This window comes from Janthinobacterium sp. PC23-8 (genome assembly GCF_002250505.1).
GTDB lineage: Bacteria > Pseudomonadota > Gammaproteobacteria > Burkholderiales > Burkholderiaceae_D > Janthinobacterium.
Map to the genome: position 1 here is coordinate 680,352 of NZ_NJGY01000003.1, position 230,686 is coordinate 911,037.

The window sequence follows — 230,686 nt, forward strand, 5'->3', positions numbered from 1 at the left end:
GCAAGGGAGGATGTTTGCATGAGGCGCGACAATTTCACCATTCCGCTCGATCTCGGCAGCGAGCTGCTGATCGACAACTTTGCCGGTGGCGGTGGCGCGTCTGAAGGGATCGAGCAGGCGTTTGGCCGCCCAGTCGACGTCGCGATCAACCATAACGGCGAGGCGCTGGCCCTGCATGCCGCCAACCATCCGCATACCGCTCACTACCAAGAGGACGTGTTCGCCGTGCACCCAGGCTTTATCACTGGCAACCGTCCTATCGGCCTGGCCTGGTTCAGCCCTGACTGCAAGCACCATAGCAAGGCCAAGGGCGGGAAGCCGCGGGAAAAGAAGATCAGGGGCCTGGCCTGGGTGACGCTCAAGTGGGGCGCATTCCAGATGCCTCGCTGCATCGCCCTGGAAAACGTCGAGGAATTTCTCGACTGGGGCCCGCTGGACGACGAGGGCAACCCGATCGCCAGCGCGAAGGGGCGCACCTTCGCGGCATTTATCGATGCGCTGTCGACAGGCCTCGCCGCCGAGCATCCGGACGTGCCGGAAATATACGAGGCGCTGGGCGCCGACTTCCCGATGGAGCGCCTGTATCGCGGTCTTGGCTACAAGGTTGAATACAAGATCCTGCGCGCCTGCGACTTCGGCACCCCGACTATACGCAAGCGGCTTTTTGTGTTCGCGCGCCGCGACGGCCTGGCCATTAGCTGGCCGGTACCGACGCATGGTAATCCGAAGTTGAGCGGGTTCGCCAAGTCCGGTTTGAAGCCCTGGCTGACAGCCGCCGATTGCATCGACTGGTCGCTCCCGTGCCCCAGCATTTTCACGCGCAAGAAGCCGCTGGCCGACAAGACGCTGGCGCGCGTGGCCAAGGGCGTGATGAAGTATATCGTCAACGCCGAAGACCCTTTTATCGTGCCGGCCGCCGCCGCGCCGTTCCTGACGGAGCATGCGAACGGCTCCACCCAGCGCAACTTCAGCGCGGCCGAACCGCTGCGCACGCAATGCGCCGAAATCAAGGGTGGCCACTTCGCCCTGGTGAGCGCGATGCTGGCGAAGCACTACAGCGGCGTCGTCGGCACGGCGGTGACGGTACCGTTCGGCACGGTCACCACATCGGATCACCATTCCGTGGTGGCCAGCACCATCGTCAAGCTGCGCAACAATCAGTTTGCCCAGGACGTGCTGCAGCCCATCCCGACGCTGACGGCCGGCGGCGGCCACGTAGCCGAGGTCCGCGCCTTCCTGATCAAGTATTACAGCGAAGGTGGCCAGGATCAGTCGCTGACCGATCCGATGCATACCATCCCCACCAAGGATCGCATCGGGCTGGTGACCATTCGCGGCGAAGACTATGCCATCGTTGACATCGGCATGCGCATGCTGACGCCACGCGAGCTGGCACGCGCCCAGGGCTTCCCGGAGACCTACATTCTCGACCTGGTGCATAACGGCAAAAAACTGTCGAAGGAGGCGCAGGTGCGCATGATCGGCAACAGCGTTTGCCCGCCGCTGGCGCGCGCCCTGGTGGCCGCCAATTTCCAACACGAACAACAGTTTGCGAGGGCTGCATGAGAATTTACATCGCGGGACCGATGACCGGTCGATCGCAGTTCAACTATCCGGCGTTTCACCAGGCAGCGACGCTGCTGCGCGCCGCCGGCCATGTCGTGATCAACCCGGCCGAGAACCCGGCGCCAGCGTGCGGCAGCTGGATCGGCTACATGCGCATGAGCGTGGCCCAGGTGGCCAGCGTCGACTGTCTGGTGATGCTGCCAGGCTGGCCACGCAGCAAGGGCGCACGCATAGAATTCATCCTGGCCAAGCTGCTCGGTCTCGACACCTACCCACTGAAGAAAAAAGGGACCATTCCGGTATGAGCGCGACATTCCTTGAGCAGACAGAAATATACGAACTGACGGGCCGAAAGCTTAAAAGTCTGCAGGTCGCCGCACTTAAAAATATGGGTATACCATTTTTTATCAATGCGATCGGGCGTCCGGTCGTGCTGCGGAAGACCATAGAGGGCAGGGCCACTGCAGCGCCGCCAGAAAAAACGCCTTGGGTACCACCTGGCTTGAGGGCGAAGTAAGCATGGGCCGTGTTCCAACGAGAAACAAAAATCTGCCTACTGGCATGCGAGCCAGGCATCGAGGCCAGAAAACCTATTATTTCCTGGATACGGGCAAGCGGCCGCGCAGCGAGATATCGCTGGGTTCGGACTATGTCGAGGCCGTTCGCAAGTGGGCCGAACTGACAGCGAGCTCGATTCCTTCAGCGATCCGCCCGACGTTCCGCATGGTGGCCGAGCGCTATATCCGGGAAGTCATGCGTAAAAAAGGGACCGGCACGCAGCGCAAGAACATGAATGAGCTCGCGCACCTGTATCAGTTCTTTGATGACAGACAGGAGCCGATGGACTCAATTCAGCCGGTGATGGTCCAGCAGTACCTGGCGTGGAGGTCGGCCAGCATCGCCGAAGAGCGCCGGAAAAAGAACGCCAGCCTGGAGGCGCGCGGCAAACCGGTGCCCGAATGGACTGGAAAAGAAGGGGAGGTGGCAGCCAATCGCGACAAGGCACTGCTGTCGCATATCTGGAATTTTGCACGCGGCGCCGGCCTGACCAATCTGGCCAACCCATGCGCCGGCATCAAGGGCTTCAAGGAAGATGGGCGCGATGTATACGTCGACAACGCCGTGTTCGCCGCTGTGTATGCGGCTGCGTCGCCCGGTCTGCGTGATGCGCTCGACCTGGCCTATCTCACCGGACAGCGGCCGGCGGATATGCTGAAAATCACGCGCGCCAACCTGAAAGACGGGGCGATTGAAATTAGCCAGAATAAAACCCGGAAGAAACTACGGATCGAGATTGTCGGCGAGCTGGCCACTTTGTTGGCGCGCATCGACAAGCGCCCAGCCGTCGGCATAGGGCTGATCAACAACAACGATGGCCAGCGCATGACGACATACATGCTGCGCTACGCCTTTGAAGCTGCGCGTGAAAAGGCCGCTGGCGAGCACCCGGAAATTGAGAAGGACATCAGGAATTTCCAGTTCCGGGATCTGCGCGCCAAGGCGGCTACGGACGTGGATGACATCAGCGGAATTGCGGTGGCTCAAGCACAGCTGGGACACACCACGACGGCCATGACAGCGCGTTATGTGCGCCACCGGCGCGGCAAGCTCGTCAAGCCGACGAAATAGCTACAGAAGACTTTTTGCGGAACAGAGCCAGTTTTGCGGAACTGGCCGATGCTTGGAAATAGTGATTACTATCTCTGTGAGTGTGATAAGCGCTGGTGCCCGGAGCCGGAATTGAACCGGCACGCCCTTACAGGCGGGAGATTTTAAGTCTCCAGTGTCTACCAGTTTCACCATCCGGGCAGCGCGGCGAGATTCTAGCACAAATAATGCCTGTTACACCATTGGTCACGGCAGAGGCTGTCTTCAAACGGTCACAGGCGATTATCTTTCTTATTGTGTTTAAGGCATGTAAAGTTTCATACTGGAACTATCGTGCTACACTTCGGGCACGGTTTCAACCTTCGGTCCCCCGCCATTGTCTCGCCGTTCGCCGGCAGTGTCCGGCATGGCTTTTTCCTGTCATATCGATTGGGAAACATTTATATCTCATCGTAATCATGCAGGAATCAATCTCGATTTTGTGTTTCAGGATGGCCGCCATGCGCAGACAAGCACTGTCGAGCCTGTTGCTGGCGCTGGCCTGCAGCCAGGCGAGCTGGGCGCTTGGCGGCGAGATGGTCGTCATCGTTTCTGCACGCAATGCGACCGAGGCCTTGCGCGCCGACCAGGTCGCCGATATCTTTCTGGGCCAGAGCAGGCGGTTTCCGGATGGCGCACCGGCCAGCGCCGTCGACCAGCCGATCGGCGCTGCGCAGCGCGATGTGTTCTATCTGAAAGTGGCGGCCAAGTCGCCGGCATTGCTGAAGAGCTACTGGACCAAGATGATTTTCACCGGGCGCGGCCAGCCGCCAAGGGAAGTACCTGACAGCGCTAGCGTGCGCAAGCTGGTCGCCGGCAATCCCGGCCTGATTGGCTATATCGACCGCAAGGCCCTGAACGCCAGCGTCAAGCCGGTGCTGGTGGTGCGCTGATGGCCTTGCGGAAAAAGACGACGGACACGATCGCGCCACGCGCCGCGGCGCGCCGCATCGGCAAGCTGCTGCGCCGCAGTACCGACACGCATTTTTCGCTGCCGCTGTTCGTGCTGTTGCTGCTGGTGGCCATCTGGGGCAGCACCTTGCGCATCATCAGCGCCGAGCAGGTGAGCGCTCAAAACGCGATGCGCGACTCGGTGCGTGAATTGATGGACACCTACGAGGCGCAGGTGGCGCGCAATATCGGCGCCATCGAGCAGACCCTGAAGGTGGCGGCGTATGCCGTCAGCCTCAAGGGCGCCGACGGCGCATTGCCCGAACTGAAACGCCAGGATCTGTTGCCGCCGTCCATGATCTTTACGGTGGCGATTGCCGACCGCAGCGGGCGCGTGATCGCCAGCAGCCCCGCAGCGGCGCCCCTTTCGATTGCAGCCCAGGATTATTTCCAGCGCCATGCCGCGCGCTGCGGCGCCATCACCGATGTCAGCGCGCCGCTGCCCGAGCGCACCGGGGGCGCACCGCTGCTCCATTTTACGCGGCGCCTGGAAGATGCCGGCGGCCATTTCGACGGCATCGTGATGGTGCAGGTGGACCCCGCCTATTTCACCAGTGGCTACGAGCGCACGCGCCAGGGCGAGCATGGCTTGCTGGCCATCTATGGCGCCGACGGGCGGGCACGGGCCTTGCGCGTGGGCGCCCGCGAAGGCTGGCGGGGCAGCGCGCCGTCGCTGGCCCGCTTGCGCGCGCAGCCGGCCTGGGATGGCGTGGAGCGCGAAATCATGGTGCAGCCATTGCTGGGCGGCGGTTTGAGCGTGGTGGTGGGCCTGGCGCGCGATGAGCAAATGGCGCAATTCATGCAGCACCGGCAAGCCAACGTGGCGCTGGCCGCAGTGGCCAGCGCCGTGCTGATCCTGTTTGCGACGATGGCCTGGAGCTGGTTATGGCAGCGTGCCAAGGCGCAGCGCCTGATGCGGCGCGCGCAGGAAACTTATGCCGCCGCCGCCGAGGCCAATCTCGACGCCTTTTTCATGCTGCACTGCCTGCGCGACAAGCATGGCGTGCTGGTCGATTTCCTGGTCACCACCGTCAACAGCCGCGCCGAGGCGATGACGGGCAAGAGCAAGCTGGAGATGCAGGGCGCGAGCCTGTCGAAGTTGTTGCCGCTGAGCCGAGAGAACGGGCTGTTCGACAAGCTCAGGCACGCGGCCGAAGAGCGCGCCGTGCACGAGGAAGAGTGGCAAAACGACCGCGTCGAGGCAAAGGTCCGGTGGCTGCATCTGCAACTGGTCGGCGTGGAAGACGGCGTGGTGGCGATCGCGCGCGACATCAGTGACCGCAAGCAGGCCGAAGCGCGCATTTTGACCCTGGCCATGTACGATGGGCTGACGGGTTTGCCCAACCGTAGCCTGACCATGCAGCGCCTGGAAGCGGCGGTGAACCAGGCGCGTGACGGCGGCAGCACGCCGCTGGTCTGTTTTATCGACCTCGACGGCTTCAAGCAGGTCAACGATGGCCTGGGCCACCAGGCCGGTGACGAATTGCTCAAAATCACGGCCAAGCGCATGCGGCAATGCGTGCGCCAGCACGATACGGTAGGCCGCCTCGGTGGCGACGAATTCGTCCTGATCCTGCCATGGAACAGGGATGAGCTGGCCGCCGCCCACGCTCTGCTGCAACAGATCCTGGCCGCCGTCACGCAGCCGCTGCTGCTCGCTGGCCAGCAAGTGCGGATCAGCTGCAGCATCGGCGTGGCTCTGTATGCGCATGAGGGCGACAGCGCCGACAAGCTCCTGATGAATGCCGACGCGGCCATGTACCGCGCCAAATCGGCGGGCAAGAATAATTTCCAGTTCTTTGACGCCGGCATGAACCATGGCGGCGACTGACCGCGCCTGCCCGAAGGCAAGCGCATGAAATCCTGTTTGCGCATGATCAACGTCAGCTAAGCGGACTCGGCTACATTGAGTGACTTGGCGATAATTGCCTTGCAGCATCTCAGGAGCTGGCATGGGAAAAGACACTGGCGAAGGCGATAAATTCACGACTGCGGGCACGCGTTCACCGTTGGATTTGTCAAGCATCCTGTGCTGAGACATAACGCATGGCCAGACAGGTGATGTCGTCTGACTGCGGCGCGCCGGCAGCAAATGTCTGCACACAGGCAACCAATTCCGTGAGCAGCGGCTCGGTTTTCAGCGTCGCAGATTGCACGAGCTGCTCTGCCAATCGTTGCTCACCGAAGGCTTGATCGAACGGATTGAACGCTTCAGTGATGCCATCCGTGTAGAGGAGCAAGGTGGTGTCTGGTGCCAGAAACACGGTTTTTTCGGCGTAGACGATGTCTTCCATTACCCCTAGTGCCATGCCGCCGGTACCCTCCAGGGTAGTGACGGTGGCGTTGGAATGGATCAGGAACGGCAAGGTGTGGCCGCCGTTGGCGTAGACCAGTTGGCCGGAACGGGTATCGAGAATGCCGTAGAAGAGAGTGATGAACATGTTTTGCTCATTTTCCTGCACCAGCAGATTGTTGGCTCGCGCCAGACATTCGCCCGGGCCGCTTGCAGCGGCAGCAATCGCGCGCAGCAGCGTGCGTGAGACGGCCATGAACAGCGCTGCCGGCACGCCTTTTCCCGAGACGTCAGCAATGACTACGCCGATACGGGTCTCGCTGAGCCAGAAATAGTCATAGAAATCACCACCTACTTCCATCGCGGCAATCATGAGCCCGAACATCTGCAGTTCGGCACGTACCGGAAAAATCTTGGGCACGATGGACTGCTGCATGCGCCGCGCCACATCCAGTTCCTGCTGAATCGAGACCAGTTGCGTGTGAGCGTTGAAGGCAGCGCGGATGCTATGAAACCAGGGCAGCCATGCGGTCGGCACTACCGGCATTGGCTGCCCGGGGCCACTGCTTTCCAGCTGGATGTAACGCACCAGTTTTTGCGCTGGCAGCACCGCATCCAGATAGGTGAGCCGGTTGGCGACCACCAGCATGACCGTCAGTCCGATCACCAGCAGCAAGACAATGAGCACGCCAGTTTCCAGCGACAACATGATCAGTTCGTGCTGTGGCACCAGCAGTACCAACTGGAAGGGCGCATTGCTTATGCCGATTGTTTCCATGTAGTAGCCGTGCGCCAGCACCAGGTGGCCGCGCGATGCCAGTAGCGTGGCCGGCAGATCGCGTGCAATGGCTGGCGGGAAAGCCGTTTCGCGTGGCAGTATCTGTGGCGCCTGTGGCTGCACCAGGCTGGGGTGTGCCAGCAGTTGTCCGTGCGTATTGATGATGAACAGTGTGCCGGCGTTGGCGCGCCAGTTGCGGACGAAGGTATTGAGCCGCTCCAGCGTGACGTCGACCGCCACTACGCCTTGAAACTGGCCATTGTCGAACACCCCGGCCGAGGCCGTCACCATTGCTCCTTGACCTGCATCGTCGAGGTAGGCGGAGGTCCAGGCGACAGGTTGCGCCTCGTCGCGCGCATGTCTGACATCGCGGAAAAATGCTTTCTGCATCAGCGAATCGGCATAAAAATACTTCTTCGAGCTGACCCAGGGATAAAGATTGATGAAGCGTAGTTGCGAAATGTAGTACACCCACGCCGCTTCCTGCACCCTGTTGCCGATGCTGCGGAAGCTGTCGTTGAGGCTCAGCGCCATTTCCAGATCGCGTCTGAGCGCTGGCGTGAGCGGGCCTGGAACACCGGTAAGATTGCCGATGTCGCTGGTGCGCCAGGGCGGCGGCGGCGTATCGAGGCAGATGCCGGCATGCTCCCGGCAGTCCTGCAAGGCCTGCAGCAATGGCGACGGGGCGGGGGCTTGCGGGTGCAGGCGATACCATGTCTGGGCATGTTGACGCATGGTGTTGACACCGTCGGCGCTGCTTTTCATGATGGCATCGAGTGCACTTGCCTGTTCCTGCATTTGTCCGGCCAGTGTCGCGGAATGGGCGCTGAGGGTGTACTCAAAGCGCCGATAAACCAGTACGCAGGCGATAAGCACCACGCCGATGAAGGTGGCGCGCATGACCCAGTTGTAACGTGCAAACAACGTCGCACTCAGATCGCTCATTGCCATAGTTTCGTCATCGTGGCAGCGCTGTTGGCACGGGAGCCCGGGCACGCAACAGCATCAGCGCTGCTGGATTGAAACAGGCGGCAGCGCAGATCTCCCGTCCCGCAGGCAGTTTGCGACTGAAGCCGACATGGCCGGTCACCGTATGCCTGCGTCCTTGGCGCACAAGCGCATCGGCGTGTACTTGATGCGGGTGCACAATCGCAGGTTGAATCGTGCAGACTCACAGGTTGGCCACATCATGGCCGCAAATACGGGCTGGTCCATCGGTATTGTTTTTCGGCATCAAGTCCACAACGTGGTGCATGTTGCCGGCGTTCGAAATTGGCGATATCAAGTTCAATCCCATGCGCGTTTCAGTGATGATCGGGCGTCGGCGCGCCAGGCCTGCTGGTTTGCCTGCGGCACAGGGCGTCTGATGATCCTGGTTAATTTCCAGTCACACAATAGCTGAACCGGACACGCTGGTCTGTCGCCATAAATGGCGACAGACCAGCTGCCGCAGGACGCTGTCGCCAGCTGCAGTCTGTGGCACTATGAACGCACTCATGAGCAGCTTGCGCCACAGAGAGTGAAGCATTTCCAATAAGGAAGATCCGATGTCCGGAGTCGCAGAACTGTTGATCGTATTGCGTAACGAGATCACGCAAATCGATACCATGGCAGAAGCCGTGGATGACTTTTGTACCCAAAATGGTCTGCCCGCCAAGGCTGCGTTCAACCTCAATCTGGTACTCGAAGAGGTGGTCGTCAATGTGATCAACTACGCTTTTCCCGGCGGCGCAAGCGAGCCAATCTACGTGCGGATCAGACTGGAGGACGCCATCATCAGCGCCGAAGTGCGCGATACCGGTGTCGCCTTCGACCCGCTGGTCGCCGGCCCCCCCGATATGGCGCTGGATCTGGAAAAGCGTGTCGTCGGCGGGCTCGGGGTCCATTTTCTCAAGACCCTGATGGACGATGTCTCGTATCGTCGCCACGAGGGTCAAAATTATTTGCGTTTCAGCAAGCAGCTGTTTTGAATCTTGCTTTTTCTGCCGTGCGTACACAACCTGGTTTTCATTCCATGAACATGACTTGCGAAACACTTGGAGATGCGCTGCTGATCGCTCTCGAAGGAAAATTGAACAGCGTGAATGCGCCACAGACCGAGGCTGACATGCTGGCGCAGATCACGCGCGGCGCGCATCAGGTTTTACTTGACCTGACGGCGCTCGATTACATTTCCAGCGCCGGCCTGCGGGTGTTGCTGATCGTCGCCAAGCGGCTCAAGCAATGCGGCGGCCTGCTGGTGTTATGCGGCTTGCAGAGCCAGATCCGCGAAGTGCTCGACATCAGCGGTTTCCTTGCTATCCTGACCGTCGCCGATACCCGTGAACAAGGCTTGCGGCATTTTTCCTAGGCGTCAATTCAATTTGCTTGTGCTGCGCTTGTGCACAATCGGCAATGTCAGTGTCATGCGCGTGCCGTGTTGATCAGAGTGCCACGTCACTGTCGTGCCGATCGAAGCGGCGCGGCGTAGCTGGTTGTTCAAGCCTTTGCCTTTTGTCTGGAGACCTTTTTCTACTGAAAAACCACAACCGTTGTCACTGATCACGACCAGCACATTGTCGCCGTCGCGCAGGGTGGTCATACGTATTTCGGTGGCCTGGGCATGCTTGATGATGTTGCTGAAGGCTTCCTGGAAAATACGCAGGATGTGCAGGGTGTTACGTGGGTCGAGCCACTCCAGCGGCGGCACATCGGTGACTTCCCAGCGCAGTTTGATGCCAGCCTCTTCCAGCCGCGGTGCAAGACGAAAGCGCAGGGTTGCCATCAGCAGCAAGAGATCTGCCTGAACAGATTCCATCGAATCGATAGTCAATTTCAGGTCGTCAATGCAGTCTTTCAGTATGTCGGCCACCATGGATGCATTTGCCTTGCCCTCTTTGACCGCCAGCAGTGCCGTTATCAGGGAGGAGCCCATGCCGTCATGCATATCCTGCATCAGCCGGGCTCGTTCGTCATCGAGGACCTGGCGCTGGGCGCTGGTGCGCAGGCGCTGGTGATACTCATCCAACTCCGCCTCTTGCGATAGCAGGCGCTTCTGCAAGCGTGTATTGAATTGCACAACGTTTTCATTGGCCACGATATAGCGCAGGAAAATGATATACATGAAGACCAGGAAGGCGCTCACATTGCTGTAAGGACCGAGATACAGACTTTCGATACTCACGTGATAATTTTGCAGCAGCCAGTCGTAGCAGCCCAGCGGAATGCCCAGCATGGCCCAGGAACTGAGCACCAGGCCATCGTGTGACCGGCTGCGCCAGGATTGAACAAAGCCGTTGATGGCCACGGTTGAACCGGTGATGATCAACAGCAGATAGGCCAGTGGCGACAGGCTGTTGGTCATAATCCAGCTTGCCAGCGGCGGGGCGGTAGCGATGGCGACGACGACAATGATGCCGCTGATCAGATAGTTCCATCGCAGCTTGGGACGACTGTGCAGATGATTGAGGAAGAAATGCGTCACCAGCACCATCCAGAACACCGAATTGATGGTGATCCAGGTGAACCAGTTATCGGGGATGGGCAGTCTGTCTTCGCCTACGTAGTAATGCAAGGAGCGCAGGAAGGCGGCGGCCGAGATGAAAAACAGCAGCATATAAATATAATGACTGCGCAGCCGGTACCACACCATCAACGCGAACAGACCTACCGCCAAAAAGGCGGCACTGCTGGCATATGGTAGCTGCACCTGCAAAAGGTAGCGCAGCCGATAGCGCCAGCCTATTGCTTCATCCCCGCCAAACCACACGGAGGAAATGCCGCCGCCGACGTTGCGCGCCCGGTCGATGCGCACGTAAATTTCGCGCGGCAGGCGGGTATCGGCCGTTTCATGCAAGGCAATCCAGGCGGGAATGTTCCAGCCATTCCAGAGCCGGCTGGCATGGGCCTGGTACAGCAGCAGTGCATCTGCATAGATGGACACTTGTCCGCTGGTTTGCAGGCGCGGCAGGTAAAGGTAGTGCAGATCTGCGGTAGCGATCATGGGCGCCAGCTTGATCCGGTACCAGACTACCTCGGTGGCAGGCAAGGATGCATCATGTCTGACGCTTGGCAGCAGTTCGCGCGGCAAGGTATGCGGCAGTTGCACATGTATCCAGGGACCGGGCAGGGTGGCAGGGTCGAAGCTGGCTGGCGGCAGCGCATGCCCCTGTCCCGGGATGACCTGCATGTCCGCTTCTGTGATATGCATCGGCGCTTCGGCGCGTGCCTGTGGTAACCACAAAACATGGCAAAAAAAAATGAAGAAAAACAGTTTCGCCATGTGTCAGGGGTTGAGCAGACCTTGTTGGAACGCCTCGTGAATCGCCTCTGTCTTGGAACGCACCGCCAGCTTGGTGTACACACGACGGATGAAGGTTCTCACGGTATGGCGTGATACCGACATTAAAACCGCAATCTCGTCGGATGTGAAACCTTTGGTGATGTAATCGAGCACCTGTTGCTCTCGAGTTGACAAAACCGGACGTGATTTGGCCTGTAAATCGGCCGCCGGCGTGTTTTGCTGGCGAAATCGCATCAATATCTGACGCGCAACCAGCGGGCTGATCGGGCTGCCGCCCTGGTGCAGACTCCTGATTTCACTCACGATGCTGTGCGGCGTACTGTCTTTGAGCAGATAACCGGTGGCGCCGGCTTCCAGTGATTGCATTACGTGCAGCTCGTCGCCAAAAGCGGTGCTGACCATAATATTGCATTGCGGCCACCGCTGCGTGGCGGCACGGATGACGTCAATGCCGGAACCGTCCGGCAGTCCCAGATCGACCAGTAAAATATCGGACGGCTCCTGTTGGAGCATCTTGATGCCTTCTGCGCGCGAACTGACCTCTGATCGTAGTTGCATGTCGGGGGCGTCGCGCAGGGCCTCGCCGAGCGCGTGCTGAAAAGCGACATCGTCTTCCACGATGCTGACTGTGATGATGCCGCTGCGGATATCTTTAGCCATAGTGAGGGCGAGTGACCATTTGTCAGAATTGTGATGGACAGATGATGACACACTGCGCGCCATCGCAAGCTCCTTCTCGGCACACCTGTGTCGCCATTTATGGTGACAGACAGCAATTCCGGCCGGCGATATATTTCGCTCTGAAACTTTCAACTAGTCACGCCACCCACGGCCTCGGTAGAAGATTTCAGGGGCAAACATCTCGAAAGGAATTTATGTCAGCCGCAGGATCAGTAGCGCCCAAAGAGCGCGTCAATATTGTCTATCGTCCGGCCACGGGCGATGCCAAGTCGGAAGTCGAACTGCCCTTGAAGTTGCTGGTGCTTGGCGACTACACGTTGCGCGAAGATGAGACACCGTTGGAAGAGATGGCACCGATCAACATCGACAAGGATAACTTCAACGAAGTGCTCAAGGCACAGAAGCTTTCGCTTGATTTATCCGTTCCCAACAAGCTCGACGACAAGGCCGAGCCCGATGCGGTGCTGGCGCTGAACATCAAGTTTGATGAGATCAGCGATTTCACACCGGACGCCATCGTCGGTCAAGTGCCGGAATTGCGGCAGATGATCGCTCTGCGCGATGCGCTCAAGGCACTCAAGGGACCTCTGGGCAATATCCCGGATTTCCGCAAAAACGTACAGGCCCTCATCGAGGACGAAGGCGTGCGCGCGCGCCTGCTGGGTGAACTCGGCATCGCAGACAAGTAATCAGGCCTTCAGGGAGATAGCATGGGTGAAGAACAAAAGCAGGTAGAACCCGATACGGCACAAGCAGCAGCGGGTGAGTCTTTATTGGATCAATTGATCGAATCGGCGCGTATCAAGCCGGGCGATGACGCCTATCCCATTACCAAGCAGGGTATCCAGGCCTTCATCAGTCAATTGCTGGAGCCGCAGAATGCGGTAGAACGCATTACCCAGGCAACCGTCGATGGCATGATCGCCGCCCTCGACAAGAAGCTGTGCGCCCAGGTCGACGCCATCTTGCATCATGATAATTTCCAAAAGCTGGAATCGGCATGGCGTTCCTTGAAATTTTTGGTGGACCGCACCAATTTCCGCGAAAACGTCAAGATTCAATTGCTCAGCGTGAGCAAGACCAAGCTGCTGGACGATTTCCAGGATGCTGCCGATATCACCAGTTCAGGTCTTTACAAGAACCTGTACACGGCAGAGTACGGCCAGTTTGGCGGCCAGCCCTTCGGCGCCATGATCGCCAATTATGAATTCGGTCCCGGTGGACAGGATATCAAGTTGCTGCAATACGCCGCCAGCGTATCGGCCATGAGCCATGCGCCGTTCATCGCCGCCACCGCGCCTCCATTCTTTGGCGTTGACAGCTACGATCAATTGCCCAATCTGAAAGACCTGTCATCGATTTTCGAGGGACCGCAGTTCGTCAAATGGAATGCCTTCCGTGAAACCGAAGATGCGCGCTACATCGGTCTGACGCTGCCGCACTTCCTGCTGCGCGTACCGTATGGAAACGATACGGTACCGGCCAAGAAATTCAATTACACCGAAGACGTCACCGGCGGCAACGGCGATTTTCTGTGGGGTAATGCGGCCTTTACCTTCGCCTCCCGTCTCACTGACAGCTTTGCCTCTTACCGCTGGTGCGCCAACGTCATCGGTCCGCAGGGCGGCGGCACCATCTCTGACTTGCCGGTCTACACCTACGAGGCCATGGGTGAGCTGCAAAACAAGATTCCAACCGAAGTGCTCATTTCGGAACGGCGTGAATTCGAACTGGCTGAGCAGGGCTTCATCGCCCTGACCATGCGCAAGAACAGCGACAACGCGGCGTTTTTCTCCGCCAACTCGGCGCAAAAGCCCAAGTTTTTCGGCAATACCAAGGAGGGCAAGGAAGCCGAGCTGAACTACAAGCTCAGTACCCAACTGCCTTACATGTTCGTGGTCAGCCGTCTGGCGCATTACATCAAGGTGATCCAGCGCGAAAACATCGGCACCTGGAAAGAACGCGGCGAGCTGGAAAGTGAACTGAACAACTGGATCCGTCAATATGTTGCCGACATGGACAACCCGGCAGAAGGGGTGCGCAGCCGCCGTCCGTTGCGTCAGGCTGAAATTGTGGTCGCTGACGTTGAGGGCGATCCCGGCTGGTACCGGGTCGATATGCGGATTCGTCCACATTTCAAATACATGGGAGCCTCATTTACGCTCTCTTTGGTGGGCAAGCTGGATAAAAAATAAGTACGCAAGTTGTCAGCAACTTCGCCCATCCGCATGTACTACACGTCAAGCACTGACTTTATTCACTAAAAGGAATTCATTATGCCAATGCCAAGTTATCTGATTATCGAAGGCACCAATCAAGGAAAAATCGAAGGATCCGTAAAGATCAAGGGTCATGAAGGCAAGATTCTGGTACAAGCCGTCGACCATTCCATCACCATCCCTGAAAGCCCGCAAACCGGCCTGCCGACCGGCAAGCGCATTCACCGTCCGATGACCATCACCAAGGAAATCGACAAGTCCTCGCCAAAACTGTTCCAGGCCCTCACTTCCGGCGAACAGATGAAGACCGTCTCGCTGGAGTACTACCGCATCTCGCCCAAGGGGACGGAAGAGAAGTACTACACCGTCAAATTGAGCAACGCCATCATGACCAATATCCGCTCCTGGACGCCGAACTGCCTGACCCCGGCCAATCAGCAGATGGGCCATATGGAAGATGTTTCCTTCACTTACGAAAAAATTACCTGGACCTTCGAGCCGGATGGTATCGAAGCAGAGGATTCCTGGCTTGCACCGAAGGCTTAAGCGCAAGCGCCGATGAGAGAACGCCGCCTGCTCGAACGCATAGCCCACTGGCATGATGGACATGCCGACGAGCGCAGCAGCCAGACCGAGGTCGATATTTTGCTGCGCTCGGTCACCGAGCATCTCGGCTGCCTGCTCAATACACGCCAGGGTAGTGTGCAGATCGACCCGCTGTTCGGGGTGCCTGATTTCACTAACCTGGCCGGTGGCACCGGCACAGGTTCGGTCAGCAGTATCGTCGAAGAGATCCGGCGCATGGTGATCAGGTACGAACCGCGCATCAAATCGCCGCGTGTGACACTCAATGAGGAGCACAGCGACGTATTGTCGATCAGCTTTTCGCTGGAAGGCATGCTGGAAGTGGATCAGCATGTCATCCCGCTGCGTATTTCGACCACCGTGGGCGCCAATGGCAAGGTCAAGGTCGGCCGCCAGTAACGATGGATTTTTTACTGCGTTTCCACGGTTTTTTTTGAGTACAGCACCGACATGTTCAATCCCTACTACGAAAATGAATTGAGCAAACTCAAGGTGCTGGCGCTTGAGTTCGCCCAGAACAATCCGGCACTCGCCCCGATGCTGTCGGGCGTGAGCGCCGACCCCGACGTCGAACGTCTGCTCGAAGGCGTGGCCTTTCTGAGCGGCCTGACGCAGCAGAAACTCGATGATGAATTTCCCGAGTTCGTGCAGGAACTCACCCATTTGCTGTTTCCGCATTATCTGCGACCGGTACCGGCCAGCACCATGATCTGTTTCGCGCCCAAGACAGGGCTCAAGGAAACGATATCGATTGCCGCCGGCACCGAACTGTCTTCGCTGCCGGTCGATGGCACAGCATGCCGCTTTCAAACCTGTAATGCGGTGCAAGTGCATCCCTTGCAACTGCTTGATGTCAACCTGCTCAGCCATGCCGGTGCGGCGCCCATGCTGATTCTGGACTTTGAACTGCAGGGCATGAAGCTGGAACAGTGGCAGGCCGACAGCGTGCGCTTGTTCCTCGGCAGCGGATACAGCGAAGCGGCCAAGCTGTTGCTGCTGCTGTCCCAGTACGTGAGCAATGTGCGCATCGCCGGGGAAGAGGGTGCTCGCTTCGAGCTGGGCGCACAAGGTTTGCGCGCGGCCGGCTTCGAGCACAGCATGCTGCCGTATCCCAGTCATGCCTTTAGCGGATACCGTCATGTGCAGGAATTCTTTGTGCAGCCGGAAAAATTCCTGTTCGTCGAGCTGCACGGCCTGCAGCGCTGGCGCACGCGTGGCGGCGGCAACAGCTTCAGTGTTTATGTCACGCTGAACCAGCTGCCGGCCTGGATGCCGGAAATCCGTAGCGACAGTTTCATGCTCAACGTCACGCCAGCGGTCAATCTGTTTTCCCATCCGTCTGACCCGATCAGCCATGAGCATCGCGTCACGGAATACCGCATCACGCCCGAGGGGCGTGAGCGCAAGCATTTTCAGGTGGTGCAGGTTGATCAGGTCATCGGCTATCAGCAAGGTATCGGCAAGCAGCGCGTGTATGTGCCCTTCGGCTTGTATCGCCACGACGGTCGCGGCACACGGCTGAGCTATCGAACCACCTTGCGCAGCGCCGTCGTCGGCAGCGGCAATGAGGTCTATCTGTCGCTGAACTACCCGCCCGGCGAAATTCCTCGGCCGGAAACGCTCTCGCTGCAACTGACCTGCAGCAATGGCAGCTTGCCGGAAGGGCTCAAGCTGGGCGACATCAGCGTGCCCACCAGCAGCTCGCCCGACCGCATGAGCTTTCGCAACATCCGCATGGTTTCGCCGGCACGCAATCCTCCTACTGGCGAAGCCTTGCTGTGGCGACTGATTTCACATGTGTCGCTCAATTTCATGTCGATGGCCAGCGCGGCGAATCTGCAGGCGCTGCTCAATTTGTATGTTTTTCCTGATCGCCACGAACAAGGCCAGGAAGTCGCCAACCGGCGTCGTATCGATGGTATCGAAGAAGTCGTGGCCACGCCAGAGACCAGGCTTATTGGCCGAGGCGGCCTGCTGCGCGGACAGTTGATACGCATCAGGTGCCGCCAGGATCATTACGCCGGCATGGGCGATTTGTACCTGTTCGGCTGTGTCATTGAGCGTTTCCTGGCCGACTATGCCGGTATTAATTCCTACACCCGCGTCGAACTCGAAGACGTACTTTCCGGAGCAGTATTCAAATGGTTACCGAGACTCGGGCAACAGTCCCTGCTGTAAAGGACTCGCTGCTCGCCCACGGTGAGCGCTATTCTTATTTTCAGGCGCTGCGCCTGCTGCGCCTGTTTGAAAAAAACACCGGTGCCGCGCGCAGCGAAAATCTGCGCATTCGGCCCAAGCTGGCACTGAATTTCCCTGAAAACGACATCGATGCCATCGAAGTCCGGCCGCAGGGCGGCTATCGCATCACGGCCAATTTCTTCGGGCTCTATGGCGTCGCCTCGCCACTGCCAACCTATTACACCGAAGACTTGTTCGAGGAAGAGCGCAACGGCGGCCACGTCATGCGCGAATTCATCGACATCGTCCATTACACGCTCTATCCGCATCTCTTCGGCGCCTGGTCCAAGTACCGGCTGGAGCAGCGCGTGGTGGAAGACGACGACCAGTTGGTACTCAACCATCTGTATGCCTTCGTCGGCCTCGACGATCCCGAGCTACGCATCAAATTATTGCCCCATAGTGCCGAGTTGCTGCGCTATGCCGCCTTGCTCAATGTGCGCCCGCGCTCGGCGCTGGGTTTGCAGACCATGCTGGCCGACGCCTTCGAGGACGCCACCGTGCGCATCGACAGTTGCGTGTTGCGCAGCGTGGCCATTCCCGCTGATCAGCGCTGTCAGCTGGGGGCGCAGGGTACCAGCCTGGGAGAAGACAGTTACCTCGGCAGCCACGTCGACGACTACGCCGGCAATCTGCGCATCGTCCTGTCGGATTTGCCGCACGCGCTGTTCCAGCAACTGCTGCCGGCCGCCGCCGCCTGCCAGAAACTGAAATTTCTGACCCGCTTTTACCTCACCGACCCGCTTGAAGTCGAAGTGGAACTCAGGCTGCGTCAGGATGACGTGCGTGGTACGCGCCTCAATAGCCTGGAATGGTCGCGCCTGGGCCTCGATACCTGGCTCAGTCCGGAACAAGCACAGCGCGCGGCCTGCATCAGCTTTAACTTGTAGTCCTCAGAGACACGCATCTTCACCGGAGAAAAGAATATGTTGCTGGTTGAATTGAAACCCCTGGTTGGCCGTCTCAATCAGTATTGCAAACAAGCGCTGGAAGACGGCGTGGGCCTGTGCGTGGCCCGTGGCCACTACGAAATCACGGTCGAACACCTGTTGTCCAAGCTGTTTGGCGAGCTCTCAGCCGACCTGCCCTTGCTGCTGCGACAGTCCGGCGTTGATGCGGCCGTGGTGCGTCGTGCCATCGACCAGTCGCTCGATCAGATGCGCAGCGGCAATGCTGCCCGTCCGGCATTCTCGCCGCTACTGCTGGAATTGTTGCAGGATGCCTGGCTGATCGCCTCGGTCAATCTGCTGGAAAACCGCATCCGCTCCGGCGCCATTCTGCTGGCCTTGCTGGCCCGCGCCAGCTACTACGCCAGCGGTGATTACGCCGCTGCGCTGCGCACGCTCAATCGCGAAACCCTGATGCTTGAACTGGGCAAGATCGGTAGCGTCTCCATCGAAGCAGACACTACCGGCAGTAGCGCCGACCGCGCCGCGCCGGCAGGCGAGGGCAGTGCCATCGCCCGCTTTTGCGAAAACTTCACCGACAAGGCCAGAGCCGGCAAGATCGACCCGGTATTCGGACGCGACATGGAAATACGCCAGATGGTCGACATCCTGGCGCGTCGCCGCAAAAACAATCCCATCTGCGTCGGCGACCCCGGCGTGGGCAAAACGGCGGTGGTCGAAGGCCTGGCGCTGCGCATCGTCGATGGCGACGTGCCGGCCTCGCTCCAGGACGTCGCCATCCTCGGACTCGACATGGGCTTGCTGCAAGCCGGTGCCAGCGTCAAGGGCGAGTTTGAAAACCGCCTCAAGGGCGTGATCAGCGAAATCAAGGCGTCCCCCACACCGATCATCCTGTTCATCGACGAAGCGCATACCCTGATCGGCGCCGGTGGCCAGGCCGGCACCTCGGATGCCGCCAATCTGCTCAAGCCAGCGCTGGCGCGCGGCGAACTGCGCACCATCGCCGCAACCACGTGGGCCGAATACAAGAAATACTTCGAAAAAGATGCCGCCCTGGCGCGCCGCTTCCAACTGGTCAAGCTGGACGAACCCGACCTCGCCACCGCTGTACTCATCTTGCGCGGCCTCAAGCAAAAATACGAAGACGTGCATGGCGTGGTCATGCGCGACGACGCCATCGTCGCCGCCGCTGAATTGTCCAGCCGCTACATCACCGGCCGCCAGTTGCCCGACAAGGCAGTCGATCTGCTCGATACCGCCTGCGCCCGCGTCAAAGTACTGCAAAGCGCCAAGCCCGACGTGCTGGAAGACAAGGAACGCCAGATCCAGGCGCTGCGGCGCGAACACGGCGGACTGGAACGCGACCGCGACAATCTGCAAACCGTCGATCTGTCCCGCCTGCTGGAAATCGACGCCCAGGTCCTGACGCTGAGCGAAGAAGCGGCCCGCTTGCGCCTGCTCTGGCAGACCCAGAAAACCGCAGCCGACGCCTTGCTGGCAGCCCGCGCGGCGCGCGCCCAGGGCCGCACGGAAGGCGCCGACGATGCCGCCCTGGCGACCCTGACGCAAGTCATGGAAGCGGCCGGCGCCGCCTTCAAGGCCGCGCAGGGCGACCAGCCGCTGGTGCGCGTGGATGTCGATCCGGATGTGGTCGCCAAGGTCATCTCCGACTGGACCGGCATCCCCGCCGGCAAGATGCTGCGCGACCAGGCCGCCACCGTCATGGCGATGGCCGCGACGCTGGCCGCCCGCGTGCGCGGCCAGGACCATGCCATGCACCAGATCGGCGAAATTCTCAAGACCGCCCAATCTGGGCTGCGCGACCCGCAGCAGCCGCTCGGCGTGTTCCTGCTGGCCGGGCCATCCGGTGTCGGCAAAACCGAAACGGCGCTGGCGGTGGCCGACATCCTGTTCGGCGATGAAAAATCGACCGTCATCGTCAACATGAGCGAGTTCCAGGAAAAACATAACGTCAGCCGCCTGATCGGCTCGCCGCCCGGCTATGTCGGCTACGGCGAAGGCGGCGTGCTCACCGAAGCGGTACGCCAGCGTCCCTACTCGGTAGTGCTGCTGGACGAAGTGGAAAAAGCCCACCTCGATGTGCTCAACCTGTTTTACCAGGTGTTCGACAAGGGCATGCTGTCCGATGGCGAAGGCAAGGAAATCGACTTTTCCAACACCGTCATCTTTTTGACGTCCAACCTGGCTACCGATGTCATCACCGAACTGACGACCGGCGACGAACTGCCTGACGCCGACACGCTGCTGTCAGCGGTGCGGCCTATCCTGTCGGCTCACTTCAAGCCGGCGCTGCTGGCGCGCATGACGGTCATCCCTTATTTCACCCTGGCGCAGGACGCGCTGGCCGGCATCGTGCGGCTCAAACTCAACAAGATCGTGCAGCGTCTGGCGCACAACAACAAGATGGAATTCAGCTACAGCGAGGCAGTGGTAGCGCAGATCGCGGCGCGCTGCACCGAAGTCGAAACCGGTGCGCGCAACATCGATTTCATTTTGCGCGGTGCCGTCATGCCGCTGATGTCGCAGCAGATCTTGCAGCGCATGAGCGCCGATGATATTCCCGCCGGGGTGACACTGGATGTGGATGGGCAGGGGCAGTTCACGGTGGCGTTTTCAAATTAGCCCGGTGGCATCGGCACAAGATAATTTATCCGTTCGCTTTGCGTGGTCGGTAGCAGCACTATTTTTTGTAAAGGTTGAACATGGTTTCCTTACCCGCAAGCCTGGAAAATAACAATCGTTTTGCGTTCGTTTCCGAAGCGTACCCCGATGGCGCGACGTTTGCCGTGATAAAGATGAACGGTGTCGAAGCGATTTCGCGGCCATTTCGTTTTGAACTGACCATGTTCAGCGATAAGGCCGACATTGATTTTGACCAGATGCTGACACAGCCGGCCGGTTTCGGGATTTACGCCACTGATGGCAGCCAATGCCTGGCCCCGTATTACGGCGTATTGGCAGAATTTGAATATCTGTGCAATGTGGGTTCAAAACATTATTACCGGGCAGTGCTGGTGCCGCGCTTGTGGAAATTATCGATGGATTGTATCTCCAGGGTCTACCTTGACAAAGAACAGACGATACTGGACATCATCAAAAAAGCGCTCGATACCGGGAGCATTCTTAGTAGTGATGATTATGAGTTGCCTGACCATTCCATAAAGCCGAGTAAATATGTGGGGCGGGATTTTGTCTACCAATATCGGGAGTCAACCCTCGACTTTTTGTCGCGCTGGATGGAAAAAGAGGGCTTGTACTACTGGGTTGAACACGATGAAACAAAAAAAAAGGACAAGTTGATTGTTGCCGAAATAGCGAGCCGCAGTCCACTATCCGCACTGCAATTTTCTTGTCGGCCCATTGATGGTGGTGCCAGCAGCAATGTGGATCTGGAGGTGAACACCTTCATCCGTCGTCAGAAACCTCTCCCCAAACGGGTAATTGTGCAGGATCACAATCCGCTCAAGTCTGCTGTCCCGTTAAGATATTCCGCAGATGTCTGTGCCACAGGAACAGGCGATTTGATGATGCACGGCGAGCATTTTGGGGATGAGGAGGATGGCAAACGCTATGCCGCCTTGCGTGCCGATGAAATCAAGTGCGGCGGCAAGGTGTTTCATGGAACAGCGACGGCAGTCGGTATGCGTAGCGGATTTCTGATCACCTTAGCTAATTACGGGCCGAAAGTCGCACCCGATACGAGATACCTCATTGTCGAGATTGAGCACCAGGGTTTGCAGGCCGATACGTCGCTCCAGAACATTGGGCTTCCAATAGACATTATTCAGGAAAAGGACGCCAAGACTGTTTATCGCACCAGTTTCCGTGCCATTGATTCTGCGGTCCAGTTCCGTCCCCAGCGCATTACACCAAAGCCCTGCGTTACCGGCACGATGGAGGCCAGTATTGATGCCGATGCGGGCGTTGATAGCCCTTATGCCAATCTTGATGAACTTGGGCGATACAAGGTGAAGTTCCCCTTTTATCAGGACGACCCTGTCACGCAAGGCGCAGGTTCTGCCCGCATACGCATGGCGACTCCCTACTCAGGGGCAGATCACGGCATGCATTTCCCGCTGCACAAAGGCGCCTCGGTGTTGCTTTCGTTTGTGGAGGGCGATCCGGACCGGCCAGTGATCTTGGCGGCAGTGCCCAATTCGGAAAATCGCAGTGTGGTCACTAGTGAAAATAACACCGTCGGTCAGATCAAATCGGCAGGAGGCAACAAGATCAGTTTCTTAGATGAAAAAGGAAAGGAGGCGATCTGGCTGGAAACAACCAATAACAAGGCATCGATCAAAATCAGCGAGGGTAATAGCATCACAGTAAAAAGTGATAGCTATACCTCATCCACCAATGGGGCTTCCAACACTTATTTCAAAGGGATAAAAAACTCGGTCAGCTTGTCAATGGAGAATTCTGTCATGGTTGGTGTGACTAATAAATCCAGCATTGCACTGAACACTGCTTTTTCGGTCGGTTTTGATGCCAGTTTCAAAATAGGCGCTGGCCTTTCCTACTCGCAGAATAGTCTTTCCATGGCACCTACAGCCGGATTGACGGGGAACAAAAAAATTTCCATAAAAGCGGGACAACATGGATTTAAGAGTGTGATTTTTGAAAGCAGAGTGAAAATAGGATTAGCGGTCGTGGCTCTTGCTTCTGCTGCCAATGCAGTTATCGGACTTCTTAATGCTAAAGGAATTAACAGTGATGATTCTATTATCCATGATAAAGAGAGCAGTATAGTGGTGAAGCACTTTATCCCCGCCATGGTCATTTCGGCTGCCACGGCTGCTCTTGCGGCCTACATCAAATTGCAAAATAAATCTGAGGACTATACCAGTACGATTGATGCCAATGATGAAGGAATTTTTCTGAAAGCCAAGAAGGATCCGGGTCTCTTAGGAGAAGACGTAGCGCCGTCGTCGGAGGTGTTAATTGTTCCAGAAGGCATCGTTTTAAAGGTAAATGCCAATGGGATTGGTCCTGCTAAAGGCTCCAATATTCGTATTTTCCCCAATACCGTCAACATACAAGCGGATGGTGAAGCGTCGAGTATTTTTCTGAATAATGAATGTGCGGAACTGGTATTGGGCGAAGACAAAGGTTTTTACGCGACACACGAGAAAGTTGTGTCTGCATTCGGTGCGAATGTCGGGATTATTCAGAATCATCAGAAAATAACAATTTTCGTTAATAAGTCTGAGGCGGCTAAGGCGGCTGGCGATGAACTCAATAACGCTAATATGGAATTGAAAATAGTTGAAGGGCAAGCTGGATTCTTTAGTCAGCTTTTGGGAAGCGGGAAACGCGATGCGGCCATAAAAAAAGCAACGGAGGCGCTCAATGAGGTCAATGCCTTGCCAGGAAATGCCTCTATCAACCTCGATGGAAATGAGATCACGCTGGGCTTTGACGTTGCCAAGATGGTTTTGAAAAAAGATGGTGACGCAACGATAAACGGCAAAGCCATCAAGTTGGGTTGAACCATGAAAATATTCCGCCCCGATCAATTAGCCATCCTCTACCGCAGCTTTCGCCTGGCCCAGCGCGACACGCTGGCCATCGGCATGCTGGGTCTGTTTTCCTTTGAGGACAGCCGGCTGTCCGGCTTGCTGCCCGAGCAGCAGTTGTGGCCGCTGGCGAGCGAGGTGCTGGGCGCCGGCGTCATCCTCGACGAAGGTTTTCCCAAGCCGGCTGCCGAGTTCAAACTCTATGGCAGCGCTCATGCGCCCGCCGGCCAGCCGCTGCGCGAAATGGCGGTGGCGGTGCAGTTGGGCAGTTTGCACAAGCAGTTGCTGGTGAGCGGCGACCGTCATTTCGAGCGCAGCGGGCTGATCTCTGCCACCACGCCTTTTCAATGCATGCCGCTCACGCCGCAGCAAGCCTTCGGCGGTGCCGACTATCCGGCCAATCTGGCCGGCAAGGGCGCGCGGCAAGTGACCTTGGCCGATGGCAGCACGCACTGGCCCTTGCCGAATGTGGAGTCGCAGCGCCAGCGCATCGTCAGCCGCGGCGATGTGGCCGAACCGGCCGGGTTCTGGGGGCTGGCGGCGAATGCGCCTGCGCGCAGCAGCGAGCTTGGCCAGTTTGACGGTCGCTGGCTGCAGCACAGCTGGCCGCATCTGCCGGATGACACCGGCCTGGCTTACTTTCACAGCGCACCGCCGGATCAGCGTTTCAGCGCCTATTTGCAGGGCGATGAATGCTTTTCCTTGCAGGGCCTGCATCCGCAGCAGACCGTGCAGAACGGTCACTTGCCCGGCCTGCGCGCGCGCTGCTTCGTCAATCGCAGGCAGGCTGATGGCGTGGCCGTGTTGAGCGAAATGGCGGCCCGTCTGGAAACGGTCTGGCTGTTTCCTGAACAGGCCTGCGGCATCGTGCTGTATCGGGCGCAGTGTGACTTTGCCGAGGACGATGCCGCCGATATTTTGCATGTCATGGCGCAATGGGAAAACCTGCAAGACCCGCCACAGACATTCGCCCATTACCAGGCCCGATTTGCGGCCGAATTGTCGGGGCAGCCGGTGCCGCCGGTGGCCGCCCCGGAACCCGTGCCGCCGCCGCTAGCCGCCGATACGGCCGATGCCGCCGTCGCGCCGCCCGTTGCCGCCATGCCTGAAGAGGAAGTGACGCCCGAGTTATTGGCGTTGCAGCAAGCATTGGCGCAGCTGGAGCAGGAAACCAGTCAGACCATGAGCAAATACGGCATCACGCAGGCCGATCTGGCGCCTTACCTGAAACCGCCCGAAGAACCACCTGCGCCGACAGTCGAGCAGCTCGAGCAGGCCATCGCCGATTTGAACCGGGAAGTGCGCGCCACCATGGCGAAAAACAATATTACCGACGCCGATCTGGCGCCGTATCTGAAGCCGCCGGAAGAAAAGCCGGTGTCGCTCAAGGAGCTCAAAGCGGCGCTGGGCGATCTGGATGCGCAGACCAAGGCGGTGATGGCCAGGAACAGTCTGACGGCGCGAGACATCGAAGCCTTGCTGGGTTCGAAACCGGAGTTGGCGCAGTCGCTCAAGAGCTACCAGGAGTTGCAGGCGCAAGCGGTGCCGCTGAGCGATATTGGCGACGATGGGGAGGAAGAGCTTGCGCGCGAAATGGCGCCAAAAAGTATGCCAGAGAACGCCTCGCAAGCACCGCAGCCCGATGCACCTGTCACCCCGCCGCCTGCCGCATCGCCGTTGCGCGAGCAAGTGGTGGCCCGGCATGCCGCCGGACAAAGTCTGGCCGGCATGGAATTGTCGGGCGTCGATCTGTCGGGCCTCGACCTGAGCGGTGCTGACTTTAGCGGCAGCCTGCTGGAAAAAACACTGTTCATCGGCAGCGTGCTGGTCAAGACCAATTTTTCCGCATGCCTGATGCAGGGCGCCGATTGCCAGGGCGCGGACTTGTCCGGCGCCCGGCTCGGCGGCGTGAGCGCTGCCGGCAGCAACTTTGCCAAGGCCCGCCTGTCCGCCGCGCAGCTTGACCGGGGCGATTTCCATGGCGCCGATTTCAGCGACGCGCAATTGCCGCAGGCGGTGCTCGATGGCGCCAGTTTCGAGAACGCGGTGCTGACCGCAGCGCAGGCCGGTGCGTGCAGTGCCGTGCAGACGCAGTTCAATGGCGCCGATCTGCGCGGCGCGGACTTTGCCAAGGCGCTGCTGACCCAGGCTGATTTCAGCGGCGGTCAACTGGGCGCGGCCAATTTCAGCGCTGCCCAGTGCGAGCATGCGCGTTTTTTCGGCTGCGATGCCAGCGCGGCGCAATTTGGCAAGGCGGCGCTGGGCCGTTCGCGTGCTGATGACACCAGTACGTTTGCCGGCGCCGATCTGAGCGATGCGCAGTTGGGCCGCGCCGCCTGGGCCGGGGCCAGGCTGGACGGCGCCCGTCTGGCCGGGGCGAGCCTCGATGATGCCGATTTCAGCAAGGTCAGCGCGGCCGGCGCCAGTTTTCGCCTGGCTTCGGCGACCGGCGCAAAGTTCGCCAAGGCGAATTTGCGGGCGGCAGACATGACCGGCATCAATCTGTTCAAGGGTTCGCTGCGCAAGGCGCGGGTGGACGATGCGGCGCTCCATTTCGCCAATCTGTACGGCGTCGATTTCGAGGATGTGGCGGTGCGTGCGGCGGCGCTCGAAGGCGCCAATATCGACCAGACCATATTGCTGTTTCGCGCTGCGTCAGCGTAATCACCTCAAGGGATATCAATGGAACTGGAACAAGCCTTGCGTGCGCTGGCCAACAATAAAATCCTGGCAGATGCCGATCTGGCCGGGGCCGATCTGTCGGGCCGCGACCTGTCGGGATGCACCTTGCGCAATATCAATCTGGCCGGCGCCAATCTGAATGGCGCCAGTTTGCAGGGCAGTACGCTGGAGCAGGTCAATTTGCAGGGAGCCAGGCTGTGCGGGGTGCAGGCCGCGCAGGCGCGGTTTGATGCGCTTGATCTGCGCGCCACGCAGTGGCTCAACGCGCTTTTGCTGCAAGCCGTGTTCAGCAACTGCCGCCTGGACGATGCACAGTTTGGTGGCGCGCAGCTGGAGCGCTGCGACATGAACAAGGTCAGTCTGCATGGCGCCGACTTCAGCGCTGCCAACCTGACGCGCTGGGACCCGAGCGGACTTGATCTGCGCAGCGTGAAGCTCGATGGCGCTGTACTGCAGCGGGCTTTTCTGAAGGATTGCGTGCTCAGCGGCCAGCGTTTTGGCGGTTGCGATCTGAGCATGGCCAATTTCAACGGCGCACAGTTGCAGCAGGCCGATTTCAGCAATGTGGTGCTGGACCGCAGCAGCTTCATCGGCGCGCAATTGCAGCAAGTGAATTTTGCTGGTGTACGCGGCAAGTATGTGGCGCTGATGCGGGCGCAATTGCAGCAGGCTAATCTGAGCGGTGCCTGGTTTGAGATGGCCGACGCCAGCCATGCCGATTTCAGCCAGACGCAGGCGCAAGCTGTGCAGTGGCGCAGCTCGATGCTGCGCAAAACGCGTTGGAGCAAGGCCAGCCTCAAGAATGCGCACTGGATCGATTGCGATCTGGCCCATGCCGATTTTTCCGATGCCGATTGCACGCAAGCCGATCTGCGCGGCAGCAGCATCCACCGCATGACACAAAACAATACCCGTTGGGACGGCAGCAATTTCGACGGCGTGCGTCCCACGGATGCGGCGCTGGAACGCGCCGAGCGATGGCAACCGAACCCGGCCATCGCCCGTTGAGCGCATAGCAGCGACAACCGACGAGATCGTCAAGAACAACCACCGAGGGCACTATGCATAACAAACTGATGACCATGACACGCGCCGACGCCAGCGTGGCACTGAGCTACGCCACCGTCAGCGGGCGCGCCGAACAGTGGTATTTCCTCAGCGGGGCTGAAGGGCTGCGGGCGGTGCGTGCCGACAGTTGCCTGATTGAGCCGGAATGCGGCGACAGCGTGCTGGTCTGCCATGCCGGCAGTCAGACTTCTTACGTGCTGGCGGTGCTGGCGCGCGCGCAGCGGCAGGAGGCGTGCCTGCAATTGCCGGGCGGTGTGGCGCTGCATACGGCGCAGGGTGCGTTGCAGGTGCAGGCGGCCAGCATCCGTCTGCAGGCCAGCGAGGAGGTGACGCTGGAAGCGCCGCAGGTGAATTTGAGCGGGGTGGCCGGGCAGTTGCGCTTTCAGCAGATCAAGGTGACGGCGCAAGAGCTGCACGGCCGTTTCGGCACGGTCAGCAGTGTGGCGCAGAACATCACTTCCAGCGTCGGCCGCCTGGTGCAAAAGGCGCGCGACAGTTTCCGCTGGATCGAGCAGCTCGACGAAACCCGCGCTGGGAGGGTGCGCATGCAGGTGCGCCAACGCTTTGACCTCAAGGCGCAGGATGCCACGGTGCTCGCTGACGGCCAGGTCAGCATCGATGCGCAGAAAATAGATCTGGGCTAGGAGGCCGCCATGTATGCAGTAACCAAACAGGACGGCCAATGCCTGGCCGCCGCCGATGTCTGCAAGACACCAGCGCCGCCGGCGCCACCGGTGCCCTTGCCGTACCCGAATATCGCCATGCCGATGATGGGCGATCCGGCCACCGAAAAGGTCTTCATCACGGGCATGCCGGCGCTGACCATGGCGTCCAAAATCACCATCAGCAGCGGCGACGAGGCCGGCGTTGCCGGCGGCGTGGCGAGCGCCAAGCAGATGGGACCGGCAGAATTTACCCAGGGCAGCATGACGGTGAGTCTGGAAGGAAATATGGCAGTGCGTCTGGGCGACCCCACCAAACACAACGACGGCAATGCCATCGGTTCCGTGCTGGCACCGAGCCAGAACATTGTGATGATCATGAGCTGATGGCAGCGAAAAAATTGAGAGAAGCATGAAAACAATCTGGATTACCTCGCTGGAAAAAAACCAGGCGCGTGTGACGGCCGTCACTCAAGTATTGCAACGCTACGGTTTGCAGGTCAAAGGCCATTTCTGGGCCGATGCGCCGGACCAGATGGCGTGGCGCACCGCACTCGATACGCTGCTCGCCGACCGCGCCGATGTCTGGCTGATTCTCGCCGATGAGGCCGAGCTGGCCAAGCCGGGCGTGCGTTATGGCTTGTCTTTGTTATGCACCTCGCTGCGCGAACTGCGCGGCGCGGGCTTTCCGGTGGCCTTGCTGTGGCGCGACAAAGCGGCAGACTTGCCGTCTTTGCTGACGCACTGCCTGCAACTCGACGAGGCTGCTGCCGCCTGGCCCGCCAAGATTGTTGCCAAGGCCAACATGGCGGGCAAGGCGCTGGCGCCGGACTATCGATTCAGCGTCCTGGGCGACGAACAGCTCGGCCAATGGTTCGAGCTCGGCCCGCGTGCCGGCAACTGGGACGGTATCGTGTGCGGCATCAGCGGAGGCGGGGCAGAGATTACTTTTCAGGCGGTCGGTGCCAGCGGCAAGCTGCCTGAACGCAGTGTGCTGGAGTTTGCCCAGCAAGGCCTGCAGCTAAAGGTGGGCGCGATGGAGTACAGGGCCTGGGCGGTGCGCAATCAGATCGATGCCGCGCATTCCTGCTATGTGCGCGTCAAGGGTTGTCCGCAGTCCTTGCTGTTCATGCCCTACGCCGAAGAAAGTCAGGCCGAGGCAAACGTGATTGCACTATGTTGAGACCCGCTAACAAGGACGTGATGAAAATTGTCGATACAAACCTGCGGCGCAAACAGCGCCTTCTGGCAGGCTGGGTGCATGTGGCGGCTGTGGCGGCCATGGTCGGCAGCCTGCCGGGCTGCGCTTCTGTCAATTCCATGATGGGTGGCAATACGCGGGAACAGGCGTTCACCGAGGTCGTCTGGGACTATGCCAAAGAAGGCATCGTGCTGGACGCGACGGCGCAGCTCCAGCTCAACACCTACCAGGGTGAGCCGCATACCTTGCTGCTGGGTGTCTATCAGATGGCCGACAGCGCCGTCTTCCAGAAACTCATCGCCGATCCGGCGGCGCTGGCGCAGAGTCTGGGCGGCACACCCGGCAACGATGTCTTCTTGCAGTACAGCCATTATGTGGTGGAGCCGGGACAGCACGTCATCCTGATGATCGACAGGGTGCAAAAGGCCCGATTCGTCGGTGTGGTGGCAGGCTATTACGATATGCTCGGACCGGCTTCGGCGCGCCTGTTCGAAGTGCCCGTGACCTATGCCAGCAAGGGCATGCTGAGCTCCACCTGGAGCGTTGTGCCCAAGCCGCTGACCGTGCGCATGACGCTTGGCCCCAATGCGATTGTCGATGCAAAAACGCCGGCCGCCGCTGCCCCCAGGGAAAAACCGGCCGCGCCGCAACCGCCGACTTCCAACGGCACTGAAATCAAACTCGATGCCAGCGACCTGTGCTGTTCTGCACCGTTACCCCGTACATCGAATAACTGAGAGATTTGGCACGACATGGACGACAAACAAGCAATTTACTGGCATCAAGGCATGTTCATGCAGCCTCAGCATTTTCAGATAGCTGACTTGCATGGGCAATTTCGCAACAAGCCTTTGATGGAGGCCGGCTTGCCGCATTTCTGGGGCGTCGGCGCGCTGAGCTTGTCGGCGGCGGCGGTTGCCAACCGCACGATAGAAATTGAGCAGGCACAACTGCTTTTTGGCGAGCGCAGCTATATAGAATATCCCGGCAATGCCGCGATCGCGCCGCGTTCTTTCGACAGCAGCTGGGTGGAAGGCGACAAGCCGTTTACCGTTTATCTGGGGCTCAAAAAACTGAGCGCGCAAGAACCCAATGCCACGCTGGCGGCCTCACTGCACGAAGCGGCCGGCGCCACGACTCGCTATGCCTCGCTGGACAACCCGCCCGAGGTGCAGGACTTGTATTCGGACGGGCCCGTGGCGCAAGTGCGTACCTTGCTGCATGTGCTCAAGGTGTTTTTTGAAAGCGAAGTGGCGCAATTGGGCGGCTATGATCTGATTCCCGTTGCGCGCCTGGTGCGCGAGGGCGACAGTATTCGCCTGGACGACAAGTTCATTCCGCCTTGCTATGCAATGAGCGGCTCGCCGGTCTTGCTGCGGGTGGTCAAGGATGTGCGCGACGAGCTGGCCGGCAGGGCACGTCAATTGCAGGAATACAAGAGTCCGGGAGAATTGCAGAAAGCTGAATTCGACGCCAGCTACATCGTGTTCCTGCTGGCTTTGAGCGCACTGAACCGGGCCAGTCCTTATCTCTATCATCTGACCGAGACGCCGCAGGTGCATCCCTGGCTCGCGTATGGCGCCTTGCGCCAGCTGGTGGGCGAGTTGAGTTCGTTTTCCGAGCGCTTCAACATGTTGGGCGAAGCGGCCGATGGCAAGCCCGGTCTGCCGCCTTACGATCATGTCGATCTCCATCATTGCTTCGCGCGCGCCCATGCGTTGATCAGCAGTCTGCTCAACGACATTACGGTCGGGCCGGAATTTCTGGCGGTCCTGCAATACCAGGATGGTCAACATGTCTGCGCCTTACCGCACAATTTCTTCGATCGCCGCAATCGCTTCTATCTGGTGGTGCGCAGCGAGCACGATCCGGTCGATACGCTGTTGCGCGACGCCCGTCTGGCCACCGGCGAGGACATCCCCGGGCTCATCGCCCATGCGCTGCCGGGGCTGGAACTGATCCACATGGCGACGGCGCCGCAGGGCTTGCCGCGGCGCGCCCATTCCTATTATTTCCGTATCGAGCAGGTGAGCCAGCTGTGGTATGCGGTGGAGCGCCAGGGCAGTATCGCGCTGCAATGGCCCGATGCGCCGGCAGACATGAAGGCCGAAATTGTGGTGCTCAGAAAGTAAGTTGCTATGAAACTTGTCGATTGCTTTATTCCCTTGCTGACCCGGATTCGTCAGTTCCAGCGCCAGCCGGCCACGGACGTGCTGGTGTTGTCGGCGCAGCTGGACGCGGCCATCGCCGAGGCGCGCAGCGCTGCGCACGATGCCGGCCATCTTGACGATGATACCGAAACCGCCTTGTTTGCCGTGGCCGCCTGGGCCGATGAGGCGATTCTGGCTGCCGACTGGCCCGGCAACACCGAATGGCAGCGCCATTTGCTGCAACGGCGCTACTTCGACGTGAGCAATGCCGGGGTGGCGTTTTATAGCCGGCTGGAAGTGTTGCGCAATAACCAGCTGGGTGTGCGCGAAGTGTATTTTCTCTGCCTGGGACTGGGTTTTTCCGGCCGCTACGGGTATGACCGCAACCAGAAGGCGCTGGCCGATATCCGCCGCACCAGCCTGGAATTGCTGTTGCAGGGTGAGGATGGTTTGCCGGGCGCCGCCGGCAAGTTGCTGTTTCCTGACGGCTACGGCACGGCACCCGCAGCCGATGTACGCCACACGCGAGGCCAGCGCCGCTGGCCGATCTCCGCACTGACATTGAAAGCCTTGCTCATTCCGCTAGCGGCGCTGCTGGCGCTGTGTTGTGTCTATTACATCATCATCTGGCAATCGGTCGAGGCCTTGCTGGCACAGATAAAACTATGAAGACTTTTGGAAAATTTCTCTTGCTCGTTCTATTGCTGGGCCTGCTCGGGCTGTCGTGCTGGGGCCTTGCGCTGTATATGGCGTGGCCGCTGTGGGTAGCGGTGGCCATGTTTTGCGGCATGCTTGGCTTGTATTTCCTGCTCAAGCTCATGCGGCGCTGCTGGATCGTCATGCGCTCGCGCAGCAAGCTGGCACAGCAAAGCCGGGCCTTGCACAGCCATAGTCCGGCCTCGCCGGAATCGCTGTTGCGTGGCAAATGGAAAGCCGCCGTGGCGACCTTGCGCGGTTCCAGTCTCAGGCAGCGCGGCAATGCCTTGTATGTCCTGCCATGGTTCATGGTGATCGGCAAATCCGGCACCGGCAAAACCACGGCACTGACACGGGCACGGCTGTCCTCGCCGATCCAAAAGCTCAGCCAGCGCGCAGTGGTGCAGCAGACGGAAAACTGCGATTGGTGGTACTTCGACCAGGCGGTGGTCATCGACAGCGCCGGCCGCTATGTCGATGCCCAGGATGCCGAGAGCGACCGCCGCGAATGGGAACTTGGACTCGATCTGCTGGCGCGTTACCGTCCGCGCGAAGGTCTGGATGGCCTGGTGCTGGCCATCAGCACCGAGAGACTCCATACGCTGGACAAAGACAGTCTGGTCGAAGAAGGACGGGTGGTGCGTGCGCGCATCGAGCAGTTGATACAGATGTTCGGCAAGCGGTTTCCCGTCTATGTACTGGTGACCAAGTGCGACCAGTTGTACGGTCTGGAACAATGGGCGCTGCAATTGCCGGAGCAGGCGCTGGAACAGGCGATGGGATATCTGTCGGATGACGGCAGCCAAAGCGAAGCCGCTTTCCTCGACAGTGCATTCGGCAGCATAGGCGAACGCCTGCGGCAACTGCGCATCGCCCTGGTCGGACGCGCTGGCGTGACAGCCAGCCCTGCCGAATCGGTCGTGGACCCATCATTGTTGTTGTTTCCTGCAGAATTGCAGAATCTGCAACCGCGTCTGGAAATGTTTGTTCATGCTTGCCTGGCTGATAATCCTTACCTCGAGCGGCCTTTTCTGCGCGGCCTGTTTTTCAGCAGTGGCATGCAGCAGGGCGGGGCGGTGTCAAGTGTGATGGGGGCCCAGTTGCCACCGGTGCCGGCGCATCCCGGGTCCCATGCAGGACTGTTCCTGCATGATTTCTTCGGCAGCATTCTGCCGCAGGACCGTCATGTGTCGCGGCCGGTGGCGGTGCTCAATCGCTGGCGCAAGCTAACCCGGAACATCGGCGTGGCGGCCTGGTTACTGATCAGTATTGCCCTTGCCATCCTGCTCAGTCTTTCCTTCATTGGCAACCTGCAAACGCTGACGCTGGTACGCGAACAACACCCCTTTCATCCGCCACTGCGCGGTGTCATTGCGACCGATGTAGCGATGCTGGCCGAGGTCAACGATCTCCTGCTGGTGATCGAACAAAGGAATGCCAGCTGGCAGAACAGATGGATGGTGGCAGCGACCAATATCGGCGAGCTCGACAGCCGGCTCAAGCAGAGCTTTGTGAACGATTTTCGCCAATACATCCTGCCGTCGGCGCTGCAAGACAGGCCGCAGGATTTTACCCGCCTGGAACCGGACGACCATGGGCAGCAATTGCCCGGCATGATACGCAATCTGGTACGCGGCATCAACCTGATGCAAGCACGCGAGCACGGTGCAGACCGTCATGCCTTGCAGAAAATGCCGTCGCCGCTGCATATCGGCCGTGCAAGTGTGCAGTTCGATTTGCAATTGCAGCAGTTGCTGCTGTCCTATCTGGCATGGATGCCGGCTCGCGATCCCTTCCTCAATGAACGGACCGTGGCCGACCAGGCTCTGCTTGAGCGCGTCGCCTACGTTGATCCGCAGATGCGCTGGCTGATCGCACTGGTACAGGCCGATGGCATCAACGGCAGGGTCAATGCGGCTGATTTCTGGAGCGGAAGCAGGGCGGCAGAGACGAACAATAGCGATTCGGTGCCGGCGAGCTATACCCACGCCGGTCAGTTGCAGATCGCCGCTTTCCTGGACGAGATGCAGGCGGCGGTTGCTGACGCACCAGCGTTCCTTGTGCGGCGCGCAGCCTTCGAAGCCTGGTATCGCGATCAACGCATGCTGGCCTGGCAGAAATTCATCGTCAATTTCGCCTCCGCTGAAAGCTCCTTGCGGGGAGAAGTCGAATGGCGCAGCGCCCTGGGTGGCATTGTCGGTTCGCAAAGTCCGTATTACCGCGTGATTGACCGTCTCAACGCCGAGTTCCGTACGGAGGCGGACAAGGATTTGCCTGGCTGGCTGCTGCTGGCGCGGCAGTTCCAGCAATTGCGTGAACAGTCTGCCCGTGCCAGCGTAGGCGGTGCCACCGTCAAGGTGCTCGATGCGATCAACACGGTCGGCGGCAATGCCGTCGCGCAAACGCTGGCCAGCGGCCCGGCCAGCGGCACAAGCATCGTACGCGGCAACCTGTCGGCGGTCGATACTTTGGCCAGGTACCAGAATGAAATCAACCGGATGGCGGCCACTGCGGTCAGCGGTACGGCCCAGGCTTATCAACTGGCAGCCGAGTTCCATCAGTTTGGCAACGATCCGGCGGCAGCCTATATTGCCACCGGCACCCTGGTGCAGTTGAAACAACTGATCGGCCACCAGGATGCCGACGCCGATGCGGTGTGGAAGCTCATCGAAGGGCCGCTCAATTTCACCTTGTCTTATATCGAACAACAGGCTTCCTGCGAATTGCAGAAGAACTGGCAGGCACAGGTGCAGTGGCCCTTGCAGACGGTACCAGACAAGGCGGCGATGATTGATCAGCTATATGGCGCCAAGGGCTCGGTATGGGCGTTTGCAGACGGTATTGGCAAGCCTTTCCTGACGCGTGACGCGCATCGCTTCCGGGTGGTCGAAACCTCGGGCCACAGCGTGCCGTTTACGGCGGCCTTCCTGCCCATGCTCAATACGGCAGTCGACAAGCGGGTGACGCAATTGGTCACGCAGCAGAATCAGGACGCCGACAAACAGGCCCTGCAAGTGCAGCAGCAGCAACAGCAATTGCAGGAGCAGCAACGGCAATTGCAAGTGCAGCAAACACAGGCGCAGTTGGAAAGTAGCCTCGCGGAGCTGCAAAAAAAATCTGCGGCGCTCAAGGCCCTGGTCACGCAACTGAGCATCACGGCGCAACCGACCGGCGTCAATGGGGGCGCCAGAGCCAAGCCGTTTGAAACAGTACTCAGCATCCAGTGCGCGGCCGGGGCACAGCAATTGAAGAACTATAACTTCCCCGTCAGCGCCAGCTTTCCCTGGACCGTGGGGCAGTGTGGTGATGTCAATCTGCAGATCAAGATCGGTGCACTGGTCGTCAGTAAAAAGTATGCAGGCACGATGGGCCTGCCTGACTTTCTGCGTGACTTTCATACCGGAACACGGCAATTCGATGCCAGTCAGTTCCCGTCGGCCAAAGAAGGCCTGGAGGCATTGGGCGTGAAGCAATTGCTATTGCGTTACAACTTCCAAGGCCAGGACGCCATCCTGCAACAGGTGCAGCAGCTTGAGAGCATCGACAAACAGCAAAAGGAACTCGAGCGTGCCTTGCAAACGCTAAAACAGAGCCAGTCCCGCCAGGCCCAGGACAGCATCGCGCAAAAACTGGCGGCACAGATACCGTACAGCTCCGGCTCGCCACCTTCGACCGAACTGTTCTTGCCGCCGCAGATTGGTGTCTGCTGGGGGCAGGATGCGCTCAAGGACCGTTCGCAGAACATGCAGGCGATCATCAATACGCTGGTAGATAAAGAGGTCGCATCAGACGGTGCCATTGCCGGCAGCGCAGTGTCGACGCCTGTTCATAAAAACCGCCAACGTGACTGAAGATTGAAGAAAAAAAGCATGGATATTTCTCACTACGCCGCACTTGGCAAGCAGCCCGTCAGCACGGAACAACCGAGTGGCGCGGATGTCCGCGAAGACGATGAGTTCGACCGCTTGCAAAACGAGATCGCCAAGATGTCGAATCCGGCCGCCACCGACAGTGTGGACTGGGAGCAAGTGGTGCGGCTGGCGGCTTCGCTCACGGCAAGCAAGGGCAAGGATTTGCTGGTCGGCTGCTATCTTGCAGGCGGGCTGTTGCAAACGAGTGGCTTGCCAGGCTTGCTCGTGGGAATAAGCTTGCTTGACGACATGACTGCGCTGTACTGGAAAACGCTTTATCCGCCGCCAGCGCGGGCCCGGGCCCGCCGCAACGCGGTGCAATGGTTGCTGGAGCGGATCAAGGTGCACGGCGACGAAAGTGACTGGTCGAGCTTGCCCCCACAATCACCGGAACTGATCGCAGAACTGCAGACGCGTCTCAAGTCACTCGATACGTTGCTGGCCGAGAAAGATCCGGAGGCACCATCGCTGCGCGGCGTGCTCTCTCAATTGACTACCGTCGCGGTGCAGGAAGTCGTGGCACCACCTGTTGCCGGGGCTGCAGATGAACCTGCGTCAGACTTGGCCCATGCATCTGAACATAGCGTAGCGCCGGCGGGGCTGTCCAATGTGGCCATCGATTCCATCGATGCGGCCCAGCAGGCCGGTGCTGACGCACTGCAAAGATTGGCGGACATGGCGACCTATATGGGCGAAGCCGATCTGGCCGCACCATCTGCCTATCGCTTCAAACGCATGGCGGCGTGGGGCGGCATCGAACAATTGCCGGCCGAGCAGGGCGGCGCAACGATGCTGGCAGGACCGATTCCTCAGTTGCAGCAGGCGCTCAACAGTTTGCTCACTCTTCAGGCTGATGCTGACTTGCTGCGCTTTACCGAGGCGCAGCTGGAGAATTATCCATTCTGGCTGGACCTCAACTGCATCGCCGCCCAGGCGCTCGAGCGGATGGGTGAACTGTATGCCCCGGCCCGGCGTGAAGTGAGCGGCGCCACGAGCTGGCTGCTGACGCGTTTCCCCCGTATCTCCCAGCTTGCTTTTGCCGGCGGCATGCCGATGGCCAATGGTGCCACCTTGCAATGGATAGATACACTCACTGGCGGCGCCAGCACTGCGGCTCCGGCCAGCGACAATACGGTTGCGTCAATCATCGCCCAGGCCCGCGCTCAGGCCGCTGGTGGCGAGCTCGCCCTGGCTGTGCGCAGCGTGCAGAAAGCCATAACAGAAAGCGCCACGCCGACCCAGCGACTGCAATTGCGCATACAGCTTTGCGGCTTATTGCAAGCCGAGCGTCCCGGTGCCCATCTGCAGCCCCTGGCGCTGGCATTGATCGCCGAGATCGACGAGGCCCGTCTGCCGCAATGGGATCCGGTGTTGACACTGGCCGGTTTGCAAGCCGCCTATATGGTGCTGGCCACCGACGATGACAGAAAAGGGCAGTGCGAGGCCTTGCTGCAGCGTATTGCCATGCTTGATGCTGGCGCAATGGTGGCCCTGGTGACTTGACCGCCGGATGGTCATGCATCGACCCTGGCCGCGAATGATATGGGAGCTCCTTCGCAGCTTGCTGCGCTACTGAGCGCCACCACCGACCCTTGTCCCTCGCAGCGGGATCAACACATTACCTCGATGTCTGGTCGCAGCCTGAAAAGTTCAGGCTGCGTTGTCACGATCAGAACGTTGCCTTGAACTGCACCCCATAGGTGCGCGGCTCGTTGATGATGCCCGTCAGGTTGTCGAAATCGATCGCCCCCAGCGCCTGGATCCGGTTGGTAATATTGCGACCGTAGGCCGACAGTTCATAACGGTCCCATTTGTAGCCCGCGCGCAGGCCGCCTTCGAGCAACTCCTTGGCCTTGTATTCCTTCGCTTCATACAGGAAGAAATTGTAGCTGGTGCGGTAGGCCCAGTCGGTGTAGGCGTAGAACTCGCCGTTGGCGACGGGAATGCTGTATTTCAAGGTGAAGTTGCCCTGCCATTCGGGTGCGCGCGGCAGCGGGTTGCCGTCGATATAGGCGGTACCGCGGAAAGGGCCGACCGGATCGGTGACGGTGCAGCCGCTGGCCGGGTTGTTCTGTGCATTGCCGCAGCTTTGCACGAACAGGCTCTTGTCCTGGATTTGCGTGTGGTTGTAGCTGCCGCCCAGGGTCATGCTGAGCGAATCGCTGAGGTTGGCCTGGAAGTCCAGTTCCACGCCGCGGCCGGTGACCTTGTCGGCGTTGATCAGCTGGTTCATGTTGACGGCGCCGCTGCCGGCGGTCAGCTGCTTGTCTTTCACGCGATATTCGAACACTGCCAGGCTCAGGCGTGCGCGCTTGTCGAACAGATCCTGCTTGATGCCGGCCTCGACCGACAGCGCTTTTTCGGCGCCGGCAAACGACGGCCGGTCCGCCAGGCCATTCAGGCGGCCCTGCATCGACGGCGCGCGGTAGCCGGTGGCGACGCGGGCATAAGCATTGGTCGATGGCGTGAGCACATAGGTGCCGCTCAGGTCCCAGCTGACATTGTGCGAAGTGTCGCTGAGGGGGAAGGGGCCGGCCGTGGTCGCTTCCACGCGCTTGGCGGAAAAATCCTTTTCATCGCGCGTGTAGCGCACGCCGGCGCGCAGTTTCAAGGCGTCCGACACCGTGTAGTTGAGCGAGCCAAAGGCCGCGTAGGACTTCGAGCTTTGATTTTGCGTGGCGTAGTTCGGGCTTTGCGGATTGCCAGGCGCCAGGCTGTCAAAGCTGATGCTGTCGATCCGGATGTCTTCCTTGAAGTAGAACAGGCCGCCTATCCATTGCAGTGGACCCTTCGCACTCGACTCGGCGCGGAACTCCTGCGAGATCTGCTTGTGGTTCGGGATCACGTCGGCTGTTTCCACCACGAAGGGGATAAAGCCGGGGCCCATCGGCGGCGCGTAGACTGCGCCATAGCCGCCGTCAACGTCGGCGCGGCTGAAGAAATCGAGTTTTTCGTAGCCGGTGATCGAGTGCAGGGTGACACCGGGCAGGTCCCATTTCAGGCGCATGCTGCCGCCCTTGGTTTTCAGGTGCTGGCGGTTGATGCCGTCGGTCGGATAGTTGCCGTAGTCAAAGCCGTCGACCAGGTCGTTGCCGCCTTGTTTCAGGATATTGGCGCGGAACAGGGTGGCGGTGCCGTCGAGGTTGCGCGCATGCACATTGAACAGGGCGCTGAAGTCGCGCGTGGGCTTGACCAGTACCTGCAGGCGGGCGGCGCTGTCTTCATAGCCTTCGAAGTCGCGCGTGCCGGTCGGGCGCGGATTATGCACGCGGTCGTCGCGGCGCTGGGTCTGGCCCGAAAAGCGCAGCGCCACCGTATCGCTGACGGGCACGTTGAAGGCGCCTTCCACGTTCTTGAGGCCATCCTTGCCGAGGCCGCCGCTCAGGTAGCCTTCCGTCTTGAAGACGGGCTTGGCCGAATCGAACTTGATCACGCCGGCTGGCGAATTGCGGCCGAACAAGGTGCCTTGCGGGCCGCGCAGCACTTCCACCTGGTCGACGTCGAACACGGGAAAGCCCTTCAGCATGGCGTTTTCCATCACCACGTCGTCCATCACCAGGCCGACCGGCTGCGAAGCGTTCAGGTCGAAGTCGGTATTGCCCAGGCCACGGATATAGAAGCGCGGAAAGGTGCGGCCGTAGTCGGACTCGACCGACACGCTGGGCGAACGGCTGTTCAGGAAGCGGATGTCGGCGCCGCCGGCGGTCAGCACGTCGAGCTTGTCGCCTTTCAGGGTGGCGATCGACATCGGCACGTCCTTGATGTTTTCCGCGCGGCGCTGGGCGGTGACGATCACGGTTTCGAGCTGGCCGGCGCCGGCAGGGGCGGGCGCAGGGACGGCTGCGGGCGTCTCGGCGGCCGCTGGCGCCGCTTCCTGGGCCATGGCCTGCAGCGGAAAAGCGGCGGTAATTGCCAGGGCGATCATGGTGCGGCGTACCACGCCTGCGTGCTGTGTCATCATCAAAACAACTCCTGTTGGTCTGGTTTGGGGAGGGAACATACGGCGCTGGGCCGACATTGAAATCATGCTATCACGGAAAGTTTTGCTATTTGAACCAGTTTTGGTTGAGAGCAATTCATAGCGATTTCCTCTGAATCCACCAATAAAATCGTATTTGTCGTTGCCGGCAGGCTGATGCATAGTGGGGAGCGGACGCGTTTGCGCGGCCGGACCAAGCGCGGCGTTTTGCCCCTGGACGGTGGTTTGCATGGCGAGCGCGGCGGACTTTACAACAAAAAAACAACAACTGGCGCAGCGGGCAGGCACCGCGTTGAATGTTGCTGCGATGCCACATACTCCTGTCTTGAAAGTCATCCGGCCTGCCGTGTTCACGCTGCGTTGCGCGAGGCGCGGCCAGCGAGGCGCGGCTGAAGCGTGACCCCGCTGCAGTGTGACAACACATCGCGTAGAATAGAAAATAATTTCAATAAAGAAATTTATATTTCCATCATGTCAATTTCAAACGCCACCTCGCTCCCTGCCAGCAGCATCAAGCTGTCCGAACTGATTGCCGCCCTGAGCCAGGCGCTGGACATTACCGAAGGGCAGCCGGAGGGCCATTGCATCCGTTGCTGCTGGATCGGCATGCATCTGGGCCGCGAGATCGGCATGAGCGATGACGACTTGTGGAATCTGTATTACACCCTGCTGCTCAAGGACCTCGGCTGCAGCAGCAACGCGGCGCGCATCTGCGAGCTGTACCTGACCGATGATCTGGCCTTCAAGCAAGGTTACAAGACAGTGGGCGACAGCCTGCCGCAGGTACTCAAATTCGTGCTCAAGCACACGGGGCTCAAAGCCGGCCTGGCCGAACGTTTCCGCACTGTCATGACGATCCTGCGCGACGGCCCGCGCATCGCCCAGGAGCTGGTGGCCACGCGCTGCCAGCGCGGCGCCGAGATCGCGCGCCTGCTGCGTTTCCCTGAAAGCGTGGCGGCCGGCATCTACAGCCTCGACGAGCACTACAATGGCCAGGGCAAGCCCGACAAACTGGCCGGTGAAGACATTCCCCTGTTCGCGCGCATCGCGCTGATGGCGCAGGTGATCGATGTGTTTCACACGGCCGACGGCGCCCGGGCGGCGCGCGCGGAAGTGCGCCATCGCGCCGGCAGCTGGTTCGATCCGCAGCTCGTCGCTGCCTTCGAGCGGGTCGCCGATTCGCGCGAATTCTGGTCCATGCTGGACTCGGAAGCCATCGGTGCGGCGGTGGCGCTGCTGGAGCCGGCCGCGCATATCGTGCCGGTCGATGAAGATTACCTCGACGATATCGCCGCAGCCTTTGGCCAGGTGGTCGACTCGAAAAGTCCGTACACCAGCGGCCACAGCGAACGGGTGGCGCTGTACACCGACATGATCGGCGAGGCGATGGGCCTGTCGCTGGAGCGGCGGCGCTGGCTCAAGCGCGGCGCCTTGCTGCATGACGTGGGCAAGCTCGGTGTCAGCAATAGCGTGCTCGACAAGGCCGGCAAGCTCGATGCCGACGAGTGGCTGGCGGTGCAGCTGCACGCGGGCTATACGGAAAAGATCCTGTCGCGCATCGACGCCTTTGCCGAACTGGCCATCGTGGCGGCCGCCCACCATGAGCGGCTCGACGGCAAGGGTTATCCGCGCGGCATTTCCGGCGCTGCCATTTCGCTCGAAACGCGCATCATCACCACCGCCGATATCTTTGACGCCATTACCGCCGACCGGCCGTACCGGGGACCGATCCCGATCCCGAAGGCGCTAGCCATCATGGCCGAGACGGTGGGCACGGCGATCGATGCCGCGTGTTTCGCAGCGCTCAAGGCGGCGCTGGCGCGCCTGCCGGAACTGGATGCACCGGCGCCAGCGTCGGTGCCGCTGGCCGCCTGATGACCGTTAAATAGGAAAGGCGCCGGCGCCCGAGACATTCAGGCAGGCCACCTTGTCGCTGGAAAAATACTTCATTTGCCCCAGGCCGATGGCGTAGCAGCCCTCGGCCAGCGGCGTGATCGGCCCCGTGAGTTTTTCGCCACCGACCAGTGTCACCACCCATGGCGTGGCCGTCGTCTTGCCCGCATGGGCCAATGCTTGTTGTACCAGGTCCGACATGCTGCCTCCGATGCAAAGTTGAAAATCAGATCATAGCAGCCAGTGCCGATTTCCTGTGTTAAGTAAGTACCAAGAAATTATTGTGAAATTATGACGAACAGAACCGGATGGCGGAGCAGGGAATTCGCGGGACCTGTCCCGCGCCTGCGCAACGGTATCGCCTTGCAAGGCGATACTCCCGCAAAGGCGCCCGCTGCGACGCAGTGCGAGCACTGCTAGCAGCGGGCAACGCCGCAGAGCGCCGGTTATGGAAGTCAGAATCCACAAGAATTTATGCGTACTTACTTAGCCAGCGGCGATCACAAATCGGCCGGCAGGCCAAGGTCCGCCAGCTGCCACTCCAGCATGCCGCGCCGGCGCAGCACGAAGCTGGCCGCCGCATCACCGGCGCCGGCGCGGCGCAGCACCACCTCGTTCCAGGAACGGTAAGACAGGCGGAAATCGTGGCGGCTGCCGTCCATGCCTTCCTTGCCGTGCATGATCAACAAGGTCAGGCCCGGCGGCGAGACGATGGCGTCGAGCATTTGCCCGAGCTCATCCTCGCTGCCCGCATCGCCGGCCGCGCGCAGTTGCCGGGCCACGCTGGCGCGCAGTGCCGGCAGATCGGCCTGCTGCGCCAGGCTGGCCGTGCGGACCGAGCGGGCGGCCATGCTGATGCGGTACATGGCGATATACGGGCTGACATAGGTCAGGCCGACGGCGGCTACGGTAAAAATCGCCGCGACGGTGTGCTTTCTTTTCATGTCTCGGTCTTGGAATGATGGGAGCGGCCGTGATTTTACCCGGTGAGGCGCAGCAGATGGTGTAGCATGCGTGCCGGCGCGCGCCAAGCGCCGCATTACCGAGGACTCCATGAATATCATTATCAATCAGGTGCTGCAGTCGTATGTGGACCCGCTGACCGAGAGCGAATACGCGGCGCTCGAGCGCAGCTTGCTGGCCGAAGGCTGCCGCGATGCGCTGGTGCTGTGGAATGACGTGCTGATCGACGGCCACAACCGCTATGCCATCTGCCGCAAGCACAACATCGACTTCAACACCATCCAGAACAGCAGCTTCGAGTCGCTCGACGACGTGATGCTGTGGATGATCGACAATCATCTGGCGCGGCGCAGCGTGTCGGATTTCCAGCGCGGCGTGCTGGCGCTGCGAAAAAAAGAAATCGTTGCCGCGCGCAGCCCGGCGCCGGCCCCCGCCGATGCGTCGGACGGCGAAGCTGCGCCCAAGCCGGCCATGAGCACGCGCGAAGACGTGGCCAGGGCCGCGCGCCTTTCCAGCAACCAGATCAGCCAGATCGAAAAAATCCAGAAGGCGGCCACGCCGGAGCTGGTTGAAGCGGTGCGTTCGGGCACGATTTCCATCAATGCGGCGGCCACGGTGGCGTCCTTGCCGCAGGAAGAACAGGTGGCGGCCGTGGCCGGCGGCAAGAAGCTGCTGCGCCAGGCGGCCAAGGAGATCCGCGAACAGCGTGCCGCCACGCGCCCGCCGCGCGAACCGAAGACGCCGCATGTGTCCCAGGATACCGCTGAAACGGGCAATGAGCCGTGGGCGGAGGCTGCGGCGCAGGCGCCGGGCGAAGTGGAGCGCTTGCGCGGCGAGCTGGCGGTGTTAAAGCAGCGCAATGTGCAGTTGCAGGCGGAAAACAGGGAGCTGAACCAGCGGATTGCGGCGCTGATCGACGGCTCCTGATTACACCGCATCGCCAATATGCGCCGCTTCAACGGAGGCTGTCGCAACGCTGCCAACGGACTTATAATGGCGCCTCCCGGCACGTGGCAAATCGACTCCAGACAGGACAGGCAGCAGTGGCAAAACTTTATTTCCGGTATTCCGCAATGAACGCGGGCAAGTCGACGGCCTTGTTGCAGGTCGCGCACAACTATGAAGAGCAGGGCCAGCAAGTGCGCCTGTACACGGCCGCCATCGACAGCCGTTATGGCGTGGGCCGCGTCACTTCACGGCTGGGGCCGCAAAGAGTGGTCGATATTTTCGACGCCGACACCAATTTTCTGGTTGATATTGCGCAAGTGGCCTGCCTGCTGGTCGACGAAGCGCAGTTTCTCAGCACCCGGCAGGTGCAGCAATTGCATCAGCTGGCGCAAGTGAAGGGCGTGCCCGTCATCTGCTACGGCCTGCGCACCGACTTCAAGGGCGAACCGTTTCCCGGCTCGGCCTATCTGCTGGCGCTGGCCGACGATATCGAAGAATTGAAGAACATCTGCACCTGCGGAAAAAAGGCCACCATGAATATCCGCGTGGACGAGCAGGGCCGCCGCATCAAGGAAGGTGAGCAGATCAGTATTGGCGGCAATGAGTCGTACCGCCAGGCGTGCGGCCGCTGTTTTTACTCCTAAGCCTGCGTAGCACCGGTCCAGGGCTGAGAAACATTCGCACCGACGAACATGGCGTACATGTTCGTGAAGGCGACCAGGTTAATTGAGCAGCGCCACTGCCTGTGGCTTGTCCGGCGTACCGACGGTGAAACGCGCCACGGTGGCGCGCAGGCCTGTGGCCTGGTTGGCCAGGGCATGTGCGGCGGCGGTGGCTTGCTCGACCAGGGCGGCATTTTGCTGCGTGACATCGTCCATGCTGATAATGGCCGAGTTGACCTGCTCGACGCCAGCGCGCTGTTCCACCGAGGCCGTCACCACTTCACGCATGATACCGCTCACGTGGGAAATCGATTGCGTGATCTCGGCCATGGAGCGCCCGGCTTCCTGCACGGCGGCCGAGCCGATATCGATGTCGGATGCCGACCCCATGATCAAGCCGCGTATCTCTTGCGACGCAGCAGCGCAGCGCTGTGCCAGCGCACGCACTTCGCTGGCAACCACCGCAAAGCCACGCCCTTGTTCGCCCGCGCGAGCCGCTTCGACGGCCGCATTGAGCGCGAGGATATTGGTCTGGAAAGCGATGCCTTCGATCGTGGAGATGACCTCCGTCATGCGTTTGCTGCCACTGGACACCTTGTTCATCGCCGCAAGCACCCGCTGCACGACTTCGCCGCCACTATTTGATCTGTGCAATGCCTGTTCCGCCACGACCTGGCCTTGCAGCGCATTGTTGCTGTTGTTGCCGATGGTCGAGGTGATTTCTTCCATGCTGGCGGCCGTTTCCTCCAGCGCGGCGGCTTGCGCTTCGGTACGGCGCGACAGATCGTTATTGCCTTCGGCGATTTCGCCGGCGGAGTTGGCGATGGCGTCTGCCGAGCCTTTGATCTCGGTTACCATGAGGTTCAGGCTGATGCGCATCTGTTCCAGCGAGGCGATCAGGCTGCCACTCGGCACATTCAAGGTATTGACTGAAAATGCCAGGTTGCCATTGGCGATCTCGCGGGCAATGGCCTGCGCGTCATCGGGATCGCCACCCAGCTGTTTCATGGTACTGCGCGTCAGACGGATGCTGACGATCACGCTCACCACCAGGGCGGCCAGCGACAGCAGCAATATCGTCGAATAGATGGTCGATGCATTGCTTTTCGCCTCGACGCTGGCCTGCTGGTTCAGTGCGATTTCCTTGTCCTTCAAGGCTACCGCGGCGCCTGTCCATTTGCGTTGTTTTGGCCGCAGGTCGGTGAGCGCCAGATGGACCGCCCGTTCGACATCATTGTTCACCGCGGCCTCCAGCACTGCATTGAATGCAGGCAGCGCTGCGGCTTCATATTCCCCGAGTTGCGCAAACAGGCGCTTTTCTTCTTCGGTCGTGCCTTGCTCAAGCTCGAACATCCGCCCCAGTTTCAGATAAGCGTCGCGGTAGATGGCTTCCTGTAATCTGATGCGTTCGACTTCTTGCGCCACCAGTTGCGGATCGGTAAACAGGAGGACATTGCGCACCGCAATCAGGCGGTCCTGGATGGACACCTGCAATTGCACTGCGTACAGCATCTCGGGGTTGTTGATCTCGAGCGTAGCGACCATGTTCTGGTTGAGTCTTTTAACGCCGGCAATGCCGGTAGCGCCGATCAGCAGTGACAACACGGTCAGCAATCCCAGGCTCAGCATTAACCGGGTTTTCAACTTCAATTTCATTACCTTACCTTTTTTAACTATACTGTACGTATAGTACACTGTTAACCAAAGGAAATGACAGTTGCATAGTGTTCAGTAATATTGTTGGGTGTGATAGCGTTGTTAGGCAGCCGCATGCATAGTAGAATTACGCACTACTACTTGCCCCCTCTATCAATGGTCATAGCTCACGGCGCGCGTGCCAGCAATCGCGATGCGCTTCTCGATGCATTGGAATGCATTATTTCCGAAGGTAGCGTGCATGATGTCACCCTCGATGGCGTCGCAGCGCGCGCCGGCATTACCAAAGGGGGGCTGATCTATCACTTCAAGTCCAAGGAAGTCTTGCTGCACGCGCTGGTCGAGCGCATGCGGCTGCGCCTGCATGCCTATTGTGTCGACCCGATGCTCGATGCCCGCATGGCGCTCAAGAAGTTTTTGATTGCCCGTATCCATTACGCTTTTGCCATGGGGCCGCAGGAAAAGAAAGTCATGGCCAATCTGCTGGCGGCGGCATCGACCTATCCCTCCTTGATGGGGCCGGTCAGGACCATGTATGACAGCGGCCTGGACGGCCTGGCGCGTGTGGCCGATACGGCTGGCCTGGCCTTGTCCGTATGGACTGCGCTCGATGGCTTTGTGCTGCTCGAAATGCTGGGCGTGCGCCAGTTCTCGGCGGTGGAAAAGGAACAGATGCAGGCAACGCTGCTGATGCTGGTCGAGCAGCAGTTTGCCGCATCGGCCAGATGAAATGAAGTAGATCCTTCAATGGATGATCGCCCGGTCCGCCTGCTGCCATTTAATCACTTTCAGTGCAAGTTGTCATTCAGCGACCGGCGTGCCCACATCGGCATCATCCGACAAGGCCAGGTCGCCGCGCTCGAACGCGGCAAGAATCTCATTGGCGCGCGCCACATCGTGCTCGCGCACCAGGATGCGCGCACCGCCGATGGCTGCGGCCAACAGCATGTCGGCCTGCATGTGCTGGTCGTCCGTCAGCAGCACGTCGATGCCGGCGGCGGCCAGGCAGCCGCGGATGACGTGGGCGTCGGTGGGGATCATCAGGCGGGCAATCAAAACGTAGTCGTCGTGCATGGAGTCTCCCGGCAGTGGCTGTGCTTCGATCTTAGCATTGCCGGGTCGTTATCGCGTTTACAGCTTGAACACGCCGACGACTCTTTCCATTTCATGCGCCTGTTCCTGCAGCGCATCGGCGGCGGCCGCCGCTTCTTCCACCAGCGCCGCGTTCTGCTGGGTCACCTGGTCCATCTGGGCGATGGCCTGGTTGACCTGGTCGATGCCGCTGCGCTGCTCTTGGCTCGCTTGCGCCACTTCCGCCATCAGGGCGCTGACCTTGTGCACGCTGTCAACGACCTTGTCGATGGTGGCGCCGGCCTGGCTCACTTGCGCATGGCCCAGGTCGACCGTGCTGGACGAAGCCTGGATCAGGTCCTTGATTTCTTTCGCCGCCGCGCTTGAGCGGTGAGCCAGGTTGCGCACTTCGGTGGCGACCACGGCAAAGCCACGTCCCTGTTCACCGGCGCGCGCCGCTTCCACCGCCGCGTTCAGGGCCAGGATATTGGTTTGAAACGCAATACCGTCGATCACGCCGATAATGTCGGTGATCTTGCCCGACGAACTGCGGATCGCTTCCATGGTGCTGGTGACCTGCGCCACCGCCGCGCCGCCTTCGGCCGCCAGGCTCGACGAGGTTTGCGCCAGGCTGCTGGCCTGCCGCACATGGTCGACGTTCTGGCGCACGGTCGAGCTCAGTTCTTCCATCGAGGCGGCGGTTTCTTCCAGTGAACTGGCCTGCTGTTCCGTGCGGCTCGACAAGTCGAGGTTGCCGCTGGCGATTTCGCCCGAGGCGGTGGCGATCTGGCCTGAACTGCTGCGCACCTGGCCCACCACTTTCGACAGGTTGTCGCTGATATGGTTCAGCGCGCGCAGCAGGCGGCCGATTTCGTCTTCGCTGCTGGTGTCGAGGTGCACCGTCAGGTCACCGCCGGCGATCTGTTCGGCGGCCGCTTCGGCCAGCCCCAGCGGACGCGCGATCAGCTTGCGTACCAGCAAGTACAGCAGCACGGCAAACACCAGCAGGGCGATCAGGCCCGAGATGGCCAGCTGGTTGCGCATCTGGCGCGCTTCGAGCGTGATTTCATCGGTGAAGGTGCCGCCGGCAATGATCCAGCGCCACTGCTTGAATTCACGGAAGTACAGCTGCTTTTCGCGCGCGGTGGCAGCGGTTTGGCCGGGCGCGGTCCAGGTGTAGCGCATGGCGCCGTTTTTCTGCGCGATCATGTCCTGGATAAACAGGCGGCCGTCGCTGGCCTTGAAGTCGAGCGCGCTCTTGCCTTCGCTGTTCGGGTGCAGCACCAGCTGGCCATAGTTGGCGCCGGGCGTTGTGTCGATGATGTAGATATAGCCGGTCTGGCCGATCTTCACCTGGCGAATCTTCTCTTTGAGCATCGCCAGATTTTTCGTGATGTCGAGGCCGATGAACAGCACCCCCACCACCTTGCCGGCGGCGTTGCGCACCGGATCATACTGGGTGATGTATTGCTTGCCAAACAGGGTTGCCATGCCGACATAGCTCTGGCCGGCGCGCAGCAGGGCGTAGCTGGGGTGGCTGTGGTCGAGTTCGGTACCGATGGCCCGTTCGCCATCCTGCTTTTTCAGCGAGGTGCTGATGCGCACGAATTCGTCGCCGCTGGCGGCAAAAATGGTGGCGATCACGCCGGTTTGCGCGGTGTAGCGGTCGACCAGCGAGGTATCGAGGTTCAGGACATTGACGCCATTGGACAGCTGCGGCGTGGCCTTGCCGGCCACCGCCACCATGGTGGCGCTATCAATCGTGAAGGGACCCGGGAATTCGTTCGCGAACAGGCGCGCAAAACTGGCCGCTTCATTGACCATGGCCGTATGAAATACCTCGGTGGTGGTCATGACGCTGCCCAGTTCGCTGTTGACCGCCGCTGCCGCGCGCTGCTCCAGCACATGCGAGGTGCGCATGCTCATCAGGGTCGTCAGGCTGGCCAGGATCAGGCTCACCAGTGCAAACGTAAACACGGTGATCTTGCCGCCGACACTCCAGTGCCGGGGATGAATGGAAATTTTCTGCATAGATTGTAGGTTTAAAAAGTCAAAATGGCTGCGCGCGGCCCATGCGCGACACATCTTGCCGATCAAAAAACAGGCAAGGGCAAGCGGAGGAAACGCAGGTGCAAGTGGCGCTGTATGCTGGATAAAAGGGGTGGGACTGGCCGGCGGCTGTGTAGACAGGCGGGCAGCGGCATGATATCACGATAAGCACATTTTGTTTCCACGTGGAATGATAAAGGTCAATGAATGCAATAAGTGTTGATTAATATTGGCGCGCTTGCCAGATCCTGTCGCGGGTGAAAACCGGCCTTGCCGCAGGCGACATGCACTTGCGAATGTTTCAGTTTGTAATGAATCCGACATTGTCTTTAACGCGCGCTTAAGCTTCCGGGAAGAAACTGATATTCCATCGGAGACTGGCTCTGTGTATCCTGTAGAATTACAGCCAGACCAGTCGTGACATCCCCCTGTTTTACAGTCGTAGTGGCTGGCGCAAGCGATCAACGATCCGGGGCGCCGCCAGTAAATGATTTAACCAATTTTCGGAGAAGCCGATGAAGAAGCAATTAATCCTGGTCACCCTGGCGCTTGCGCTGTCAGCCCACGCTGGCGCAGCCCAGACCGACAAGAGCGCCGCTCCTCCGCCCGTCATGAAGCCATTGGCCCAGCAAACGCAAGCCGCCCTTTGGGCCTCGCGCGTGCTGTCGCGCTATCACTACAAGGCAACCCCGCTCGACGATGCGATGTCGGAAAAAACCTTCGACCGCTACTTCAAGTCGCTCGACGCCGAGAAGCTGTTTTTCGTGCAGGCCGATATCGACCGCTTCGCGCCCTTGCGCACCAGGCTCGACGATGCCATCAGCGGCGAAGACCTCACGGCGCCGTTCGCCATCTACAATCTGTACCAGCAGCGCTTCGACGAGCGCATGGCCTATGCGCGCGAACTGCTGAAGACCAAATTCGATTTCACGACTGATGAAAGCTATCAGCTCGACCGTGAAAAGGCCACCTGGCCTAAAAGTGACGACGAAGTGCGCGACCTGTGGCGCAAGCGCGTCAAGAACGACTGGCTGCGCCTTAAACTGGCCGGCAAGGAAGACAAGGCCATCCGCGAGACGCTCGACAAGCGCTATGAAAGCTACACCACGCGCGCGCGCAAGCTCAACAATGAAGACGTGTTCCAGATCTTCATGAACGCCTACGCCATGTCGATCGAGCCGCATACCAATTACCTGGGCCCGCGCGCCTCGGAAAACTTCGATATCGCCATGCGCTTGTCTTTGGAGGGTATCGGCGCCGTGCTGCAGACGCGCGACGAATATACGGTGGTGCGCGAAGTGGTGCCGGGCAGCCCGGCCGGCCTGTCGGGCAAGCTGAAAGTGGGCGACCGCATCGTTGGCGTGGGGCAGGGCGAAAGCGGCCCCATCACCGAAGTGCTGGGCATGCGCATCGACGACGTGGTGCAGCTGATCCGCGGCACCAAGGATTCCGTGGTGCGCCTGGACATCCTGCCGGCCGACGCCGGCCCGGACGCCAAGCACAGCATCGTGCCGCTGGTGCGCAAGAAAATCAGCATGGAAGAGCAGGCGGCGAAGAAATCGATCATTGAAGTGCGCGATAACGGCGTCAAGCGTCGCATCGGCGTGATTGCCTTGCCGACCTTCTACCAGGACTTCGAAGCGCGCCGGCGCGGCGACAAGGACTATAAAAGCGCCACGCGTGACGTGACCCGCCTGCTTGGCGAACTGAAGAAGGAAAAGGTCGACAATGTGCTGATCGACTTGCGCAATAACGGCGGCGGTTCGCTGATCGAAGCGGTGGAACTGACGGGCCTGTTCATCGACAAGGGACCGGTGGTCATGCAGCGCAGCGCCGAAGGCAAGGTCGATATCGAAAGCGACACCAACGCCGGCCTGGCCTGGGATGGCCCGATGGGCGTGCTGATCAACCGTGGCTCGGCTTCTGCCTCGGAAATCTTTGCCGCCGCCATCCAGGACTACGGCCGTGGCCTGGTGGTCGGGGAAGGCAGCTTCGGCAAGGGAACCGTACAGACCCTGATCAACCTCGACCGTTTTGGCGGCAGCGAGAAGGCCCGCTTGGGTGAACTGAAGATGACGGTGGCGCAATTCTTCCGCATCAACGGCGGCACCACGCAGTTGCGCGGCGTCACGCCCGACATCAAGTTGCCGGCCATGTCGGACACCGACAACTTCGGTGAATCGAGCTATGACAACGCCTTGCCGTGGGTCTCGATCAAACCGGCGCCCTACACGCCGACCGGCGACCTGAAGGAAATCGTGCCCTTGCTGGACAAAAAGCATGAAGCGCGCGTGGCCAAGGACAAGGACTTCCAATACTTGCAAGATGACATCGCCCTGGTCGTCAAGCAGCGCAAGGAAAACCAGCTGTCGCTCAATGAAACCGTGCGCCGCAAGGAGCGCGACGCCCAGGAAGCGCGCGCCAAGGCCCGTGAAAAACGCCTGATCGCGCAGATTTCGAATCCGGCCGACGACCTGGTGGTGATCCAGGATCCGAAAGATATCCTGAAAGGCGCGAAAGCCAACGCCAAGACGGCCAGGCAGATTGCCGCAGTCAAGGGCGCCTTGCGTACCGACGACGGCTTGCAGGGCGACGAGCGCGCGCTGAGCGCCGAGCTTGATGCGGAATCGGCCGCCAAGAGCGCGAAAGACGTGCTGCTGAACGAAACCGTGCGCATCCTGGCCGACGAAGTAGCGCTGATCAAGGGCGATACGCGGATGGCGGCCAAGGTGTTGCCGTATGGCGCCGATACCAAGGCGACGCCGGTGGCGGCGGCGAAGTAAGGCCGTACAACATCCGGCCCCGGCTTTGTCGCCGGGCCGGGACTGACAGTTATTTGGTTTGCGTATTTCTATCATTCCAACAATCAATTGGAATAATATGCCGCGATGCAGCATACTTCACTTGTCTCCTCTATTCTCCTCCAAGAAAATAGATTCAGCCCGCTCCCGCAGCGGGCTTTTTTTTGTCCCTTCTGCCGGGACCCTAGCGCATCTCGGGCTGCTGCAGATCGTCGTTTTGCGCCAGCAGCGCCGTCAGCCAGGCGGCAAACGCCCGCACCTTCGGCACCGCCAGGCGTCCTTGCGGCGCCAGCAGCGAGATCGGCATCGGTGTCGGCGGGCAGTCTTCCAGTATCGGCAGCAAGGCGCCGCTGGCCAGGTGTGCACGCGCCTGGTAGACGGCCAGCTGCGCCAGTCCCATCCCCTGCAGCGCGCACGCCAGGTTCGCTTCGGCATCGTTGACCGACACCATGCCCGTCATGGCGACCCGCGCCACTTGCCCTTTTTGCACGAAATCCCAGTCGAAGGCGCGGCCCGTGCGGCCTGAAAAATGCAGCACGCCACGGTGGCGGGCCAGGTCGGCCAGCGTCTGCGGCCTGCCGTGGCGTTCGAGGTAAGCGGGCGCGGCGCAGGTAATAAAACGCATGTTGCCGATGCGCTTGCCGATAAAGGCGGAATCTTGCAGTTGCCCCACGCGCAGCGCGCAGTCGATGCCTTCCTCGGTCAGGTCGACCAGCCGGTCCGTCAGGCTCAGGTGCAGCTGCACGGCCGGGCAGGCGTCATGGAATTGCCCGATATACGGCATGACCAGGGTGCGCCCGACGGTGCCGGGCAGGTTGACGCGCAGCATGCCCCTGGGCTTGTTGGCGTCGGGGCCGCGAAACGCCAGTTCGGCCGCGTCGACGGCGCCCAGGATGGCCAGGCAGTGGCCGAAATACTCCGCGCCATCAGGCGTGAGCGACAGCCGGCGCGTGGTTCGTTGCAGCAACTGCGTGCCCAGGTAGGCTTCCAGCTTTTGCAGGGTGGCCGTCAACGCAGCGCGCGGCAGGTTGAGCGTTTCGGCCGCCTTGGAAAAGCTGTTTGCTTCGACGATGCGCACAAAGGTCTGCATGGCCTTGATTTTGTCCATGAGCGGGCAGGGCTCCTCGATTGTTCATTTTATGTGAAAGGTGTGGAGTGATTATGCACTAATTATCTTTGCCAATAAAATCCCTACAATGGCCTTACTTTATCTTTTCAACCGAGGAAATAACATGAACAAGGCCTCCCGAAATCCCGCCATGGCCAGCGACCTGCCCGATATCTCGTCCGGCATGGTGCTGCTGCTGGCGATCGCCTCCGGCTTGATCGTCGCCAATCTGTATTATGCCCAGACCCTCGTCGGTCCCATCAGCGCCTCGACCGGCTTGTCACCCAAGGCGGCCGGCCTGATCGTTACGCTGACCCAAATCGGCTACACCCTGGGCCTGCTGTTCGTGGTGCCGCTGGCCGACTTGCTGGAAAACCGCCGCCTGATCATCACCGGCCTGGTCGTGACGGCGGCCGCGCTGGTGGTCGCCGCCCTCGGCACGAGCCCCGTCGTGCTCCTGGCCGCCGCGCTGGCAATCGGTCTCGGTTCCGTGGCGGCGCAGGTGCTCGTGCCGTTTGCCGCCCATCTGTCGAAAGAAGCGACGCGCGGCCAGGCCGTGGGCAAGGTGGTCAGTGGCTTGTTGCTGGGCATTATGCTGGCCCGTCCGATCGCCTCGCTGGTGGCGGACCATGCCAGCTGGCATGTGGTGTTTGGCGGTGCGTCGGTGCTGATGGTGGCGCTGGCGCTGGTCTTGCGCCGCGCCTTGCCGGTGCGCCAGCCGGTGTCGAACATGCGCTATTCTGCCCTGATGGCCTCGCTGTGGCACTTGCTGCTGGGCACGCCCGTGCTGCGCCGCCGCGCCGCCTATCATGCCGGCCTGTTTGGCGCTTTCAGCCTGTTCTGGACCGTCACGCCGCTGGTGCTGGCCAGCCCTGCCTTCGGCCTGTCGCAGACCGGCATCGCCATCTTTGCCCTGGTCGGCATGGCCGGCGCCGTGGCTTCGCCGATCGCCGGCCGCCTGGCCGATGCCGGCCACACCTTGCCGGCGACGGCCGTTGCATTGATCCTGGGCATGATGGCGTTTGCCTTGCCAATGGTGGCGCCGCAGTCGCAACATCTGGCGCTGGGCTTGCTGGTGATCGCTTCCATCGTGCTCGACATGGGCGTCGCCGCCAACCTGGTGCTGGGCCAGCGCGCCATCTTCAGCCTGGCGCCGGAAGTGCGGGGCCGCTTGAACGGCCTGTATTTCGCGCTGTTCTTCGCCGGTGGCGCAGCCGGTTCGGCCGTCGGCGCCTGGGTCTATGCCAGCTACGGATGGCAGGCAACGTTATTGACGGGCATGGCGTTTCCTGCGCTGGCGCTGCTGGTGTGGCTGGGTGAATTCATGACGGGCCTGTCACGCCGCACCGCCTGAAAAAAGCGAGCGTTCGCCCGATTATCATGAAAACGTATTTCTGTTATCATCAATGACAATTGGTTTTTTATGCCGCGATGCAGCATCATTCACCTGTCTCCTCTAACTCCTCAACGGAATTAGATTCAGCCCGCTCCCGCAGCGGGCTTTTTTTTACGCCGATTTTTGTTTATATGACAGAAATGCCCAGTTCTCGCACGAAATTGGCTGCTTGCGCATGGGTAATCACCGCGCCCTTGAACAGCGCCGCTTCCGTCAGCTTGAAGCCGTCGATCTCGGCGCCGCGCAGGTCGGCGCCCTGGAATTTCGCCAGTTTCAATACCGCATTGCGCAAGCTGCCGCCTTCGAAGACGGCCTCGCGGAAATCGCAGCCGGCCAGATACGCTTCGGACAGGTCGAGCTGTTTCAAGGTCGCTTTCCTGAACGAAAAGCCGCGCAGGTCGGCGCCGATCAGCAGGCACTCTTCAAACGTGATGCCCAGGTGCGCAGCTTCCTCGAAGGAGGCGCCGGTCAGCTTGCAGCCGTGGTAGCTGGCCGAGGCCAGCCTGGCGCGCCGCCAGATGGTGTTGTTCAGGTCGCAGGCTTCAAAACTGGCATCGACCGCGTCAACCGACTCGAAATCGGCGCCGCCGGCGCGGCAGCGGCGAAAGGTGGCGCGCGCCAGCTTGCAGGCAAACAGATTGGCACCCGTAAATGTGCAGCGTTCGAAGGTGCAGCCTTGCAGGTCGAGCCGGGACAGGTCGGCCTCGTCAAAAGCGCAGCCGTCAAAGGTGCGTGGCGATTGCGCCAGCAGTTGCTCGAATTCGGCGCGCTCGAGCGTGATGCCCGAAATGGTGGAGTCGTGTGTTGCCATCCGTAGATATCCTTGTAAAGCGGGGGAGGGATGGCGCGGCGGGAAGCAGGCACGAACCATAACGCCGCCCCGACTGGTGAAACAGCCAAGATCAGCGCCGTGGGTCCGCGTGGGCGGGAGCATGTTCTTGGACAATTGCCGGACTACCAACCGGCGCGCTCATTTTCGACTAGGCAACCATTGTAGCGTTTCAAACGCGCTCTTGCCAGCCTGAACCGGGCCGGGTTAGTATGGTCGCAGGCGCAGCCATTGCGCCAACGTCGCTCGGACGGATCCGGGCGCTTACGTACAGAGATATCATGACCGACAGCCAAACTCCGCGCAGCTTTTCGCGCATCAATCGCCTTCCGCCCTACGTTTTCAATATCACCGCCGAGCTCAAGATGGCCGCGCGCCGCCGCGGCGAGGATATTATCGATATGTCGATGGGCAATCCCGACGGCGCAACACCCAGCCATATCGTCGATAAACTCATCGAGACGGTAAAGCGTCCCGACACGCACGGCTATTCCGCTTCCAAGGGCATTCCGCGCCTGCGCCGCGCCATTTCCCATTGGTACAAGAAGCGCTACGACGTCGAGATCGACCCCGACAGCGAAGCGATCGTCACCATCGGCTCGAAGGAAGGCCTGGCGCACCTGATGCTTGCGACGCTGGACCGTGGCGACACGGTGCTGGTGCCCAATCCCAGCTACCCGATCCATATCTGGGGCGCGGTGATTGCCGGCGCCGATATCCGCTCGGTGCGCATGGGGCCGGGCGTGGATTTTTTTGCCGAGCTCGAACGCGCGATCCGCGAAAGCTATCCCAAGCCCAAGATGATGGTGCTGGGCTTTCCATCCAACCCCACCGCGCAGTGCGTGGAGCTGGAGTTTTTCGAACGCGTGGTGGCGCTGGCCAGGCAGCACGATATCCTGGTGGTGCACGACCTGGCGTATGCCGATATTACTTTTGACGGCTGGAAAGCGCCGTCCATCATGCAGGTGCCGGGCGCGCGCGACGTGGCTGTCGAATTCTTTACCATGTCGAAAAGCTACAATATGGCGGGCTGGCGCATCGGTTTCATGGTCGGCAATGCCGAGCTGGTCGCGGCCCTGGCGCGTATCAAGAGCTATCACGACTATGGCAGTTTCACGCCGGTGCAGGTAGCGGCGATTGCCGCGCTGGAAGCTGACCAAAGCTGCGTGACAGAAATCTGCGCGCAATATCAGCGCCGCCGCGACGTTCTTGTGAAAGGATTGCACGAAGCGGGCTGGATGGTGGAAAAACCGAAGGCCTCGATGTACATCTGGGCGCATATCCCCGCAGCGTATCGGCACCTGGGTTCGCTGGAGTTCGCCAAGCTGCTGCTGGAAAAAGCCAGGGTTTGCGTGTCGCCCGGCATCGGTTTTGGCGAATACGGCGATGAATATGTGCGCTTCGCGCTGATCGAAAACGAGGCGCGCGTGCGCCAGGCCCTGCGCGGCATCAAGAACATGCTGCGCGCACCGGCACCGGCACTGGAAGGGGAAGTGGGAAAATAATGCCGTCTGGAATCATTGATTGCCACTGTTATCACGGAGGCGTATTTCTCATATCATCAATATAAAGTGGTTTTATAGCTTGCGATCCGGCATTATGCTTCTGTCTCCTCTACTTCCTCACAGGAATTAGATTCAGCCCGCTCCCGTAGCGGGCTTTTTTTTTGCTGCCACGTCCCGTTGTCAGCTGCCGCCAACACCATCGCCATGCTGCCAGATCATAGGGCCAGGCCACGCCCCTGCAAGAAGATCAGGTGGCCGCCAAAGCGGTAATAAACGCCATTGTTGAGTGCTAGTATTTTGATACGCCTGCAGATGCCGGCATCCTGTCACTACTCTCAATATCGGGAATCATCATGAACTTATTCATCAAGCCCTTGTCCTTGGCCGCCGTCGTCGGCACCTTGTTCGCCAGCGTCGTGCCTGCCAGCCCAGCCTCGGCCGCCGCCGTCAAGCCCACCATCGTCCTGGTCCATGGCGCTTTTGCCGATTCGTCGAGCTGGGACGGCGTTACCGCCATCCTGGAAAAAGACGGCTATACCGTCATCGGCGCGGCCAATCACCTGCGCAGCGTCAACAGTGACGCCGATTCGGTGGCCCGTGTCGTCAAAAGCGTGCCCGGCGCCGTCGTGCTGGTGGGCCACTCCTACGGCGGTTCCGTGATCAGCGCCGCGGCCGAGGCAGGCGGCAACGTCAAAGCGCTGGTCTACGTGGCGGCCTTTGCTCCCGACGCGGGCGAGACGGCGGCCGGCTTGTCCGGCAAGTATCCGGGCGGTACCCTGGGCGCAGCCCTGGCCAAGCCGGTAGCGCTGGCCGACGGCAGCAATGATCTGTATATCGACCAGGCCAAATTCCACGACCAGTTCGCCGCCGACCTGCCGCTGGCCAAGGCGCGCCTGATGGCGGCCGGCCAGCGGCCGATCACGGATGCGGCGCTGAACGAAGCGTCGCCTGCGCCAGCCTGGAAGGCCATCCCGTCATGGTTTATATACGGCAAGGCTGACAAGAATATTCCCGCAGAAGCGCAGGCCTTCATGGCCAAGCGCGCCAGTGCGAAGAAAACCGTCGTCATCGACGGCGCCTCGCACGTGGTAATGACCTCGCATCCGGCGGAAGTGGCCAAGCTGATCGAGGAAGCGGCCGGCAGCGTCAAGTGATCGACAGGGGCAGGACGCCGAGATATTGATGAGGCTTATTTTGCTTATCACAACACTTGATTGGCGTTATATGCCGCAATGCATCAAGATGCACTTGTCTCCTCTACTTCCTCACAGGAATTAGATTCAGCCCGCTCCCGTAGCGGGCTTTTTTTTGGTTCATCGCGACACTTATTTTCCACCTTGGTCCCAAAGGTACTTGTCAAAAATTCGCTCCGCAAACCACTTTTGATTCACCACGGCAAGAAATTCCTTTCGTCCTTCGACGGGGATCACGGTGCAGTCAAGCTGTTCAATCAGTTTCACTATGGCGCTTTTAATTTGCAGTTCAGACTGTTTGTATTCAGCCGTCCACAGTGTGCAATAGTCGCTATACGTACCATTTGTAAAATGGAGCGCTTTGGTGGCACGCCTGTCAAGAATCTTCACCGGATTTTTGCTATGGAACCATAAGAATTTTGAGGCCGCTGATAGCAAATTGTGCTCGCTGCCGAGTTTCGATTGCCACTCTTCCACGGTCTGCACATAATTCGCGGCGGTCAGCTTGGGCAGATCACCGAGTTGATTGGCGATGCGCTGCCAGTGTGCCGAATTGCGGCCCCCGGGAATGCCACGAATGACACTATATGCTGATGCGATGTCAGGCAGAACAGCGCCCATGCCACCAGCTTTTTTCATGCGTTGAAGAAGCAGGCGATCTTGTTTCCACCACAAATTTGCATAGCTGATAGCGGCATGATTATATAAATGATTCATCTTGTTATTCTCTTCATAAGATATTGCAGCATAGCATCAAAGATAAAAAAATTACCATAATGAAATTTATTTTGTTATGGCTGACACTATGGTCTAGTCGTGTTGGGAATCATTTTCCTGAGTTATCTCGCAACGTCGAAAGCGCTGGCGAGTTGCCTATTCTGTTGTACAATTCTTGAGAACGGTCGTGCTTTTTTGTGCGCTCAATGCCTTGCGTGCATCCGGTTGCGACATATAACAAGGAGACAGCCATGGATTTACAGTACACACCCGAGGAAGACGCGTTTCGCGACACGGTGCGCGCCTTTCTCGACAGCCATTTGCCGGCGCAGTTGCAGCGCAAGGTGCGCGGCCACCTGCGTCTCACCAGGGACGACTATGTGCGCTGGCACAAGATCGTCGCGCAGCAAGGCTGGGCCGCGCCCAACTGGCCGGTCGAATATGGCGGCACCGGCTGGACGGCCGTGCAGCGCCATATATGGGAAGACGAGTGCGCGCGCGCCGCCACGCCGCCCATCCTGCCGTTCGGTGTCAATATGGTCGCGCCCGTCATCATGGCGTTCGCCACCGAAGCGCAAAAAGCCCATTATTTGCCGCGCATCCTGAACTGCGACGACTGGTGGTGCCAGGGTTATTCCGAGCCGGGCGCCGGCTCCGACCTGGCCTCGTTGAAAACCACGGCCGTGCGTGAGGGCGACGACTACATCGTCAATGGCCAGAAAACCTGGACCACGCTGGGCCAGCATGCCGACATGATCTTTTGCCTGGTGCGTACCGACACCACCGTGCGCAAGCAGGAAGGCATCAGCTTCTTGCTGATCGACATGAAGACGCCGGGTGTCCAGGTGCGCCCCATTATCATGCTCGACGAAGACCACGAGATCAACGAAGTGTTTTTCGATAATGTAAAAGTGCCGGTGGCCAACCTGGTGGGCCAGGAAAACCGTGGCTGGACCTATGCCAAATATCTGCTGGGCCATGAGCGCACGGGCATCGCCGCCGTCGGCCGCTCGAAACGCGAGCTGGCGTTCCTGAAACAACTGGCGATGCAGCAACTGAAAAAAGGCGAGCCGCTGCTGCGCGACCCGGCCTTTGCGGCCAGGGTGGCCGGCGTGGAAATCGAATTGCTGGCGCTGGAAATGACGGTGCTGCGCGTGATCAGCGAGGAAGGCAAGGGACCGGGGCCGCAGGCGTCGATGCTGAAAATACGCGGCTCGGAAATCCAGCAGCAACTGACGGAACTGATGGTCGAAGCGCTGGGGCCGCAAGCGCTGCCGTTCGATCCCGCTTACCTTGAGGGCGAAGAAGAACATGGCGCCGGCGGCAATGACCTGGGCGCGCCGCTGGCCGCGTATTACTTCAACTACCGCAAGACGTCGATCTATGGCGGCTCGAACGAAATTCAAAAAAACATCATCACGCAGATGATTCTGGGCCTGTAAGGCTGACTGGGCTGACAAGGCAGAAGGAGACAGCATGGACTTTACATTCAACCAGGAACAACAGCAGTTCGCCGATGCGCTGCGGCGCTGGGCCGACAAGGATTACCGCTTCGAGGCGCGCCAGGCCATCGTTCATTCCGACAGCGGCGTGTCGGACGCCGCCTGGGCGACATTGACCGAACTGGGCATGACGGCCTTGCCGCTGCCGGGCGAGCAGGGCGGCTTTGACGGCACGGCCGTCGACATGTTTCTCGTGATGCAGGAGCTGGGCCGCGCGCTGGTGGTCGAGCCGTATTTCGCCACCATGTTCGGCGCGCAGTTTTTAAAACTGGCCGGCGGCCATGCCAGCGTGCTGGAGCAGGTCGCGCAAGGCAGTGTCAAGCTCGCCTGCGCGCTTGGCGAAGCGCAGTCGCGCCATGAATTGCACGATATCGCCACCACGGCCACTGGCAGCGGCAACGGTTTTGTGCTCGACGGCACGAAAACCGTGGTGATCCACGGTGCGCAGGCACAGTACCTGATCGTATCGGCACGCAGCAGCGGCGAGCAGCGTGGCACGGATGGCATTTCGCTGTTCCTGGTGCCGCTTGATGCGCCGGGAGTGAGCGTGCGCGACTACCGCACCATCGACGGCCAGCGCGCCGCCACCGCGACCCTGATGCAAGTGGTGCTCGATGCGAGCGCCCTGATCGGTACTGCGGGGCAGGGCTGGGAGGTGCTCGACGCGGCGGCCGATTATGGCGCGACGCTGTTGTGCGCCGAAGCCGTGGGCGCCATGGACGCCATCTTTGCGGCCACCCTGGAATATGTGAAAACGCGCCAGCAGTTCGGCGCGCCGATCGGCAAGTTCCAGGCGCTGCAGCACCGCATGGCCGACATGTTCATCCACCTGGAACAGGCACGTTCGATGGCCATGCTGGCCGCCGCCAGGGTCGATAGCCCGGACGCCGCCGAGCGCCGCCGCATCGTCTCGGCCGCCAAGGCCAGGGTGGGGCAGGCGGCGACCTTTGTCGGCCAGCAGGCTGTACAATTGCATGGCGGCATGGGCGTTACCAATGAGCTGCCTGCCGCCCATCACTTCAAGCGCCTGACGATGATCGGTTTGACGTTAGGCGACGCCGAACATCATGTCGAGCGTTTTATCGCCCAGCCGGGCTTTTTGCCATCGGAGCACGCATGACTGCAATGCCACAAACATACCGCTACTTTGAAGACTTCACGGCCGGCCAGGAAATCTTCCTGGGCCAGTGCCACGTGACGGAAGAGGAAATCATCGCCTTCGCCACGCAATTCGATCCGCAACCGTTTCATATCGACCACGAAGCGGCGGCACAGACCATCTACAAGGGCGTGATCGCCAGCGGCTGGCATACCTGCGGCATGATGATGCGCCTGGTGGTGGACAACCTGCTGAAACACTCGTCGAGCATGGGCTCGCCGGGCCTCGACAGCGTGCGCTGGTTGAAACCCGTGCGCGCCGGCGACACCCTGAGCCTGACCTATCAGGTCAAGGAAGTGCGCGCCTCCGCCTCCAGGCCGGACCGCGGCATCGTCATTTCCATCTGGAGCGTGAGCAACCAGCATGGTGAAGTGGCGGCGACCGTGGAAGGCATGGGCATGTTCGGTCGCCGCCCCAGCGGCGACAAGCCCGATGCGTGAGATCGACGGCATCGCCGGCTTCCAGCTTCTTTCTGGCCAGCATGTGGCCGTCTCCGAATGGATCGCCATCACCCAGCAGCGCATCGACACCTTTGCCGACGCTACCGATGATCATCAGTGGATCCACGTCGATGTTGAGCGCTGCGCGCGCGAGTCGCCGTATGGCTGCACGGTGGCGCACGGCTTTCTGACGCTGTCGCTGCTGCCGGCCATGCTGCAAAACGCCCTGCACATGGCCGGCATCGGCATGGCGATCAATTACGGCCTGAACAAGGTGCGCTTTCCGGCGCCGGTGCCGGTAGGCAGCCGTTTGCGCGCGCGGCTCGATATCTTGTCGGTGGATGAGCTGCCGGAAGGCGCCCAAGTCAACTGGGCGGTGACCATGGAGCGCGAAGGGGACGTGAAACCCGTGTGCGTGGCGGAGTTTTTGATGCGGTGTTATCCGTGACTAGTGGCAGCGGTAATGTGGCAAGGCGCGATGGCCGGCAAAACTTCTGTTATCGCGTCAACACCTTGCATGTAAAATTGATCAATATGCAGGATGTGTTTGCTGTTTTCAATAATATCACCACGCTGCTTATTCATTCGCGGGAGGCATGGTACCTAGAGGGAAGTAGTCAGCTGTCCATTGATAAAATGTTACACCTTGCGTGTCCTCGCTGCGCCCTTCGCAGGTTGCCACTATCGGCCTGATGATGATCGATGTCGGGTGCGATGCATTGGTAGGAAAACGCTCATAGTTCCAATTTGGATCTCTGACTAGTCCTGGGCTATTCGATGCATTCGATCTTGCCGTCACCCTCAGTGTCGTAAAGTCGAAGTAGCGGCCAGGTTGTGAATCTAGGCGGGCTTGCTTGATTAGGCTTTCTTGGCAGCCTTTCTTGCTTCCTTGGCAACCAGCACGACAGTCGACGACAGCAGATCTACCGGAGGTATCTCCTGGTTTAGCTTCCATTCCAGGCGGTATATCTATAGCAGGCGGCGTTGACTGACAAGCGACGATGGAAAATAGTATCGGACTGAAAATCCATAATTTGGACATGTCACATCTCCAGAAGGGCATTACAATAAAATATTAAAATAAATATGTTTATTGCTACATCATCCTTCCTGTTGAATATTCCCACTTTGATACAAGACAACCAGCAAGCTCATCATGGCGACAGAGCCACAAATGTCTACCGTACTTGATGGCGATATTGTCTAGAAAAACACCGCCGTGCGCGCAATAATCGCCCCCGTATTGCCATACGGCTGAATGGCCCGCACGGAACCGGTGGTGGCAATCCCATCGTCGAGCTTGCTGTCGATCTGCTCGGCGTAGCCTTCGGGCAGGTTGTCGAAGCGGATGCCGTTGCCGGCGCGGCCGGCCACTTCGTCGTTGTACAGGTAGACGGCGCCACCCTGGGCGCTGGTCATGAAGTCGCTGGTGCCGTTGAAGGAACCGGTAATAAAGCCGCCCAGCGCCAGGTGCTGGGGCGCGAGGGTAAATTCGCGCGGCTGGCCGTCGCCGATCTGGCCGTCGCCATTGCCGTTGCCGGCCGAGTTCGGCACGTGCAGCGTGCCTTGCAAATCGTCGCCAGGCAGGGCACGGAATTTGTCCTGATAGGCGTTGACGGCGGCCGTCAGCGAGTTCGACTGCTGGATAATGTTCTTGACCTTGGCGCTGTCGATCAGGCCCTGGCCTTTCAATACGCCACCGAGCAGCAGGCCGATAATGACCAGGACGATGGCGATTTCTACGAGGGTGAAGCCTTGCTGGCGGCGTGGTGGCATAAGTGATCCTTGCTTGTTGCGCCGCCCGCTATATGGGGACGGCTGGTGGTGAAGTTTACTGTAATTTACTGTCAATGCGCGTTGCCGGGATACGCGTCTTTCTTTTTTATAGCCATTTCTTCCAGCCGGCGCGCCATGAATGCGAGCTCGTGCGGGTCGCTGATCTGCCCGCTGGCGATCAGGCCGCCCAGCACGATCTGCGCGCTATCGAACTGGTCCATGTCTTCCAGAATGAACGCTTCCATCTGCCGCACCCAGGCCGGAACGTCAGGGCTGGTCGCTTGCAGGCGCAACTGGCGCGCCAGGCTCAAGGCCAGTGGCAGGTCGTGCAGCTGGTGCCTGGCCATTAAAGTTGCCTGCGCCATCGCCGGCCAGCGGCGCGCCGGGTCGCGCGCAAAGCTGGCGCTGACAAAGCGCAGCATGCGCCGCGCGCGCGCCGGATCGGCCACTCCCGCATAGATCTCGCTGGCGGCCACCAGCGCATAGGCGCTGCGCGGGTCGAGCGTTTGCGCGGTATCGAGCCAGAGCGCCAGGCGGTCGTAGTCCAATGCGCGCCAGGAGACGCTGACGCCGTCCTGGTCCTCGAATGATTGCAGGTACAGCAACAGCCCTTTCGACATGGCCAGCGGCTCGCCCAGGCTGGCCAGCCGCACCAGCGACGCCGGAGGCGGTGGCGGCAAGGGCCGCGGCTGCGGTGGCCCTTGCTGCGCCAGCAGTTGCCAGCCCAGTTGCAGCAGCAGTGCCAAAGCCAACGCCAGCCACAGCGGACGCGGCACGGACGATAACGGTTTTTGCTCCATCAGAAACTCTTGCGATAAAAGTCGTACAGCGCGCAGGTGGCCAAGAGGCCGACGTAGATTGCCGTTTGCGCGGCCACCAGGCCCAGCGCGTGCCAGTTGCCGGTGGCATATAAAAGCCATTCGCTGCGCGTGAAATGGTCCAGACTGGGCAACAGCAAGGCCAGCAGGTCGATCGCGTACGCGATGGCTTGCCGGCTGCCATCATGCGCGCCGGTATTGCCGTGCGCCAGCAGTTGCAAGCTGCCCACGCTGCGCGCCAGCACATAAAAGCCGCCGCTGGCCGCCAGCGCCGGCAGGGCATGCGGCAGGCCGAGCGCGCACAGCAGGCTGAAGGCGGCCATGATCCACAGTTCGCCCAACAACGAGATCGCCCATAGCGCGCTTTGCGCGGGCGCCGCCCACCAGCACGTCAGCAGGCCGAACAGCAGCGCCGGCAGCAAGGCCAGCGCGCCAAAGCCGGCCAGCTTGCCCAGCACATACACGGCGCGCGGCATGGGCAGCGCCAGCAGCAGTTCCTGGCCCTTGTCGGCCGTTTCGCGCACCAGGCTGAAGACGACAAAGCTGACCAGCAGGAACACGGCCACCAGGCGCAGCAGGGCCGACAATATCGCCGCCTGGGTGGCGCCGCTTTCCGTCAGCGCCAGTTGCTGCAGGAAAGCGGCCAGTGCCAGGCCAGCGCAGGCGGCCAGCACGAACAGCCACGGCAGGCGGCTGCGCAACGCTTCTTGCACCGTGTAGCGCGCGATGATGAGGCCGGGGCGCCACATCAGCGCGGCAACCTTTGCGCGGCCACCATGCGGTTGAACAGGATATTGGGCGAGACCCAGGCGACGATATCGTCATAGCTGCCGCCGGCCTGCTGCGCTTCGCTGGCGGCGCGGCTGATAAAGATCTTGTCGCTCACGGCATTGCTGCGCTCGTCGACATTGTTGCCCTGCGCGCCAGCCTGGCGCTGGCCCTGCTCGCTGATGGCGCCAACACCGTTTTTTCCGTGCGACATGATCATCGCCGGTATATCGTTCAGGGCGGTGGCTGGCGCCAGCGCGCCGCCAGTGCGCGTGACGATGCTGATATCGCGCGGCGTGGCCAGGGAAAACAGCTGCTCGCTGTCGCTGAAGGCGGGCGTGACGCTGTAGCGGAACAGATTGTTCCAGTTGTCGCTCTTGCGCAGTCCCAGGGTGGCCCAGGGCAGGATGCCGACCCGTTTTTCGCCATTGCAGCGCGCGCCGCGCCGGTCTTCCAGTCCGTTCATGCTCGATACGGCCGGGCAGGGCAGGTAGCCATGCAGCAAGGCAAAACCGGTCAAGGCCTCTTTGGCCTCGTCGAGCGCCTTTTGCGTATCGGCTACCCTTCGCTGTTCCAGCTGCACCGTCAATGGCGTGACCAGGCCGCCTATCATCAGGCCGACGATCACCAGCACGATGGCGATCTCGATCAGGCTGAAGCCGGCGTGGCGGCGATGCTTGGACTTGTGCCTCATGGCAAGGTCCGCGCCGCGCGCATGCGCTGGTATAGCGCCGGCAAGGTGACCCACACCAGCATGTCGTCGACAGTATTGCCAGTGACAAAGGAGGTCGTGGCGGCCTCATTGGCCGCCTCATCGATATTGCCGCGTCCGCTATTGGCCAGCTTGACGCCATTGGCCGCCGTGCCGTAGCCTTCCTTGCCTTGCGAAAAGACAACGGCGGGCAGGCATTGCGCGCTGACATCGCACTGTTCCTGGCCCGCCACATAGGCCAGGCTGCCTTGCGCCTTGTGCTGCAGAACCGTCCGGTTGGCCACGGCGGAAAACGAGACGATGGGCGCGCGCGACATTTCCGGCGTCACGCTGTAGCGCAAGACCTTGCCCCAGGCGTCCAGGCCCGCCACGCCCAGCGCCACCCAAGGCAAGAAGCCGCTGCAGTCGGCGTCGCTGGCGCACTCGGCCGCGCGTTCGCGGCCATCGATGGCCGAGCTGGCCGGGCGCGGCAAACGGCCATTGGCGGCGGCAAAACCGATCAACGCTTCGCGCGCCTGCGCCAGGGTGGCCAGGGTGCGCTGCTGGCGTGCCGCTTCAGCATCCTGACGGCCGAAGGCGCTGATCAACAGCGAGGCCGCGCCCAGGCCCAGCAGGGCCACCAGCAACAGCAGGGCCGCACCGCGCTGCGTTGTCAGTGCGTGTGCGCGCATCATGGCCGCGCTTCCATCACGGTATGGCTGGCCGGATCGTATTGCTGGCCCGGTTTCAGGACCACGACTTGACCATTACTCAGGCGCAAGGTCAATTGGCCGCCGTTCGTCAGCTGGTTGTACGGTTCCTGCTGCGGCGTGCGGTTCAGCCAGACGGTGGAGCGGCCGCTGCTGCGCTGGACCAGACCATTGAGTTCCATCGGCGGGCCTGGTGGTGGCGGTGGCGGAACGGGGGCTGCCAGCGTCGTATTGGCTGGCGGCATGCCGCTGCGGGCCGCGTCGAGCTGGGCGCGTTCTTCGGGCGAGGAAAACAGCCGGCCCAGCTGGGCCGGCTGGGCCTGGGCCAGACCTGCCACGGCGCAGCACAGGATCAGCGACAGGCGCTTCATGGCTGTCCCGGCATGGCAAGCGGGCGCTCGCCAAGCGTCAGCCACAGCAGGCTGCAATCGGCGCTCAGGCTGGCGCTTTGACCGGCGCTGGCGGCGGCCCCGCCACGCTTGAGCGCGCAGTCTTGCACGGCGAAATAGCCGGACTGGCGCAAGTCATCAAAAAAGTTCAGCAAATCCATTTCGTGCAGCAAATCCATGTGGAGCCGCATTTTACTGCCGCGCAGCTGGTACTGGCCCATCCTGAGCGGCAGCGGCACCTTGAGTACCTGCTGCGCGCTGATGTCATAACTGAGCGGCAGCAGATGGCGCTGCTGCTGGCTCAGCCGTATTGCATCGATCCACGCCAGGCGGTTTTCCTCGCCGATCAGGCCGCGCCGTTGCAAGGCCAGGAAGCGCGGCGCAAAGGCGCGCATTTCCAGCTTTTCCGTTTCCACCTGATTGAAGCGGGTGGCGGCGGCCTGGCGCTCCTTTTGTGCCAGGTCCAGCCGCTGCGCCTGGCGGTCGCGATAGCCGCCGGCCAGGTGCAGGAAAAGCAGACTGAGCATCACGGTGGCGGCGCAGCACAGCAGGGCGCGCCGCACCAGATGCAATTCGCCCAGCCAGGTCGGCAGCGGGCGCGTGGTGGCGGCCTTTTTCATGCCGGGTGTAAACGGCGGCGTCATGGCTGCCACACCAGCAACACGGTAAAGCGGGCCTGGCCGTCTTGCGCGGGCGCGGCGCTCTTGCCGGACAGGCTGGCGCTGGGGCGCAAGTCCAGCGGCGCCTCCTCGATTGCCACCACCAGGCGCCGGTTGCGCGCCAGCGACTGCGCAAACGCCGTGATGGCAGACAAGGCGCCACGGTAATCATTGCCCGGCATATCGACGTCAAGCTCCAGGCGCAAGGCTTGCGGCGGCGCGGCCGGGATGCCGGCGTCACGACTGGTCGGCAGCGGACCGTTGGCCGGGTTGGCCTGGGCCGGCGGTGGCTGCGATGCGCTTGCGCGCGCCGGCGGTGGGCCGGCATTCCAGTGCAGTTGCGCCAGTTTCACTTGCGGCGCCTGGTCGAGCGCCGCGCTCAGCAGGGCCAGCAGCCGGCCTGGCTCGGGCGCCTGGGTGGCGATCATGTGTTCCAGCGTCACGGCGGCCTTCATGTTGTGTGTTTTCGCTGGCGCCGGCGGCAGGCTGGCCATCACATTGCGGTAGCGCTGCTGGTAGATGGCTGTTTCCTGGTGCAATTGCGCCAGGCCCGCTTCGTCGTCCAGCCCGCCCAGCAGCATGGCGGCGCACCACAGCAGGGCCGAGGCGCCGATCAGTACGCTGGAGCCATACAGCGTCTTGCGGGCGCGCTGGTAGTGGTAGTAGCGGGCGAGGTCGCCGGGCGGGTAGTGGCTGGCGGGCGGATGCCTGGCCAGCAGCGTCAGCAGCAACTGGTCGGCCAGGGTCAAAGTATGGGGCAGGCCCACGCGCTCGCTGGCGAACTGCAGGTCGATAAAGTGGTACGCCACTTCCACGCCGTTTTCGCACAGCAATTCGAGTTTGGGCAGCTGCGCCTGCGGCGCCAGGATCACGGTGTGGAGCACATCGCCGCGCTCCAGCATGCGCGTGCTGGTCAGGAATTGCCGGGTTTTTTCCGTTTCCAGCGCAATATTGACAGCCACGCCGTCAAGCGCGATGGCCACCGTCTGGCGCGAAAAGCGCAGCTGGCCGCCTTCATAATAACTTTGCCGCAAACCGCCCGACTGTTGCGTCACCAGCAGCAGGTGCCGCTGCGTGAGCGTCAGTTGTTTTACCAGGGCAATACTGAGCAGGCTGGCCGAATACAAACCGGCCACCGGGATCTGCAACTGTTCCAGCAGCGCCGTCCACGCTTGCAGCAGGGACGGATTGGTCAGCGCAAAAAACAGCCGCTGGTCATCGCGGCGGGCGGCGCTGTCGCGGCCCAGCAGGGTGCTGCCGCGATACGGCGTGTCACGGTAGAGCTGGCCCAGGCGCCTTGCCAGCAGGGCGCGGCCGGCCTTGCCGCGCACATGGGGCAGCAACTGGCGCTGGAAATCTTCCTCGATCAGGTCGACCAGCAAATAGGCGGGCACGTCCAGGCGCTGTTGAAACGGGTCTTCCAGCCAGGCCGCAAACGCCTCCAGCCCTGCCGCGTTCGCTTCAAAGGCCTGGCCCTCGCCCAGTTCGCCGTGCCGCCAGTCATAGGCGCACAGATGGTCGCTGGTGATATAAAACAGTTGTTTGCGGAACACGGCGGTCTCAGGTTTCAGGTCAGGTTTTGATTGTGCTGATGGTGTCGTAAATCGGCCCCAGCACCGACAGCATGATCCAGCCCAGCAGCAGGCCCAGGATCACCGTCATGGCCGGCTCTATCATCGCTTGCACTTTTTCAATCAGTTCCTTCACTTCGCGGTGATAGAAATAGCTGACATTGCGCAAGGCCGTGTCGAGCGAACCGGTCGCTTCGCCCACTTTCAGCATGCGGATCACCAGCGGCGGGAAGATGCCCGTGTGCTGGAATGCGCTGGTGACGCCATGGCCTTCGGCAATCAGCTGCGCCGCGCGGCGCAGTCCGGCCGCCACCACCCGGTTGCCGGCAATGCCTTCGGACAAGCGTATGCAGTCGAGGATGGTGATGCCCGAGGCATACATCAGCGCAAAAAAGGTGGCGAAGCGGGCCAGGATGATTTTATGCAGCACCGGTCCGACCAGCCACAGCCGCAGCTTGAAGCCGTCGAACAGATAGCGCGCGCCTTCGCTGCGCCGGAGCCAGGCGCGCAGGCCGACATAGGCCAGCGGCGGCAAGGCCAGCAGCACGGCCCAATAGTCAATAAATATGTTCGATATGAAAATCAGCGCGCGCGTGTGCAGCGGCAGTTCGCCGCCCATATTGCGGATAAACGCCGTCAGTTGCGGCACCAGGTAGATCATCAGGAAAAACGTCACGGCCGCCACCACGATGGCGACGACGACCGGATACAGGATGATCTTGCGCGTCTGAGAAGCGAGCTCATCTTGCCACTTCAGGCTGTCCGACAGATTCTTGAAGACCTCGGCGATCTTGCCGCTTTGCTCGCCAGCCAGGATCAGGCTGGTAAAGGTGGCGTCGAAAATAGTGCCATGCAGTGCCAGCGCGCCGGACAGCGGCAGGCCGCCTTCGATGCTTTCGATCAGGTCGGTGACCACTTCGCGCAGCCGCGGATGATCGGTACTTTCACGCAAATCGTTCAGGCCGTCGAGGATGGGCACGCCGGCGCCCGTCAGCTGCTCCATATGAAAACAGAAGTTGATCAGGTCGCGCCGGTGGATCACGCGCTTGCCCAGCAGCACCAGGTGCTGGCCCGTCAGCTTGCAGTCGATCAGGTCCAGCTGCATGCGGTGCAGGCGCGCTTCCAGGTCGGGCACATTGGCCGCTTCCATGCTGCCGGGAACGAGTTCGCCAGCGGCATCCATGGCGCGGTAGACGTACTGCGCCATCAGGCCAGCCTGTCCGTCAGGTCGACCACGCGCGCCACTTCTTCCAGGGTGGTGGTGCCGTCGCGCACGCGGCGCAGGCCATCGTCGACCAGGGTATGAAAACCGCCGGCGCGAGCCGCGCCTTTCAATTCGCGCAGGCTGGCGCGGCGTGATGTCAGTTCGTCCAGTTCCGGCGTCATTTTCAGCAATTCCATGATGGCCAGGCGTCCCTTGTAGCCCTGGTGGGCGCAACGTTCGCAGCCGGCAGCATGGCAGATATTGACCGGCGGCTCGTCAGGCTGCAAGCCCAGCAGGCGCCGTTCGATGTCGTCGGCCGCCACGGTTTGCTTGCAATGCGGGCACAGCTTGCGTACCAGGCGCTGGGCGATAATGCCGATGATATTGCCGGCCATAATGTCGGGCAGGACGCCGATGTCCAGCAGGCGCGGCAGTGAACCGATGGCCGAATTGGTGTGCAGGGTGGAATACACCTGATGGCCCGTCATGGCCGCCGCAAACGCCATCTCGGCCGTTTCGCGGTCGCGGATTTCGCCCACCAGGATGATGTCGGGGTCCTGCCGCATCATCGAGCGGATGCCGTCGGCAAAGCCCAGTTTCACCGATTCATTGACCGAGGTCTGCCGTATCATGTTCATCGGATACTCGACCGGATCTTCCAGCGTCATGATGTTGACGCTTTCCGTGTTGATATGGTTGATGATCGAATACAAGGTGGTGGTCTTGCCGCTGCCAGTCGGGCCGGTCACCAGAATCACGCCGTCGGGGCGCGCGATCATCAGTTTCAACAGATTGAGCTCGCGTTCGGCCAGGCCCAGCGAATCGAGCGGGACAATGCCTTTTTGCCGGTCCAGCACGCGCAGCACGACATTCTCGCCATGCGTGGTCGGCTGCGCCGAGGCGCGAAAATCGATTTGCCGGCCCGAGAAACGGATCGTGATGCGCCCGTCCTGCGGCGCGCGCGATTCGGCGATATTCATGTTCGAAATCACTTTCAGGCGCACGGCCATGGCCGGCCAGTACGATTTGTGCAGGCTGCGGATCTGGCGCAAGATGCCGTCGATGCGGTAGCGGATGCGCAGGAACGATTGTTCCGGCTCGAAATGGATGTCCGAGGCGCCGTTCTGCACGGCGTCGGCCAGCAGCGCGTCGATCAACCGTACCATCGGCTGGCTGTATTCGTCCGACGGCGACGCCATGCTCTGGTAATTGACTTCGCCCGTTTCGATTTCATGCAGGATGCCGTCGATCGACAATTCAAAGCCGTAATACTGGTCGATGGCGCGTGAAATGTCCGACTCATTGACCAGCACGGTGGAAATCGTGATGCCCTTGACCAGCATGGCGCTGATCTGGTCGAGCGCGACGATATTGCTGGTGTCGGCCATGGCCAGTATCAGGTTGTCGGTCTGCCGTTCATAGACGATGGGAAACACGCGATAGCGCCTGGCCACTTCCTTGGGGATCAGCTTTAATGCGATCGCGTCCACCACCAGGCTCGACAAATCCGCGCTTTCCTGTTTCAGGTTTTCGCTCAGCGCCATGCGCACGGTGGCTTCCGTCACGAAACCCAGGGTGATCAGGAGTTTACCGAGCGGCTCGCTGCTGCGCTTTTGCTCGATCAGTGCGATGCGCAACTGGTCTTCGCTGATCACGCCTTTCTGGATCAGCATTTTGCCCAGCGGAAGTTTGGTCTGTTCTGCCATGCCGTTTTATTCCTGACGCGTGATCACGATGCCGGAGCTGTCCGGCGCGCCGAGTTCGCCCAGCCTTTGCTGCGCGCCGGCGCGGTCGAACGCGGCCGGCGTGGTTTGCGCCAGCGTCAAGGCACGCTGGTAGTAGCTGGCGGCCAGCCTGGGCTGGTTCAAACGGTCCAGGCCGACAGCGAGGTTGAAGGCGTAGTCGGCATTGCCGGGCACGGCGCTGTAGGCGCGGAAAAACTGCTGCTGCGCTTCGGGCCAGCGGCGCTGCTGGGCGTACACATTACCCAGTGCAAACAGCACGGGGCCGCTTTCCGGCGTGCGCGCGAGGATCGCTTTCAGGCGCGATTCGCTCTGCACCAGGTCGCCCTGGCGCAGGCCGATCAGGCCGGCCAGCGCCACGCCATCGTCGGGGTTGATTTCCAGCAAGCGCAGATACAGCGCGGCGGCCTGCGCGCCCTGCTTGTCGCGCTGCGCCACCGTGGCCAGGCCCAGCAGGGCGTCGCGGTTGAGCGGGTCCTGCCGCAGCACGGCCTCGTATTGCTGGCGAGCGCTGCCCAGCTGGCCGCTGGCCAGCGCCTGGTAGCCTTGCTGCACGCCGGGAGCGATCTGCGGCGCCGCGTCGTTGCGCACCACCTGGATCTGCTGGTTGTTGGGCGCGACCACCGGCGCCAGCGCGGGCGGCGCCGGTGGCGGCATCTGCGCCAGCTGCGCCGCCACCGCCTGCTGCACGGCCGCCTGTATCAGCGCCTGCTGTTCGGCCGCGCCGGTGGCTGGCTTTTCCTCGCGGCGCGGTTCCGGGGGCACTTCGTTGGACGGCTCGCTGGCCGGCGGCACGATCACCATCGGGCCGGCATTGCTGGCCGTGCCGGGCGCGTCGGTCAGCGGCATCGGCACGCCGGGCAGGTTGGCGCCTGCGCCGGGGCTGCTGCTGGCGCGCCAGTACCAGTAGGCCATGGCGCAGACCACCAGCAGCAAGATACCCAGCAGCACGCCCAGGCGCACGGTAGCCGGATCGACGCTGACGGGCGCGCGCGGCGGCGTGCGCTTGCGGCTGGCGCTGGAAGACGACTCGGCCTTGGCAGAGCGGGGTTTGGGCTGTGGTGGTTCAGGTGGCGCTTCAGCCCTGGGGGGGGCTTGCGCCGCCTGGGCTTCGGGCGCCGGGGCGGCGGCCGGCGCGCCGTTCAAGGGCTCCAGGCTCAGGCCGGACGTCCATTCCGGCGCCGGCGGCACTGCCTGCGCCGGCGCCGGAGGCGCATCGGCCGGCGCCAGCGCCAGCACCTGGTCGTAGGCCTCGGACGGCTTGTCCAGTTCCTCTTCGTGCAGGCTGTTCTGTTTTGCGCGCTCGGCTTTCTTGAGCGCCTGCATCAGCAAGCTCATCGGGCTTCTCCTTGCACGCGCGCCACCGGCGCCTCGCGGTTTTCCGTATAAGGCTCGCTGTTGAGCGGCGCCTGGCCCGGCAGCAGGTAGCGGTAATCGCGGAAATCGCCCTCGATGCTGGCGTCCTTGACCACCACCGGGCGCATGAAGATCACCAGTTCCGTCTTGGTGCTCGCTTCATTGCGGTATGAAAACAGATTGCCCACCAGGGGCAGGCTGGACAGGCCCGGCACGCCATCCCTGGTATTGTCGACGGAGTCCTGCATCAGGCCGCCCATCACCGCGATCTGGCCGCTGTCGACCTTCATGATCGATTCCAGTTCGCGCGCCTGGATCACCGGCACGCGGCTTTGCACATTGGCCGCGGCCAGTGCCGGATTCGGGTCCTGCACATAGCCGACGATGCGCGTGATGGTGGGGCGCACATTGAGGGTGACGACGTCGCTGTCCGAAATTTGCGGCGTCACGCTCATCACGAAGCCGACCGGCACCGTTTCGAGCTTCGATTCATAGGTGGCCGGCGTGGTGATGGTGCCGGTCGAACTGATCACGGCTGGCGTGACCTTGATGGTAAAGAAGACGTTGTTGTCGACCACTTTCAGCATCGCCGTTTGGTTGTTCAGCACGCTGATCTTGGGGCTGGACAATACTTTGACCTTGCCGAACGATTCGAGCAGCTGGATGGTGGTGGAAAAGCTGTCTTTCAGGTAATTGAGCACGAAGATGCCGGGCGTGGCGCCGGGGGTGACGGCGCTGGGCAAGGCCAGGTTGCCGACCTGGCCCTGGTTCAGGCGCAGGCTGCCCGTCAGGCGCGACCAGTTGATGCCCTGCTGGTATTCGCGGTTCAGCCGCACTTCCATGATGGTCGCCTCGATCAGCACCTGCCGCTTGGCGCTGCTGGTGACCAGGTCGAGGAATTCGCGGATTTTTTCATGCTGGCGCCCGGTGGCGCGCACGGCGATCAGGCCGGCTTCGGTATTGACCACGACCGACGAGGAAGCGCCCTTGTTGGCCAGTTTCAGCAGCGGCAAGCCGTTGGCGTCGAGTTGCGCAGCGTTATTGTTATTGGCGGTTGGATGGGGCGCGGCATTGGGCTGCTGTTGCCCCTGCTGCGGCACTTGCGGCATCTGCGTGCCGTACTGGCCCGGCGGCAGTGCGGCGGGACTGCCGCCCTGGTTGCCCTGCTGGCCCTGGGCTTGCCCCTGCGCTGGCCCTTGCAGCGCCGTCAATTGCTGGTTCAGCTGCGCCAGCGGGTCGACCAGCGGATCGTTGAGGGTGGTGTCGCGCAGCAGGTCGCGGATATTCTTTTCCAGGCTATACCAGAAATTGTTTTCCGAACGGTTCACCACCAGGGTGGTGGAATTGTTGTTGCCGCTGCCGCCCTGGTTGCCGTTGGTGGCGGCGGCGCCGCTGCCGCCGGCGCCGCCGCCAGCGGTGGAAATCTGCGTGGCGATATTGACGCTGCTGTTGGTACTGCGCGCCATGTTCACATAGTCGACCTTGTAATTGCGCCAGACGGGCGCGTCCGGCATTACCAGCAGATTCTTGCCGTCGATTTCATAGCGCATGTCCACCTGGTTGGCGATGCGCGCCAGCAATTGCGGCAGGGTCTGGTTCAAGGCGTTGAGCGTGATATTGCCGGCAATATCAGGGTGAATATCGACATTCATGCCGGCGTCGCGCGCCAGCGCGAACAGCAGCGACTGCACCGGCACCTTGTGCACGGTCACGCTGTAGGTTTCTACCCTGGGCGCGGCCGATGGCGGGGGCAGGGCAGCGCTTTGCCGTACCGGCTCGGGAATCGCACCGGCCACGCGCGGTGCAGCGTCGACATGCGAGGCGGACAATGGTAGTTGCGGCGCGGCGCAGCCGGCCAGCAGGGTGCAGCAGACAGCGGTGACGCAGGAAGCGAGCACAGTGAGAGGGGATGTCATGCCGAGGTCGCCCGTGAAGTCATGTTGTGCTTTTGCAATTTTACCCATCATGATCCTCTAAAATCGGGCGCGCCGCCAGACGTTGCCGGCGAGTCGGGAAAATAAAGTGCCTTGTCGCCACGTCAAGTCGATTGACAAATTAATCATCAAATGCTGGTTCAAGCGCGATGCAATTGAGAAAAGCCTGCTCCAGGCTCGCTTGCGGGCCGCCGCCGTGGCGCTGGCGGCATTCGGCCGGCGTACCGACAAACACCATCCGTCCGCCATGCAAAATGGCCATGCGGTCGCACAGCTCGTCGATGTCAAGCAGCGCATGCGAAGTGAGGAACACGCCGCGGCCCTGGGTGCGCAACTGGCGCAGCGCCGCTTTGAACAGCGCGCGCGCCTTAGGGTCCAGTCCGCTCATCGGTTCGTCGAGCACCAGTTGTCGCTTGCCCGACAGCAAACAGGCAGCCAGCCCCAGCTTTTGCATCATGCCCTTGGAGTAGCCGCGCGCCTGGCGCTGCAAGGCTTGCGGCGCCAGTTCCAGCGCGGCGCACGCCTGGCTGGCGGCGCGCTCGTCCCACGGCAATTGCTGCAGGCCCAGCAGGTAGCGCAAAAAATCGCGGCCACTGAGGTAATACGGCGCCTGGAAACGTTCGGGCAAAAAAGATAGCGGCGCGCGCGCCGCGCTGTGCTGGTGGGCCTGGCCGTAGATGCTGATTTCACCCGCATCAAGCGCGCAGAAATCGAACAGGCAATGGAGCAGGGTGGTCTTGCCGGCGCCGTTGACGCCAGCCAGGCCGAACAGTTCGCCGGGCTCGAGCGCCAGGTCGACACCGCGCAGTACAGGCTTGCCTTTCAACTGTTTATGCACGTTGTGGTAGCGGATGGCGCAGTCGCTCATGAAGGCAGGCAAAGGAGATCGGTCTCCATTATTGCCACGGGCGTGCCCGGGCTGCAAGTATTAGTTGGAACGGTGTTGGATTGCGTGGTGATCAAGCTGGCAAATAGTTTTTCTTTAAGAAACAACAGGTTCTGGAATAAAATGCCGGTGCAATACCAAGCCGTCAGGCGCGTGGGCGTCGAACCTGTTGAGGAGCAAGCATGGCAAGGCCAGAGAAAGTCCGGCTCGGTGAAATTTTGGTGCAGCAGAAGTTGCTGACGGAAGAACAGTTGGGCCTGGCCTTGGCGGAACAGAAACGTTCGGGCCGCAAGCTCGGCCGCGTGTTCATCGAGCATGGCTATGTGACGGAAGAGCAGATCTCGGGCGCGCTGGCGCGCCAGCTCGACATTCCCTACATTAACCTGAAGTTTTTCAACATCAATGCCGAGCTGGTGCGCCTGCTGCCGGAAACCCAGGCCCGCCGCTTCCGCGCGCTGGTGCTGGAAGACCGCCGCGAAGGGCTGCTGGTCGGCATGTCCGACCCCACCGACCTGTTCGCCTATGACGAGATCGCGCGCCTGGTCAAGCGCAATATCGAACTGGCGGTGGTCAACGAAACGGAAGTGCTGGCGGCGATCGACCGCATCTACCGCCGCACCGAAGATATTTCCACCCTGACGCGCGAGCTCGAGCAGGATCTGGGCGATGTCTCGGTCGACTTCGGTGCGCTGGCCGCCAATCCGGGCCTGGAAGAAGCGCCCATCGTCAAGCTGCTGCAATCGGTGTTCGACGACGCCACCCAGGTGCGCGCCTCGGACATCCATATCGAACCGCAGGAAAGCCGGCTGCAGATCCGTTTTCGCATCGACGGCGTGCTGCACCTGCAGACGGAAGCCGATATCAAGATCGCGCCCTCGCTGGCGCTGCGCCTGAAACTGATGTCGGATCTCGATATTTCCGAAAAGCGCCTGCCGCAGGACGGCCGCTTCGCCATCCGCGTGAAAAACCAGCGCATCGACGTGCGTATTTCCACCATGCCGACGCAATATGGCGAATCGGTGGTGATGCGGCTCTTGAACCAGGGCGGCACGGCGCTGCGCCTGGACGCGATTGGCATGCCGCCGGCGCTGGTGAAGAAATTTCGCGCCATCGTGCAGCGCCCGAACGGCCTGGTGCTGGTGACCGGCCCGACCGGTAGCGGCAAGACCACTACCCTGTATTGCGCGCTGGCCGAACTCAATTCGGTCGAGAAAAAACTGATCACGGTGGAAGACCCGGTCGAGTACCGGCTGCCCGGCATCAACCAGGTGCAGGTCAACGACAAGATCGAGCTGAACTTTGCCAGGGTGCTGCGCTCGGCCCTGCGGCAAGACCCGGACATCGTGCTGGTTGGCGAGATGCGCGACCAGGAAACGGCGCAGATCGGCCTGCGCGCCGCCATGACCGGTCACCTGGTGCTGTCGACCCTGCACACGAACGACGCCGCCAGCACCCCGCTGCGGCTGATGGACATGGGCGTGCCGCGCTATATGGTGGGCAGCTCGCTGCAAGCCGTGCTGGCGCAGCGCCTGGTGCGCGTGATCTGCGAAAGCTGCACCACCCCCTATGCGCCGACGCCGACCGAGGCCGAATGGCTGCGCATGGAGCTGGGCGACCTGGTCGACCGCACCCAGTATCACCACGGCAAGGGCTGTTCGCACTGCAACGGCATGGGGTATCGCGGCCGTACCGGCGTCTATGAACTGCTGGAAATGACACGCGACGTGGTCGACGCCGCCAACCATGCCGATCCTTCGCACTTCCTGAAGGCGGCCAACGCCGAGATGGCCGGCGAAACGCTGCGCCGCCATGCGGTGCAACTGGTGGTACAAGGCCGCACGACGATTTCCGAAGCGATGCGCATCAGCAACCAGAACGAGGAGTAAGGTGCCGTTCTTTGCCTACAAAGCCCGCAACGCCAGCGGCGAACTGCTGCAAGGCGTGATGGAGGGCGCCGACAGCGGCGCAGTAGCCAACCAGTTGTTTGCCACGGGCGTGACGCCCGTCGATATCGTGCAGACCAAAAAAGCGGTGGCCGCCAGCAGCGATATCGGCCTGTGGCAGCGCCTGACCGAAAAGAAAGTCACGTCGATGGACGTGCAGCTGTTCAGCCGCCAGATGTACACCCTGCTCAAGGCTGGCGTGCCGATCATGCGCGGCCTGGCCGGCCTGCAGGAGTCGGCCATCAGCCCCGCGTTCGGCCGCGTGATCAAGGATATCCGCGAGTCGCTCGACGCCGGGCGCGAACTGTCGGCCGCCATGGCGCGCCACCCGGCCGTATTTACGCCGTTCTACCTGTCGATGGTGCGCGTGGGCGAAATGACGGGCCGCCTCGATGAAGTCTTCTTGCGCCTGTTCGATCACCTGGAATTCGACCGCGACATGCGCGCCCGCGTCAAGACGGCCACGCGCTATCCCACCTTTGTGATTGCGGCGATGATCATTGCCATCGTCATCGTGAATATTTTTGTCATTCCCCAGTTCGAGAAAGTCTTTGCCAGCTTCAAGGCGGAACTGCCCTTGATGACCCGCATCCTGATCGGCACCTCGGCCTTTACCGTCAATTACTGGCCCGCCTTGCTGGCGGTGAGTATCGCCGGCGTCGCCGGTTTCAAGGCCTGGCTGCGCACGGTGGCCGGCCGCTACACCTGGGATCGCATGAAATTGCGCTTTCCCGTGGCCGGCAAGATACTGCTCAAGGGCACCATGGCGCGCTTTGCGCGCAGTTTCGCCTTGTCCAGTTCCAGCGGCGTGCCCATCGTGCAGGCGCTGACGGTGGTGTCGCAGACGGTCGACAACGCGTATCTGTGCGCGCGCGTCGAGCAGATGCGCGACGGCGTCGAACGCGGCGAAAGCATTTTGCGCACCTCGGTGGCGGCCAAGGTGTTTACCCCGGTGGTGCTGCAGATGATCGCCATCGGCGAGGAATCGGGTTCGCTCGACGAACTGATGGATGAGATTGCCGCCATGTACGAGCGCGAAGTCGATTATGAATTGAAAACCTTGTCGTCGCAGATAGAACCGATCCTGATTGCCTTCCTGGGCGCGATGGTGCTGGTGCTGGCGCTGGGCATCTTCCTGCCGATCTGGGATCTGGGCCGGGTGGCCTTGCACAAATGATGCAGGCCCAAGCAGGACTTCGCCAGGCGGCCGGCCATCGAGACGGCGGCTTTACGCTGTTCGAACTGGCGGTGGTGGTGGCGGTCACCGGCATCCTGATCATCGTCTTGCTGAGCAGAGTGATGTTTTATCGCAACGAGGCCGAGCGGCTGGCCTTCCAGCAGACGCTGACGGCCTTGCGCGCCGAAACCAGCCTGCAGGCGTATGCGCGGCTGATTGCCGGCCGTCCCGGGGAAATCGCCGCGCTGGCAGGCAAGAATCCGGTCAATTGGCTGGCGCAGCCGCCGCCCAATTATCTGGGTGAATTTTATTCTCCAGACACCAAAAAACTTGCTTCAGGAAATTGGTTTTTTGACAGGAATGATGGAATATTGGTATATTTATTAGATAAGGGCAATACTTTTGACGTTAAGGGTTCCGAGTTGCTTAAATTCAAGGTAAGCTTGTCAAAGGGAGCAACAACTGGCAGCCCGACTAACATGCTTGAGTTGGCGCCGGTTCAAGTCCGCAAGCAATGACCGCAGCCAGGTCAGCAAGTTGATGCAAGCAGTTTTTTCTGTTTGTGATTGAAACATTCATGATTTTTGGAGATCCGCATGAACAAGTCGATTCGCAGTTTCAAACAAGGCACCCAAGCGGGTTTTACATTGATCGAACTGGTGGTGGTGATCGTTATCCTGGGGATACTGGCGGCGACGGCAATTCCGAAGTTTGTTGATATGGCAAAAGAAGCGCGTGTGGCCAAGATAAACGCGGTGTTCGGCACGGTGCAGGGCGCGGTTGCGCTGGCGCATGCGCGCTGGCTGGTAGATGGCATTGCCGATACAAAGGTTGTGTTGGAAGGCACGACCATTGCCATGACCAATGGTTATCCTACCGCCGCCAGCATTACGCAAGCCGTCAGCCTGAATGGCTACGATGTTTCGGGTAGCGCACCTTTGCTGATCAAGGAAAATGCGGCCCGCACCAGCTGCCAGTTGAGCTACACCACCTCCGCTGCCGCCAACACCGCGCCAGTGATCACGGTCGATACTTCCGGCTGCTGATAAACAAGTGTGCCCGCCTGCATCGTGCATGGCGGCACGATGCAGCGGGTTCAACATGATGTTCTGCCTGTTGGGCTTTTTATTGGTTATTTGGCATGCAACAGCAGGCAGCTTATCGCGACAAGACTGACAATGCCGAATCCGGGTTTACCGAATTATTTCAAACTGCGTGCTCGCTCACGTGCACGCGGCTTCACCATAATCGAACTGGTCACGGTAATTGTGCTCGTCGGCATCCTGGCCGCAGTTGCAGCACCGCGCTTTGTGCAAAATGAAGTATTCGACGCCCGCACCTTTACCGACCAGAACCTGAACATGCTGCGCTATGCGCAAAAGCTGGCCATCGCGCAGAGCCGGCCCGTGTTCGTCCTGATGAGCCCCAGCCGCATCGCCCTGTGTTTCAGTACTGCCTGCGAGGCAAGCAACCGCGTATTGGCGCCGGCCGGCGCCAATACGGGTAGCACGGCCACCATCGCCCAATGCGGTGCGGACCGCAGCTGGTTTTGCGAAGGCAAGCCCGCCAATGTCACGTATGGCGTGCAGAAGGACGGCATGATTTTCTATTTCAATGCGCTGGGCAGGCCCTTCCTGGGCACTGATATCGATCCATCATCCAAATTTACGAAACTTGATATTGCCATCGGCAGTAGCGGCGTACCTGCGCGCAGCGTACTGGTCGAAGCGGAAACTGGCTATGTCCACTTGTAAACAGCGTCGCGGCGACCAGCATGGCTTTACCCTGATCGAAGTCGTGATCTTTATTGTCGTTATTTTCATCGCGGTGGTGGGCGTGCTGCAGGTGATCAGTTTTACTACCAGCAACAGCGCCGACCCGCAGCTGCGCAAGCAGGCGCTGGTGCTGGCCGAATCCATGCTGGAAGAAGTGCAGCTGGCGCGTTTTACCTATTGCAATCCGCTCCTCGATCCGGCCGCAGAAACGGCCGCCAATGCGGGTGTTTGCACCGTGCCGCAAACTTTTCCCACCGACCGGGACAAGCTGGCGCGGCCGTATTACAACGTTACTGATTATGTGAACAAGTTTGACGAACCCGTTTATTATACTCAGGACGCTTCGCAGATCGATTTTCCAGGTGGCTACAAGGTCTCTGTGGCGGTAGCGCCCGAAGCGGCGCTGGGACCGGCCGCTGCGTTTGTCGCGCCGGCCGCCGGGCCGGTCAACGCCAGCCCGGCCAATCTGGAAGCGCTGCGCATCACGGTGGTGGTCAGCTATGGCGGCAACCAGTCGATTACCCTGGTCGGCTACCGCACGCGCTATGCGCCCAATCTGATATGAGCCACCTTTTCTCGCGCCGCAGCCAGCGCGGCTTTACGCTGGTCGAGCTGGTGGTGGTGATTGTCATCATCGGCATCGTCTCCGGCATGGTGGCGGTGTTTATCGGCGTGCCGGTACGCAGCTACATGGACACGGCCGCGCGCGTGGAACTGGCAGATATCGCCGATACGGCCACGCGCCGCATCGCGCGCGACGTGCGCCTGGCGCTGCCCAACAGCGTGCGCGTCGGCGGTAACGGCGCCTACCTGGAGCTGCTGCTGACCAAGACCGGCGGGCGCTATCTGTCGCTGGACGACAATGCCCCCGGCAATATACTGGCTTTTGACACCGACCCCGCGCCGGCCAATTCCACTGTGTTTACCGTCGTTGGCGCCATGCCTGCAGGAGTGCAAACCATCGTGCCCGGCGACTTTATCGTCGTTAATAACCTGGGGAACGATCCCCCCGTCAACGCCTATGACTGCAGCGTAAAATGCAATCGCGGCACGGTTGCGGCCGTCAATGGCAACGATATCACCCTGGCCGCCAATCCCTTTCTGGTGGTCAATGCCGCTGACGCCGCCATGCGCGCCATGCCATCGCTGGGCAGCCGTTTCCAGGTGGTGACCACGCCGGTAAGCTATTTTTGCGCGCCCAATGCCAATGGCGGCGGCACCCTGCAGCGCTTTTCCGGCTACACGATCCAGGCTGACCAGCCGGTGGCGGCCGGCAGCGCGCCGCTGTCCAATGCGCCGGTGCAAGCCGCCCTGGCCGGCCAGGTGGCTGCCTGTTCATTTACGTTTACCACCTTGCCGAACGTGCAGCGCGGCCTGGTCGGCATCAACCTGCTGCTGGGCACGGCCGGCAGCGGCGGTGGACAGATTTCGCTGGTGCAGCAAGCCCAGGTCAACAATACGCCATGACGCCATTTCATTCACTCAATCGCCAGCGCATCTGCCGGCCGCCACGCGGTTTCGGCATTGTCACGGCCGTTTTTTTGCTGGTGGTGCTCGCCGGTCTGGGCGTGGCGATGGTCAGCCTCTTCAGCGTCCAGCAGACGGCCTCCGCGCTCGACATCCAGGGCGCGCGCGCTTACCAGGCGGCGCGCGCCGGCATCGAGTGGGGCTTGTACCGTCAGTTGCGCGCCAGTAGTTGCCAGCCGACCAGCACCTTCGTGGTGCCGGCCAACGGCTTTACGGTCACCGTGCGCTGCACCTTGACGATTGGGCCGGGTACCTTGAAGCGCTACCAGGTGGTGGCCACCGCCTGCAACCAGCCGGCAGCCGGCGTGTGTTCCGCCGCCAGCGCCAGCAATAATACGGATTATGTGCAGCGCATGCTGCAAGCCGAATTTTGACAACAGTATTTTTGACAAGGGGTGACATGCGAAGGGATTTGCCACGGTGGCGGCGCTGCCGCGCTCTGGCCTGGCTGCTGTGCGCGCTCATCTGCCTGTTCGCGCTGCCGGCGCAGGCCGTAACCTACGCCAATACCAGCCAGGCCTTCAACTGGATAGACGCCAGCAGTCATAACAAGCTGGGCTACAACACCACGCCGTACAAGTTCAATTGGGTGAGCGGCTGCGGCACCACCCCGCCGATTATCGACGACACCATCAGCGACCAGATACCGATCGGTTTCAGCTTCATGTATTCGGGCGTCGCCTTCACGTCGGTGCGGGTAATGAGCAATGGCCGCGTGCATTTCAATAACAACGTCAGCTGCGGCTACGGCAGCCCGGTGCAGCAGCTGCCGTATCCGAACAATACGCTCAATTACACGATGCGTATTTACGGCAACGACCTCGATCCGACCTCGCGGCTGGAAGCTGCCAATTACAACACGCCTTGCGCCAGCCGCGCCTCGTGCTATGTCAGCTACGCCACCATCGGCACGGCGCCTTACCGCAGTTTTGTCGTGACCTGGAACAATGTGCCTGAATGGGCCACCAACAACAGAACCGGCTCCACCGCGCCCGTCGGCTCGTACAGTTTGCAACTGATCCTGCAGGAAAACGGCGAATTCGTCTACCAGTATGGCGACGACGTGCCGGGGCCACAGGCAGCGCTGGGCCAGGTGGGCTGGCAGGCCGACAGCAGCGACTACGATACGCCGCAGGTGGGCTTTCCGGCCAACAATACCGCCATCAAGTTTTACATCCCGCGCCCGGTGGTGGAATACCGCATGGAGCAGCCCAGCTGGAACAATACGGCGGGGCAGGTGCTCGACACCAGCGGCAACGGCGCCAGCGGCACGGTGCTGGGCGCGGTGCAGACCATCGCGGCGGGGCGGGTGTGCCGCGCCGCCAGCGTGCCGCTCAATACCAGCATCTCCACCGTCGCCGCCATTGACACGGGCTTGTCGGTGCCAGGCGTGATGGGCAACGCCGGCACCATGACCTTCTGGTACAAGGCCAACACGGCCTGGTCCGGTTCTGGCGCGCGTGATGCACAGTTGCTCGACGCCACGCAAACACCGAACGAATATTTCTTTCTGGTCCGGCGCAGCAACGGCGCCTTGCGCTTTGTCGTGACCGACAGCCAGGGTGTGGTGCGGGTGGTGGAAACGGCGGCCAATACGGTGCCTGCCGGCACCTGGAAACATATCGCCGTCAGCTGGAATTTCAATGCATTGGTGGCCGGCAACAGCGACCATTTGCGCATCTACATCGATGGCGTGGAAAAGGCCGAGGCCGCATTTACCACCAACGCGACCTTGTCGCCGCGCATAGGCGGCTTGTTTTTGGGTGACAACAGGGGGCTGGTGGCAGCTCAGGGCGGCACCGGCAATTCCACCGACGGCGCACTCGACGAGTTTCGCGCTTACAACACCGAAGGCATCGCGCTGATCGTGCGCGACATGAACCTGAGCCAGGCCGGCTGCCTGAGCCACTACGCCGTGTCGCACTCGGGCAGCGGCCTGACCTGCCAGCAAAGCACCATCACCATCACGGCGCACGACCTCAACCACGGCAATATCGTGATGCCCAATAACACCACGCAGATCCAGCTGGGCACCTCGAATGGTCTCGGCGACTGGTCGCTGGTGGCGGGCTATGGCCAGCTGAACAATGGCGTCGCCAATGACGGCGTGGCGACCTATCTGTTCAATGGCGAATACCAGGCCGTGTTTGCACTCAGCAGCGGCACGGCGGACAGTATTACCATCAATGTCACCGATGGACAGTTTACCGAAGCGGCGAGCGAGGACCCGGCTTTGCTCATCAAGGCCTGTGTGGCGGCGCGCTTCAATGCCTGCGAGGCCGCCACGCCGCGCTGCGTGCCGAACAACACTTCAATCAACTATGCGCGCTTGAATACCAGGCTGGCCGACACCGGGTTCAAGCTGGACCTGGTCAAGCTCAAGACGGACGCCACCCTGGAAAGCACCTTCAATGGCGCGGCCACGGTCGATTTGCTGGTCAATACGAATACCGGCGTGTCCCTGAGCGCCAACAACTGCCCGACCAGCCAGACGGCGGTGATACCACTGGGGTTGATTGCTTTCACCAACGGCTATTCAAAGGACAGCCTGACGGTGCTGGCCAACGCCATCAGCGCCGTGGCGCCCAATTACAGCGCCTACCGTGACGTGCGCGTGCGTGTCAGCTGCACCAAAGCGGACTGCGGCACGGCCACGGTGGGCTGCTCGACCGATAACTTTGCCATCCGGCCGCAGCAGTTTTCCGTCAGCTCGAACATGAACAACGCGGACCAGGCCGGTGCACCGAAATTGGCGGCCGGCGCCGGCTTTACCCTGAATGCAACGGCGGTGGCCGGCTATAACGGCACGCCACTGGTCGACAATACGCTGGACGGGCAAAAGATTGTCACCCATCTGGGCGCGACAGACTACACCGATCGCCTGCTGGCGGGCAACAGCGCGCCCTTTCCCCTGAGCCAGGCCAGTCTTGCCACCGGCGTTGCCAGCAATGCCAGCGTGACGTACAACGATGTCGGCAATTTCGCCATCCTGGCCGACGGCGTCATCGACAATTCCTGGACCGCGGTCGACCAGCCCAACGATTGCGTGGTTGGCAGCGGCAGCAATAGCGTCACCGGCAATAAAGTCGGCTGCAATATCGGCAACCGCACGCAAACCACGGCGTTCGGGCGCTTTTATCCCCATCATTATGTGCTCCATGGTTACCTGGACGCCGCCTGCCGCACGGCGGAGTCGAGCGGGCCACCGGCGGTGGCAGCCAGTGAATTTACCTACATGGGCTTGCGCGAGCTGGGCGTCGGCGTGGGAGCGGCGGCGCAAAGCAGCGGCAACCTGCCATTGCCGCGCTATACGGCGGGCTATCCCACGCTGGCCGTCACCAGTGTTGCAGGGCGCGATGGCAATACAGCGGTCGACCTGACCGGCCGCCTGACGCCGGCCTTGCCGGTCCTGAGCTGGTACAAGGGCAGCGCCGGGCGCTTTTTCCAGACCGACGGCGCCGCCTATGGCACCGGCGCCACGGCGATCAGCGTCACCGGCAGCGGCGGCATCGCCGCTGGCGACCTGGTCAAATTCCCGCCAGACGCCGCCATGTATTCCGTGCAGGGCTACGCGCCCGCCGCCGATGGCAGTGGCGGCGTGATGACGCTCGCCACCGGCTTGCAGCAGGCGATGCCGGCAGCCGTGCGTGGCCTGACCTTCCTGCACAGTTTTGACCGCCTGGCCAGCGGCCAGGATGGTCCGTATGATCATTTTGGCGTGCTGGTCGGCATCAACGACAGCGACGGCGCACTCATTTCCAGCGTGAACGGCACGGCCGTCACGCCAGCGGCCAGCGTGTTGCTGGGCGCCACGCGCTTGCGCCATGGCCGCATGCGCATCGACAATATGGTGGGCTCGGAACTGCGCAGTTTTCCGGTGCCGGTGGCGGCGCAGTACTGGGCCGGCACGCAGTACCAGGTCAATACCCTGGACAACTGCACGGCGCTGCTGCGCAAGAACTTCATCATGGAAGACTACAGGAACCTGCAGGACGCCCAGATGCCGGCGGCCACCTCGATTCCCGCCGACAGCAAGTCGCTGGTGGCCGGCAAGGGCATGTTGCTCCTGGATAAGCCGGTGTTGCCGGTCACGCAGAAGGGCAGTTTTCGCCTGCGTTCGCTGTTTCCTTACCTGCCGGGCGACGGCCGCGAAACCATCGGCATTTTCAAGAGCGGACCGGTGTTGTATATGCGAGAAGTTTACTGAGCTGACCCCGAGTGGTGTTTTCCAGAATAATTGTTGTCAATTGTTAATTTTTTGGCCTTGTTGTCGTCACGATGAATTAGAATTGACTCACCGCATTAGTCTGGTGGCAACATCGTTGTTTTTAATTTTATCTGTGGATTGGTCGCATGGGTTTTTTCGCAAGAGCAAAAAAGCGGGCAGGGTTGCTGGCGACGGCAGTCACGCCCGACGGCATTTGCGCGGCGCTGGTGGTTGCGCGTGCCGGTGACCAGCCGCAGGTCAAGGCCATCCTGTGGCAAGCCGCCGCCAGGCCGGCGCCAGCGATTGCGCTGGACAAGCTGAGCAAGGAGATGCAGGCGTCGGCGTATCGCTGCACCACCGTGCTCGGCGCGCTCGATTACCAGTTGCTGTCGCTCGAAGCGCCCAATGTGCCGCCCGAAGAACTGAAGACGGCGATCGGCTGGCGCCTGAAGGATATGCTCGATTTTCCTCTGGCCGAGGCCACCATCGATGTGTTTGACATCCCGCCCGACCAGAATGCGCCCGTGCGTGGTCAGTCCGTGTTTGCCGTCGCGGCGCGCAACAGCGCCGTGTCGCAGCGCCAGCAGATGTATGCGGCCGCGAAGATCGGCCTTGCCGTGATCGACATTCCTGAAATGGCGCAGCGCAATATCGCCGCCTTGCTGGAAACGCCGGGGCGCGGCCTGGCCATGCTGTCGTTCGACGCCGATGGCGGCTTGCTGACGGTCAATTTCAACACCGAGCTGTATTTGTCGCGCCGTATCGACGTCAAGCTGGCCCAGCTGGTCGAGGGCAGCGATGAGCAGAAAAGCCAGTACTACGACAAGATCACGCTGGAACTGCAACGCTCGTTCGACCATTTCGACCGTCAGTTTCATTTCATTAATGTGATCAAGCTGGTGCTGGCGCCCACCGGCGCCGATGGGCTGCACGGCTATCTGGCCGACAATCTGTACATGCCGGTCGAAGTCCTTGACCTGGCGGCGGTGATCGACGTGACGGCAGTGCCGCAGTTGCAGGAGGCCGCCTGCCAGGCGCGCTTTTTCCTGACCCTGGGCGCCGCCATGCGCGTGGAAACGGTCGCGCCATGAGCCAGCAAATCAATCTGTTCAATCCGGCGTTTGAAAAACAGAAGCAGGCGCTGGCGGCCGCCACGATGGCGCAGGGCCTGTTGCTGATCCTGTTAATGGGCGCCGGCCTGGCCTGGTACGGCACGCGCCAGGTGACCGTGCTGGAAAGGGCGGCTGCGCAATCGAAGGCGCAACTGGCCGTGCGCGAAGCGCGCCGCACCAAGGTGCTGGCCGACTACCCTGTACGCGCGAAAGATCCGGCCATCGGCCACGCGCTGGCGCAGGCCGAGGCCGAACGATCCGCCTTGCTGGCAGCACAAAAAGCGCTGCAGGGTGGCAGCCTGGGCAACACTCAAGGTTACTCTGCGTATTTCCGCGCCTTTGCCAACCGCAAGGTCGACGGCCTGTGGCTGACGGGGGTGAGCATCGCCGGCGCGGACAGCCAGATCGGCCTGCAGGGCCGCGCCTTGCAAGCGGCGCTGGTGCCCGCGTATATCAATGCCTTGGGCAAAGATCCGGTGCTGCGTGGAAAAACGTTCGCCCGGCTCGATATAGCCGCCAGCGTGCCGAAGATGCCGGCTACTACCGCGCAGCCCGCTGCCGCGCCCGTCGCGCCATCGGCGCCGCTGTCATCGCTGCCGGCGCTGGCAGGCTTGCCGCCCGATGTGTTGCAGGCGCTGGGGGCGTCGGGCAGCAAGGCGATTGCCACCGCCAGTCCTGCGGCGGTCCCGGTCCCGGTCCCGGTCCCGGTTCCGGCAGCGCCTGCCGCACGGCAGCTGCCCTTGTCGTATGTGGAATTTGATCTGCAATCGACCGCCGCGTCGGTCGAAACGGGAGCGAGCGCGCCATGAAGCAGAACGACTTGCAACAGCGCTGGCGCAAGCTGGCGGCAAAAGTCGATGCGCTGAGCCTGCGCGAGCGCGTGATGATGTTTGGCGCCAGCGCGGCGCTGCTGATCTTCCTGCTGTTTTCGTTGTTTCTCAATCCGCTGTTCGCCAGGCAGAAAATGCTCAACGAGAGCATCGCCAGCGAGCAGCAGATGATGGCCGGCATCGATGCCGAGATCTTGCTGAAAATAAGCGGCAATGGCGTCGATCCGGATGCGCCTGATCGCCAGGCGCTCGAGCGCTTGCGCCAGGAGGGCACGCGCCTGAGCCAGACCTTGCGTACAGCCCAGGCCGGCCTGGTGCCACCGGAGCGCATCGTGTTCCTGCTTGAACGCCTGCTCAAGCAGCATGCCCGGCTGCGCCTGGTATCGCTCAAGACGCTGCCGTCGGCGCCGGTGACCGATGCCGCCAGTGCGTCCGCCGCACCAGCGACAGCACCGCCGCCCGCCGCCGGCGCGCCTGCGTTGCCCGCCATCAAGACCGCGCCACTGTTGTATCGCCATGGCGTGGAAGTGGTGCTGCGCGGCAGCTACCTCGATATGGTCAACTACATGGAAGCGCTGGAATCGATGCCGACCGCTGTTTTCTGGGGCGACGCCAGGCTGGTGGTGGAGCAGTATCCGAACGCCACCGTGAGCCTGACCTTGTTTACTTTGAGCCTGGACGACAAATGGATTTCACTATGAAAGCGGGCGCGCCGGTGTGGTTGTTTGCCGTGCTGGGGGTACTGCTGTTGCCGCCGGCAGCGGCGCAAGGCCTGGTCGATCCGACCCGCCCGCCCGACGCGCCGCTGGCCGGTGGCGACAGTGGCGCCGGGGCCGGCGCTGCGCGCGCCGCGCCGCAATTGCAATCGGTGCTGGTAGCGAGCAGTGGCCGCCGCGTGGCGGTCGTTGACGGGCACACGGTACGCGTCGGCGACAAGGTGGGCGAGGCCAGCGTGGCCGCCATCGGCGAGACGACAGTAACGCTGCGCCGTGGCAAGCGCATCGAGACCATCAGGCTGTATCCGCAAGCCGCAGAGCAAACCAAGGCAGGGAAGACGCAAATTCATGCATATTAATCAAGACAAGGCGAGCATGCTCAGTTTAACCAGAATGGCCGCCGCGCTGGGCCTGTCCGCCAGCCTGTGCGCCTGTGTCGCGCCGGCGCAGCGCGATACCTATGACGCGATCAAGGCGCAAGTGGCGACGGCCAGCGCCACCACCAGCGCCGCCACCCAGTCGGACGCGGTCGCCAACGCCCTGTTGCCGCCGGTATCAAGCCTGGCTGGGCAGTTGCCGAAAGCGCGCGCCGTGCTCGACGAGCGCTTCAACGTGGCCTTCAACAATGTGCCGGCGCGCCAGTTCTACAATTCCATCGTCACCGGCACGCGCTACAACATCCTGGTCCATCCCGATGTGCAGGGCACCGTCTCTGCCAGGCTGAAGGACGTGACCCTGTTCGAGGCGCTCGACGCCGTGCGCGAGATGTATGGCTACGATTACAAGGTCGACGGCACGCGTATTTCGATCCGTCCGCTGACCATGCAGACGCGCATGTTCCAGGTCAATTACCTGACCGGCAACCGCAAGGGCAGCTCCAACCTGCGCGTCTCGTCCACCTCCGTCAACAGCGCCGGCAGCAGCAGCGGCGGCCAGAGTGCGGGCGGCGGCAACGGCCAGCAGCAACAGCAGCAACCGGGCCAGCCGGGTGTGGGCGGGCAGGGCGCGCTGCAGGACAGCGCCAACGTCAGCACCAGTTCCGACAGCGACTTCTGGAAGGAACTCAAGGAGTCGCTCGTTGCCATCGTCGGCGGCGACGCCGACGGCCGCAAGGTCGTGCTCAGCCCGCAGTCGGGCGTGGTGGTGGTGCGCGCCATGCCCGAAGAGCTGCGCAATGTCGACGCCTATCTGAAGGCGACGCAATTGTCGGTCGACCGCCAGGTGATCCTGGAAGCGAAGATCATCGAAGTGGAGCTGAACGACAACTTCCAGACGGGCGTGAACTGGGCCTCGTTCGCCTCCATCAAGAGCGGCCACACCAACCGCATCTCGACCGGCTTCCTGGCGCCCGGCAGCAGCCTGGCGCCGCTGCCGTTTGCCGGCGGACAGCCACCCGCCATCACCAATGGCGCCAGCGGCATTTCGGCCAGCACCGGCTTTGGCCTCAGTTCTGCGGCCACGGCGGCCGGCTCGATGTTCGGCCTGGCGCTGCAGACGAGTAATTTCGCCGCCATGATTTCCTTCCTGGAGTCGCAAGGCAGCGTGCATGTGCTGTCGAGCCCGCGCATCGCCACCATGAACAACCAGAAGGCCGTGCTGAAGATCGGCACCGACGAGTTTTTTGTCACGGGCGTGAGCACCACCGTCACCTCGACCGGCACCGCCAGCGGCAACACGTCCAGTCCCAACGTCACCTTGCAGCCCTTCTTTTCCGGCGTGGTGCTCGACGTGACGCCGCAGATCGACGAGAACGGCAATATCATCCTGCACGTGCATCCTTCCGTCAGCCAGGTCACCACCGTCACCAAGAATGTCGACCTGGGCAGCGCTGGATCGTTGAAACTGCCGCTGGCGGCGTCGAGCACCTCCGAGATGGACAGCATGGTGCGCAGCCAGGATGGGCGCATCGTGGCCATTGGCGGCCTGATGCGCCAGTCGACCACCAATGACCGTTCGCAAGTGCCGGGCGCCGGCAATGTGCCGCTGCTGGGCGCGTTGTTCCGCAATACCGGCCAGGTGGTGCAGAAGCGCGAACTGGTGGTGCTGATCAAGCCGACCATCGTCGAAGGCGCCAACAGCTGGAATGCGGACCTGCTCGATTCGGGCAAGCGCATCGAGGCGCTCGATCCGCGCCAGCCGGCGCAGCGGCCTTAAATGTACCAGGCCCATTTCGGCTTGCGCGAGGCGCCGTTCGGCCTTACGCCCGATACCACTTTCTTTTTCAACAGCCCGCAGTCGCAAAAGGCGCTCAACACCCTGCTGGTGGCGGCGCGCAATGGCGAGGGCTTTATCAAGATTACCGGTGAAGTGGGTACCGGCAAGACGTTTTTGTGCCGCAAGTTCATGCAGTCGCTGGGGCCGGGTTTTGTCACGGCCTATATTTCAAATCCCAACCTGCCGCCGCAGAGCCTGATCCAGGCGCTGGCCGACAGACTGGACGTGCTGCCGCAGAAAGAGGCCGACCAGCACCAGTTATTGAAATCGATCAATTTGCGCCTGCTGAACCTGGCGGCGCAGGGCAAGCAGGTGCTGCTGTGCCTGGATGAAGCGCAGGCGATTCCCGTCGACAGCCTCGAAGCGTTGCGCCTCTTGACCAACCTGGAAACGGAAAAGCGCAAACTGCTGCAGATCGTGCTGTTCGGCCAGCCGGAACTGGACGCCAAGCTGGCGCGCCCGGAAATCCGCCAGCTGGCGCAGCGCATCACCTTTCATTACCATCTGGGGCCGTTGTCGCGCGACGATGTGGAGTTTTATGTGGCGCACCGCCTGCGCGTGGCCGGTTTCGACGGCGCTCGCCTGTTCCGCCGGGGCGCAGTGGCTAGGCTGTACACGGCCAGCGGCGGCATCCCGCGCCTGGTCAACATCATCGCCCACAAGTCGCTGATGGTGGCCTATGGCGAAGGGCGCCAGCAGGTCAGCCGCAGCGACGTGGCGCTGGCCGCCAGCGATACGGTGACCAGCCGTAATCTGTGGAACGGCGCCTGGCGCGCTCGCTGGCAATGGCTGGCCGGCGCCGGTGTGCTGGCCATAGCCTGTACACTGGGCTGGACCTTACTGAACCGATGAAACGAGATTGTAGATGAGCCTGATTAACAAGATGTTGCAAGATCTCGATGCCCGCGGCAAGCAAGGCCAGGACCCGGGCGCCGATACGGGCGGCATCCGGTCGGTCCCCGAGCGCGAACGCGGCCTGCCGCGTGCGGCCGTGTTTGGCGGTGCCGCCGGCCTGACGGCGATTGCCATTGCGCTGGGCTGGATCTACTTCAAGCGCCCGCCAGTGCCGCCAGTGCTGGTCAGTGTGGCGCAAGCCCCGGTCCCGGTGCCGGTGCCGGTGCCGGTCCAGGCTACGGTCCCGGTCCCGGTTCCGGCGGCTGTTCCTGTGGTGGCGCCCGCGCCGCAACCCGTGGCCGAGCCGGCTCCCGCTGCCAGCGTGCCGATGGCGCGCACACACAAGGACGTCGCGCCCAGGCAGCTCGCCGCTCCAGTGGCCAGGCCGGTGCCCGCCGTCAGCGAAAAAATCGTTGAAGGCAAGCAGGTCACGCCGCAGCAAAGTATCGACAACGCCTACCGCCGCGCGCTGGCCGACTTGCAGGATGGCCGCGTGGACGAGGCGATGGCTGGCCTGCAGCGCACCTTGCAACGCGATCCGCGCCACCAGGGTGCGCGCGAAACGCTGGTGCGCCTGCTGCTTGAAGCGCAGCGCCCCGACGAGGCCATGCGCCAGCTGCAGCAAAGCCTGGCGCTGGACGCGAAACAGCCGGCGCAGGCGATGATGCTGGCCCGTTTGCAGCTCGACCGCAGCGGTGGCGGCGCGGCCGCGCTCGATACGCTCCAGCGCAGCCTGCCGTTTGCCGGCGAGCAGCTCGACTACCGCGCCTTCCTGGCCGGCGTGCTGCAGCGCGAACAGCGCTATCATGAAGCGGCCGAGCAATACCAGCTGGCGCTGCAGGCGGCGCCTGACAACAGCGTCTGGTGGATGGGCCTGGGGATCGCCCTGCAGGCCGACAAGCAGCCGGCGCAGGCGAAAGCGGCGTTCGAACGGGCGCAAGCGTTGCAGACCCTGTCGCCGCAATTGCAGGCATTTGTCGAGCGCAAGCTGGTGCAGCTGGCCGCTGGCAAATGATGGGGCGCTGGAACACGGCGTTCACCATCCGATTGGTCTACGCGCTGTGCCTGTCCGGCGCGACGTTGAACCATGCGCGCAGCGTGCTGGAACATGGCCTGGCGTGGGACTATGGCGGCGTGCCGCCTTTTGTCAGCGCTTTCTGGACCGCGCTGACCTTTATCGATGCGCTGGCGGTGCTGCTGCTGTTTGCCAGGCCCAGGGCCGGCCTGTTGCTGACGGTGGCGATCATGGTTGCTGACGTGGCGGTCAACGGATGGGTCGGCATGACTTACGGTTTTGACGTCGCCGCTTTCTCGGCCCAGTTCGTGTTCATGCTGTTCGTGCTGGGTACGGTGCGCATGGCCTGGCGCCTTGAGAGCGTTAGGCGCCGGCATGCGGGGCAATAGAAGCACCACGCAGGCACGCCATGGCGCTGCACTTTAATCTGGCGTTTCTTGCATGAGTAGGCAAGTATTGATAATCGCCTACTCGTCGTCAGTGCCATGGCTGGCAGCTCAGATCGTCCGAAGCCGCTCAAGCGCCAGGTTCAGGGTCTCGTCCTTCTTGGCAAAGCAGAAGCGCACGATGCCCGACTCCTTGCCTTGCGCGTAGAAAGCCGAGACGGGAATCGCCGCCACTTTGACTTCCGTGGTCAGCCATTCGGCAAACTGCGCTTCGCTGTCCTGCGAGATGGCGCCGTATTTCACGCATTGAAAATAGGTGCCGTCGGCCGGCAGCAGTTCGAAGCGGCTGCCGGCCAGGCCGGCGCGGAACAGATCGCGCTTGCGCTGGTAGAAGGCGGGCAGCTGCAGATACGGTTGCGGATCGGCCATATGGCTGGCCAGGCCGTGCTGCATCGGTGTATTGACGGTAAAGACATTGTACTGGTGCACCTTGCGAAACTCCGCCGTCATGGTCGACGGCGCCGCCACGTAGCCCACTTTCCAGCCCGTCACATGATAGGTCTTGCCAAAGCTCGAGACAATGAATGCGCGCGCCGCCAGTTCGGCGTGGCGGCTCAAGGATGCGTGCGGCGCGCCGTCGTAGACCATATGTTCATACACTTCGTCGGACAGCAGCAGGATCTGCGTGCCGCGCACGATGTCGGCCAGTTTTTCAAGGTCAGCGGCGCGCAGGATGGTGCCGGTCGGGTTGTGCGGCGTGTTGATGATGATCAAACGCGTTTGCGGGCTCACGGCACCTGCCAGTTTGTCCCACGGCACGCTGTAGCCGCGCTCGTCGACGTCCATGGCTACCGGCACCGGTATGCCGCCGGCCAGCGCGATGGCCGGCAAATAGCTGTCGTAGGCCGGTTCGATGACGATCACTTCGTCGCCCGGATGCACGCAGCACAGAATGGCGGTGGTCAGGGCCTGGGTGGCGCCAGCGGTCACGGTAACTTCGGTGGCGGCGTCGTACTCATGGCCGTACAGGCTGGCGACTTTCGCGGCGATGGCCTCGCGCAGGGGCGCTGCGCCCGTCATCAAAGGGTACTGGTTGTGGCCGGCGCGCATCGCTACGCTGACGGCCTCGACCAGTGCCGGCTCGCAGTCGAAATCGGGAAAGCCCTGGCCCAGGTTGACGGCGTCGTGGCGGGCCGCCAGCGCCGACATGCGGGTAAACACCGTGGTGCCCACGGCGGGCAGGCGGGTCTGCAGGACCGGGGTCAGGATGGGATGCGAAGATGGAGTCATGGCTATGCGCAAGTGGAAACGTTGCTTATTCTAGCGCAGGATGCCAGCCTTCCGGCAGCATGATCCTGAACATGCCGGCCCTGGCCGTCTTGCGCGCCAGTTTCAGCAGCGCCTTGTCTTTGGTAATCAACACGTCGGCGCTGGCGTCGCGCGCCAGTTCGAGGAATTTCTGGTCGTCCTTGTCGGTGCACACTGGCAGGCGCACCCCGGATACCGCTGGCGCCACCACCGTGATCAGGGCGTCGAAACGGGCGGCGGCGATGGCGCGGCTGTCTTCGTCGAGCGGCAGGTGCTTGTAGTGCAGCACCACCAGGTATTCGGCGCGGCAGTCTGCGCGCGTGATGGCCTGCACCGCGCCGCTTTCCATGGCCCCCAAGAGGCCGGCCCAGCGGGGATCGTTGAAGACGAACAGGTCCAGGCAGACATTGGTGTCGAGGACGAGTTTTTGTGGAGCAGGTATCATGTCGGCAATTCTATTTTGTAGTGAACATTATGTTGATCGTGCTTTCGCCCGCCAAGAGTCTCGACCTGGAGACGCCGCCAACGACTTCGTTGCACAGCACCCCCGATTTTCTCGACTATTCCGCGCAGCTGATCGAGCGCATGCGCCAGTTTTCGCCCGCCGAAGTGGGCAGCCTGATGGGTATTTCCGACGCCCTGGCCAGCCTGAACGTGGCCCGCTACGCGTCCTGGACGCCGCAACTGCAGGATGCGCGCCAGGCCATCATGGCCTTCAATGGCGACGTCTACGCCGGTTTTGAAGCGCGCAGCCTGCAACCGGCCCAACTCGACTATGCCCAGGCGCGCGTACGCATCCTGTCGGGCCTGTACGGCTTGCTGCGCCCGCTGGACCTGATCCACCCGCACCGGCTGGAAATGGGCACGCGATTGTCGACCGCGCGCGGCAAGGACCTGTACGCGTTCTGGGGCGACACCATCACCAGCGCCCTGAACCGCACGGCCGGCGAGAACAAAGCCAGGGTGCTGGTCAACCTGGCGTCGGAAGAATACTTCAAGTCCGTCAGGCCGCGCCAGCTGACCGTGCCGGTGATCACGCCCGTGTTCGAGGACTGGAAGAACGGCAAGTATAAAATCATCTCGTTCTACGCCAAGCGCGCCCGCGGCCTGCTGGCACGCTATGCGGCCGTCAACGGCATACGCGATCCAGAGCAACTCAAGCAGTTTGATGTCGATGGCTATGCTTATGTGCCCGAAGCATCGAACGACAGCAGCTGGGTGTTCCGGCGCAAAGTTGCAGAGTAAGAAAAAACCGGAGCAAGCTCCGGTTTGTTGATGCTTACTGCCAGAACTTCCACCACTTGCGTTCCTTGTTCACCCCTTCAGGGCTGAGGAAGGCGGTGGTCGGATAGTTCTTGGTCAGCACGCGCAGGGTGTCGTCGCGCAGGTCGGTCATGCCCAGCTTGTCATACGAGCGGTACATGATGAACAGCGCTTCTTCGATCGCCGGCGAGGCGGCAAAGTCGCTGACGGTCGTTTGCGCGCGGTTGGCGGCGGCCAGGTAGGCACCGCGGCGGTAGTAATAGCGGGCCACATGGACCTCATACTTGGCCATGGCGTCGATCAGGTAGTTCATGCGCGCCAGCGCGTCGGGCGTGTACTTGCTGTTCGGGAACTTGTCGACCAGTTGCTTGAAGGCCGCAAACGCTTCGCGCGTGGCTTTTGGATCGCGCTCGGTCGGGTCTTGCTCGTACAAAAAATTCATGAAGCTGATCTGATCGTTAAAGCTGATCAGGCCCCGCAAGTAGTACATATAATCCACATTGGCGTGGTTAGGATGCAACTTGATGAAGCGTTCGACAGCGGCCAGTGCCTGCGCCTGGTCTCCCGACTTATAATACGCGTAAGCGATCTCCATCTGCGCTTGCAGAGCGTAGTTGCCGAAAGGGTAGTTAGCCTCCAGCTTCTGGAACAGTCCGATTGCAGCCTCATAGTGCTGACCGGACATTTCTTCACGCGCCTCCGAGTATAATTTCGTAACAGACCAGTTTTTGGTCTCATCCACTTTTTCTGGCAACAAGCTGCAAGCGGACATGCCGAGCAGAACGACTGAAGCGACTACCAACGATAATTTTTTTTGCATGACGTTTTGCAAGAAGGTTTTAACCAAGATTTTACAATAGGCTGATTATAGCCGATGGGAATGCTGTGATATTAACTCCGAAGCCTAATTTGGCTGACCCCGTGTTGGACTCCCTTTCTGAACCTGACTTTGACGCCGTCCTTGACGGCGATTTTGGCGCCGACGAGATCATCGACGACATGGCGCCGATCGAACTCGAGCTGACGCCGGACGCCTGTGGCCAACGTCTCGACAAAGTCATTTCCACGCTGGTGCCGCAGTACTCGCGCAGCCGCTTGCAACTGTGGGTCGAGGCTGGTTTCGTTACCGTCGACGGAAAAGTTGCCAAGCGCAATATGACCGCCTATGGTGATGAAAAGATCGTCATTCTGCCGCAAAGCGCGCCGGAAGACGAGGCTTTTAAGCCCGAAGCGATGCAATTGAACATCGTGCACGAGGATGAGCATATCATCGTCATCAACAAACCGGCAGGACTGGTGGTGCATCCGGGGCCGGGCAACTGGTCCGGTACCTTGCTCAACGGCCTGCTGCATCACTGTCCGCAGCTGGCCGGCGTGCCGCGTGCCGGCATCGTGCACCGGCTGGACAAGGATACCAGCGGCCTGATGGTGGTCGGCAAAACCCTGGCCTCGCAGACCGACCTGGTGCGCCAGTTGCAGGCACGTACCGTCAAGCGTGAATATTTTGCGCTGGTGTGGGGCACGCCGAAGCCGTCCGGCACCATCGATGCCTCGATCGCCCGCCACCCGCGCGACCGCGTAAAGATGGCCGTGTCGGAAAATTTCTCGGCCAAACCGGCGATCACCCATTACGAGTTGCTCAATAGCGGCGAGCTGGACCGCCGTCCCGTCAGCTTGATGCAATGCCGTCTGGAAACAGGTCGCACCCACCAGATCCGCGTGCACATGCAGCACCTGGGCTTTGCGCTGGTCGGCGACGCCGTCTATGGCAAGCAGCACCTGGTGTCGGTGTTTCCGCGCCAGGCCTTGCAGGCGCGCCGCCTGGGCCTGGTTCATCCGGGCAGCGGCCAAGCGTGCGAGTGGATCGTGCCGGTGGCCGACGACTTTGCCGCGCTGCTCGCCACGGCCGGCATCCCCGAGCCGGAACAGGTGTAATGGCTGCCTTGCCCGTCATCCTTCCCCACTGGCCGGGCCTGCCCGCCAACGTGGGCGCACGCTCGACCACGCGCGCGGGCGGCGTCAGCCTGGCGCCGTATGATGACGGGCAGGGCGGTGGCGGCCTGAACCTGGGCGTGCATGTGGCCGACATTGACGCGCACGTGGCGCAGAACCGGGCGCGCCTGGCGGCCATGCTGCCAGCGCAACCTGCCTGGCTGAACCAGGTGCATGGCGTGGCGGTGGTCGATGCGGCCAGCCTGGCCGGACGGGTGCCGGACGCCGACGCCAGCGTGGCCTCGACGCCTGGCGCGGTGTGCCTGGTGATGACGGCCGACTGCCTGCCGGTGCTGTTCAGCTCAAGCGACGGCCAGGTGGTGGGCGCCGCCCATGCGGGCTGGCGCGGCCTGGCCGCTGGCGTCTTGCAACGCACGGTGCAAACCATGCGCGAGCGCGGCGCAACAGATATCCTGGCCTGGCTGGGGCCTGCCATCGGTCCGCGGCAATTTGAAGTGGGGCAGGATGTGCTGCAAGCCTTTCTCGACGGCGCGCAGGGTGGCGCCGAACGGCAGGCATTCGAGGCCGCGTTCATGGCCATCGCCGGCAAGCCGGGCAAATACCTGGCCGACATCTACGCGCTGGGGCGTTTGATGCTGGCGCGCGAGGGCGTGACGCAGGTGGCCGGTGGCGAGCATTGTACCGTCAGCGAGCCGGCCCGCTTTTATTCGTACCGGCGCGACGGCGTCACGGGACGACAGGCCAGTTTGATCTGGCGCAAGTAACCTTGGCACACTCCAGCGGCAGGCACTTATGTGTCTGCCGTTTTTGTTTTATCGTCTGTCTTTGCCTGTTGCAGGCTCTTGCGTTTGCGCCGCCGCGAACCGGTCAGATAGAATAGGATCGACAGCGGCAGCACGCAGTACAGCAAAAACGTCATCAGGCCGGCGACGACGGACGGTTCCGTCAGCGCCATCAGGCCGACGACATAGATCCAGGCGATGGCGGTCATCAGCATCATCAGCAAGGACGATCAGTAAAGTTTTGCATGCAGGACCCAGGTAGCGATTGATTTTTTAAATTCTTGAATGGACTTAACCATATGAATATGCCCGATCCTCAAGCAATGACCAAGGAGTGGATGGCGCAGATCAGCGACCCGAACCATTGGAAGACGTGGTTCAACATGGTGCCGCAGCCCGCAGGCAATCCGATTGCCGGCATTTTGCAGGATGCCGGCGCCAGTATCAAGCCGGAAGTGCTCGAACAACTGAAAAACGCCTATATGGCCAAACTGACGGGCTTGTGGACGGACTTTATGGCCGGCAAGACGCCGGCAGTCAACGACCGGCGTTTTGCCGCGCCGGCCTGGCATGCCAGCCCCTTGTCGGCCTTCAACGCCGCCGCCTATCTGCTCAACGCCGAATTTCTCGCCGCCATGGCCGACGCCGTCGATGCGACACCACACCAGAAACAGAAGCTCCGTTTCGCCGTGCAGCAGATCGTCGACGCCATGTCGCCGGCGAACTTTTTGGCCACCAACCCCGACGCTCAGCAGACCCTGATCGAAACCAAGGGCGAAAGCCTGGCCAAGGGCCTGACGAACATGCTGGCCGACATGCGGAAGGGCCGCATCTCGCAATCTGATGAGTCCGCCTTTGAAGTGGGCCGCAATGTCGCCACCACGCCCGGTACGGTGGTGTTTGAAAATGCCTTGTTCCAGCTGATCCAGTACACGCCGACGACCGCCACAGTACACCAGCGTCCGCTGCTGATGGTGCCACCGTGCATCAATAAATTCTATATCCTTGACTTGCAACCTGAAAATTCGCTGGTGCGCTATGCCGTCGAGCAGGGTAATACCGTCTTCCTGATGTCCTGGCGTAATGCCGACATGAGCATGCAGCACCTCACCTGGGACGATTACGTGGAGCAGGGCGTGATCGAGGCGATCAAGGTCACGCAGGATATTTCGGGCCAGGAAAAATTGAACATGTTCGGCTTTTGCGTGGGCGGCACCATCGTCTCGACTGCGCTGGCCGTGCTGAAAGCGCGCGGCCAGGACCCGGTCGCCAGCCTGACCTTGCTGACCACCTTCCTCGACTTCTGCGATACGGGCGCGCTGGAAGTGTTCATCGATGAACCGCAAGTGGCGCTGCGCGAGCAGACCCTGGCCCAGGGCGGGCTGATGTCCGGGCGCGACCTGGGCAGCACCTTTTCCAGCCTGCGTCCGAACGACCTGGTGTGGAACTATGTGCAATCGAATTACCTGAAGGGCAAGGAGCCGCCCGCCTTCGACCTGCTGTACTGGAACGGCGACGGCACCAGCTTGCCCGGCCCCATGTTCTGCTGGTACTTGCGCAACACCTACCTGGAAAACAGCCTGAAAGTGCCGGGCAAGCTGACGGTGGCCGGTGAAAAGGTCGACTTGTCCAGCATCAACGCGCCAGCCTTTATCTACGGTTCGCGTGAAGACCATATCGTGCCCTGGGGCGCGGCCTACGCCAGCACGGCGCTGCTCAATCCGAAAAAGCCGAAGGCCAACCGTTTTATCCTGGGCGCCTCGGGTCATATCGCCGGCGTGATCAATCCGGCCTCGAAGAAAAAGCGCAGCTACTGGACCAATGACCAGCCTGCCTCCGCACGGACCAAAGCCAAGGTCCTGAGCGCCGAGCAATGGCTGGAAGGCGCGACGGAACACGCCGGCAGCTGGTGGCCCGAATGGGCTGCTTTCCTGGCCCAGCACGGTGGCGCGGACGTCAAGGCGCCGGCCAAACCTGGCAACAAACGCTATCCTTCCATTGAGTCCGCACCTGGCCGTTACGTGAAGGTCCGGGCCGACTGAGTGCCTGGCTTGAGGATGGCAAGGCCGGGCAAGATGGCGGCCTTGTCAAGAACTTACTTGGTTGCGTTGCAATAAAACCGGGAAACTTCGGCTTGAATGTGCAACGTCGCCGTTTTCCACTCTATAATGCAAAAAGTAAGCAGGTGCGAAAGCGAACCTTGCGTTCGCTTTTTTTTCGGATCAACTCAGTATGCGCTGCGGCGCAATAAGTGGAACTTCTGATGAGCAGTGCAAAAAAAAGTATAGACCGCCTGATTAAAAAATACCCTAACCGCCGTCTGTACGATACCCAAACCAGTTCCTACATCACATTGACTGACGTCAAACAGCTGGTGCTGGACAACGAAGAATTCACGGTGGTCGATGCCAAGTCCAGCGAAGACCTGACGCGCAGCATCTTGTTGCAGATTATTCTGGAAGAAGAGGCCAGCGGCGTGCCGATGTTCTCCAGCGGCGTGCTGTCGCAAATCATCCGCTACTATGGTCACGCCATGCAGGGCATGATGGGCTCCTACCTGGAAAAGAACGTGCAAGCGTTTACCGATATCCAGCACAAGTTCACGGGCACCTCGGCCGGCAGCTTCGAAGGCAAGCCGTTCAGCCCTGAGATGTGGACCCAGTTCATGAACGTGCAGGGCCCGATGATGCAGGGCATGATGAACAACTATATCGACCAGAGCAAGAGCCTGTTCGTGCAGATGCAGGAGCAAATGCAAAACCAGAGCAAAAGCCTGTTCGGCAACTTCCCGTTCGTGCCGCCCGTCGTGCCACCGACCGACAAGAAGTAACTCTCTCAACCAAGCCTGGAGGTTCTCCTCCAGCACGCTTGCACCGCATGACGACCCGCCGTCGCCGATGTCCGGCGCTGCGCCGAATGCAACGGTGCGAAGGGATGGTTTCTCCGACTATCTGACAAGCGCTTGCGCGCGTAAAGGCGCTCTCGGGGCGTGTCAGGCGTCTCTGGGGCCGGCTTGACTGGCTCGACTATTTTATCAAAGTCGCAAGACCAGTTTGCGGCGCCTTTTTCTCTCGTTGACGACTGATATGACCATCATATCGTCGATGCGCAGCGCAGCGTTCTTTTACAATTTCATGGCAAGAAAAATCGGTAGAACATAGACCTGCCAATTAATCCTTTGTTTTCAATGTTTATAAATGGTGTGTTCCTCGCGCCTGCGGGGATGAACCGGCCCATGCTATCGCCTTGCCCCCACCTTGCACGTGTTCCCCACGCCTGCGGGGATAAACCGCCGTATGGTTTCCGTAGTCATGACAAATTGGGCAGATGAGTGCACTGTCAAAAGTTACTGTAAAAACTATTTTTTATTCATTTTTTTTGTGAGACACTAGTTTTTACATATAAAAAAATGACTTTACTCAAAAATGAGCACTTACCTTGGGTTGAAATGGGTGGCTGAGCACTTGGGCATCGAGCCGGTGCAACCTTTTGCCGTCGAAAGTCAGCTGGGCACACGACGCAAAACGATGGAGAGCGACGAGGTCCGGTTTGAGACTTATCCGGCGGCCACCGAGCCTGACGCCACAGTGCCTGCGCATCTCACATTCTCACTAAAGTACGAGACCGTCAACCTGGAATTTTTTTCGCGTGTGTTCAATGTGGTCCCCGCCGCAGTATTCGAAGAATGGATCCGTGGCGAGCCGACCGGCGCTTACGCGCGACGAATCGGTTTTTTCTACGAATGGGTGACGGGCCGTCTGCTCGACGTGCCGGACGCCCCTTCGGGAAATTACATTGAGGCATTGGAGTCTGACAAATATTTCGTGGCCACCCGTTCGATAAACGTTCAACGGTGGCGAGTGCGGGACAATATGCCGGGTACACCCGAATTTTGTCCGGTGATCCTGCGGACCGAAGCTGTGCGCAAGGCAGAAGGATATGATTGCGCCAATGCACTGAGGGACCTGGAGGTGGAATTCGGCGCTGATATTTTGATGCGAAGCGCCGTCTGGCTCACAATCAAGGAGTCCCGGGCGAGCTTTTTGATTGAACACGAGGAGAAAAAAGTCGATCGTGTCCGGCGCTTTGCTGCCGCCATGGAGAGCCGATGCGGCACGGCCAGGGAGCCGTTATCGGTCGACGCCCTCAGCGCACTGCAGGCCGAGATTCTGGGACCGGCTACACGGTATGGCGTACGGCAGTCGCCAGTATTCGTAGGCCATAGCGTGGGCTATCTCGACAAGGTCGACTATATCGCCCCACACTGGGATCGGACGCAGGCTCTGCTTGGCGGCCTGCAATCCGCATTGAGCAAGACACGGGGGGCATCGGCGATCGTGCGCGCGGCGATGGCGAGCTTCGGGTTTGTATTTATTCACCCCATGAGCGATGGAAACGGGAGGATCTCGCGGTTCCTGGTCAACGACGTCTTGCGCCGCGATGGCGCGGTGCCCGAGCCGTTCATACTGCCAATCTCTGCGACGATCACGAACAGCACGCATGAACGTGTTGGCTACGACAGGGCGCTGGAGCGGTTCTCCAAACCGATCATGCGAAAGTTTGCCGACCGTTATCGCTTCGAGGCGATGGTCGAGTATCAAGACGGAATCCGCAGCAATTTTCACTTTGACGACTACGACGACGCTTTGCCAGTATGGCGTTATCCAGACCTGACAGCCCAAGCCGCTTACCTGGGACATGTTGTGCAGATGACAATCGAGAGCGAAATGAGCAAGGAGGCGCTTTTTCTCCGTGACACAGAGCGTGCCCGCGCCGCAGTGAAGGAATATCTCGAGGGACCGAACACTGACATCGACCAAATCATCAGGTCGGTGCGCGAGAACCGCTGGGTGGTATCGAACAAGCTGAGCAAGGAATTTCCAATGCTCGCGGAGCAGGAGCTGGCTGGCGCGATTATTCAGGCGATACGTGAGGTCCTGGAGCCGCAAGCAAGGCCTGACACGGCGCCTGAGTTGATGGACGAGGGCAGCGGGCCCGCAGATCGACCTGGGGGCTGAACTGCGGCGCATGGTCCATCTCAAGCTCCAGCGAGGTCTTCACAATCTGATCGAAAAACGCCCGGACAAAGACGGTCGGATGCATGCTCTTGGGCAGAACGCCGTTGATCGACGGCGAATACACCGTGTTCCCCGCGCCTGCTGGGATGAACCGCACACTGGGGGAGCGCATCGGGCAGGGCGGTCCTGTTTAGTTGTATTGGCGGCATGAAGCAACTGTGATTGCAGCATAGTTGTGCAGGCCATGGGCGGCTCGGGGTACAATAGCCGATTCGCCTCACCATTTTCCAGCTGCCAACTATGTCTGAAATACACCGTATTCCCGTTTCTTCCGCCAAGCCAGAGGCCTTGATGGCCATGCCAAGTGCGGCGCCGAAAGTGGGCTTTGTCTCGCTCGGCTGCCCGAAAGCGCTGGTCGATTCCGAACAAATCCTCACCCAACTGCGCGCCGAAGGCTACGAAACGGCGAAATCCTATGCGGGCGCCGATCTGGTGATCGTCAATACCTGCGGTTTTATCGACGCCGCCGTGCAAGAGTCGCTCGACGCCATCGGCGAAGCGCTGGCTGAAAACGGCAAGGTCATCGTGACCGGTTGCCTGGGCGCCAAGAAAGATGCGGCCGGCGACGACATCATCATGAAGGTGCACCCGAAGGTCTTGTCCGTGACGGGCCCGCACGCGCTGGCCGAAGTGATGGATTCTGTACACTTCCACCTGCCAAAACCGCATGCGCCTTTCCTTGACCTGGTGCCGCCGCAAGGCGTCAAGCTGACGCCCAAGCACTATGCCTACCTGAAAATTTCCGAGGGCTGCAACCACCGTTGCAGCTTCTGCATTATTCCGTCGATGCGCGGCGACCTGGTGTCGCGTCCGATCGGCGAACTGATGATCGAAGCGGAAAACCTGTTCAAGGCCGGCGTCAAGGAATTGCTGGTCATTTCGCAAGATACCTCGGCCTACGGCGTGGACGTGAAATTCCGTTCCGGTTTCTGGAACGGCCGTCCCCTCAAGACTCATATGACGCAGCTGACCGAAGCGCTGGGCGAGCTTGCCAAGTCCTATGGCGCCTGGGTGCGCTTGCATTATGTGTACCCGTATCCGCATGTCGACCAGATCATCCCGATGATGAGCGGCGGCCATATTCTGCCTTACCTCGATATTCCGATGCAGCACGCCCATCCCGATGTGTTGAAGCGCATGAAGCGCCCGGCCAGCGGCGAGAAAAACCTGGACCGCATCCAGGCCTGGCGCGCCATCAACCCGGATCTGACGATCCGCTCGACCTTTATCGCCGGTTTCCCGGGCGAAACAGAAGCGGAATTCGACTACCTGCTGGACTTCCTCAAGGAAGCGCAGATCGACCGCCTTGGCTGCTTTGCCTATTCGCCGGTGGAAGGTGCGACCGCCAACGCCATCGCCAATCCGGTGCCGGAAGAGTTGCGTGAAGAGCGCCGTGGCCGCGTGATGCTGCTGCAGGAAGAAATCTCGAAAAAACGCCTGCAGGCCAAGGTCGGCAAGACCGTGCGCGTGCTGATCGACGAAGTCACCCGTACCGGCGGCGTCGGCCGCTCCAGCGCCGATGCGCCGGAAATCGATGGCGTCGTCTATGTCAAGCCGCCGTATGAGCCGCACCGCAAGCTCGCTGTCGGTCAGTTCGTTGACGTAAAAATTACTTCCGCCGATGCACACGACCTGTGGGGCGCTGCCGAGTAAAAAACGTCCATGCCGGCGTTGCGCTGCCTTGCCGTACAGTAAGGTACTGTCTTCGGCAGCGCGCCTAGGCCTGAACGTTTTTACGCAGGTGTAACAGTCGTACGGCTGAAAAGGGCGCTAGCCCTTACAATCAAGGCGGACCAGCAATATTGCGGTCCGCCTTTTTTATTGCCCATGCCATGACGACAAAAAAATCCATCCAGACTGCGCTGATCCACAGCGACTACCAGGCGCCGCCAGGCTTTGCCGCCTTTCCCAACGCCATACACCATGCGTCCACCGTGCTGTTCAAGGATGTGGCGGCCATGCGCTCGGGTAACTGGAAGGACAAGCACGCCTATACCTACGGCTTGCATGGCACGCCGACCACTTTTACGCTCGAAGCGCGGCTGGCCGGGATTGAAGGCGGCAAGTATTGCCTGCTGGCGCCGTCGGGCCTGGCGGCGATCGCCATGGCCAACTTTGCCCTGCTCAAAAGCGGCGACGACGTGCTGCTGCCGGAAAATGTGTATTACCCCAACAGCGAACTGGGGCGCTGGTTGTCGCAGGACTTCGGCATCAGCACGCGCTATTACGATCCGCTGATCGGCGCCGGGATTGCCGGGCTGATACAGCCGAACACCAGGCTGATCTGGACCGAAGCGCCCGGTTCCGTGACCATGGAAGTGCCGGACCTGCCGGCCATCTGCGCGGCTGCCCATGCGCGCGGCGTGCCGGTGGCACTGGACAATACCTGGGCTGCCGGCCTGGCCTTGCGCGGTTTTGAGATGGGCGCCGATATCGTCATGCAGGCGCTGACCAAATACCAGTCGGGCGGTTCGGACGTGCTGATGGGTTGTTTGACGACGCGCGACCGCGCGCTGCACGACCGGCTGGCGTTGGCGCACATGCGCCTGGGAATGGGCGTGGGGGCGGACGACGCCTACCTGGTGCTGCGCAGCCTGCCGACCATGAAACTGCGTTTTGACGCGCATGATGCGGGGGCGCGCACGGTGGCCGGCTGGCTCAAGGGCCGGCAGGAAATTGCCACCGTGCTGCACCCGGCCTTCGACGATTGCCCCGGTCATGACATCTGGAAACGCGACTTTACGGGCGCCGGTGGCTTGTTTTCCGTGCTGTTCGACGCCAGCTATACCGAAGAGCAGACCGATCGCTTTGTCGATGCCTTGAAATTGTTCAAGATCGGCTACAGCTGGGGTGGTGCCAACAGCCTGGTGATGCCGTATCGCATCGCCGGCATGCGCCGGGGCTGGCAGCACGGCGGCCAGCTGGTCCGGTTCAATGTGGGGCTGGAAGCGCCGCAGGACCTGATCGCCGATATCGCACAGGCGTTCGCGGCGATGTAGACCACGGCGGGCCGGCTGGCACGCCGTGAAGCCGGCTTACGGCATCGGGTTATTGTTGTTCAGGTCAATGAAGCCGCGCACCAGCCGGTAGGCCTTCCACAGCCAGGCCAGGCCCCACACGGCCAAGGCCACCGGGATGCCGATCAGCGTCAGCCAGAGGATGGCGCCGACGACGATCCAGAACACGTACCACCAGAACGAGCGGATTTGCCAGTTGTGATGGCTGTGCACAAAGGTGCCGGCCGACTCGCCGCGCTTCAGGTAGTTGATGATCAAAGGAATGAAGGAAAACGCGCCCAGCGAAAATACGAAGCTGGCGCCATGCACCAGGTACAACCACCAGGCCAGGGTCTTGGCTTGTTGGACATTGTTATCCAGAATAAGTTGTTGTGACATGTGTGCTCCCTTGCTTGCAAAGGTATTAATTGTAGCAAGCCGCCATGCGCAAGGGCGTACGCCATGCAAAGAAAGAGGAGTCACCATTGCGTTACAAAGAACCATTGACAGCCATCGGGCGCCGTCTGCGCCGCAGTTGCGGGGCGCCGCTGTTACTGCTGCTGTGCGCTGTGGCGCACACGGCAAACGCTGCAGGCGACACCCTGGCCGGCGATATCGGCGCCAGCCTGAGGGAAGAAGGCTTGAGCGGCGCCGTGTGGAGCGAAGTGCGCGACGATGGCGCCGTCAGCACGGGCGCCGCTGGCCTGGCCAATGCCGCCAGCAAGGCGGCCATGCGGGCCGATAACAAGGTGCAAGTGGGCTCGCTGGCCAAGGTCGGCGTGGCATTGGGCGTGCTGCGCCTGGTGACGGAAAACAAGCTGGCGCTCGATACGCCGCTGGCGCAGGTGCTGCCCGAACTCAAGCTCGGCAATGCCTGGAACGGTAGCGATCCGGTGCGCATCCGCCATTTGCTCGACCATACCTCGGGGCTCGATAATGTGCACTTCTGGCAGGCCTTCAGCAGCAAGGCCGCCGCCGACACGCCGCTGGCAGAGGCCTTCCATGGCAGCGGCAAGCTGCTGCGCGTGCGCGACCGCCCGGGCAGCCGCTATGTCTATTCCAACATGGGCTATGGCATCCTGGGCATGGTGATCGAAAAAGTCACGGGCCAGCCCTACGAGCGCTATCTGGACGCGCAGGTGCTGGGGCCGCTGGGCATGCAGGACAGCACTTTTGCCTTTGTTACGCAAACCGGCGCCAGAGCGGACGCACGCCTGGCCATGGGCCACTTCGAGCATGGCGTCACCCATGCGGCCATTCCCATGTATTTGCGCCCGGCCGGCCAATTGACCACCACCGCGCAGGACATGGCCAGGCTGGCGCAATTGCTGATGGGGGACGGCAGCGCGCGGGGAAAACCTTTCATCACGCCGGCGCTGATGCGGATGCTGTCGCACCCATCTGGCACCGAAGCGTCGCAGGCGGGACTCGACGCAGGCCACGGCCTGGCGCTGGCCACGCGCGACCGCCACAATGTGGTGGGAGTATGCCATCCCGGCACCAGCGCCGGCTTTCGCGCCATGCTGTGCATTTACCCTGAACAGAAAAGCGCGTTTTTCATCGGTTTCAATACCGATGCGGAAGACGCCGACTACGAACGCTTCAACCGCCTGTTGATGCGCGACCTCGAGTTGCCGCTGCGCCCGCCCGCCGCGCATGGCCTGCCCGCGCCGACGGTGGAAAACTTCCAGGGCGTGTACGTGCCGGCGCCCAGCCCGATGGCCAGCATGGCCTGGCTGGACGCGGTGTTCGGTTTCGTGCGCGTGAAATGGGATGGCGATTCGCTGTTCCTGATTCCGTTCCAGGGTGAACCGAAGGAGCTCGAACCGGTGGGCGGCTTTTTGTTTCGCGCCAGCGACCGCAGCGCGCCCTCGCATGTGCTGCTGCAGACCGATGGCCGCCATGTGCTCAGCGACGGCCTGCACAGCTATGAGCGCGTCTCGATGCTGCGCATGCTGGTGCTGTGGGGCAGCCTGGCGCTGGGCGTGGCTGGTTTGCTGTATGTGCTGGTAGTCGGGCTGTGGCGCGCCGCTGGCCGCAAGCTGCATCGCAAGGATCATCTGTTCGCGCCCTTGCTGTCCCTGCTGGCGCTGCTGCTGCCGCTGCCGTTGTTTTACTTTCAATCATTCATGCGCTTGGGTGACGTAACCTTCGCCAGCGTGCTGGCGGCCATCGTTACGGGCGCGCTGCCGCTGGCAATCGCCTTTGGCCTGGCGCGCTGCTGGCGCATGCGCGGCACCGGCACGGTGGAAAAGCTGGACGCGATACCGTTGCTGGCGGCGCTGCAACTGCTGCTGGTGCTGGCCTGGTGGGGGCTGCTGCCGCTGCGCATGTGGCAGCTCTAATCAGTGCCAGCGTTCCATCAGCCGGCGCCACCAGCTTTGCCGTGGTTTTGCATGGCGGGCATGTGCCGCGCGCTTGTGCCGGAAACTGGCGGCGGCCATCACGAGGCCGATACGGTCGATCGCCGCGAGCGCCAGGGCTTCCTGCGGCGACAAGCCATGCTGCAGCGCCTGCGCTTGCGGCGCCTGCAAAAAGGCGTGGCGCTTGGCCTCGTCGGTGTACAGCAAAGCCAGGTAGGCTTCGAGCACCGGGGAACTCACGCGTGTCTGCCTGCGCGCAAGGCGGCGCGCGCCAGTGCCAGCTGACCCAGCACATGGTCGAACGACGGATAATTGCCGTCGCGTTCAACGATCACCGTCAGCGGCTGCGGCGCCTGGCGCGCCAGCTGGGTCAATAGTTCGAAGACCTCCGGCGGCACATCGTGCAGATGGTCGTCCAGCAGGCGCCGGCCCGCGCCGCCAGGTTCGTCCATCCAGTGGCCGCCACTCAAGTGCACGGCGCCCACACTGGCCAAGGGCAGGCGCAGCAGCATGGCCTGCGGGTCCTGGCCGCTGTTGACCGCGTTCGCATACAGATTATGCAGGTCGAGCAGCAGCGGCACTGGCGCGCCTTCGATAATCCGCGCCAGCCAGTCGGCTTCGTCCAGGGTGCTGGCGGGCGGGTTGAGCAGGGTGGCGATATTTTCCATCAGCGGCGCGCTGCCGACGATGCGCGTGGCCAGCGCGATATTGGCCACGGTGCCGGCCACGCTGGCCGGCGTGCGCGGCGGTGCGGCCAGGTGGCCGATCTCGACGCCGCCGGCGCGCACGAAAGAGAGGTGCTCGGACCACGACTCGGCCGCCACCTGCCGCATCAGCCGCGCCATCGCCTGCAGCCGGCGAGGCTCGGCGGGGATGGTCGAGGCCAGGCCCATGCCCACGCCGTGCAGGCTGACGCTCACCTGGCGCGCCAGGCTTTGCAGTGCGCCGAGGCTGGCGCGACTGGTGCGGTAATAATCGTCGGCGATCACTTCCAGCACGTCGATGTGCGCCAGGTTGGACAGAATGCCGGCCGCCAGTTCGCCGCGCCAGCCCAGGCCGACGCGATCCCTCTTAACTTCCACAGCCGCCGCCGCCACCGCAGCCGCCGCAGCCGCTGCCGCACGAGGAACCGCCGCCGCTATCGCTGCCGGAAGAGGAATCACCGGAGCTGCTGGAAGAACTGTCGCTGCCCGGATTGTTCACTGGCTGCGGCACAGGGTACATTTCCTCCACATACGCATACACCGATAGCGGCAAGGCGGATACGCCAAAAATGGCCGCAAGCAGCGCCATGTCCGCCGTGCTGGCGCCGGGGATCAGGCGCGCCGAACGCAGGTTCAGACGGCCGAACAGCACGCGCAAATCGGTCAGCAGGCGCCGTGCGCCCCAGCTGCTCGCCTGCGTGCGCAAGCCGCGCAGCATCAGCAGGAACACCGCCGTCAATATCGCCAGGAACAGCAGGTTGTAATGGCGATTGCTGATGGCGATGATGGCCTTCGCACAGGCCACCGTCAGCAACAGGTAATGCGCGACCCAGGTGATGCGCTCGCGGCGGCGCAAGAGCGGCGGGCCGACCAGCAGTTCCTGATCCGTCAGGGTTTGCCGATAGTCGTTACAGGAAGGGAAGGCCTCGGCCCGCACCGCCAGTTCACGGCTGTGGCCCTGGCGGCCCAGGTAGAGCCGCAGCACGTCGCGTTCGATCTCGTGACTGGCGTAGCGCAGGCTGTCGGCACTGCTCGTCTCCAGCAGCGGGCCATCGGCGTGCAAGAGGCCGCGGTCAACCAGCACGATGGCGGCGATTTTCACCGCTTCCAGGGCGCCGCCGCGCAGAAAAGCGATGCGGTAAGGATCGTCTGCCAGGGCCAGTTGCGCATGCGGATTGCGCAATTCCCGGCGTATCAGCAGCTCGCGCACGCCGTAGTACACCAACAGTGCGAACACCAGATAGGCCGCGAGAAACCAGGGGCCGCTCCAGTAGAAGGGATTGGCGCCGGTCACCGCAGCTGCTCCGCATGCTTGCGCAGTTGTTCCGTAATCGTCATCAGGCCAATAAAGGCAGGCAGGGCAAGCCCTGGCGCCAGGCGCGCCGTTTCACGCGCCAGCGACATGTGCTGCAAGGCCGCGTGCAGCGCAGGCTCGCCGAGCCGCTCGACAAACGCTTCGAGGGCCTGCTTGCCCGCCAGCGGCGCCTGGCCATCGAGCTGCGCCAGCGAGGCGGCGGCCGAGCGCAGCGGCCCGGCCGCGTCGGCGATGGCGCCGGCCAGCTGTTCTTCGTTCAGGCTCAGCAGCAGATAGCGTTCGCGCATGCGCAGCTGCTGGTTCAGCAGCACCTGGCGCAGGCGCCGCAGCACCGCCTCGCGGCTGGCATGCAGGCTGGCGAAGGGATCACTACCGAGCAGCACGCGGTGGCGCGCGACGATATCGGCGAACTTGACGGCAAAGGCGTCGGCCGCCTGCGCCAGTTCGGTTTCCAGCAAAAACATCACCTGCAGCTCGATGGCGGCGTGCGCCAGGCGCAAGGGCGCGCGCAGCGCATCGGCCGATTGCGGCGCAAAGCGCCGCAGCAGCAGCAACAGGTTGACGTCGGAGGTGGCGCGCAACTGGCCGTCGGCGGCAGAGCCGAACAGCACCGCCGCTTGCAGGTCGGCGCCGAAGGCGCTTTGCGCGGCGGCGACAAACAAGGCCAGATGGCGTTCTATCTCGGCGGGCAAGGATGGCTGCATGGGGTCTTCTTTCACGAGGGGGCTGAATAGTCAGTGCGCCAGCATAAGCTGGCAGATTGTAGTTGATGAAAGTTCAATACAGGGAAGATATGGCGAATCACTCTGACCCCGAGTCATGCGTTACACGTCGTGAGGCGTGTGGCGAAGCGTTGACAGGGGACACCGACAGGCCAGCCATTGAGCCGCGAAATCAAGGAATCGGGATGCCGACGACGTTGACTGTCTCGGAAGGCAATATGGAGCATGGCGACAATCGCAAGTCATGTTCTGATCCCGCGCGGTCGGAGAACCTGCGCATGTCGGGAAGCAATCTGCACAGAAGCTGGGAGATCTCAACAGTGCCCGGGAAGTTGCCGGACGGGGTGGAAAAGGCCAGTGGCCGTAATGCCGCCATCGACGCTGTTGAGAAGTCGGATATGCCCATAGTACCGAAGAAGCCGTCGAACAAGGGGAAGCCTGCGGAGACGGTGGAGGGAAGGGGTGCAACCGAGGGAAACGCGCAAGAGCCTCCCGCATGCCGGACTCAGAGTCGGGAAAATGCGTTGATGGGACTTGAGCGCGTACGGGAAGCCGCCAAGAAGGGCGGGCGGATGAAATTCACAGCACTCCGCCACCATGTAACGCCATCGTTATTGGTGGAAAGTTTCTATGATCTGAAGCGGAACGCGGCGGCAGGCGTAGATGGAGTGACGTGGGGAGAATACGAGGAATTACTTTACACACGGGTGCATGAATTGCATCGGGAAATACATTCCGGTGCCTATCGTGCGCAAGCCTCGCGGCGCGTGTACATCCCGAAGGCGGACGGCAGGTTGCGGCCGCTGGGAATTGCAGCACTGGAGGACAAGGTCGTGCAACAGGCCGTGGTTAAGGTCTTGAACGCGATCTATGAAGAGGAATTTCTTGGATTCTCATACGGATTCCGACAGGGGCGCAGCCAGCACGATGCGCTCGATGCGCTTGATGTCGGGATCAAGAGCCATCGGGTGAACTGGATACTGGACGCGGACATACGGGCGTTCTTTGACACCATCGACCACAAGTGGATGATGCAATTTCTGGGGCATCGGATTGCTGACCAGCGCCTACTTCGGCTGATTGGCAAATGGCTCAAGGCGGGCGTGATCGAGGATGGAAGGCGTATCGAATCCTTGCAGGGCTGTCCGCAAGGGGCGGTGATTTCACCGCTGCTTTCCAATATCTATCTCCACTATGTGCTCGATTTATGGGCGCATCAGTGGAGAAAACGACACGCGACAGGACGGATCATCATCGTCCGGTATGCCGATGACAGTGTGGTCGGGTTCGAGCGAAAGGACGATGCCGGGCAGTTTCTGGCCGCACTGCGGGAACGCATGGCGAAATTCGGACTGGCGCTCCATCCAGACAAGACGCGACTCATTGAATTCGGACGCCATGCTCAGGAGCAGCGCAAGCTGCGGGGGGAAGGAAAGCCGGAAACATTCGACTTTCTGGGCTTCACGCACTGTTGCGGGAAGACCCGCCAAGGCTGGTTTGCGATCCTGCGTGTGACGGTGAAGAAGCGAATGCGGGCAACGCTAAAAGCAATCCGGGCGGAGTTGAGGAAAAGAATGCACGATGATGTACCTGCTGTTGGAAAATGGCTTGGTCGGGTCGTGCAGGGCTATTTCAACTACTTCGCAGTACCCGGAAACTCGCATCGTCTATGCAGCTTTCGCACGGAAATTTGTCGAACGTGGCGGCACACATTAATGCGTCGCAGCCAACGACATTGCCTGTCTTGGGAGCGTTTCAATCGGTTAGTGAAGCGCTACATCCCACCTTATCGTAATACTCATCCGTATCCAAGTGAACGGTTTCGCGTCACACACCCAAGGTAGGAGCCTTGTGCGGTAGTGCCGCTCGCAGGGATCTGTGCGGGGGGCAGGAGGAGACTTCTGTCCCTACCGCGACCAGAATCTTAATGTATCTTAAAGACAGAATTTGATCGACGAATGGTCTATCGACACGCCGCGCTCCTCCATTATCTCTTCCAGATGGCGGTAGTTCAGCGGATAAACCACATACCAGCGGAGGCAAACCAGGATCACATCGATACGAAAGTGCATCCCTTTCCCGGTTTACTGCCGCGAGCGGCGCGATCCCAGCCAGGTATTGATGTCGGTGGTCCGGATAGCGCGTTGAGCATTGTACGTGGTGGACTTGTCCCACCACATGCCATCGCCGCGACTGAATGCGAGACGGTAGCGTGCCATGCCATCGTCCGGATGCTCGGCGCACGCGGCGGCCAGCATCTCAGGCGTAAGCAACTGGCGCTCGAACCGGCGGCCCGTCACAGAGTCAACGATGTCCGCCAGTTGGCCGTACGAGACCGTGTCGCTGGCGACGTACACGACTCGATTCACGATTCGGGGTTCTTCCAGCAAGATCGCCGTGGTCAGTGTACCAATGTCCTCGGGTGTCGTCACGGTTATTTGCGTCTCCCAGCTTCCGAGGCCGCGCACGATACCCGCATCGAAGTCGACAAGACCGGTTGCTGGCTCGAACAGGAAGCTGGTAAACATCCCTGTCGACACAATCACCCATTCAGTTTTGGCCTGCCCGCGCAGCAGCAGACGCACCTCATGCTGTTCGTCGAAAACCGGCTGGCCGCTACCTTTGCCGACGACGTCGTAATCGACGCCGAATTGCCACGGGAAGTAGCGGAGAACGCCCGCCGCCAGTGCCGCGCGCGTTAGCTTCATCTGGGTGCCTGGCCCCGCCACGAAGCCGGTGCAGTTGATCACGGTGTGGAATTGGCGCAGCTGCGCGCTCAGTGCCTCTTCGGTCGCTGCCGCCAGGTCGAATGCGACCATACGAACGTTCATCGCATTTAGCTCATCTGCCGTCTGTTGCTGCGCTGCGCTTGGCTCGTGCAGCGACTGCGGCGACACCAGAACTGTTACCGTTCCAGGTTTTACCCGTGGTGCAAGCTGGCGCAGCACCGCCAAACCCAATTCACCGGCGCCTAGCACCAGAATACTCTTTTGCTCTGTCATTGTTGTTTCCTCTGTAAATTCGCAAAACTGAAATAATCATCAGCAACAACAGAGTGTAAAAAATCCCAAGGCCCTTTGTAAGCTGGTTAACCTTGACTTTAGAATTGCGAAAAATGGGATAATGATGGCAACGACAGCATTGGGGAGTACCGCTTGGACCGTATCCGGATGATGCAAATTTTTTCGCGGGTTGTGGAAGCACAGAGTTTTGCCGGTGCAGCAAAGGCCTTGTCGGAACCACGTTCAACGGTCAGTCGGGCAATCCAGAGCCTGGAATCGGCACTGGGCGCTACATTAGTGCAGCGCACGACGCGTGCGCTGCATGTGACGCCCAATGGCAGCCTGTATTACGACCACTGCCAACTGGTCCTGGGTGAAATTGATAGTATTGCTTCCGCGCTGTCCGGCAGCACCGTGAATGCGCAAGGCACGTTGCGCATTGACATGCCGGCTTCGTTTGCGCGCGCCATTGTGCTTCCCGCTATGCAGGATTTCCAGCTTAACTATCCGGACATTTCTCTGGTTCTAACGCTAGGCGACCGTCCCATTGACCTGATAGCAGAGGGCGTCGACTGCGTAGTACGCGCTGGCGTGCCCGCCTCGTCCGCCGTTCTGGTCGCGCGGCGGGTCGGCAGCTTTGCTTGGGTCACGTGCGCCGCGCCGACCTATCTAGCGCGGCACGGCGTCCCCGGCGCGCTGTCCGACCTCGACCGGCATCGCCTCGTCGCGTTTCAAACAGGAAGAACCGGACGTGCAACTGATTGGCACTTCATCGTTGATGGCGCCGACCATGCTGTCTCAGTGAATGCCAGCTTAACCGTCAACGATACCGATGCATATGTCACCTGCGGTCTCGAAGGGCTGGGTCTGGTTCGCATTGCCGACTACCTCGCGTCCCCGCACCTTGCCAGCGGATGCCTGATCAATGTCCTGCCGCAGTACGCAAGTCCCGTCGTGCCGCTATCGGTCATCTATCCCCAGGATCGCCATCTTCCGCACACGGTTCGGGCGTTCGTCGAATGGATCGCCGTCCGTTTGCACACCCTGCAATCGGTGGCGCTCGCACCATTGCAGCGGGAGTAGCGCCGGCACGAACAAATGCAGCGTGGATTCGGCATCTTCGACATACAAGCACTGGTATTTCTATCAGCCGACGTCACTGCGATCGTCCATCACGCTCAATGGCATCAAGTTCTGCACGCCCTGGTCCAGACGGTGGTACGAAGCTTTCGATTACCCATATCTTTCGCACGCCACATGACGATGTTTCCCGGTGGTCGTTGTCGCTTGCGAGGTACCCGCCCGGTTGCGCAATTTTTTCAAGATAGCGGGAAGGCGGCAACTGAACGCGCGATCTCTTGCTGTCTTTTAACAGGCAATCGAGGAGATCAATTTCCCGGTCGCCAATATGCACGCAACGCTCAGGGGTGGAGAAAAGCTCGGTTGACTGTCTCAAATTCTCCAGCCATCGATAGCTTTCCTTTTCCTTGATCGGTACGCGCGTGGGATCGATCGTCTTCTTGAGCGCATTGCAGCCCTTGAACGATGGTGCTCCCGGCAGGGCGCTCTCGCTTGGCGGTGCATGAGGCGACGTAGCCGGTGGCACGTAGCCGGTGGACATCACGCCACCGCCGCTACCGGTCGGGGGCAGCGGCTGTTTGGGTTTTAATTAAAGTCCGCCCAGGCAGATATATTTAATGACCAGATAGTCATCGAGCCCATGGCGCGATCCTTCCCGGCCCAGGCCCGATTGCTTTACGCCGCCGAATGGGGCAATTTCATTCGAAATGAGCCCCGTGTTGACGCCCACCATGCCGCTTTCGAGTCCTTCTGCCACGCGCCAGATGCGGCCGATGTCGCGCGAATAAAAATACGCCGCCAGGCCGAATTCGGTGCTATTGGCCAGCGCCAAGGCTTCCTCGTCAGTGTTGAAGCGCAATAGCGGCGCCAGCGGTCCGAAGGTTTCTTCGCCGGCCACGATCATGTCGGCGCTGACGTCGGCGATCACGGTCGGCTCGAAAAAGCTGTGGCCCAACGCGTGGCGCTTGCCGCCGGCCAGCAAACGGCCGCCCTTGGCCAGCGCGTCGGCCACGTGCTGCTCGACCTTTTGCACTGCCGCCTCGTCGATCAGCGGCCCTTGCGTGACGCCTGGCTCGACGCCGTTGCCGACTTTGAGTTTGGCGACCTCGGCCACCAGTTTCTCGGCGAATTGTTCATAAACTGCGTCCTGCACATAGATGCGGTTGGCGCAAACGCAGGTCTGGCCGGAGTTGCGGTATTTGGAAGCGAGCGCGCCGGCCACGGCCGCGTCCAGGTCGGCGTCGTCGAATACGATAAACGGCGCATTGCCGCCCAGTTCCAGCGACAGTTTTTTGATGGTGGGTGCGCTTTGCTGCATCAGCAAGCGGCCCACTGCGGTGGAGCCGGTAAAGGTCAGCTTGCGGACGGTGGCATTGGACGTCAGCTCGGCGCCGATGTCTTTCGGGTTGCCTGTGATCACGCTGAACACCCCGGGCGGCACGCCGGCCCGCTCGGCCAAGAGCGCCAACGCCAGCGCGCAGAACGGTGTCGATTCGGCCGGTTTCAGCACCATCGGGCAGCCGGCCGCCAGCGCCGGACCGGCCTTGCGGGTGATCATCGCGATCGGGAAATTCCATGGCGTGATGGCGGCGCACACGCCGATCGGCTCCCTGGTGACCAGCAGGCGCCGGTCGGGCCAGGGGGATGCCAGCGTTTCGCCCGACACGCGCTTGGCCTCTTCGCCGAACCACTCGATGAAGGAAGCGCCGTAGGCCACTTCGCCGCGCGATTCGGCCAGCGGCTTGCCTTGCTCGGCCGTCATCAGCAGCGCCAGGTCTTCCATGTTTTCCAGTATCAGGTCGTTCCATTTGCGCAGGATGGCGGCGCGCTCCTTGCCCGTCTTTTTGCGCCAGGCCGGCCAGGCCGCGTTGGCGGCGGCGATCGCGCGCCCGGTTTCAGTGGCGCCCATCAGCGGTACGGTGCCCAGTTGTTCGCCGGTGGCGGGATTGGTCACGGCCAGCGTGGCGCCGCTGTCGGCGTCGCACCATTGGCCGTCGAGATAGGCTTGCTGACGCAGCAGCGCCGGATCGTTCAAGTTCAACATGGGAGCTCCTTAAGCGCGCAGGGCGAGGTCGAGTATGTCGAGCGCTTCGTCGAGCACCGCGTCTTCTATCGTCAGCGGGCACAGGAAACGGATCACTTGTCCCTCGGGGCCGCAGGTGAGCAAGAGCAAGCCCCGCTGCAGCGCCTGGGCCTGCACTTTTTTGGTGAATGCCGGGTCCGGCGCGCCGGTAGCGGGATCTCGGAACTCGACTGCCAGCATGGCGCCCAGGCCGCGCACTTCGGCGATTTGCGGGACCACGGCGCGGGCCGCGTTCAGGCGCGCCGTCAGGCGCTGCGCGATCACAACCGCGCGCGCACACAGCTGTTCTTCTTCGATCACGTCCAGCACCGCATGCGCGGCCGCCACCGCCAGCGGATTGCCGCCGTAGGTGCCGCCCAGCCCGCCCGGGCCGGGCGCATCCATGATCTCGGCGCGGCCACACACCGCCGACAGCGGCAGGCCACCGGCCAGGCTCTTTGCCATGGTTATCAAGTCTGGCACGATGTCGTAGTGCTCCATGGCGAACAGCTTGCCGGTGCGAGCGAAACCAGTCTGTATCTCGTCGGCGATCAGCACAATGCCATGGCTGTCACACAGCGCGCGCAGGGCACGCATGAATTCGGGCGGTGCGATGTAGAATCCACCCTCGCCTTGCACCGGCTCGATGATGATGGCGGCGACTCGCTGCGCTTCGATGTCGGCCTTGAACAGGGTATGCAAGGCCGCCAGCGACTGCGCCACCGATACGCCTTGCAAGGCGCTTGGGAACGGCACATGGTATACCTCGGCGGGGAAGGGGCCGAAGCCGGCCTTGTAGGGGGCGACCTTGCCGGTCAACGCCATGCCCATCATGGTGCGCCCATGGAAGGCGCCGCTGAAGGCGATCACGCCGGCGCGGCCGGTGGCGGCGCGTGCGATCTTGATGGCGTTTTCCACCGCTTCGGCGCCGGTGCTGAAGAAGGCGGTTTTTTTTGCGTGCTGGCCCGGCGTGAGTTGATTGATCTTTTCGGCCAGCGCCACGTAGGAGCCGTAGGGCACGATCTGGTAGGCGGTGTGGCTGAAGCGCTGCAGCTGCTCGCTCACCGCCGCCAGGATTTTCGGATGGCTGTGCCCCGTGTTGAGGACAGCGATGCCGGCCCCAAAATCGATATAGCGTCTTCCCTCGATATCCCACAGCTCGGCGTTGCGCGCACGTTGCGCGTAGAAGTCGCACATCACGCCCACGCCGCGCGGGGTGCTCTGGTTCTTGCGCCGCTGCCAATCGAGATTCGAATCCATATTTTTCCTTGTTGCGAACAGTTGAAGAGAAGGCCCATGGTGGATTGCATTGGTCCCATTTGATAGTGCCAATATTAATTTCCAGATGGTGCCAAGATCTGGCGTGCGCTATACTGGGCCATGCGTTCCTTTATCGTCGCCGACTACCTGCTGCTGCAATTGAAGAAAAGCGCGGGTCTGCCGCGTAATCAACAGATTTACAGGTTGCTGCGCCAGGCCATCCTGGAACGCTTGCTGCCGGCCGCCACGCGCCTGCCGTCGAGCCGCGATCTGGCTGCGCAGCTGGGCATCTCGCGTAATACGGTGTTGTTTGGATACGAGCAATTGCTGGCCGAAGGCTATCTGGAAACGCGCGGCGGCGGCGGCACGCATGTCACCGACACGGTGCCTGAACTGCTCGGCGCGCCGCAAGCCGGCGCCGCCCGCAAGCCGGCGCCGCCCACCGTCCGCAGCGCCCTGTCGCGCCGTGGCCGCAGCCTGGTGGCCCAGGCCGGCGCCGCCCAGCAGCAGTGGGGCGCCTTCGTGCCTGGCGTGCCGGACGTGACCCAGTTCCCCCACAAAACCTGGAGTGCGCTGCAATCGCGGATTTGGCGCAATCCGCCGGTGTCCGCGCTGACCTATGGCGTCGGCGGCGGTTGCCAGCCGCTGCGCGAGGCGCTGGCCAACTATCTCAAGGTGTCGCGCTCGGTGAACTGCGTACCGGAGCAGATCGTCATCACGAGCGGCATCCACCAGTCGATCGATCTGTGCATGCGCCTGCTCAGCGATCCTGGCGACGCCGCCTGGGTCGAGGATCCATGCTACTGGGGGGCGCGCAATTTGCTGCTGGTCTCGGGACTGCAGGTGCACCCGATCGGCCTGGACGCGGAAGGCATCTGCCCGCGACCGGCCCAGCTCAAGCGTCCGCCGCGCTTCATCTTCGTCACGCCTTCGCATCAGTATCCCTTGGGGATGGTGATGAGCCTGGCGCGCCGTCGCATGCTGCTCGAATATGCCCGGCAACACGGCTGCTGGATCATCGAAGACGATTATGACAGCGAATTTCGCTATGGCGGCAGGCCACTGGCCTCGCTGCAGGGCATGGACCGCGACCAGCGCGTGCTGTACATGGGGACCTTCAGCAAGACCATGTTCCCCGGCCTGCGGCTCGGGTATATGGTGCTGCCGGAAGTGCTCGCGCCCGCCTTCGTCACCGGCATGGAGGAATTGTATCGTTCCGGCCAGATGCCGCTACAGGCAACCATGGCAGCGTTCATCGAAGAGGGTCACTTCAACGCCCATATCCGCCGCATGCGGCTGCTCTACGGCGCCCGTCTCGACTTGCTGCAGCAGGCCATACGCAGTCAGTTTCCCGATGATCGTGTACGCGCCGCCGGCAGCGACGCCGGCCTGCACCTGACGCTCCACCTGCCGCCGCACTGCGATGATGAAGCCGTCGCGCGCAGCGCGCTGGCGCTGGGCATCGCGGTGCGTCCGCTGTCGCGCTACTACTATCGCGCGGCGCGGGCGAGCCCGGGTTTGGTGCTTGGTTACGCCTGTGTGGCGTCCGAGCGGATCGCGCCGGCCTTCGCGCAACTGGCGCTGGCGATCAGGATGCATATATCATAAAGGCGCCTTGCGGGACTGCTTCGCCGCCTGGCCACAAAGATAGGTCCACACCAGCGTCGCTGCCACATTCGCGGTCAATTGCGCATGGTCGTAAGGCGGCGAGACCTCAACGCAATCCATGCCGCACCAGTTCAGGTCCGCCAGCTCCTCGATGAAGCTGAGCACCTGCGCCGATGTCATGCCACCGGGCTCGGGCGTACCGGTTCCGGGGGCAAATGCGGGATCGAGACAATCGATATCGAGCGACAGATAGATGCGGGGATTGCCGGCTGCAGCCATGCGGGCGCGGATTTCCTCGAACACGCTGGCGAGTTGGCTGGCGCTTTCCAGGCCGCGCAATTGGCGGGCGGTAAAGATGCGACCGCCGATATCATTGACGTATTCTCGGGCGTCGCGCTCGCCGGACGAGCGGATGCCGACCTGAATCGTTGCCTGGGGTATCAGCAACCCCTCCTGGACCGCTTCGTAGACCCACGTGCCGTGGCCCGATAATTCGCCAAAATGGCTGGTCCAGGTGTCGCAGTGCGCGTCGAAATGGATCAATGCGACCGGGCCATGCAGCTTGTGCATGGCGCGCAGCAATGGCAGCGTCACTGAATGGTCGCCGCCCAGCCAGACCATGTGATACCGACTCAATAGTTCGCAGGCGTGCGGCATCAGCGCTTCGCGCATGGCGTCGATGCTGGTGTTCGGCAACAACAGATCGCCGACGTCGGACAATTGGCCGTGGGGTGCGATGTCAAACAGAGGGTGGATGGCGTCGCACAGCATCTGGGAGGCCAATCGAATCGATTGTGGTCCGAAGCGTGCGCCCGGACGGTTGCTGACCGCGCCATCAAAATTAACGCCGGCGAGGCCGAAGGGCGCGCTCTTTACTGCGGGCGCGTTCAAAAACGTTCCCATGGAACGGTAGGCGAAGTCGTGGTTGGGCATTCGGGTTCGATTCAAATTAAAAATGGCGCCCCGCGTGACATCGGCGACGGCCATTGGTGGCACGGTATAACGCTCCGGAAATAGTGCCCGAAAGTGGTAGTGCTGCCTAGGTCCACAATGCCATTATGGATGGAGCCACTTTGGGCGTGCGCCACCGTCCTAGCGGATTCCCGTAGCGATGACGGCGGCCAGCAATCTGGCGTAATAGAGAATTTTCTCCGGTGGCACATAGGCGTATCCGATCAGCAGGCCGCTGCGCGCCGGCGCCTGCACATAATAGGTCGATAGGGCGCGCACCTGCATCCCCGACTCGGCCGCGAGTGCCGCGATGCCGACATCGTCTACGTTGTCGGGCAATTCCAACACCAGATGCAAGCCCGACTCCTCGGTTGAAATGGCAACGCGCTGGCGCAGGTGCGCCGACATATGCGTCATCAAGGTGCGGCGCAGCATCTCGCGCCTTGCGCCGTAAGTTTGCCTCAGTTTCCGAATGTGGGTCGTGAAATGGCCCAGCGCCATGAAATCGGCCAGGGTCGCCTGGGTCGTCAATTGTCCGGGACGTTGCAAATCATAAAGGGCGCCTTTAAAGCCGCCGGCCAGGGCCGGCGGGACGACCAGATACGCGACCTTGATACCGGGAAACAAGACCTTCGAGAAGGTCCCCATGTAGAGCACCCGGTCACTGGTGTCGAGACCCTGCAGCGCCGCCAGCGGCCGCCCGGTGTAGCGGAATTCGCTGTCGTAGTCGTCTTCCAGCACCCACGCCCTTTTAGCCGTGGCAACTTCGATCAGCGCGCGCCGCCGCACCAGGCTCATCACGACACCGGTCGGATACTGGTGTGACGGCGTGACGTAGATGATCCGCGGATTGGTGGCAAGGTCTGCCGGTCGCAGCGCCATGCCGTCGCCGTCGACGGGAATGGCATGGAGCTTCAGATCGCGCGCCTGGAATACCCGGCGCGCCGCCCAATAGCAGGGGTCCTCGATCCAGGCGGTGTCGCCTGCGTCGGCGAGCAATAGTGCGCACAGATCGAGCGATTGCTGGTTGCCGGAGGTGATCATCACTTGATCGACCGTCACATTTACCGAGCGGGACAGGCGCAAATATTCGACGATCGCCTGGCGCAGCGGCAGATAGCCGCCCGATTGCCCGTAGTCGAGCAAATCGGCGCGCGCATCGCGCCACACCCGGTTTTGCAGCCGCAACCACAACTTGATTGGGAACGAGGAAAAGTCGGCGTCGCCTGGCGCGAACGGCTGGATTTCGTAGCGCGGACCTGCCGCGAAGGCGGTCTGCTCGGCGCCGCGCGCCGACAGCAAGGCGTCCGCGCCGTGTTGCGTGTGGCGGGGCGCCAGCGCGCGCTGGCCGCCCATGTGTTCGCGGTGCGCCTGCAGATCGGCCACGTAGGTGCCGCTGCCCAGTTCACTCCTGACATAGCCCTCCGCCGCCAATTGTTCAAACGCCGCGATCACCGTGTTGCGGGCCACGCCCAAATCACGCGCGAGATCCCGGCTTGACGGCAACTTGCTGTCCGCTTTCAACACCTGCTGATAGATCGCGGCCTTGGCGGCCTCGTAGAGGCGACGTTGCTGCGGCAGACGTGGATGGAATTGGGCCTGGGACAAGGTTTGCGCAAGTAGGTCCGAGGTTGGCGACATGGCGGCGAGCTCCAAGGTGGTTCCATCAGTTATTGCAAAGTGGCACTCACAATGAGGCCAACTTCTGCATATGATGTCACATCCTTGTCACGAAGCAAAATAAAAATGACTACACCGCTCGTCCTCGTTTCCGCCTGTCTGAACCGGCAAGGCCGCCACGCCACGCATGGCGCGCAGCATAAATACGTCGAGGCGGCGACCGGCGCCGGCGCCATGCCGCTGATCTTGCCGGCGCTGGCCGCCGGGGCCGATCTGGACGCGGCGCTGGACGCCGTGCACGGCGTGCTGTTGAGTGGGTCGCCATCGAATGTGCACCCGGACCGCTACGGGCAGCCGTTGGGCGACGCCGACATGGAGCTCGATCCGGCGCGCGACGCGACCACCTTGCCGCTGATCGGCGCGGCGCTGGCGCGCGGCATGCCGTTGCTGGCGATTTGCCGCGGCTTTCAGGAGCTCAACGTGGCCCTCGGCGGTACCTTGCACCAGGCCGTGCATCGCGTCAGCGCAATGATGGACCATCGCGAAGACGAGGCGGACGCACTGGAAGCGCAGTACCGGCCGGTGCACCGGGTGCACTTGAGCGCCGACGGCATGCTGGCCAGGATGCTGGGTGGCCAGTCCACCCTCGACGTGAATTCACTGCATGGCCAAGGCATCGACCGCCTGGCCGACGCGCTGCAGGAGGAGGCGCGCGCCGATGACGGTTTGATCGAGGCGTGCAGTCTCAAAGGCGGCGCGAGCTTCGTGCTGGCGGTGCAATGGCACCCGGAATGGCGCTTCGCCGACGATCCGGTATCGCAGAAAATCCTGGCCGCGTTTGGCGACGCTTGCGCGCGCTACCAGCGTGAGCGAGGGGGCGGCAAGGCAAGGGGCGCGCAGGCTTGACGCCGGCGGCAAGCGCGGCCGGTTTACACCGATATCCGGCGCTGGAACACCCGGCGGCCGACACCAGGTCTTATCCACATCCTATGAGAGACGCAAATGGCAATACGTGAAAATTTCAGTTATACCGACATGGATCTGTGGCTCAACGAGAAGCACGTCACCGAGATCGAATGCCTGATTCCCGACTTGACCGGGGTCGCGCGTGGCAAGATTCTGCCGCGTGGAAAATTTACCCAGGAGCGCGGCATGCGCATTCCCGAGGCGGTGCTGGGCATGACGGTCACCGGGAATTACCCGCAGGGCAACTCCGCTTACGATCGCGCGATTTCGACCACCGACCGCGACATGATACTGAAGGCCGATCCCGGCACCATCACCATGGTCCCATGGGCGTCCGATCCCACCGCGCAGGTGATCCACGACTGTTATTTCGCCGACGGCCAGTTGGTCGATTTCGCACCCCGCTCGGTATTGCGGCGGGTGCTCAAGCTGTATGCGGACAAGGGCTGGCGGCCGGTGGTGGCGCCGGAGCTGGAGTTTTACCTGACGGCGAAAAATATCGATCCGGACTTGCCCTTGCGTCCGCCCATCGGCCGCAGCGGACGGGCCGAGACCAGCCGCCAGGTCTACAGCATCGACGCGGTCAACGAGTTCGACCCCTTGTTCGAGGACATCTATGATTACTGCGAACTGATGAATCTGGACGTCGACACCCTCATTCATGAAATCGGCGCCGGCCAGATGGAGATCAACTTCCTGCACGGCGATCCGCTCGCACTGGCCGACAAGGTGTTTTATTTCAAGCGCACGCTGCGCGAGGCGGCCCTGAAACATGATATGTATGCGACCTTCATGGCCAAGCCCATGGCCGGCGAGCCGGGCTCGGCGATGCATGTGCACCAGAGCGTGGTCGATGCCAAGACCGGCTTGAACATCTTCAGCAATGCGGACGGTTCGGCCGCCCCGATTTTCAGGCAGTACATCGGCGGCCTGCAGCGCTACATGCCGTCGGCGATGGCGATCGTGGCGCCGTATGTGAATTCCTACCGGCGCATCGTCCGCCATACGGCCGCGCCGATCAACATTCAATGGGGACTGGACAATCGCACGGTGGGCTTCCGCGTGCCGGAATCGGGCATGCAGGACCGCCGGGTGGAGAACCGCATCATCGGCGCCGACGCCAATCCTTACCTGGCGCTGGCGGTCACGCTGGCGTGCGGTTATCTGGGCATGACCGAGCAACTGGAGCCGGCGCCGATGATGCTCGGCAGCGCCTACGATCTGGAATTCCAATTGCCGCAGGGCCTGCCGGAGGCGCTGGCCGCTCTGCGCGCCGAGGACGCCCTGCGCGGCGTGCTGGGGGAGCGTTTTGTCGATGTCTATTCCGCCATCAAGGACCTGGAACACCAGGAATTCATGACCGTCATCAGTCCGTGGGAACGCGAGCACTTGTTGCTGCACGTTTGAGCACCTCGCCACGCTGACTTTATTTTGGAGCGAAAGCATGACAACACAAACATTGGCACCGCGCGACAGTTTTCCCATGACCAATCCAGACGGCGCCGGCGGCCAGCAAGTGGACACGGCGGCCATCCAGAAGTTGGATTCCGCGCACTATCTGCACCCGTTCACCGATTTCAAAAGCCTCAACGCCAGCGGCGCGCGGGTGATGGTGCGCGGCGAGGGGATTTATCTGTGGGATTCGAACGGCAACAAGACGCTCGACGGCATGTCGGGTCTATGGTGCGTCAACGTCGGCTATGGACGGACCAGCATCGCCGACGCGGTCCATCGGCAAATGGCGACGCTGCCTTTTTACAACAGCTTCTTTAACACCACCAATGTGCCGGCGGCGCGGCTGGCCGCCAAACTGGCCGAGATTTCGCCGCCGGGCTTCGAGCATGTGTATTTCACCGGCTCGGGCTCCGAAGCGAACGACACCAATGTGCGGATGGTGCGGCGTTACTGGGAAGTGCTGGGTTGTCCCGAGCGCCAGATCATCATCAGCCGCGACAACGCCTACCACGGCAGCACCGTGGCTGCGGCATCGCTGAGCGGCATGAGCGGCATGCACGCCCAGGGCGGCGCGCCGATACCGGGGATCGTCCATATCGGCCAGCCCAGCTATCTGGAGTCCGGGCGCGGCATGAGCGAAGACGCCTTCGGGATCGAGGCCGCCTCGTGGCTGGAGGCGAAGATCCTGGCGCTCGGCGCCGACCGGGTGGCCGCCTTTATCGGCGAACCGGTGCAGGGCGCCGGCGGCGTCATCATTCCGCCGGCCACCTATTGGCCGGAGATCCAGCGCATCTGCGACAAGTACGGCGTGTTGCTGATCGCGGACGAAGTCATCTGCGGCTTCGGCCGGCTCGGCGCCTGGTTCTCATCGGCTCTGTTTGGCATCAAGCCCGACCTGATCACCTTCGCCAAGGGGGTTACCTCCGGTTATGTGCCGATGGGCGGGGTGTTGGTCGGCGACCGCGTGGCCGAGGTGCTGATTGAGCGTGGCGGCGAATTCGCCCATGGTTTCACGTATTCCGGACACCCGGTCGCGTGCGCGGCCGCGCTCGAAAACATTCGTATCATTGAAGACGAAGGGCTGTTGCAGCAGGTTGCCGGCGTCACCGCCCCCCATCTGAAACGCCGGTTTGCCGAGCTGGCCAGCCATCCGCTGGTTGGCCATGCGGACAGCTGCGGTTTGGTCGCAGGCCTGAACCTGGTGCGCGCCAAGGGGCAGGTGGTGCACGACGACGAGTCGTTCGACCCGGCCTTGGGGGTGGGCATGGTGTGCCGCGGCCACATGTTCGACAACGGCATGATCATGCGCGCCGTGGGCGACCGCATGATCATCGCGCCACCGCTGGTGATGGACTGCGCGCAGATCGACGAGATGATAGGGCGGATACGCCATTGCCTCGACTTGACCTACGCCGACCTGCAAGCGCGTGGCTGGCTATGATGTTGACTCTTCACTATACAGCCCGGCGTAGCCGGCGCCTGGCCGCCGCCGCCGCCGTTGCTGCGCTCGGGCTGGCGCTGCCGGCGTGGGCACAGGAAGAGAAAGTACTCAATATTTACAATTGGTCCGACTACATCGCCAGCGACACCGTCAGGAACTTCGAGCGGGAAACCGGGATCAAGGTGCGTTACGACGTGTATGACAGCAACGAGGTCCTGAACGCGAAGCTCAGTGCCGGCAACACCGGCTACGACATCGTGGTGCCCTCGCTGAACTGGGCGTCGCTCCAATTGAAGGCTGGACTGCTGCGCGAGCTGGATAAATCCAAACTGCCGAATCTGGCCCATGTCGATCCGCAATTGCAGGCCAAGCTGGCCAGGGTCGATCCGGACAACCGCCATCTGGTGATCTGGTTGTGGGGCTATACCACGATCGGCATCAATGTCGATAAAGTCAGGGCGGCGCTCGGTCCGCTGCCGATGCCGGCCAACAGCTGGGAACTGCTGTTCAACCCCAGGTATGCCGCGCGGCTGCAATCGTGCGGGATATCGGTGCTCGATTCGCCTTCGGAAGTGCTGCCGGCGGCGATGGTGTATGCGGGAAAGCCGGCCTTTTCGAGCGTGGCCGCCGATTACCAGGCGGCAGGCCAGCTGTTGAAAAACATCCGGCCTTACATTACCTTGTTTAGCGCCTCCGGTTACATCAACGACATGGCGAACGGCTCGATCTGCCTTGCCCTGGGCTGGTCAGGCGATATCAACATCGCGCGCCAACGCGCTCTGGCAGCCGGCGCCGGCGTGCGGATCGAGGCGCTGCCGCCCAGCAGGGGGGCGACCATCGTGCTCGACTCGATGGCCATTCCGGCGGACGCCCCGCATCCGAATAACGCGCTGCTGTGGATGAATTACGTGCTCCGGCCCCAGGTCCAGGCCAGCCTGACCAACAAGGTGTTCTATGCCAACGCCAGCCTTGCGTCGTTCAAATATGTCGATCCCGCATTGGCGGCCAATACCAGCCTGTTTTTGAGCGATGACGAGAAGCAGCGCTTGATCGTGCCGGAAGCGTTCACCTTGCCCATCAGGCGACTGGTCAGCCGCACCTACACGCGCTTCAAGACCGGCTTCTAGAGCTTCTCCTTTTTCTTCCTTCCAGGTGCGACCTATGACGACTGTTTCCCCCGGCACAGCATCGATTGAACCCGATCGGCCATTTTTGTTGCTGCAAAATGTGATCAAAAGCTTTGATGGCATACATGCCGTCAACGACGTCTCGGTTGCCATCGAGCAGGGCGAGATTTTCGCCTTGCTCGGCAGTTCAGGATGCGGAAAATCGACCCTGTTGCGCATGTTGGCCGGGTTTGAAACGCCGACCTCCGGCAAGATTTTGTTGGAAGGGAAGAGCCTGACCGAGGTCGCCCCGCATGAGCGGCCGATCAACATGATGTTCCAATCCTATGCGCTGTTCCCTCATCTGACGGTATGGGACAACATCGCCTTCGGTTTGCGCCGCGCCGGCCTTCAGCGCGACGTCATCGCCGAGCAGGTCCGGCAGATGCTGGAACTGGTGCAAATGCAAGCCTATGCCCAGCGCAAGCCGCACCAGCTGTCCGGCGGGCAGCAGCAGCGCGTGGCCCTGGCGCGCAGCCTGGCCAGGCGCCCCAAGTTGCTGCTGCTCGACGAGCCGCTGGGCGCGCTCGACAAAAAGTTGCGCGAGCGTACACAGGTCGAGCTGGTCAATATCATCGAACAGGTCGGCGTGACCTGCGTCATGGTGACCCATGACCAGGATGAAGCGATGAGCATGGCCAGTCGCGTCGCCGTCATGAGCGAAGGCCGGATACGCCAGGTCGGCGCGCCCGGGGACGTCTATGAAACGCCATCCTGTGTGTTTGTCGCCGACTTCATCGGCAACATCAATCTGTTTGCCGGCCAGGTACAGGTCGACGAGGCCGATCATATCGTCGTGTCGACCAGCGAAGCGGGACTGTCCATGTTCGTTCCGCACGGCATCACGGGCACCTTGGGCATGCCGGTCCACGTCGGCGTGCGGCCCGAAAAAATCGTGTTGCAGCTGGAGCCGCCGCAGGCCGGGATGCGCGCCAAAGCGTGCGAGCATGGCCACAACAGTATTGAAGGCGTGATCGCCTCGGTCGCCTATTTCGGCAATCAGACCCATTATGTGCTGCGCCTCGACAGCGGCACGACGTTGAAGGTGAGCCGGGTCAACAGCGCACGCTTCGATAGCGCCGCCCTGGAACGCGGACAGCGCGCGCATGCCTGGTGGGATGGCAGCGACGCGGTCGTTTTGACGAGCTGAGGCGCCAATGATCTCTTCCTTGAAAAAGCTGTCCCGGGTGCGCGCGCTGAGCGGGCGCCGCCTGGTCATCGGCGTGCCGTTCGTCTGGCTGATCGTGACGTTCCTGGTGCCGTTCCTGATTGTTTTCCGCATCAGCATCAGCGAGACCGAAGGCGAAGATCCGTTCGGCACGGTCTTGAGCTATGCCGACGGTGTGATCCATTTGAAGGTGAAGCTCGCCAACTACCTGTTCATCTTCAACGACGATCTGTACCTGTACACGTATCTGAGCTCGATCAAGTACGCCTTGATCACCACGTTCTTGTGCCTGGCGATCGGCTATCCGTTCGCCTATTTCATTGCCCGCGCGCGGGCGGGCATCCGGCCGGTGCTGCTGATGCTGGTGATGCTGCCGTTCTGGACCTCGTTCCTGCTGCGCATCTACGCGTGGAAAGGCATCCTCGCCAACGACGGCATCGTCAACCGGGCGTTGTTGTCGCTGGGCTGGATAGTCGCGCCGCTGCATATGATGAACACCGAGTTCTCCTTGCTCATCGGCATGGTGTACGCCTATCTGCCGTTCATGATCCTGCCCTTGTACGCCAATCTGGTCAAGCTCGACGAGCGTTTTCTGGAGGCGGCGGCCGACTTGGGCGCGAGCCGCTGGCAGACATTCTGGCGGGTCACCGTGCCGCTGTCGCGCTCGGGCATCATCGCCGGCGCCATGCTGGTGTTCATCCCGGCCATCGGCGAGTACGTGATCCCGGAACTGCTGGGCGGGCCGCGCACCTTGATGATCGGCCATGTGTTGTGGGATGAATTTTTTACCAATAACGATTGGCCGATGGCGTCGGCGGTGACCGTCGTCGTGATTTTTCTTATCTTGGTGCCTATGATGATCTTTAATAAATACCAGGCCGAGCGAGGCCGCCCATGAAAATCCTGCAGCGCGGGCTGGGCCGCAGCTGGCTTGCAATGGGCTATCTGTTCCTCTATTTCCCGATCATCGTGCTGGTCGTGTTTTCCTTCAATAGCGCCCGCCAGAACATGGCGTGGAGCGGTTTTTCATTGATGTGGTACGGCGAACTGATGCAGGACGCCGAACTGCTCTCCGCTTTCGCGTTGTCGTTGAAGATAGCCGTTGCGAGCGCCTTCGCTTCCGTAGTCCTGGGAACGTTTTCCGCCTATGTGCTCGATCGTTACAAGCGCTTCCATGGTCGCACTTTGTTTTCCGGCATGGTCAGCGCGCCGCTGGTCATGCCGGAGGTAATCATCGGTGTGTCGCTGCTGCTGCTGCTGGTGTCATGTCAAAAACTGCTCGGCTTTCCCGCTCGCGGCAGCGCCACCATCTGGCTGGGCCACACCTTGCTGGGCATGGCCTATGCCACCGTGGTGGTGCAGTCGCGCTTGCAGGAGTTGAACCAATCGCTGGCGGAAGCGGCCATGGACCTGGGCTGCCGGGCCCATCAGGTTTTTTTGCTGGTCACGCTGCCCAATATCGCGCAATCGCTTGCCTCGGCATTTCTGCTGACATTCACACTGTCGCTCGATGATGTGGTGTTGTCAGCGTTCCTGTCTGGCCCTGGTTCGTCGACCATGCCGATCGTCATCTTTTCGCGGGCGCGCCTGGGCCTCGATCCTCGCGTCAACGCGGTCGCCTCGATCACGGTGCTGGTGGTGTCGTGCTGCATCATCGGCTCCAGTTACATGCTGGCGCGCGCCGCCCGCCGGCGCGCCAATAAACTTTAAGAGGAAATTAATGATGACTGATATTTCTTGGCATGAGCGCGCCGCCGCGCTGACGATAGACGGGCGCGCACTGATCGCCGGCGAACGCCGCTGGGCCGCGAGCGAAGCGCGCTTCGATGATGTGTCGCCCATCGACGGCCGGCTGCTGGCGCAGGTCGCGCGTTGCGATGTGATGGATGTGGAGACGGCCGCGCTGGCGGCGCGCGCGGCCTTCGATGATGGCCGATGGTCGGCGTTGGCGCCGGCACGGCGCAAGCGCGTGCTCTTGCGGTTTGCCGAACTGGTGCGTGAAAACGGCGTCGAATTGGCGCTGTTGGAAACGCTGGACATGGGCAAGCCGATTCAATATAGCCAGAGTGTCGATGTCGCGGCGGCCGCCAATTGTCTGCAGTGGTATGCCGAGACCGTCGACAAGACGTACGGGGAGGTGGCGCCCACCGATGCCGCCAGCCTGGCCCTGGTGACGCGTGAGCCGATCGGCGTGGTAGCCGCCATCGTGCCGTGGAATTACCCGATGATCATGGCGACATGGAAAATCGCGCCCGCGTTGGCAGCGGGCAACAGCGTCATCCTCAAGCCGTCCGAGAAATCCCCGCTGACCGCGCTGCGGCTGGGCGACCTGGCCTTGCAGGCGGGACTGCCGCCTGGGGTATTGAATGTGGTGCCCGGGTATGGCCACGAGACCGGGGTGGCGCTGGCACGCCACATGGACATCGATTGCCTGGCGTTTACCGGCTCGACCGGTGTCGGCAAGCAGATCATGCAAATGGCCGGGCAATCGAATTTGAAGCGGGTCTGGAGTGAGCTGGGCGGCAAGTCTGCCAATATCGTTTGCGCCGATTGCCCCGATCTCGACGCCGCCGCCGCCGCTGCGGTGGGCGCCATGTTCTTCAATCAGGGAGAAAGCTGCAACGCGCCGTCGCGCCTGTTCATTGAAGCATCGATCAAGGAGCCATTCCTGGAAAAAGCATTGGCGCTGATGCCGGCTTTTCAGCCCGGCGACCCGCTCGACCAGCACACCACCATGGGCGCCATCGTCGACGCGACCCAACTCGACTCGGTGCTTGGCTACATCGCCAGCGGCCAGTCCGATGGCGCCTCCTTGCTGGCGGGCGGGCGGCGCACGCGCGTCGCCAGCGGCGGCTATTACGTCGAACCCTGCATCTTCGACCAGGTGGACAGCGGCATGAAAATCGCCCGCGAGGAAATCTTCGGGCCGGTGTTGTCGGTGCTCAGTTTCACGGATGTGAACGATGCCGTGCGCCAGGCCAACAGCAGCGATTATGGCTTGCAGGCGGGGCTCTGGACTTCCGATCTGAGCAAGGCGGTGCGGCTCTCGCGTGCCTTGCGCGCCGGAACGGTGCATGTCAACCAGTACGACGGCGACGACATCACGGTGCCCTTCGGCGGGCGCAAGCAGTCCGGCAACGGGCGCGATAAATCCTTGCATGCGCTTGATAAATATACGGAGCTGAAAACAACCTGGATGCGGATCGCTTGACGCCGGCCTGCCGGCCGCGACCCGGTGCGGCTGCGCGCCTGATGGAGTGGTTCTATGAAGATGCACAAAGTGGAACTGATAAGACGCGAGGAATTCGAATAAGATAAATCGTTTGGTTTATATCAAAGAGCGTGTGGCGGAGACAAATTAGCTAGGGACGGTTTTTAAATTTTAATAATTTATATTTCAATCAATCGGGAGAGTATGTATGTCTATCGCACCACGACGCTTGACCTTGCTTGTTTCACTGGCCCTGGGCTCCATGGTCGTCACATCGCGCGCCAGTGCGGCAGAGCCCGACCCTGCGCAGGCGGGCACGCAGAGCAATGCCGGGGCAAACAGTAGCGAGATCACGGAGGTGATCGTTACCGCGCAAAAGGTCCAGCAACCGATCAGCAAGGTACCGATGAGCATCAGCGCGGTGACCCAGGCCGCGCTCGAGAAGCAGGGCGTCGGCAGCATCGCCGACCTGTCGCGCATCGTGCCGGGCTTGACCGTGCGCCAGGACAGCGAGCCGAATGTGTCGATACGCGGCCTGGCCTCGAGTGTCGGCGCCGCCACCACGGCGATCTACATCGACGATACCCCGATACAGATGCACAATGTGCTGGCGGCAACCGCCAGCGCATTTCCCCGCATTTTCGATCTCGACCGCGTGGAAGTATTGCGCGGGCCGCAGGGCACCTTGTTCGGTGCCGGCTCCGAAGGCGGCACCGTGCGCTTCATCACGCCGACACCGAGCCTGACCAAGCGCGACGGCTACGCCCGTTCCGAAATCTCCACCACCGCCGGGGGCGCGCCCAGTTACGAGGCCGGCGTGGCCTACGGTGCCCCGATCGAAGAAGGCAAATCGGGCTTTCGCGCCAGCTTGTGGCGCCAGCGCAGCGGCGGTTATATCGATCGCGCCGATATCAACAGCGGCGCGGTCACCGCCACCGATGTCAATTCCGTCATTTCCACGGTGGCACGGCTGGCGTTCCTGTACAAGCCGATGCCGCAGTTGACCATCACCCCGGCCATCCTGTACCAGCAGACCAGGCGCGGCGACAAGGACGTGTATTTCGAGGACGCGGGAGTCAACCGCAGTTATTCGAAGATCGCCCAGCCGGCCAATGACCGGTTCTCGCTGTCGTCGCTGACCGTGCAATACGATCTGGAGAATACGTCGATCAAATCGGTCACCTCCTATTTTCAGCGCAAGCAACATCGGACCGACGACTATTCGTATCTTGAAGCTGCCGCTTACCAAGGCGGCCATGCCACGGTTGACGGCCATCCGGATTACACGGCGGTAGAGCGTAACACCACGCCCCAGAACAATCTGGTGCAGGAGTTGCGTTTTTCGTCGATCAACAAGCCGGGCGACAAGCTGAACTGGATCGGCGGTTTGTATTATTCGCACAACAAGCAAAGCCTGCATCAGACCATCGTCGAGCCGATCGGGCAGATCACTCAGGCCATCGCTGGCACGACAGCGGAGCAGTTCTTCGGGGTGCCCAATACCGGCCCCTTTCAATGGATCGAGGATGAAAAATTCGTCCAGCGCGAAGTGGCGCTGTTTGGCGAACTCAATTACAACCTCACGCCCCAACTGAAACTGACCGCCGGGCTGCGCGTCGCACGCAATGCCTTCTCGTTCACCGACATCCAGGACGGCGTGGAAGCGGGGGGGCTACACCGATACGGCGGCAGCTCGTCGGAGACGCCGGTAACACCGAAGTTTGGCGCCAGCTACCAGCTCAGCCAGGACCATATGGTGTATGCCACCGCCGCCAAGGGCTACCGTCCAGGCGGCGCCAACTCCGCCATGGCCGGCAACCCGGCCTGCGTCAATGGTGCGCCCGGCTCCGTGAGCCTGAAAAGCCTGGGCTTGCAAGACGCGCCCGGCATCTACGGCTCCGACTCCGTGTGGAGCTATGAAGTGGGCGACAAGGTCAAGTTGATGGACCGCCGCGTGACCTTGTCCGGCAGCGCGTACTTGATCGACTGGAACAAGATCCAGACGGGCGTTTTTGTCAGCAGTTGTGGCCTGTCATACACCACCAACCTGGGCAAGGCGGTCAGCAAGGGATTTGATCTGCAACTGCAGGCGCGGGTCCTGCAAAGCACGACCCTGAGCGCCGCAGTCGGCTATGGCGACGCCCATTACACCGCAGACTCCAGGCGTCCCGACGGTTTGCTGTTGGCCAAGAACGGCGATCAACTCGTCAATACCCCCAAGTGGACGGTTGCGCTGGGCGCCCAGTACGACTTCCAGATCAACGAGGGCACCGACGGCTACGCCCGGCTGGACTACCAGTATTCCGGTCGCTATCGAGGCAGCCCCAGCGCCGATGTGGCGGGCTACGACGCCAGGCTGGCCGACGGCCCGTCCAGCTCCTTCGTCTCGAGCCGCGTTGGCGTGACGCGCGGCCCCTGGGAAATGACCGGCTTCGTCAATAATCTGTTGAACTCGCAGCCCAGGCTCAACCGGATGAACGATAACGTACCCGGCAACGATCGGCTGCGCAACGTCACCTTCCGGCCCCGCACCGTCGGCGCCAACCTCACCTACCGTTTCTAAGGAGAATTCGATGCACATATCACTTTACCGTAAGGCGTTATGCCTGCTCCCGCTGTGCGCGGCCATGGCGCTATGCCAGGCAGCCGCGCCGAGCGCCGATACCATTTACCGCAACGGCTATGTCTACACGGTCGACGCCAAGGACAGCGTTCACCAGGCGTTGGCCGTGCGTGACGGGCGCATCATCTATGTCGGCAACGACGCCGGCGCCGGCGCCCTGCGCGGCAAATACACCAAGGTGGTCGATCTGCGCGGGCGCATGCTCATGCCGGGCCTGATCGATGGACACATGCATCCGGTGGCCGGCGGCGCGCAGCTGCTTCACTGTAACCTGAATTACGAAGCGTTGACGGTTGCACAGTTTCAATCACGGATCCAGGCTTGCCTGGATCGCGAGGGCAAGAACGATGCGTCCAGCTTGTTAACAGTAGTCAACTGGTTTCAGCAGAATATGCTACCGGCAGGCACCGAGGTGACCTCCAAGGTGCTCGATGTGCTGAAGACCATGCGCCCGATCATGGTGCAGTCGTCGTTCGGCCACTCGGCCCTGGCCAATAGCCGCGCTTTGGAACTGGCCGCCATCACGCGCGACACGCCCGATCCCACGGCCGGCAAGATCACGCGCGACGCCGCCGGCAACGCGACCGGCATCCTGGAAGATAGCGCGCAGCAGCTTGTCGGCAAGTTGGTGCCACCGGAAACTGATGAAGACCGCGTGGCGGCGGCGCGGGCCGCCCTGGACGCCATGCGCAAGCAGGGCATTACCAATTTCCTCGACGCCGTGGCCGGCGAGGAGAGCATCACCGCGTTTGCGACGCTGCAGCGTCAGGGCGAACTGACTGCGCGGGCCCATTTCGCGGTGTTGCTGACGCCCGAGGATGCGAGCGCCGATGCGGTCAAGGCGGTGGCGGCGGTGCGGGCGCTGGCGCTACGTTACGACCAGGGCAAACCGGCGCCGGCGCCGGCGCTGAACGTGGGAGCGGCCAAACTGTTCATGGATGGCGTGATTGCCGCGCCGGCGCTGACCGGCGTCATGCTGCAGCCGTACAACGTCAACCAAGGTACTGCCGCCCATCCGCACTGGGTGCCCGGCACCAGCAAGGGACCGGGTATTTACTTTCAGCCCGAGGTGTTCAATTCGGTGCTGCTCGAATTGGCCAAGGCAGGGCTTGATGCGCATGTGCACGTCGACGGCGACGGCGCCGCCCGTGAAGCCTTGAACGGTATCGCCTACCTGCGCTCGACGGAAGCGGGCAAGAACGCGCGGCCTGCGCTGGCGCACAATGAGATTGTCGACGCCGCCGACTTCCCGCGCTATGCGGCGCTGGATGTTTCCGTGGTGCAGTCGTTCCAATGGGAAAAGCCTGCACCGGATACGCTGGGCGGCTTGCAGGGCTATCTGGAGCCGGCCCGTTACGACACCATTGAACCTGCCGCCCCGTTTCAACAGGCCGGCGTGCGCATCGCATACGGTAGCGACTGGCCGGTCGATCCGCTCGACGAATGGTTCGCGCTCAAGGTCGGCATGACGCGCACCAACGCGCCCGAGGCCGGGCCGCAGTTCGCCGGACGTCTGGGACGCGACGCCGGACTGAGCGCCGCCACCGTGATACGGGCCATTACCTGGAACGCGGCCTATACGCTGCGGCAGGAAAAGGAAACGGGTTCGCTGGAGCCGGGCAAGCTGGCCGATCTGATCGTCCTCGATCGCAATTTCTTCAAGATCAAGCCTGAGGATGTGGCCAAGACCAAAGTATTGCTGACCGTTGTAGGCGGGAAGACGGTATACCGGGATCCGGCCTTCAAGTAAGGGCTTCGGGCAAACTTGTTTGCGCGCAACATCTGCCGGAGGGGGCTGTCGACTGCGGTCGACGGCCCCCTCCGGCATTGATCAATTCGTGAAACGTCATAATATTTGATCACAAAAATATTTATTTACTTGGTTTTTCTGGAAATCGTTATGATTTATTGAAAAAAATATCAAGATGTGATCAAATAATGGTCTGCCAACGGGCTGTTTCACCGCGCGAGAAAGATCGCGAAGTCCGACGTTTGGAACTGTAAAACTAGCGAGTATGCACAATGACACAGGCCATGCAAGATTTCCTCAAGAGTAATAATATTCACGAAGTTGAATGCGTCATCGCCGACATGACAGGTATTGCACGGGGCAAGATCTTGCCGCGCGACCTGTTCCTCAGCGCTGGCGAAATGCGCCTCCCGAAAAGCGTCCTGCTCAATACCGTGAATGGGGAACAGCCGGGCAATGGCCCGTATGTTGGCCCGACCGACCCTGACATGATCTGCGTGCCCGATCCGACCACCGTGCGGATCGTTCCGTGGGCAGCGGAATCGGTGGCCCTGGTGATACACGATTGCCAGAATTTCGATGGCAGCCCCGTGAATTTGTCGCCGCGCGCCGTGCTGCGGCACGTGCTGCAACTGTATCAAGCGCGCGGCTGGCAACCGGTGGTGGCGCCCGAGATGGAGTTTTATCTGGTGGCACGCAACAGCAATCCGCACGAGCCCCTGACCCCGCCGTTGGGCCGCACCGGCAAGCCGGAATCTGGCCGCCAATCGTATTCCATCGATGCGGTCAATGACTTCGACCCATTTTTTCTCGAGCTGTCCTCGTTTTGCAACACCCACCAACTGGGCGTTGAAACCTTGATCCACGAAGCCGGCGCCGGCCAGATGGAGATCAATTTTTCCCATGGTAATGCGCTCGAATTGGCGGACCGGGTCTTCTTGTTCAAGCGCGCAGTGCGCGAGACGGCGCTCAGGCATGGCATCTTCGCTACCTTTATGGCCAAACCCATGGAGCAGGAGCCTGGCAGCGCCATGCACATCCATCAAAGCATCCTCGATACCGAAACGGGCGACAACATATTCTCCAATCCCGACGGCAGCGCCAGCACCCTGTTCTTCAACTATCTGGCGGGACTGGAACACTACGTGCCACAGGCGATGCTGATGTTTGCACCGTATGTGAACTCGTACCGGCGCCTGTCGCGCTTCATGTCGGCCCCGACCAATGTGCGCTGGGGTTATGACAACCGCAGCTGCGGCATTCGCATTCCCAATTCGAACACGGCCAACCGCCGCATCGAAAACCGCGTGCCGGGCGTGGACGTCAATCCCTACCTGGCGATGGCGGCCACGCTGGCCTGCGGTTACCTGGGCATGGTCAACGGGCTCACCCCGTCCGAGGCCACCGACGGCAGTGCCGAGCATGTCGACGATGAATTGCCACGCAATCTCGAAGACGCGATCATGCGCATGCGTGCCTGCCAGCCCCTGGGGGAAATCCTGGGCGAGTTATTCGTGCGCGCATTCTGCGAAGTGAAGGAACTCGAATTTGCCACCTACAGCCGCGTCATCAGCTCGTGGGAGCGCGAACATCTGATGCTGCTGGTGTGACTAAACGATATCGCCGCCTGCCGCAGCAACACACGCAAACCATAAACCGATAAGCAGTTGAACGATCATGACAAAAACGATGAACTCTTCACAAACAGGCGCCGAGCCCGTTCGCCACGGTGTCGACTGGTCGCGCGCGCTGGCGCTGCACAGCGCCGAGCGCGCGTCATTTAGCCTCAACAATCCGAACTCGGCGGCGCTGGCCCAGCGCGCCGCCCGGCACATGCTGTTTGGCGTACCGTTGCATTGGATGACCGACTGGTCCACGCCGTTTCCTCTGAGCGTGGCGCAGGCCAGCGGCGCGCAGGTGGTCGATGTCGACGCCCATGTCTACGCGGACTTTTGCCTTGGCGACACCGGTGCCATGTTTGGTCATGCGCCCCGGCCGGTGGCCGAGGCGCTGGCCCGTCAGTCCGAACTTGGCTACACGGCAATGATGCCGTCGGAGGACGCGGTCTGGGTGGCGGAAGAACTGACACGTCGTTTTGGCCTGCCGGTCTGGCAATTTGCGTTAAGCGCCTCGGACGCCAATCGCTTCATGCTGCGCTGGTTGCGGGCAGCGACCGGCCGCTCAAAAATCCTGGTTTTTAATGGCTGCTATCACGGCACCGTGGACGATGTATTCGTCGACCTCGTGGACGGCCAGGCGCGACAGCGCGACAGCCTGCTGGGGCAGGTGAGCGACTTGACTGCGACCACCGTGGTGGTCGAATTCAACGATCTGGAGGCGCTCGAGGCGGCCCTGTCGAGCGGCGAGGTGGCCTGCGTGCTGGCCGAGCCGGTGATGACAAATATCGGCATGGTCTTGCCGCAAGACGGATACTGGGCCGCCGCGCAGGAAATCATCGAGCGCCACGGCAGCTTGCTGGTACTGGACGAAACCCACACCATCAGCTCCGGTCCCGGCGGCTATACCATGCAACATGGGCTGCGGCCCGATGCGCTGGTGCTGGGCAAACCGGTTGGCGGCGGCGTGCCTTGCGCGGTCTATGGTTTCAGTCTATCGCTGGCCACGCGCATCGAGCAGGCCAAGCGCGCAGCGCCGCCCGGGCACTCGGGCGTGGGCACCACACTGACCGCGAACATGCTCAGCATGGCGGCCATGCGGGCCAATCTGGGCCAGGTGATGACCGATGAGGCCTATGAGCGCATGTTCGCGCTGGCCGAACAGCTCGCCCAGGGTCTCGTCGAAGCGATCGCCCGGCATCGCCTGCCCTGGTGCGTCACGCGGGTGGGCGCCCGCACCGAGTTTCAATTCTCCACGGTGGCGCCGATCAACGGCAGCGCCGCCGAACTGATACTCGACAGCCAGTTGGAGCATATCATTCACCTGTATCTGCTCAACCGCGGCATGCTCATCACCCCGTTTCACAACATGATGCTGGTGTGCCCGGACACCGAGCCGCACGACATCGTTCGCTTCCTGCAGATATTCGATGCCTGCCTTGCTCAACTGTGCGGCACCTGAACGGCGGCACATAGGGTAAAATCAGGCTGCGCGCCCGGTCCATTTGCAGGGTCGTCGCCATGTCGTTTTGTGGAGCACCGGTTTGCAAGAGAAAACAACTACCACCCTGCAGGACAAGACTTACCAGACCCTGCACCAATGGCTGACTGTGGGGCGTTTCCTTCCAGGCGAACGCTTGAAAATTCGCCAGGTCGCCGATGAATTGGGCGTTGGCGTCACGCCGGTGCGGGCGGCATTGCAGCGACTGGCCGCCGAGGGGGCCCTGCTCGATATTCCCAACTGCGGCATGATGGTGCCCAAGTTAAACCGCGCCCAGTTCGACGATATCCTGCAAATCCGCCAGTTGCTCGAAGGACAGGCCGCCGAACAGGGGGCATATCGGATGAGCGATGCCGGCATTGCCACGATGGCAGCGCTGACGCAGGAGATGGCGCGCGCCATCGCCGCATCGGACTGCAAAGCCTATCTGGAAGCGAACGAGGCGTTTCACGTCACCTTGTATCGCGCCGGCGGATCGCCGCTCCTGATGGAACTCATCGAAACAATCTGGCTCAAGGTCGGGCCGATTTCGAACCAGTTGTTTGAGGATGGCCGCTTCGCTCTCAAATTGAACGATGCCCATGAGGATGTTCTGGCGGCCCTGAAACAGCGAGACGGCGCGCGCGTGCGCCGAGCCATTGAGCAAGATATGTTTTATGCCGGGCAGCACCTGAAATCCGCATGCCTGTAGCGTCGGCGTTCGACCCCTGAGCGAGCAAGTGGCGTCGCTGCATGGTCAAAAAGCCGCAGGCGGCGATACAGAAGGTGGCGTGATGGTGAAGCCGCGCCAGCCGCGCCCCTCAGCGTGCCCGAGTCCGAATTCTTGCTGCAGTTCTCGATGGTCGCGTGTTCTCTCTGCTCGTCAGCTGTCCTCGGGCTTGCCGCCTGCGATCTGCTGTCGATTCACCTCATTCCACCGGCGTACCTGGAACGCCTGGTATTCGGTCAGTACCGCTGCCACGCGCACATAGCCGGGCGGCAGGCTGTTTGGCGCCTTGCCGCCGGCGAGCAAATCCAGCGATTCCTGGTCCAGGTCGGTAATTTCCAACAGGGCAGGTAGCGCGACGTCAAGCGCCTTGGCGATCGATTCCATGATCTTGAGCGAGGGGTTGGCCTTGCCGTTGGTCAGGTCGGACAAGAACGATACCGACATGCCCGCACGGCCGGACAATTCGTTCTTGGAGATGCCCAGTTCGTCGAGCAAGCGCAGGACGTTGGTGAAGAAGATTTGGTTGTACATGATGGCATGTGCCTTACTTGGGTATTGCTTTGTCAAATCAGGGAGTTTAGGCCTCCTTGAGCGACAAAGATACGACGACATTTTCTTATCAGCGAGATCAGCCAGAATACATTGGATTCAGCGGCAAGACCAATCAACGATGCACCACCGGGTAACATCGTCACGTGGCGCGGCATGCGCCGACTCGCCGATATGCAACTTGGGTTTCATCTGGCGTGCGAAAGATATGCATAATCGGAAGAAAGCCGGAGAACGTGGACACGGCGCTGGCGCAATCGTCGGTGACGATGTATGGCCTGGCCGACGCCGGCGTGCAGTCGTCGAGCTTTGGCAACGGCCGCAAGCTCACGCTCAACAGCGGCATCGCCGAGGGCTCGCGCATCGGCTTTCGCGGCGCCGAGGATTTGGGTGGCGGCTACCGCGCGGTGTTCACGCTGGAGGCGCGCGTCGAAATCGACAACGGCACGCAGGCGACCGCGCTGCTGTCGAGTGCTTCGAACCAGAACCTCACGCACGATCTCAGCCAGGCCGGCGCGCCGAACGCCGCCAGATGGATGTCACGCGCTGGGCAGCTCTGGCGCAGCCGTGGCGCATTTCTATCCGCGCTGGTATCGAAGGCCCGCCGGCGGCCCGGAGGGGACATAAGGCATAGGTGTCAAGCCTCGCCCTCTGATAAACACGCTTAACAAATAATCCCGGATTGTCGGCGCAGCCGGGGCCGGCCCGCGCCAACCGGGCAGCGCGCTTACAGCATGCGCTGGAAGACGTCATCCTTGTCCAGCACCAGGTGCTTGAGCCCGGCGATGGCATGCAGCACGATCAGGCCGGCCAGGGTCCAGGCGGCCAGTTCGTGCAATTCGAACCATAGTTCGGCCAGCGCGTGGTCGGGCGCGAACCAGCGTGGCAGCGCCAGGCCGAAGAAGGCCACGCCACTCTTGCTCAGCAGCGCACCGGCCAGGCCGGCCGCCGGTACCAGCAGCATGCCCGCGTACAGCAGGCCGTGGCCCAGGCGCGACAGGCTGCTTTGCCACGGCGCCACGGAAGCGGGCAGGCTTGCCGGCCTGTGGCCCAGGCGCCAGGCGGCGCGTGCGGCGAGCAGCAGCAGAAGCAGCAAGCCCAGCGATTTATGCAGCTGGAAGTACACCTCGCTGCCCGGATCGTCCTCGACCTCCATCATGTACCAGCCCAGGGCCAGCATGGCGGGGATCAGCACGGCCATCAGCCAGTGCAGCAGGCGGGCCGGGGCCGCATAGCGCCAGCCTTGCGTCGTCAAGTTGTGGGTGTTCATGGTGTTTCCTTTTCTGTCAGTTGGGTGGATGAATCGGGTTGGCGCCGCATCAGTCAATGGACCAGATGACGTGCGCGTCGAGCTGCAGGCGTGCCTGGGCCGCCAGCGCCTCGATCTGGGCCGTCTGCGCCGCCAGCGCCGCGCCTGTCGCCTGTCGCCTGCCGGCCAGCGCTTCGGCCAGCGTGCATTCGCCCGCCTGGTAGGCGCGCTGCATCAGTTCGGCCTGGCGGATGGTTTGTTGTTGTATCTCTTGCAATGTAGTCCATATCGCGTGGCTATGCACGCTGTCGCTGGCGGCACGCCGGGCCGCCAGGGCGACGCGCAGCTGCGTTTGTGCCACCTGTTCGCGCGCCATCGAGGCCTTGATGGCCGCCGCCGACCTGTCGGCCGCGCGGCCGGCACCCGGCAGGGGAAACGACAGGCTGACGCCAAATACCCGTTCCTGGCCATCGCGCTCGCGCGCCGCGCGCAGTATCAGCGTCGGGTCGGGCATGGCGTCGCTGGCCAGCCGGCCGGCGCGCATGGCGTACAGGTCCGCTTCCGCCTGGGCCAGCTGCAGTTCGTGGCTATCGTGCCCGATGTGTTCGATGCGCTCGGTCCAGCTCGATACGCTCTGGCCGCCTGCCTGCGGCAGGGGCAGCGAGTCGGCCTGCGGACGCGGCAGGCCGGGGTAGCTGACGGCCAGCAGCGTGAGCGTCTGTTCGCTGCGCTGGCGTGCCTGTTGCAGCAGGGCCAGCACGCGCCGCTGTTCCGTGTCGGCCTGCAGCAAGTCGAGTCTGGCGCCGTCGCCGGCCTGCACGCGGCGCGCGGCAATCGCCTGCAGGCGCTGTGTCACGGCCAGCTGTTCTTCCAGCCGCGCCACGCCGGACAGCTCGCGCAGCGCGTCGAACCAGTCGCGCAGCAGGGCGCGCCCCGCCTCGTGCCAGGCGTCGGCATGCAGCGCGTGCGCCACTGCCAGGCCTTGCTCGCCCAGCGCCTGGTCCTGACTGGCCTTGCCGAACCAGCGCAGGGGCCGCTCCAGCGCCACTTCCTGTTCCAGATAGCGTTCGGCACCGGGCGCGGTGCGCCGGCTGGCTCCCGCGCGCAGCGTCCATTCATAGGGGCCGGCGGCAAGCTTGTCGCGCTCGGCGCCAGCCAGTTGCGTGTTCAGCATCCCCTGACGCAGTGCCGGCAGGTTGGCCAGCACGCGCCGCACCTCGGCTTCGGGCGGCAGCGCGGATGGGGCAACGGGCGCCGCCTGCGCTGCCGCCGCGAACGCCAGCAGCACCAGCGCATGCGCCTTCATGCCAGCCTCCCGTGACACAGTACGGGGTTGATCCAGTAGGCAATGTCGGGCTTGGGCAGCTGTGCCGCCAGTGCCTGCACGAGCAGGCGCAGGTCGGTGTCGATGCCGGCGATCAGGACCAGCTTGCGCCGTCCACGTCCCCATACCTGCTCCATGCTGGAAATGAACGCTGTGCCCGGTCCCATGCCATGGGCGTCGAGTACGGAAAAGCCGGCCGCCCAGGCCGGGTGCAGCAGCAGGAAGTCGAGCACGTCTTCTTCAAGGGCGGCAGGGATGGCCAGGGTCAGCATGGCGTCGTAGTGGGCTTGGTCAGGGTGCTGCATGGATAGCTCCGGTCAGGGGGAGAACAGGGACAGATGGCCGCGCCACGCCGTAGCGGCGGAACAGCAGGGGCAGCAGCACGAGGGTCAGCACGGTGGCGCTGAGCAGGCCACCGATGACGACGATGGCCAGCGGTTTCTGGATTTCCGAGCCGGGACCCGAGGCCAGCAACAGCGGCACCAGGCCCAGGCCGGTGATGCAGGCGGTCATCATGACGGGCCGAAAGCGCCGCAAGGCGCCTTGCGATACCAGCTCGCGCAGCGGCACGCCGCGCGCATGCAGGTCGTTGAAGCAGGTGATCATCACCAGGCCATTGAGCACCGCAATGCCCATCAGCGCGATAAAGCCGACCGAGGCGGGCACCGACAGGTACTCGCCCGTCAGGGCCAGCGCATAGACGCCGCCGGTCAGCGCGAACGGGATATTGACCAGTACCAGCATGGTTTGCCGGATGCTGCGCAAGGTACAGAACAGCAGCAGGAAGATCAGCGCCAGCGCGACAGGCACAACCAGCGCCAGGCGGGCGGCCGCGCGCTGCTGGTTCTCGAACTGGCCGCCCCAGGCGATGCGGTAGCCGGGCGGCAGCGGCACCTGGCGCGCCACCAGCGCCCTGGCTTCATCAACGAAGCCGACCAGATCGCGGCCGCGCACGTTGGCGCGCACCACTACCAGCCGCGAGGCATTTTCACGCTCCACCTTGACGGGGCCGTCGACCGTGCGCAGGCTGGCCACCTGGCTCAGGGCAATCGCGGGGCCATCGGCCATGGGCAGGCGCAGCTGGCGGAACAGCTCGGCCGACAATTGCAACTGCTCGCCGCCGCGCAGCAGCAGCGCCAGCCGCTTGCCGCCTTCGATGACGATGCCTGCCTGGCGCCCTTCGATAAGGGTGCGCAAATCGCCCTGGATCTGTTCCACGGACAGGCCCAGGCGGGCGGCCGCCACGCGGTCGATATCGACTTGCAGGTATTGCACGCCCGAGTTTTGCGTGGTCAGCACATCCTCGCTGCCGGCCAGCGTTTGCAACTGGGCCACGATGCGCGCGGCCAGCGCGCCCAGCGCCTTGTTGTCCGGACCGTAGATCTTGACGGCGACGTCGCCGCGCACGCCGGACAGCATTTCCGAGGTACGCATCTCGATGGGCTGGGTAAAGCTGATATTGACGCCTGGGAAGCTTGCCGTGGCCGCGCGCAAGGCATCGATCAGCGCTTCCTTGTCCGCGCTGCGCCATTGCGCGCGCGGCTTGAGCACGAGGAAGGAGTCGGTTTCGTTCAGGCCCATGGGATCGAGTCCCAGTTCATCCGACCCCAGGCGCGCCACGATGCGTTGCACCTCGGGCACCTGCTCGAGGATGCGGCGCTGTATGGACTGGTCCAGGCGCGCCGATTCCTGCAAGTTCACGGATGGCAGTTTTTCGATCTGCATGATGATGTCGCCTTCGTCCAGCGCAGGCATGAACGATTTGCCCACGTGCAGGAAGACGCCGGCGGCCAGCAGCAGGGCCGCCACGGCCACGCCGCCCACCAGGCGCTCGCGGCGCAGGGCGCGTGCAAGCAGGGCCAGGTAGGCCGCTTCCATCTTCTGCACCAGGCGCGGCGTGCCCGCGTGGCGCTCGGACAGCAGCAGCGAGGCGAGCACGGGAATGACGGTCAGCGACAGCAGCAGCGAGGCGGCCAGCGCGAACAGGATGGTCAGCGCCACGGGAGCGAATAGCTTGCCTTCCAGTCCCTGCAGGGTCAGCAGCGGCAGGAAGACGATCATGATCACCAGCATGCCGGCGCTCACGGGCAGGGCAACCTCGCGCACGGCCCGGTAGATGCGGTGCAGGCGCGGCATGCCCGCTTGTGCGTGGGCGCCATGGGCCTCGATGTTTTCCACCACCACCACGGCCGCATCGACCAGCATGCCGATGGCGATGGCCAGGCCGCCCAGCGACATCAGGTTGGCGCTCAGTCCATACGCCTGCATCAGCAGGAAGGTGCCCAGCGCCGCCAGCGGCAGGATGCACGCGACCACCAGCGCCGAGCGCAGGTTGCCCAGAAAAACATACAGCAGCACGATCACCAGCACGGTGGCTTCGGCCAGTGCACCCGTGACGCTGGCCACGGCCCGCTCCACCAGCTTGCCGCGGTCGTAAAAGGTGCTGATGCGGGTCCCGCTGGGCAGGCTGGGGGCCAGCGCGTCGAGGCGTGCACGCACCTGCTGCACCACTTGCTGCGCATTGGCACCGCGCATGGCCAGCACCAGCGCCTGCACGGCTTCGCCGCGCCCGTCCTCGGTGACGGCGCCGTAGCGCGTCAACTGGCCGATGCGCACCGTGGCCACCTGGCCGACGTTTACCGCCATGTCGCCGCGCCGGGCGATGCCGATGGCGCGCACGTCGGCCAGCGTGCGGATGCCCGCGTCGCTGCGGATCAGCAGCGCCTCTTCGCCGCTGCCCAGGCGGCCTGCGCCATCGCTGCGGTTGTTCGCTTCCAGTGCCTGCTGCAGTTGGGCCAGTGACAGGCCGCGCGCGGCCAGCGCGGCCAGGTCGGGCACCACTTCGAAGCTGCGCACCATGCCGCCGAGCGAATTGACATCGGCCACGCCGGCGATGTTGCGCAGCTGGGGGCGGATGGTCCATTCGAGCAGCGTGCGTTTTTCCATCAGGCTCAATGGTCCCTCGATGGTGAACATGAAGACTTCGCCCAGCGGCGTGGTGATCGGCGCCAGGGTGCCGCTGACGGAGGCGGGCAAGTCCTTCAGCACCGTGGCCAGCCGTTCGCTCACTTGCTGGCGCGCCCAGAAGACGTCGGTGCCTTCCTGGAAGTCCAGCGTGATGTCGGCGATCGCATATTTGGACTGCGAGCGCAGTACGGCCTGGCGCGCAATGCCCAGCAGTTCCTGCTCGATGGGGGCGACGATGCGTGCCTCGACTTCTTCCGGCGTCATGCCGGGTGCCTTGAGGATCAGCTTGACCTGGGTGCCGGAGATATCGGGAAAGGCATCGATGGGCAACGTGCGGAAGGCTTGCACGCCGGCCACCGCCATCAGCGCGGCCAGCAGCAGCACCAGCAGACGCTGCGACAGCGACAGGGCGATCAGGCGGGCCAGCATCACTTGGCTCCCTGGCCGGGTGCATCCGACGCCGGCCCCAGGCCGCTCCAGCTACCCTTGAGGGCCGCCAGGCCGCGCACGGCCACTGCGTCGCCCGCAGACAGTGCGCCGCGCACCCAGGCCATGCCGCCGCCGGCTGGCGTGGCCTGCACGGGAGTGACCGCGAAGCCCCTGGCGTTGGCGACAAAGACGTAGTCCTGCTGCGAGTCCTGCCGCGCATCGCCCGTGCCGCGCACCAGCGCCACGGCCGGTACGGCCACGCCGCCGACCCAGCCGACCCAGCCGACCCCGCCCGCCTGCTGCGCCGGGCGCAGCAGGCGCGCCTCGACAAAGGCATTCACCTTCAGGCACGGCTCCTGTCCCACCTGTTGCGCACGCAGTTGCGCGCTTTGCGTGGCGGCGTCGACGACGGGGGAGATGGCCGTCACGCGCAGTTTGGCACAGCCGTCCACCTGCAGCAGGTCGCCCACGCGCAGCAGCGGCAATTGTGCGCGCGTCGCCTGCAACTGCACCCACAGGGGCCCGCTGGCGGCCAGGCGCGCCAGCAGCGCACCCGCTTCGACGTGTTGCCCCGCCTCGACCGGCAAGGCCAGCACGGTGCCGGCCCGGCTGGCGCGCACCGTCAGCAGCGGCGACAGCGTGCGTTGCTCGCGCAGGCGCCGCAGCGCGACGCCATCGAGGCCGGCGCTGCGCAGCGCCTGTTCGCGTTCGCTCGCTGCCAGCGTGGCCAGTTGCGCCGCATCGCCGCTTTCATCGAGACGGGCACGGGCGATAATGCCGTCGCCGTACAGCCCTTCGTCGCGCGCCAGCCTGGCATGGGCCAGTCGCGCCGCGCTGCTCTTTTCGAGGTAGGCCCGCTGCCACTCCAGCCAACTTTGGCTGTACAGGGTCAGCATCGGCATGCCGGCGCGCACCTGCTGCAGTGGCGTCACGTGCACCTGCTGCACCGTGCCCTCAAGTACGGCGCTGGCCACGGCGCCGGCGCCCGGCGGCGCCACCACGGTGCCCGACAGGTACTGGTCGTTGCCTGCCGGCGCTCCCTCGCCGGGAAGCGTTGTGACGGCAGGCGTGGTGGCGATGCCGGCACGGCTGATTTGCTGCGGGCTCAGGTGCAGTTGCTGCGGTGCGGCGGCCGACCATAGCGGCCAGCCGAGCAGGGCCAGTATTGTCCAGCAAGGCTGGCAGCGGTTAAGATGGGACGAAGCGGGCATGGGAGGCAGCCGGAAGTGGAAGATGGAACGATGGTGGCCAGCAGATGTTAAGAAGTTCTTAATGTCCGGCGCCTACGCTGCCAGCATGAAATCTCGGATACGACAGCCAGACAGGACAGGCCACGATGCGCATATTGCTGACAGAAGACGACCCTCAGCTGGGGCGGGCCACGCAGATGGGGCTGGAGCAGGCCGGCTATGCGGTCGACTGGGTGCAGTCGGCCGAAAGCGCGCATACGGCCGTGCGGCTGCACCGCTATGGCTGCCTGTTGCTCGACCTGGCCCTGCCGGGCGAGGATGGCATGCAGGCGCTGGCGACCTTGCGCCACGGCGGTTACGAGGGGGCGATCCTGATCGTCACGGCGCGCGACCAGATCGTCGACCGCGTGGCGGGCCTGGACGCCGGAGCGGACGACTTCATCGTCAAGCCCTTCGACCTCGATGAGCTGGCGGCGCGCATGCGCAGCGCCTGCCGCCGCGCGGCCGGGCGTACGCGCGAAGAACTCGTGCATGGCGATCTGGTGATCGATATCGCTGCGCGTCAGGTGCGCCAGGCAGGGGTGGCGGTGCCGTTGACGGGCAAGGAGTTCAGCATCCTGCTGATGCTGGTCGAGCAGCGCGGGCGCATACTGAGCCGCGCGCAGCTGGAAGAGGGCGTCTACAGCTGGGGCGAGGAAATCGACAGCAACGCGCTGCAGGTGCATATCCACCATTTGCGGCGCAAGCTGGGCAAGACGCTGATCCGCACCGTGCACGCGATCGGCTACAGCATCGACCAGCCGGACACGCAGGCCTGCCCATGACGGCGCGCCTGGCCACCGCCGGCGCCTGGTCGCTGCGGCGCACCTTGCTGGCCGTGCTGCTGGGGCTGACGTTGACGCTATGGGGCTTCAGCGCCGCCATCGTGTACCTGGAAGCGGGGCGCGAAAGCCAGGAGCTGTTCGACCAGTCGCTGGCCGAGACCGGGCATTTGCTGCTGTCGCTGGCCGAGCACGAGGTGCGCGAGCATGGCCCGAGCAGCGCGCTGGTGATGCCGGTGGCGCAGAACCGCAATCATCGCCCGTATCTGCTGTTCCAGGTGTGGGATGCGCGCCAGCGCCTGCTGTACCGCAATGCCGGCGCGCCGGAGCAGGCGTTCGCCGCGCCGGCCGATGTCGGCTACAGCTGGCGCGAGCACGATGGCCGCCTGTGGCGCATCTACTCAAGCTGGAATCCCGACGCGCAGTTGCAGATCCAGGTGGCCGAACCGGCCAGCCACCGCCAGGAAATCGGCAACCGCTTCGCCGTCAAGCTGCTGGCGATCGGCTTGCCGATGGCGGCTTTGGCGGCGCTGGCCATCTGGTGGAGCATCAACCGCGTGTTTCGCACCCTGCGTCGCTCGGCCGATGAAGTGGCGCTGCGCACGCCCGACGATCTGGCCGGTGTCAGCGTGACGGGCGCTCCGATGGAAGTGCAGCCGCTGCTGCAGGCGATCAACCGCCTGTTTCTGCGCGTACGCCAGACGCGCGAGCAGGAACAGCGCTTCACGGCCGATGCCGCGCATGAGCTGCGCACGCCGCTGGCGGCCATCAAGACCAATCTGCAGGTGATCGGGCGGGCGCGCAGCGATGCCGAGCGCAGCGAGGCCATCACGGGCCTGGGCCTGAGTGTGGAGCGTGCCACGCGCCTGGTGGGGCAGTTGCTGACCTTGTCCCGGCTCGACCCGCAGTCGCAGCCTGCACCCGAGCTGCCGGTGCTCGATATGGCCGCCGTGCTGGCCGAACAGCTGCCCGGCTGGATGGCGCAGGCGCGGCGCCACGATCTGCGGCTGCAGACGGACTTGGCCATGGCACCGTGCCGCCTGCAGCCGGACCATGTGCTGATCCTGGCGCGCAATCTGATGGACAATGCCATGCGCTACACCCCGGCCGGCGGCACGCTGGCGCTGGCATGCCGCGTCGATGCCGATGGCGTGCTGCTGCGCGTGAGCGATACGGGGCCAGGCATCGCCGAGCATCTGCGCGAGCGCGTGTTCGAACGTTTTTTTCGCGCCGCTGGCGCGCACCAGCCAGGCAGCGGCCTGGGTTTGTCGATCGTGCGGCGCATCGCCGACACGCATGGCGCCAGCGTGCAGCTGGCCGCCGGGCCGGATGGCACGGGCCTGGTGGTGACCGTGCGTTTTCCGGCGCCCGCCGGGGCGCCACTTCATGAGTAAAGAGGATACAACATGCCATTGCGACACCGTGAGTTTCACCAGTTGGGCAATATGGGCTGGCTGCGCGCCGCCGTACTGGGCGCCAATGACGGCATCGTCTCGACGGCCAGCCTGCTGCTGGGGGTGATCGCGGCGCACGCCACGCATCAAAGCATTCTGGTCGCTGGCGTGGCCGCTCTGGTGGCGGGCGCCATGTCGATGGCCACCGGTGAATATGTCTCGGTGCAGTCGCAGGCCGATACGGAGCAGGCGGCGCTGGCGCGCGAAGGCGGCGAGCTGCACGACGATCCGACTGGGGAGCTGCGCGAACTGACGCATATTTACATGGAACGCGGCCTGGCGCCGGCGCTGGCCGAACAGGTGGCGATGGCCTTGATGGCCCACGACGCCATCGGCGCCCACGCGCGCGACGAGCTGGGCATTACGGACAGCATGCGCGCGCGGCCGCTGCAGGCGGCACTCGCATCCGCGCTCAGTTTTGCCGTCGGCGCTGCGCTGCCGCTGCTGGTGGCGCTGCTGGCACCGATGCCGGTGCTGGCGCCCGCGATTGTCATCGCCTCGCTGCTGTCGCTTGCGCTGCTCGGTGCGCTCGCTGCCAGGGCTGGCGGCGCGCGCGTGGGCCGTGGCATGCTGAGGGTGGTGTTCTGGAGCGCGCTGTCGATGGCGGCGACAGCCGGCATCGGCGCCTTGTTCGGCGCCAGCGTGGGCTGAGTTCGTCAAGGTACTGCGTTCCCGAGCGGTTTGGAGCTGAGTATGGCTGAGAAATCAGGTAGTTAGCGGTGTTTTTGATAATCGATTAGGTGCATTTGCTGATCGTGTATCACCTCCAATTTGGTCTGGTAGCCTGGCGAACGCGATGCAACCTAGAGCCGCTGCGATTGGCATATTGGTTGAACATAAAAACGTGAAGATCGCTGCGGTGGCAAAATCAATGTATGAAAGAATTGCGAATCGAATCGAGCGCGAAAAGGAGCGTAAACAGCGACAGGATGAGGGCCGCGAACAGCGCTTTGAGTGACGGCGCTTTATTTGGGCTACTTATTAAATGTGAAACTGATGGCCGTTGGTGACGGGACTGATCATCAATGGCTCTTGTCATTTTTCAGATCGTTGCAAAGTCGCCGCGATTTTGCGCCAGCTTCACGCGTGATGCCCAAGCGCCGGCAACGGCGTCACCGTCACCTGCACCTGCACCTGCACATCGAGCTCCTGCTGCCCGCCGCCCAGCACGATGCCGCGCATCGGCGTGACGTCGCTGAAGTCGCGGCCCCATCCCAGAGTGATGTGTTCGAGGACCGGGGTCAGATCCTAATGCCGTTCAGTTAAGCTGTCTGATGCATTGAATGCGTAAGGCCTAAAAACGTAGAAACGGCGGGCCGGAGACGCGAGCCCGAGAAAATGCCGATGGCTGCGTTGCAGCTCCTAGCCGTACATGCGTACTGTCTTCGTCGCTGCGCCTTGCCCTCGACATTTTTCGGACCCGCTTGGCCCGGTGGGCCTGTGCTGGAGACCGAGGCCTCAATCCGTTTCGCGGGTTTCCTGGCAGCGTAGGCGCGCTAACTGAACGGCATTAGGGTCAGATCCGCCATTCGTGCACGATCTCGGCGCAGACCCGCCCAGTTGACTCTGGTCGCACTGGCGGATCGCCCCGGTGTATGGACAAGCGACTGCCGCGCAACGGCAGGCTCAGGCATCTGGCCGCGCCCGCGCGGACTTCTCGCGCGCTGCATCGCGCAAATGCAGGCGTATGAAATCGGCGGCAGCTTCCTGCCGGGAAGTCAGTAACAGCTCGATCAGGTCCAGATGCTCACGGCAGCGTCGGGCTGCAGCGATGCGGTCGACCGACTTGCGGTATTCCATCAGGCGCCGCAGGCTGTTCAATCGTTTCAGGGATTCGACAATAAAGGCATTGCCCGAACATTCGGCAATCGTCTCGTGGAGCAGAATGTTGGCGTTGAACAGGTCGGCGGCCGAGACCACGTTGATGTTGTCGAGCAGTTCACGTTGTTGTGCTTCGCAGCGCCTGAGCGCCGGTTCGTTGACGCGGAACGTCGGTTCGAGGATGCCAGCCGCTTCGATCAGTATGCGGAAGCGGTAGCTCTGATCGTAGGTATCGGCCGAGGTGAGCACGGGGCGAAATTGCCAGCCGTGGCCAGGCAGGCGCTCGATCCATCCCTCTTGCGACATTCGCCGCAACACCGCAGCGAGCTGGCCGCGCGTGACGTCGTAGCGCCGCGCGAATTCATTTTCCGTTACCCGCTCTGGCAAATTGCCGGCCAGACGGTCTTCTGCAATGGCGAAGTAGGTCTGCTCGATCGGATCTGGCGGCGCAGGCAGCTCTGTGGACTCGTGCCCGAGGGCAGTGCCAGCGCTCGAAACGACATAGCCGCCGTCTGCATGCCCCTCGATGATGCCCTCATCGGCAAGGCGCTTGAGCGCCTCTCGGACTGGAGAACGCGACACCCGGAAGCGTTCCGCCAGTGCGCGCTCGGTCAGCCGGGCGCCTGCCTGCAGGTGCTCGGCCCCGATGTAATGCTTGATATGGACAAGCAGCGAATCAGAGATGCGTCGGGGCATACGGAGTGGTTGGGCAGGTGATGGACATGGCGTCATTCTAGCGTAGACGCGGGGTTCGCCCGGGGGTGGTCAGAACTTAAAAATGCGCGACGTGCTCCGTGCCGCAGCTTCGGCGCGACCTGGCGTGATTGGAATGCCGCTCATCTCGAACATCATGATTGTCATTGCCTTGGGCTGGTTTTAGTGGTCTTTTGATTTGGTATAGTACCAGACTGTCCTTGTGCACAATGGCATTCTATTCAGCAAAAACGCCAGATAAAGCCAGTATCTGGTATTTTTTGAAGCGATGCTACACGTAAAAAACCATTTGACTTGGTATTTTATGCGTATATTATGCCAAACAGCTGTTTGCTTGCCAGCAAGCCGATCACTACAACAACAAAGACAATCACGAGACTAAGGAAGGCTGCAATGCACTTGAACCGTGCGATTGCGCGCGACGCCTACTGGCTGACCGCAGACAAACGCCGTGAGCTGCTCGTTATGCTGGAACAAGAGCCACGCGAGAAGCCCGTTTCTTTATTTGGCTTGATGGCCTGAACCCCCAGTGATAAGGAATCACCGATGATTATTTCTACCAATCCAGCCAATGGCACCGTCCTCGCGCAGTTCGACGAACATACCGAAGCCCAGGTCGAACGGATGTTGCATGATGCGGTCCAGGCGCAGCGCGAGTGGGCTCAACAACCAATGGCGGCCCGCGCCGCTGTCCTCACTACTCTGGCCGTTGTTCTGCGCGAACGCAAGGCGCAGTATGCGCGCTTGATCACCAGCGAAATGGGCAAGCCACTGGCCGAGGCCGAAGGCGAGATCGAGAAATGCGCCTGGACCTGCGAACACTTTGCGCAGCATGGTCCCGGCTATCTCGCCGACACCCCGGTCGCCAGCAGCGGCAGCGACAGCTACGTGGTCTACGATCCGCTCGGCGTAGTGTTGGCGATCATGCCCTGGAACTATCCGTTCTGGCAGTTCATCCGATTTGCCGCGCCGGGCCTGATGGCTGGCAATGGCAGCATTCTGAAGCATGCCAACAATGTGCCGCAATGTGCGCTGGCGTTGCAGCAGGCTCTGCTCGACGCGGGCGTGCCGGCCGGCTTGATGCCCACGGTCCTGATCGAGGCCGGCCGCGTGAAGGCCCTGATCGACGATCCGCGCATCGCTGCAGTGACGCTCACCGGTTCGACCGCCGTCGGCAAGCTGGTCGCTGCGCAGGCAGGCAGCGTGCTGAAGAAGCAGGTGCTGGAGTTGGGCGGCTCCGATCCCTTCATCGTGCTTGCCGATGCCGATATCGCCACCGCTGCCAGGACCGCAGTCAAGGCGCGCTTCGGCAATGCCGGCCAGAGTTGTATTTCGTCGAAGCGCCTGATCGTCGAAGAATCGGTGGCCGATGCCTTTGTGGAAGCCTTTGTCGCACACACGCGCGAACTGGTGGTCGGTGATCCGATGGCTCCGAGCACCACCATTGGCCCGCTCGCGCGCCCCAGCCTGGTAGCCGATCTCGACGACCAGGTCCAGCGCTCGATCGCTGCCGGCGCCCGCTTGCTGGTGGGCGGAACCAGGCGTGCCGGCGCCGGATGCTTTTACGAACCCACGGTGCTTGACCACGTTACCCCCGAGATGGCTGCCGCCGTCGAGGAAACGTTTGGACCCGCTGCGGCGATTCTCCGTGTCAAGGATGTGGAGGCGGCGATCGCACTTGCGAATGCTACCGAGTTCGGCCTCAGTGCCGCACTTTGGACAGCGGATATTGTGCGTGCCCGTACCTTGGTGCGCCGCATCGAGGCCGGCGCTGTTTTCGTCAATGGCCTGGTGGCATCCGATGCGCGCTTGCCGTTCGGCGGCATCAAGCATTCCGGCTACGGCCGCGAACTGGGCCAGGCCGGCGCGCGCGAATTTACCAATATGAAAACTGTGTGGATCGGGCCGGCACGCTGATCCCGCGCCAAGGAGAAACCATGTACCCCATCAAGACCCCATCGGGCGCCAAGCTGCTTCGTCCCGCCGAACTGCCCCATCACAATCGCGGCGGCGGCGCCCGCACCATCTCGCTGGTTTCGCCAGCGCTCGGCGCCACCACTTTCATTTCGGGAATCACGCAATTCGATCCGGGAACCGTGATCCCTTTTCACAGCCACAACTGCGAGGAAAGCGTGGTCCTGCTGGAAGGCGACGCGATCATGGACATCGACGGCCTCGAATATCGGCTCGCGCCGCTCGACACCACCTTCATACCGCCTGACGTGATGCACCGCTTCCGCAACATTTCGGACACCAGGCCGATGAAGATCCTGTGGATCTACGCTTCGCCTGAGGCCACCCGCACGCTGCGCGATACGGGCGAGACGCGCCTGGTTTCGGTCGAGCACGGCAAGAACCCAATTCAAACCTAATTTTTGGAAAACATCATGCATATTCTTGTACTTCCGGGCGATGGCATCGGCCCTGAGATCGTCAACGGCGCCATGCAAGTGCTGGACGCAGCCAACCACGCCTTCAACCTGGGCCTGCGTTTCGATCATGACGAGATCGGCTTCGCCAGCCTCGAAAAGCACGGCACTACGCTGCGCGACGACTTGCTTGAAAAAGCGCGCGGCTACGACGGCATCTTGCTGGGCACGATTTCCCATGCGGACTACCCAAAGCCCGCGCAAGGTGGCGTGAATGTGTCGGCAGCCTTCCGCAGCAAGCTCGATCTGTACGCCAACGTACGTCCGGCACGTACCCGCAGCTTTCTCGAATCGAACATGAAGCCCGGCAAGAGCATGGACCTGGTCATCATGCGCGAGGCGACCGAGGGTTTTTACCCCGACCGCAACATGCACCTTGGCTGGGGCGAAGTCATGCCGACGCCCGATCTGGCGTTGTCGACCCGCAGAATAACCCGTCATTGCAGCGAGCGTATTGCCCGGCGCTCGTTCGAACTGGCGATGAAGCGCAGCAAGAAGGTCACCGCGATCCACAAGGTCAACAGCTTCCACATGACCGATGGCTTGTTCCTCGAAGCCGTGCGGCATGTGGCCAAAGACTTTCCCGAAGTCGAGCTGGACGACATGTTGGTCGATGCCTCCACTGCGCACCTGGTGCGTTCGCCGGAGCGTTTCGATGTGATCGTCACCGAAAACTTCTATGGAGATATTCTCAGCGATCTGGCCAGCGAGCTATCGGGCAGTCTGGGCCTCGCCGGTTCGGTCATGGCCGGCGATCGCCAGTGTTGCGCGCAGGCCCAGCATGGCTCGGCACCGGACATTCAGAACCAGGACAAGGCAAACCCCACGTCGATGATCTTGTCCGCAGGCATGTTGCTGCGCTGGCTAGGTGAACACCACCGCAACGCGGCGCTGCAACAGGCGGGCGACGCCATCGAGACAGCCGTCGACGCCGTCCTGCGCAATCCGGACAGCCGTACTGCCGATCTTGGCGGAACGATGGGGACCCGCGCATTTACCGATGCCGTCGTGTTTGCGTTGACCGCAGTGGCCGGCCAGCCCGTGCGCTGAACCCCTGCCGGGCGAAACCAGCCCGACCCACGGGCTGCGTGCGACATCGTGCGCCGCCCAGGCCGCAAGGGGGCGACGTTCCATGCGATGCGGACGTTGTCCTCCTGACAGGCACCGGTGACCGCGAGATCGATCTGGGCATCAAGCATACTTTTTAACCCGCTGTCTGCCCTGGTAATGTCATGGTGGCGGTGTCATGCGTCAGATCGGGTATCGAAGCGACGTGCGTTGGTCTATCTTCCAGGAAGCGGATCGTCTTGCGCCGGGGTCGCCGCATGGCTATGCCGTTCCGTTTTACATTGCACTTCCTCAACACATATGCAAAGATCAATGATGAACGATCTGGATCGAGTCCCCCCAAGCTTTCTTGAGCACGACGGTGCAAGGCTTCAATTCGTTGACCTTCCGGGACTCTTCGGCGACCTGCTGCTGGAGCTGCCGCTTGTGATGCGCCTGCTGCTCGAGAACATCGTGCGCAACGGCTCAGGCACCGAACGCACCGCTTCGGTGGCGGCCATGTTCGACTGGCTTGAGCACGGCAGCAGCGACGCCGAAATCAGCTTCAAGCCTGGACGGGTGCTGATGCATGACACTACCAGCACCCCCGCGCTGGTCGATATCGCGGCGATGCGCGACACCTTGGCCGAAGCAGGACTGGACCCCACTGTTCTCAATCCTGTCCTGCCGGTTGATGTGTCGGTGGACCACTCGCTGGCGGTGGAATACTTTGCGCAACCGGATGCATCGACGCGCAATTTGCAGCTGGAGTTGCGGCGCAATGAGGAGCGCTACTGCTTCCTGCGCTGGGCATCGAAGGTCATGCGTGGCGTGCGGATTCATCCGCCGGGCACCGGCATCATGCACACGATTAACCTTGAGCAACTGGCGACGGTCGTGCAGACTGAACAGCGTGGGGACGTGCTGTGGGCGGTGCCCGATACCCTGATTGGCACCGATAGCCATACGCCCATGATCAACGGAATCGGCGTGCTGGGATGGGGCGTTGGCGGCCTGGAAGCGCAGACCGTCATGTTTGGCATGCCGACAATGTTGCGTATTCCTGAGGTTATCGGCGTGAATCTCACTGGCTTCCTGGCGGCAGGCGCTAGCGCGACCGATTTGGCGCTGACGGTCACGCATCGGTTGCGTGCGATGGGGGTGTCCGGCGAATTCATCGAGTTTTACGGTCCTGGCGTGAGCACCTTGTCCGCCGGCGAGCGCGCGGTGGTGGCGAACATGGCACCCGAGTATGGTGCCAGTACGGCTTACTTTCCGATCGACGCAAGGACGCTCGACTACCTGCGCGATACCGGCCGCGATTCCAATGCCATAGACCTGGTTGAAGCGTATGCAAAACGCATCGGACTGTGGTTCGATCCGGCGGCGGTGCCGCGCTATAGCCGAATACTGGAGCTGCCGCTCGATCGCATCGGCATGCACGTCGCTGGACCGCGCCGGCCGCAGGATCTGCTTGCGTTCGGCGAAACACGCTCGACGCTGGCCAGCCGCGCTTTCAAACCGGCGCATGCCGACACCGGCATGCCACGTCACCCGGTGGCCATTGCCGCCATCACGAGTTGCACCAACACCTCCGACCCGATGCTGCTGATTGCCGCCGGTCTGGTCGCGCGCCGGGCGCGGGCGCGCGGTTTGACCGTGGCTGCCTGGACCAAGACATCGCTTGGCCCCGGCTCGCCGGCGGCGGCGGATTATCTGCGACGTGCCGGCCTGCTCGAGGACCTGTCGGCGGTTGGATTCGATATCGTTGGATTCGGCTGCACCACCTGCATCGGCAATTCAGGACCGCTCACGGCGCCGATTCAGCAGGCACTGGCGCGCGGCGACATTCATCCCGTTGCGGTCTTGTCGGGGAACCGCAATTTTCCCGGCCGGGTCCATCCCGACCTGGATCTTGCTTTCCTGATGACGCCGTCTCTGGTGATTGCGTTTGCGCTGGCTGGCAACGCGGAGGTCGATCTGAGCGCCGAACCGGTTCAAATTGCGGCTGACGGGACCCCAGTTTTCCTTGCCGATATCTGGCCCAGCCGCGAAGAGATCGCACGCCATGTCGCCTTGGCTGTTCGTCCTGGAGACTACCGGCGCACCTTTGCGCTGGCGAGCGTGAATCCCTCATGGCATGCGCTGCGGGTACCAGACACCGCACTGTTTCCGTGGCATCCTGCTTCAACGGCGCTACGCCGCCCGCCCTTCGCCGCCTTGACCGAAGGCAGCCAGCTCGGACGTTATCTTGCCTATCCTTTGCTGGTGCTGGGCGACGACATAACCACGGACCATATTTCGCCGGCCAGCGCAATTCCGAAAGATAGCTTTGTTGCCGACTTCCTGGTCGGGAAGGGCGATAATCGCGACGATCTGAACGTGTTCGCTTCGCGCCGCGGGAATTGGGAAGTGATGGTGCGCGCTGCGTTTTACAGCAAGACGCTGCGCAATCTGTTGGTTCCGCACGCGCCGCTGGCGCACACCCTGCACGTGCCAAGTGGCACCATGGCGCCGCTGTTCGAGGTGGCCCAGCGCTACCGTGACGCAGGCGAGGCGGTGGTGCTGGTCGCTGGCGAACGCTATGGCACCGGTTCGTCGCGGGACTGGGCGGCCAAGGGCCAGCGCATGCTGGGGATTCGGGCGGTACTGGCGGTCAGCTTCGAACGTATCCACCGATCCAACCTGATCGGCATGGGCATCCTTCCACTGCTGCTGCCGGCCGGCGTGAACCCGGCCACCTTGCACGTCAGGCCGGGCGACAGGATCGAAATCGATGCGCCGGCGATTTCGTTGGCGCCAAGGTGCGCGATCGCAGTCCGGGTGCTGCGTGCCGCAGGGTCTTTTGAAACCTTTGAAGCGACTGCCGCGGTACAAACGCAGCTTGAATCCGAATTGCTGCGCCAGGGTGGCGTGATTCCGTATATCTTGCACAAGACCGTGGCCGACCAGGGCAAGCCGTAGATCATGCTTCAGTTTCGCCCCGCTAACGTTGGACTTATTGTATAAAAAACCTCACTTTTGGAAGAATGCTCCATGACGCCGACACCGAAGATCTGTTCCGCATTTTCCCCGACAGGCAAGCTGCGTGCCTCAATCAATCTCGGCAACCCGATACTGGCATCGAGAACAGCTGATGGTGCGCCGGGCGGGGTGTCGGTCGACCTTGCGCGGGAGTTCGCACGCGTGCTGGGCGCCGAACTGGAACTGGTGGTGTTCGATTCTGCCGGAGAGTCGGTCGAAGCTGTCGCGGCGGAGCAGGCCGACTTCGGTTTCTTCGCGATCGACCCGGTGCGCGGCGTCGACATCGCCTTCACCGCGCCATACGTCTTGATCGAGGGGTTTTATTTGGTCAGGGACGATTCGCCGATCTGCCGCAATGCCCAGGTCGATGCGGCCGGCAACCGCGTGGTGGTGGGCAAGGGCAGCGCCTACGACCTGTTCCTGACGCGCGAACTTGAACAGGCCGAAATTGTCCGCTCGCCGACGTCTCCAACGGTGGTCGCCACCTTTCTGGAAAGCGGCGCCGATGTGGCGGCCGGAGTCAGGCAGCAACTCGAAGCTGATGCCGCACAGCAAGGCGGCCTGCGCCTGCTCGAGCAGCGCTTCATGGTGATACAGCAGGCGATGGGCGTGCCAAAGAGCCGCGGCGCCGAGGCAGCTGCCTTCCTGGCACAGTTTGTCGAGGAAATGAAAGCGAGCGGTTTTGTGGCGAAGGCACTTGCTCGCCACCGTATCATGGGTGCCTCGCTTGCTCCAGCGGCGTAACTGGCCCGGTACTGCCCGGGCAGCCGAGGCAACTGTGCGACGCAAGCATGGCCCCACGGCGTCGGCCCGCGCTGGCCGCGCTGGAAAACCTCGCCCGTGCTGTAATTCACTCCTTCGAATGATCCCGGCCCGCTACGGCGGACCCGACCCTCGTTCCCTTGTGACCCTCGTTCCCTCTCGTGCACAGCCACCCCCCTGATGTACTAAAACAACATTCAATCGCGGGCCCCGCACAGGTGCTTCGACCACCGGAATAGGGCTATCTCGAAGGGGTTTGCCCCCTTTTTTTTCCGAAATTTATCATTTTCCTCTCACCCGGCGCATCGGCACATCGTCATTGCACGATCCCGTTTAGTTTCTTGATAGATATAAATTGTCAAAATTTGCCGTTTGCCGGATGATGATCCGACCATGGGCATCAATAAGAATGTTCAATATCAAAGGGGAAAACTATGCGTAAAATTAATATTTTTTTTTGCTACTGGCCGCCAGCGGGCCTGCGCTCAGCCAGAGCAGCACCACCATTTACGGTATCGCCGACCTCGGCGCACGCTACAGCAACGGCATGAATGCCAGTAACGCCCCGATAGCGTCGGGCAGCACCAGCGCCGTGACGAGCGGCGTCAACAACACCAGCCGCTGGGGTCTGCGCGGCCAGGAAGACCTGGGCAGCGGCTTGCAAGCCATTTTCCAATTGGAAGGCGGTATCAATCTCGATACGGGCAGCGCGGCCAAAGCCGACAAGCTGTTCGACCGCCTGGCGTGGGTGGGAATGAAAAACGCCTACGGCACCATACAGATAGGCCGCCAGACCAACGCCCTGGTCGACGCCCTCACGCCGGCCGACCCGCTGGCCATCCGTTTTGCGTCGTTCAACCCGAACGTCAATGTCGCCGCGCTCAGTAACACGGCCTTCGGCACGCACGCCTTCGGCCAGCAATACGGCACCAGCGGCTACGCGGACAATTTCTACCGCATCGACAACATGATCAAGGTCAGCGGCACGAACGGGCCGCTGCGGGCAGTGGCAGCCTATTCCGTCGGCGAAGTGGCCGACAGTTCAAGCGCCCTGTCCACGCGCGGCGGTGCGTTGATCTACCAGCAAGACGGCCTGGTGCTGTCGGGCGGCGTCACGCGCTTCTACAACCGCGACCGGCTGGCGCTCGACGCGGCCACCATCGGCGCGGCCTTCAAGTTCGGCCGCTGGCAGTTCAAGACCAACTTCGCTGCCAACAAGGCCGACACTGCGGTCAACAAAAGCGTTCACCAGCGTATCGCGTCGGCCGGCATCAGCCACGAGTTGAGCGCCGACCTGCTGCTCACCACCGCTTACTACCGCGTGCGTCGCGAAACGACGGGCAGGCTCGACGACGGCTTCGACCGCGCCTTCATCTTCCTTGAAAAGTCGATGTCCAAGCGCACCACCCTGTATCTCGAATCGGACTTCACGCGCTGGCGCGGCGATGCCGCCGGCAAAACGGGGGCGCTGGACAACGATACGCGCGCCGAAGCCTTGACGCTCGGACTCCTGCACAAATTCTGATGGCGCTGGAAACCGGTCGCCATCCGCGGCAAGAAACACCGTTGTTTAAACGGCATTAAAGGTGAGTATATGAACTGGCAATGGTTTACGAATATGAAGATCGCATACAAGCTGTTGCTTTCTTTTTTGATCATTTTGATCCTGACATTGGCGACCGGCATATTCGGCATTTTGCAAACCGAGCGCCTGAATGCCGCCTCCACCGGCGTGCTTAACAACACCTTGCCCAGCGTGCGCTACGCGTTGCTGATGAAAGCGACACTGAACCGCATGCGGGTATCGGAATTGCAGCACATTCTTTCCAGCGAAGTCAGCGATTTCGACTACTACGAGAAGAGCATCGGGTCACGCACCAAGGAATTTACGGGGTTCGTCGAAAAATTTACTTTATTGGTCGATACCGCCGAAGAAAAACAACTATTCGAGTCGTTGAATCAGTCGTTTGTGGATTATCGGACGGCCAGCAAGAAAGTACTCGCCTTGTCGCGCGCAGGAAATCAGGACGAGGCGCGAAAAGCCATCCGTGGCGATTCCGTGAAATTGTTCCGCAAGGTCAATGACCTCGTCGACAAGCTGGTCGACTTGAGCCAGGAGGAAAGCGCTCGCGCCCTGGTCACCAATGACTATCTGATGTCCTCGTCACGCGGCTGGATCATCGGGATTCTGGCAGCGGCAATGCTCATTAGCGTGACGCTGGCCTTGTTCATCGCAGGCATGATCAGCCGACCGCTGCGAGCCGTGGTCAGCGTCGCTGAAAGAGTCGCCAGCGGCGATCTGACCGCGTCGATGACGGTCGCTTCGACCGACGAGATCGGCCAGTTGCAGCGCGCCATGCAAACCATGACGGCAAGTTTACAGACGCTGGTGGGACAAGTGCGCGGAGGAACGGTCGCGATTAATATCGCGTCGCAAGAAATTGCCAGCGGCAATCTCGATTTGTCGTCGCGCACAGAGCAGCAAGCGGCGTCGCTTGAAGAAACGGCGGCGGCGATGGAAGAACTCACCTCCACCGTCAAGCAGACCGCCGTCAACGCCCTGGAAGCGAACAGCCTGGTCGCCACCGCTGCGGCGGTAGCTGGCCAAGGCGGCGCGGTGGTCAGTGAAGTCATTTCCACCATGAATTCCATCAACGAATCCTCGCGCAAGATCGTCGATATCATCAGCGTCATCGACGGTATCGCCTTCCAGACCAATATCCTGGCGCTGAACGCGGCGGTCGAGGCCGCCCGCGCAGGCGAGCAAGGCCGTGGCTTTGCCGTGGTGGCGAGCGAAGTGCGCAACCTGGCGCAACGCAGTGCCGCTGCCGCGAAGGAAATCAAGGGTTTGATCAATGACTCGGTGGAAAAAGTCGGCGCTGGCAGCAAGTTGGTCGATCAGGCGGGCAGCACGATGGCGGATGTGGTCGCAAGTGTCCGCAAGGTGAGCGATATCGTCAACGAAATCAGCTCCGCCACGCAAGAACAAAGCGGGGGCATCGAGGAAGTTAACATCGCCATCATCAAAATGGACGAGGTTACCCAGCAAAATGCCGCCCTGGTCGAGCAGGCCGCCGCAGCCGCCCAATCCATGCAGGATCAGGCCGCCCAACTGGCGCAGGCCATCAAGGTATTCCGGCTCGATAATGGCCCGGCCTCGAGGAGCGCCAGTCTTTTGATGAAGTGAGGCCGTCGCGCTTGCGTCCCGCGCTTGCGCCTCGCGCTTGCGCCTCGCGCTTGCGCCTTACACCTGGCCGGGCAGCGGCAACGGCGTCACCGTCACCTGCACATCGAGCTCCTGCCGCCCGCCGCCGAGCACGATGCCGCGCATTGGCGTGACGTCGCTGAAGTCGCGGCCCCAGCCCAGGGTGATGTGTTCGTGCTGCACCAGGCAGCGGTTGGTCGGGTCGAAATCGATCCAGCCCAGCGCGGGGCAATACACCGAGACCCAGGCGTGCGAGGCGTCGGCGCCGACCAGGCGCGGCTTGCCGGCGGGCGGGTGGGTCAGGATGTAGCCGCTGATGTAGCGCGCCGGCAGGCCGATGCTGCGCAGGCAGCCGATCATCAGCTGGGCGAAATCCTGGCACACACCACGCCGGCCGCGCAGCACCTGTTCGAGCGGGGTCGAAATCTCGGTGGCCTTGCTGTCGAATTCGAAGTCGTCGAAAATGCGCTGGGTCAGCTCCAGCGCCGCGTCGAGCTGGGGCCGGCCCGGCGTGTAGCTGACGCGCGCGTAGGCTTCCAGTTCCGGGAACCACTTGACATGGGGCGAGGCATACAGGTAGCGGCACGCCTCCAGGGTGGCGGCGCTTTTTTCCTTGCCCATCATGTCGCGCACGCTCTCCCACGGCAGCGTGGCCGCGATGTGCGCCAGGTCGGGGCGCGCGCGCAGCAGCACCGTCGATTCGGCATGCACCAGCAGGCTGTCGTGCGGTACGGTGATGGCCACGTGGCGGATGCGGTTGCCAAAATAATCGACGCCATCCTTGCCTTCACTGATGACCGGATCGAGCCAGGTCAGGTGCGATTCGGTCTGCTGCCAGCCAAACGAGCGCGGCGCCATGTGCAGGTATTGCTGCGACAAGGTGACCGTGCTCTGATAGCGGTAGCGCGTCTCGTGCACCACGCGGTAGCGGGCGCACGCTGCGGCGCCGGCGGGCCAGTCACTCATGATGTGCGTTTCCTTTGCTGGCCATTGTCGGTGTAGCTGAAAAATTGCACGCTGATGTGTTCGGACAGGGCCGCGCTGGCCAGCTGGATCCGGTTCAGCAGCGCGCTCAGGCTGGCGTTGCCGTAATTGAGGTCGGTGCCCGGCGCCAGCGCGTTCAATTCATCCTTCAATGGCGCCAGCAGGTGTTCGCCGCAGGCGCCATGGGTCTGCGCGATTCTGTGCAAGGTGCCAAGGATGCCGTCGATCTGGAACAGCACAGAGCGCGGATTGCTTTCGTCGCACAGCAGCAGGTCCAGCACCGGCAGCCATTCGGGCTGGGCGCGGTAGCGGGCGCGGTAGGTGACGATGCTGTCGGACAGTTCGAGCAGCCATTCCAGGTTGGCGTTCCGGTCCATCGCCAGTGCGCGCTGCAGCACTTCGCACTGGAATTGCAGGCGCTCGAGACGGCGGCCGATCGACATGAAGCGCCAGCCCAGGTCGCGCGTCATGCCGTCGAGCGCGAAGCCGGCCAGCATCATCAGCGAGGCGGCGGCGTCGTCGAGGATGGTCATCGCCGCCGACTGCGATGGCCGCTCGCCGGCGTGCACCGCCGGCTGCACCATGCGATTCAAGGCACGCCAGTTGTCGACCGAAAAACGCTCATGCAACTGGCCGGCCACCTGGTGCAACTGGCGCTGCTGCCGTGCCAGGCCGGGCACGGCCGGCGAGACCACCGCCAGCAGCAGGGCCGATTCGATTTCGGCGTCGCTGAAGATGGTGGCGGGCGGCACGCCGGCGGGCTTCTGGCTCATGACTTGCGCACCCTGGCTTTGCGACTGCGACTGCGACTGGCCAGGCTGCAGCGGCGCCGGCTTGCTGGCGGCGTCGAGCAGCTGGAAATGGATGCACAAGGCTTCGACGGTGGGCCACTCGGCGCCGCGCTGGTCGAAGCGCACGTTGAACAGGAAATGCAGCGCCACCCGCAGCAGGCGGCCGGTATTGTCGCAGCGTTCGGCGTGACGGCCGAACCACAGCAGGTTTTCCGCCACCCGGCTCGACAGATTGGTGTCTTCGCGCACCAGGTTTTCGCTGGTGATGCTGCGGTGCTGGGGCCGGTGCACCTCTACCCTGGCGCGCGCCTGCACCCACGTATCCTTGCTGGCGCCGCCCATGTGCATGGTCAGCACGCGCGCATCGTGGCCGGTAGCCACCCGCGTCAGCCCGCCCGGCATCACCACGTAGCCATTCGGCGTGGCGCAGGCGAACACGCGCAGGCCGATGGCGCGCGCCTGCAGGCCTGAGGCGGCGCCGCCTTTCCACACCGGCGCCTGCGACAGCCGCACCACTTCCTGGGCGATGAAGTTGTCGGGATTGGCGCGCAGTCCGGCGATAAACGCCTCGCGCGCCGCGCCGTCCAGGTCTTTGCCGAACACCGCCGATTGCGGGCGCTGGGAAAAACTGGGTTTGATGACCAGCCGGTCGAGCTTTTCGATCACGGCCTCCAGCGCCGCCGGCTCGCCGCACCACCAGGTGGCCACCGAAGGCATCTTCAATGGCTCGCCCAGCAGGCGGCGCGACAGCGCCGGCAGGAAGCCTAGCAGGGCGCCCGATTCGAGCAGGCTCGAACCGAGGCTGTTGGCGACCAGCACATTGCCGCGCCGGGCCGCCTGGGTCAGGCCCGCCACGCCCAGCATGGAGCCGTCCAGCTCCAGCGGGTCGCAGGCTTCGTCGTCGACCCGGCGCAGGATCACGTGCACCCGCTGCAGGCCGGCCAGGGTTTTCAAATACACCACGCCGTCGCGCACGGTCAGGTCGCCGCCTTCGACCAGCGGCATGCCAAGATAGCGCGCCAGGTAGGCCTGTTCGTAATAGCTGGCGGTGCGCGGACCGGCCGTCAGCAGCACGATCAGCGGCATGTCGCCGTCGCGCAGCGGCACCGGCTTGTCGCCGCTGGCCGCGCACAGCCGTCCCCAGTGCACCAGGCTGTCGTGCATGGTGCGGAAGAAGCGCGACAGCGGCTGCACTTTCAGCTCGCGCAGCAGGTCGGGGAAGGTGGGCGAGATGATGGCGCGGTTTTCCAGCGCATAGCCGGCGCCCGACGGCGCCTGGGTGCGGTCGGCCACCACCCACCAGCCGCCATCGGGCGCACGCGCCAGGTCCACCGCGTAAAAATGCAGGGCCACGTTGTCATGATGCGGGATATCGTGGCAGGGGCGCAAAAAGCCCGCATGGCCGTGGATCAGCGCCGGCGGCAGCAAGCCCTCGCGCAGCATCTGCTGCTTGCCATAGACATCGCCAAGGATCTGGTTGAGCAGGCTGGCGCGCTGGATCACCGCCGCCTCGATGACGCTCCATTCGTCGGGCGGCAGGATCAGCGGCAGGGCGTTCAGGTCCCACGGCCGCTGGCGGCCGTCGCGGTCGGCCGGCACATTGTAGGTGACGCCGTTTTCGCGCACCTGCCGCTGCACCATCTCGTTACGCTGGCGCATCATGCTCGGCGCTTCGTGCTCCAGGTTGGCCAGCATCGCGCGCCAGTGCGCGCGCGGTACCCTCGCCGCGTCCAGCATTTCATCGAAGCTGTCGGGCGCGGCCAGGTAATGAGCGAGAAGAGGAGAGGGCATGGGCACGCGTTGCGAGTAGATTGCAGGATCGCAACAATAGGTCAATACGGCTGCCAGCGCAAGTCCAGGGTCATCGGGAAGCTCGGATTGTGTGCCTCTTTCATCACAGTCATCGGGCCAGGCGTGTGGCCGTGTGGCCAGAAACGCGCAAAACGGCGCGCTTCGGCGGCGTTGGCGTTGACGGGCGAACCGACCTCGCTGCGTCCGCCCGGATGCACCACGTGGTAGGTGCAACCGCCGATCGCGCGCCCGCTCCAGGTGTCGACCAGGTCGAATGTGAGTGGCGCCTGCACCCGGATGCTCGGATGCAGCGCCGACCACGGGCTCCACGCGCGAAAGCGCACGCCGGCCACGTATTCGCCGGGCACGCCGGTCGGATGCAGCGGCAGCATGCGGCCGTTGCAGGCGACGATATGGCGCCCGTCCGTCAAGCCGCGCACCAGCAGCTGCATGCGTTCGACCGACGAGTCGACATAGCGGGCCGTGCCGCCGGCGGAGACTTCTTCGCCCAGCACGTTCCACGGCTCGATGGCCTGGCGCAGTTCCATTTCCACGCCCTCGTAGACCACGGTGCCGAAGCGCGGGAAGCGAAATTCGATGAAAGGCTCGAACCAGTGGTCCTCGAACTGGTAGCCGGCCTCGCGCAAGTCGCGCGCGACATCGCGGATGTCCTGGGCGACAAAATGCGGCAGCATCCAGCGGTCGTGCAGCGCCGTGCCCCAGTGCACCAGCTTGGCCTGGAACGGCTGGCGCCAGAAGCGGGCCACCAGCGCGCGCAGCAGCAGCATTTGCAGCAAGCTCATGCGCTCGTGCGGCGGCATCTCGAAAGCGCGGAATTCCACCAGGCCCAAGCGGCCGGTCGGGCCGTCCGGCGAATACAGTTTATCGATCGAAAACTCCGAGCGGTGCGTATTGCCGGTCAGGTCGACCAGCATATTGCGCAGCAGGCGGTCGACCATCCACGGCTTGTCGCCCGGGTGCATGGTTGGCAGCACCTGGTCCATCTGCTGGAAGGCGATGGCCAGCTCGTACAGATTGTCGTCGCGCGCTTCATCGACGCGCGGCGCCTGGCTGGTCGGCCCGATAAAGGTGCCCGAGAACAGGTACGACAAGGCAGGATGCACCTGCCAGTAGGTGATCAGGCTTTTCAGCAGGTCGGGCCGGCGCAGCATCGGGCTGTCTTCGGCGGTGGCGCCGCCGAGGGTGGCGTGGTTGCCGCCGCCGGTGCCGGTATGGCGGCCGTCGAGCATGAATTTTTCGGTGCCCAGGCGCGTCAGGCGCGCCTCCTGGTACAGGGTGGACATGTTATAGACCAGCTCATTCCAGCTGGCCGCCGGATGGATATTGACTTCGATCACGCCCGGGTCGGGGGTGACGCTGAGCAGCTTGATGCGCGGGTCGCGCGGCGGCGGATAGCCCTCGATCCACAGCTTCATCTTCAGCTTCGATGCGGTGTTTTCCACCGCCGTGACCAGCGCCAGATAGTCCTCGATACGCTTTAAGGGCGGCATGAAGATATGCAGGCGGCCGGCGCGCACCTCGATGCACAGCGCGGTATGGATCACGTCGCGCGCGGCAGGGTCTTGCGGCGTGCGCGCCCTGGCGGTATTGTCCGCAGTTTTTTCCGCCCCTTTGGCGGCGGCCAGGCCCAGCACCGGGCGCTTGTCTTTTTTCGCTGCCGGCAGCGCGCCGCGCGGCGCGAACGGATCGACATCGAACTCCAGATCGGCTTCGCGCTCTTCCGGCAGCACCCACGGCAGGGTGGCCAGCGGCAGGCGCAGGCCCATCGGCGAATCGCCTTCGATCAGGTACAGGTGCTCGCGCCGCAGCGGCCAGGCCGAGGTGCGCCAGTTGGTGCCGAGCATGACGGAAGGGTCGTAATCGGCCGCCTTCAACGGCAGCACATAGCCGGCCACCTGGCCCAGGCCGTGCTCCAGCAGCCGCGCCAGGCGGCGCCGCTCTTCGGGCGCCTTCAGGTCGGCCTGCAAGGGGTCGAGGTTGCGTGGCAGCGCCTGTTCGCGCTGGGCCTGCAACAGCACGTCCTCGTAGGCGGGGATGGCGCTGTGGGCGGGCAGGCGCAATGTTCTGGTCAGTTCGGCGGCAAAGCTGGCCGCCTCTTCGCTGCCATAGCCGTCATTGACGTGTTCATCGGAGAACAGGGTAGCGTCCAGCCACATCGGCTGGCCGTCGACGCGCCAGAAAATATTCAACGCCCAGCGCGGCAGCGGCTCGCCCGGATACCATTTGCCCTGGCCGTAGTGCAGCATGCCGCCCGGCGCAAAGTGGTTTTTCAGGCGGTGCATCAGGTTGCCGGCCAGTTCGCGCTTGTCGTCGCCGTGGGCAAGGGTGTTCCATTGCGCGCCATCCATGTCGTCGATCGACACAAACGTCGGCTCGCCGCCTTGCGTGAGGCGCACGTCCTGGCGTTTCAGGTCGGCGTCGACCTGCTGGCCCAGCTGGTCGATTTTCTGCCAGTCCGCTTCCGAATACGGTTTGGTCACGCGCGGGTCTTCGTGGATGCGGGTAACCGTCATTTCATGGAAAAACGTGACTTCGGCCTGGTCGGTATAGCCGCTGACCGGCGCGGCCGACGATGGCATGGCCGTGCAGGCCAGCGGAATATGGCCTTCGCTGGCCAGCATGCCGGAAGTCGGGTCCAGCCCGATCCAGCCGGCGCCCGGGATATACACCTCGGTCCAGGCGTGCAGGTCGGTAAAATCTTCCGCCGCGCCGCTGGGGCCGTCCAGCGCCTGCTGGTCGGCGCGCAATTGAATCAGGTAGCCGGACACGAAACGCGCCGCCAGCCCCAGTTCGCGCAGGATCTGCACCAGCAGCCAGCCGCTGTCGCGGCAGGAGCCGGAACGCTTCTCCAGGGTGTCTTCCGGCGCCTGCACGCCAGGCTCCATGCGCAGCAGGTAGGCGATGTCCTGCTGAAGGCGCTGGTTGATGGCGACCAGGAAGTCATTGGTCAACATCGGCTGCGCCAGCAGGGCCGCGCGTGCGGACGCCACCCATGCGGTCAGCAGCGGCCCGGCCGGTTCCGTGACCAGGTAGGGGCTCAGTTCCGCCGTCAGTTGCTCCGGGTAGGCGAACGGAAATTTTTCAGCGTATTTTTCAACGAAGAAATCGAACGGGTTAATGACCGTCATGTCGGCCACCAGATCGACCGTGAAGTCGAGCACGTCAGTTTTTTCCTGGAACACAAAACGGCCGATGTAATTGCCGTAAGGATCTTGCTGCCAGTTGATGAAATGGTCCTGCGGCTGCACTGTCAGCGAGTAGGACAGGATCGGCGTGCGCGCATGGGGTGCCGGGCGCAGGCGTACTTCGTGCGGCGACAGATTGACCAGACGGTCGTAACGGTAACTGGTCTTGTGGTGCAGCGCGATACGGATAGCCATGCGGAGTGCCTTTTCGATGTTGGGCGCGACCTGGAGCGTCGCGATAAGTTGGGTAAAGCATGTTTCATACCTGAACCGCAAGCGTAACATGCCGCGCACCGCAGGCACGCTTCTTGATAATAGTGGGGTGCTAAGATGCTTTATTGCCTGGACTATCCTGCAACGCACCGCGCCGACGCCAACCGCGCCGCACGGCGCACCATGATGGTGCAGGCCACTCCGATATTGAAAGCGATGACACCATGTGGCTGCGTACTGCCTGCAAGCTGGGCTTCACCCTCGACAGTCCGACTCCGTTCATCCTCATGTTGCGCCCACGTAGCGGCGCCTGGCAATGGGTGGCGCGCGAGGCCTACACGCTCACGCCAAGCGTGCCGGTGGCGGAATTTACCGATATGTATGGCAACCTGTGCCAGCGCCTGGTGGCGCCGGCCGGCGAATTTGCCATCGAGACCTCGGCCGACGTCATGACGGCGGACGCCATCGATGTGGCGTTTGGCGCGCCGTTCGACGCCGTGCAATATCTGCCCGACGCGGTGCTGGCCTTTCTGCTGCCGAGCCGCTATTGCGAAGCCGAGCAGTTCCCGACCATGGCCGGCGAGATCGTCGCCGGCGCGGCGCCCGGGTATGACCAGGTGGCCGCCATCTGCGACTGGATACGGCGCGAGGTGCGCTTCGATCCGGCCACGGTGTATGGCCAGATGACGGCCACCGAGGTCAACTTGCGGCGCGAGGGCGTGTGCCGCGACCTGGCGCACCTGGGTATCGCCCTGTGCCGCAGCCTGTGCATTCCGGCGCGCATGGTGGTGGGGTATTTGCACGATCTGGTGCCGATGGACCTGCACGCCTGGTTCGAGGCCTGGGTGGGCGGACGCTGGTACACCTTCGACCCCACGCAGGAACTGGCGCGCGGCGGGCGCGTCACGCTGGGCCTTGGACGCGACGCCGCCGACGTGGCGATCTTCAACCAGTTTGGACCGGCGTTGCCGCCGCATCGGATGCAGGTAACGGTGCAACTGCTGGAGGCGCCGGTGTAAACAGGTGTTTGATGCCGGTCTTCTTGCAGGAATCGACCACCTTGTGCACGAAGGTCAGCTTCTCCAGCACCGGCGTACTGAGCTTGAACGGATACGAGTCCGGCGTGCCGATGCTGCGATTCAAGCTATTGAGCACGTAAGTGAGGGAAAACCAGTCGGACAGGGTGTCGTCGAAGGTGTCGACCCTGGCCGGCAGGGTCACGCCGTCGATCGACGGTTCGTCGGCCTTGGCCGGCTTGAGCGACAGGCCGCAGGCGTGCGCCGTTTCCAGGGTGTCGATCATGTGCAGGTAATGGGCCCAGGTTTCGGCCCAGTCTTCCCACGGGTGGGAGCTGGCATAGCTGCTCACGAAATGCTGGTCCCAGTCGCTGGCCGGACCTTCCTTGTAGTGGCGCTGCAGCGCTTCGCCGTAATCGGCGCTTTCGTCGCCAAACAGGGCGCGGAAACCGTCTGTCCATTCGCTGTCGGCCACCAGGCGGTCGAAATAATAGTGGCCGCTTTCATGGCGGAAGTGTCCCAGCAGGGTGCGGTAGCGCTCGTGCATCTGTTCACGCGTGCGTTCGCGCTCGGCCGGATCGGCTTCGGCGATATTGAGGGTGATCAGCCCATTGTCATGGCCCGTCATCACGCATTCGTCGGTCACGCCGTCTTCCAGGAACTGGAACGCCAGGCCGGTTTCCGGTGCATCGTCTTTCGATGCCGGCGTCAGGTTCAGCGACGCCAGCGAAAACAGCAGCCGGCGCTTGGCCGTTTCCAGGCGCGACCACAAGACCAGGTTTTTCTCCGACGACAGCGACGGAATCACGACCGTGAACTGGCAAGACTCGCACAGTTCGTGCGGATCGTCGGCGGCGATCATCCAGTTGCAGACATTATGCTCCACATAATTGCCGCACTGCTTGTACAGCTTGCCGGCATCCCTGGTGTTCAGGCTGCGCCACAGGCCGTCGTCGGCCGCTTCGTAGCTGTTGATGGTGCGCAGCGCGGGCTCATAGCCGAGCATGCTGTCGCAGTTGGAGCAGTGGGTGTTTTCAAAAAATACCTGGTTTGAACATTTGTCGCAATGAAACGTTTTCATGGGGCACCGGTGAGAGGGGTTATGGATCTTCTGATGGCATAATCTAACAGCAAACACGGCGTTGCGAGGGGCGTGTAGGACAAGCACCCGTTATCGTGCGCCGCCGACGCGCGCGGTTCTCCCGGACGTGTGGTGATCGCCATTGATGCGACAATCGCATGTCGCCAGCCATCCACCCCACGAAAGCCAGCCCCACATGCCCACCCCCACGCCGCGCCGCGGCTCCTTGCTGCTGCTGTTACCGATTGCCCTGATTCTGCTTGCCATCGCCGCGCTGTTTGCGTGGGTCGGCGGCTGGTTCGGCAATTACCAGCTGACTCCGCAAAAAATGATGGACTTCGCCCAAACGTCGGGCAAGCAAGCGCCGGGATTCCGACGCGCCCACAGCAAGGGTGTCTGCTTTGCCGGCACGTTCGCGCCCATGCCCAAAGCGGCCAGCCTGTCGAAGGCGCGCGCGTTCTCGCAGCCGTCGATTGCCGTGATCGGCCGCTTTTCCGCGCCCTCCAACAACCCGTATGCGCCGGATGGCGCCTCGCCGGTGCGCGGCATGGCCGTGCAGCTGAAAACCGACGATGGCCAGGAGTGGCGCATTGCGATGAACAGCTTTCCCTTTTTTGCGGCCGCCACGCCGCAGGCATTCCAGGCGATGAACGAGGCCGGCAAGCCCGATCCGGCCACCGGCAAGCCCGACCCGGAGAAAATGCAGGCCGTGCTGGCCGCGCATCCCGAGATCGCCGCGTTCCAGGCGTGGGCCAAAACGGCGCCCAGGTCCGACAGCCTGGGCAGCACCCGCTTCAATGGCGTCAACGCCTTCCAGTTGACAAACGCGCAAGGCGAAGCTCGCATGGTGCGCTGGTCGATGCGCCCGCGTGCGGCGTTCGTGGCGATGACACCGGCGCAGCTGAAGGCGGCCGATGCCGATTTCCTGATTGCCGATTTGAACCAGCGCCTGGCCGCCGGCCCGCTGGCATGGGACATGGTGGTGCAAATCGCCGAGCCTGGCGATGCCGTCACCGACCCATCCAGGGCCTGGCCCGACACGCGCAAGGAGGTCACCATCGGCACATTGACGTTGGCGCATGCCGAGCCGCAGGCGAGCGGTCCTTGCCGCGACCTCAATTTCGATCCGTTGATCCTGCCGGACGGCATCAAAGGCAGCGACGACCCCATCCTGCGTGCCCGTTCGGCCGCCTATTCGGTCTCGTTCAACCGCCGCGAACGCGAAATCAGCGCGGGCAAGTCCGCTTATCCAGTCAGCCAGAACGCGAGCGCCCGATGAACCGCCCACGCCACTTCAATCTGCTCGCCCGCCTGCTGCACTGGGCCATGGCGCTGGCCATATTCGCCATGCTGTTTGTCGGCGCCGGCATGGTGGTTTCCTTGCAATACCGCGCCCAGCTGCTGGACCTGCATCGCCCGCTCGGCATCGCCATTTTGCTGCTGGCCATCGTGCGCCTGGCCAACCGCCTGAGCCGGCCGACGCCGGCGCTGCCTGCCGACCTGCCGGCCATCCAGAAATTGGCCGCGCACGCGTCGCACTGGCTGCTGTATGTGCTGATGCTGGCGATGCCGCTGATCGGCTGGGCCATGCTGTCGGCCGGCGGCTATCCAATACCGATGTTCGGCGGCGCGCACCTGCCGGCCATCCTGCCGCACAGCCCCGAGGTCTACGGCATGCTGCGCCCGCTGCACGGCGCGCTGGCCTATCTGCTGTTTTTCACCATCCTGGCCCACCTTGGCGCGGCGCTGTTTCACGCCTGGGTGCGGCGCGACGAGGTGTTTGGCCAGATGGCCAGGGGTGAAAGAGAGTAGATGAACCGGGGTTTCTGCTCCAGCGGCACGTAGATCGATTCGCTGGGCGCCGGTGGCGCGACATCGGACAGCAGCTTGCCGGTTTCGGTGTCGTAGCGGAAGGTCTCCGCTACCTGTCCGGTTGCCACCCGCATGATGCCGGCGTCCAGATCGTCGGTGACGCTGATGGTTACCGGTCGCTGGGTCGGACACGCCACACTGGCGCCGGTGTCAAATCCTTTGCCTGCCTGCGCCGGCTTGATCAGGCATCGCGCCGCCCCGGCGCGCCCCAGTTCCAGCCAGCCCTCTTGTGTGATGCGGTGCTGGTAGATCGCCCGGCCCCGCACATCCATCGTGGTGAACAGTTCGCCGCGTTGATAGGTGCGTCCCTGGCAGTCCATGCTTTTTACTCCCACCACGTTGTGCGTCAGCAGGCCCGCTTCGTCGATGTAGTAGTGGCCGATCTGGGTGCCGGCGTTGAGCGGCCAGCGCAGGTGCATATGCATGTGGGGTGGGGCGTCGGCATGGCCGTGCGGGAAGTTGGTGTCGAAGCCCATCGCCTGGATGGCGCCCAGCTTCTCCTGCGCCACGTAATCGCACAGACCGGTGCGCCGTATCACCTCGCGCTGGGCAAACTGCAGGTTGTCGGCCGCGCGCCTTTGCCGTACGGGGAAGGCGCCGTGCGCATAGGCACCAGCGCGGCGCGCGATGTCGGCGTGCTCGAAGCGCAGCACCATGCCCGGCTCCACGATATGGGTGGCGAATTCCCCGGCCGTGACAGCGTCGCTGGCGACTGGCGGCAGTGACACGGTGACGATATCGTCCGTGGTCGTGAACCGCAGGTCGCCGCTTTCCAGTACCACCCGTTTCACACCGTTGCGCGCGGCGCGAAAGCGCAGCTCCAGCGTGGTGGAATACGCCAGCCCGGGAAGATACTGGGCGGTGGTGGTGCCGGCCCTGGGGTTGGTATCGTACTTGATCATCTGGCGGTATTCGCGGTAAGTCGCCCTGGACGACGACGCGGTCACGCCCACGTCGGCATTCGCACCCGCTTCGAACAGGCTGTCCAGCGTGAGCAGCCTGGTGCGGCGCTTGACTGGCTGGTAGGTAAAACCCTGCTGGACGTCGCCCAGCGCAAAGCGCCCGCCGCTGGCGGTCGGCACCATCGCCGAACCGGGGCTGGTGAGGGTTTCGTAGCGGGTTTCGGTGTCCTTGTCGGCGTAGTGGCCGGCAAAGGCGGACAAGTAGCTGCGCTCGCCGAAGCGGTATTCGAGCTTGGTATTGAGGCTGGCGCGCTCACGCAGGTTATCGAACGCGTAGTCCTGGTTACGCACGGGCGCCTGCTGGCCGCTGGCCGTGTAATACGTCCAGCCGGCGCCGGTGGTGTCGCCGGGCAGTTCCGAGAAGGCGCTCGACGGCAGCCGTTGCAGTTCGGCCGAGACCACGATGCCGAACTGGCGCCGGTCGCCGAAGATGGCCGCGCCTGTGGCATCGGCCCGGCCCGAGTTCTTTTTGTCGGACAGGAATTTGCCGGCGCTCGAATTGCACCCGGCGAAAGCGTTGGCGACAAAGAAGCGGTCCTGGTCGCGGGCAAAGGCGCTGCGGCTCACCAGGTTGACCTGGCCGCCCAGCGCGTGCGGGTCGTATTCGGCGGTGACGGTCTTGATGGCCTGGATTTGCGACACCAGGCCCGCCGGCAGCATCTCCAGGCGCGCGCCCCGGTAGGTCTGGTCGGACGAGGCGATCGGCACGCCATCGACGGTGACCAGGTTGTAGCGGCTGTCCAGGCCACGGATGGTGGCACATCTGGTAGATGTCGCGGTTCTTGGTGGCGTCGCCGCCGCCCACCACCGACAGGCCTGGAATGCGGCGCGACGCTTCCACGATATTGAAGTCGGGCAGCTGGCCGATATCATCCTGGCTGACGGCGTCCAGGATTTGCCGGGTCGCCTTTTTGGTCTGCACGGTGGCGCTTTCGGCTGCCCGCAGGCCGCTGACGACGACCGTCTGCACTTCCGGCGCCGGTTCCTGGGCTTGCGCGGGCAGGGTCATCAGGACCGCTGCCGCGAGTGGCAGCAGGGGAAGGGAGGCAAGACTGTTCTTGATATGCATATGACTGCTCCAGAAAGGGCTGTTTCGATGTGGTCCGGTTGCTTTTCCGGTCTGTGGGGATCGGAGAAAATGGTAGCAACGATGTACCGGCTTCGAAGGCCTTTATCAGTCAGTTTTAACGGTGAAAAGTGGTGCTATCTGATGCGTGCGCCGATGACTTGCACATCGGTGGTGCCGGAGGCGCGCAGCGCACATTGCAACAGGATTTCAAACGGCCGCACGCTGCCGTCGGGCCGCACTGCCTTGGCCAATACGGCGCGCAGGCGTTCGCGGTTGAGCAGGAAATCCATGCCAGCCTCGGTGCCGACCGACGAGGTGCCGCCGATCATCAACCCATGGCCGTTGCCGCTCAGGTTTGGGGTACAGGCCAGCACCGCGAAGCCATGCGTTGCTCGCTCGGTGCCGGAAAATTCGTACATCGCGCTCACCTGCGGCAGGGGCATCGTTGCGCACCAGGATTTTGTCGTTGGGGACGTCGAGGTCGATGTGGTAGTTGAGGCGATCGCGAAACAGTGACACCCATGGGTTGGCGTCGGCCGTGCCCACCAGCACCGCGTTGGCCTGCTTGAGTTCATTGAGTTGCAGGCCGCGTGCATAGCGCACCCGCAGGCCATGCGGTGCGGTGGCCGCCAGCTTGCCCAGTTCGACGGCCAGGGTCACCGAGATCACGCCCGTGTAGCGCCGCCAGTGGAACGGCGATGCCGGGCCATGGGCGTTGTTGTCCGCAGGAGAGTCGAAGCGCTTGGCGATATAGTCGTCGAGCGAAATCTGGCGTCCGATGGCGCGCTGGTGCATCACCAGTTCGGAGGCGGCGGGAATGAACAGCGTTTCGTGGCCGGCGAACAGCAGCGACTTCCAGAATGCGTCCACCGGATCGGCGCGCTTGTCGGCGGCGGCGAACGCGCCGACGATGGCGATCAGCAGCAGGGCGGCAAAGGCTCCGGACAGGGCGCGTCATTTGCGGGCGACGAGCAGATCGCGCCAGCGTTTGGGCTCCACGGGCTGCGCTTCGGGAGCAGGATCGACGGGCGCCATGGGCTCGGGCAAAAATGGCGAGGGCGAGGGCGAAGACACCACAACCTCGTTGGCTACAAACACCGGGCTGTACGAGCCGCGCGGAATGGCGATGCGCACCGGGCCAAGCAGACCTTCGAGTTCGTAGTACCTGGCCAGGCGTTTTCTCAGCATGGCCGCCGTGGTGCGCACGATGGTGTCCTCGGCCGGGATGTAGTTGTCTGGCCGGCCAAAGATGTGGATGCCGATATGCTGCTCGGTCAGGCGTATGGTCTTCTGCGTGAGGGCAGCTTCGCAGACGTAAGCCAAAAACGAGGACAGCGGCTCGCTGCGGGAGAATCCGGCGCTTGCCAGTATCTTCTCCAATGCCAGGCGTTCGGCCGACGGTGCTTCCGGTTCCATTTCCATCGGCGCAGGATAACAAGCCAGTGTGACTGGCGCGCGAGCGGCGACGAGGTGTTCGGCCAGATGGCCAGCGGGGAGATGAATTGGATGGCGGGTCGTCGAAGCCGCCACCGCCGTGGCGAAATTCGATGCGCAGTTTTGCATTGCGCGATATTTTTCTTGATGTTTCAGAAATCCTCCGCCACGACGAAGGTTTTCATGTCCTTTTAAGCGGCGCCCTGGAGCGCTTTTTCAAGGTGCGCCAGGCCACCGTTCTCCTTGGTCAAGACGCAGGAAAAAGCACCGCAGCCCGCGAGCAACGGCGGCAGGCAGATCAGGAGGAGGACTTTTTTCATTTTTTATCATAACAAACCGGCGGACGAAGCTATGAACATCGGCCCGATGTCCCTTCGCCACACGCTGTCTGCAGGTCTGGCTTCGCCGAGAGTGAAACGGTCAGACGGATTTTTCTGCAAAACTGACCCGCGTGTAGTGCCTTGTAATGCCGTGTAATTGATATGCGGTGCCGGAAGCGACATGCTGTGGTCACGGGGCGAGCAAACAGAACCGGCGCGAGCGCGAGCGAGCTTCGAACCTGCAGCTGCCTCGCGAAGTGATCGCCCCGGTGCCTGTGCACCACGGGTCTTGCCCATAACCTCACATTCTCACGGAGCTTCACCATGACCATCGTCAGCTATGTTAATGACAGCAAGCAACTCACCGCCAGCGACACCGCCGCCCTCGGCGCCGGCACGCCATATTCGATCAGGCTGGTCAACCAGTCGGCCTCGCCCTTCAAATTCTATGTGTATCAGCAACTGCCGAACCAGCAGTCGGCAAATGTCTTCTCGTTGGCCTGGTTTTGCAGCCCTTACAATATCTCGCCGGGCAACCAGATCACCTTCCAGTGGAGTATCGATTACGGTTTCGTGTGGGGCGATTCGGGCGTGATCCAGCCCGGCGTGACCTTCAACGCCAGCGGCAACACGTCGGCCGATCCACAGAGTACCAACTCCACGATCTTTTCCAACTCGCAGTCCGCGGGTCCGAATCTGAGCGCTCCGATACCTGGCCAGCCGCAGGGCTCGCTGATCATCAGTGACGCCGCCAATGTACCGTCCAACGAGTTTTCCGTCGGCGTGAGCATGAGCGGCGCGGGCACCTTCGTGACCAACGCCGGCCCCAACCTGACACACACCTTTACGCCAACGCCGACCTACTGGATCGCCGCCGGCACCAACGTGCAGGTCGGTACCGTGATGGATATCACGACGGTCAACCAGAATGCCCAGGTCATCTTCCCGCCGAATGTCTACAGCCTGACCTACAATCTGAATCCCTCGAACCAGTGGGTGCGCGCCTGAAGCGGCGTCAGGGCATGACGATCATTTTCCACTTGCAGCGGAGTTGATATGGCATTCCATATTTTTTCAGGCATACCCGGGCGCGTGGTATCGGTGCAGGTTGACGACCAGGGCTTGTTCAACGTTGTGGGGCAGGGTCAGGCGCATGAGTTGTTGGTCAATTTGCACTATGCGCAGGTGCATGTGGCCGGTGCCCCGGCCGTCCGGCAGGCCCAGCGTCTTCCTGGCATTGCGAACGGATCGCGGCTTGAAGTGATCTTGCTGAACGACCAGGTCAGGCTGCAGCCACGTCCCTGACAGGGCGCCGCCGCTCGGCAAACGCAGTACCGTGTGCCCCGGCGGCTTCCCGCCCGGGGCACGCGGATCAGGAGGGGCAAGCCATGGGCAGCGTTCAACAGTATGATCTTTTTTTTCTCAACAAGAGCGGTAGCGGCGGCAATGTCTGCGTCTACCAGGATGCGGGCAATGTCAGTTGCAGCGATGGTAATCCTGGCGCCTTGGCCTGGATGGTCTGCGGCGCCAATCCGGATGTGCAAATCGATTTTCAATGGAAGGTGGCGTACGATTGCGCGTGGTTCAACGTCACCGTGCCCGCCACGCAGCAACTAAAGGCCGCCGATGCCATCACCGGCACTTCCGTCGTGCTTGCCCTGGGCCAGTACGGCTACCTTTTCACGCCGGCACCGGCGCCGCCCGTACCGGGCACGCTGTCGGTGCAGGGCGACTACACCATCCCTACGGTCAATAATGTGCTGCTGGGGATAGGCATGAGCGGGGCCGGGACGTTTGCCTTTCCCGCCCAACCCAATGTGAGCCATGGCTTCTCGCCGGCAGGCAACGAGTCGCTGGCCTATTGGGTGGCCTTCGGTGGCGACTTTCAGCTCAATCGGCCGGTCAGCCAGGTGACGCCGTCAATCAAACCGCTGTGCATCCGCTTTCCCGCCGGCGTGTTTGCCGTGACGGTGACGCTCACGGCCTCGAATATCCTGCAGTATGTTCCCGGTCCACCAGCGAGCACGCTGCGTGCAGGCGCGCCGGCGACACGCAATATGGTGTATCGGGCCGGCCAGGAGGGCTGACTTTACATACTGTGCGCTGGCAACGTCGCCGGCGCCGGCACGAACTCGCCTTCGAGAAGTGAGCCGCGCACAATGCGAAACGGCAGCGCGCCGATACGCACCTCGCCGCGCCGGCGCTCGAGGACCGCCTCGCTGTCGCTCGATGATGGCAGCGCGCTGGCCAGATGGCGGCGGGCGCGGTAGATGTGAATGTTCAGGTGACCCGTGTCGAGCCCCAGCATTTTCGCCAGCGCGTCGACTGCGATCCATCCTTGCCCACTCGGGTCGCCGCCACAGCGCGCATCCTTCAGCCTTTGCCGCGCCAGCGTGACGAGGAAATAATGATGGGCGCGTTCACCGAGGTCGATATGTTCGCCGCGTTCGAGCGCTACGTGCAGAAAAGTATGTTCCTCATCAAGGCTGACGTTGAACTGCAGCAGCGCCAGGCGGTTGACGGTGGCCGGCAGCAAGCGGCTGAAGAAAGGACCAGTGCGGTAGGTGTTCATCTCGATGACCTCTGTGGTGGAAAGTAATATTGCTTACTTATCAAAAATCGTGCCAGTCACCGTCCGGCTGGCCGCCCGCAGTTTCCTGAAGGAATAGTCAAACTGTGCGTCAATGGCGCTGCCACTGACATGTCAACAGTCCTGCCTTTACACGCCACCGCCAACCCGGCATCATGTTGATACCCACAACTTGCGAGGAAGCGCCGATGGTGTCGCTGGACAACGAGCAAACCCTGACGTCGGCACTGTCGATGCCGCAACATGGCGCGCATCGCCTGCTGGCGCTCACCATCCTCTGGCATCCCGACCTGGCACGGATCGGCGAGCAATTCATCGCTGGCCCTGGCATGCCGGAACTGGCGCTGAACCGCTATGCGCCGGCATTTTGTCACCCGGGCAAAGAACCGCTCCCGTTGGGCGAACGTTGCATTGCGCGCGAGCCGCTGCTGCTGCAGGCAGGCGCGGTGGGCGGCCTGACGCTGCGTCCGCCGGCCAGCCGCATGCTCGTCACGCTCGACGGCGTGCCACTGGCGGCGCCACTGGCGATCGACGCTGCGCGTCTCGATGGCGGCCTGGTGCTGGAGTTGGGGGGCGCCGTGCTGCTGTGCGTGCACTGGGCGCAGGGTTTGCCGAAACTCGAGCAGTACGGCGAATTGATTGGCGTCAGCAGCGGCATGCGAAAAGTGCGTGAGTTGATACGCCAGGTCGCCGCCACCGAACTGCCGGTGCTTTTGTTGGGCGAAACCGGCACCGGCAAGGAGCTGGCAGCGCGCGCCATCCACGCCACCAGCCTGCATCGCGACGGGCCGCTGGTGGCAGTTAACATGGCCGCGCTCAACGACACGCTGGCTGCGGCCGACCTGTTCGGTGCCGCCAAGGGCGCTTACACGGGCGCGGAACGCCTGCGCGACGGGTTTTTTGCCGAGGCGGCCGGCGGCACGCTATTTCTCGACGAGATAGGCAATGCGCCGGTGGCGGTGCAACCGATGCTGTTGCGGGTGCTGGACGGGGGTGAATATCGACCGCTGGGCGCCGCGCGATCGATGCAATCGCGCGCGCGGCTGCTGGCCGCGACCGACCAGGACTTGGCCAGCACGAATTTCAACCAGCCACTGCTGCGGCGCCTGGAAAGTTTTGTGATCGAACTGCCTGCGTTGCGCGCGCGCAGGGAAGACATTGGCTTGCTGACCGCGCACGCGATGCTGGCCTGGAATGCGGCGGCCGGCGTGCAAGTTTCCTTGCCGGTGGCGCTGGTGCGCGATATATGCTGCCATGAATGGCCGGGCAATGTGCGCCAACTGCGCAATGTGGTCGGGCGCGCACTGCTTGCCTTGCAGTCAGGCGTGGCTCCTTTGCTGTCGTCGCTGGTGCCGGTGGTGGCGTGCGCCGAAGATGCCGCCGCCGCGCCGCGCCGGAGCGACCTGGCCGGTATCGAGCCTGGCGCCGTGCTCGATGCGATGGATGCCAACGCCTGGCAGATCCGGGCTGCGGCACTGGCGCTGGGCGTATCGCGCCCATCGATGTACAAATTGCTGGCAGCCCACCCGCTGATACGCGAGGCGGCTGCGATTCCATTCGATGAATTGCGCCTTGCGCTGGCTGCGGAGCAAGGCGATGTCGAACGCTGCGCCGGAGTGCTGAGGACTCCCTGCGAGGCCCTACGCCGCCATCTGCGTAGCCAGGGCCTGATGGGTTAGTGGGCCATGTTGGCGTGTCGTGCAGGCTTTACTTGAGCGTGCCTGTACTGCCCACTTCCATTTCCGGATCGAACCAGAATACCCGCACCTCGCTGACGGCGCCGACCCCGCGTGTAATGCGCACGGTCACTACCATCGAAAAATCCCAGATGCCCGGGCTGACGCCGACATCGAGCGAGCCTTTCCAGGTCTGGTTGACGACGCGTTCGCCGCCAGGCTTGAGCGGATTGACGCTGGCGTAGAAATCGAGCGCCATCGGGTAGCAGGACCCGACCGCCTGCAGGAACGGCGAGGGTGGGGAATACAAGGTGTCCAGGCCCCGGCCGCGCTGGATTACCTGGGGCCGGGTGATGATCACGCAATCGATGACCTGGAAAGAGTCGAAAGCGTTGGTGCCGGTGGTCGCGCCGCTGGCGGAAATGCGCACCAGCAATTGCTCCCCCGGTGCAAAATACAGGCTGGCGGTGTGCACGCCTTCGACCGGTTCTGGCACGGGCGTGGTGGAGGAAACAGGTGTGAAATAGTGATCCAGCGCGCTGCCGTGCTGGTCCGCGTCAAAAGACAGGTGCAGCAGGGCCTGGGCAGGCGGCGTAAGCGAGATAGGATGGGTCATCGTTTATTTTCCATGGCGAGGGTTTGATAACGTGAGTCGCGCCGCAGCGCGACGAGCTCGGGTTCGCTCTCGATGGCAGAGAGCGGGTAGCCCAAGTCGGTGGCGCTCACCAGATGGGCAAGGGCGGCGTTGCGTTTGCCGCTGAGCTCATTGGCGAGCGCTGCGCGGAAGCGCACGTCGGGGTTGGTCGGCGCAACGGCTGCGCCGCGCTCGGCCCATTTCAGCGCATCGGGCACATTGCCCAGGTGGGCGGCGTACAGGCCCATGCGCGTAAGGAAAGTGGGGTCGTCCGGCGCGCGCGCCAGCATCGGCTGCAGCAATTGCATGGCGCGCCGGTAGGCATCGCGCGCGGCCTGCTCGCGCCCAGGCAGCCAGCTCAGCGCGTCGGCCAGGTTGGCCCATTTCAGGTAATCATTCGGGCCTCCCTTGACAGACGACACGGCATGCTCGAAGGCGGTACTGGCGCCGAGAAAATCGCCGCGCGCGAACAGTGCCGCGCCCAGGTTGGTATACAAGGCGCCGCTGGGCTGCATGCGCAAGCCTTGCTGCAGCACGCTCAGTGCCTCGTTGCCACGGCCAAGGCGGGACAGCGCGGCGCTCAGGTTGGCGTAGCCGAGCACGGCGTCGGGTTCAAGTTGCAGGCCTTGGCGAAAAGCCTGTTCCGCCCCCACATAGTCGCCCTGCTGGAAGTGCAGTGTGCCATCGAGGTCGGCGAAGGTGCGCTCGCGTGGCCAGCGTGTCCGCGCTCGGACGATCAGTTCGCTGGCGGCATCGTGGCGCTGCATGCGCAGCAGCACATTGATCTTGGCGTGCAGCGCGGACACGTCGTCGGGGTCGAGCGCCAGCGCGCGGTCGGCGGCGGCCAGCGCATCGGCGCCGCGGCCTTGCAGTGCTGCCACCCAGGACTGCGCCGCATGGGCCAGCGCCAGCTGGTCGTTTTCTCGCAGCGCCAGTGCGGCGCCGGTCGCCGCCCGGGTCAGCCAGGTCTCGTCGCGGCCGTCGCCGACATAGCGCATGCTGTAGGCCAGCGATTGCCCGGCAGTCGCCCCGGCATGGTTGGGGTGGTGCGCAAGAATGGCGCCAAATTGCTGCAACGCCTGTTCGATCGCGCCGTCGCGGTCGGTGTGGCGCAAGGACTCCAGGCCCGATTGCATCAATGCGGAGTCGGAACGCCAGGCGATCGGGGCTTGCCATGCTGGCGCCAGCGGCACCAGGGCGAAGGCGGCTGCGGCCAACAGCAAGACGCCGCTGCCCAGCAGCATGGCCCGCCGGGGCAAGCGCCTGGTTCGCCACCAGCGTGGCGTGGGGGAATAGGTGGGAGCCGGACCTTGACCCGGACCCGGTCCCGGTCCCGGACCCGGTCCCGGTCGTGGCGCTGCGGCGGCAGTGCCGCGCAGTACGGCGATACGCGCACGCACGGCACTCATGCTCTGCAAGCGCAACGATGTGTCGCGCGCACACATCGCCAGTATCAATTGCAGCAGATCAGGATCGAGGTGGACAGGGAATTGCCATTGCTGCGCGCTGGAATGCATGTGCGCGCTGGCCAGCGCCAGGCCATTCAGGCTGGCAAACGGACGCTCGCCTGTCACCAGTTGATACAGCACCACGCCGAGCGCATAGATGTCGGTCGCCGCGCTTGATGGGAGCCCGACCAGGCGCTCTGGCGCCATATAGGCGATCGTGCCTTGCGCATCTTCCGGCGCGCCCGACTGCGTGGCAAGCGGATCGATATGGCGCGCCAGGCCGAAATCGAGGATGCGTACGGTACCGCCCGGTTCGAGCATGAGATTACTGGGTTTCAAGTCGCCATGCACCAGGTTCGATGCGTGCGCTTCGGCCATGGCGGCGGCAACCTGGTCGATGATATCGAGCGCGCGCGTGATGTTGCTGGCGCATTCGGCGACATGGTCGCGCAGGGTGCTGCCGCGCACCAGCTCCATCACGATGTACTGGGAACGGCCGTCATCCTCGAAACCGAAGATATTGACAAAGGCAAGATGCTGCAGCGACGCGGCCAGGCGGGCTTCCCGGATCAACTGCTCGCGGCCCGCCTCGCCACCGGTAATGGCCAGACACTTCAGGGCGACGCTGCGATACAGCAGTTGGTCCCATGCTTCATACACCTGGCCATAGCCGCCTTCGCCGAGACATTGCCGCAATTCATAGTGTCCGACGCTAGCTACATTTGTATTGGGCGCCAGAGTATAGGCCATGGCACTGCTCCATGATAGGCGGTCGGTCACAAGGAAGACATTGCCTGAAGAGTATCATATTTAATATATTTATAGTTAACAATGTTCTTTTGAGAGAATATTTTCCTGATTGACCGATCCCGGCTTCGCCGCCAGCAGCCAGCCGCCAGCGGCGGATTATCGGTCTGGCTCACGTCCGTACCGCCGTAATAGGTGACGTGGCGTGGCTGGTTCATCGGCGCGCTGTTTTTCAAGGCAGCGGCGTTGCCGGCGCGGGCGCTGTTATCGCCTCGCGCATGGCCGCATGGCGCGCCTCACGGTGTCGTTGCCGTGGCCGCCAGCGTGACGCGAAAGCGCCGCCGCAGCCAGCGGATCGGCGCGCCCACCAGCGGCAGCTTTTGCAGCAGCTCCTCGGCCGCATCCCAGTAATCGCGGTGCAGCACCACCAGGCCTGCCTGGTTGAAGCGCAGGTGGCTGCCACCGCATATCTCGTAGGGCACGCCGCGCAGCCGGAACACGAAGCGCCAGGTAACGAAGGCCTGCTCGCCTTGCACGATGCGCTCGCCGATGAGGAAGCGCGGCTCTTGCGTGTTGACAAACATATGGGCGAAGACCGCTTCGATCGCCGCCACGCCGCGCACCTCGTTGAACGGATCGCGAAACTGCGCGTCTGGCGCATAGAAGTGGCCGGCCTGCCGCACGCTGTCGGCGGTGAGCGCGGCATACCATGCCAGCAAGGGTTCGGGGTCGCTCATTTGGGCACCAGGAAGCGGGTGATGAGGGCAAAGCGCAGCCGGTATGGGAGGGCGCCAAGCAGCTTGACCCATATCGTGAAGCGTTTCGGGAAATGGATTTCGAATTTGCCGCCGGCCAGGCCGCCACAGATGGCGCGCGCGGCCGCCTGCGGCGTTTGCAGGGCCGGCATGGCAAACGCATTCTGGTCCGTCAGCGGCGTTTGCACGAAGCCCGGATTGATCAGGTAGACGTCCAGGCCGCGCGGGTGCAGGTCGGCGTACAGCACTTCGGCCAGGTTGATCAGGGCCGCCTTGGTGGGGCCGTAGACGCTGGCGTTGGGCAGTCCGACATAGCCGGCCACGCTGGCGACGATGGCCACGCCGCCGGAACCGCGCGCCAGCATGTCGGGCAGCACCGTGGCCAGGCCCGTATACACGCTGCCCAGGTTGACCGCCAGCGTGCGCGCCGCGCCATCGGCGCTCACTTCCCAGCTGCGCTCGGGCCGGTAGGCGGCGGCGCAGAAGACGACCAGGTCGATGCCGCCGGCCTGCGCGCAGATGTCGCGGTAGCGCTCGCCCCAGGCCGCATGGTCGAGGATATCGAACGGCGCGACGATGGCCTGGGCGTGGCCGGCGGCCACCTCGCGCAGCTGCGCCGCGCGCCGTGCCGACAGGGCCACCACGGCGCCGGCCTGCAGCAGCTCCTGCGCCAGCGCGGCGCCGATGCCGCTGGAGGCGCCGACCAGCCAGATGCGCCGTCCCGCCCAGGACGCGATCGGACGGTTCAGGGCGCGCATGCGCGCCTCCGGAACATCAGCGTGACCTGTCCCAGTTCGATGCCGAACTTGCCCATGCTGGCGCGGTTGATCATGGTGCAGTCGTCGATCAGGAACATCCAGTCGTCGAAGCGCATTTCATAGGTCGTGCCGTCGACCGGCAGCAGCAGCGTGTACTGCCAGCGCAGCGCGTTGCCGGCCACTTCGCCCACCGCTTCGCCCTTGACGTCGTCCGCGCGGCCGCGCCACAGTCCGTCCTGGCCGCGCGCCAGCCGCCACACGCGTCGCGATTTGCTGCCGTCATCGTAGCGGAACTGTTCATCGAGGATCAGCGTGCCATCGCCCGGGGTGCCGGTGATGACCACGTGGAAGCGCTTGACCACGTCGCCGCCGCGGCGCTGGAACATGCCCCAGGCGTCCGTGGTGCCGCTGAAGTAGGCGGCCAGGTCGAGCGCCGGCTGCTGCGCCTTGTATTGCTGCACGTCGGGGCCGGCACAGCCGGCGATCAAGGCCAGCAGCAGCCCGGCCAACAGGTTTTTCATGGTGAACTCCGGTAAGGCGCAACGGGAAAAGTCGATGGCAGGCCACGCCACAGGGTGGCCATGGCCAGCAGTTTCAAGGTACAGGGCAGCGCCGCATACACCAGGGCCAGCGCCAGGCCGCCCGGCATGCCGGGGCGGTAGCCCAGCATGGCCAGCAGCGGCAAGGCCAGGCCGGACAGGGCCAGTGCCAGCTTGCCGGCCAGCGTCAGCACGCCGTAGTAGGCGCCGGCCGGCTCGTCGGCCGGGATCATGCCGGCCAGCAGCACCGGCGGCATCGCCAGGTCGGCGCCCAGCGCCGCGCCGGCGGCGAGGCAGACCGCAAAATAGGGCAGCACGTCGCCCTGGCCCAGCAGCGCGGCGCCGGCAAAGCTGGCGATGGCCAGGCCCATGCCCAGGCGCCAGCAGGACAGCACGCCGATGCGGCGCGCCAGCGCGGTCCACAGCGGCAGGGCGCAGGCGGCGGCGACGAAGTAGCAGCCCAAGAAGGCGCCGGCCAGCGGCGCCGAGCGCAGCTGGTCACTGATGAAAAACAGCGCCAGCGTAGCCGGCAGCGACACCGAGCAGGCGTTGAGAAAATACGGCGCCAGCAGGCGCCGGAAGCTGCGGTTGGCGGCCACGCGGCGCAGCGCGGCGCGCCAGTGCTGCGCCGGCTGCTGCGCCACCGGCCAGGCCGGCGCCAGCGTCAGCAGTGCCAGCAGCGCCAGCAGCAACAGCGCCGCGAACGCCAGGCTGTACAGCCCCATGCCGGTCGCGATGCCGGCGGCCGGTCCGCTCATCACGGCGGCCGGAATCACGCTGGCGAGAACCATGCCCGCCAGCCCCGCGCCCTCGCGCCAGGCCGCCGCCGGCAACAGCGCGGCGCCGGACGGCAGGCGAGCGCCCCACGCGAGGTAGGCGATATTGACCATGCTGTGGGCGCCGTAGGCCAGCGCCAGCATCGCCGCCAGCCACCAGCTTGCCGCCAGGACCGTGGTGGGCGGTTGCCACAGGCCGGCAAAGGCCAGCGCCAGCAGCAGGCCCGACAGCGCCATCCAGCGCGTCATGCCGCCGCGCAGGCGGTCGATGACGTGGCCGAGCAGCGGGTCCTGCAGCGTGTCGAACAGGCGCGCCGCAAACAGGATCCAGCCGACCTGCGCCAGGCCGACGCCGCGCACCGCACTGTAATATGAGGCCACTTGCACATACACGGGCAGCGCAGCCATGGCCAGCGGCATGCCGAGCAGGCCATAGGCGGCCAGGCGCCAGGCCGCCGCGTCAGGCCTTTTCGAGCAGGAACTGGACGACATCGGTTCTCCCCTCGTCAAAGGCGGCCTCGCAGTAGGCGAAGTACATCTGCCAGACGCGCATGAAGTGCTGGTCGAACCCCTGTTCGGCAATCTCGTGCTCGGTAGCGCGGCAGCGGGCGTCCCAGCGGCGCAGCGTTTCGGCATAGTCGCGGCCAAACGCATGGCGCTGCAGCGGGCGCAGGCCGCACAGGCCGGCCTGGCGCTCGAAGCGCTCGATGCTCGGCAGCATGCCGCCCGGGAAAATATACTGCTGGATGAAATCGGTGCTGCTGCGGTAGCGCTCGAAATACTGTTCGCCGATGGTGATCGTCTGCACCAGCGCCTGGCCGCCCGGTTTCAGGCGCGCCGCCACGGTGCTGAAATACTGCGGCCAGTAGCGCTCGCCGACCGCCTCGAACATTTCGATCGAGACCACGGCGTCGTAGTGGCCATCGAGGTCGCGGTAGTCGCACAGGTCGAGCCGGACGCGGTCCTGCAGCGCCAGCTCATCGATACGGCCACGGGCGATCTCGAGCTGCGACGGCGAGATCGTCACGCCGTGCACATGGATGCCTTGCAGCGCCGCATATTCGGCAAAGCCGCCCCATCCGCAGCCAATTTCCAGCACGCGCTGGCCCGGTTGCAGTTGCAGCGTATCGATGATGCGCTGGTATTTGCGCTGCTGCGCCACCAGCAGCGGCAAACTGTAGTCGCCGTCGAACAGCGCGCTCGAGTAGGTCCAGCTGGCGTCGAGCCACAGGCGGTAGAAATCGTTGCCGATGTCGTAGTGGGCATGGATGTTGCGCTCGCTGCCCTTGCGCGTATTTGGCCGCAGCCAGTGCCGCAGGCGGTACCAGCAGCGTGCCAGCGCGCCGCCGAACAGCAGCTGGTTCAGCGTTGCTTCGTTGGCAAGTGCCAGGCGCAGCAGCGCCGTCAGGTCGGGCGTGCCGACCATGCCGGCGGCATACGCCTCGGCAAAGCCGATGTCGCCGGCGCGCAGCATGCGCTGGCAGGCGCGCCAGTCGTGCAGTTGCAGGGTGGCGCCCGACACCGCATGGGCGTCGCCAAACACCATGCGCGTGTTGCACGGCGTGATCAGTTCGAGGTGCCCGTGGCGCAGATTGTTCAACAGCGAGAGGAACAGGCGGGCGCCGGCGGGCGCCGACACTGGTATGGTCGACAAGGTACGATTCATTGCTCATGCTCCTGACGCATGGTGATGGGACGGATGGGGGCCGGTGGTTTGCTGTAAAACGGTACGTGCTTGAGCCATAGCCTCAAGGCCTGCCAGTGGATGCGCACGACGATGCCGATGCCCAGCAGCGGGTAGCGCAGCAGCGCGCCGAGCGCGCCGCGATCGGTCAGCGGCACCGGGCGCCCGCTGAGCGCGGTCTTGAGCAGCAGGCCTGCGTCGTCGTGATAGTCAAGCCCCGTGTAATGGTGTGCGCCACCGAGCCGGAAACGGAAGCGGTAGTGGCCCTGTACCTGGCAGAACGGCGATACATGCAACTGCTTGACGCAGGCGGCGCGCTCCTGGCCCGCCTCGCCGGTGATGCGCAGCAGGTAGCGGTGCGACTCGCCAAATGTGTTGTTGACCTCCGCCAGCACGGCGCGCAGCCGGCCGCCGGCGTCGTGGCAATGCCAGAAGCTGACGGGATTGAAGACGTAGCCGGCCACGCGCGGGAAGGTCTGCAGCCAGATCTCGCCATCGGCGTCGATTTCGTGTTCCAGCAGCAGCGCGCGCATCCATCGCTCCAGGCTGGAGCCGTCGCGCGGACCATGATCACGGCGGCGGATCGACAGCGGCCGCCAGCGATCCACGCCGAACCAGCGGCCATTGCACTGGTCGAGCCGGGCCAGGTTCAGGCGCACATAGAACACGGGATAGACGAAGCGGTGCGTCACGGGGCGCAGGCGCACATGGACTACCTGGCCGCGTACCAGCTGGGCGGGGCTGCCGTTCATGCCAGCGTGGCCCACGCCGGCGCCACATCGAACGCCGTGGCGATGCGCAGCGCCGATTTCAGTCCGTCCTCGTGGAAGCCGTAGCCGGTCCAGGCGCCCGCGTACCAGACGCCGCCGCTGCCCTGGATGTGCGCCAGCTGCTGTTGCGAGCGGATCGTGGAATGGTCCATGATCGGATGGGCATAGTCGAATTTGTCCAGCACCGTGCCGGCTGCCGGCAGGACATGCGGGTTGAGCGTGACCATCACCGGGGTGTCGAAGGGCAGCGCCTGCAGCTGGTTCAGCCAGTAGCTCACGCACACCGGGCGCTGGCCGGCCGCTGCGGCGCCCGCCAGGTAATTCCAGGCGGACCAGACCTTGCGCCTGCGCGGCATCAGCCTGGTGTCGGTGTGCAGCCAGGCGGCATTGGGCTGGTAGCGCACGCCGCCCAGGATGGCGCGTTCGTTTTCGCTGGCGTCGGCCAGCATGGCCAGCGTGGTGGGCGCATGCGTGGCCAGCACTGCGGCGTCGAAGCGTTCCGTGCCGGCGGCGCTGGTCACGAGCACTGCGCCGCCCTTGCGCCGCACCGAACGCACCGCGCTGCGCAGCCGGCAGTCGGGCAGGGTGGCGGCGATTTTGTCTACATACTGGCGCGCGCCGCCGGCCACCGTGCGCCATTGCGGCCGCTTGCTGACCTGCAGCAAGCGGTGATTGAGGCAAAAGCGCAGGAAGGTCGCGGCGGGAAAGCGCAGGATGTCGTTCGGCGAACTGGACCAGATCGCCGCCGCCATCGGCAGCAGGTAGGCGTCGCGAAAGCGCGTGCCGTAGCCCTCGCGCTGCAGCAACTGGCCCAGCGTCAGGCCGGTCGCGTCCGCCAGTTCGAGGAAGCGCGCCGCATGGCCGTTGAAATGCAGGATGTCGCGCAGCATGGCCAGGAACGACGGCGACAGCGCGTTGGCGCGCTGGGCGAAGACAGTATCGATGCTGGTGCCGGCCCATTCCAGCGCGCCGCCGTCCATCGACACGCCAAACGACATGTCGCTGGCGATGCTGGCCACGCCCAGTTCGCCGAACAGGGCCACCAGGTTCGGATAGGTATGGTCGTTGTAGACCAGGAAGCCGGTATCGACGCCGTGGGTGCGACCTTCGAGCGTCACGTCGACGGTATGGGTGTGGCCACCCAGGTAGTCGCCCGCTTCGAACAGCACCACATCATGCTGGTGCCGGAGGAAGTAGGCGCTGGCCAGTCCGGCGATGCCGGAGCCGATGATGGCGATACGTTTGCGTGTGAGAGTCATGTGATTTTCTTTGTTATCATGGTCGCAGTTCTACCGGTGTGATAATATTACTACTGACCAACAACAAAAGCTACTGATTAGTAGCGGAAATTTACCGATGAGTATTCTTCCAAGACTGAGCTTCAAGAATCAAGCCTTCAAATTGCGCGAAAGCGCGATCCTCGATGCGACCACCTCGGTGCTCAGCCAGAAGGGCTATGACCTGATGACCATGGACGATGTCGCCGGCGCCGTCGGTATTTCCAAGCCCAGCCTGTACAAGCACTTCAAGTCCAAGGAGGAGCTGGTGGGGGAGGCGCTGATACGCCTGCTCGATGGCGCGCTCGATTACGTGGCGGCGCTCGATCCCTCGCACGGGCCGGTGCACAAGCTGTCGTCCCTGCTGGAGTGGGCCTTGCGCGTGCGCCTCGATGGCGGCTTGCCGTTCCTGCCGTCGACCAGCCCGCACGTGCGCGACATGTTGATCCGCAATGTGAAGTACATGCTGCGCATCATGAAGCTGAACCGGCAACTGGAGGCCCTGGTGAAGCAGGCGCAGCAGCAAGGACTGCTGAGCCGGGAGCTGCCGACCGACGTCATCTTGTACAGCTACTATGCGCGCACCTGCGATCCGGCCGTCGAATACCTGCAGAAATACAGCAAGATGGCAAACGACGATATCGTGCAGCACATGCTGAAGGTGACGTTTGACGGCTTCCATTGAAACTGGCGCTGCCCGATGAGGGAACGCTTACGCCCTGCGCGTGACAGTCATTCTGATATCAAAGGCGACCAAGGTCGCCTTCTTCTTTTCAACGGCCTCCTGGATCGGCTGTCCGAGCGTCGCATCCATGCGCCGCCGGGCCACTGTGGCGCGCCGTGTCTTTATTGCACCTGACCTCCCAATTGGTACATGACGCCGCGCCGGCGCCGTCCCTACACTGGACTGGCTGTATCCAATAAAAACTTAAATCAGGAGTAATCATGCAATTGAAAACACCTACGTTGCGCCACCTCGTCGCCGGGCTGTTCGGCGTGCTGGCGCTGGCGTCGGCCGGCGCGGCGCCACCCAAGCCGCAAGCGGCGGACCTGGTGGTGCGCAACGGCCAGATCCGCACCATGGCCAGGCCGGCCGAACAAGTGCAGGCGTTTGCCGTGCGCGACGGCCGCTACGTCGCTGTCGGCAGCAACGCCGCCATCGACCGCCTGGTCGGCCCCGCCACGCGCGTGGTCGATCTGGCCGGCGCCATGGTCATGCCGGGCATTAACGATGTCCACATGCATCCGCTCGACGGCTCTTACGAGGACCTGTTCTCCTGCAATTTCGGGCCGGAAAGCGGTCTGCCGCAAATCCTTGCCCGCGTGACCGACTGCGCCAGCCGCGCTGCGCCCGGCGACTGGATCGTCGGCGGCGCCTGGGGCGGCGCGCTGCTGACCAAGCTGTCGACGCCGGCCGCGCTCGCCGAGCTCGACCGCGTCAGCGCCGGCCATCCGGTGGTGTTGCGCGACGACTCCTTCCACAACCGCTGGGTCAATAGCGCCGCGCTCGGCCTGGCCGGCATCACGGCCACCAGCGTTTCGCCGGGCAACGGCGTGATCGAGAAGGACCCTGCCAGCGGCGCGCCGACCGGCATGCTCAAGGAATTCGCCGCCTTCGCCACGATCGAGCAGGCCATTCCGGCGCGCACCGAGGCGCGCCTGGCACAGGCGGCGGCCGCCGCCGGCGCCAAGCTGAGCGCCTTTGGCATCACCGCCGTCCAGGATGGCTACGACAACGCGGCGATGCTCAAAGTGTGGCGCCAGACCGACCTTGACGGCAAGCTGCCCTTGCACATGGTGGCCTCGCTGGCGTCGTCGCCGTCGGCCAGCCCGGACGATCCGGCCACGCTGGCGCTGCTTGACGCCCGCCCCGGCCTGGCCAGCCCCCATCTGCACCCGACCTTCGTCAAGCTGTTTCTCGACGGCGTGCCGCCGGCCCGCACCGCCGAGTTTCTCAGCCCCTACCTGCCCGACCAGGAGCACGGCGCCCACTTCCACGGCAAGAGCAACTACACCCGCGCGCAACTGGCCGACTGGCTCACGGCGCTCGACAGGCGCGGCATCGCCGTCAAGATGCACGCCACCGGCGACGGCTCGCTGCGCCTGGCGCTCGACGCCATCGCCGACGTACGCAAGCGCAACGGCATGCCGGGGCAGCGCCACCAGATCGCCCACGCGTCGTTCATCGCCGACAGCGACATCGGCCGCTTCAGGCAACTGAACGTGACGGCCGATATCTCGCCGATGCTGTGGTATCCGACCGGCCCTGGCATGGCCATGAACGCCGTCATCGGTCCCGAGCGCGCCAACCACATCTTCCCGGTACGCAGCCTGGTCAAGGCCGGCGCGCTGGTCGCCGGCGGCTCCGACTGGCCGGCCGGCCAGGCCACGCCCGACCCCTGGCTCGGCATCGAAGGCCTGGTCACGCGCCGCGACCCGCTCGGCCGCATCCCCGGCGCGCTGTGGCCGGAACAGGCGGTCGACCTCGACACCGCCTTGCGCATCTACACCATCAACAGCGCCACCGCGATGGGCCTGGGCGCCACCACCGGTTCAATCGCGCCGGGCAAGTCGGCCGACTTCATCGTGCTGAACCAGAATCTGTACGCCGTGCCGGTCGAACGGATCCATGACACCAGGGTGGAACAGACCTATTTCCAGGGCCGCCCCGTGTATATCCGACCACGCTGATACATAGCGCCACTCGATCGATCACCGCGCGGCGCCAGCCGGCGCCGCGCCCACCACATTCAAGGAATTATCATGCGTTCATTCGTTTCGCGCCACCGTGCGCCGCTTCGTCACGTCCCGACCTTCGCCATCGCACGGCTAACCCCGCAGCTGGCCGCGCTGTGCGCCACCTTGCTGGCCTGCGGCGCCGCCCACGCCGTCGAAGGCGGCACGCCGATCACCCCGTTCGGCATCTACGATTTCGGCGCCGGCATGTTGCCGCCGCCGACGGACCTGCCGGCCGTCGGCGTGCGCACCACCACGTATCACTCCAGCCAGTTGCGCGACAACCAGGGCAAGGCGGTGCCGATCGGCGTCGATCTGACCGTCAACAGTGTCGGCCTGGTCGCGATCAAAATGACCAGGGCCACCTTCCTGGGCGCCAACTATGGCTATGGCCTGATCGTGCCGGTGATGGACCTGAAGCTCGACCTGACCATCCCGACTCCGGCCGGTCCGATGCGCCAATCGGGCAGCAAGCGCATGCAGGGCGATATGCAGGTCATGCCGCTGGCGCTGCAATGGGTCTCGCCGGGCCTGTTCCAGTCGGCGGTGCTGACGGTGCAGGCGCCCACCGGTTCCTACGACAAGTCGCGCCTGGTCAACCCGGGCTCCAACCACTGGACCCTCGCGCCGTCCTACGGCGTCACCTACATCGGCGCCTCCGGTTTCGAGCTGTCGTCGAACCTGCAGCTGAACTTAAACAGCCGCAACCGCGATACCGGCTACCGCTCCGGCGCCGAGTTGCAACATGAGTTCGCTGCAGGCCAGCATGTCGGCGACTATACGTTCGGCGTGGGCGGTTTCATCTATCGCCAGATCAGCGATGACCACCTGCACGGCGTCAACGTGAGCAACCGCGCCAGTGTGAACGGGCTCGGCCCCAGCCTGAGTTTCGTGCGCCCCGGCTCGGGCCTGCCCGCCATCTGGCTGCACGCCTACAAGGAGTTCAACGGCAAGAACCGCTCGCAGGGCACGCAGGTGGCCCTGCGCTTGGCCTTCACGCTGTAAAGGCGCGGTGAACGCAGCGGAACGGCGCGGCAGCCGTTCCGCCCGGGCCGGCGCCGTCGAGCACGTAGGCGGCCGCCGATGTCAGCAGCAGCGCCACCAGCTCGGCCTGGCGCGTGGTGCCGGTCTTGGCGAATACCTGCTTGACCTGGCCGCGCACGGTGCCAACGCCGACGCCGCGCTGCGCCGCATACTGTTCCAGCGTGTTGCCGGCCACCAGGCCGACCGCCAGCCGCGCTTCGGCCCCGCTGAGGCCAAACAGGCAGGCGACGACGTCGGCCGAGATGGCGGCGCCGGCGCCGGCGCGGCTGAGCACCAGCAACACCTCGCCGTCGCCGCACGCCGCTTGCGGCCCCGGCGGCGCGCGCAACACCAGCTGCAGCCGCTGGCCCTCCTCGCCGACGGTCAGCATGGCGCTGGCGCGGCGTCCGTCGGCGACCTCGGCGATCAACAGGCGCAAACGCCCGGCGTCGTCGCGCCTGGTCAGCCGCAGCTGGCCGTCGCGCCGCTCGATGCCGTGGCTGCCGTCGAGCAGCGCTGCAGCGCTGCGATTGCACCATTGCAACCGTCCTTCGCCATCGCACACAAGCATGGCGGCGCGCAGCTGATCGAGATGCCGGTACAAGCGTTGCTGCCGTTCGGCCTGGGCGCCCAGCGCCAGCTGCAGTTCATACGCCTGCCTCACATGCGGCGCCAGCGCGGCGAAGCGCGCCGCCTGCTCGACCGAAAAGTCGGCGCTGTCGCCGACCGCCCGGTGCAGCACCAGCGCCAGATAGGTGCCTTCGCCGGTGGCGCACAGCTTGCCCATGAAGCGCCCCAGGCTGCGCTCGGCCATTTGCGCCTGCAGGCGCGCCTGTTCGGCGTCGCCCGGGTCGAACAGATCTTCGTCGCGCACCACCCGGTCCAGTCCGCGCACGATGCGGCGCATCGAGATGCGCGGATTGTCGGCGTTGGCCAGAGCGGTCTGTCGTCCTGTCAGCGTGGCGTGATCGGCGCTTGACCACGCCACCGCCAGGCCGTCGTGGCCGCGCTCGATGCGCTGCACCACGGCCGAGCGGGCGCCGGTCGCGCGGCAAAGCTGATCGAGCACGCCGGGCCAGCGCTCCGGTTCCCCGGGGCAGGCGTACAAATGGAGCAAAAGCTGATCCTGGAAGGTCATGCGAAAGTCCTGGGGCACAAGGGGGGAAGGTGGCAATGCGTGCATTGCTGTATGCAAGATTACAATAGCGGTGGCGACAATGCACCTGCCGATCGCGTCGCGGCCGGTTTTTTGCGTCGCCGATACCACAGCCGGCGCCGGACCTGCCCGGCACGGGCCGCATGGTGTATCATGTGAGCTACCCGGCACGTCGCGCGCGCACGATGATTTTTTGCGCCAGCGCTGGCGCCACCGCTGGCCCGGCCCCTGATTTTCAGGGGCTTTTTCGTTTTCCGGGCGGTGACTAACGGCGTCGCGCCTTCTACCCGCAATGGAGCATTGAACATGGCATTAAAAGACACGGTGCTGTCACGGCCCGCGATGAGCTCCGCCGTGACCATCGTTTGCGCGCTGGGCCTGCTGTACTTCGGCCGTCCGGTGTTGGAGCCGCTGGTGCTGGCGCTGATTCTGAGCCTGGTGATTGCGCCGCTGATCCGCGTCTTCAATCGCTGGGGTCTGGGTTTTTTGACCTCGACCGTGGTGTCGCTGCTGCTGGTGGGCGCGTCGATTGCGGCTGTCGGCGCCGTGCTGGCGCTGCAACTGGTGTCGGTCACAAAAGAGTTGCCGCATTACCGCGCCGCGATCCACACCAAGATCGAACGCATCCAGGAGCTGACCGAACGCCCGTTCGTGCGCCTGGCGGCGGAATTGAACGCCGTCTCGCCCCTGTCGAGGGGCGCAAACCACACGGCGTCCACCGGCTTGCCGCGCAATGCGACGCAAGCCGTCCCGGTGGAAATCCGCACGCCGGTGCCGGCCGCGCGCGATACGGTGGCGCGCTTTATTTCCGTCATTTCCGGGCCGGTCGGCGAAGCCGGGCTGGTGTTCGTGCTGCTGGTATTCATTCTGCTCGAACACGAGTCGCTGCGCGAGCGCGTGCTACGGCTGGCCGGGCAGAGCGATGTGAGCCGCACCATGCGCACCCTGGTGCATGCGGCCGAGGGCGTGTCGCGGTTTTTCTTCTCGCAGTTCATCGTCAATGTCATCTTCGCGCTGACCGTCTCGCTGGGCCTGTGGCTGCTGCAGGTGCCACACGCCCTGCTGTGGGGTTCGCTCAGCGGCTTGCTGCGCTTCGTGCCCTATGTGGGCGCGCTGGTGGCCGGCCTGGCCATCACCCTGTTTGTCGCCGCCATCGATCCGGGCTGGACCCTGGCGCTGTCGTGCATGGCGCTGTTCGCCGTGCTGGAAATCATCGTCGCCAATATCATCGAACCGAAGGTGTACGGCCACAGCTCCGGCCTGTCGCCGCTGGCCGTGATCGTCTCGGCGCTGTTCTGGGGTACCCTGTGGGGGCCAGCCGGCCTGCTGATCTCCACGCCGCTGACCCTGTGCCTGGTGGTGGCCGGCCGCCATATCCGCGCGCTTGAAGCGATCACCATCCTGTTTGCCGACACGCCCGGCGTGAGCGAAGCGGAGCGCTTCTATCATCGCGTGCTGGCCGGCAGCTCCACCGCTGTCATCGAACACGCCCAGGCCTATTTGCGCCGCAACAGTTTTGCCCGCTATTGCGACCATGTGCTGCTGCCGGGCCTGGACCTGGCCGTTGACGACCGCGCGCTGGGCCTGATCGACCAGGCCCAGCAGGATCGCATCCTCAGCACCGTCATGGCCTTGGCAGATACCGTGGCGCGGGCCTCGGGCGGGCACCGCTACGGCGCATGGCGCCGCCGCAAGATGTCGCTCGCCGACGCCAATATTGGCGCCCACCTGCGCCAGGCGCGTGAAGCGCGTCTGGGAACTTTCCAGGGTTCGCTGGACGTGCCGCTGCACTCGGTGATCCTGTGCGCCGGCTTTGCCAACGAACAGGACGAATTCCTCAGCGAATTGCTGGCGCTGGCGCTGCGCGAAGTGTGCGACGACGTGCGCAGCACCGTGCTCGGTCAGCCGCAGCCGCAACAGGTGGCCGACAAGGGCGCTCTGGTCGGCACCGCCTTCATCATGTACCCGGAGGCAGCGGACCTCGAGCAGTGGCGCGCGCTGGTGGCCGACATGCGCGAGCACCTGCCTGACGCCACCCTGGTGACTATCCGTCACAGCAACATCGTGGCCCCATCGCATCAGGCCGCCGTCGAGCAATCGGTCGATATCGTCTTGCGCTCGTTCGAGGAAGGGCTGGCGTTTGTCACGCCGGGAAAACCCGTGGCGGCCAAGCGCTGAGCGCTGAGCCGATAGCGGCATGAAAAACACCAACAAGGCAACCAACACCGGCCTGCTCGCGATTTTGTCATGCAGTTCGCGATCGAGCTTGCTGCTGCGCGCGCCGCTGTCGGCCGCTTTCTGGCAGGGCGCGCCGATGGTGTGCGGCGGCGCCATTCTGTGCTGGCTAGCGACCAGGGCAGTGACTGACTAGACGGCATCGCCACTGCTGTCCCTGCTGGTCCCGGCTACATTGTCGGGCGTGTTCGGCGGCTGGTAGAAAATTCTGCCCATTCGAGCATGAATGGTTGCAAGGTCGAGGAGCTGCAACTGTCGTCCATGGACCACATTGAGCGGGCGCTGGCCAGATATGGTTGTTGTAGCGTAACCCATTGATATCATCAAATTTCGTCGAGGTGAGATTTGGTGACTAATGAATCTTCCTGATATGTTAATGTTTAGAAAATAAATGTTTCTATAGTAAATAAAATTATTCAATTGGTATTGAATAATTGCTTCAGTCAATGGGGAAGTGTGTGGAACAAGTAGAAAACCTGGCGCAGCAGCCCGTCACAGCAGCGCCTCAATATGCGATTCGTATTTCAAATGCCGGCAAGTTGAACCTCGCGGATTTTCAAAATTCCATACCATTGCTGCGTGAGCTGGCGATCGTGAACGACAGCGAACATGAAATCACCGACTTGCAGTTGCGCCTGGAATCGTTTCCACCATTCCTCAGACCCAAGACCTGGACCATTGATGCCTGTCAGGCGAAGTCTGTCTACGGCATCATGGATTGTGATGTGCTACTGGATGGTATTTTACTCGCCAAGCTGACCGAGGCGGAAACCTCGATGATCACTTTCACGCTGCTCGGCAAGGCCGGATCGGCGGAAGAAAGTATTCTGGCCAGCGAAGCGCGCAAGGTCGAACTGTTACCTCGCAATCAATGGGGCGGTCTGTCTCACCTTCCTGATCTGGTGGCGGCATTCGTGCAACCGAATGAGCCGGCCATCGACCGACTGCTCAAGCAAACCGCCGAGGTATTGCGCCAGGCCGGCAAAAGCGCCGCTCTCGACGGGTATCAGGGTGGTGCAAAGCGGGCATGGGAATTGACTTCGGGCTTGTGGACTGCGGTAGCGGGCATCGGCCTGGACTACGCCTTGCCGCCGGCCAGTTTCGAGCATCGTGGCCAGAAGGTGCGCGGTGCCGCGCAGGTTCTCGACGCGCGCATCGCAACGTGCCTTGACCTGACCTTGTTGTTTTGCTCGGCGCTTGAGCAAATGGGTCTGAATGCTGTTGTGATATTTACCAAAGGACATGCTTTCGCCGGTGTCTGGCTACGCCAGGAAGAGTTCTCCACTGTGGTGGTCGATGACGTGACGGCCATCCGCAAGCGCGTCAGATTGAAGGAGCTGGTGCTATTCGAGACGACGCTGATCACCGCGCGTCCGGCGCCATCGTTTACCTACGCCGTGGAGCGTGGCGCTGGCCAGGTTGCCGAAGAGGTTGAAGATCAATTCGAATTGGTGGTCGATATCCGACGCGCCCGCATGCAGCGTATCAAGCCGCTCGCCAGTGGTGAAAACCAGTTTGCGCCATCAGTGGACGATGTCCCGCTCAAAACGACCGCCGCGACCTTCGATGACGGTGCGCCGGAATTGCCTGACGACCTCACGCTGGCGGCCGAAGCTCCCGTGCTCGATCCGAAGGACCGGCTGGCCCGGTGGCAACGCAAACTGCTGGATCTGTCGCTGCGTAACAATCTGCTCAATTTCAAAAATGGCAAGAAGGCGATGCGCCTTGATGCACCGGAACCTGGCGCGCTGGAGGATCTGTTGTCCGACGGCGCACCGGTACGCTTGCTGCCCCGGCCGGACCTGATGGACGGAAGCGACCCGCGCAGCCAGGCGATCCACGAGCAGCGTTCGCGCGAGGATGTACGGCGCGAACATGCCCTTGATGCCTTGAAGCGCCGCGAAGTATTCGTTGGCGTGGACGAGCAGGAACTGGAGGCAAGGCTGGTCGATCTTTACCGCAGCGCCCGCACCGTACTGCAGGAAGGTGGTGCCAACACGCTGTTTTTGGCGCTGGGCTTCCTGAACTGGACACGCGACGACAAGGCGGGCCAGAAATACAAGGCGCCGCTGATCCTGATCCCGGTGTCGCTGCAGCGCAAGAGTGCGCGCTCGGGCTTTACCTTGAGCCTTCATGAAGATGAGCCGCGCCTCAATCCAACTCTCATCGAGATGCTGCGGCAGGATTTTCAACTCAACCTGGGCGTGCTCGATGGCCAACTGCCGCAGGATGCCGCAGGCCTCGATGTCGGACAAATCTGGCGTACCGTGTCCCATGCCGTGCGCGATATCAAGGGGTGGGAGGTGTCCGACGAAGTCGTGCTGTCATCTTTCTCGTTCGCCAAGTATCTGATGTGGGTCGACCTGGTACAGCGCACCGAGCAGTTGCGCCAGAGTCCTGTAGTGCGGCATTTGATTGACAGTCCGCGGGAGCCTTATCCATCGACGTCCGCATTTCCATTGGCGAGACAACTCGACGCGCAATTTTCCCCCGAAAAAACCTTCTGTCCGTTGCCTGCCGATTCGTCGCAGCTGTCGGCTGTGATGGCCGGCGCGCAGGGCAAGGACTTCGTGCTGATCGGCCCTCCCGGTACAGGTAAAAGCCAGACCATTGCCAATCTGATCGCGCAATGCCTGGCTGAAGGTAAACGGGTGTTGTTCGTGTCGGAAAAGATCGCCGCACTCGATGTGGTGTACCGGCGCCTGCGTGAGGTTGGCCTGGGAGAATTCTGCCTTGAACTCCATTCCAGCAAGGCGCGCAAGCTCGATGTCATCACGCAGTTGCAAAGGGCCTGGGACGCGCAAGGCGACGTCGACCCTGATGAATGGCGCGCGCAGGCGATCAAGCTGAAGCGGCTGCGCGACGAACTGAACCGGTACGTCGAACGCTTGCATCATCGGCACCGCAATGGTTTGACGATTTATAAAGCGATCGGGATTGTGGTGGACGGGGCAGACGTGCCAAAGCTGGCGCTTTCTTGGGGGGCTGCCGACGCCCATGACCAGGCACACGTTGAACAATTGCGGGAGGTGACGGCGCGTCTTGAGGTCAACGCAGCTGCGGTTGGCATACATGAATTGCTCAGCGGCCCACTGATAGCGGTCGGGCAGCCCGATTGGACTCCTTCCTGGCAGCAGGCATTTATCAGCGCGGCCAGTTCGGTGGTGCCATGCGCCGAAGAACTGCAGCAGGCTATCACCGGTTTTGAAAATGCAACCAATCTTGCAGGATTGCCGACCGGACGGCGCGCGCGCATGGCGATAGCCGATATGGTACGAGTCTTGCCCGAGGCCTTTGACCAGCAATGGGGATTCGTGTTCCGTCCCGACGCTCGCGAACTGCTGGGCCTTCTGCGCGACGGCTGCCAGCTTGTCGCCAGGCATCGTGAGCTCAGTTCGCAGATTCTGCCTGCATGGGCGGAGTCTGTTGTCGCACGCTGCAAAAAGGGGCTGGCGCTGCTGGCCGAACGTGAGCGCGTGCTGTCGATGCTGGGCAAACCGTGGTCGGCAGACGTTGTTGCGGAACTGGAGGACGGAGTGCGGATGTTCGATGAACTGGCAGCGAGCGAAAGTGGACTGTCGGTACAGTATGGCGAACAGATTGAACGGCTTAATGTCCACCAGCTGCAAAAAGGCTGGATGGAAGCGGAACGCAGTACGTGGCCATTGTCGTGGATGCGCAAACGCCAGCTCGCCAAAACACTGACCGACTGCGTGACCGGCGATGGTGATGCCGATATTGTCCACGATCTGCCTTTGCTGGTCCGCATCCGCGACCTGAGAGTGTTGATAGAAAAAGTGGCAATGGGCCCGGTGACCGAAGGAGTCTGGACTGGCCTGAAGACGCGCCCCGAATTCGTGCGTACAGCGTTGCGGTTTCAGCAGGCACTGGAGCAGGCAAGCCGGCAGGAGGCCTGGGATGATCAGGCCTTCGACAGCATCGAAAACGGACGTTGCGGCAGTCTGCTTGCGGCAGAGTTGCTGCGCCTGCGGGAACTGCGCACGCTCGATGCCGGGATTGCCGACCTGCAGGCGCTGTCAGCGGAAACGGGTGGCTTGTGGAAAGGACCGGCAACACAATCGCATCTGCTTGCGGCGGCCATGCGGTTCAAGGTTGCCCTGCGCGCCGTGCAGGAGTCGGGTACGCTTCAAGGCGAACATGATGAGGTTGCGGCCTCCGACTGCGGTCCGGCGCTAGCGGAGGACTACCAGCGTTTGCGGCAGCGGGATCAGCTCGAAGACAGCCTGCGCGCCTTTGATCACCTGCGTGTGTCGGCCGGCGGTACCTGGACGGGACTCAATACGCGCGCGGACCATATCGAACGTGTGGCCACCTTTCATTCGGTGGTGTTGGCTGCCATCGCGAACCTGGCCGAAACGCCGGAGGACGCTGGCGTGCTGAGGCAAGCTTTTGAGCAATTGGTGGTCGATGGCAATGCCTTGCTCAACCCATCTGGCGTGTTCTCTGACGCTGGCAGAAGGTACCATGCTGCCCACGACGCCCTGCAGCCAGTGCTTGCCAGCCTCGGCAAGAATGGCGTCTTCAACGATGGCGTCGCCATGCAGTTCAACGAGCTGCCATTGATGGATCTGATCGCGTGCTCCAAAGAGATCGTTGCGGCAGAACCTCGGCTCAAAGCCTGGTGCGCCTGGCGCAAGGTACGCCTGCAAGCACAGTCGCTGTCGCTGGCGCCGCTGGTCGATGCGATGGAGAGCGGCGCTGTTGCGCCTGCAGAAGCGCTGCGGGCCTTTGAAACCAACTATAGCCGCTGGTGGCTGAACCGGGCTGTCGACAACGAGCCGGTCATTCGCAGCTTCGTTTCGGTCGAGCATGAAAAACGGGTAGGAGATTTCCGTGCCCTCGACCGTCAGTTCACCGACCTCACGCGTGCGTGGGTGCGCGCCTCGCTGTGCGCAGGCATGCCCCGGGCAGATGAGGTCACGCGGGCTTCGGAATGGGGCGTGCTGCGTCATGAGATCAGCAAGAAAAAACAGCATAAGCCGCTGCGTGAACTGATACAGAGCATACCGGCGGCGTTGACCAAATTGGCGCCTTGCCTGTTGATGAGTCCTTTGTCGATTGCCCAGTACCTGGCTGCCGATGCAAGCGCTTTTGACCTGGTGGTCTTCGACGAAGCCTCGCAGATTCCCGTGTGGGATGCGATCGGCGCCATGGCACGCGGCAAGCAGGTAGTGATGGTGGGTGATCCCAAGCAGTTGCCGCCAACCGCGTTCTTCGACCGTGCCGAGTCGTCGTCAGATGACGAGGAGGTTGAAGTTGACCTGGAGAGCATACTCGACGAATGCATGGGTGCCAATCTGCCAACCATGAATCTTTCCTGGCACTATCGCAGCCGGCATGAGTCCCTTATCGCGTTTTCCAATCATCGCTACTATGGCGGTAGCCTTGTCACGTTTCCCTCACCGGTGGCACAGGACCGTGCCGTCAGCTTCCATCATGTTGTGGATGGTGTTTATGAAAAGGGGGGAGCGCGTATCAACAAGGACGAAGCGAAGGCGCTGGTAGCGGATATCATCGCCAAATTGTGCTCGCCCAATTTCAAGGAGACGAAGCTGACTATTGGCGTCGTCACTTTCAACACCGAACAGATGAATCTCATCGAGGATCTGCTCGATGAGGAACGCCGCAAAGACCCGGCGCTCGAACAGTATTTCTCGGAGACGGAACTCGAACCACTGTTCATCAAGAACCTGGAGTCGGTACAGGGCGACGAGCGCGATATCATCTATTTCTCGATCACCTATGGTCCCGACTTGGGCGGCGCGATATCAATGAATTTCGGCCCGATGAACCGCGATGGCGGCGAGCGCCGGCTGAACGTGGCGATTACGCGCGCGCGGCAGGAATTGCGCGTGTTTTCAAGTCTGAAAGCGGAGCAGTTTGACCTGTCGCGTACGCAGTCTGCAGGCGTGCGTGACCTCAAGCATTTCCTGGAGTTTGCCGAGCGCGGCCCGTCTGCGCTGGCCGAAGCCACCAAGGGTAGCCTGGGTGGCTTCGACAGTCCCTTTGAAGAAGCAGTCGCCGCTGCACTGGCGTCGCGCGGATGGCAGGTGCATACGCAGATCGGTGCATCGTCGTTCCGGATTGACCTGGGGGTGGTGCATCCGGATGCGCCGGGCATCTATCTGTGTGGAGTCGAGTGCGATGGAGCGACCTATCACCGCTCGGCAACAGCGCGTGACCGCGATATGTTGCGTGAACAGGTATTGCGGGGACTGGGATGGGAAATCGTGCGCATCTGGTCAACCGACTGGTGGGTAGACCGGGCAGGCACACTCGACAAAGTCCATGCGATGTTGGCGCGCTTGCTTGAGCTTAGCCGCGCGGAACGCGACAAGGCTGCCGCACGCGAGGCCGTCGAAGCTGAGGCGCGCCACGCCAGCGACAGGGCGAAGGCAGAGATGAGGGTGGTGCCGGATGAGCGGGCCGATGCTGTGCCTGAGATGCAGTACGCCGGGCGTGCGCCAGTCGTTCCTGCGCAGTTCCCGACGCTCACGCGGCAAATGGAGTCAGGGCCGCAAGTTGCTGCGGGCGCAGTGGACGCCGATGCCTTCTTTGAGCCAGCCTATGACGGGAAACTGCGACAGCTGCTGGAGCAGATCGTCACGCTCGATGGTCCAGTGCGCGATACCGTGCTGGCACGACGGATTGCACGCGCACACGGTTGGCAGCGTACCGGTGCGCGTATCCAGGAGCGAGTGTCGTCGCTTGCACTATCGTTTCTGCCATCTACGCAAGAGGATGTCGGCGTATTCTTCTGGGCTGCCGATCGCGGACCTGACTTGCCTGTCGTGTTCAATGGAGACGGCGATACTGGCCGCAGTGTTGAAGAAATCAGCATGGCTGAACTGACTTCCCTCGCGCAACTGGTAGCCGCAGACGGGTTGGCAGGCGACGGCGCGGTGGCGGCGATGGCCAAGCGACTAGGCATGCATCATGTGAGAACCTCCAGTCGCAAGCGGCTGGAGCAGGCGCTCGAGAATAGCTAAGCAGGATTTTATCCTGATCGCAGCAAAAGTATGGCTATTTTTCTGTCCATATTTTTGCTCTCCTATTATATGTCTTATATAAGACTTGTTAGGGTATAATGAAGGTTCAAACAGGCGGCCAGGCGGCCGCCGCTTCTGCAATCAACCTTGATCGAGAGTATTTCATGCTAGCTGCTTATCGCAATCACGTCGCCGAACGCGCCGCCCTTGGTATTCCTCCGCTGCCGCTGTCGGCGGCCCAGACCACGGACCTGATCGACCTGCTGTTGAACCCGCCAGCCGGGGAAGAGCAGTTCCTGGTCGACCTGCTCACCCACCGCGTGCCGGCCGGCGTCGATGATGCCGCCAAGGTCAAATGCGCTTTCCTGGCCAGCGTTGCCAAGGGCACGGAAACGTCGCCGCTGATTTCGCGCGAACTGGCGACGCAGCTGTTGGGCACCATGCTGGGCGGCTTCAATATCAAGCCGATGATCGACCTGCTGGACGATCCGGTGGTCGGCGCGGTGGCTGCCGAAGGCCTGAAGAAAACCCTGCTGATGTTCGACTATTTCCACGACGTCAAGGAACTGGCCGACAAGGGCAGCGCGCGCGCCATCGAAGTGGTGCAATCGTGGGCCGATGCCGAGTGGTTCACCTCGCGTCCGGAAGTGCCGCAAAGCCTGACCATCACCGTGTTCAAGGTCACCGGCGAAACCAATACCGACGACCTGTCGCCGGCGCCGGACGCCACCACGCGCCCCGACATTCCGCTGCACGCGCTGGCCATGCTGAAAAACCCGCGTGCCGGCATCAACCCGGAAGAGCCGGGCAAGATCGGCCCCTTGAAACAGCTCGAAGCGCTGAAAGCCAAGGGCCACCTGGTGGCCTATGTGGGCGACGTGGTCGGCACCGGTTCCTCGCGCAAATCGGCCACCAACTCGGTGCTGTGGTTTACCGGCGAAGACATTCCTTTTATTCCGAACAAGCGTTTCGGCGGCGTCTGCCTGGGCACCAAGATCGCGCCGATCTTCTACAACACCATGGAAGACGCCGGCGCGCTGCCGATCGAACTCGATGTCACGCAAATGGACATGGGCGACGTGGTCGAACTGCGTCCTTACGAAGGCAAGGCGCTGAAAAACGGCCAGGTCATCGCCGAATTCACGGTCAAGTCCGAAGTGCTGTTCGATGAAGTGCGCGCCGGTGGCCGCATTCCCCTGATCATCGGCCGCGGCCTGACCGCCAAGGCGCGCGAATCGCTGGGCCTGGGCACGTCGTCGCTGTTCCGCCTGCCGCAAAACCCGGTCGACAGCGGCCGTGGCTACTCGCTGGCGCAAAAAATGGTTGGCCGCGCCTGCGGCCTGCCGGAAGGCACCGGCATCCGTCCGGGCACCTACTGCGAACCGAAGATGACCACCGTCGGCTCGCAAGACACCACCGGCCCGATGACCCGTGACGAACTGAAAGACCTGGCCTGCCTGGGCTTTTCGGCCGACCTGGTGATGCAGTCGTTCTGCCACACCGCCGCCTACCCGAAAGTGGTGGACGTCAAGATGCACCGCGAACTGCCGACCTTTATTGAAAACCGCGGCGGCGTGGCCCTGCGTCCGGGCGATGGCGTGATCCACTCGTGGCTGAACCGCCTGTTGATGCCCGACACGGTCGGCACCGGCGGCGACTCGCACACCCGTTTCCCGATCGGCATTTCCTTCCCGGCCGGTTCCGGCCTGGTGGCGTTTGCCGCCGCCACCGGCGTGATGCCGCTCGATATGCCTGAATCGGTGCTGGTGCGCTTCAAGGGCACCATGCAGCCTGGCGTGACCTTGCGCGACCTGGTCAACGCGATTCCGCTGTACGCCATCCGCCAGGGCATGCTGACGGTCGACAAACAGGGCAAGAAGAACATCTTCTCCGGCCGCATCCTGGAAATCGAAGGCCTGCCAGACCTGAAGGTCGAGCAAGCATTCGAGCTGTCCGACGCATCGGCCGAACGCTCGGCCGCCGGCTGCACCGTGCACCTCGATCAAGCGCCGATCATCGAGTACATGACCTCGAACATCACCCTGATGAAGTGGATGATCGCCAACGGCTACCTCGACCAGCGCACGCTGGAGCGCCGCATCCGCGCCATGGAAGCCTGGCTGGCCAACCCGCAACTGCTGGCACCGGACGCCGATGCGGAATACGCCGCCGTCATCGAGATCGACCTGGCCGACATCCATGAGCCTATCGTGGCCTGCCCGAACGATCCGGACGACGTCAAAACCCTGGCCGAAGTGGCTGGCGCCAAGATCGACGACGTGTTCGTCGGTTCGTGCATGACCAATATCGGCCACTTCCGCGCAGCTTCCAAAGTGCTGGAAAACAAGACCGACATCCCGGTGCGCCTGTGGATCGCGCCACCGACCAAGATGGACCAGCAGGTGCTGACGGCCGAAGGCCACTACGGCAGCCTGGGCCGCACTGGTGCGCGCATGGAAATGCCGGGCTGTTCGCTGTGCATGGGCAACCAGGCGCAGATCCGCAAGGGCGCCACGGTAATGTCGACGTCGACGCGCAACTTCCCGAACCGCCTCGGCATCGAAACCAATGTCTACCTCGGCTCGGCCGAACTGGCCGCCGTGTGCTCCTTGCTGGGCCGCATTCCGACCAAAGAGGAATACATGTCGCATATCGGCGTGATTGCCGACAATGCCGCCGACATCTACCGCTACATGAACTTCGACAAGATCGAAGCATTCCGTTCTGTGGCCGATACGGTGCAGGTTCCAGCGTAAGGCTGAGTGACTGAACTGACCCCGGCAAGCTAGCAACGGCTTGCCGGGGTTTTTTGTAATATGCTTTCAGTCAGACCGACTTTTCTCGTTCACCTGCTCTCGTCGTGTCGATATCAACGGCTGGTCACCAGCGTGCCAGACTGATCGAGATCATGCATCAGGTATTCGGCCACCAGTTCTTCGTCGATCGCCCGTCGAGCGTTTTGCATGCCCGAAGTCAGCTGCTCATCCCACAGGCAAAGAACCGTCACCTCTGGCAGCAAGCGGCACTGCCCTTGCACCAGATCCAATGCGGCGGCGTAATCGGCTGCGCCAAAGCGCCAAGGTCTGGCACCGTGCTCACGCAGCATGTGATTGCCGATATGGATGCCTGGCCAATCAAAATCGCCATGGTAGTACAAATTGGCTCCGGTGCGCGTCAGCTGGTTCAACAAAGTACGCTGGGCTGCAGACGGCATGCCGTCGGTGCAGACCAGTGGTGCGCATCGGCTGCCGAGGCAGTCGGCGGCGATGGCCAACAAGTTGGGATTTTCGCAAACGAAGACTTTGCAGTCCTGTACGGCGTAGCGGGGAGTAGCGCGCAGCAGGTTACGCAAGGACAAATATCCTGGCTCTCCCGGGATGCCGATGCCAGGCAGATTGAGGAACAGGGCAGGGCGGGCCAGTTCATTCACCAGTACCTGGGCACTTGCCCATAATTCACGATTGCTTGCACTTGCATCTTCAACGCCTTCCTGCGCCGATTGATATGGGAGATTCCGTGACTGTCTCAGCGCGGCCAGTACCAGTGTTGCCACCGGACGGCCGTCGTCTAGAGCATGGGCGTCTCCCAACGATATTGCGGCAAGTTGCGCGCGTGTGATTCCCGCTGCTGGCAAACGCCGCAGTACCGTGTGCACCTCCTTTAGCAAGCGCGCCGCGCTGGCATGTTTTGGCCCCGCGAGGCGTTTTAGCAGGCGCAGCCCACTTGATGTATTCAATAAGGAGCTCAGTGCTGGATGATCTTGGTCGTCGATTAATTGTTGCCAACCGGCGTGTATGGCTGCGCGCACGCCGGCACGATCGATGATGGGACCATCGATCGCTTCCAGGGCCGCGCGCAAGGAAGCGCATACTCCAGCCCTTTGCAATGCGAGGTCTATCATCGGCACATCGATTTGCATCGACGCAGAGAAACGTGAAGAGCTGCCTTGCAATGCTGCCAGCGCGGCGTGTTCGACTTGTGTTAGATCCACGATGCGGAACGCGGGCATCGGTATTTCTGCGGCCATCCGTTCATAGCGTTGTCGCAAACGCTTGCGTAGCGGTGCGAGCGACTCGCCGCCGAGCAGGCGTGCCAGGCGTGGTTCAAGGCATGTCATTTGGCATATCCTTGCCAGCGGCTAGCTGTCCTGGTTTGTCCGTTGTTTCAAATCGGCGGTCGGGATCGTCGTGGTGCGTACGAGCCCGGCCATCCCACGTCCAGCGCGAGACATGGACGGCATCGATGCCTTCGCGCCGCTGCAGCTGGCAGATAGCGACGCCTGGCAGTTCGGCATAACATGCCCATTCGCGCTCGCTGGTGATGACGAAGTCCAGATCGAATTCACGGATCAGCCCCATGCAGTTGGCCCGCGCGGCATCGTCAATGCCGGCGAAAGCTTCATCGAGCAACACCAGACGGGGCGCATGCGGGTTGCCCCCTTGTGTGTAGTAGCTCGACACGGCGGCGAACAGGGGAACCGTCAACCCCAGCGCACGTTCGCCGCTGGAGGCAGGACCGGACAGTGTGCGCCACTGATTATCCTGCCACCGCATCACACGGAAACGGTGCCAGCGCCGATAATCGAGCGCACGCGTAAGCTGATCGAGCAGACTGCCGTCGCCCAGGTCGTCGGAACGGCTGCGTTCGATGCTGATACGTTGATGCAGCATGTCGCCGATCACGCTGCGGTCCTCGGCCGACCAAAGGTCGGTACTGGTGTTGAGTAGCCTTTTGCGTGCCGCCTCCAGGCCGACCGGCGCGCCCTGCGTACCTTCCTGTAAAGGTTCCCATTTCAAGCGAAATCGTACGCCGGTTGAGGTCGGCCGTTTTTCCAATTCTTCGTTGATCGCCGCAACTTGCCGCTCCGCGTCCTGCAACAGCTTTTGAATCGCTGCCGCGATCTCCGCTTGCAAATGATTTTCCAGCACTTTGCGCTCTTCGGCCGTCAACAGCGCGCGCCGTTGCTCGATTTCAGCCTGCAATCGTGTGCTGAGCTGGTCCGGCCGTTCTGGGCGGTTCTGATAGACGATGGTGACGATCAGGCCATAATCGCTGGTGTCTCCCAGTGCCTGGTGGCCCAAGGCGCTGAGTGCTCTGCCGAGTTCGCTGTAGTCATGCGATATCTGGTTTTGCACGCGGTTCCAGGTGTCCTCATCGTCCTTGATGCTATTCAGTCGCTGCTCGGTATTGCGTGCCAGTGTCAGCGCCGGATCAATGGTCCAGGCGGTGTTGGTATCGGGAATATCGTCATCCGGCATGGCCACCGCCAACAGGCCTGTCGCCGCAAATTGCTGCAGTTTCACAATGGCATCCTGGCGCGCCGACAATCGGTCCGCCAGTAACGCTTGAGCAGCCTGGATTTTTTGGTCGTTACGACCGCGTTCTTCACTTGCGAGCCGGTAGGTTTCACGGCATCGCTTGTCGAGTTTCTCTCCGTCCCTCACCTGATCACGGGTATCTTGGAGGCGGCTTTGCAATTGCTGTACCTGCACGCCTACGGAAGCCAACAATGTTTCATGCCGGATGCGCGCTTCCTGAGCCTCGGCATCGCGCTCAGCCGATGCCTGGACAGCGGATTCGGCGTCAAGCCGTGCTTCGTCCTGTCGAATCTGCTGATTTTCCAGTTCGGTCATCGTCTGCCGCATTTCTCGAATGCCCTGAAACAGGTCAGACAGTGTATTCGCCAGTCTTTGCAGGTTGTCACCGACCGCTTTCAACACGTCGATGGTGGCAGGCAAGTGCAGGTCGGCGGCATCGCGGGCCAGGTCCTGACGAGTCATCTCCAGTTTTTTCAGGGCCAGCGATACCAGCCGGGTCGCCTGTTCGAGTCGTGTCCTTGCCATATTGAACTCGCGTGACCGGCTGATTGCTTCGGCATGGGCGTTGCGCAGCAAGTCATCGGTGGGTGCATTGCGCCATTCATCAAGTGCCTGCTGGCGCTGCCGTGCAAATTGCGCGAAGCGTTGCTCCAGCAGCGACAGTTCATTATCGATCTGGGTACACCTGTGTGCGATATCTTCAAGCCGGTGCTGGCGGGCTGCCGCACGGGCAGCATGGCCGATATGGATTGCTTCCGGCTTGGACCAGTCACCGGCAAGGGCACCGAGCCGGAAACGGCCATCGTATGATATCCAGGCCTCGGTATCGCCGGTATCGTTGGTGTTGCAAGCGATACCTTCGAGCAGGCGGCATACCGTTGACGCCGAGATGGGAGCGTTGGCGCTGTGCAAGTGGTCTGCAGCCTGCAGGCACGCTGCTAGTGACTGCGCTTGGGGGGGCCGTTCCAGCCAGAATGTATCGTGCAGAACAGTTTCGTTTTTTTCGTTGAATACCTTTCCGTCTGGCATCACCCAAGCGTCGAGCAAACCGGCAGCCTGCAGCGCCGCTTCGATGCCGGCTTGCGAGTTGGCATTGAGCGTATCGCGAAAATCGACCAGTTGCCACAAGGGCGCGCCACTCTTGCCGTCGCGTGCTTTGGTCGTTCGGTATGGGGACGCTGGCGGCGCCGTGTCCCCGCCAGCCGCGAGGCGCTGGCTTTCGCTTTGCAAGGTGAAGCGTTCGTCCAGCAATAACTGCCTTATGTTGGTCAAGTCCGCGTGAGTTCGAGCGTGGCGGTCACTGGTCATTTGCTGGGCGCTAAGCAATGCCAGGCGTGCCGGGTTTTCGCCTTGGGGATTGGTTACCCATGTTGCCAAGGATTCAAGAAAATCCTCGGGTGTGTCGGGTTGCAGTTGCTGCAGGCTGTCAAAGTGCGATTGCCAGCGATCGATCACATTGCTGCCTTCTTGCTCTACTTGCAGATCTGCTTGCGTGCGTTGTTCACTGGCGATGTTGACTTCCTCCTGCCGCTCGCCGTGGGCTTGCAGTTGCTGGCGCCAGGTTTGTTCGGCACGCTCGACGTCGCCGCAGCGTCGCTGTATCAGTACGATCTGTTCGCGCCGTGTTGCAACCGCATGGCGCAGCTCGTCATGCGCGCCATCGATGGCTTGCGTCGCCATTGCCGCCAAGGCGTAAAGGTCAAGGGCAAGCAGCGGGTTTTCCGTGCACGGCTTCGCTATTCCCGCGCCCTCGGCCGTGCTGGTGATGATTTCACGCGTTATGGCCAGTTGCCGCTCGGTTTCTTCGACGCGTGAGGCGCGTGACGAGCTGGCATCGGCTTCTCGCACCAGCCGTGCCTGTGCTTGAACAAGATTTTTCTGTGCCTCGATTGCTGCCTTCTGACGGGCCTGTGCGTCGCGCAAAGCGAGTTCAAGCCGCTTGGCATCTGCGGTAGTCGGGTCATCGAGTAATTGTTCAAGCGCAATCCGGCTGGCCGAAAGTACTTTTTCTGCCTGATCGCATGCCGTTTTTGCCTCCAGCTCGTTCGCCTGTGCAGCTTCCAGTGCCTCACGTCCGTCGTTCAAGCTCCGACTGGCCTTGTCGAAACCGGTCTGCGCAGCGCGCAGCAGGCCGGCCTGACGCCTGGCCTGGGTTGAAGCATAGACTTTGTAGCGTTGGTTGAACTGGCCAACCGCACGCTCCAGTGCTTCGTATTCCGTCAGTTCTTGCCGATATTCATCGAGCTGGTTCAGTGCCTCAGCGACATCGGTCAACAATTCGGACGACATCGGCGGCAGCGCCTCCGTCAAGGCGTTTGACAGGCTGGCCTCGTCCGGCTTCTTCGACAACTGTGGCTGGCGTAGCTGGATCAAGGTGTCCATCAGAGCCGCGTAGCGCACCGCGCCCAAATGGAACAGCCGTTCGTCGACTGCGCGGCGATAAACCTGTGCCGTTTCGTACACCTGGCCATGCCCTGCGAGTTTCTCTCGCAAGCGTTCTTTGGTCAGTACCACGCGCTGTGTACTGGTCAGCCACACATCCTGGCCGATGCGCTTGCCGTCGAGCATGAAAAACCAGCTCTCCACCTGGGGACGTGCTGCCGCAGCGAGCATGCCGCAGCCGAGGGTCAGATATTCGGGTATGTCATGCTCGGACATGCGTCCGAACTCTATCCAGGTATAGCCCATGCGGCGCTCATGACGGCCGAGAAGCAGGTTCCAGGCCATTTTTTTCCCAGAGTCACCATCGGGTTCGATGCGTGATGACTTCAGTTGGGCGTCAAATAAAAAGGGTAGGGTCAGCGACAATACCTTGGATTTACCAGTACCATTGTTGCCACGCAATAGCAAGTGGCCATCGCGAAACCAGAATTCCTCGCTATCGTAATGAAAAAGCTCGACGACGCCGATGCGCAGCGGCTGCCAGCGAATACGGACGGGTACCGGCAACGCCGGTTTGTCAGATAAGCTCATGTTGGCCCGAATAATGAAAGTGCGTCTTGTCCGACATACGCTTGATTTCGGTTTGTCCGACGGCGTAACGTGCCAGCGCTGGCAAGGGCAGCACCTTGTCGCCGGTGTAGGTGATCAGTTGCAGCTTTTGCAGCTTGTCCAGAGCGATGCCGGCCAATTCAACTTCCGCACCGGGTATCCTTGCCGATTTGCGCCAGAAGGTGCTGTAGGATTTTTTGGCTTCGGCAAGAAATGCGGTGATCTCGTCGAGTGCCGTCAGCACATCGTCAGCACCCCGGTCGCGGTGCCGGTTTGCAAGAAATTCGGCTACCAGCAAGGTCACGTGCGCTTCGGTTCCCTCCGCCGGCATGGCGATATCGGTCAGCGTCTCTTCCGCATCGATCAGTGCCAGACCCTCTGCGCGCTGCTCGGGGAGCAAATCCGTGGCGTCGCACAAGCGTGAAGCCATGGCACCGCGCTGGTTCATGAAGTAAGCCCGCAGTTCGGCATCGAGCGTGTCGAAATAAACCACAGGATCGTCGAGCAGGCGGCGCGACAGATGGTGGCGCAAGGCGGTACGCCGTCCCTCATCGCTGTCGGTGACGTGTTCTCCGACCATGGCGCTGATACGCTCGTCCAGCGTCACGGGAGCGTCCTGTGCGCTCCAGGTTGACGGGCCTCGCACGGCTGCTAGCATACCGGCCAGCGCACGCCGATGCACATCATACAATGCATCGGCGCCGCCATGGTCGCCGCCGCTGCGCAGAAAATCTTCCTCGTCTCCGGCCACCTTGTGCAAGACGCCAAGGTCAAGCAGGGTACGGCAGATCGCTACCAGTTCACGGCGTTCATGCTGGGCCTGCAAGTCAAAGCGGAACCCGCGCTGCAACAAAGTGGGTTCGGTGGCAAGCGACAACAGACGGTCGCCCAGCAAACGTAGCGTAATTTGCGGGTCTGCCCGTTCCAGCACGGCGCAAGCAAGGCACAGCAGCACGTAGCGCCGAACGTCATAGTCAGGTAGGCCGCGGCTTGCATCGCGGAGGTCGGCGGGGCGCTTGTACAGCCGCGCACAGTCGCGTTCGATGTGCAGCGGCCATCCTGTTTCGCGTGAGAACCATGTGCGCAGCTCGTCAGCATGACGGCGTACCAAAAGGAAATCAGGATGGGCAGGTGTCATGAGCGGTACCATCAGCAAGGCGCGCAGCGCGCGGGCGCGTTCTTCGTGATAGTGCCTTTCTTGTTGCTGTCCAATATGACGGTTCACTATGGTGTTGCCTCTCCAGAATGAGTTATTGTGATGACATGGTCCCGGCCCGAGAAAATGCCTGACGGCGTGCGCACTTCGGCATAAGAGCTTGCATCGAGTGGCGCCAGATGAATACGCAACAGGCCGTCGCTGCTTTGCAGTTCTACCGCCTGATCGGGTGTTGCCTGTGCCGTCAGTGCCTCGCCCAGCAAGCGCAGGAACAGCTCGAAGGCATGGCGGTCGAGTATGTCCAGCTCGGACAAGCGCGTCATTTTTCCATTTGCCAGCTGTGTTCTTGCCGCCTCGATCTGGGCGTGCTCCTCGCGGAACTGGGCTGCCAGCAAGCGACGTTCCTCATTACGTTCCTTGACGCGCGGCAGGGCGCTGCGCGGCGTCGCTTCGCCATACTCGCGCAGACGTGGATGAATTTGCATGGTCGGCGCATCGGCCCATCGGGTACTCGCCGGCAGATCTTCCGCCTTTTTGTCGCGTGCAGGATCAGCAAAATAATGGCGGGCGGGGTTTAGCGCAAAGGCGGCGCGTGCCAGTCTGTGGCTCTCCGCGTCGCTGGCGCAGGCTGCAAACCAACCGGCCAGCATGCGAAAGTCGGACGAGCGGTCGCTGCGTCCGCTGCGCCGCTCGTTCAGTGCGGATATGGCGGAGAGCAACTGGGGAATGGCCGAGCGTGCCTTGGATCGCAATAGCTCAGCTTGGGGCGCTTCCTGCCCCGCGCTGACGAACCAGCGGCGCAGGCCTTTCCAGCGTTCGCGCCATGCTTGCCATGCGCGCGTGACGGCATTGGCATGTTCAAACGTATCGCCTGGGGCCGCGTCGCGTGCTTCCCGCTGCGCCACCTGCCACAGCAATGGATCAATCTCGGATGACAAGGTGATGATATGTTCGGCGATGGTGCCGGAACGTACGACCAGATCGCCGATAAACCGCTCAAGATAGTCGATCAGACGATTTTTATAGGCGAGTATAGCGCCGGGTTCGGCGTGTTGCAGCTCTATACTACGTCCGATGCCAGCCATGAAAGCTTGGGCATTCTCTGCGAGGCTCTCGAATACCCGCACCAGATCGCGCAAGGTTTCGTGTACCTTGGCAACATCGAGCGACGAAGCGCGCGCTAGTAGTTGCAAGGTATGCAAGCGATTCGCAATGTCTTCCAAAGCAACAGTCTGGAGCTCGGCACGCTGGCGCAATGTCCGTGCAAATTCCGCCAATGCCGATTCCACTGCCTCGCCTCCGCGCGAAAAACGATACAGAAAGCGCGCCCGGTAGAAATCGTTGATGCTCGACACGCGGGCGGTATCTGGCTGAGATTCCAGATTACCCCAATCGGTCAATTGTGCCAGTGCCATTTGAATTTCGTCGATACGCGGTGGAGTTCCCTCCCATTGACCTTCTTCAAGGACTTCGTCTGGCCGCAGGTGCAATCGGAATTGCCGCTTGGCGGCGGCGAAGCTGTCCATGATATGACGGTAAAGTAATGATTTTTCTGCACTGACGTGCCTGAACAAGTCGGCTGTATCCGGAGTGACGCTCATGAGTGATTTCATCCCTTGTCATGGCACGGCATTATCTATCTCATCGAGGCGCGTATAGTTGTGGAATCGCATCAGCAAAAAGTGTACCTGTAAGTTACTTTTTTGGCAATTCATTTCACGCTGTTCAATGCATGTTTTTTTTGATCACCAGACTGTAACGATGCTGCAAGGTTAACGTTGGAAAATGCCAGCGCCTTCTGCCGCATCGCCAGCGCCGCGCCGACAAACAGCACCATGCTTGATGCCAGCAGGCCGTGCTCCAGCCCTGCCGGTCCATCGGCGATCCAGCCAACCAGCACCGGCCCGGCGATCTGGCCGAACGCGAACACGGCGGTAAAGGCGCTGATGCCGGCCGGCCACGATGGCGGTGGCAGGTTGTGCCGCACCAGCGCCGTGGTGGAGGCCACCACCGACAGGAATACGGCGCCGAACACCAGGCCGGACAGGAAGATCAGCGGCACCGCGCTGGTAAGAGCCGGGATCAGCGTGGCCGCGCCCAGCAGCGCGTTCAGGATGGCCAGCGACTGGCCGCCCTTGTTGCGATCTAACATGCGGGCCCAGATGCGCGAGGAGGCCATCACCGCCAGCCCCAGCAAGGTGTAGAACACGGTGATCAGTTGCTGCGACATGCCCTGCTGCCTGAGCAGGGCGACGACAAACGTCATGTAGCCGATATAGCCGGCGCCGAACATGAAGTAGGCGGCCAGGCCATAGGCAAAATCCCTGACGACAAAGCGTTGCGCCTGGCCCTGCATCAAGCGCGCTTCGCCGATGCTTCTGGCGGGCCGCGCCATCAGGGCGGTGGCGAGCAAACAGGCGGCGCCGAGCGCCAGCCAGGCCCATTGCCAGCCGTGCGCTGCGCCATGCTGCCGGGCCGACGCCAGCGCGGCCGGCACCAGCAAGGCCGACAGCGCGATGCCGACACCGGTACCGCCGTAATACAGGCCGATGATAAAGCCGGCCTTTTCGCGCTGTAGCGAGCCAAGCCGGGCGGCCAGCACGCCGCCGGCGATAAAGATAAAGGCGCTGGCCACGCCGGCGCACACGCGCTGCAAAAACAGGGCGGTGGTGTCGCTGACAAAGCCGGACATCAGCATGAAGAGGCTGGCCAGCACGCTGCCGGCCATCAGCACGCGCCACACGCCCAGGCGGCGCAGCAGGGCCGGGGTGGCCAGGGCGCCGAGGAAATAGCCCAGTGCATTGCAGGTGTTCATGGTTCCGGCCAGCAGGTAGGACCAGCCCAGGTCGTCGCGCATGGGCGGCAGCAGCAGGCCGAAGGAAAAGCGCGACAGGCCCAGCGCCACGGCGGCGCCCAGGGACAGGGCCAGCGCGGTGGCCAGCGGATGCGAAATGGTGGCGGAAGGTGTGTTCATGGCCCTCCAGTGTAGCCAATCAGGCGACGTTGGCGCGCGCTTTGGCGCTCTGGCGCCGGGGTTTGACCGCCGCCACCGTCAAACTGACGCACCATTGCCACACCGGCTATGCCGTCTGGCCCAGGCCGGTGAGGTGCGCCAGGGTGTCGGCCGCATTCATGGTCCTGGCCAGGGAGACGGCCGTCATGCCGCGGCTGTCGACGGCATCGATGCGGGCGCCGTGTTGCAGCAGCAATTGAACAATCGCCAGGCGGTTGAACATGGCCGCCATCATCAGCGGCGTCTTGCCGTCGGGGCTGCCGCCTTCGACGCTGGCGCCATGCTTGAGCAGCAATGCGGCGATTTCCGGGTAGCCCTTGTAGGCGACGCCGGCCAGCGGCGTCTGGCCGGCGTCGTTGGGGACATTGGCGTCGGCGCCCGCTTCGAGCAGCAGGCGCGAGGTGTCCAGGTGGCCGTGGTAAGTGGCCAGCATGATCAGGCTGTCGCCCTTTTCATTGCGGAAGTTGACGGGAACGCCTTTGGCGACGAGAACGCCCAGTTGCTCGGCGTCGCCCTCGCGCACCAGCGCGAACAGGCCGCGGATGAATTCCAGCGTTTCCGCATCCATGGCGGGTTTGGTCGGTGTGTCGGCGTTCATGGGATTCTTTCAGCAAAGGTCGAAGCGCGCAGTTTACTATGGGCGCGGCAGTGATGCAGGGTGCATGCCTGCATCGCTGCCATGCCGGCTATTTCACCACGCCGCAGGCCATGCGCGCGCCGCCGCCGCCGAGTTTTGCAGGGTGGTCGCTATGGTTGTCGCCGCCCACGTGCACCATCAGCGCGTGGCCCTTGAAGTCGCCCGCTTTCAGGCGCGGCGCCAGCACCGGGTAGGTGGCTGTACCATCGGCGGCGACATGGATGGCGGGCAGGTCGCCCTGGTGTCCGCTGTCGTCGTAAGGGCCCTTGTGGGCGCCGGTCTTGGCCGGATCCCAGTGGCCGCCGGCCGCGCCCGCCGGCGCGGGCTTGCCGTCGGTCATGCTGGCGTCGCACGACGGTTTTTCGTGCAGGTGAAAACCATGCGTTCCAGCCGGCAAACCTTTCAGGTCCGGGGTCAGCAGGGCGCCGTAGCTGGTCTGCGAAATGCTGACCGTGCCGGCCGGCTGCTCCACGCCATTGGGGCCGACGAACGATAATTCCACGGTTTGCGCGTGCGCCAGTTGTGCACCGAGCAGCAAGGCGGCTGTGAACAAGATTTTCATGTTTTTCTCCCGAAATTGAGTGGTTGAACAGATGGCAGATGCTGCGGTGATTGTCGCACTTCTTGTAGATGAGCCCCGTTCGGCAGGTAACAGAGCACTAGTCAGGGAAGCTTGTGCATCTTCGCCTTGCGCATGTCGGAGAGCCCCACTGTGTGATGGCCGCCGGGCTCGACGGTGACGGTCAGCAGCTCATAGGTTTTCACCATGTTCAACAGCCCAGAGTGGCCAAAGTTCGTCGGCGAAAAGCCGGAATCGGTGCGCTTCAGGTACTGTCCCAGCGCGGCCAGGCCAATTTTTCCCTCCGCTGCGTCGCCGACCAGTAGCCTGACCGCATCAACCACCAGCAGCGGGCGCTGCTTGACACTTTCCCTGGGTTTGGGTGGCGCGGCATCGTGTGGCGCTGGCGAGACGATGATGGGCGTGGGCTGCGCCGGGCTGGCGGCAGGTTCCGGCGTCCATTCGAAGAATTGATCGCTGGCGTTGCGCAGCGCCGACGGGGTCTTGGCTTCGCCGACGATGCAGATCGACGCGCCGCGCTCGCGCAGCTTGCGGCACAGGTAGGCAAAATCCGAATCGCTGGTGATCAGGCAGAACACGTCGGCTCGCTGGTCAAACATGGCTTCCATGGCATCGAGTGCCAGCGCGATATCGGCCGTATTCTTGCCGCTGGCATACTGGAATTGCAGGCAGGGCGTGAACGCCTGTTCCACCAGAGCCGCTTGCCATTTGGCGCTCAGGGTCGTATGGTTGCCATAGCCGCGCCGCAGGACGACGCGACCAAATTGGGCCACCATCCTGAGCGCGTAAGCGAGAATGGCGGGACTGGTGTTGTCGCAGTCCACCAGGACGGCGACACGGGTTTCTGCCGGGCTTGAAGGTACATTCACCGCAATTTCCTCTGCTCAATGGTAATGCCAGCCTGTGGCTGGCAGCGAAATTCCATTTTTGCATTGTAATGTGACAGTGCCGGTAGTTAAGCAAGTACGCATAAATTCTTGTGGATTCTGACTTCCATAACCGGCGCTCTGCAAGGTGGCCGACGAGGCGTTGCCCGCTGCTCGCAGTGCTCGCACTGCGTCGCATCGGGCGCCTTTGCGGGAGTATCGCCTTGCAAGGCGATACCGTTGCGCAGGCGCGGGACAGGTCCCGCGAATTCCCTGCTCCGCCATCCGGTTCTGTTCGTCATAATCTCACAATAATTTCTTGGCACTTACTTAGTTGCTGTAATTTAAGAATTTTTCAATATTGCGGAAAATGAGCAAAGACAAGAAATTTGAACGCGGCGGCACGTGAGCATCAAGCCTGGCCCGGCGCCGCAATCGAGCTGAGCAGTTTTCTGACCGCGCCATGTGCCATCACGATCTCGGGCGCGTCGTGCAGCAGCGCGTTGTACCTGGTCTGGAACTCCTTGTCGCCGTTTTCCGATGGTCCGATCAACGCTTCGAGCGCGCGGCGGTAGGTCAGGGCGACGGCGGGGGAGACAGGCTCCGGCTCGTCCAGGCGCTCGTCCATTTGCGCCATCAGGCCGGACAGCTTTTGCAGCCAGGCAAAATGCGGGTGGTTGGTGACCAGTTGCAGCAATTCCAGCGGGCTGCCGACGGCGCCAAAATATTGGGTTTCCACGTTGATCAGGTGTTTGTGCAGGTCGCGCAGGGCGCGCGCCAGGGCGATCAGGCGGGCGCGTTCGGCCAGGTCGTTGTCAAGAGAGGTCATGCGTGGCTCCATGGGTGGCGATGGCTCAGTGTAGCGGGAATGACGCTTGTTTGTGCCTGTCTTTGGGTCAGTTGGCATCATCTGACCTGGTCTTTTGGCAGGCGGCAAGCGCCTGTTTGTGCGTCAGCATGGTTTTATTTATGCAGACATCATGAACAAAAGCCGCGTGGAAGCGTTTACCGATGGGGTGGTGGCCATTGCGATCACCATCATGGTGCTGGCGCTGAAGGTGCCCACCGGCCCCCATTGGACCGAAGTGCTCGAGATGGCGCCGGTACTGTGCGCCTATCTGCTCAGCTTTGTGTATGTCGGCATCTACTGGGTCAACCATCATCATGTGCTGCAACTGGCGCGCCAGGTCAACGGGCGCATACTGTGGACCAATCTGCACCTGCTGTTCTGGCTGTCGCTGGTGCCGCTGGTGACTGCCTGGGCCGGCAACTATCCTTTGATCGCGGCGCCGATGGCGCTGTACGGCGTGGTGCTGCTGATGTGCGCGATTGCTTTTCGCATGCTGGTACGCTCGCTGGTAGACAACGAAGGGCCGGATTCGCCGCTGGCGCAGGCGCTCGGCCATAGCCGCAAGAAGGAATGGTCGATTGCGCTGTATATCGCGGCGATCGCCTTGTCGCTGTGGCATGCGCCGGCCGGCGCCGCCATCTATGTGGCGGTGGCCATCTTGTGGTTGATTCCGCAGCGCAGGAAGGAAACCCCGCAATGAACCTTTTTTCAAGGAGAACAGCATGAGCCAGGCTTGCCAGCATTTGCACGATATCCATACCCGTGGCGCCAATTCGGCGGGCTGCGAGGAATGCCTGAAGACGGGCGACGAGTGGGTCCACCTGCGCGTGTGCATGGTGTGCGGCCATGTCGGCTGCTGCGATGATTCAAAAAACAAGCATGCCACCAGGCATTTCCATGAAACCCATCACCCCATCATCCGCTCGAAGGAGCCGGGCGAGACCTGGGGCTGGTGCTATGTCGATCAATTGTTCTACGATCCGATCTGACCGCTCCGGTCTTGCAATTTCACGCCCAGCATGTCGAACAGGTCTAACTTCGCGGGAAACTTGTTATTGTTGGTGACGTCGGCAATCGAACCCTTCGTCGGCCCGGTGTTGCCGGGCGAGTGGTTGAAGTAATTGAAGTCGAGCTTGATCTTGTCCTGCAGGTCGCTGGCGTAGTTTTCGGGATAGGCGGCTTTTTCCAGCTGCGGCAGATTGTTGTAATGGTCCAGCACGGCGCTGAAGAACTTCGTCATCTTGCCCGTGTTGTTATATTCCTGCATGGCCTGGCTGACCACCTGCTGGCGCCAGGCTTCTTCTTCCCGATAAGCCTGGGTGGCGGCGGCGCGGCGCTCATTGATGGTAAACGTGCCGCTTTCGTCATGCGAAATGGTCGACAGCTGCTCGCTCGACAGGCCGGCAAACGGATTGGAGCCCTTGCCGTTGACAAACGCGGTGGCCGCCGTGGCCGAGCCTGCCGACGCTTTGTCCTCGGGCTGGGGCAGTTGCGCGGCGGCGGCCGTCTTGTGTGCCGTGTCCAGTTCGTAGAATACTTTTCTATCGTCGGCAATCAGCTGGTCTTGCAGCGCCTTGTGGTCGAGCCCCTTCAGGCGCTCGCTCGTATGTTCGGCCGCTGCCGACAGGCGTCCGGCCAGGGTGGAGATGGAGACGCCGTCCGCGACCGCGCCCAACGCCGCGCCCGCCAGAGTTTTCTGTGGCTTGGCCTCAAGGCTTTCCGTTTTGTTGACGTTCACTTGACGCGCAGTGTTTGCCGCCGCAGAGATGCTGACCATGTTGTTCTCCTGATTAATTTACAAAAAGGATAACATAAGGCAAGATCGTGCGGCGGGTGGCGGCCTGCGCCGCCGTCTGTTTTTTTGTTACTGCGCCTTGCCGCTTTGCGCCGCCAGGTGTTCGCCGATAAACCAGCTTTGCAGTTCATTGCTGCGCACCACCTGGCTGACGATCAGATCGTTGCTGCCGTCGTCGCCCACGTCGGCGGCAGCGCGCGCCAGCGGACGCGCTTCGAGCAGGATGGTCTCATGCGCATCCAACAGGCGCGACAGCTGCGCCAGCGCCGACTCGCGGCCGCGCGGCGCGCGCGCGATCGACGATTCATCGACCACGTCCTGCGCCAGCGCGAACGTCACGCCGCCCAGGGTCTGCACGCGCTCGGCAATCGCATCCATGATCAGCACTTGCTCGCCATAGTGCTTGTCGAACAGCAGGTGCAACTGATGAAAGGTGGCGCCCGAGGTCTGCCAGTGGGCCTTCTTGTAGGCGTCGCGGATGGCCATGGTGTGGGCCAGCAGGCGGTTCAGCGCGTGCACGCCCTGGGCGCGTACTTCGGCCGACAGGCCGATGCGCACGTTGGCGAGGGAACCGAAGTCTTGCAGGATGTCAGGTGAGGTGCTCATGATGTGCTTTCAAAAGTAGGTGATGCAAATGAAAAACAGCCGTCATAAAAATGTGCCGGGGTTTAATGCAATGCCATGCTAGCGCCACGGCAGGCTGGACACGACTATCGGAAGACCAGTTACGCCAGCTGCAGCATGCCGCGCCGGTTGGCCAACATCACCGCTTCGGTGCGGCTGGCGGCGTTGAGCTTGGCGAGGATATTATTGATATGGAATTTCACCGTGCCCACGCCGATGCCGGCCACGCGGGCGATCAGCTTGTTGCTCATGCCGGTCGCCAGGTGGGCCAGGATTTCATGTTCGCGCGTCGACAAGCCGCTGCCGTGCACGCGGCCGGCCAGCTTGGCCGACAGGCCCGGCGCCAGGTATTTTCCGCCCGCCAGCACGCAGGCGATGCAGTCGAGCAGCTCGGTGAACGGCGCGTTTTTCAGCAGATAGCCGCTGGCGCCGGCCTGCATGGCGCGGTGCACCATCTCGTCGCCTTCGTGGGCGCTCAGGATGATGATGCGTGCCTGCGGATGCTGGCAGCGGATGCGCTGTGTCGCCGCGACGCCGTCGCAGCCGGGCATGCTCATGTCCATCAGCAGCACGGCAGGGCGCAGCCGCTGATACAGAGCGATCGCCTGTTCGCCGTCCGTCGCCTGTCCCAGCAGGGCAAAGTTGCCTGTCGACTGCAGCAGCGAGGCCATGCCGGCGCGGATCAAGGGATGGTCGTCGGCGACTGCGATGGTGGTCAAGGTGGTGCTCAGTTCGGTGTGCATGATGAAGTCCGCGCGGGTTGGTTCGATGCAGCCATTTTGCGAAACGCCCGCGTGCTTGCCTAGTCATACGTGGGTATAGGTGGGGCGTGTGCACGGGCAAGCACCGGCTTTCCATCAACCTTGGTATGAGCAGGCATACCCAAGTTTGATGCCTTGCGGGTTTATTGTGTATTGGCCCGCCAAAACTATACTTTCGTATAGCGCGCTTATCTTTCTTGCCATATTAGAATGCCGGTGAAGAAGCTACGAAAGGTCAAACAATGGCACGTGTTCCCGGCAGTCCCTTGCTTTCCATCCTGCTGGTCTGCGTCACGCTGCTCATTTTCGTGGTCGACGCCTTTACCGAGCTCGATGTGGCCATCGCTGTCATGTATGTGGTGGTGGTGCTGCTGTCGGCCAGCGTATGGGCTCGCCGCGGCGTGATCCTGACCACCGTGCTGTGCCTGGCGCTGACCTTGCTCGCCTACGGCATGATCCATGTGTCGATCTTTTCCGGGCCCGCCTCGGGCCGGCTGATGGTCAGCCTGGCGGCGATCGGCATCACGGCCTTCCTGGCGCTGACTGGCCAGGCAGCCACCGAACGCCTGCTGGCGCGCGAGCAGGCGCTGCGCCGCAGCGAAGCCTTCCTTGCCGGCACCCAGCGCATCAGCAAAACGGGCAGCTTCAGCTTTGCGGCGCCCGAGGCGCGCCTGTACTGGTCGGACGAGGCGGCGCGCATCTACGGTTATCCGGCCAGCGATGCGCCCACCGTCGAGATGCTGGTCGAGCGCACCATGCCTGAGGACCGGCCGCTGGTGCGCGCGGCCGTCCGGCAGGTCATGCGCTGCGAAGGCGAACTCGATCTGCGCCACCGCCTGCAACTGCCCGACGGCGCCATCAAATACGTGCACGTGCTGGCCCAGCCCACCTACGATCAGGCCGGCCACTGCGAATACCTGGGCGCGCTGATGGACGTGACGGCCTCGGTGCTGGCCGAACAGGCCCTGCACGAATCGCAGGTGCAGTTGGCTCACGTGACGCGCGTGACCATGCTGGGCGAACTGGCCGCCTCGATCGCGCATGAGGTGAACCAGCCGTTGGCGGCGATCGCCACCAATGGCGAAGCGAGCCTGCGCTGGCTGAACCGCCCGCAACCGAACCTGGAAGAAGCCCGCGCGGCGATCGGCAGCCTGCTCGAAGCGAGCCGGCGCGCCACCGAAGTGATACAGCGCATCCGCGGACTGGCGCGGCGCAGCGATCCGCATCACCGGCCGCTCGACTTCAATGCCGTAGCCGAGGAAGCGGCGGCCCTGGTGCGGCGCGAACTGAGCAGCCACGCCGTCAGTCTGAAGCTCGACCTGGCGCCCGGCTTGCCGCCGGTGTATGGCGACAAGGTGCAGCTGCAGCAGGTGCTGATCAACCTGATGATGAACGCCATGCAGGCGATGCAGGACTGTGCGCCTGGCCAGGCGCAGCTGCTGCTGCACACGGCCATGGACGCCAATGCCGGCGCCGGTGACGCGGTGCAGTGCGATATCACCGACAGCGGTCCGGGCATCTCCAGCGAACACCTGCCGCATCTGTTCGAGGCGTTTTTCAGCACCAGGGCCGACGGCATGGGCATGGGCTTGCCGATCTGCCGCTCGATCGTCGAAACCCACGGCGGGCGTATCTGGGCCCGCAGCGCGCCGGGCATGGGTGCGACCCTGTCGCTGTCGCTGCCGACGGCCGCCACCTTTGCCACGCAGGCCGCATGAACAGCACGGCCTTGAGCGGGGCGCCGGCCGGCCTGGTACATATCGTCGACGACGACGCGCCGCTGCGCGCCGCCATTTCCAGCCTGCTGCGTTCCAGTGGCCTGGCGGTGGCCGACTACGCCTCGGTGGCGCAGTTCCTGGCTCAGCCGCGCGCGCAAGTGGTCAGTTGCCTGCTGCTCGACGTGCGCCTGCAGGGCGTGTCCGGCCTTGATTTTCAGGCCGAACTCAAGCGCGACGGCGTGCACCTGCCCATCATCTTCATGACCGGCCACGGCGACATCCCCATGTCGGTGCGCGCGATGAAGGCGGGTGCCCTCGATTTCCTGGCCAAGCCCTTCCGCGACCAGGACCTGATCGATGCCATCAACCTGGCCCTGGGCGCCGACCGCGAACGTCGCGCACGCGAGCAGGCCGCGCAAGGCCTGCACGACCGCTACGCCAGCCTGACCCCGCGCGAGCGCGAAATCATGGCCCTGGCCGCGAGCGGCCTGATGAACAAGCAGATCGCCGGCGAGCTGGGCACCAGCGAAATTACCGTCAAGATCCACCGCGGCAACGCCATGCGCAAGATGCAGGCGCGCACGTTTGCCGACCTGGTCAGGATGGCCGAGGCGCTGGGGATCGACACGGCAAGGCGCCAGTCATCAAAGTGAGCTCCCTATACCCTTGTATGATTTCGCGTTGGCGTACCACCCTGTATCGTTCTCCCATGCTTGAGATGGCTCTCCGTTGCCATCCTTACCAGGGAGTTTGCAGTGTCCGAATCCGTTACCAACCAGGTCCATATCGCCGTCATCGATGACCATGAATCCGTGCGCAGCGCGCTGGCCAGCCTGTTGCGCTCGTATGGCTACCTGACCAGCAGCTTCGATTGCGCCGAAAGCATGCTGGCCGGCGCGCCGTCAGAGCGTTATCAATGCATCGTCACCGACCTGCAAATGCCGGGCATGAGCGGCATCGAGCTGCTGGAGCAATTGCGCCGGCAGGGCAGCGAGACGCCTTTGATCATGATCACGGCGTTTCCCGAGCCGGCGGTGCGCCAACGCGTGCTGCAGGCGGGCGCCACCTGCTTTCTCGGCAAACCGTTTCAATCGAACGACCTGGTGCGCTGCATCCGCCAGGCCTGCAAAGCGCTGTAACACCCGAGTAACCACCCCAGGAACCCTTCATGCGTACGGTCTTTCCCCCTGCCGTCGCCCGTCTGCTGCCGCGCCTGCCGTATGCGCGCTGGTGTGTTCATGTCTTGCTGATGCTGGTGATCGCCGCCAGCATCGGCCTGTCGGTGGTGATGGAGCGCGCCAGCAGCGGCATCCGCAACAGCGTCGGGCCACTGCTGGAACAGGTCCGTGATGGCGATGGCCACGGTGTGCAGCAGGCGATCCATGCTGACGGCGAGGCGGCCGAGAAAAACGCGCTGGGCATCACGCGCCTGGTGCACCTGTTCGACCTGCTGGCGCTGCTGAGCAGCGGCTTTTTGCTGTATCACGTGCGGGCCCGCTACCGGGTCGAGCAGCAACTGGCGCACCAGGCCGGCCACGATCCGCTCACGGGCCTGGCGCACCGGCGCTCGTTCGAAGCGCGCCTGCGTGGCCTGCCGGCCACGCCGCACGCGGTGGTGCTGGGCACCATCGACCGTTTTGCGCGCATCGTCGGCGGCCTGGGACACAGCTTTGGCGACCACATGATCGTCGGCCTGATGAAGCGCATCGGCCAGGCGGCCGAAGGCAGCGGCGGCGAAGTGTACCGGCTCGACGGCGCGAACTTTGCGATCCTCTACCAATGGCCGCGCGACAGCGCCGAATTCGAGGCGGCCGTCTCGGCGCTGCGCGATGAAGTGAACCTGCCTTACAGCTGGCAGGGCCATGAAATCTTTACCAGCCTGAGCCTGGGTGCCGCCAGCTACCCGCTGCATGGCCGCGACCCCGAAGCGCTGCTGCGCAATGCCGACGCGGCGCTGCAACTGGCGCGCCGCGCCGGCGGCGATACCCTGGTGCATTACTCGGAAGAGATCAACGCCCAGGCCGCGCAGCGCATCGCTACCGAAGCGGCCCTGCGCCACGCCGTCGAGCGCGGCGAACTGGAACTGCATTACCAGCCGCAGCAGGCGCTGGACGACGACGCGCTGGTCGGTGTCGAAGCGCTGCTGCGCTGGCGCCGCGACGGCAAGCTGGTCGCGCCCGACCAGTTCATCCCCCTTGCCGAAGAGTCGGGCCTGATCGTGCCCATCGGCAACTGGGTGCTGGAAGCAGCCTGCCGCCAGCTGCAGGCCTGGCAGCGGCAGGGCGTGGCGGTGCCGGTGGCCGTCAATATCTCGCCGCGCCAGTTCGCCGCGCCCGGCTTTTTGTCGCACCTCGAAGCGCTGCTGGCCAGCAGCGGCGTCGATCCAAAGCTGCTGGAACTGGAAATTACCGAAGGCGTGATGATGGAGGACGCGGAAAGCGCGATTGCCCTGCTGCGGCAGTTGCGCGCGCTGGGCCTCGGCCTGGCCATCGACGACTTCGGCACCGGCTATTCCAGCCTCGCGTATCTCTCCCGCTTCCCGATCGACAAGCTCAAGATCGACCAGTCCTTTGTGCGCAATATGGCCAGCGTCGGCGAACAGCGCGCCATCGTGCAGGCGACCATCGGCCTCGGTCACAGCCTGGGCCTGTCGGTGATCGCCGAAGGGGTGGAAACGCACGAGCAGCGCAGCCTGCTGTGCGCCTGGCGTTGCGACCAACTACAGGGTTATTGCTACAGCCGGCCACTGCCAGCGGCGGCGGCCACCCGATTTTTACAAGACAGTTACCAGCAACACGCTGCATAAACCATGAAAGGGACACAGATCATGAACGCCACCTTACCTGCACCATCGTCGGCCATCGACGAACCCGATGATGAAAAGATCGAAGTGGCGCGCATCCGCATCGGCCGGCAGAACCAGCAAAGCGCCGTGCTGGG

194 protein-coding genes, 1 tRNA gene and 1 pseudogene (2 of these 196 only partly in view) are annotated in these 230,686 nt (G+C 62.4%); 117 read left to right on the forward strand and 79 right to left on the reverse strand.

Annotated elements, in window-relative coordinates:
• The 5 genes in view from CD932_RS22655 to CD932_RS22675 are tightly spaced (each overlapping or abutting the next) and all read left to right on the forward strand, a layout consistent with a single transcriptional unit that may run on beyond the window.
• Positions 1-22, forward strand: the end of a protein-coding gene (locus CD932_RS22655; protein WP_094445024.1) for a DNA adenine methylase. It extends 833 nt beyond the left edge of the window; only the last 22 of its 855 coding nucleotides appear in the window; the start codon falls outside the window, past its left edge; it ends in the stop codon at positions 20-22.
• Positions 19-1,566, forward strand: a complete 1,548-nt coding sequence (locus CD932_RS22660; protein ID WP_094445025.1) for a DNA cytosine methyltransferase — start codon at positions 19-21, stop codon at positions 1,564-1,566. The genes CD932_RS22655 and CD932_RS22660 overlap by 4 nt, the downstream gene beginning before the upstream one ends.
• Positions 1,563-1,871, forward strand: coding sequence for a DUF4406 domain-containing protein (locus tag CD932_RS22665; protein WP_094445026.1), 309 nt, complete (start codon positions 1,563-1,565; stop codon positions 1,869-1,871). The genes CD932_RS22660 and CD932_RS22665 overlap by 4 nt, the downstream gene beginning before the upstream one ends.
• A complete protein-coding gene (locus CD932_RS22670; protein WP_094445027.1) occupies positions 1,868-2,083 on the forward strand; it encodes a DUF4224 domain-containing protein in 216 nt (71 codons plus the stop codon). The genes CD932_RS22665 and CD932_RS22670 overlap by 4 nt, the downstream gene beginning before the upstream one ends.
• Positions 2,053-3,195 (forward strand): tyrosine-type recombinase/integrase, encoded by a 1,143-nt coding sequence (locus CD932_RS22675; RefSeq protein ID WP_254926721.1) that lies wholly within the window; start codon positions 2,053-2,055, stop codon positions 3,193-3,195. The genes CD932_RS22670 and CD932_RS22675 overlap by 31 nt, the downstream gene beginning before the upstream one ends.
• Before the next feature lie 93 nt (positions 3,196-3,288).
• Here the strand turns inward: CD932_RS22675 and CD932_RS22680 are convergent.
• A tRNA-Leu gene (locus tag CD932_RS22680) sits at positions 3,289-3,375 on the reverse strand.
• Positions 3,376-3,674: 299 nt separating this feature from the next.
• Between CD932_RS22680 and CD932_RS22685 the strand changes: the two genes are divergently transcribed.
• Complete coding sequence (locus CD932_RS22685; protein ID WP_094445341.1) at positions 3,675-4,106, forward strand: phosphate ABC transporter substrate-binding protein; 432 nt, start codon at positions 3,675-3,677, stop codon at positions 4,104-4,106.
• Positions 4,106-5,995 (forward strand): diguanylate cyclase, encoded by a 1,890-nt coding sequence (locus CD932_RS22690; RefSeq protein ID WP_094445029.1) that lies wholly within the window; start codon positions 4,106-4,108, stop codon positions 5,993-5,995. The genes CD932_RS22685 and CD932_RS22690 overlap by 1 nt, the downstream gene beginning before the upstream one ends.
• 187 nt (positions 5,996-6,182) lie before the next feature.
• On the opposite strand, the gene CD932_RS22695 is transcribed toward CD932_RS22690, so the two are convergent.
• On the reverse strand, positions 6,183-8,180 hold the full coding sequence (locus tag CD932_RS22695) for a SpoIIE family protein phosphatase (RefSeq protein ID WP_094445030.1): 1,998 nt from the start codon (positions 8,178-8,180) through the stop codon (positions 6,183-6,185).
• A gap of 133 nt (positions 8,181-8,313) precedes the next feature.
• Between CD932_RS22695 and CD932_RS28455 the strand changes: the two genes are divergently transcribed.
• The 3 genes from CD932_RS28455 to CD932_RS22705 all read left to right on the forward strand — a co-directional run bounded on the left by CD932_RS28455 (position 8,314) and on the right by CD932_RS22705 (position 9,585).
• Positions 8,314-8,637 (forward strand): hypothetical protein, encoded by a 324-nt coding sequence (locus CD932_RS28455; protein ID WP_141213352.1) that lies wholly within the window; start codon positions 8,314-8,316, stop codon positions 8,635-8,637.
• A 145-nt stretch (positions 8,638-8,782) separates the two neighbouring features.
• Positions 8,783-9,205, forward strand: coding sequence for an ATP-binding protein (locus CD932_RS22700; protein WP_094445031.1), 423 nt, complete (start codon positions 8,783-8,785; stop codon positions 9,203-9,205).
• Between the two features lie 44 nt (positions 9,206-9,249).
• Positions 9,250-9,585 carry an STAS domain-containing protein gene (locus CD932_RS22705; protein WP_094445033.1) on the forward strand — a complete coding sequence of 112 codons (336 nt, stop codon included), beginning with the start codon at positions 9,250-9,252 and terminating at the stop codon, positions 9,583-9,585.
• 3 nt (positions 9,586-9,588) lie between these two features.
• Here the strand turns inward: CD932_RS22705 and CD932_RS22710 are convergent, their stop codons facing one another.
• Complete coding sequence (locus CD932_RS22710) at positions 9,589-11,496, reverse strand: sensor histidine kinase (RefSeq protein WP_094445035.1); 1,908 nt, start codon at positions 11,494-11,496, stop codon at positions 9,589-9,591.
• 3 nt (positions 11,497-11,499) lie between these two features.
• Positions 11,500-12,177: a response regulator transcription factor gene (locus CD932_RS22715; protein ID WP_094445037.1), complete on the reverse strand. Its 678-nt coding sequence runs from the start codon at positions 12,175-12,177 to the stop codon at positions 11,500-11,502.
• A gap of 215 nt (positions 12,178-12,392) precedes the next feature.
• Here CD932_RS22715 and tssB point away from each other — a divergent pair, with 215 nt between their 5' ends.
• From tssB to tssA, 18 genes are all read left to right on the forward strand, one after another.
• Complete coding sequence (tssB, locus tag CD932_RS22720) at positions 12,393-12,887, forward strand: type VI secretion system contractile sheath small subunit (protein ID WP_094445038.1); 495 nt, start codon at positions 12,393-12,395, stop codon at positions 12,885-12,887.
• Positions 12,888-12,908: 21 nt separating this feature from the next.
• Positions 12,909-14,393, forward strand: a complete 1,485-nt coding sequence (gene tssC / locus CD932_RS22725; protein WP_094445040.1) for a type VI secretion system contractile sheath large subunit — start codon at positions 12,909-12,911, stop codon at positions 14,391-14,393.
• Between the two features lie 81 nt (positions 14,394-14,474).
• Positions 14,475-14,963, forward strand: coding sequence for an Hcp family type VI secretion system effector (locus CD932_RS22730; protein ID WP_094445041.1), 489 nt, complete (start codon positions 14,475-14,477; stop codon positions 14,961-14,963).
• A 12-nt stretch (positions 14,964-14,975) separates the two neighbouring features.
• Complete coding sequence (gene tssE / locus CD932_RS22735) at positions 14,976-15,401, forward strand: type VI secretion system baseplate subunit TssE (RefSeq protein ID WP_094445043.1); 426 nt, start codon at positions 14,976-14,978, stop codon at positions 15,399-15,401.
• A 51-nt stretch (positions 15,402-15,452) separates the two neighbouring features.
• A complete protein-coding gene (gene tssF, locus CD932_RS22740; RefSeq protein ID WP_094445045.1) occupies positions 15,453-17,180 on the forward strand; it encodes a type VI secretion system baseplate subunit TssF in 1,728 nt (575 codons plus the stop codon).
• On the forward strand, positions 17,144-18,130 hold the full coding sequence (gene tssG, locus CD932_RS22745; RefSeq protein ID WP_094445046.1) for a type VI secretion system baseplate subunit TssG: 987 nt from the start codon (positions 17,144-17,146) through the stop codon (positions 18,128-18,130). Before tssF ends, tssG begins: the two co-directional genes overlap by 37 nt.
• A 36-nt stretch (positions 18,131-18,166) precedes the next feature.
• Positions 18,167-20,791, forward strand: coding sequence for a type VI secretion system ATPase TssH (gene tssH, locus CD932_RS22750; RefSeq protein ID WP_094445048.1), 2,625 nt, complete (start codon positions 18,167-18,169; stop codon positions 20,789-20,791).
• Between the two features lie 80 nt (positions 20,792-20,871).
• On the forward strand, positions 20,872-23,658 hold the full coding sequence (locus tag CD932_RS22755) for a type VI secretion system Vgr family protein (protein WP_094445050.1): 2,787 nt from the start codon (positions 20,872-20,874) through the stop codon (positions 23,656-23,658).
• A 3-nt stretch (positions 23,659-23,661) separates the two neighbouring features.
• The gene (locus tag CD932_RS22760) at positions 23,662-26,349 is read left to right on the forward strand and encodes a DUF2169 domain-containing protein (RefSeq protein ID WP_094445051.1); all 2,688 of its coding nucleotides are present in this window, start codon (positions 23,662-23,664) and stop codon (positions 26,347-26,349) included.
• 18 nt (positions 26,350-26,367) lie between these two features.
• The gene (locus CD932_RS22765; protein ID WP_094445053.1) at positions 26,368-27,375 is read left to right on the forward strand and encodes a pentapeptide repeat-containing protein; all 1,008 of its coding nucleotides are present in this window, start codon (positions 26,368-26,370) and stop codon (positions 27,373-27,375) included.
• A 53-nt stretch (positions 27,376-27,428) separates the two neighbouring features.
• Entirely contained in the window at positions 27,429-28,079 is a 651-nt protein-coding gene (locus tag CD932_RS22770; protein ID WP_094445055.1) for a DUF3540 domain-containing protein, read from the forward strand.
• Positions 28,080-28,088: 9 nt separating this feature from the next.
• Positions 28,089-28,484 carry a DUF4150 domain-containing protein gene (locus tag CD932_RS22775; RefSeq protein ID WP_094445057.1) on the forward strand — a complete coding sequence of 132 codons (396 nt, stop codon included), beginning with the start codon at positions 28,089-28,091 and terminating at the stop codon, positions 28,482-28,484.
• 70 nt (positions 28,485-28,554) lie between these two features.
• Positions 28,555-29,280, forward strand: a complete 726-nt coding sequence (locus tag CD932_RS22780) for a hypothetical protein (RefSeq protein WP_254926722.1) — start codon at positions 28,555-28,557, stop codon at positions 29,278-29,280.
• A gap of 20 nt (positions 29,281-29,300) precedes the next feature.
• Complete coding sequence (tssJ, locus tag CD932_RS22785; RefSeq protein ID WP_176461096.1) at positions 29,301-30,035, forward strand: type VI secretion system lipoprotein TssJ; 735 nt, start codon at positions 29,301-29,303, stop codon at positions 30,033-30,035.
• Between the two features lie 15 nt (positions 30,036-30,050).
• Positions 30,051-31,430: a type VI secretion system baseplate subunit TssK gene (gene tssK / locus CD932_RS22790; protein WP_094445062.1), complete on the forward strand. Its 1,380-nt coding sequence runs from the start codon at positions 30,051-30,053 to the stop codon at positions 31,428-31,430.
• A 6-nt stretch (positions 31,431-31,436) separates the two neighbouring features.
• The gene (locus tag CD932_RS22795; RefSeq protein ID WP_094445064.1) at positions 31,437-32,117 is read left to right on the forward strand and encodes a DotU family type IV/VI secretion system protein; all 681 of its coding nucleotides are present in this window, start codon (positions 31,437-31,439) and stop codon (positions 32,115-32,117) included.
• A complete protein-coding gene (locus CD932_RS22800; protein ID WP_094445065.1) occupies positions 32,114-35,995 on the forward strand; it encodes a type VI secretion protein IcmF/TssM N-terminal domain-containing protein in 3,882 nt (1,293 codons plus the stop codon). Before CD932_RS22795 ends, CD932_RS22800 begins: the two co-directional genes overlap by 4 nt.
• An 18-nt stretch (positions 35,996-36,013) precedes the next feature.
• Positions 36,014-37,558 (forward strand): type VI secretion system protein TssA, encoded by a 1,545-nt coding sequence (tssA, locus tag CD932_RS22805; protein ID WP_094445066.1) that lies wholly within the window; start codon positions 36,014-36,016, stop codon positions 37,556-37,558.
• A 166-nt stretch (positions 37,559-37,724) separates the two neighbouring features.
• Here tssA and CD932_RS22810 read toward each other — a convergent pair whose 3' ends face one another.
• Entirely contained in the window at positions 37,725-40,016 is a 2,292-nt protein-coding gene (locus CD932_RS22810; protein WP_094445067.1) for a TonB-dependent receptor, read from the reverse strand.
• Between the two features lie 489 nt (positions 40,017-40,505).
• Here CD932_RS22810 and CD932_RS22815 point away from each other — a divergent pair, with 489 nt between their 5' ends.
• Positions 40,506-41,909, forward strand: a complete 1,404-nt coding sequence (locus CD932_RS22815; RefSeq protein WP_094445068.1) for an HD-GYP domain-containing protein — start codon at positions 40,506-40,508, stop codon at positions 41,907-41,909.
• Positions 41,910-41,915: 6 nt separating this feature from the next.
• On the opposite strand, the gene CD932_RS22820 is transcribed toward CD932_RS22815, so the two are convergent.
• Both CD932_RS22820 and CD932_RS22825 read right to left on the reverse strand, forming a co-directional pair.
• Entirely contained in the window at positions 41,916-42,128 is a 213-nt protein-coding gene (locus CD932_RS22820; protein ID WP_094445069.1) for a hypothetical protein, read from the reverse strand.
• A gap of 299 nt (positions 42,129-42,427) precedes the next feature.
• Positions 42,428-42,871, reverse strand: a complete 444-nt coding sequence (locus CD932_RS22825) for a DUF2939 domain-containing protein (protein WP_176461097.1) — start codon at positions 42,869-42,871, stop codon at positions 42,428-42,430.
• A 109-nt stretch (positions 42,872-42,980) separates the two neighbouring features.
• Between CD932_RS22825 and CD932_RS22830 the strand changes: the two genes are divergently transcribed.
• On the forward strand, positions 42,981-43,817 hold the full coding sequence (locus tag CD932_RS22830) for a hypothetical protein (RefSeq protein WP_094445072.1): 837 nt from the start codon (positions 42,981-42,983) through the stop codon (positions 43,815-43,817).
• A gap of 116 nt (positions 43,818-43,933) precedes the next feature.
• Entirely contained in the window at positions 43,934-44,482 is a 549-nt protein-coding gene (locus CD932_RS22835; protein ID WP_094445073.1) for a thymidine kinase, read from the forward strand.
• A 78-nt stretch (positions 44,483-44,560) separates the two neighbouring features.
• On the opposite strand, the gene CD932_RS22840 is transcribed toward CD932_RS22835, so the two are convergent.
• Positions 44,561-46,156 carry a methyl-accepting chemotaxis protein gene (locus CD932_RS22840; protein ID WP_094445074.1) on the reverse strand — a complete coding sequence of 532 codons (1,596 nt, stop codon included), beginning with the start codon at positions 46,154-46,156 and terminating at the stop codon, positions 44,561-44,563.
• Positions 46,157-46,312: 156 nt separating this feature from the next.
• On the opposite strand from CD932_RS22840, the gene CD932_RS22845 reads away from it, so the two are divergent.
• Positions 46,313-46,885: a TetR/AcrR family transcriptional regulator gene (locus CD932_RS22845; RefSeq protein WP_254926723.1), complete on the forward strand. Its 573-nt coding sequence runs from the start codon at positions 46,313-46,315 to the stop codon at positions 46,883-46,885.
• 72 nt (positions 46,886-46,957) lie between these two features.
• Here CD932_RS22845 and CD932_RS22850 read toward each other — a convergent pair whose 3' ends face one another.
• Positions 46,958-47,230, reverse strand: coding sequence for a DUF2007 domain-containing protein (locus CD932_RS22850; RefSeq protein ID WP_094445076.1), 273 nt, complete (start codon positions 47,228-47,230; stop codon positions 46,958-46,960).
• Positions 47,231-47,287: 57 nt separating this feature from the next.
• The gene (locus CD932_RS22855; protein WP_176461098.1) at positions 47,288-49,258 is read right to left on the reverse strand and encodes a methyl-accepting chemotaxis protein; all 1,971 of its coding nucleotides are present in this window, start codon (positions 49,256-49,258) and stop codon (positions 47,288-47,290) included.
• Positions 49,259-49,791: 533 nt separating this feature from the next.
• Here CD932_RS22855 and CD932_RS22860 point away from each other — a divergent pair.
• The gene (locus tag CD932_RS22860; RefSeq protein WP_094445077.1) at positions 49,792-52,059 is read left to right on the forward strand and encodes a carboxy terminal-processing peptidase; all 2,268 of its coding nucleotides are present in this window, start codon (positions 49,792-49,794) and stop codon (positions 52,057-52,059) included.
• 202 nt (positions 52,060-52,261) lie between these two features.
• Here CD932_RS22860 and CD932_RS22865 read toward each other — a convergent pair whose 3' ends face one another.
• Positions 52,262-53,185 (reverse strand): LysR family transcriptional regulator, encoded by a 924-nt coding sequence (locus CD932_RS22865; RefSeq protein WP_094445079.1) that lies wholly within the window; start codon positions 53,183-53,185, stop codon positions 52,262-52,264.
• A 124-nt stretch (positions 53,186-53,309) separates the two neighbouring features.
• Between CD932_RS22865 and CD932_RS22870 the strand changes: the two genes are divergently transcribed.
• Positions 53,310-54,539, forward strand: a complete 1,230-nt coding sequence (locus tag CD932_RS22870) for an MFS transporter (RefSeq protein WP_254926724.1) — start codon at positions 53,310-53,312, stop codon at positions 54,537-54,539.
• A gap of 169 nt (positions 54,540-54,708) precedes the next feature.
• Here CD932_RS22870 and CD932_RS22875 read toward each other — a convergent pair whose 3' ends face one another.
• Positions 54,709-55,392, reverse strand: coding sequence for a pentapeptide repeat-containing protein (locus tag CD932_RS22875; protein WP_094445080.1), 684 nt, complete (start codon positions 55,390-55,392; stop codon positions 54,709-54,711).
• A 299-nt stretch (positions 55,393-55,691) separates the two neighbouring features.
• Here CD932_RS22875 and alaC point away from each other — a divergent pair, with 299 nt between their 5' ends.
• Together alaC and CD932_RS22885 are read left to right on the forward strand one after the other, a co-directional pair.
• Complete coding sequence (alaC, locus tag CD932_RS22880; RefSeq protein WP_094445082.1) at positions 55,692-56,915, forward strand: alanine transaminase; 1,224 nt, start codon at positions 55,692-55,694, stop codon at positions 56,913-56,915.
• A 353-nt stretch (positions 56,916-57,268) separates the two neighbouring features.
• Positions 57,269-58,069, forward strand: a complete 801-nt coding sequence (locus tag CD932_RS22885; protein ID WP_094445084.1) for an alpha/beta fold hydrolase — start codon at positions 57,269-57,271, stop codon at positions 58,067-58,069.
• Positions 58,070-58,240: 171 nt separating this feature from the next.
• Here CD932_RS22885 and CD932_RS22890 read toward each other — a convergent pair whose 3' ends face one another.
• Entirely contained in the window at positions 58,241-58,825 is a 585-nt protein-coding gene (locus CD932_RS22890; RefSeq protein ID WP_141213353.1) for a hypothetical protein, read from the reverse strand.
• A 251-nt stretch (positions 58,826-59,076) separates the two neighbouring features.
• On the opposite strand from CD932_RS22890, the gene CD932_RS22895 reads away from it, so the two are divergent.
• The 4 genes from CD932_RS22895 to CD932_RS22910 are packed head-to-tail and all read left to right on the forward strand — an operon-like array spanning position 59,077 to position 62,374.
• On the forward strand, positions 59,077-60,267 hold the full coding sequence (locus CD932_RS22895; protein ID WP_094445087.1) for an acyl-CoA dehydrogenase family protein: 1,191 nt from the start codon (positions 59,077-59,079) through the stop codon (positions 60,265-60,267).
• Positions 60,268-60,301: 34 nt separating this feature from the next.
• Complete coding sequence (locus tag CD932_RS22900; RefSeq protein ID WP_094445089.1) at positions 60,302-61,447, forward strand: acyl-CoA dehydrogenase family protein; 1,146 nt, start codon at positions 60,302-60,304, stop codon at positions 61,445-61,447.
• A complete protein-coding gene (locus CD932_RS22905; RefSeq protein WP_094445091.1) occupies positions 61,444-61,926 on the forward strand; it encodes a MaoC family dehydratase in 483 nt (160 codons plus the stop codon). The genes CD932_RS22900 and CD932_RS22905 overlap by 4 nt, the downstream gene beginning before the upstream one ends.
• Complete coding sequence (locus tag CD932_RS22910; RefSeq protein WP_094445092.1) at positions 61,919-62,374, forward strand: MaoC family dehydratase; 456 nt, start codon at positions 61,919-61,921, stop codon at positions 62,372-62,374. Before CD932_RS22905 ends, CD932_RS22910 begins: the two co-directional genes overlap by 8 nt.
• Before the next feature lie 755 nt (positions 62,375-63,129).
• On the opposite strand, the gene CD932_RS22915 is transcribed toward CD932_RS22910, so the two are convergent.
• The 13 genes from CD932_RS22915 to CD932_RS22975 form a co-directional block, all read right to left on the reverse strand.
• Positions 63,130-63,702: a prepilin-type N-terminal cleavage/methylation domain-containing protein gene (locus CD932_RS22915; RefSeq protein ID WP_094445093.1), complete on the reverse strand. Its 573-nt coding sequence runs from the start codon at positions 63,700-63,702 to the stop codon at positions 63,130-63,132.
• A 71-nt stretch (positions 63,703-63,773) separates the two neighbouring features.
• Positions 63,774-64,502 carry a hypothetical protein gene (locus CD932_RS22920; protein ID WP_094445094.1) on the reverse strand — a complete coding sequence of 243 codons (729 nt, stop codon included), beginning with the start codon at positions 64,500-64,502 and terminating at the stop codon, positions 63,774-63,776.
• Positions 64,502-65,269: a hypothetical protein gene (locus CD932_RS22925; RefSeq protein ID WP_094445095.1), complete on the reverse strand. Its 768-nt coding sequence runs from the start codon at positions 65,267-65,269 to the stop codon at positions 64,502-64,504. The genes CD932_RS22920 and CD932_RS22925 overlap by 1 nt, the downstream gene beginning before the upstream one ends.
• Entirely contained in the window at positions 65,269-65,982 is a 714-nt protein-coding gene (locus tag CD932_RS22930; RefSeq protein WP_094445096.1) for a prepilin-type N-terminal cleavage/methylation domain-containing protein, read from the reverse strand. The genes CD932_RS22925 and CD932_RS22930 overlap by 1 nt, the downstream gene beginning before the upstream one ends.
• Positions 65,979-66,674, reverse strand: a complete 696-nt coding sequence (locus CD932_RS22935; protein ID WP_254926725.1) for a hypothetical protein — start codon at positions 66,672-66,674, stop codon at positions 65,979-65,981. Before CD932_RS22935 ends, CD932_RS22930 begins: the two co-directional genes overlap by 4 nt.
• Positions 66,671-67,060 (reverse strand): hypothetical protein, encoded by a 390-nt coding sequence (locus CD932_RS22940; RefSeq protein ID WP_094445098.1) that lies wholly within the window; start codon positions 67,058-67,060, stop codon positions 66,671-66,673. The genes CD932_RS22935 and CD932_RS22940 overlap by 4 nt, the downstream gene beginning before the upstream one ends.
• Positions 67,057-67,722 carry a hypothetical protein gene (locus CD932_RS22945; protein WP_094445100.1) on the reverse strand — a complete coding sequence of 222 codons (666 nt, stop codon included), beginning with the start codon at positions 67,720-67,722 and terminating at the stop codon, positions 67,057-67,059. Before CD932_RS22945 ends, CD932_RS22940 begins: the two co-directional genes overlap by 4 nt.
• Positions 67,719-69,290 carry a hypothetical protein gene (locus tag CD932_RS22950; RefSeq protein ID WP_094445102.1) on the reverse strand — a complete coding sequence of 524 codons (1,572 nt, stop codon included), beginning with the start codon at positions 69,288-69,290 and terminating at the stop codon, positions 67,719-67,721. Before CD932_RS22950 ends, CD932_RS22945 begins: the two co-directional genes overlap by 4 nt.
• Positions 69,291-69,309: 19 nt before the next feature.
• Positions 69,310-70,515: a type II secretion system F family protein gene (locus tag CD932_RS22955; RefSeq protein WP_094445104.1), complete on the reverse strand. Its 1,206-nt coding sequence runs from the start codon at positions 70,513-70,515 to the stop codon at positions 69,310-69,312.
• On the reverse strand, positions 70,515-72,218 hold the full coding sequence (locus CD932_RS22960) for a GspE/PulE family protein (RefSeq protein WP_094445106.1): 1,704 nt from the start codon (positions 72,216-72,218) through the stop codon (positions 70,515-70,517). The genes CD932_RS22955 and CD932_RS22960 overlap by 1 nt, the downstream gene beginning before the upstream one ends.
• A 6-nt stretch (positions 72,219-72,224) precedes the next feature.
• Entirely contained in the window at positions 72,225-73,592 is a 1,368-nt protein-coding gene (locus tag CD932_RS22965; RefSeq protein ID WP_254926726.1) for a lipopolysaccharide assembly protein LapB, read from the reverse strand.
• Positions 73,589-75,526, reverse strand: a complete 1,938-nt coding sequence (gene mshL / locus CD932_RS22970) for a pilus (MSHA type) biogenesis protein MshL (RefSeq protein WP_094445346.1) — start codon at positions 75,524-75,526, stop codon at positions 73,589-73,591. Before mshL (CD932_RS22970) ends, CD932_RS22965 begins: the two co-directional genes overlap by 4 nt.
• A gap of 139 nt (positions 75,527-75,665) precedes the next feature.
• Positions 75,666-76,424 carry an ABC transporter ATP-binding protein gene (locus CD932_RS22975; RefSeq protein WP_254926727.1) on the reverse strand — a complete coding sequence of 253 codons (759 nt, stop codon included), beginning with the start codon at positions 76,422-76,424 and terminating at the stop codon, positions 75,666-75,668.
• Positions 76,425-76,612: 188 nt separating this feature from the next.
• Here CD932_RS22975 and CD932_RS22980 point away from each other — a divergent pair, with 188 nt between their 5' ends.
• The 17 genes from CD932_RS22980 to CD932_RS23065 all read left to right on the forward strand — a co-directional run bounded on the left by CD932_RS22980 (position 76,613) and on the right by CD932_RS23065 (position 94,229).
• Positions 76,613-78,316, forward strand: a complete 1,704-nt coding sequence (locus tag CD932_RS22980; RefSeq protein ID WP_094445108.1) for a GspE/PulE family protein — start codon at positions 76,613-76,615, stop codon at positions 78,314-78,316.
• A 1-nt stretch (position 78,317) separates the two neighbouring features.
• Entirely contained in the window at positions 78,318-79,550 is a 1,233-nt protein-coding gene (locus CD932_RS22985; RefSeq protein WP_094445109.1) for a type II secretion system F family protein, read from the forward strand.
• Positions 79,547-80,068, forward strand: a complete 522-nt coding sequence (locus CD932_RS22990) for a type II secretion system protein (protein WP_141213354.1) — start codon at positions 79,547-79,549, stop codon at positions 80,066-80,068. The genes CD932_RS22985 and CD932_RS22990 overlap by 4 nt, the downstream gene beginning before the upstream one ends.
• Before the next feature lie 78 nt (positions 80,069-80,146).
• Positions 80,147-80,596 carry a prepilin-type N-terminal cleavage/methylation domain-containing protein gene (locus CD932_RS29700; RefSeq protein ID WP_094445112.1) on the forward strand — a complete coding sequence of 150 codons (450 nt, stop codon included), beginning with the start codon at positions 80,147-80,149 and terminating at the stop codon, positions 80,594-80,596.
• 9 nt (positions 80,597-80,605) lie between these two features.
• On the forward strand, positions 80,606-81,304 hold the full coding sequence (locus CD932_RS23000) for a Tfp pilus assembly protein FimT/FimU (RefSeq protein ID WP_303396100.1): 699 nt from the start codon (positions 80,606-80,608) through the stop codon (positions 81,302-81,304).
• Positions 81,291-81,890: a prepilin-type N-terminal cleavage/methylation domain-containing protein gene (locus tag CD932_RS23005; RefSeq protein WP_094445115.1), complete on the forward strand. Its 600-nt coding sequence runs from the start codon at positions 81,291-81,293 to the stop codon at positions 81,888-81,890. The genes CD932_RS23000 and CD932_RS23005 overlap by 14 nt, the downstream gene beginning before the upstream one ends.
• Entirely contained in the window at positions 81,887-82,792 is a 906-nt protein-coding gene (locus CD932_RS23010; RefSeq protein WP_094445116.1) for a type II secretion system protein J, read from the forward strand. The genes CD932_RS23005 and CD932_RS23010 overlap by 4 nt, the downstream gene beginning before the upstream one ends.
• Entirely contained in the window at positions 82,789-83,226 is a 438-nt protein-coding gene (locus CD932_RS23015) for an agglutinin biogenesis protein MshP (protein ID WP_094445117.1), read from the forward strand. The genes CD932_RS23010 and CD932_RS23015 overlap by 4 nt, the downstream gene beginning before the upstream one ends.
• 26 nt (positions 83,227-83,252) lie before the next feature.
• A complete protein-coding gene (locus CD932_RS23020) occupies positions 83,253-87,059 on the forward strand; it encodes a LamG domain-containing protein (RefSeq protein WP_094445119.1) in 3,807 nt (1,268 codons plus the stop codon).
• Positions 87,060-87,205: 146 nt separating this feature from the next.
• Positions 87,206-88,150, forward strand: coding sequence for a type IV pilus biogenesis protein PilM (gene pilM, locus CD932_RS23025; RefSeq protein WP_094445121.1), 945 nt, complete (start codon positions 87,206-87,208; stop codon positions 88,148-88,150).
• Positions 88,147-88,980 carry an MSHA biogenesis protein MshA gene (locus CD932_RS23030; RefSeq protein WP_176461099.1) on the forward strand — a complete coding sequence of 278 codons (834 nt, stop codon included), beginning with the start codon at positions 88,147-88,149 and terminating at the stop codon, positions 88,978-88,980. Before pilM ends, CD932_RS23030 begins: the two co-directional genes overlap by 4 nt.
• A complete protein-coding gene (locus CD932_RS23035) occupies positions 88,977-89,702 on the forward strand; it encodes a hypothetical protein (RefSeq protein WP_254926728.1) in 726 nt (241 codons plus the stop codon). Before CD932_RS23030 ends, CD932_RS23035 begins: the two co-directional genes overlap by 4 nt.
• On the forward strand, positions 89,687-90,076 hold the full coding sequence (locus tag CD932_RS23040) for an MSHA biogenesis protein MshK (protein WP_254926729.1): 390 nt from the start codon (positions 89,687-89,689) through the stop codon (positions 90,074-90,076). Before CD932_RS23035 ends, CD932_RS23040 begins: the two co-directional genes overlap by 16 nt.
• Positions 90,077-90,092: 16 nt before the next feature.
• Complete coding sequence (gene mshL, locus CD932_RS23045) at positions 90,093-91,871, forward strand: pilus (MSHA type) biogenesis protein MshL (protein WP_254926730.1); 1,779 nt, start codon at positions 90,093-90,095, stop codon at positions 91,869-91,871.
• Complete coding sequence (locus tag CD932_RS23050; protein WP_094445125.1) at positions 91,872-92,783, forward strand: ExeA family protein; 912 nt, start codon at positions 91,872-91,874, stop codon at positions 92,781-92,783.
• A 13-nt stretch (positions 92,784-92,796) separates the two neighbouring features.
• Entirely contained in the window at positions 92,797-93,840 is a 1,044-nt protein-coding gene (locus CD932_RS23060) for a tetratricopeptide repeat protein (protein ID WP_176461100.1), read from the forward strand.
• Positions 93,837-94,229: a hypothetical protein gene (locus tag CD932_RS23065; RefSeq protein ID WP_217907345.1), complete on the forward strand. Its 393-nt coding sequence runs from the start codon at positions 93,837-93,839 to the stop codon at positions 94,227-94,229. Before CD932_RS23060 ends, CD932_RS23065 begins: the two co-directional genes overlap by 4 nt.
• A 108-nt stretch (positions 94,230-94,337) precedes the next feature.
• Here the strand turns inward: CD932_RS23065 and CD932_RS23070 are convergent, their stop codons facing one another.
• Both CD932_RS23070 and CD932_RS23075 read right to left on the reverse strand, forming a co-directional pair.
• Positions 94,338-95,516, reverse strand: coding sequence for a pyridoxal phosphate-dependent aminotransferase (locus CD932_RS23070; protein WP_176461101.1), 1,179 nt, complete (start codon positions 95,514-95,516; stop codon positions 94,338-94,340).
• A gap of 25 nt (positions 95,517-95,541) precedes the next feature.
• The gene (locus CD932_RS23075; RefSeq protein ID WP_094445133.1) at positions 95,542-95,979 is read right to left on the reverse strand and encodes a putative toxin-antitoxin system toxin component, PIN family; all 438 of its coding nucleotides are present in this window, start codon (positions 95,977-95,979) and stop codon (positions 95,542-95,544) included.
• A gap of 29 nt (positions 95,980-96,008) precedes the next feature.
• On the opposite strand from CD932_RS23075, the gene yaaA reads away from it, so the two are divergent.
• The gene (gene yaaA / locus CD932_RS23080) at positions 96,009-96,779 is read left to right on the forward strand and encodes a peroxide stress protein YaaA (RefSeq protein WP_094445134.1); all 771 of its coding nucleotides are present in this window, start codon (positions 96,009-96,011) and stop codon (positions 96,777-96,779) included.
• Positions 96,780-96,813: 34 nt separating this feature from the next.
• Here the strand turns inward: yaaA and CD932_RS23085 are convergent, their stop codons facing one another.
• Entirely contained in the window at positions 96,814-97,617 is an 804-nt protein-coding gene (locus tag CD932_RS23085; protein WP_094445135.1) for an outer membrane protein assembly factor BamD, read from the reverse strand.
• 101 nt (positions 97,618-97,718) lie between these two features.
• Here CD932_RS23085 and CD932_RS23090 point away from each other — a divergent pair, with 101 nt between their 5' ends.
• Together CD932_RS23090 and pgeF are read left to right on the forward strand one after the other, a co-directional pair.
• Positions 97,719-98,732: an RluA family pseudouridine synthase gene (locus tag CD932_RS23090; protein ID WP_254926731.1), complete on the forward strand. Its 1,014-nt coding sequence runs from the start codon at positions 97,719-97,721 to the stop codon at positions 98,730-98,732.
• Positions 98,732-99,514 carry a peptidoglycan editing factor PgeF gene (pgeF, locus tag CD932_RS23095; protein ID WP_094445139.1) on the forward strand — a complete coding sequence of 261 codons (783 nt, stop codon included), beginning with the start codon at positions 98,732-98,734 and terminating at the stop codon, positions 99,512-99,514. Before CD932_RS23090 ends, pgeF begins: the two co-directional genes overlap by 1 nt.
• A 26-nt stretch (positions 99,515-99,540) precedes the next feature.
• On the opposite strand, the gene CD932_RS23100 is transcribed toward pgeF, so the two are convergent.
• Positions 99,541-99,741 carry a hypothetical protein gene (locus CD932_RS23100; protein WP_369679849.1) on the reverse strand — a complete coding sequence of 67 codons (201 nt, stop codon included), beginning with the start codon at positions 99,739-99,741 and terminating at the stop codon, positions 99,541-99,543.
• Positions 99,742-99,831: 90 nt separating this feature from the next.
• Here CD932_RS23100 and phaC point away from each other — a divergent pair, with 90 nt between their 5' ends.
• The 5 genes from phaC (at position 99,832) to CD932_RS23125 (ending at position 107,609) form a co-directional block, all read left to right on the forward strand.
• Positions 99,832-101,574 (forward strand): class I poly(R)-hydroxyalkanoic acid synthase, encoded by a 1,743-nt coding sequence (gene phaC, locus CD932_RS23105; RefSeq protein WP_094445141.1) that lies wholly within the window; start codon positions 99,832-99,834, stop codon positions 101,572-101,574.
• A gap of 221 nt (positions 101,575-101,795) precedes the next feature.
• Entirely contained in the window at positions 101,796-102,362 is a 567-nt protein-coding gene (gene phaR / locus CD932_RS23110; RefSeq protein ID WP_094445143.1) for a polyhydroxyalkanoate synthesis repressor PhaR, read from the forward strand.
• A gap of 595 nt (positions 102,363-102,957) precedes the next feature.
• The gene (locus CD932_RS23115; protein WP_094445144.1) at positions 102,958-104,550 is read left to right on the forward strand and encodes a Fic family protein; all 1,593 of its coding nucleotides are present in this window, start codon (positions 102,958-102,960) and stop codon (positions 104,548-104,550) included.
• 351 nt (positions 104,551-104,901) lie between these two features.
• Positions 104,902-106,263 carry a 30S ribosomal protein S12 methylthiotransferase RimO gene (gene rimO / locus CD932_RS23120; RefSeq protein ID WP_094445145.1) on the forward strand — a complete coding sequence of 454 codons (1,362 nt, stop codon included), beginning with the start codon at positions 104,902-104,904 and terminating at the stop codon, positions 106,261-106,263.
• Between the two features lie 179 nt (positions 106,264-106,442).
• The gene (locus CD932_RS23125) at positions 106,443-107,609 is read left to right on the forward strand and encodes a cystathionine beta-lyase (protein WP_094445147.1); all 1,167 of its coding nucleotides are present in this window, start codon (positions 106,443-106,445) and stop codon (positions 107,607-107,609) included.
• Positions 107,610-107,645: 36 nt separating this feature from the next.
• On the opposite strand, the gene CD932_RS23130 is transcribed toward CD932_RS23125, so the two are convergent.
• Entirely contained in the window at positions 107,646-108,005 is a 360-nt protein-coding gene (locus CD932_RS23130; protein WP_094445149.1) for a DUF4870 domain-containing protein, read from the reverse strand.
• Positions 108,006-108,091: 86 nt separating this feature from the next.
• Between CD932_RS23130 and CD932_RS23135 the strand changes: the two genes are divergently transcribed.
• On the forward strand, positions 108,092-109,951 hold the full coding sequence (locus tag CD932_RS23135; protein ID WP_176461103.1) for a serine hydrolase: 1,860 nt from the start codon (positions 108,092-108,094) through the stop codon (positions 109,949-109,951).
• Here CD932_RS23135 and CD932_RS23140 read toward each other — a convergent pair whose 3' ends face one another.
• The 4 genes from CD932_RS23140 to CD932_RS23155 are packed head-to-tail and all read right to left on the reverse strand — an operon-like array spanning position 109,952 to position 112,692.
• Positions 109,952-110,209: a hypothetical protein gene (locus CD932_RS23140; protein WP_094445151.1), complete on the reverse strand. Its 258-nt coding sequence runs from the start codon at positions 110,207-110,209 to the stop codon at positions 109,952-109,954.
• Positions 110,206-111,051: a DUF692 family multinuclear iron-containing protein gene (locus tag CD932_RS23145; RefSeq protein ID WP_176461104.1), complete on the reverse strand. Its 846-nt coding sequence runs from the start codon at positions 111,049-111,051 to the stop codon at positions 110,206-110,208. The genes CD932_RS23140 and CD932_RS23145 overlap by 4 nt, the downstream gene beginning before the upstream one ends.
• Complete coding sequence (locus CD932_RS23150) at positions 111,041-111,967, reverse strand: TIGR04222 domain-containing membrane protein (protein ID WP_094445154.1); 927 nt, start codon at positions 111,965-111,967, stop codon at positions 111,041-111,043. Before CD932_RS23150 ends, CD932_RS23145 begins: the two co-directional genes overlap by 11 nt.
• Complete coding sequence (locus tag CD932_RS23155; protein WP_094445155.1) at positions 111,964-112,692, reverse strand: nucleotidyltransferase domain-containing protein; 729 nt, start codon at positions 112,690-112,692, stop codon at positions 111,964-111,966. The genes CD932_RS23150 and CD932_RS23155 overlap by 4 nt, the downstream gene beginning before the upstream one ends.
• 392 nt (positions 112,693-113,084) lie before the next feature.
• Between CD932_RS23155 and ltrA the strand changes: the two genes are divergently transcribed.
• Entirely contained in the window at positions 113,085-114,554 is a 1,470-nt protein-coding gene (gene ltrA, locus CD932_RS23160) for a group II intron reverse transcriptase/maturase (protein WP_254926744.1), read from the forward strand.
• Between the two features lie 111 nt (positions 114,555-114,665).
• Here ltrA and CD932_RS29560 read toward each other — a convergent pair.
• Both CD932_RS29560 and CD932_RS23170 read right to left on the reverse strand, forming a co-directional pair.
• Positions 114,666-114,782: pseudogene (locus CD932_RS29560) on the reverse strand (IS6 family transposase); the annotation flags it as partial.
• Between the two features lie 12 nt (positions 114,783-114,794).
• Positions 114,795-115,712, reverse strand: coding sequence for an aromatic alcohol reductase (locus CD932_RS23170; protein ID WP_094445159.1), 918 nt, complete (start codon positions 115,710-115,712; stop codon positions 114,795-114,797).
• 153 nt (positions 115,713-115,865) lie between these two features.
• Between CD932_RS23170 and CD932_RS23175 the strand changes: the two genes are divergently transcribed.
• Positions 115,866-116,795 carry a LysR family transcriptional regulator gene (locus tag CD932_RS23175; RefSeq protein ID WP_217907347.1) on the forward strand — a complete coding sequence of 310 codons (930 nt, stop codon included), beginning with the start codon at positions 115,866-115,868 and terminating at the stop codon, positions 116,793-116,795.
• A gap of 73 nt (positions 116,796-116,868) precedes the next feature.
• Here CD932_RS23175 and CD932_RS29050 read toward each other — a convergent pair whose 3' ends face one another.
• Genes CD932_RS29050 through gabT form a run of 3 tightly spaced genes read right to left on the reverse strand, consistent with a single transcriptional unit; the run spans position 116,869 to position 120,114 of the window.
• Complete coding sequence (locus CD932_RS29050) at positions 116,869-117,333, reverse strand: hypothetical protein (RefSeq protein ID WP_176461106.1); 465 nt, start codon at positions 117,331-117,333, stop codon at positions 116,869-116,871.
• A gap of 48 nt (positions 117,334-117,381) precedes the next feature.
• Positions 117,382-118,836 carry an NAD-dependent succinate-semialdehyde dehydrogenase gene (locus tag CD932_RS23185; protein WP_094445160.1) on the reverse strand — a complete coding sequence of 485 codons (1,455 nt, stop codon included), beginning with the start codon at positions 118,834-118,836 and terminating at the stop codon, positions 117,382-117,384.
• A 9-nt stretch (positions 118,837-118,845) separates the two neighbouring features.
• Positions 118,846-120,114: a 4-aminobutyrate--2-oxoglutarate transaminase gene (gabT, locus tag CD932_RS23190; protein ID WP_094445161.1), complete on the reverse strand. Its 1,269-nt coding sequence runs from the start codon at positions 120,112-120,114 to the stop codon at positions 118,846-118,848.
• Between the two features lie 120 nt (positions 120,115-120,234).
• Here gabT and CD932_RS23195 point away from each other — a divergent pair, with 120 nt between their 5' ends.
• A complete protein-coding gene (locus CD932_RS23195; protein WP_094445163.1) occupies positions 120,235-121,722 on the forward strand; it encodes a PLP-dependent aminotransferase family protein in 1,488 nt (495 codons plus the stop codon).
• Here the strand turns inward: CD932_RS23195 and speB are convergent.
• Entirely contained in the window at positions 121,717-122,655 is a 939-nt protein-coding gene (gene speB, locus CD932_RS23200) for an agmatinase (protein WP_094445165.1), read from the reverse strand. The genes CD932_RS23195 and speB overlap by 6 nt on opposite strands.
• 159 nt (positions 122,656-122,814) lie before the next feature.
• Positions 122,815-124,314: a PLP-dependent aminotransferase family protein gene (locus CD932_RS23205; protein ID WP_094445351.1), complete on the reverse strand. Its 1,500-nt coding sequence runs from the start codon at positions 124,312-124,314 to the stop codon at positions 122,815-122,817.
• A gap of 105 nt (positions 124,315-124,419) precedes the next feature.
• Between CD932_RS23205 and CD932_RS23210 the strand changes: the two genes are divergently transcribed.
• The 13 genes from CD932_RS23210 to CD932_RS23270 all read left to right on the forward strand — a co-directional run bounded on the left by CD932_RS23210 (position 124,420) and on the right by CD932_RS23270 (position 141,881).
• The gene (locus CD932_RS23210; protein WP_094445166.1) at positions 124,420-125,199 is read left to right on the forward strand and encodes a gamma-glutamyl-gamma-aminobutyrate hydrolase family protein; all 780 of its coding nucleotides are present in this window, start codon (positions 124,420-124,422) and stop codon (positions 125,197-125,199) included.
• A 96-nt stretch (positions 125,200-125,295) separates the two neighbouring features.
• The gene (locus CD932_RS23215; protein ID WP_094445168.1) at positions 125,296-126,666 is read left to right on the forward strand and encodes a glutamine synthetase family protein; all 1,371 of its coding nucleotides are present in this window, start codon (positions 125,296-125,298) and stop codon (positions 126,664-126,666) included.
• 76 nt (positions 126,667-126,742) lie between these two features.
• Positions 126,743-128,155, forward strand: coding sequence for an aspartate aminotransferase family protein (locus CD932_RS23220; RefSeq protein WP_176461117.1), 1,413 nt, complete (start codon positions 126,743-126,745; stop codon positions 128,153-128,155).
• Positions 128,155-129,282 carry an extracellular solute-binding protein gene (locus CD932_RS23225; protein WP_094445352.1) on the forward strand — a complete coding sequence of 376 codons (1,128 nt, stop codon included), beginning with the start codon at positions 128,155-128,157 and terminating at the stop codon, positions 129,280-129,282. Before CD932_RS23220 ends, CD932_RS23225 begins: the two co-directional genes overlap by 1 nt.
• 34 nt (positions 129,283-129,316) lie before the next feature.
• Positions 129,317-130,471, forward strand: coding sequence for an ABC transporter ATP-binding protein (locus CD932_RS23230; RefSeq protein ID WP_094445170.1), 1,155 nt, complete (start codon positions 129,317-129,319; stop codon positions 130,469-130,471).
• A gap of 7 nt (positions 130,472-130,478) precedes the next feature.
• Complete coding sequence (locus CD932_RS23235) at positions 130,479-131,387, forward strand: ABC transporter permease (protein ID WP_094445171.1); 909 nt, start codon at positions 130,479-130,481, stop codon at positions 131,385-131,387.
• Complete coding sequence (locus tag CD932_RS23240; protein WP_094445172.1) at positions 131,384-132,199, forward strand: ABC transporter permease; 816 nt, start codon at positions 131,384-131,386, stop codon at positions 132,197-132,199. Before CD932_RS23235 ends, CD932_RS23240 begins: the two co-directional genes overlap by 4 nt.
• Before the next feature lie 13 nt (positions 132,200-132,212).
• On the forward strand, positions 132,213-133,700 hold the full coding sequence (locus CD932_RS23245) for an aldehyde dehydrogenase (RefSeq protein ID WP_094445353.1): 1,488 nt from the start codon (positions 132,213-132,215) through the stop codon (positions 133,698-133,700).
• A gap of 208 nt (positions 133,701-133,908) precedes the next feature.
• Positions 133,909-136,263, forward strand: a complete 2,355-nt coding sequence (locus tag CD932_RS23250; protein WP_094445174.1) for a TonB-dependent receptor — start codon at positions 133,909-133,911, stop codon at positions 136,261-136,263.
• A 10-nt stretch (positions 136,264-136,273) separates the two neighbouring features.
• Positions 136,274-138,073 carry an amidohydrolase gene (locus tag CD932_RS23255; protein ID WP_094445175.1) on the forward strand — a complete coding sequence of 600 codons (1,800 nt, stop codon included), beginning with the start codon at positions 136,274-136,276 and terminating at the stop codon, positions 138,071-138,073.
• Positions 138,074-138,345: 272 nt separating this feature from the next.
• Positions 138,346-139,683: a glutamine synthetase family protein gene (locus CD932_RS23260; protein WP_094445177.1), complete on the forward strand. Its 1,338-nt coding sequence runs from the start codon at positions 138,346-138,348 to the stop codon at positions 139,681-139,683.
• A 79-nt stretch (positions 139,684-139,762) separates the two neighbouring features.
• Positions 139,763-141,151: an aspartate aminotransferase family protein gene (locus CD932_RS23265; RefSeq protein ID WP_094445354.1), complete on the forward strand. Its 1,389-nt coding sequence runs from the start codon at positions 139,763-139,765 to the stop codon at positions 141,149-141,151.
• A gap of 82 nt (positions 141,152-141,233) precedes the next feature.
• Entirely contained in the window at positions 141,234-141,881 is a 648-nt protein-coding gene (locus tag CD932_RS23270; protein WP_094445179.1) for a GntR family transcriptional regulator, read from the forward strand.
• Between the two features lie 171 nt (positions 141,882-142,052).
• On the opposite strand, the gene CD932_RS23275 is transcribed toward CD932_RS23270, so the two are convergent.
• On the reverse strand, positions 142,053-142,430 hold the full coding sequence (locus CD932_RS23275) for a transcriptional regulator (RefSeq protein WP_094445180.1): 378 nt from the start codon (positions 142,428-142,430) through the stop codon (positions 142,053-142,055).
• A 254-nt stretch (positions 142,431-142,684) separates the two neighbouring features.
• On the opposite strand from CD932_RS23275, the gene CD932_RS23280 reads away from it, so the two are divergent.
• Positions 142,685-143,116 (forward strand): porin, encoded by a 432-nt coding sequence (locus CD932_RS23280; protein ID WP_254926732.1) that lies wholly within the window; start codon positions 142,685-142,687, stop codon positions 143,114-143,116.
• A 59-nt stretch (positions 143,117-143,175) separates the two neighbouring features.
• On the opposite strand, the gene CD932_RS23285 is transcribed toward CD932_RS23280, so the two are convergent.
• From CD932_RS23285 to CD932_RS23305, 5 genes are read right to left on the reverse strand one after another with little or no spacing between them, the layout of a single operon-like run.
• Positions 143,176-143,718, reverse strand: a complete 543-nt coding sequence (locus tag CD932_RS23285) for a cytochrome b (RefSeq protein ID WP_094445182.1) — start codon at positions 143,716-143,718, stop codon at positions 143,176-143,178.
• Between the two features lie 49 nt (positions 143,719-143,767).
• Complete coding sequence (locus tag CD932_RS23290; RefSeq protein WP_094445184.1) at positions 143,768-145,003, reverse strand: TolC family protein; 1,236 nt, start codon at positions 145,001-145,003, stop codon at positions 143,768-143,770.
• Entirely contained in the window at positions 145,000-145,326 is a 327-nt protein-coding gene (locus tag CD932_RS23295; RefSeq protein WP_094445186.1) for a DUF3240 family protein, read from the reverse strand. The genes CD932_RS23290 and CD932_RS23295 overlap by 4 nt, the downstream gene beginning before the upstream one ends.
• Complete coding sequence (locus CD932_RS23300) at positions 145,313-148,417, reverse strand: efflux RND transporter permease subunit (protein WP_094445188.1); 3,105 nt, start codon at positions 148,415-148,417, stop codon at positions 145,313-145,315. Before CD932_RS23300 ends, CD932_RS23295 begins: the two co-directional genes overlap by 14 nt.
• Positions 148,417-149,628, reverse strand: coding sequence for an efflux RND transporter periplasmic adaptor subunit (locus CD932_RS23305; RefSeq protein ID WP_254926733.1), 1,212 nt, complete (start codon positions 149,626-149,628; stop codon positions 148,417-148,419). The genes CD932_RS23300 and CD932_RS23305 overlap by 1 nt, the downstream gene beginning before the upstream one ends.
• 125 nt (positions 149,629-149,753) lie before the next feature.
• On the opposite strand from CD932_RS23305, the gene CD932_RS23310 reads away from it, so the two are divergent.
• From CD932_RS23310 to CD932_RS29055, 4 genes are all read left to right on the forward strand, one after another.
• Positions 149,754-150,431: a response regulator gene (locus CD932_RS23310; protein WP_094445190.1), complete on the forward strand. Its 678-nt coding sequence runs from the start codon at positions 149,754-149,756 to the stop codon at positions 150,429-150,431.
• The gene (locus CD932_RS23315) at positions 150,428-151,822 is read left to right on the forward strand and encodes an ATP-binding protein (protein WP_094445192.1); all 1,395 of its coding nucleotides are present in this window, start codon (positions 150,428-150,430) and stop codon (positions 151,820-151,822) included. Before CD932_RS23310 ends, CD932_RS23315 begins: the two co-directional genes overlap by 4 nt.
• 12 nt (positions 151,823-151,834) lie before the next feature.
• Positions 151,835-152,533: a VIT1/CCC1 transporter family protein gene (locus CD932_RS23320; protein ID WP_094445194.1), complete on the forward strand. Its 699-nt coding sequence runs from the start codon at positions 151,835-151,837 to the stop codon at positions 152,531-152,533.
• A gap of 145 nt (positions 152,534-152,678) precedes the next feature.
• Positions 152,679-152,840 (forward strand): hypothetical protein, encoded by a 162-nt coding sequence (locus tag CD932_RS29055; protein ID WP_176461107.1) that lies wholly within the window; start codon positions 152,679-152,681, stop codon positions 152,838-152,840.
• Between the two features lie 668 nt (positions 152,841-153,508).
• Here the strand turns inward: CD932_RS29055 and CD932_RS23325 are convergent.
• The gene (locus CD932_RS23325) at positions 153,509-154,399 is read right to left on the reverse strand and encodes a GntR family transcriptional regulator (RefSeq protein ID WP_094445196.1); all 891 of its coding nucleotides are present in this window, start codon (positions 154,397-154,399) and stop codon (positions 153,509-153,511) included.
• A 411-nt stretch (positions 154,400-154,810) separates the two neighbouring features.
• Here CD932_RS23325 and CD932_RS29565 point away from each other — a divergent pair, with 411 nt between their 5' ends.
• From CD932_RS29565 to CD932_RS23360, 8 genes are all read left to right on the forward strand, one after another.
• Positions 154,811-154,939: a hypothetical protein gene (locus CD932_RS29565; protein ID WP_254926734.1), complete on the forward strand. Its 129-nt coding sequence runs from the start codon at positions 154,811-154,813 to the stop codon at positions 154,937-154,939.
• 24 nt (positions 154,940-154,963) lie between these two features.
• Positions 154,964-156,334, forward strand: a complete 1,371-nt coding sequence (locus CD932_RS23330) for an NAD-dependent succinate-semialdehyde dehydrogenase (protein ID WP_094445198.1) — start codon at positions 154,964-154,966, stop codon at positions 156,332-156,334.
• Between the two features lie 20 nt (positions 156,335-156,354).
• A complete protein-coding gene (locus tag CD932_RS23335) occupies positions 156,355-156,789 on the forward strand; it encodes a cupin domain-containing protein (RefSeq protein WP_094445357.1) in 435 nt (144 codons plus the stop codon).
• Between the two features lie 15 nt (positions 156,790-156,804).
• Entirely contained in the window at positions 156,805-157,896 is a 1,092-nt protein-coding gene (locus CD932_RS23340; RefSeq protein ID WP_094445200.1) for an isocitrate/isopropylmalate dehydrogenase family protein, read from the forward strand.
• Positions 157,897-158,229: 333 nt separating this feature from the next.
• Positions 158,230-160,857 (forward strand): aconitate hydratase AcnA, encoded by a 2,628-nt coding sequence (gene acnA, locus CD932_RS23345; RefSeq protein WP_094445358.1) that lies wholly within the window; start codon positions 158,230-158,232, stop codon positions 160,855-160,857.
• A gap of 72 nt (positions 160,858-160,929) precedes the next feature.
• A complete protein-coding gene (locus CD932_RS23350; protein ID WP_094445202.1) occupies positions 160,930-161,661 on the forward strand; it encodes an ABC transporter substrate-binding protein in 732 nt (243 codons plus the stop codon).
• Positions 161,662-162,136: 475 nt separating this feature from the next.
• Positions 162,137-163,204 carry a porin gene (locus CD932_RS23355; RefSeq protein WP_094445204.1) on the forward strand — a complete coding sequence of 356 codons (1,068 nt, stop codon included), beginning with the start codon at positions 162,137-162,139 and terminating at the stop codon, positions 163,202-163,204.
• Between the two features lie 69 nt (positions 163,205-163,273).
• Positions 163,274-164,866, forward strand: coding sequence for a methyl-accepting chemotaxis protein (locus tag CD932_RS23360; RefSeq protein ID WP_094445206.1), 1,593 nt, complete (start codon positions 163,274-163,276; stop codon positions 164,864-164,866).
• Positions 164,867-164,923: 57 nt separating this feature from the next.
• On the opposite strand, the gene CD932_RS23365 is transcribed toward CD932_RS23360, so the two are convergent.
• Genes CD932_RS23365 through CD932_RS23375 form a run of 3 tightly spaced genes read right to left on the reverse strand, consistent with a single transcriptional unit; the run spans position 164,924 to position 171,851 of the window.
• Positions 164,924-165,850: a transglutaminase family protein gene (locus tag CD932_RS23365; RefSeq protein WP_094445208.1), complete on the reverse strand. Its 927-nt coding sequence runs from the start codon at positions 165,848-165,850 to the stop codon at positions 164,924-164,926.
• The gene (locus tag CD932_RS23370; RefSeq protein WP_254926735.1) at positions 165,847-168,450 is read right to left on the reverse strand and encodes a circularly permuted type 2 ATP-grasp protein; all 2,604 of its coding nucleotides are present in this window, start codon (positions 168,448-168,450) and stop codon (positions 165,847-165,849) included. The genes CD932_RS23365 and CD932_RS23370 overlap by 4 nt, the downstream gene beginning before the upstream one ends.
• A gap of 41 nt (positions 168,451-168,491) precedes the next feature.
• Positions 168,492-171,851: a DUF2126 domain-containing protein gene (locus tag CD932_RS23375; protein WP_094445211.1), complete on the reverse strand. Its 3,360-nt coding sequence runs from the start codon at positions 171,849-171,851 to the stop codon at positions 168,492-168,494.
• 242 nt (positions 171,852-172,093) lie between these two features.
• On the opposite strand from CD932_RS23375, the gene CD932_RS23380 reads away from it, so the two are divergent.
• Positions 172,094-172,888 (forward strand): transglutaminase family protein, encoded by a 795-nt coding sequence (locus CD932_RS23380; RefSeq protein WP_094445213.1) that lies wholly within the window; start codon positions 172,094-172,096, stop codon positions 172,886-172,888.
• On the opposite strand, the gene CD932_RS23385 is transcribed toward CD932_RS23380, so the two are convergent.
• Complete coding sequence (locus CD932_RS23385) at positions 172,815-173,966, reverse strand: putative zinc-binding metallopeptidase (protein WP_094445215.1); 1,152 nt, start codon at positions 173,964-173,966, stop codon at positions 172,815-172,817. The genes CD932_RS23380 and CD932_RS23385 overlap by 74 nt on opposite strands.
• Before the next feature lie 196 nt (positions 173,967-174,162).
• Between CD932_RS23385 and CD932_RS23390 the strand changes: the two genes are divergently transcribed.
• Together CD932_RS23390 and CD932_RS23395 are read left to right on the forward strand one after the other, a co-directional pair.
• The gene (locus CD932_RS23390) at positions 174,163-175,245 is read left to right on the forward strand and encodes a catalase family peroxidase (protein ID WP_094445216.1); all 1,083 of its coding nucleotides are present in this window, start codon (positions 174,163-174,165) and stop codon (positions 175,243-175,245) included.
• Positions 175,242-175,778 (forward strand): cytochrome b, encoded by a 537-nt coding sequence (locus CD932_RS23395; RefSeq protein ID WP_094445218.1) that lies wholly within the window; start codon positions 175,242-175,244, stop codon positions 175,776-175,778. The genes CD932_RS23390 and CD932_RS23395 overlap by 4 nt, the downstream gene beginning before the upstream one ends.
• Here the strand turns inward: CD932_RS23395 and CD932_RS23400 are convergent.
• From CD932_RS23400 to CD932_RS23410, 3 genes are all read right to left on the reverse strand, one after another.
• Positions 175,718-177,673, reverse strand: coding sequence for a TonB-dependent receptor plug domain-containing protein (locus CD932_RS23400; RefSeq protein ID WP_094445220.1), 1,956 nt, complete (start codon positions 177,671-177,673; stop codon positions 175,718-175,720). The genes CD932_RS23395 and CD932_RS23400 overlap by 61 nt on opposite strands.
• A gap of 403 nt (positions 177,674-178,076) precedes the next feature.
• Entirely contained in the window at positions 178,077-178,739 is a 663-nt protein-coding gene (locus CD932_RS28460; RefSeq protein ID WP_141213355.1) for a hypothetical protein, read from the reverse strand.
• Between the two features lie 84 nt (positions 178,740-178,823).
• On the reverse strand, positions 178,824-179,432 hold the full coding sequence (locus CD932_RS23410) for a hypothetical protein (RefSeq protein ID WP_094445223.1): 609 nt from the start codon (positions 179,430-179,432) through the stop codon (positions 178,824-178,826).
• Here CD932_RS23410 and CD932_RS28465 point away from each other — a divergent pair.
• From CD932_RS28465 to CD932_RS23425, 4 genes are all read left to right on the forward strand, one after another.
• Complete coding sequence (locus CD932_RS28465; RefSeq protein ID WP_141213356.1) at positions 179,417-179,635, forward strand: hypothetical protein; 219 nt, start codon at positions 179,417-179,419, stop codon at positions 179,633-179,635. The genes CD932_RS23410 and CD932_RS28465 overlap by 16 nt on opposite strands.
• Before the next feature lie 312 nt (positions 179,636-179,947).
• Positions 179,948-180,631: a protein rhiA gene (locus CD932_RS23415; RefSeq protein WP_094445224.1), complete on the forward strand. Its 684-nt coding sequence runs from the start codon at positions 179,948-179,950 to the stop codon at positions 180,629-180,631.
• Positions 180,632-180,679: 48 nt separating this feature from the next.
• A complete protein-coding gene (locus CD932_RS23420; protein ID WP_094445226.1) occupies positions 180,680-180,928 on the forward strand; it encodes a hypothetical protein in 249 nt (82 codons plus the stop codon).
• 83 nt (positions 180,929-181,011) lie between these two features.
• Entirely contained in the window at positions 181,012-181,710 is a 699-nt protein-coding gene (locus CD932_RS23425; RefSeq protein WP_094445228.1) for a hypothetical protein, read from the forward strand.
• Between the two features lie 2 nt (positions 181,711-181,712).
• On the opposite strand, the gene CD932_RS23430 is transcribed toward CD932_RS23425, so the two are convergent.
• The gene (locus CD932_RS23430; protein WP_094445229.1) at positions 181,713-182,195 is read right to left on the reverse strand and encodes a hypothetical protein; all 483 of its coding nucleotides are present in this window, start codon (positions 182,193-182,195) and stop codon (positions 181,713-181,715) included.
• Between the two features lie 173 nt (positions 182,196-182,368).
• Here CD932_RS23430 and CD932_RS23435 point away from each other — a divergent pair, with 173 nt between their 5' ends.
• Positions 182,369-183,892: a sigma 54-interacting transcriptional regulator gene (locus tag CD932_RS23435; RefSeq protein WP_094445231.1), complete on the forward strand. Its 1,524-nt coding sequence runs from the start codon at positions 182,369-182,371 to the stop codon at positions 183,890-183,892.
• A 28-nt stretch (positions 183,893-183,920) separates the two neighbouring features.
• On the opposite strand, the gene CD932_RS23440 is transcribed toward CD932_RS23435, so the two are convergent.
• From CD932_RS23440 to CD932_RS23480, 9 genes are all read right to left on the reverse strand, one after another.
• On the reverse strand, positions 183,921-184,505 hold the full coding sequence (locus CD932_RS23440) for a hypothetical protein (RefSeq protein ID WP_094445233.1): 585 nt from the start codon (positions 184,503-184,505) through the stop codon (positions 183,921-183,923).
• A complete protein-coding gene (locus tag CD932_RS23445) occupies positions 184,502-186,721 on the reverse strand; it encodes a serine/threonine-protein kinase (RefSeq protein WP_094445235.1) in 2,220 nt (739 codons plus the stop codon). The genes CD932_RS23440 and CD932_RS23445 overlap by 4 nt, the downstream gene beginning before the upstream one ends.
• A gap of 293 nt (positions 186,722-187,014) precedes the next feature.
• Entirely contained in the window at positions 187,015-187,455 is a 441-nt protein-coding gene (locus CD932_RS23450) for a nuclear transport factor 2 family protein (RefSeq protein WP_094445236.1), read from the reverse strand.
• Positions 187,452-188,231: an SDR family NAD(P)-dependent oxidoreductase gene (locus tag CD932_RS23455; protein WP_094445237.1), complete on the reverse strand. Its 780-nt coding sequence runs from the start codon at positions 188,229-188,231 to the stop codon at positions 187,452-187,454. Before CD932_RS23455 ends, CD932_RS23450 begins: the two co-directional genes overlap by 4 nt.
• Positions 188,219-188,752: a DUF3833 domain-containing protein gene (locus tag CD932_RS23460; RefSeq protein ID WP_094445238.1), complete on the reverse strand. Its 534-nt coding sequence runs from the start codon at positions 188,750-188,752 to the stop codon at positions 188,219-188,221. Before CD932_RS23460 ends, CD932_RS23455 begins: the two co-directional genes overlap by 13 nt.
• Positions 188,749-190,038, reverse strand: coding sequence for an MFS transporter (locus CD932_RS23465; protein WP_094445239.1), 1,290 nt, complete (start codon positions 190,036-190,038; stop codon positions 188,749-188,751). Before CD932_RS23465 ends, CD932_RS23460 begins: the two co-directional genes overlap by 4 nt.
• The gene (locus CD932_RS23470; RefSeq protein WP_094445240.1) at positions 190,007-191,212 is read right to left on the reverse strand and encodes a cyclopropane-fatty-acyl-phospholipid synthase family protein; all 1,206 of its coding nucleotides are present in this window, start codon (positions 191,210-191,212) and stop codon (positions 190,007-190,009) included. The genes CD932_RS23465 and CD932_RS23470 overlap by 32 nt, the downstream gene beginning before the upstream one ends.
• Positions 191,209-191,982, reverse strand: coding sequence for a DUF1365 domain-containing protein (locus CD932_RS23475; protein WP_094445241.1), 774 nt, complete (start codon positions 191,980-191,982; stop codon positions 191,209-191,211). Before CD932_RS23475 ends, CD932_RS23470 begins: the two co-directional genes overlap by 4 nt.
• A complete protein-coding gene (locus tag CD932_RS23480; protein ID WP_094445242.1) occupies positions 191,979-193,259 on the reverse strand; it encodes an NAD(P)/FAD-dependent oxidoreductase in 1,281 nt (426 codons plus the stop codon). The genes CD932_RS23475 and CD932_RS23480 overlap by 4 nt, the downstream gene beginning before the upstream one ends.
• A gap of 97 nt (positions 193,260-193,356) precedes the next feature.
• Here CD932_RS23480 and CD932_RS23485 point away from each other — a divergent pair, with 97 nt between their 5' ends.
• From CD932_RS23485 to CD932_RS23495, 3 genes are all read left to right on the forward strand, one after another.
• Complete coding sequence (locus CD932_RS23485; protein ID WP_094445243.1) at positions 193,357-193,962, forward strand: TetR/AcrR family transcriptional regulator; 606 nt, start codon at positions 193,357-193,359, stop codon at positions 193,960-193,962.
• A 260-nt stretch (positions 193,963-194,222) separates the two neighbouring features.
• Positions 194,223-195,968, forward strand: a complete 1,746-nt coding sequence (locus tag CD932_RS23490) for an amidohydrolase (RefSeq protein ID WP_094445244.1) — start codon at positions 194,223-194,225, stop codon at positions 195,966-195,968.
• A gap of 72 nt (positions 195,969-196,040) precedes the next feature.
• Positions 196,041-197,018 carry a transporter gene (locus tag CD932_RS23495; protein WP_094445245.1) on the forward strand — a complete coding sequence of 326 codons (978 nt, stop codon included), beginning with the start codon at positions 196,041-196,043 and terminating at the stop codon, positions 197,016-197,018.
• Here CD932_RS23495 and CD932_RS23500 read toward each other — a convergent pair.
• Complete coding sequence (locus CD932_RS23500) at positions 197,008-198,174, reverse strand: helix-turn-helix transcriptional regulator (protein ID WP_094445246.1); 1,167 nt, start codon at positions 198,172-198,174, stop codon at positions 197,008-197,010. The genes CD932_RS23495 and CD932_RS23500 overlap by 11 nt on opposite strands.
• Before the next feature lie 324 nt (positions 198,175-198,498).
• Here CD932_RS23500 and CD932_RS23505 point away from each other — a divergent pair, with 324 nt between their 5' ends.
• The 4 genes from CD932_RS23505 to CD932_RS23515 all read left to right on the forward strand — a co-directional run bounded on the left by CD932_RS23505 (position 198,499) and on the right by CD932_RS23515 (position 210,193).
• On the forward strand, positions 198,499-200,370 hold the full coding sequence (locus tag CD932_RS23505) for an AI-2E family transporter (protein WP_094445247.1): 1,872 nt from the start codon (positions 198,499-198,501) through the stop codon (positions 200,368-200,370).
• A gap of 19 nt (positions 200,371-200,389) precedes the next feature.
• Positions 200,390-200,563, forward strand: coding sequence for a hypothetical protein (locus CD932_RS29060; RefSeq protein WP_176461069.1), 174 nt, complete (start codon positions 200,390-200,392; stop codon positions 200,561-200,563).
• A gap of 322 nt (positions 200,564-200,885) precedes the next feature.
• Positions 200,886-207,437, forward strand: a complete 6,552-nt coding sequence (locus CD932_RS23510; protein ID WP_254926736.1) for a DUF3320 domain-containing protein — start codon at positions 200,886-200,888, stop codon at positions 207,435-207,437.
• 164 nt (positions 207,438-207,601) lie between these two features.
• Complete coding sequence (locus CD932_RS23515) at positions 207,602-210,193, forward strand: bifunctional aconitate hydratase 2/2-methylisocitrate dehydratase (RefSeq protein WP_094445249.1); 2,592 nt, start codon at positions 207,602-207,604, stop codon at positions 210,191-210,193.
• 113 nt (positions 210,194-210,306) lie between these two features.
• Here the strand turns inward: CD932_RS23515 and CD932_RS23520 are convergent, their stop codons facing one another.
• From CD932_RS23520 to CD932_RS23560, 9 genes are all read right to left on the reverse strand, one after another.
• Positions 210,307-211,554 carry a TIGR02679 family protein gene (locus CD932_RS23520; RefSeq protein ID WP_094445250.1) on the reverse strand — a complete coding sequence of 416 codons (1,248 nt, stop codon included), beginning with the start codon at positions 211,552-211,554 and terminating at the stop codon, positions 210,307-210,309.
• Positions 211,541-215,728, reverse strand: coding sequence for a TIGR02680 family protein (locus CD932_RS23525; protein WP_094445251.1), 4,188 nt, complete (start codon positions 215,726-215,728; stop codon positions 211,541-211,543). Before CD932_RS23525 ends, CD932_RS23520 begins: the two co-directional genes overlap by 14 nt.
• The gene (locus tag CD932_RS23530) at positions 215,715-216,971 is read right to left on the reverse strand and encodes a TIGR02678 family protein (protein ID WP_254926737.1); all 1,257 of its coding nucleotides are present in this window, start codon (positions 216,969-216,971) and stop codon (positions 215,715-215,717) included. The genes CD932_RS23525 and CD932_RS23530 overlap by 14 nt, the downstream gene beginning before the upstream one ends.
• Positions 216,971-218,503, reverse strand: a complete 1,533-nt coding sequence (locus tag CD932_RS23535; protein ID WP_094445252.1) for a TIGR02677 family protein — start codon at positions 218,501-218,503, stop codon at positions 216,971-216,973. The genes CD932_RS23530 and CD932_RS23535 overlap by 1 nt, the downstream gene beginning before the upstream one ends.
• Positions 218,504-218,613: 110 nt before the next feature.
• Entirely contained in the window at positions 218,614-219,876 is a 1,263-nt protein-coding gene (locus CD932_RS23540) for a YbfB/YjiJ family MFS transporter (RefSeq protein WP_094445253.1), read from the reverse strand.
• A gap of 106 nt (positions 219,877-219,982) precedes the next feature.
• Positions 219,983-220,513: an ankyrin repeat domain-containing protein gene (locus tag CD932_RS23545; protein ID WP_094445254.1), complete on the reverse strand. Its 531-nt coding sequence runs from the start codon at positions 220,511-220,513 to the stop codon at positions 219,983-219,985.
• Between the two features lie 88 nt (positions 220,514-220,601).
• Positions 220,602-221,114, reverse strand: coding sequence for a superoxide dismutase family protein (sodC, locus tag CD932_RS23550; RefSeq protein ID WP_094445255.1), 513 nt, complete (start codon positions 221,112-221,114; stop codon positions 220,602-220,604).
• Between the two features lie 101 nt (positions 221,115-221,215).
• The gene (locus CD932_RS23555; protein ID WP_094445256.1) at positions 221,216-222,001 is read right to left on the reverse strand and encodes an NYN domain-containing protein; all 786 of its coding nucleotides are present in this window, start codon (positions 221,999-222,001) and stop codon (positions 221,216-221,218) included.
• Positions 222,002-222,410: 409 nt separating this feature from the next.
• The gene (locus CD932_RS23560) at positions 222,411-222,827 is read right to left on the reverse strand and encodes a hypothetical protein (protein ID WP_094445257.1); all 417 of its coding nucleotides are present in this window, start codon (positions 222,825-222,827) and stop codon (positions 222,411-222,413) included.
• 151 nt (positions 222,828-222,978) lie between these two features.
• Here CD932_RS23560 and CD932_RS23565 point away from each other — a divergent pair, with 151 nt between their 5' ends.
• A complete protein-coding gene (locus CD932_RS23565) occupies positions 222,979-223,548 on the forward strand; it encodes a TMEM175 family protein (RefSeq protein WP_094445360.1) in 570 nt (189 codons plus the stop codon).
• Positions 223,549-223,570: 22 nt separating this feature from the next.
• Entirely contained in the window at positions 223,571-223,837 is a 267-nt protein-coding gene (locus CD932_RS23570) for a UBP-type zinc finger domain-containing protein (RefSeq protein ID WP_094445258.1), read from the forward strand.
• Here CD932_RS23570 and CD932_RS23575 read toward each other — a convergent pair.
• From CD932_RS23575 to CD932_RS23585, 3 genes are all read right to left on the reverse strand, one after another.
• Positions 223,822-224,625, reverse strand: coding sequence for a hypothetical protein (locus CD932_RS23575; protein WP_094445259.1), 804 nt, complete (start codon positions 224,623-224,625; stop codon positions 223,822-223,824). The two genes, CD932_RS23570 and CD932_RS23575, sit on opposite strands and share 16 nt — an antisense overlap.
• An 87-nt stretch (positions 224,626-224,712) precedes the next feature.
• The gene (locus CD932_RS23580) at positions 224,713-225,249 is read right to left on the reverse strand and encodes a Dps family protein (RefSeq protein WP_094445260.1); all 537 of its coding nucleotides are present in this window, start codon (positions 225,247-225,249) and stop codon (positions 224,713-224,715) included.
• A 119-nt stretch (positions 225,250-225,368) separates the two neighbouring features.
• Positions 225,369-226,010, reverse strand: coding sequence for a response regulator transcription factor (locus CD932_RS23585; protein WP_094445261.1), 642 nt, complete (start codon positions 226,008-226,010; stop codon positions 225,369-225,371).
• Positions 226,011-226,270: 260 nt separating this feature from the next.
• Between CD932_RS23585 and CD932_RS23590 the strand changes: the two genes are divergently transcribed.
• From CD932_RS23590 to CD932_RS23610, 5 genes are all read left to right on the forward strand, one after another.
• On the forward strand, positions 226,271-227,746 hold the full coding sequence (locus tag CD932_RS23590) for a sensor histidine kinase (protein WP_094445262.1): 1,476 nt from the start codon (positions 226,271-226,273) through the stop codon (positions 227,744-227,746).
• Complete coding sequence (locus tag CD932_RS23595) at positions 227,743-228,399, forward strand: response regulator transcription factor (RefSeq protein ID WP_094445263.1); 657 nt, start codon at positions 227,743-227,745, stop codon at positions 228,397-228,399. Before CD932_RS23590 ends, CD932_RS23595 begins: the two co-directional genes overlap by 4 nt.
• 102 nt (positions 228,400-228,501) lie before the next feature.
• A complete protein-coding gene (locus CD932_RS23600) occupies positions 228,502-228,885 on the forward strand; it encodes a response regulator transcription factor (protein WP_094445264.1) in 384 nt (127 codons plus the stop codon).
• 29 nt (positions 228,886-228,914) lie between these two features.
• Entirely contained in the window at positions 228,915-230,552 is a 1,638-nt protein-coding gene (locus CD932_RS23605) for a bifunctional diguanylate cyclase/phosphodiesterase (RefSeq protein ID WP_094445265.1), read from the forward strand.
• Between the two features lie 21 nt (positions 230,553-230,573).
• On the forward strand, positions 230,574-230,686 hold the start of the coding sequence (locus CD932_RS23610; protein WP_094445266.1) for a hypothetical protein. It continues 235 nt past the right edge of the window; the window shows 113 of its 348 coding nt (coding positions 1-113); its start codon is at positions 230,574-230,576; its stop codon lies beyond the right edge, outside the window.

Bases quoted from the DNA above. Each gene is read 5' to 3' on its own strand.
- CD932_RS28455 (WP_141213352.1), top strand. From the start codon at position 8,314: ATGGCCGGTCACCGTATGCCTGCGTCCTTGGCGCACAAGCGCATCGGC.
- CD932_RS22965 (WP_254926726.1), bottom strand. From the start codon at position 73,592: ATGAGCTTGCTGATGCAGGCGCTCAAGAAAGCCGAGCGCGCAAAACAG.
- gabT (WP_094445161.1), bottom strand. From the start codon at position 120,114: ATGGATTCGAATCTCGATTGGCAGCGGCGCAAGAACCAGAGCACCCCG.
- CD932_RS23425 (WP_094445228.1), top strand. From the start codon at position 181,012: ATGGGCAGCGTTCAACAGTATGATCTTTTTTTTCTCAACAAGAGCGGT.
- CD932_RS22715 (WP_094445037.1), bottom strand. From the start codon at position 12,177: ATGGCTAAAGATATCCGCAGCGGCATCATCACAGTCAGCATCGTGGAA.
- yaaA (WP_094445134.1), top strand. From the start codon at position 96,009: ATGTTGATCGTGCTTTCGCCCGCCAAGAGTCTCGACCTGGAGACGCCG.
- pilM (WP_094445121.1), top strand. From the start codon at position 87,206: ATGGGTTTTTTCGCAAGAGCAAAAAAGCGGGCAGGGTTGCTGGCGACG.
- pgeF (WP_094445139.1), top strand. From the start codon at position 98,732: ATGGCTGCCTTGCCCGTCATCCTTCCCCACTGGCCGGGCCTGCCCGCC.
- CD932_RS29050 (WP_176461106.1), bottom strand. From the start codon at position 117,333: ATGTCCACCGGCTACGTGCCACCGGCTACGTCGCCTCATGCACCGCCA.
- mshL (WP_094445346.1), bottom strand. From the start codon at position 75,526: ATGACATCCCCTCTCACTGTGCTCGCTTCCTGCGTCACCGCTGTCTGC.
- CD932_RS23440 (WP_094445233.1), bottom strand. From the start codon at position 184,505: ATGACCCATCCTATCTCGCTTACGCCGCCTGCCCAGGCCCTGCTGCAC.
- CD932_RS22830 (WP_094445072.1), top strand. From the start codon at position 42,981: ATGAATATCATTATCAATCAGGTGCTGCAGTCGTATGTGGACCCGCTG.
- CD932_RS23285 (WP_094445182.1), bottom strand. From the start codon at position 143,718: ATGAACACCCACAACTTGACGACGCAAGGCTGGCGCTATGCGGCCCCG.
- CD932_RS23595 (WP_094445263.1), top strand. From the start codon at position 227,743: ATGAACAGCACGGCCTTGAGCGGGGCGCCGGCCGGCCTGGTACATATC.
- CD932_RS22705 (WP_094445033.1), top strand. From the start codon at position 9,250: ATGAACATGACTTGCGAAACACTTGGAGATGCGCTGCTGATCGCTCTC.
- CD932_RS22660 (WP_094445025.1), top strand. From the start codon at position 19: ATGAGGCGCGACAATTTCACCATTCCGCTCGATCTCGGCAGCGAGCTG.
- CD932_RS22730 (WP_094445041.1), top strand. From the start codon at position 14,475: ATGCCAATGCCAAGTTATCTGATTATCGAAGGCACCAATCAAGGAAAA.
- CD932_RS29060 (WP_176461069.1), top strand. From the start codon at position 200,390: ATGAAAAACACCAACAAGGCAACCAACACCGGCCTGCTCGCGATTTTG.
- CD932_RS23035 (WP_254926728.1), top strand. From the start codon at position 88,977: ATGAAGCAGAACGACTTGCAACAGCGCTGGCGCAAGCTGGCGGCAAAA.
- CD932_RS23460 (WP_094445238.1), bottom strand. From the start codon at position 188,752: ATGAAAAACCTGTTGGCCGGGCTGCTGCTGGCCTTGATCGCCGGCTGT.
- CD932_RS22820 (WP_094445069.1), bottom strand. From the start codon at position 42,128: ATGTCGGACCTGGTACAACAAGCATTGGCCCATGCGGGCAAGACGACG.
- CD932_RS23100 (WP_369679849.1), bottom strand. From the start codon at position 99,741: ATGACCGCCATCGCCTGGATCTATGTCGTCGGCCTGATGGCGCTGACG.
- CD932_RS22770 (WP_094445055.1), top strand. From the start codon at position 27,429: ATGCATAACAAACTGATGACCATGACACGCGCCGACGCCAGCGTGGCA.
- CD932_RS22685 (WP_094445341.1), top strand. From the start codon at position 3,675: ATGCGCAGACAAGCACTGTCGAGCCTGTTGCTGGCGCTGGCCTGCAGC.
- phaC (WP_094445141.1), top strand. From the start codon at position 99,832: ATGAATATGCCCGATCCTCAAGCAATGACCAAGGAGTGGATGGCGCAG.
- CD932_RS22890 (WP_141213353.1), bottom strand. From the start codon at position 58,825: ATGAATCATTTATATAATCATGCCGCTATCAGCTATGCAAATTTGTGG.
- CD932_RS23385 (WP_094445215.1), bottom strand. From the start codon at position 173,966: ATGAAAACGTTTCATTGCGACAAATGTTCAAACCAGGTATTTTTTGAA.
- CD932_RS23300 (WP_094445188.1), bottom strand. From the start codon at position 148,417: ATGCTGGCCCGCCTGATCGCCCTGTCGCTGTCGCAGCGTCTGCTGGTG.
- CD932_RS22870 (WP_254926724.1), top strand. From the start codon at position 53,310: ATGAACAAGGCCTCCCGAAATCCCGCCATGGCCAGCGACCTGCCCGAT.
- CD932_RS23570 (WP_094445258.1), top strand. From the start codon at position 223,571: ATGAGCCAGGCTTGCCAGCATTTGCACGATATCCATACCCGTGGCGCC.
- CD932_RS23320 (WP_094445194.1), top strand. From the start codon at position 151,835: ATGCCATTGCGACACCGTGAGTTTCACCAGTTGGGCAATATGGGCTGG.
- CD932_RS23485 (WP_094445243.1), top strand. From the start codon at position 193,357: ATGAGTATTCTTCCAAGACTGAGCTTCAAGAATCAAGCCTTCAAATTG.
- CD932_RS23495 (WP_094445245.1), top strand. From the start codon at position 196,041: ATGCGTTCATTCGTTTCGCGCCACCGTGCGCCGCTTCGTCACGTCCCG.
- CD932_RS23470 (WP_094445240.1), bottom strand. From the start codon at position 191,212: ATGAATCGTACCTTGTCGACCATACCAGTGTCGGCGCCCGCCGGCGCC.
- CD932_RS23560 (WP_094445257.1), bottom strand. From the start codon at position 222,827: ATGACCTCTCTTGACAACGACCTGGCCGAACGCGCCCGCCTGATCGCC.
- CD932_RS23205 (WP_094445351.1), bottom strand. From the start codon at position 124,314: ATGTCGCCAACCTCGGACCTACTTGCGCAAACCTTGTCCCAGGCCCAA.
- CD932_RS23565 (WP_094445360.1), top strand. From the start codon at position 222,979: ATGAACAAAAGCCGCGTGGAAGCGTTTACCGATGGGGTGGTGGCCATT.
- CD932_RS22920 (WP_094445094.1), bottom strand. From the start codon at position 64,502: ATGGAGCAAAAACCGTTATCGTCCGTGCCGCGTCCGCTGTGGCTGGCG.
- CD932_RS22755 (WP_094445050.1), top strand. From the start codon at position 20,872: ATGGTTTCCTTACCCGCAAGCCTGGAAAATAACAATCGTTTTGCGTTC.
- CD932_RS23435 (WP_094445231.1), top strand. From the start codon at position 182,369: ATGTTGATACCCACAACTTGCGAGGAAGCGCCGATGGTGTCGCTGGAC.
- tssH (WP_094445048.1), top strand. From the start codon at position 18,167: ATGTTGCTGGTTGAATTGAAACCCCTGGTTGGCCGTCTCAATCAGTAT.
- CD932_RS23290 (WP_094445184.1), bottom strand. From the start codon at position 145,003: ATGAAGGCGCATGCGCTGGTGCTGCTGGCGTTCGCGGCGGCAGCGCAG.
- CD932_RS22670 (WP_094445027.1), top strand. From the start codon at position 1,868: ATGAGCGCGACATTCCTTGAGCAGACAGAAATATACGAACTGACGGGC.
- CD932_RS23015 (WP_094445117.1), top strand. From the start codon at position 82,789: ATGACGCCATTTCATTCACTCAATCGCCAGCGCATCTGCCGGCCGCCA.
- CD932_RS22695 (WP_094445030.1), bottom strand. From the start codon at position 8,180: ATGAGCGATCTGAGTGCGACGTTGTTTGCACGTTACAACTGGGTCATG.
- CD932_RS22935 (WP_254926725.1), bottom strand. From the start codon at position 66,674: ATGATGCGCGCACACGCACTGACAACGCAGCGCGGTGCGGCCCTGCTG.
- CD932_RS23170 (WP_094445159.1), bottom strand. From the start codon at position 115,712: ATGACAGAGCAAAAGAGTATTCTGGTGCTAGGCGCCGGTGAATTGGGT.
- CD932_RS23060 (WP_176461100.1), top strand. From the start codon at position 92,797: ATGAGCCTGATTAACAAGATGTTGCAAGATCTCGATGCCCGCGGCAAG.
- CD932_RS23235 (WP_094445171.1), top strand. From the start codon at position 130,479: ATGATCTCTTCCTTGAAAAAGCTGTCCCGGGTGCGCGCGCTGAGCGGG.
- CD932_RS23295 (WP_094445186.1), bottom strand. From the start codon at position 145,326: ATGCAGCACCCTGACCAAGCCCACTACGACGCCATGCTGACCCTGGCC.
- CD932_RS23410 (WP_094445223.1), bottom strand. From the start codon at position 179,432: ATGCAAAACTGCGCATCGAATTTCGCCACGGCGGTGGCGGCTTCGACG.
- CD932_RS23505 (WP_094445247.1), top strand. From the start codon at position 198,499: ATGGCATTAAAAGACACGGTGCTGTCACGGCCCGCGATGAGCTCCGCC.
- CD932_RS23050 (WP_094445125.1), top strand. From the start codon at position 91,872: ATGTACCAGGCCCATTTCGGCTTGCGCGAGGCGCCGTTCGGCCTTACG.
- CD932_RS22930 (WP_094445096.1), bottom strand. From the start codon at position 65,982: ATGAGGCACAAGTCCAAGCATCGCCGCCACGCCGGCTTCAGCCTGATC.
- rimO (WP_094445145.1), top strand. From the start codon at position 104,902: ATGGCCATGCCAAGTGCGGCGCCGAAAGTGGGCTTTGTCTCGCTCGGC.
- CD932_RS23125 (WP_094445147.1), top strand. From the start codon at position 106,443: ATGACGACAAAAAAATCCATCCAGACTGCGCTGATCCACAGCGACTAC.
- CD932_RS23275 (WP_094445180.1), bottom strand. From the start codon at position 142,430: ATGTACAACCAAATCTTCTTCACCAACGTCCTGCGCTTGCTCGACGAA.
- CD932_RS22945 (WP_094445100.1), bottom strand. From the start codon at position 67,722: ATGACGCCGCCGTTTACACCCGGCATGAAAAAGGCCGCCACCACGCGC.
- CD932_RS23215 (WP_094445168.1), top strand. From the start codon at position 125,296: ATGGCAATACGTGAAAATTTCAGTTATACCGACATGGATCTGTGGCTC.
- CD932_RS23305 (WP_254926733.1), bottom strand. From the start codon at position 149,628: ATGCCCGCTTCGTCCCATCTTAACCGCTGCCAGCCTTGCTGGACAATA.
- CD932_RS22760 (WP_094445051.1), top strand. From the start codon at position 23,662: ATGAAAATATTCCGCCCCGATCAATTAGCCATCCTCTACCGCAGCTTT.
- CD932_RS23480 (WP_094445242.1), bottom strand. From the start codon at position 193,259: ATGACTCTCACACGCAAACGTATCGCCATCATCGGCTCCGGCATCGCC.
- CD932_RS23255 (WP_094445175.1), top strand. From the start codon at position 136,274: ATGCACATATCACTTTACCGTAAGGCGTTATGCCTGCTCCCGCTGTGC.
- CD932_RS22910 (WP_094445092.1), top strand. From the start codon at position 61,919: ATGCGTGAGATCGACGGCATCGCCGGCTTCCAGCTTCTTTCTGGCCAG.
- CD932_RS23070 (WP_176461101.1), bottom strand. From the start codon at position 95,516: ATGACTCCATCTTCGCATCCCATCCTGACCCCGGTCCTGCAGACCCGC.
- CD932_RS22905 (WP_094445091.1), top strand. From the start codon at position 61,444: ATGACTGCAATGCCACAAACATACCGCTACTTTGAAGACTTCACGGCC.
- CD932_RS22855 (WP_176461098.1), bottom strand. From the start codon at position 49,258: ATGCAGAAAATTTCCATTCATCCCCGGCACTGGAGTGTCGGCGGCAAG.
- CD932_RS23330 (WP_094445198.1), top strand. From the start codon at position 154,964: ATGATTATTTCTACCAATCCAGCCAATGGCACCGTCCTCGCGCAGTTC.
- CD932_RS23390 (WP_094445216.1), top strand. From the start codon at position 174,163: ATGCCCACCCCCACGCCGCGCCGCGGCTCCTTGCTGCTGCTGTTACCG.
- tssE (WP_094445043.1), top strand. From the start codon at position 14,976: ATGAGAGAACGCCGCCTGCTCGAACGCATAGCCCACTGGCATGATGGA.
- CD932_RS22810 (WP_094445067.1), bottom strand. From the start codon at position 40,016: ATGATGACACAGCACGCAGGCGTGGTACGCCGCACCATGATCGCCCTG.
- tssG (WP_094445046.1), top strand. From the start codon at position 17,144: ATGGTTACCGAGACTCGGGCAACAGTCCCTGCTGTAAAGGACTCGCTG.
- CD932_RS23500 (WP_094445246.1), bottom strand. From the start codon at position 198,174: ATGACCTTCCAGGATCAGCTTTTGCTCCATTTGTACGCCTGCCCCGGG.
- CD932_RS23010 (WP_094445116.1), top strand. From the start codon at position 81,887: ATGAGCCACCTTTTCTCGCGCCGCAGCCAGCGCGGCTTTACGCTGGTC.
- phaR (WP_094445143.1), top strand. From the start codon at position 101,796: ATGAGCAGTGCAAAAAAAAGTATAGACCGCCTGATTAAAAAATACCCT.
- CD932_RS23370 (WP_254926735.1), bottom strand. From the start codon at position 168,450: ATGCCCTCTCCTCTTCTCGCTCATTACCTGGCCGCGCCCGACAGCTTC.
- CD932_RS23605 (WP_094445265.1), top strand. From the start codon at position 228,915: ATGCGTACGGTCTTTCCCCCTGCCGTCGCCCGTCTGCTGCCGCGCCTG.
- CD932_RS22665 (WP_094445026.1), top strand. From the start codon at position 1,563: ATGAGAATTTACATCGCGGGACCGATGACCGGTCGATCGCAGTTCAAC.
- CD932_RS23040 (WP_254926729.1), top strand. From the start codon at position 89,687: ATGGATTTCACTATGAAAGCGGGCGCGCCGGTGTGGTTGTTTGCCGTG.
- CD932_RS28465 (WP_141213356.1), top strand. From the start codon at position 179,417: ATGCGCAGTTTTGCATTGCGCGATATTTTTCTTGATGTTTCAGAAATC.
- CD932_RS23535 (WP_094445252.1), bottom strand. From the start codon at position 218,503: ATGAGCGTCACTCCGGATACAGCCGACTTGTTCAGGCACGTCAGTGCA.
- CD932_RS23360 (WP_094445206.1), top strand. From the start codon at position 163,274: ATGAACTGGCAATGGTTTACGAATATGAAGATCGCATACAAGCTGTTG.
- CD932_RS23030 (WP_176461099.1), top strand. From the start codon at position 88,147: ATGAGCCAGCAAATCAATCTGTTCAATCCGGCGTTTGAAAAACAGAAG.
- CD932_RS23240 (WP_094445172.1), top strand. From the start codon at position 131,384: ATGAAAATCCTGCAGCGCGGGCTGGGCCGCAGCTGGCTTGCAATGGGC.
- CD932_RS22825 (WP_176461097.1), bottom strand. From the start codon at position 42,871: ATGAAAAGAAAGCACACCGTCGCGGCGATTTTTACCGTAGCCGCCGTC.
- CD932_RS23450 (WP_094445236.1), bottom strand. From the start codon at position 187,455: ATGAGCGACCCCGAACCCTTGCTGGCATGGTATGCCGCGCTCACCGCC.
- sodC (WP_094445255.1), bottom strand. From the start codon at position 221,114: ATGAAAATCTTGTTCACAGCCGCCTTGCTGCTCGGTGCACAACTGGCG.
- CD932_RS29700 (WP_094445112.1), top strand. From the start codon at position 80,147: ATGAACAAGTCGATTCGCAGTTTCAAACAAGGCACCCAAGCGGGTTTT.
- CD932_RS23590 (WP_094445262.1), top strand. From the start codon at position 226,271: ATGGCACGTGTTCCCGGCAGTCCCTTGCTTTCCATCCTGCTGGTCTGC.
- CD932_RS23585 (WP_094445261.1), bottom strand. From the start codon at position 226,010: ATGCACACCGAACTGAGCACCACCTTGACCACCATCGCAGTCGCCGAC.
- CD932_RS23210 (WP_094445166.1), top strand. From the start codon at position 124,420: ATGACTACACCGCTCGTCCTCGTTTCCGCCTGTCTGAACCGGCAAGGC.
- CD932_RS23315 (WP_094445192.1), top strand. From the start codon at position 150,428: ATGACGGCGCGCCTGGCCACCGCCGGCGCCTGGTCGCTGCGGCGCACC.
- speB (WP_094445165.1), bottom strand. From the start codon at position 122,655: ATGCCCAACCACGACTTCGCCTACCGTTCCATGGGAACGTTTTTGAAC.
- CD932_RS22900 (WP_094445089.1), top strand. From the start codon at position 60,302: ATGGACTTTACATTCAACCAGGAACAACAGCAGTTCGCCGATGCGCTG.
- CD932_RS23490 (WP_094445244.1), top strand. From the start codon at position 194,223: ATGCAATTGAAAACACCTACGTTGCGCCACCTCGTCGCCGGGCTGTTC.
- CD932_RS23465 (WP_094445239.1), bottom strand. From the start codon at position 190,038: ATGTCGTCCAGTTCCTGCTCGAAAAGGCCTGACGCGGCGGCCTGGCGC.
- CD932_RS22875 (WP_094445080.1), bottom strand. From the start codon at position 55,392: ATGGCAACACACGACTCCACCATTTCGGGCATCACGCTCGAGCGCGCC.
- CD932_RS23020 (WP_094445119.1), top strand. From the start codon at position 83,253: ATGCGAAGGGATTTGCCACGGTGGCGGCGCTGCCGCGCTCTGGCCTGG.
- CD932_RS22795 (WP_094445064.1), top strand. From the start codon at position 31,437: ATGAAACTTGTCGATTGCTTTATTCCCTTGCTGACCCGGATTCGTCAG.
- CD932_RS23430 (WP_094445229.1), bottom strand. From the start codon at position 182,195: ATGAACACCTACCGCACTGGTCCTTTCTTCAGCCGCTTGCTGCCGGCC.
- tssK (WP_094445062.1), top strand. From the start codon at position 30,051: ATGGACGACAAACAAGCAATTTACTGGCATCAAGGCATGTTCATGCAG.
- CD932_RS23365 (WP_094445208.1), bottom strand. From the start codon at position 165,850: ATGAGTGACTGGCCCGCCGGCGCCGCAGCGTGCGCCCGCTACCGCGTG.
- tssC (WP_094445040.1), top strand. From the start codon at position 12,909: ATGGGTGAAGAACAAAAGCAGGTAGAACCCGATACGGCACAAGCAGCA.
- CD932_RS23230 (WP_094445170.1), top strand. From the start codon at position 129,317: ATGACGACTGTTTCCCCCGGCACAGCATCGATTGAACCCGATCGGCCA.
- CD932_RS29055 (WP_176461107.1), top strand. From the start codon at position 152,679: ATGCAACCTAGAGCCGCTGCGATTGGCATATTGGTTGAACATAAAAAC.
- CD932_RS23005 (WP_094445115.1), top strand. From the start codon at position 81,291: ATGTCCACTTGTAAACAGCGTCGCGGCGACCAGCATGGCTTTACCCTG.
- CD932_RS22815 (WP_094445068.1), top strand. From the start codon at position 40,506: ATGTCAATTTCAAACGCCACCTCGCTCCCTGCCAGCAGCATCAAGCTG.
- CD932_RS22990 (WP_141213354.1), top strand. From the start codon at position 79,547: ATGATGCAGGCCCAAGCAGGACTTCGCCAGGCGGCCGGCCATCGAGAC.
- CD932_RS23265 (WP_094445354.1), top strand. From the start codon at position 139,763: ATGAACTCTTCACAAACAGGCGCCGAGCCCGTTCGCCACGGTGTCGAC.
- CD932_RS23580 (WP_094445260.1), bottom strand. From the start codon at position 225,249: ATGAGCACCTCACCTGACATCCTGCAAGACTTCGGTTCCCTCGCCAAC.
- CD932_RS23065 (WP_217907345.1), top strand. From the start codon at position 93,837: ATGATGGGGCGCTGGAACACGGCGTTCACCATCCGATTGGTCTACGCG.
- CD932_RS22710 (WP_094445035.1), bottom strand. From the start codon at position 11,496: ATGGCGAAACTGTTTTTCTTCATTTTTTTTTGCCATGTTTTGTGGTTA.
- CD932_RS23310 (WP_094445190.1), top strand. From the start codon at position 149,754: ATGCGCATATTGCTGACAGAAGACGACCCTCAGCTGGGGCGGGCCACG.
- CD932_RS23455 (WP_094445237.1), bottom strand. From the start codon at position 188,231: ATGCGCGCCCTGAACCGTCCGATCGCGTCCTGGGCGGGACGGCGCATC.
- CD932_RS23130 (WP_094445149.1), bottom strand. From the start codon at position 108,005: ATGTCACAACAACTTATTCTGGATAACAATGTCCAACAAGCCAAGACC.
- CD932_RS23400 (WP_094445220.1), bottom strand. From the start codon at position 177,673: ATGATATCGGCCAGCTGCCCGACTTCAATATCGTGGAAGCGTCGCGCC.
- CD932_RS23155 (WP_094445155.1), bottom strand. From the start codon at position 112,692: ATGCAGCCATCCTTGCCCGCCGAGATAGAACGCCATCTGGCCTTGTTT.
- CD932_RS23250 (WP_094445174.1), top strand. From the start codon at position 133,909: ATGTCTATCGCACCACGACGCTTGACCTTGCTTGTTTCACTGGCCCTG.
- CD932_RS23350 (WP_094445202.1), top strand. From the start codon at position 160,930: ATGACGCCGACACCGAAGATCTGTTCCGCATTTTCCCCGACAGGCAAG.
- alaC (WP_094445082.1), top strand. From the start codon at position 55,692: ATGACCGACAGCCAAACTCCGCGCAGCTTTTCGCGCATCAATCGCCTT.
- CD932_RS22860 (WP_094445077.1), top strand. From the start codon at position 49,792: ATGAAGAAGCAATTAATCCTGGTCACCCTGGCGCTTGCGCTGTCAGCC.
- CD932_RS23245 (WP_094445353.1), top strand. From the start codon at position 132,213: ATGACTGATATTTCTTGGCATGAGCGCGCCGCCGCGCTGACGATAGAC.
- tssJ (WP_176461096.1), top strand. From the start codon at position 29,301: ATGAAAATTGTCGATACAAACCTGCGGCGCAAACAGCGCCTTCTGGCA.
- acnA (WP_094445358.1), top strand. From the start codon at position 158,230: ATGAACGATCTGGATCGAGTCCCCCCAAGCTTTCTTGAGCACGACGGT.
- CD932_RS23115 (WP_094445144.1), top strand. From the start codon at position 102,958: ATGAGCACTTACCTTGGGTTGAAATGGGTGGCTGAGCACTTGGGCATC.
- CD932_RS23325 (WP_094445196.1), bottom strand. From the start codon at position 154,399: ATGCCCCGACGCATCTCTGATTCGCTGCTTGTCCATATCAAGCATTAC.
- CD932_RS23195 (WP_094445163.1), top strand. From the start codon at position 120,235: ATGCGTTCCTTTATCGTCGCCGACTACCTGCTGCTGCAATTGAAGAAA.
- CD932_RS23520 (WP_094445250.1), bottom strand. From the start codon at position 211,554: ATGACATGCCTTGAACCACGCCTGGCACGCCTGCTCGGCGGCGAGTCG.
- CD932_RS22980 (WP_094445108.1), top strand. From the start codon at position 76,613: ATGGCAAGGCCAGAGAAAGTCCGGCTCGGTGAAATTTTGGTGCAGCAG.
- CD932_RS22700 (WP_094445031.1), top strand. From the start codon at position 8,783: ATGTCCGGAGTCGCAGAACTGTTGATCGTATTGCGTAACGAGATCACG.
- CD932_RS22775 (WP_094445057.1), top strand. From the start codon at position 28,089: ATGTATGCAGTAACCAAACAGGACGGCCAATGCCTGGCCGCCGCCGAT.
- CD932_RS23375 (WP_094445211.1), bottom strand. From the start codon at position 171,851: ATGGCTATCCGTATCGCGCTGCACCACAAGACCAGTTACCGTTACGAC.
- CD932_RS23575 (WP_094445259.1), bottom strand. From the start codon at position 224,625: ATGGTCAGCATCTCTGCGGCGGCAAACACTGCGCGTCAAGTGAACGTC.
- CD932_RS23395 (WP_094445218.1), top strand. From the start codon at position 175,242: ATGAACCGCCCACGCCACTTCAATCTGCTCGCCCGCCTGCTGCACTGG.
- CD932_RS23225 (WP_094445352.1), top strand. From the start codon at position 128,155: ATGTTGACTCTTCACTATACAGCCCGGCGTAGCCGGCGCCTGGCCGCC.
- CD932_RS22850 (WP_094445076.1), bottom strand. From the start codon at position 47,230: ATGCACGACGACTACGTTTTGATTGCCCGCCTGATGATCCCCACCGAC.
- tssA (WP_094445066.1), top strand. From the start codon at position 36,014: ATGGATATTTCTCACTACGCCGCACTTGGCAAGCAGCCCGTCAGCACG.
- CD932_RS23335 (WP_094445357.1), top strand. From the start codon at position 156,355: ATGTACCCCATCAAGACCCCATCGGGCGCCAAGCTGCTTCGTCCCGCC.
- CD932_RS22840 (WP_094445074.1), bottom strand. From the start codon at position 46,156: ATGAAATTGAAGTTGAAAACCCGGTTAATGCTGAGCCTGGGATTGCTG.
- CD932_RS22895 (WP_094445087.1), top strand. From the start codon at position 59,077: ATGGATTTACAGTACACACCCGAGGAAGACGCGTTTCGCGACACGGTG.
- CD932_RS23380 (WP_094445213.1), top strand. From the start codon at position 172,094: ATGTGGCTGCGTACTGCCTGCAAGCTGGGCTTCACCCTCGACAGTCCG.
- CD932_RS23445 (WP_094445235.1), bottom strand. From the start codon at position 186,721: ATGGCCTATACTCTGGCGCCCAATACAAATGTAGCTAGCGTCGGACAC.
- CD932_RS22690 (WP_094445029.1), top strand. From the start codon at position 4,106: ATGGCCTTGCGGAAAAAGACGACGGACACGATCGCGCCACGCGCCGCG.
- CD932_RS22960 (WP_094445106.1), bottom strand. From the start codon at position 72,218: ATGGCAGAACAGACCAAACTTCCGCTGGGCAAAATGCTGATCCAGAAA.
- CD932_RS22915 (WP_094445093.1), bottom strand. From the start codon at position 63,702: ATGCCACCACGCCGCCAGCAAGGCTTCACCCTCGTAGAAATCGCCATC.
- CD932_RS23185 (WP_094445160.1), bottom strand. From the start codon at position 118,836: ATGTTGAACTTGAACGATCCGGCGCTGCTGCGTCAGCAAGCCTATCTC.
- CD932_RS29565 (WP_254926734.1), top strand. From the start codon at position 154,811: ATGCACTTGAACCGTGCGATTGCGCGCGACGCCTACTGGCTGACCGCA.
- CD932_RS22800 (WP_094445065.1), top strand. From the start codon at position 32,114: ATGAAGACTTTTGGAAAATTTCTCTTGCTCGTTCTATTGCTGGGCCTG.
- CD932_RS23540 (WP_094445253.1), bottom strand. From the start codon at position 219,876: ATGAACACACCTTCCGCCACCATTTCGCATCCGCTGGCCACCGCGCTG.
- CD932_RS23415 (WP_094445224.1), top strand. From the start codon at position 179,948: ATGACCATCGTCAGCTATGTTAATGACAGCAAGCAACTCACCGCCAGC.
- CD932_RS22925 (WP_094445095.1), bottom strand. From the start codon at position 65,269: ATGTGGCGCCCCGGCCTCATCATCGCGCGCTACACGGTGCAAGAAGCG.
- CD932_RS23220 (WP_176461117.1), top strand. From the start codon at position 126,743: ATGACCAATCCAGACGGCGCCGGCGGCCAGCAAGTGGACACGGCGGCC.
- CD932_RS23545 (WP_094445254.1), bottom strand. From the start codon at position 220,513: ATGAACGCCGACACACCGACCAAACCCGCCATGGATGCGGAAACGCTG.
- CD932_RS22765 (WP_094445053.1), top strand. From the start codon at position 26,368: ATGGAACTGGAACAAGCCTTGCGTGCGCTGGCCAACAATAAAATCCTG.
- mshL (WP_254926730.1), top strand. From the start codon at position 90,093: ATGCTCAGTTTAACCAGAATGGCCGCCGCGCTGGGCCTGTCCGCCAGC.
- tssB (WP_094445038.1), top strand. From the start codon at position 12,393: ATGTCAGCCGCAGGATCAGTAGCGCCCAAAGAGCGCGTCAATATTGTC.
- CD932_RS23515 (WP_094445249.1), top strand. From the start codon at position 207,602: ATGCTAGCTGCTTATCGCAATCACGTCGCCGAACGCGCCGCCCTTGGT.
- CD932_RS22845 (WP_254926723.1), top strand. From the start codon at position 46,313: ATGGTCATAGCTCACGGCGCGCGTGCCAGCAATCGCGATGCGCTTCTC.
- CD932_RS23075 (WP_094445133.1), bottom strand. From the start codon at position 95,979: ATGATACCTGCTCCACAAAAACTCGTCCTCGACACCAATGTCTGCCTG.
- CD932_RS22885 (WP_094445084.1), top strand. From the start codon at position 57,269: ATGAACTTATTCATCAAGCCCTTGTCCTTGGCCGCCGTCGTCGGCACC.
- CD932_RS22940 (WP_094445098.1), bottom strand. From the start codon at position 67,060: ATGAAGCGCCTGTCGCTGATCCTGTGCTGCGCCGTGGCAGGTCTGGCC.
- CD932_RS23475 (WP_094445241.1), bottom strand. From the start codon at position 191,982: ATGAACGGCAGCCCCGCCCAGCTGGTACGCGGCCAGGTAGTCCATGTG.
- CD932_RS23420 (WP_094445226.1), top strand. From the start codon at position 180,680: ATGGCATTCCATATTTTTTCAGGCATACCCGGGCGCGTGGTATCGGTG.
- CD932_RS22865 (WP_094445079.1), bottom strand. From the start codon at position 53,185: ATGGACAAAATCAAGGCCATGCAGACCTTTGTGCGCATCGTCGAAGCA.
- CD932_RS23260 (WP_094445177.1), top strand. From the start codon at position 138,346: ATGACACAGGCCATGCAAGATTTCCTCAAGAGTAATAATATTCACGAA.
- CD932_RS23085 (WP_094445135.1), bottom strand. From the start codon at position 97,617: ATGCAAAAAAAATTATCGTTGGTAGTCGCTTCAGTCGTTCTGCTCGGC.
- CD932_RS23525 (WP_094445251.1), bottom strand. From the start codon at position 215,728: ATGAGCTTATCTGACAAACCGGCGTTGCCGGTACCCGTCCGTATTCGC.
- tssF (WP_094445045.1), top strand. From the start codon at position 15,453: ATGTTCAATCCCTACTACGAAAATGAATTGAGCAAACTCAAGGTGCTG.
- CD932_RS22955 (WP_094445104.1), bottom strand. From the start codon at position 70,515: ATGGCGCAGTACGTCTACCGCGCCATGGATGCCGCTGGCGAACTCGTT.
- CD932_RS23340 (WP_094445200.1), top strand. From the start codon at position 156,805: ATGCATATTCTTGTACTTCCGGGCGATGGCATCGGCCCTGAGATCGTC.